Source organism: Castellaniella defragrans 65Phen (genome assembly GCF_000612685.1).
Classification (GTDB): domain Bacteria; phylum Pseudomonadota; class Gammaproteobacteria; order Burkholderiales; family Burkholderiaceae_B; genus Castellaniella; species Castellaniella defragrans.
Genome location: NZ_HG916765.1, coordinates 3282130 through 3510143 on the forward strand (window position 1 = coordinate 3282130; position 228014 = coordinate 3510143).

At 69.8% G+C, this 228014-nt stretch carries 194 protein-coding genes, 4 tRNA genes, 4 pseudogenes and 2 riboswitches (2 of these 204 only partly in view); of the genes and pseudogenes, 82 read left to right on the forward strand and 120 right to left on the reverse strand.

Annotated elements, in window-relative coordinates; genetic code table 11:
• The 5 genes from pcnB to BN940_RS14645 form a co-directional block, all read left to right on the forward strand.
• A protein-coding gene (gene pcnB, locus BN940_RS14625; protein WP_052355914.1) for a polynucleotide adenylyltransferase PcnB crosses the window boundary here: on the forward strand, positions 1-806 show its 3' portion. 607 nt of this gene lie to the left of the window's left edge; only the last 806 of its 1413 coding nucleotides appear in the window; the start codon falls outside the window, past its left edge; the stop codon is at positions 804-806.
• Positions 807-868: 62 nt separating this feature from the next.
• Positions 869-1375, forward strand: a complete 507-nt coding sequence (locus BN940_RS14630; RefSeq protein ID WP_052355915.1) for a 2-amino-4-hydroxy-6-hydroxymethyldihydropteridine diphosphokinase — start codon at positions 869-871, stop codon at positions 1373-1375.
• A 296-nt stretch (positions 1376-1671) separates the two neighbouring features.
• Positions 1672-2478 (forward strand): translesion DNA synthesis-associated protein ImuA, encoded by an 807-nt coding sequence (imuA, locus tag BN940_RS14635; protein ID WP_148304983.1) that lies wholly within the window; start codon positions 1672-1674, stop codon positions 2476-2478.
• On the forward strand, positions 2420-3727 hold the full coding sequence (locus BN940_RS14640; RefSeq protein WP_043684174.1) for a Y-family DNA polymerase: 1308 nt from the start codon (positions 2420-2422) through the stop codon (positions 3725-3727). The genes imuA and BN940_RS14640 overlap by 59 nt, the downstream gene beginning before the upstream one ends.
• Positions 3728-3741: 14 nt before the next feature.
• Entirely contained in the window at positions 3742-7053 is a 3312-nt protein-coding gene (locus BN940_RS14645; RefSeq protein ID WP_043684176.1) for an error-prone DNA polymerase, read from the forward strand.
• 18 nt (positions 7054-7071) lie between these two features.
• On the opposite strand, the gene BN940_RS19955 is transcribed toward BN940_RS14645, so the two are convergent.
• Both BN940_RS19955 and BN940_RS19960 read right to left on the reverse strand, forming a co-directional pair.
• Entirely contained in the window at positions 7072-7557 is a 486-nt protein-coding gene (locus tag BN940_RS19955) for a VOC family protein (RefSeq protein ID WP_043687549.1), read from the reverse strand.
• Positions 7558-7593: 36 nt separating this feature from the next.
• Positions 7594-8049, reverse strand: a pseudogene (locus tag BN940_RS19960) (YybH family protein); the annotation flags it as partial.
• Positions 8050-8129: 80 nt separating this feature from the next.
• Here BN940_RS19960 and BN940_RS14655 point away from each other — a divergent pair.
• Together BN940_RS14655 and BN940_RS14660 are read left to right on the forward strand one after the other, a co-directional pair.
• Complete coding sequence (locus tag BN940_RS14655; protein ID WP_043684178.1) at positions 8130-8804, forward strand: winged helix-turn-helix transcriptional regulator; 675 nt, start codon at positions 8130-8132, stop codon at positions 8802-8804.
• A 162-nt stretch (positions 8805-8966) separates the two neighbouring features.
• Entirely contained in the window at positions 8967-9476 is a 510-nt protein-coding gene (locus tag BN940_RS14660; RefSeq protein WP_043684180.1) for a dihydrofolate reductase, read from the forward strand.
• Positions 9477-9563: 87 nt separating this feature from the next.
• Here BN940_RS14660 and BN940_RS14665 read toward each other — a convergent pair whose 3' ends face one another.
• The 13 genes from BN940_RS14665 to apbC all read right to left on the reverse strand — a co-directional run bounded on the left by BN940_RS14665 (position 9564) and on the right by apbC (position 28168).
• Positions 9564-9779, reverse strand: coding sequence for a tautomerase family protein (locus tag BN940_RS14665; protein ID WP_043684182.1), 216 nt, complete (start codon positions 9777-9779; stop codon positions 9564-9566).
• Positions 9780-9890: 111 nt separating this feature from the next.
• Positions 9891-10298 carry a carboxymuconolactone decarboxylase family protein gene (locus tag BN940_RS14670; protein WP_043687552.1) on the reverse strand — a complete coding sequence of 136 codons (408 nt, stop codon included), beginning with the start codon at positions 10296-10298 and terminating at the stop codon, positions 9891-9893.
• The gene (locus BN940_RS18670) at positions 10252-10701 is read right to left on the reverse strand and encodes a MerR family transcriptional regulator (RefSeq protein WP_084330717.1); all 450 of its coding nucleotides are present in this window, start codon (positions 10699-10701) and stop codon (positions 10252-10254) included. The genes BN940_RS14670 and BN940_RS18670 overlap by 47 nt, the downstream gene beginning before the upstream one ends.
• 167 nt (positions 10702-10868) lie before the next feature.
• A complete protein-coding gene (gcvP, locus tag BN940_RS14675) occupies positions 10869-13748 on the reverse strand; it encodes an aminomethyl-transferring glycine dehydrogenase (protein WP_043684184.1) in 2880 nt (959 codons plus the stop codon).
• A gap of 66 nt (positions 13749-13814) precedes the next feature.
• The gene (gene gcvH / locus BN940_RS14680) at positions 13815-14186 is read right to left on the reverse strand and encodes a glycine cleavage system protein GcvH (RefSeq protein WP_043684187.1); all 372 of its coding nucleotides are present in this window, start codon (positions 14184-14186) and stop codon (positions 13815-13817) included.
• A 75-nt stretch (positions 14187-14261) separates the two neighbouring features.
• Positions 14262-15344, reverse strand: a complete 1083-nt coding sequence (gcvT, locus tag BN940_RS14685; protein WP_043684190.1) for a glycine cleavage system aminomethyltransferase GcvT — start codon at positions 15342-15344, stop codon at positions 14262-14264.
• Positions 15345-15385: 41 nt separating this feature from the next.
• Positions 15386-15490, reverse strand: a riboswitch (glycine riboswitch).
• Between the two features lie 12 nt (positions 15491-15502).
• A riboswitch (glycine riboswitch) is annotated at positions 15503-15599 on the reverse strand.
• Between the two features lie 141 nt (positions 15600-15740).
• Positions 15741-16925 carry a CaiB/BaiF CoA transferase family protein gene (locus tag BN940_RS14690; RefSeq protein WP_043684191.1) on the reverse strand — a complete coding sequence of 395 codons (1185 nt, stop codon included), beginning with the start codon at positions 16923-16925 and terminating at the stop codon, positions 15741-15743.
• A gap of 169 nt (positions 16926-17094) precedes the next feature.
• Positions 17095-18498 (reverse strand): BaiN/RdsA family NAD(P)/FAD-dependent oxidoreductase, encoded by a 1404-nt coding sequence (locus BN940_RS14695; protein ID WP_043684193.1) that lies wholly within the window; start codon positions 18496-18498, stop codon positions 17095-17097.
• Positions 18499-18558: 60 nt separating this feature from the next.
• A complete protein-coding gene (locus BN940_RS14700; protein WP_043684195.1) occupies positions 18559-20823 on the reverse strand; it encodes an arginine/lysine/ornithine decarboxylase in 2265 nt (754 codons plus the stop codon).
• A gap of 5 nt (positions 20824-20828) precedes the next feature.
• A complete protein-coding gene (dcd, locus tag BN940_RS14705; protein WP_043684197.1) occupies positions 20829-21392 on the reverse strand; it encodes a dCTP deaminase in 564 nt (187 codons plus the stop codon).
• Positions 21393-21471: 79 nt separating this feature from the next.
• Positions 21472-25167, reverse strand: coding sequence for a translocation/assembly module TamB domain-containing protein (locus tag BN940_RS19965; RefSeq protein WP_052355916.1), 3696 nt, complete (start codon positions 25165-25167; stop codon positions 21472-21474).
• On the reverse strand, positions 25164-27083 hold the full coding sequence (locus BN940_RS14715; protein WP_043684199.1) for an autotransporter assembly complex protein TamA: 1920 nt from the start codon (positions 27081-27083) through the stop codon (positions 25164-25166). Before BN940_RS14715 ends, BN940_RS19965 begins: the two co-directional genes overlap by 4 nt.
• Positions 27083-28168 carry an iron-sulfur cluster carrier protein ApbC gene (apbC, locus tag BN940_RS14720; RefSeq protein WP_043684201.1) on the reverse strand — a complete coding sequence of 362 codons (1086 nt, stop codon included), beginning with the start codon at positions 28166-28168 and terminating at the stop codon, positions 27083-27085. Before apbC ends, BN940_RS14715 begins: the two co-directional genes overlap by 1 nt.
• A gap of 187 nt (positions 28169-28355) precedes the next feature.
• Here apbC and BN940_RS14725 point away from each other — a divergent pair, with 187 nt between their 5' ends.
• The gene (locus BN940_RS14725; RefSeq protein ID WP_043684203.1) at positions 28356-28634 is read left to right on the forward strand and encodes a hypothetical protein; all 279 of its coding nucleotides are present in this window, start codon (positions 28356-28358) and stop codon (positions 28632-28634) included.
• Positions 28635-28836: 202 nt separating this feature from the next.
• On the opposite strand, the gene BN940_RS19285 is transcribed toward BN940_RS14725, so the two are convergent.
• Positions 28837-28974, reverse strand: a complete 138-nt coding sequence (locus BN940_RS19285; RefSeq protein WP_158386311.1) for a hypothetical protein — start codon at positions 28972-28974, stop codon at positions 28837-28839.
• A 242-nt stretch (positions 28975-29216) separates the two neighbouring features.
• On the opposite strand from BN940_RS19285, the gene metG reads away from it, so the two are divergent.
• Positions 29217-31286 carry a methionine--tRNA ligase gene (gene metG, locus BN940_RS14730; RefSeq protein WP_043684205.1) on the forward strand — a complete coding sequence of 690 codons (2070 nt, stop codon included), beginning with the start codon at positions 29217-29219 and terminating at the stop codon, positions 31284-31286.
• A 19-nt stretch (positions 31287-31305) separates the two neighbouring features.
• On the opposite strand, the gene kch is transcribed toward metG, so the two are convergent.
• The gene (gene kch / locus BN940_RS14735) at positions 31306-32517 is read right to left on the reverse strand and encodes a voltage-gated potassium channel protein (protein ID WP_052355917.1); all 1212 of its coding nucleotides are present in this window, start codon (positions 32515-32517) and stop codon (positions 31306-31308) included.
• Positions 32518-32600: 83 nt separating this feature from the next.
• On the opposite strand from kch, the gene BN940_RS14740 reads away from it, so the two are divergent.
• A complete protein-coding gene (locus BN940_RS14740) occupies positions 32601-33494 on the forward strand; it encodes a cation diffusion facilitator family transporter (protein WP_043684208.1) in 894 nt (297 codons plus the stop codon).
• Between the two features lie 170 nt (positions 33495-33664).
• On the opposite strand, the gene BN940_RS14745 is transcribed toward BN940_RS14740, so the two are convergent.
• Together BN940_RS14745 and cadR are read right to left on the reverse strand one after the other, a co-directional pair.
• Positions 33665-34978 carry an IS1380 family transposase gene (locus BN940_RS14745; RefSeq protein WP_043685705.1) on the reverse strand — a complete coding sequence of 438 codons (1314 nt, stop codon included), beginning with the start codon at positions 34976-34978 and terminating at the stop codon, positions 33665-33667.
• 199 nt (positions 34979-35177) lie between these two features.
• Positions 35178-35609 (reverse strand): Cd(II)/Pb(II)-responsive transcriptional regulator, encoded by a 432-nt coding sequence (gene cadR, locus BN940_RS14750; protein ID WP_043684210.1) that lies wholly within the window; start codon positions 35607-35609, stop codon positions 35178-35180.
• A gap of 123 nt (positions 35610-35732) precedes the next feature.
• Here cadR and BN940_RS14755 point away from each other — a divergent pair, with 123 nt between their 5' ends.
• The gene (locus BN940_RS14755) at positions 35733-38015 is read left to right on the forward strand and encodes a heavy metal translocating P-type ATPase (RefSeq protein ID WP_052355918.1); all 2283 of its coding nucleotides are present in this window, start codon (positions 35733-35735) and stop codon (positions 38013-38015) included.
• A gap of 12 nt (positions 38016-38027) precedes the next feature.
• Here the strand turns inward: BN940_RS14755 and BN940_RS14760 are convergent, their stop codons facing one another.
• From BN940_RS14760 to tkt, 3 genes are all read right to left on the reverse strand, one after another.
• Positions 38028-39218 carry a phosphoglycerate kinase gene (locus tag BN940_RS14760; RefSeq protein ID WP_052355919.1) on the reverse strand — a complete coding sequence of 397 codons (1191 nt, stop codon included), beginning with the start codon at positions 39216-39218 and terminating at the stop codon, positions 38028-38030.
• A gap of 145 nt (positions 39219-39363) precedes the next feature.
• Positions 39364-40374 carry a type I glyceraldehyde-3-phosphate dehydrogenase gene (gene gap, locus BN940_RS14765; RefSeq protein WP_043684214.1) on the reverse strand — a complete coding sequence of 337 codons (1011 nt, stop codon included), beginning with the start codon at positions 40372-40374 and terminating at the stop codon, positions 39364-39366.
• 12 nt (positions 40375-40386) lie between these two features.
• Complete coding sequence (gene tkt / locus BN940_RS14770) at positions 40387-42432, reverse strand: transketolase (RefSeq protein WP_043684216.1); 2046 nt, start codon at positions 42430-42432, stop codon at positions 40387-40389.
• Between the two features lie 140 nt (positions 42433-42572).
• On the opposite strand from tkt, the gene BN940_RS14775 reads away from it, so the two are divergent.
• Complete coding sequence (locus BN940_RS14775) at positions 42573-43295, forward strand: 16S rRNA (uracil(1498)-N(3))-methyltransferase (protein WP_043687568.1); 723 nt, start codon at positions 42573-42575, stop codon at positions 43293-43295.
• Between the two features lie 102 nt (positions 43296-43397).
• On the opposite strand, the gene BN940_RS14780 is transcribed toward BN940_RS14775, so the two are convergent.
• The 4 genes from BN940_RS14780 to BN940_RS14795 form a co-directional block, all read right to left on the reverse strand.
• Entirely contained in the window at positions 43398-43835 is a 438-nt protein-coding gene (locus tag BN940_RS14780; protein ID WP_420864832.1) for a barstar family protein, read from the reverse strand.
• 20 nt (positions 43836-43855) lie between these two features.
• On the reverse strand, positions 43856-45085 hold the full coding sequence (locus tag BN940_RS14785) for a patatin-like phospholipase family protein (RefSeq protein ID WP_052355920.1): 1230 nt from the start codon (positions 45083-45085) through the stop codon (positions 43856-43858).
• Positions 45086-45131: 46 nt separating this feature from the next.
• Positions 45132-47426, reverse strand: a complete 2295-nt coding sequence (locus tag BN940_RS14790) for an NADP-dependent malic enzyme (protein WP_043684220.1) — start codon at positions 47424-47426, stop codon at positions 45132-45134.
• A gap of 176 nt (positions 47427-47602) precedes the next feature.
• Complete coding sequence (locus tag BN940_RS14795; protein ID WP_043684222.1) at positions 47603-48508, reverse strand: hypothetical protein; 906 nt, start codon at positions 48506-48508, stop codon at positions 47603-47605.
• Positions 48509-48606: 98 nt separating this feature from the next.
• Here BN940_RS14795 and BN940_RS14800 point away from each other — a divergent pair, with 98 nt between their 5' ends.
• On the forward strand, positions 48607-49770 hold the full coding sequence (locus BN940_RS14800) for a pyridoxal phosphate-dependent aminotransferase (protein ID WP_043684224.1): 1164 nt from the start codon (positions 48607-48609) through the stop codon (positions 49768-49770).
• 63 nt (positions 49771-49833) lie between these two features.
• Here BN940_RS14800 and BN940_RS19545 read toward each other — a convergent pair whose 3' ends face one another.
• Positions 49834-50820 (reverse strand): lytic transglycosylase domain-containing protein, encoded by a 987-nt coding sequence (locus BN940_RS19545; protein ID WP_242404207.1) that lies wholly within the window; start codon positions 50818-50820, stop codon positions 49834-49836.
• An 80-nt stretch (positions 50821-50900) separates the two neighbouring features.
• Here BN940_RS19545 and BN940_RS14810 point away from each other — a divergent pair, with 80 nt between their 5' ends.
• The gene (locus BN940_RS14810; RefSeq protein ID WP_043684225.1) at positions 50901-52445 is read left to right on the forward strand and encodes a UbiD family decarboxylase; all 1545 of its coding nucleotides are present in this window, start codon (positions 50901-50903) and stop codon (positions 52443-52445) included.
• A 128-nt stretch (positions 52446-52573) separates the two neighbouring features.
• Here BN940_RS14810 and BN940_RS14815 read toward each other — a convergent pair whose 3' ends face one another.
• From BN940_RS14815 to BN940_RS14950, 28 genes are all read right to left on the reverse strand, one after another.
• On the reverse strand, positions 52574-52933 hold the full coding sequence (locus BN940_RS14815; protein ID WP_043684226.1) for a hypothetical protein: 360 nt from the start codon (positions 52931-52933) through the stop codon (positions 52574-52576).
• Positions 52934-52982: 49 nt separating this feature from the next.
• Positions 52983-53438, reverse strand: a complete 456-nt coding sequence (locus tag BN940_RS18075) for a phage holin family protein (protein WP_052355921.1) — start codon at positions 53436-53438, stop codon at positions 52983-52985.
• 5 nt (positions 53439-53443) lie between these two features.
• Complete coding sequence (locus BN940_RS14825; RefSeq protein ID WP_043684228.1) at positions 53444-53767, reverse strand: ElaB/YgaM/YqjD family protein; 324 nt, start codon at positions 53765-53767, stop codon at positions 53444-53446.
• Positions 53768-53890: 123 nt separating this feature from the next.
• Positions 53891-54529, reverse strand: coding sequence for a uracil phosphoribosyltransferase (upp, locus tag BN940_RS14830; RefSeq protein ID WP_043684229.1), 639 nt, complete (start codon positions 54527-54529; stop codon positions 53891-53893).
• A 99-nt stretch (positions 54530-54628) separates the two neighbouring features.
• Entirely contained in the window at positions 54629-56659 is a 2031-nt protein-coding gene (locus tag BN940_RS20160) for a bacteriohemerythrin (protein ID WP_052355922.1), read from the reverse strand.
• A gap of 141 nt (positions 56660-56800) precedes the next feature.
• Positions 56801-58906: a 3-hydroxyacyl-CoA dehydrogenase NAD-binding domain-containing protein gene (locus tag BN940_RS14840; RefSeq protein WP_043684231.1), complete on the reverse strand. Its 2106-nt coding sequence runs from the start codon at positions 58904-58906 to the stop codon at positions 56801-56803.
• A gap of 8 nt (positions 58907-58914) precedes the next feature.
• Positions 58915-59307, reverse strand: coding sequence for a RidA family protein (locus tag BN940_RS14845; RefSeq protein WP_043684232.1), 393 nt, complete (start codon positions 59305-59307; stop codon positions 58915-58917).
• A 61-nt stretch (positions 59308-59368) separates the two neighbouring features.
• Positions 59369-59815, reverse strand: coding sequence for an acyl-CoA thioesterase (locus tag BN940_RS14850; protein ID WP_052355923.1), 447 nt, complete (start codon positions 59813-59815; stop codon positions 59369-59371).
• Complete coding sequence (locus BN940_RS14855) at positions 59812-60987, reverse strand: acyl-CoA dehydrogenase family protein (RefSeq protein ID WP_043684233.1); 1176 nt, start codon at positions 60985-60987, stop codon at positions 59812-59814. Before BN940_RS14855 ends, BN940_RS14850 begins: the two co-directional genes overlap by 4 nt.
• 1 nt (position 60988) lies before the next feature.
• Complete coding sequence (locus tag BN940_RS14860; protein WP_043684234.1) at positions 60989-61843, reverse strand: enoyl-CoA hydratase family protein; 855 nt, start codon at positions 61841-61843, stop codon at positions 60989-60991.
• A 43-nt stretch (positions 61844-61886) separates the two neighbouring features.
• Positions 61887-62657 carry an SDR family NAD(P)-dependent oxidoreductase gene (locus tag BN940_RS14865; protein ID WP_043684235.1) on the reverse strand — a complete coding sequence of 257 codons (771 nt, stop codon included), beginning with the start codon at positions 62655-62657 and terminating at the stop codon, positions 61887-61889.
• Positions 62658-65066 (reverse strand): bifunctional salicylyl-CoA 5-hydroxylase/oxidoreductase, encoded by a 2409-nt coding sequence (locus tag BN940_RS14870; RefSeq protein ID WP_084330718.1) that lies wholly within the window; start codon positions 65064-65066, stop codon positions 62658-62660.
• A gap of 170 nt (positions 65067-65236) precedes the next feature.
• Positions 65237-65752: a flavin reductase gene (locus BN940_RS14875; protein ID WP_043687586.1), complete on the reverse strand. Its 516-nt coding sequence runs from the start codon at positions 65750-65752 to the stop codon at positions 65237-65239.
• 153 nt (positions 65753-65905) lie between these two features.
• A complete protein-coding gene (locus tag BN940_RS14880) occupies positions 65906-66649 on the reverse strand; it encodes an SDR family NAD(P)-dependent oxidoreductase (RefSeq protein ID WP_198408322.1) in 744 nt (247 codons plus the stop codon).
• A 56-nt stretch (positions 66650-66705) separates the two neighbouring features.
• The gene (locus BN940_RS14885) at positions 66706-67062 is read right to left on the reverse strand and encodes a hypothetical protein (protein WP_043684240.1); all 357 of its coding nucleotides are present in this window, start codon (positions 67060-67062) and stop codon (positions 66706-66708) included.
• Between the two features lie 36 nt (positions 67063-67098).
• Positions 67099-68259, reverse strand: a complete 1161-nt coding sequence (locus BN940_RS14890; protein WP_043684242.1) for an acyl-CoA dehydrogenase family protein — start codon at positions 68257-68259, stop codon at positions 67099-67101.
• 276 nt (positions 68260-68535) lie between these two features.
• Entirely contained in the window at positions 68536-69117 is a 582-nt protein-coding gene (locus BN940_RS14895; protein WP_242404208.1) for a MarR family winged helix-turn-helix transcriptional regulator, read from the reverse strand.
• Between the two features lie 102 nt (positions 69118-69219).
• Positions 69220-70812, reverse strand: a complete 1593-nt coding sequence (locus tag BN940_RS14900; RefSeq protein ID WP_043684244.1) for an ATP-dependent acyl-CoA ligase — start codon at positions 70810-70812, stop codon at positions 69220-69222.
• A complete protein-coding gene (locus BN940_RS14905; protein WP_043684246.1) occupies positions 70799-71545 on the reverse strand; it encodes an ABC transporter ATP-binding protein in 747 nt (248 codons plus the stop codon). The genes BN940_RS14900 and BN940_RS14905 overlap by 14 nt, the downstream gene beginning before the upstream one ends.
• Positions 71542-73323, reverse strand: coding sequence for a branched-chain amino acid ABC transporter ATP-binding protein/permease (locus BN940_RS14910; protein ID WP_043684248.1), 1782 nt, complete (start codon positions 73321-73323; stop codon positions 71542-71544). Before BN940_RS14910 ends, BN940_RS14905 begins: the two co-directional genes overlap by 4 nt.
• Positions 73320-74375 carry a branched-chain amino acid ABC transporter permease gene (locus tag BN940_RS14915; RefSeq protein ID WP_043684250.1) on the reverse strand — a complete coding sequence of 352 codons (1056 nt, stop codon included), beginning with the start codon at positions 74373-74375 and terminating at the stop codon, positions 73320-73322. The genes BN940_RS14910 and BN940_RS14915 overlap by 4 nt, the downstream gene beginning before the upstream one ends.
• Before the next feature lie 39 nt (positions 74376-74414).
• Entirely contained in the window at positions 74415-75617 is a 1203-nt protein-coding gene (locus tag BN940_RS14920; protein ID WP_052355925.1) for an ABC transporter substrate-binding protein, read from the reverse strand.
• A 61-nt stretch (positions 75618-75678) separates the two neighbouring features.
• Positions 75679-76845 (reverse strand): ABC transporter substrate-binding protein, encoded by a 1167-nt coding sequence (locus tag BN940_RS14925; RefSeq protein WP_043684251.1) that lies wholly within the window; start codon positions 76843-76845, stop codon positions 75679-75681.
• A gap of 116 nt (positions 76846-76961) precedes the next feature.
• Positions 76962-77771: a cyclase family protein gene (locus BN940_RS14930; RefSeq protein WP_043684253.1), complete on the reverse strand. Its 810-nt coding sequence runs from the start codon at positions 77769-77771 to the stop codon at positions 76962-76964.
• 19 nt (positions 77772-77790) lie between these two features.
• Entirely contained in the window at positions 77791-79047 is a 1257-nt protein-coding gene (locus BN940_RS14935; protein ID WP_043684256.1) for an SDR family NAD(P)-dependent oxidoreductase, read from the reverse strand.
• Complete coding sequence (locus BN940_RS14940) at positions 79044-80210, reverse strand: thiolase family protein (protein WP_043684258.1); 1167 nt, start codon at positions 80208-80210, stop codon at positions 79044-79046. The genes BN940_RS14935 and BN940_RS14940 overlap by 4 nt, the downstream gene beginning before the upstream one ends.
• Before the next feature lie 28 nt (positions 80211-80238).
• Positions 80239-81819, reverse strand: coding sequence for an indolepyruvate oxidoreductase subunit beta family protein (locus BN940_RS14945; protein WP_043684260.1), 1581 nt, complete (start codon positions 81817-81819; stop codon positions 80239-80241).
• Between the two features lie 19 nt (positions 81820-81838).
• Entirely contained in the window at positions 81839-84121 is a 2283-nt protein-coding gene (locus tag BN940_RS14950) for a thiamine pyrophosphate-dependent enzyme (RefSeq protein WP_043684262.1), read from the reverse strand.
• Between the two features lie 178 nt (positions 84122-84299).
• Here BN940_RS14950 and BN940_RS14955 point away from each other — a divergent pair, with 178 nt between their 5' ends.
• Entirely contained in the window at positions 84300-84839 is a 540-nt protein-coding gene (locus BN940_RS14955; RefSeq protein WP_084330870.1) for a MarR family winged helix-turn-helix transcriptional regulator, read from the forward strand.
• Here BN940_RS14955 and BN940_RS14960 read toward each other — a convergent pair.
• The 3 genes from BN940_RS14960 to dacB all read right to left on the reverse strand — a co-directional run bounded on the left by BN940_RS14960 (position 84825) and on the right by dacB (position 88701).
• Positions 84825-85295 (reverse strand): MarR family winged helix-turn-helix transcriptional regulator, encoded by a 471-nt coding sequence (locus BN940_RS14960; RefSeq protein ID WP_043687604.1) that lies wholly within the window; start codon positions 85293-85295, stop codon positions 84825-84827. The two genes, BN940_RS14955 and BN940_RS14960, sit on opposite strands and share 15 nt — an antisense overlap.
• A 135-nt stretch (positions 85296-85430) precedes the next feature.
• Positions 85431-87041, reverse strand: coding sequence for an AMP-binding protein (locus tag BN940_RS14965; RefSeq protein WP_043684264.1), 1611 nt, complete (start codon positions 87039-87041; stop codon positions 85431-85433).
• A 211-nt stretch (positions 87042-87252) separates the two neighbouring features.
• Positions 87253-88701, reverse strand: coding sequence for a D-alanyl-D-alanine carboxypeptidase/D-alanyl-D-alanine endopeptidase (dacB, locus tag BN940_RS14970; RefSeq protein WP_409360343.1), 1449 nt, complete (start codon positions 88699-88701; stop codon positions 87253-87255).
• A 308-nt stretch (positions 88702-89009) separates the two neighbouring features.
• On the opposite strand from dacB, the gene queA reads away from it, so the two are divergent.
• The 11 genes from queA (at position 89010) to lnt (ending at position 102266) form a co-directional block, all read left to right on the forward strand.
• The gene (queA, locus tag BN940_RS14975) at positions 89010-90086 is read left to right on the forward strand and encodes a tRNA preQ1(34) S-adenosylmethionine ribosyltransferase-isomerase QueA (protein WP_148304984.1); all 1077 of its coding nucleotides are present in this window, start codon (positions 89010-89012) and stop codon (positions 90084-90086) included.
• The gene (gene tgt / locus BN940_RS14980; RefSeq protein WP_043684267.1) at positions 90083-91219 is read left to right on the forward strand and encodes a tRNA guanosine(34) transglycosylase Tgt; all 1137 of its coding nucleotides are present in this window, start codon (positions 90083-90085) and stop codon (positions 91217-91219) included. The genes queA and tgt overlap by 4 nt, the downstream gene beginning before the upstream one ends.
• Positions 91220-91399: 180 nt before the next feature.
• Positions 91400-91741, forward strand: a complete 342-nt coding sequence (gene yajC, locus BN940_RS14985) for a preprotein translocase subunit YajC (RefSeq protein ID WP_043684269.1) — start codon at positions 91400-91402, stop codon at positions 91739-91741.
• Between the two features lie 70 nt (positions 91742-91811).
• Positions 91812-93683 (forward strand): protein translocase subunit SecD, encoded by a 1872-nt coding sequence (gene secD, locus BN940_RS14990; protein ID WP_043684271.1) that lies wholly within the window; start codon positions 91812-91814, stop codon positions 93681-93683.
• A 45-nt stretch (positions 93684-93728) separates the two neighbouring features.
• On the forward strand, positions 93729-94664 hold the full coding sequence (secF, locus tag BN940_RS14995) for a protein translocase subunit SecF (protein WP_043684273.1): 936 nt from the start codon (positions 93729-93731) through the stop codon (positions 94662-94664).
• A 390-nt stretch (positions 94665-95054) separates the two neighbouring features.
• Positions 95055-96023, forward strand: coding sequence for an Rpn family recombination-promoting nuclease/putative transposase (locus BN940_RS15000; protein WP_043684275.1), 969 nt, complete (start codon positions 95055-95057; stop codon positions 96021-96023).
• A gap of 496 nt (positions 96024-96519) precedes the next feature.
• Positions 96520-98007 carry a tRNA (N6-isopentenyl adenosine(37)-C2)-methylthiotransferase MiaB gene (gene miaB, locus BN940_RS15005; RefSeq protein ID WP_043684277.1) on the forward strand — a complete coding sequence of 496 codons (1488 nt, stop codon included), beginning with the start codon at positions 96520-96522 and terminating at the stop codon, positions 98005-98007.
• Positions 98004-99071 carry a PhoH family protein gene (locus tag BN940_RS15010; protein WP_084330719.1) on the forward strand — a complete coding sequence of 356 codons (1068 nt, stop codon included), beginning with the start codon at positions 98004-98006 and terminating at the stop codon, positions 99069-99071. The genes miaB and BN940_RS15010 overlap by 4 nt, the downstream gene beginning before the upstream one ends.
• Positions 99061-99534 carry an rRNA maturation RNase YbeY gene (ybeY, locus tag BN940_RS15015; protein WP_043684279.1) on the forward strand — a complete coding sequence of 158 codons (474 nt, stop codon included), beginning with the start codon at positions 99061-99063 and terminating at the stop codon, positions 99532-99534. The genes BN940_RS15010 and ybeY overlap by 11 nt, the downstream gene beginning before the upstream one ends.
• A gap of 178 nt (positions 99535-99712) precedes the next feature.
• Positions 99713-100594, forward strand: a complete 882-nt coding sequence (locus BN940_RS15020; protein ID WP_052355928.1) for an HlyC/CorC family transporter — start codon at positions 99713-99715, stop codon at positions 100592-100594.
• Positions 100584-102266 carry an apolipoprotein N-acyltransferase gene (gene lnt / locus BN940_RS15025; protein WP_052355929.1) on the forward strand — a complete coding sequence of 561 codons (1683 nt, stop codon included), beginning with the start codon at positions 100584-100586 and terminating at the stop codon, positions 102264-102266. Before BN940_RS15020 ends, lnt begins: the two co-directional genes overlap by 11 nt.
• On the opposite strand, the gene BN940_RS18080 is transcribed toward lnt, so the two are convergent.
• A complete protein-coding gene (locus BN940_RS18080; protein WP_148304985.1) occupies positions 102263-105148 on the reverse strand; it encodes a bifunctional diguanylate cyclase/phosphodiesterase in 2886 nt (961 codons plus the stop codon). The genes lnt and BN940_RS18080 overlap by 4 nt on opposite strands.
• A gap of 315 nt (positions 105149-105463) precedes the next feature.
• On the opposite strand from BN940_RS18080, the gene BN940_RS15035 reads away from it, so the two are divergent.
• Positions 105464-108208 (forward strand): HAD-IC family P-type ATPase, encoded by a 2745-nt coding sequence (locus tag BN940_RS15035; RefSeq protein ID WP_043684281.1) that lies wholly within the window; start codon positions 105464-105466, stop codon positions 108206-108208.
• 40 nt (positions 108209-108248) lie between these two features.
• Here BN940_RS15035 and BN940_RS15040 read toward each other — a convergent pair whose 3' ends face one another.
• Genes BN940_RS15040 through BN940_RS15065 form a run of 6 tightly spaced genes read right to left on the reverse strand, consistent with a single transcriptional unit; the run spans position 108249 to position 113994 of the window.
• Entirely contained in the window at positions 108249-109754 is a 1506-nt protein-coding gene (locus tag BN940_RS15040; RefSeq protein WP_043684283.1) for a tripartite tricarboxylate transporter permease, read from the reverse strand.
• 9 nt (positions 109755-109763) lie between these two features.
• Positions 109764-110225 carry a tripartite tricarboxylate transporter TctB family protein gene (locus BN940_RS15045; RefSeq protein WP_043684284.1) on the reverse strand — a complete coding sequence of 154 codons (462 nt, stop codon included), beginning with the start codon at positions 110223-110225 and terminating at the stop codon, positions 109764-109766.
• Positions 110226-110265: 40 nt separating this feature from the next.
• A complete protein-coding gene (locus BN940_RS15050) occupies positions 110266-110775 on the reverse strand; it encodes a MaoC family dehydratase (RefSeq protein WP_052355931.1) in 510 nt (169 codons plus the stop codon).
• Complete coding sequence (locus BN940_RS15055; RefSeq protein ID WP_052355932.1) at positions 110772-111722, reverse strand: SDR family NAD(P)-dependent oxidoreductase; 951 nt, start codon at positions 111720-111722, stop codon at positions 110772-110774. The genes BN940_RS15050 and BN940_RS15055 overlap by 4 nt, the downstream gene beginning before the upstream one ends.
• 24 nt (positions 111723-111746) lie before the next feature.
• Positions 111747-113003 carry a CaiB/BaiF CoA transferase family protein gene (locus BN940_RS15060; RefSeq protein ID WP_043684286.1) on the reverse strand — a complete coding sequence of 419 codons (1257 nt, stop codon included), beginning with the start codon at positions 113001-113003 and terminating at the stop codon, positions 111747-111749.
• A 13-nt stretch (positions 113004-113016) separates the two neighbouring features.
• Complete coding sequence (locus BN940_RS15065; RefSeq protein ID WP_043684287.1) at positions 113017-113994, reverse strand: Bug family tripartite tricarboxylate transporter substrate binding protein; 978 nt, start codon at positions 113992-113994, stop codon at positions 113017-113019.
• Positions 113995-114101: 107 nt separating this feature from the next.
• Between BN940_RS15065 and BN940_RS15070 the strand changes: the two genes are divergently transcribed.
• Positions 114102-115034, forward strand: a complete 933-nt coding sequence (locus BN940_RS15070) for a LysR family transcriptional regulator (RefSeq protein WP_043684289.1) — start codon at positions 114102-114104, stop codon at positions 115032-115034.
• A gap of 215 nt (positions 115035-115249) precedes the next feature.
• Here the strand turns inward: BN940_RS15070 and BN940_RS15075 are convergent.
• The 3 genes from BN940_RS15075 to BN940_RS15085 all read right to left on the reverse strand — a co-directional run bounded on the left by BN940_RS15075 (position 115250) and on the right by BN940_RS15085 (position 115520).
• Positions 115250-115326, reverse strand: a tRNA-Asp gene (locus BN940_RS15075).
• A gap of 20 nt (positions 115327-115346) precedes the next feature.
• Positions 115347-115422 (reverse strand) — tRNA-Glu (locus tag BN940_RS15080).
• Positions 115423-115444: 22 nt separating this feature from the next.
• A tRNA-Ala gene (locus BN940_RS15085) sits at positions 115445-115520 on the reverse strand.
• Positions 115521-115716: 196 nt separating this feature from the next.
• Here BN940_RS15085 and BN940_RS15090 point away from each other — a divergent pair.
• The 3 genes from BN940_RS15090 (at position 115717) to BN940_RS15100 (ending at position 119183) form a co-directional block, all read left to right on the forward strand.
• Entirely contained in the window at positions 115717-116943 is a 1227-nt protein-coding gene (locus BN940_RS15090) for an integrase catalytic domain-containing protein (protein WP_242404209.1), read from the forward strand.
• A 307-nt stretch (positions 116944-117250) separates the two neighbouring features.
• Positions 117251-118267: a biotin synthase BioB gene (gene bioB / locus BN940_RS15095; RefSeq protein WP_052355934.1), complete on the forward strand. Its 1017-nt coding sequence runs from the start codon at positions 117251-117253 to the stop codon at positions 118265-118267.
• 22 nt (positions 118268-118289) lie between these two features.
• Positions 118290-119183 carry a hypothetical protein gene (locus tag BN940_RS15100; RefSeq protein ID WP_043684293.1) on the forward strand — a complete coding sequence of 298 codons (894 nt, stop codon included), beginning with the start codon at positions 118290-118292 and terminating at the stop codon, positions 119181-119183.
• Here the strand turns inward: BN940_RS15100 and BN940_RS15105 are convergent.
• Positions 119151-120704: an MFS transporter gene (locus BN940_RS15105; protein ID WP_084330721.1), complete on the reverse strand. Its 1554-nt coding sequence runs from the start codon at positions 120702-120704 to the stop codon at positions 119151-119153. The two genes, BN940_RS15100 and BN940_RS15105, sit on opposite strands and share 33 nt — an antisense overlap.
• 103 nt (positions 120705-120807) lie before the next feature.
• On the opposite strand from BN940_RS15105, the gene moaC reads away from it, so the two are divergent.
• Genes moaC through BN940_RS15130 form a run of 5 tightly spaced genes read left to right on the forward strand, consistent with a single transcriptional unit; the run spans position 120808 to position 123827 of the window.
• Entirely contained in the window at positions 120808-121302 is a 495-nt protein-coding gene (gene moaC / locus BN940_RS15110) for a cyclic pyranopterin monophosphate synthase MoaC (protein ID WP_084330722.1), read from the forward strand.
• Complete coding sequence (locus BN940_RS15115) at positions 121280-121534, forward strand: MoaD/ThiS family protein (protein WP_043684297.1); 255 nt, start codon at positions 121280-121282, stop codon at positions 121532-121534. Before moaC ends, BN940_RS15115 begins: the two co-directional genes overlap by 23 nt.
• Before the next feature lie 39 nt (positions 121535-121573).
• On the forward strand, positions 121574-122092 hold the full coding sequence (locus tag BN940_RS15120) for a molybdenum cofactor biosynthesis protein MoaE (protein WP_043684299.1): 519 nt from the start codon (positions 121574-121576) through the stop codon (positions 122090-122092).
• Positions 122089-122616 carry a molybdenum cofactor biosynthesis protein B gene (moaB, locus tag BN940_RS15125; RefSeq protein ID WP_043684301.1) on the forward strand — a complete coding sequence of 176 codons (528 nt, stop codon included), beginning with the start codon at positions 122089-122091 and terminating at the stop codon, positions 122614-122616. The genes BN940_RS15120 and moaB overlap by 4 nt, the downstream gene beginning before the upstream one ends.
• A 2-nt stretch (positions 122617-122618) precedes the next feature.
• Positions 122619-123827 carry a molybdopterin molybdotransferase MoeA gene (locus BN940_RS15130; RefSeq protein ID WP_043684304.1) on the forward strand — a complete coding sequence of 403 codons (1209 nt, stop codon included), beginning with the start codon at positions 122619-122621 and terminating at the stop codon, positions 123825-123827.
• A gap of 113 nt (positions 123828-123940) precedes the next feature.
• Here BN940_RS15130 and mobA read toward each other — a convergent pair whose 3' ends face one another.
• The 5 genes from mobA to BN940_RS15155 all read right to left on the reverse strand — a co-directional run bounded on the left by mobA (position 123941) and on the right by BN940_RS15155 (position 127607).
• Positions 123941-124549, reverse strand: coding sequence for a molybdenum cofactor guanylyltransferase MobA (mobA, locus tag BN940_RS15135; RefSeq protein ID WP_043684307.1), 609 nt, complete (start codon positions 124547-124549; stop codon positions 123941-123943).
• 137 nt (positions 124550-124686) lie between these two features.
• Positions 124687-125772, reverse strand: coding sequence for a GTP 3',8-cyclase MoaA (gene moaA / locus BN940_RS15140; RefSeq protein WP_043684309.1), 1086 nt, complete (start codon positions 125770-125772; stop codon positions 124687-124689).
• A gap of 55 nt (positions 125773-125827) precedes the next feature.
• The gene (locus BN940_RS15145; protein ID WP_043684311.1) at positions 125828-126289 is read right to left on the reverse strand and encodes a universal stress protein; all 462 of its coding nucleotides are present in this window, start codon (positions 126287-126289) and stop codon (positions 125828-125830) included.
• Between the two features lie 71 nt (positions 126290-126360).
• On the reverse strand, positions 126361-126723 hold the full coding sequence (locus BN940_RS15150; RefSeq protein ID WP_043684313.1) for a protein tyrosine phosphatase family protein: 363 nt from the start codon (positions 126721-126723) through the stop codon (positions 126361-126363).
• Complete coding sequence (locus tag BN940_RS15155) at positions 126720-127607, reverse strand: ChbG/HpnK family deacetylase (RefSeq protein WP_084330724.1); 888 nt, start codon at positions 127605-127607, stop codon at positions 126720-126722. The genes BN940_RS15150 and BN940_RS15155 overlap by 4 nt, the downstream gene beginning before the upstream one ends.
• Between BN940_RS15155 and BN940_RS15160 the strand changes: the two genes are divergently transcribed.
• A complete protein-coding gene (locus BN940_RS15160; RefSeq protein WP_043684315.1) occupies positions 127567-127959 on the forward strand; it encodes a GtrA family protein in 393 nt (130 codons plus the stop codon). The genes BN940_RS15155 and BN940_RS15160 overlap by 41 nt on opposite strands.
• Here BN940_RS15160 and BN940_RS15165 read toward each other — a convergent pair.
• Together BN940_RS15165 and BN940_RS15170 are read right to left on the reverse strand one after the other, a co-directional pair.
• On the reverse strand, positions 127919-129565 hold the full coding sequence (locus BN940_RS15165; RefSeq protein WP_052355938.1) for an ArnT family glycosyltransferase: 1647 nt from the start codon (positions 129563-129565) through the stop codon (positions 127919-127921). The genes BN940_RS15160 and BN940_RS15165 overlap by 41 nt on opposite strands.
• Complete coding sequence (locus tag BN940_RS15170; RefSeq protein ID WP_084330725.1) at positions 129562-130656, reverse strand: glycosyltransferase family 2 protein; 1095 nt, start codon at positions 130654-130656, stop codon at positions 129562-129564. Before BN940_RS15170 ends, BN940_RS15165 begins: the two co-directional genes overlap by 4 nt.
• A gap of 311 nt (positions 130657-130967) precedes the next feature.
• On the opposite strand from BN940_RS15170, the gene BN940_RS15175 reads away from it, so the two are divergent.
• Genes BN940_RS15175 through BN940_RS15185 form a run of 3 tightly spaced genes read left to right on the forward strand, consistent with a single transcriptional unit; the run spans position 130968 to position 133151 of the window.
• Positions 130968-131390: a group III truncated hemoglobin gene (locus BN940_RS15175; protein WP_043684317.1), complete on the forward strand. Its 423-nt coding sequence runs from the start codon at positions 130968-130970 to the stop codon at positions 131388-131390.
• A complete protein-coding gene (locus BN940_RS15180; protein WP_043684319.1) occupies positions 131368-132672 on the forward strand; it encodes an NnrS family protein in 1305 nt (434 codons plus the stop codon). The genes BN940_RS15175 and BN940_RS15180 overlap by 23 nt, the downstream gene beginning before the upstream one ends.
• A 14-nt stretch (positions 132673-132686) precedes the next feature.
• Positions 132687-133151, forward strand: a complete 465-nt coding sequence (locus tag BN940_RS15185) for an RrF2 family transcriptional regulator (RefSeq protein ID WP_043684322.1) — start codon at positions 132687-132689, stop codon at positions 133149-133151.
• 185 nt (positions 133152-133336) lie between these two features.
• Here the strand turns inward: BN940_RS15185 and BN940_RS15190 are convergent, their stop codons facing one another.
• The 8 genes from BN940_RS15190 to BN940_RS15225 form a co-directional block, all read right to left on the reverse strand.
• Positions 133337-134083: a peptidylprolyl isomerase gene (locus tag BN940_RS15190; protein WP_043684324.1), complete on the reverse strand. Its 747-nt coding sequence runs from the start codon at positions 134081-134083 to the stop codon at positions 133337-133339.
• Between the two features lie 20 nt (positions 134084-134103).
• Complete coding sequence (gene narI / locus BN940_RS15195; protein WP_043684326.1) at positions 134104-134790, reverse strand: respiratory nitrate reductase subunit gamma; 687 nt, start codon at positions 134788-134790, stop codon at positions 134104-134106.
• Between the two features lie 10 nt (positions 134791-134800).
• Positions 134801-135499 (reverse strand): nitrate reductase molybdenum cofactor assembly chaperone, encoded by a 699-nt coding sequence (gene narJ, locus BN940_RS15200; RefSeq protein WP_043684328.1) that lies wholly within the window; start codon positions 135497-135499, stop codon positions 134801-134803.
• A gap of 8 nt (positions 135500-135507) precedes the next feature.
• Positions 135508-137049: a nitrate reductase subunit beta gene (gene narH, locus BN940_RS15205; RefSeq protein WP_043684330.1), complete on the reverse strand. Its 1542-nt coding sequence runs from the start codon at positions 137047-137049 to the stop codon at positions 135508-135510.
• A 12-nt stretch (positions 137050-137061) separates the two neighbouring features.
• The gene (locus BN940_RS15210; RefSeq protein ID WP_043684335.1) at positions 137062-140817 is read right to left on the reverse strand and encodes a nitrate reductase subunit alpha; all 3756 of its coding nucleotides are present in this window, start codon (positions 140815-140817) and stop codon (positions 137062-137064) included.
• A gap of 55 nt (positions 140818-140872) precedes the next feature.
• Positions 140873-142300: a NarK family nitrate/nitrite MFS transporter gene (locus BN940_RS15215; protein ID WP_043684338.1), complete on the reverse strand. Its 1428-nt coding sequence runs from the start codon at positions 142298-142300 to the stop codon at positions 140873-140875.
• A gap of 326 nt (positions 142301-142626) precedes the next feature.
• Entirely contained in the window at positions 142627-143826 is a 1200-nt protein-coding gene (serA, locus tag BN940_RS15220; protein WP_043684341.1) for a phosphoglycerate dehydrogenase, read from the reverse strand.
• 101 nt (positions 143827-143927) lie between these two features.
• Entirely contained in the window at positions 143928-145946 is a 2019-nt protein-coding gene (locus BN940_RS15225; protein ID WP_084330726.1) for a sensor domain-containing diguanylate cyclase, read from the reverse strand.
• A gap of 86 nt (positions 145947-146032) precedes the next feature.
• Between BN940_RS15225 and BN940_RS15230 the strand changes: the two genes are divergently transcribed.
• Positions 146033-146746 (forward strand): ferredoxin--NADP reductase, encoded by a 714-nt coding sequence (locus BN940_RS15230; protein ID WP_043684344.1) that lies wholly within the window; start codon positions 146033-146035, stop codon positions 146744-146746.
• Entirely contained in the window at positions 146736-149069 is a 2334-nt protein-coding gene (gene ovoA, locus BN940_RS15235) for a 5-histidylcysteine sulfoxide synthase (protein WP_242404210.1), read from the forward strand. Before BN940_RS15230 ends, ovoA begins: the two co-directional genes overlap by 11 nt.
• Here ovoA and BN940_RS15240 read toward each other — a convergent pair.
• The 3 genes from BN940_RS15240 to BN940_RS15250 all read right to left on the reverse strand — a co-directional run bounded on the left by BN940_RS15240 (position 149066) and on the right by BN940_RS15250 (position 154707).
• Complete coding sequence (locus BN940_RS15240) at positions 149066-151909, reverse strand: bifunctional diguanylate cyclase/phosphodiesterase (protein WP_052355940.1); 2844 nt, start codon at positions 151907-151909, stop codon at positions 149066-149068. The two genes, ovoA and BN940_RS15240, sit on opposite strands and share 4 nt — an antisense overlap.
• Positions 151910-152011: 102 nt before the next feature.
• The gene (locus tag BN940_RS15245) at positions 152012-154045 is read right to left on the reverse strand and encodes a TonB-dependent copper receptor (protein WP_043684351.1); all 2034 of its coding nucleotides are present in this window, start codon (positions 154043-154045) and stop codon (positions 152012-152014) included.
• A 251-nt stretch (positions 154046-154296) separates the two neighbouring features.
• Positions 154297-154707: a DUF2946 family protein gene (locus BN940_RS15250; protein WP_043684353.1), complete on the reverse strand. Its 411-nt coding sequence runs from the start codon at positions 154705-154707 to the stop codon at positions 154297-154299.
• Positions 154708-155078: 371 nt separating this feature from the next.
• On the opposite strand from BN940_RS15250, the gene BN940_RS15255 reads away from it, so the two are divergent.
• The 3 genes from BN940_RS15255 (at position 155079) to BN940_RS15265 (ending at position 157375) form a co-directional block, all read left to right on the forward strand.
• Positions 155079-155879: an amino acid ABC transporter substrate-binding protein gene (locus BN940_RS15255; protein WP_043687652.1), complete on the forward strand. Its 801-nt coding sequence runs from the start codon at positions 155079-155081 to the stop codon at positions 155877-155879.
• A gap of 63 nt (positions 155880-155942) precedes the next feature.
• Positions 155943-156623 (forward strand): amino acid ABC transporter permease, encoded by a 681-nt coding sequence (locus tag BN940_RS15260; RefSeq protein WP_043684359.1) that lies wholly within the window; start codon positions 155943-155945, stop codon positions 156621-156623.
• Complete coding sequence (locus tag BN940_RS15265) at positions 156620-157375, forward strand: amino acid ABC transporter ATP-binding protein (protein WP_043684362.1); 756 nt, start codon at positions 156620-156622, stop codon at positions 157373-157375. Before BN940_RS15260 ends, BN940_RS15265 begins: the two co-directional genes overlap by 4 nt.
• Positions 157376-157407: 32 nt before the next feature.
• Here BN940_RS15265 and BN940_RS15270 read toward each other — a convergent pair whose 3' ends face one another.
• Entirely contained in the window at positions 157408-158364 is a 957-nt protein-coding gene (locus BN940_RS15270) for a DMT family transporter (protein ID WP_084330727.1), read from the reverse strand.
• Between the two features lie 155 nt (positions 158365-158519).
• On the opposite strand from BN940_RS15270, the gene BN940_RS15275 reads away from it, so the two are divergent.
• A complete protein-coding gene (locus tag BN940_RS15275) occupies positions 158520-159923 on the forward strand; it encodes an aminotransferase-like domain-containing protein (protein ID WP_043684365.1) in 1404 nt (467 codons plus the stop codon).
• A gap of 80 nt (positions 159924-160003) precedes the next feature.
• Positions 160004-160786: a uracil-DNA glycosylase gene (locus BN940_RS15280; protein WP_043684368.1), complete on the forward strand. Its 783-nt coding sequence runs from the start codon at positions 160004-160006 to the stop codon at positions 160784-160786.
• Here the strand turns inward: BN940_RS15280 and BN940_RS15285 are convergent.
• Complete coding sequence (locus BN940_RS15285; protein ID WP_052355941.1) at positions 160727-162010, reverse strand: GGDEF domain-containing protein; 1284 nt, start codon at positions 162008-162010, stop codon at positions 160727-160729. The two genes, BN940_RS15280 and BN940_RS15285, sit on opposite strands and share 60 nt — an antisense overlap.
• A 105-nt stretch (positions 162011-162115) precedes the next feature.
• On the opposite strand from BN940_RS15285, the gene BN940_RS15290 reads away from it, so the two are divergent.
• A complete protein-coding gene (locus tag BN940_RS15290) occupies positions 162116-162595 on the forward strand; it encodes a YbaK/EbsC family protein (RefSeq protein ID WP_043684372.1) in 480 nt (159 codons plus the stop codon).
• Between the two features lie 109 nt (positions 162596-162704).
• On the opposite strand, the gene BN940_RS15295 is transcribed toward BN940_RS15290, so the two are convergent.
• Positions 162705-163640, reverse strand: coding sequence for a Rossmann-like and DUF2520 domain-containing protein (locus BN940_RS15295; RefSeq protein WP_052355942.1), 936 nt, complete (start codon positions 163638-163640; stop codon positions 162705-162707).
• 95 nt (positions 163641-163735) lie between these two features.
• Between BN940_RS15295 and BN940_RS15300 the strand changes: the two genes are divergently transcribed.
• From BN940_RS15300 to BN940_RS15310, 3 genes are all read left to right on the forward strand, one after another.
• Positions 163736-164428, forward strand: coding sequence for an AzlC family ABC transporter permease (locus tag BN940_RS15300; RefSeq protein WP_052355943.1), 693 nt, complete (start codon positions 163736-163738; stop codon positions 164426-164428).
• Positions 164421-164744, forward strand: coding sequence for a branched-chain amino acid transporter permease (locus BN940_RS15305; RefSeq protein WP_043684375.1), 324 nt, complete (start codon positions 164421-164423; stop codon positions 164742-164744). The genes BN940_RS15300 and BN940_RS15305 overlap by 8 nt, the downstream gene beginning before the upstream one ends.
• A gap of 128 nt (positions 164745-164872) precedes the next feature.
• Positions 164873-165355: a YajQ family cyclic di-GMP-binding protein gene (locus BN940_RS15310; protein WP_043684378.1), complete on the forward strand. Its 483-nt coding sequence runs from the start codon at positions 164873-164875 to the stop codon at positions 165353-165355.
• Between the two features lie 62 nt (positions 165356-165417).
• Here the strand turns inward: BN940_RS15310 and BN940_RS15315 are convergent, their stop codons facing one another.
• From BN940_RS15315 to BN940_RS15335, 5 genes are all read right to left on the reverse strand, one after another.
• The gene (locus BN940_RS15315; protein WP_043684380.1) at positions 165418-166152 is read right to left on the reverse strand and encodes an enoyl-CoA hydratase/isomerase family protein; all 735 of its coding nucleotides are present in this window, start codon (positions 166150-166152) and stop codon (positions 165418-165420) included.
• Between the two features lie 46 nt (positions 166153-166198).
• Positions 166199-167527 carry a TRAP transporter large permease gene (locus BN940_RS15320; protein ID WP_043684383.1) on the reverse strand — a complete coding sequence of 443 codons (1329 nt, stop codon included), beginning with the start codon at positions 167525-167527 and terminating at the stop codon, positions 166199-166201.
• Complete coding sequence (locus BN940_RS15325) at positions 167520-167999, reverse strand: TRAP transporter small permease subunit (RefSeq protein ID WP_043684384.1); 480 nt, start codon at positions 167997-167999, stop codon at positions 167520-167522. Before BN940_RS15325 ends, BN940_RS15320 begins: the two co-directional genes overlap by 8 nt.
• A 54-nt stretch (positions 168000-168053) precedes the next feature.
• Positions 168054-169040 carry a TRAP transporter substrate-binding protein DctP gene (dctP, locus tag BN940_RS15330; protein ID WP_084330729.1) on the reverse strand — a complete coding sequence of 329 codons (987 nt, stop codon included), beginning with the start codon at positions 169038-169040 and terminating at the stop codon, positions 168054-168056.
• Positions 169041-169121: 81 nt separating this feature from the next.
• Positions 169122-170369 (reverse strand): CaiB/BaiF CoA transferase family protein, encoded by a 1248-nt coding sequence (locus BN940_RS15335; protein ID WP_052355944.1) that lies wholly within the window; start codon positions 170367-170369, stop codon positions 169122-169124.
• 101 nt (positions 170370-170470) lie between these two features.
• On the opposite strand from BN940_RS15335, the gene BN940_RS15340 reads away from it, so the two are divergent.
• From BN940_RS15340 to BN940_RS15350, 3 genes are all read left to right on the forward strand, one after another.
• Positions 170471-171394, forward strand: a complete 924-nt coding sequence (locus BN940_RS15340; RefSeq protein ID WP_043684389.1) for a LysR substrate-binding domain-containing protein — start codon at positions 170471-170473, stop codon at positions 171392-171394.
• 82 nt (positions 171395-171476) lie between these two features.
• A complete protein-coding gene (locus BN940_RS15345) occupies positions 171477-171848 on the forward strand; it encodes an MbcA/ParS/Xre antitoxin family protein (protein ID WP_043684390.1) in 372 nt (123 codons plus the stop codon).
• Positions 171845-172645 (forward strand): RES family NAD+ phosphorylase, encoded by an 801-nt coding sequence (locus tag BN940_RS15350; RefSeq protein ID WP_242404211.1) that lies wholly within the window; start codon positions 171845-171847, stop codon positions 172643-172645. Before BN940_RS15345 ends, BN940_RS15350 begins: the two co-directional genes overlap by 4 nt.
• A gap of 122 nt (positions 172646-172767) precedes the next feature.
• On the opposite strand, the gene BN940_RS15355 is transcribed toward BN940_RS15350, so the two are convergent.
• Positions 172768-173382: an FMN-dependent NADH-azoreductase gene (locus BN940_RS15355; protein ID WP_043687670.1), complete on the reverse strand. Its 615-nt coding sequence runs from the start codon at positions 173380-173382 to the stop codon at positions 172768-172770.
• Between the two features lie 115 nt (positions 173383-173497).
• On the opposite strand from BN940_RS15355, the gene BN940_RS15360 reads away from it, so the two are divergent.
• Complete coding sequence (locus tag BN940_RS15360; RefSeq protein WP_084330730.1) at positions 173498-174529, forward strand: LysR substrate-binding domain-containing protein; 1032 nt, start codon at positions 173498-173500, stop codon at positions 174527-174529.
• Here the strand turns inward: BN940_RS15360 and BN940_RS20165 are convergent.
• The 3 genes from BN940_RS20165 to BN940_RS15375 all read right to left on the reverse strand — a co-directional run bounded on the left by BN940_RS20165 (position 174456) and on the right by BN940_RS15375 (position 178934).
• Positions 174456-177113, reverse strand: a complete 2658-nt coding sequence (locus BN940_RS20165) for an AAA family ATPase (protein WP_043684392.1) — start codon at positions 177111-177113, stop codon at positions 174456-174458. The genes BN940_RS15360 and BN940_RS20165 overlap by 74 nt on opposite strands.
• The gene (locus BN940_RS15370; RefSeq protein WP_084330731.1) at positions 177110-178315 is read right to left on the reverse strand and encodes a metallophosphoesterase family protein; all 1206 of its coding nucleotides are present in this window, start codon (positions 178313-178315) and stop codon (positions 177110-177112) included. The genes BN940_RS20165 and BN940_RS15370 overlap by 4 nt, the downstream gene beginning before the upstream one ends.
• A 193-nt stretch (positions 178316-178508) precedes the next feature.
• Positions 178509-178934 carry a VOC family protein gene (locus BN940_RS15375; protein ID WP_043684395.1) on the reverse strand — a complete coding sequence of 142 codons (426 nt, stop codon included), beginning with the start codon at positions 178932-178934 and terminating at the stop codon, positions 178509-178511.
• A gap of 381 nt (positions 178935-179315) precedes the next feature.
• Between BN940_RS15375 and BN940_RS15380 the strand changes: the two genes are divergently transcribed.
• The 4 genes from BN940_RS15380 to BN940_RS15400 all read left to right on the forward strand — a co-directional run bounded on the left by BN940_RS15380 (position 179316) and on the right by BN940_RS15400 (position 185345).
• Positions 179316-180386 carry a permease gene (locus BN940_RS15380; RefSeq protein WP_052355945.1) on the forward strand — a complete coding sequence of 357 codons (1071 nt, stop codon included), beginning with the start codon at positions 179316-179318 and terminating at the stop codon, positions 180384-180386.
• Between the two features lie 455 nt (positions 180387-180841).
• Positions 180842-181849, forward strand: coding sequence for a helix-turn-helix transcriptional regulator (locus BN940_RS18085; protein ID WP_052355946.1), 1008 nt, complete (start codon positions 180842-180844; stop codon positions 181847-181849).
• Between the two features lie 114 nt (positions 181850-181963).
• Positions 181964-184042: a TonB-dependent receptor gene (locus BN940_RS15395; protein ID WP_043684401.1), complete on the forward strand. Its 2079-nt coding sequence runs from the start codon at positions 181964-181966 to the stop codon at positions 184040-184042.
• Between the two features lie 46 nt (positions 184043-184088).
• Positions 184089-185345 (forward strand): YncE family protein, encoded by a 1257-nt coding sequence (locus tag BN940_RS15400; RefSeq protein WP_084330732.1) that lies wholly within the window; start codon positions 184089-184091, stop codon positions 185343-185345.
• A 24-nt stretch (positions 185346-185369) separates the two neighbouring features.
• Here BN940_RS15400 and BN940_RS15405 read toward each other — a convergent pair whose 3' ends face one another.
• Complete coding sequence (locus BN940_RS15405) at positions 185370-187229, reverse strand: FUSC family protein (RefSeq protein WP_052355947.1); 1860 nt, start codon at positions 187227-187229, stop codon at positions 185370-185372.
• Positions 187230-187415: 186 nt separating this feature from the next.
• Here BN940_RS15405 and BN940_RS15410 point away from each other — a divergent pair, with 186 nt between their 5' ends.
• Positions 187416-188033 (forward strand): DUF2165 family protein, encoded by a 618-nt coding sequence (locus tag BN940_RS15410; RefSeq protein WP_242404212.1) that lies wholly within the window; start codon positions 187416-187418, stop codon positions 188031-188033.
• Positions 188034-188081: 48 nt separating this feature from the next.
• On the opposite strand, the gene BN940_RS15415 is transcribed toward BN940_RS15410, so the two are convergent.
• A complete protein-coding gene (locus BN940_RS15415) occupies positions 188082-189182 on the reverse strand; it encodes a DUF72 domain-containing protein (protein WP_043687690.1) in 1101 nt (366 codons plus the stop codon).
• Between the two features lie 163 nt (positions 189183-189345).
• Between BN940_RS15415 and BN940_RS19355 the strand changes: the two genes are divergently transcribed.
• Entirely contained in the window at positions 189346-189735 is a 390-nt protein-coding gene (locus BN940_RS19355) for a hypothetical protein (RefSeq protein ID WP_162177838.1), read from the forward strand.
• Positions 189736-189775: 40 nt separating this feature from the next.
• Here BN940_RS19355 and BN940_RS15425 read toward each other — a convergent pair whose 3' ends face one another.
• Positions 189776-191026: a type II toxin-antitoxin system HipA family toxin gene (locus BN940_RS15425; RefSeq protein ID WP_043684407.1), complete on the reverse strand. Its 1251-nt coding sequence runs from the start codon at positions 191024-191026 to the stop codon at positions 189776-189778.
• On the reverse strand, positions 191026-191436 hold the full coding sequence (locus BN940_RS15430; protein ID WP_043684411.1) for a helix-turn-helix domain-containing protein: 411 nt from the start codon (positions 191434-191436) through the stop codon (positions 191026-191028). The genes BN940_RS15425 and BN940_RS15430 overlap by 1 nt, the downstream gene beginning before the upstream one ends.
• A gap of 705 nt (positions 191437-192141) precedes the next feature.
• Between BN940_RS15430 and BN940_RS15435 the strand changes: the two genes are divergently transcribed.
• The 3 genes and pseudogenes from BN940_RS15435 to BN940_RS20355 all read left to right on the forward strand — a co-directional run bounded on the left by BN940_RS15435 (position 192142) and on the right by BN940_RS20355 (position 194006).
• A complete protein-coding gene (locus tag BN940_RS15435) occupies positions 192142-192903 on the forward strand; it encodes a hypothetical protein (protein WP_043684413.1) in 762 nt (253 codons plus the stop codon).
• A 110-nt stretch (positions 192904-193013) separates the two neighbouring features.
• Positions 193014-193232: an AlpA family transcriptional regulator gene (locus BN940_RS15440; protein WP_009461157.1), complete on the forward strand. Its 219-nt coding sequence runs from the start codon at positions 193014-193016 to the stop codon at positions 193230-193232.
• Positions 193233-193273: 41 nt separating this feature from the next.
• A pseudogene (locus BN940_RS20355) lies at positions 193274-194006 on the forward strand (ParA family protein).
• Positions 194007-194090: 84 nt separating this feature from the next.
• On the opposite strand, the gene BN940_RS15450 reads toward BN940_RS20355, so the two are convergent.
• On the reverse strand, positions 194091-194459 hold the full coding sequence (locus BN940_RS15450) for a DUF3742 family protein (protein ID WP_462676678.1): 369 nt from the start codon (positions 194457-194459) through the stop codon (positions 194091-194093).
• Between the two features lie 229 nt (positions 194460-194688).
• On the opposite strand from BN940_RS15450, the gene BN940_RS15455 reads away from it, so the two are divergent.
• The 3 genes from BN940_RS15455 (at position 194689) to mobH (ending at position 198408) form a co-directional block, all read left to right on the forward strand.
• Complete coding sequence (locus tag BN940_RS15455; protein ID WP_043684420.1) at positions 194689-195447, forward strand: type IV toxin-antitoxin system AbiEi family antitoxin domain-containing protein; 759 nt, start codon at positions 194689-194691, stop codon at positions 195445-195447.
• The gene (locus BN940_RS15460; protein WP_043684423.1) at positions 195440-196360 is read left to right on the forward strand and encodes a nucleotidyl transferase AbiEii/AbiGii toxin family protein; all 921 of its coding nucleotides are present in this window, start codon (positions 195440-195442) and stop codon (positions 196358-196360) included. The genes BN940_RS15455 and BN940_RS15460 overlap by 8 nt, the downstream gene beginning before the upstream one ends.
• Positions 196361-196563: 203 nt before the next feature.
• The gene (gene mobH, locus BN940_RS15465; RefSeq protein ID WP_043684426.1) at positions 196564-198408 is read left to right on the forward strand and encodes a MobH family relaxase; all 1845 of its coding nucleotides are present in this window, start codon (positions 196564-196566) and stop codon (positions 198406-198408) included.
• Positions 198409-198434: 26 nt separating this feature from the next.
• On the opposite strand, the gene BN940_RS15470 is transcribed toward mobH, so the two are convergent.
• Positions 198435-198734 carry a helix-turn-helix domain-containing protein gene (locus BN940_RS15470; RefSeq protein ID WP_003282197.1) on the reverse strand — a complete coding sequence of 100 codons (300 nt, stop codon included), beginning with the start codon at positions 198732-198734 and terminating at the stop codon, positions 198435-198437.
• Between the two features lie 105 nt (positions 198735-198839).
• Between BN940_RS15470 and BN940_RS15475 the strand changes: the two genes are divergently transcribed.
• Positions 198840-199466, forward strand: a complete 627-nt coding sequence (locus BN940_RS15475) for a substrate-binding domain-containing protein (RefSeq protein ID WP_043687695.1) — start codon at positions 198840-198842, stop codon at positions 199464-199466.
• A gap of 47 nt (positions 199467-199513) precedes the next feature.
• On the opposite strand, the gene BN940_RS15480 is transcribed toward BN940_RS15475, so the two are convergent.
• Positions 199514-201367 (reverse strand): tyrosine-type recombinase/integrase, encoded by a 1854-nt coding sequence (locus BN940_RS15480; RefSeq protein ID WP_043684428.1) that lies wholly within the window; start codon positions 201365-201367, stop codon positions 199514-199516.
• Between the two features lie 239 nt (positions 201368-201606).
• Positions 201607-201680: transfer RNA gene (locus tag BN940_RS15485), tRNA-Gly, on the reverse strand.
• A gap of 86 nt (positions 201681-201766) precedes the next feature.
• On the opposite strand from BN940_RS15485, the gene trmB reads away from it, so the two are divergent.
• The 4 genes from trmB (at position 201767) to bfr (ending at position 204291) form a co-directional block, all read left to right on the forward strand.
• A complete protein-coding gene (gene trmB / locus BN940_RS15490; RefSeq protein WP_221291597.1) occupies positions 201767-202519 on the forward strand; it encodes a tRNA (guanosine(46)-N7)-methyltransferase TrmB in 753 nt (250 codons plus the stop codon).
• Positions 202516-203457, forward strand: coding sequence for a prolyl aminopeptidase (gene pip, locus BN940_RS15495; protein ID WP_043684431.1), 942 nt, complete (start codon positions 202516-202518; stop codon positions 203455-203457). Before trmB ends, pip begins: the two co-directional genes overlap by 4 nt.
• An 18-nt stretch (positions 203458-203475) precedes the next feature.
• Positions 203476-203676 (forward strand): sulfur carrier protein ThiS, encoded by a 201-nt coding sequence (gene thiS, locus BN940_RS15500; RefSeq protein ID WP_043687704.1) that lies wholly within the window; start codon positions 203476-203478, stop codon positions 203674-203676.
• Positions 203677-203826: 150 nt separating this feature from the next.
• Positions 203827-204291, forward strand: a complete 465-nt coding sequence (gene bfr, locus BN940_RS15505; RefSeq protein WP_043684434.1) for a bacterioferritin — start codon at positions 203827-203829, stop codon at positions 204289-204291.
• Between the two features lie 131 nt (positions 204292-204422).
• On the opposite strand, the gene ffh is transcribed toward bfr, so the two are convergent.
• Positions 204423-205841 (reverse strand): signal recognition particle protein, encoded by a 1419-nt coding sequence (gene ffh / locus BN940_RS15510; RefSeq protein ID WP_043684437.1) that lies wholly within the window; start codon positions 205839-205841, stop codon positions 204423-204425.
• A 94-nt stretch (positions 205842-205935) separates the two neighbouring features.
• Between ffh and BN940_RS15515 the strand changes: the two genes are divergently transcribed.
• The 4 genes and pseudogenes from BN940_RS15515 to BN940_RS19990 form a co-directional block, all read left to right on the forward strand.
• A complete protein-coding gene (locus BN940_RS15515; protein ID WP_043684440.1) occupies positions 205936-206787 on the forward strand; it encodes a cytochrome C assembly family protein in 852 nt (283 codons plus the stop codon).
• Positions 206780-207028 (forward strand): PP0621 family protein, encoded by a 249-nt coding sequence (locus BN940_RS19115; RefSeq protein WP_043684443.1) that lies wholly within the window; start codon positions 206780-206782, stop codon positions 207026-207028. The genes BN940_RS15515 and BN940_RS19115 overlap by 8 nt, the downstream gene beginning before the upstream one ends.
• Positions 207029-207118: 90 nt before the next feature.
• A complete protein-coding gene (ampD, locus tag BN940_RS15525) occupies positions 207119-207673 on the forward strand; it encodes a 1,6-anhydro-N-acetylmuramyl-L-alanine amidase AmpD (RefSeq protein WP_052356107.1) in 555 nt (184 codons plus the stop codon).
• 6 nt (positions 207674-207679) lie between these two features.
• Positions 207680-207919 (forward strand): annotated as a pseudogene (locus BN940_RS19990) (VOC family protein); the annotation flags it as partial.
• A gap of 22 nt (positions 207920-207941) precedes the next feature.
• On the opposite strand, the gene BN940_RS15530 reads toward BN940_RS19990, so the two are convergent.
• Positions 207942-209024: an IS630 family transposase gene (locus BN940_RS15530; RefSeq protein ID WP_043681547.1), complete on the reverse strand. Its 1083-nt coding sequence runs from the start codon at positions 209022-209024 to the stop codon at positions 207942-207944.
• Between the two features lie 76 nt (positions 209025-209100).
• Here BN940_RS15530 and BN940_RS15535 point away from each other — a divergent pair.
• The 3 genes and pseudogenes from BN940_RS15535 to BN940_RS15545 form a co-directional block, all read left to right on the forward strand.
• Positions 209101-209289, forward strand: a pseudogene (locus BN940_RS15535) (VOC family protein); the annotation flags it as partial.
• A 146-nt stretch (positions 209290-209435) separates the two neighbouring features.
• Positions 209436-211121 (forward strand): AIPR family protein, encoded by a 1686-nt coding sequence (locus tag BN940_RS15540; protein WP_158386313.1) that lies wholly within the window; start codon positions 209436-209438, stop codon positions 211119-211121.
• 154 nt (positions 211122-211275) lie between these two features.
• On the forward strand, positions 211276-212103 hold the full coding sequence (locus tag BN940_RS15545; protein ID WP_043684449.1) for an isocitrate lyase/PEP mutase family protein: 828 nt from the start codon (positions 211276-211278) through the stop codon (positions 212101-212103).
• A 42-nt stretch (positions 212104-212145) separates the two neighbouring features.
• Here BN940_RS15545 and BN940_RS19290 read toward each other — a convergent pair whose 3' ends face one another.
• The 6 genes from BN940_RS19290 to htpG all read right to left on the reverse strand — a co-directional run bounded on the left by BN940_RS19290 (position 212146) and on the right by htpG (position 217687).
• Positions 212146-212325, reverse strand: a complete 180-nt coding sequence (locus BN940_RS19290; protein ID WP_158386315.1) for a hypothetical protein — start codon at positions 212323-212325, stop codon at positions 212146-212148.
• A gap of 25 nt (positions 212326-212350) precedes the next feature.
• Positions 212351-212980, reverse strand: coding sequence for a Fic/DOC family protein (locus BN940_RS15550; RefSeq protein WP_043684451.1), 630 nt, complete (start codon positions 212978-212980; stop codon positions 212351-212353).
• Positions 212981-212984: 4 nt separating this feature from the next.
• Positions 212985-213329, reverse strand: a complete 345-nt coding sequence (locus BN940_RS20360; protein WP_409360361.1) for a PhzF family phenazine biosynthesis protein — start codon at positions 213327-213329, stop codon at positions 212985-212987.
• A 212-nt stretch (positions 213330-213541) separates the two neighbouring features.
• Positions 213542-214381, reverse strand: coding sequence for an S-formylglutathione hydrolase (gene fghA / locus BN940_RS15560; RefSeq protein WP_043684456.1), 840 nt, complete (start codon positions 214379-214381; stop codon positions 213542-213544).
• Positions 214368-215486, reverse strand: coding sequence for an S-(hydroxymethyl)glutathione dehydrogenase/class III alcohol dehydrogenase (locus tag BN940_RS15565; protein WP_043684459.1), 1119 nt, complete (start codon positions 215484-215486; stop codon positions 214368-214370). Before BN940_RS15565 ends, fghA begins: the two co-directional genes overlap by 14 nt.
• A 299-nt stretch (positions 215487-215785) precedes the next feature.
• Entirely contained in the window at positions 215786-217687 is a 1902-nt protein-coding gene (htpG, locus tag BN940_RS15570) for a molecular chaperone HtpG (protein ID WP_043684461.1), read from the reverse strand.
• 255 nt (positions 217688-217942) lie between these two features.
• On the opposite strand from htpG, the gene BN940_RS20175 reads away from it, so the two are divergent.
• Positions 217943-219988, forward strand: a complete 2046-nt coding sequence (locus BN940_RS20175) for a methyl-accepting chemotaxis protein (protein ID WP_052355950.1) — start codon at positions 217943-217945, stop codon at positions 219986-219988.
• Here the strand turns inward: BN940_RS20175 and BN940_RS15580 are convergent.
• Positions 219985-220620, reverse strand: coding sequence for a LysE/ArgO family amino acid transporter (locus BN940_RS15580; RefSeq protein WP_457912094.1), 636 nt, complete (start codon positions 220618-220620; stop codon positions 219985-219987). The genes BN940_RS20175 and BN940_RS15580 overlap by 4 nt on opposite strands.
• Before the next feature lie 309 nt (positions 220621-220929).
• Between BN940_RS15580 and BN940_RS15585 the strand changes: the two genes are divergently transcribed.
• Complete coding sequence (locus BN940_RS15585) at positions 220930-221877, forward strand: LysR family transcriptional regulator ArgP (protein WP_052355951.1); 948 nt, start codon at positions 220930-220932, stop codon at positions 221875-221877.
• On the opposite strand, the gene BN940_RS15590 is transcribed toward BN940_RS15585, so the two are convergent.
• The 4 genes from BN940_RS15590 to BN940_RS15605 are packed head-to-tail and all read right to left on the reverse strand — an operon-like array spanning position 221834 to position 226370.
• On the reverse strand, positions 221834-223516 hold the full coding sequence (locus BN940_RS15590; RefSeq protein ID WP_052356108.1) for a thiamine pyrophosphate-binding protein: 1683 nt from the start codon (positions 223514-223516) through the stop codon (positions 221834-221836). The genes BN940_RS15585 and BN940_RS15590 overlap by 44 nt on opposite strands.
• Before the next feature lie 59 nt (positions 223517-223575).
• The gene (locus tag BN940_RS15595; protein WP_043684466.1) at positions 223576-224499 is read right to left on the reverse strand and encodes a delta(1)-pyrroline-2-carboxylate reductase family protein; all 924 of its coding nucleotides are present in this window, start codon (positions 224497-224499) and stop codon (positions 223576-223578) included.
• Positions 224492-225142, reverse strand: a complete 651-nt coding sequence (locus BN940_RS15600; protein ID WP_242404213.1) for a helix-turn-helix domain-containing protein — start codon at positions 225140-225142, stop codon at positions 224492-224494. Before BN940_RS15600 ends, BN940_RS15595 begins: the two co-directional genes overlap by 8 nt.
• Positions 225143-225188: 46 nt before the next feature.
• The gene (locus BN940_RS15605; protein ID WP_043684468.1) at positions 225189-226370 is read right to left on the reverse strand and encodes an NAD(P)/FAD-dependent oxidoreductase; all 1182 of its coding nucleotides are present in this window, start codon (positions 226368-226370) and stop codon (positions 225189-225191) included.
• A gap of 249 nt (positions 226371-226619) precedes the next feature.
• Here BN940_RS15605 and amaB point away from each other — a divergent pair, with 249 nt between their 5' ends.
• On the forward strand, positions 226620-228014 hold the 5' portion of the coding sequence (gene amaB, locus BN940_RS15610; protein WP_043684471.1) for an L-piperidine-6-carboxylate dehydrogenase. 117 nt of this gene lie beyond the right edge of the window; 1395 of the gene's 1512 nt are visible here — the first part of the coding sequence; the start codon lies at positions 226620-226622; the stop codon falls past the right edge of the window.

Sequence of the window (228014 nt, forward strand, 5' to 3'; positions counted from 1 at the left end):
CCAAGCTGGGCGCGCGCATCGACCCGGCCACCGAGGCCCCGATCAGCCGGCTGGCGCCGCTCATCGAGCACGTCCCGGCCTCGCGCCTGTTCGACGAGACGCTGAAGCTGCTGACCTGCGGCCACGCCATGGACTGTGTGCACGAGCTGCGCCGCTCGGGCCTGATGAAAAGCCTGATCCCGCTGATCGACCGCATCTTCGAGGAAGACGGCGGCGAGGCCTTCGTGGAGATCGCCCTGTCGCGCACCGACGCCCGGGTGCGGGCGGGCAAGCCCGTCAGCCCCAGTTTCCTGTTCGCCGCCCTGCTGTGGCGGCTGGTGCAGAAGCGCTGGTCCGCCCTGGCCGCCCAGGGCATGCAGCGCAACGAGGCCCTGATCCGCGCCGCCGATTCGGTGATCGAGGAACAGATGGACAAGCTCGCCATCCAGCGCCGCCACCAGGCCGACATGCGCGAGATCTGGCTGATGCAGGCCCGCTTCGAGCGCGCCACCGTGCGCTCGATCTGGCGCATGATGGAACAGCCGCGCTTCCGCGCCGCGGTGGACTTCCTGCAGCTGCGCGCCGAGGCGCGCGAGGTCGACAGCGTCCTGGCCCAATGGTGGATGGACCTGTCCGACAGCAACGACGAGCGCCGCTCGCAGATGATCGACGCCTGGCAGGCCGGCCACGCGGGCGCCCGCCGCGCCGGCACGGGCGCGGCCCGCAAGCGCCGCCGCCGGCGCAGCCCGTCCCAGGGCGCGGGCGTGGACGGCCAGTCCGCGGCGTCCGCCCCGGCCGCCTCCGTGGCGCCGGACGGCGCCGCCTGAACGCTCCCCGCCGTCCCGACGCCCGGTCCGGCCCGCATGCCGGCCGCGGCGCCTCCGCCGCCATGAGCCCCTCCGCCCCGTCCCAACCCGCCGCGCCCGTCCTGGCCTGCGTCGGCCTGGGCGCCAACCTGGGCGACGCCGCCGGCACCGTGCGGCGGGCGGCCGCCGAGCTGGCCGCCGTGCCGGGCGTGGCCGGCCTGCGGCTCTCGCCCCTGTACGGCACCGCGCCGGTGGATTCCTCCGGCCCCGACTACGTCAACGCCGTGGCGGCCCTGGAGACGACGCTGCCCCCGCTGGCGCTGCTGGCGGCGCTGCAGGCCATCGAGCAGCGCCACGGCCGCGAGCGCCCCTACCGCAACGCCCCGCGCACCCTGGACCTGGACCTGCTGCTGTACGGCGGCCAGTCCATCGACCTGCCCACCCTGACGGTGCCCCATCCCCGCATGCACGAACGCGCCTTCGTCCTGCGGCCCCTGATGGACCTGGCGCCCGGCCTGACGCTGGCCCAGGGCGGACTGGCCGCCCTGCTGGCCCGCTGCGCGGACCAGCCCATCCGGCGCCTGGACTGATCCGGCCGGCGGCGCCTCGCCGGGAATCCCGGCCGCCCAGGCCGCCGCTCGCCGCCGCGCCGGACCGCCCGAACGCCGCCGGACCGCCCGCACGCCGCCGGACCGCCCGCACGCCGCCGGACCGCCTGAACGTCGCCGGACCGCCCGAACGTCGCCGGGCCGCCTGAATGTCGCCGGACCGCCCGAACGCCGGCATGCCTGAACGCCGACGCGCCGGGCCACGGCCCCCTTCCCCGGGCCAGACGCCCGCCGCGGATTTATGGCAAAATACTGTACATACCATCAGTATTTTCGCCATGAACGCTTCCGCCGCCCTCCTGCCTGCCCCATCCACCGCGCCGCCCCCGGACGCGGCCGGCGCCGTGCGGCCGGAGCTGGCCGTGCGGGGCGTGTGGCGCGGCACCGAGATCGGCCGCCAGGCCACGGCGGTGGTCCCCACCGGCTGGGCGCCGCTGGACCGCGAGCTGCCCGGCGGCGGCTGGCCCACGCAGTCGCTCACCGAAGTGCTGGCCGCGCAGCCCGCCGCCGTCGAATGGCGCCTGCTGGCGCCCGCGCTGCGCCAGGTCGCCGCGCGCGGCGGGCAGATCGTCGCCGTCGGGCCGCCCCACCCGCCCTACCTGCCCGGCCTGCGGCAGGAAGGCCTGGACGAACGCTGTTTCGTGTGGATCGATGCCCGCACGCCGGCCGAGCGGCTGTGGACGGCCGAGCAGCTGCTCAAGGCCAACGCCTGCGGCGCGGTCGTCGCCTGGCTGCCGCAGGCGCGGCCCGAGCAGGTCCGGCGCCTGCAGGTCTGCGCGCAATCCTGCGAAGGGCTCGCGTTCCTGTGCCGCCCCGCGGCGGCGCGGCACGAATCCTCGGCCGCGCCGCTGCGCGTGCAGGCGGACCCGGGGCCCGACTGGGAACTGCGCCTGCACATCCTCAAGCGCCGCGGCCCCCTGCAGGACGAACCGCTCGTCCTGCCTTCGATGCCCGGCGGCCTGGCCGCCCTCATCACGCCCCGGCTGCGGCATCCGAGCCGGCTGCTGACCCGCGAGGACCCCGCCGATGCTGTGGGCGGCACTGTCATTGCCCTGCGCACCCGACGGAACGCCGCCGTCCAGTGAGGCGCTTCACGGGCTGGCGACCTGGGCCCTGCAGTTCACCCCCCGCGTCGCCCTCGCCGATGAAGCCGTCGTCCTGGAGGCGGAGGCCGGCACGCGCCTGTTCGGCGGGCGCCGGGCGCTGCACGAGCGCATCGACGCCGAAGGCCGCACGCTCGGCATGGCCGCGATCGCCTGGGCGCCCAACAGCCTGGCCGCGCTGGCCTGCGTGCGCGCCGGGGTGCTCAACGGGGTGCGCCGGCCCCTGCCCGAGGTCCTGGACGCCTTGCCGATGGCGGTCCTGTCGGCCGTCGCGCCACACCATCTCACGCTGGCCCAGCTCGGCTGCCGCACCCTGGGCGACGTGCGGCGCCTGCCGCGCGGCGGCCTCAACCGGCGCTTCGGCCAGGGCCTGCTGGACGCGCTCGACCAGGCCTACGGCCTGCGGCCCGAGACGCACCGCTGGATCACGCTGCCCGAGACCTTCCACGCGCGCCTGGAACTGATGGCGCGGGTGGAGACGGCCCCGGTGCTGCTGTTCGGGGCGCGCCGCCTGCTGTTGCAGCTGTGCGGCTGGCTGGCCGCGCGGCACGCGGGCATCACCGCGTTCACGCTGCGCTGGGCGCACGATTTCGTGCGCGCGCGCGATGCCGGCGACGGCGGCGAACTGACCATCCGCACCGCGCAGCCGATGCGCGAGGTCGAGCACCTGTGCCGGCTGCTGGCCGAACACCTGGCCCGCGTGACGCTGCAGGCCCCGGTGGGTGAACTGGCCCTGGAGGCGGTCGAGGCCGTGCCGCTGCCCGGGCGCAGCGACTCGCTGCTGCCGGACGCCGGCAGCCAGCGCGAATCGCTGGCCCTGGTGCTGGAGCGCATCGCCGCGCGCCTGGGGCCCGAGCGCGTACGTCGGCCCGTGCTGTGCGAGGACCACCGCGCCGAATGGGCGCAGCACTGGCAGCCGGCGCCGCGCCCCCTGCCCCGGCAGCGCATGGCGCCGCCCGACGTGCCGCAGCCGACCTTCCTCCTGCCCGAACCGCTGCGGCTCGCGGTGCGCGCAAACCGGCCGGTCCACCAGGGGCCGCTGATGCTGCTGGCCGGCCCCCACCGCGTCGAAGGCGGCTGGTGGCACCGCGGCGAGGACGATGCGTCCACCCACCACGTCGAGCGCGACTACTGGGTGGCGCTCAGCCGGCGGGCCGGGGTGCTGTGGATCTACCAGACGCGCCTGGCAGGGGACGCCGCCGCCTGGTATCTGCACGGCATGTTCGCCTGACACCCGAGGAAACCATGGCCAGCGCCTCTCCCGCCCTGCCGGACTACGCCGAACTCCGCTGCCTCACCAACTTCTCCTTCCTGCGCGGCGCGAGCCACCCGGAAGAACTGGTCGAACGCGCCAGGCAGCTCGGCTACACGGCGCTGGCGATCGCCGACGAATGCTCCATGGCCGGCATCGTGCGCGCGCACGTCGCGGCCAAGGAACACGGCCTGACGCTGCTGGCCGGCAGCCAGTTCGAGGTCGAGCCCGACGCACCAGCCGGGGCACAGCCCGATCTGCAGCCCGATCTGCAGCCCGATCTGCAGCCCGATCTGCAGCCCGATCTGCAGCCCGATGCGCGGCCGGACCCGCCGACCGGCGCACGAGCCGACGCACCGGCCGATGCCCCCCTGGCGCCGTTCACCCTGGTCGTGATCGCCTGCGACGGCCAGGGCTACGGCAATCTGTGCGAATTCATCACCCGCCTGCGGCGCGCATCCCCCACCAAGGGCGCCTACCGCCTGCGCGCGGCCGACCTCGACCCGCGGGCGCTGGCCGGCTGCGTGGTGCTGGCCTCGCCGCACCGGTCCGCCACGCCCGCGCAGCTGCGCGCCGTCGCGCGCTGGGTGCTGGACCGCTTCATGGGACGCTGCTGGCTGGCCGTGGAACTGCTGCGCCGCCTGGACGACGAGATGTGGCTGCACCGGCTGCGCGAGGTGAGCGAGCTGACCGCCATTCCGCTGGTCGCCTGCGGCGACGTGCACATGCACCTGCGCTCGCGCAAGATGCTGCAGGACGTGCTCACCGCCACGCGCCTGGGCAAGCCGCTCGCGCAGTGCGGGCACGGCCTGCAGCCCAACGCGGAGCGCCACCTGCGCTCGCGCCTGCGCCTGGCGCAGATCTATCCGCCCGATCTGCTGGCCGAGACCCTGCGCGTGGCGGCGCGCTGCCGCTTCAGCCTGGACGAACTGCGCTACCAGTACCCGGAGGAAGTCGTCCCGCCGGGCGAGACCCCGGCCAGCCACCTGCGCCGCATCACCTACGAAGGCGCGCGGCGGCGCTGGCCGGACGGCATCCCGGCCAAGGTCCGGCCGCAGATCGAGCACGAACTGGCGCTGATCTCGGAACTGAACTACGAGCCGTACTTCCTCACCGTCGCGGACATCGTGGCCTTCGCCCGCTCGCGGCGCATCCTCTGCCAGGGCCGGGGCAGCGCGGCCAATTCCGTGGTCTGCTACTGCACCGGCGTCACCGAGGTGGACCCGGCCCGCATGGCGGTGCTGTTCGAGCGCTTCATCAGCCGGGAACGCAACGAGCCGCCGGACATCGACGTGGATTTCGAGCACGAGCGGCGCGAAGAAGTCATCCAGTACCTGTACCGCAAGTACGGCCGCGAGCGCGCGGCTCTGACGGCGGTGGTGATCACCTACCGGCTCAAGAGCGCGCTGCGCGACGTCGGCCGCGCCCTGGGCTTCGAGCCCGGCGCCCTGGACGCGCTCGCCCAGGGCCACCGCTGGTGGGACGGCCGCGAGATCTCCCCCGAGCGGCTGGCCGAGGCCGGCCTGTCCCCGGACAGCCTGAAGGTGCGCCAGCTGCTGCGCCTGGTCGGGCAGCTGATCGGCTTTCCCCGCCACCTGAGCCAGCACGTGGGCGGCTTCGTGCTCACGCGCGGTCCCCTGTCGCGCATGGTGCCGATCGAGAACGCGGCGATGGAGGACCGCACGGTCATCGAATGGGACAAGGACGACCTGGACGCCATGGGGCTGCTCAAGGTGGACGTGCTGGCGCTGGGCATGCTCACCGCCCTGCGCAAGGCGCTGGCGTTCATCGGCGAGCGCCAGGGGCGCGACTTCGCCATGCAGGACATCCCGGCCGAGGACGCCGGGACCTACGAGATGATCGGCCGGGCCGACACCATCGGCGTGTTCCAGATCGAGAGCCGGGCGCAGATGAGCATGCTGCCGCGCCTGCGGCCGCGCTGCTACTACGACCTGGTGATCGAGGTGGCGATCATCCGCCCCGGCCCGATCCAGGGCGGCATGCTGCACCCGTATCTCAACCGCCGCCAGGGGATCGAGCCGGTGAGCTACCCGAGCGAGGCGCTGCGCGAGGCCCTGGGCCGCACCCTGGGCGTGCCGATCTTCCAGGAGCAGGTGATGCAGATCGCCGTGCTCGCGGCTGGGTTCACCCCGGGCGAGGCCGACCAGCTCCGGCGCTCGATGGCGGCCTGGAAACGCAAGGGCGGCCTGGAGAAATACCACGCCAAGCTGGTGGACGGCATGACGGCGCGCGGCTACGAACCGGCCTTCGCGCAGTCCATCTTCGAGCAGATCCGGGGCTTCTCGGAATACGGCTTCCCGGAAAGCCACGCGGCCAGCTTCGCGCTGCTGGTCTACGCCTCATGCTGGATCAAGCGCCACCACCCGGCCGCGTTCCTGGCGGCCATGCTCAACAGCCAGCCGCTGGGCTTCTATTCGCCCGCGCAGCTGGTGCAGGACGCGCGCCGCCACGGCGTGCGGGTGCGCCCGGCCGACGTGCTGGCGAGCGCCTGGGACTGCACGCTGGAAGAACCGGCCGAAGAACCGGCCGCAGGACGGATCGAAGGCCAGATCGAAGGGCGGGCCCGGCCGCCGGCGGTGCGGCTGGGCCTGCGCATGATCGCGGGCCTGCCGCGCGCGGCGGCCGAACGCATCGTGGCCGCGCGGGCGCAGGGGCCGTTCGGCGACGCCGGGGACCTGGCGCGGCGCGCGGCGCTGGACGAGCGCGACATGCGCCGGCTGGCCGGCGCCGACGCACTGGCGGGCCTGGCCGGCCACCGGCGCCAGCAGGTCTGGGAGGCCGCGGCGCTCAAGACCGCGCCGCGGCTGCTGCGCGCGGCGCCGATCCGCGAGGACCGCCTGGCGCTGCCGCCCGCGCCCGAGGGCGAGGAGATCGTCTTCGATTACGCCAGCACGGGGCTGACGCTGCGGCGCCATCCGCTGGCGCTGCTGCGGCCCCTGCTGCGCCAGCGCCGGCTGCACAGCGCGCAGGAACTGCGGGACCTGCCCGACGGCCGTCTGGTGCGCTGCTGCGGCATCGTCACGCTGCGCCAGCAGCCCCAGACCGCCAAGGGCGTGGTCTTCGTCTCGCTGGAGGACGAGACCGGCACGGTGCAGGTGATCGTGTGGAAACACGTGCGCGAGCGCCAGCGCGCGGCCCTGGTGAGATCCCGGCTGCTGGCGGTGTACGGCCGCTGGCAGCGCGAGGGCGAGGCGTGCAACGTGATCGCCGCGCGTCTGGTGGACCTGACGCCGCTGCTCGGGCGCCTGGCCGAGGTCACGAACCGCAGCCGGGATTTCCACTGAGCCACTGAGCGGACCGGCTCAGGCGCCGGCGGACCGGGCCATCGCCGCCCGCATGTCCTCGGGGTTCACGTCCCGCACATGGGAGGCGATGGACCAGCGGTGGCCGTAGGGGTCCCGGACCACGCCGTAGCGATCGCCCCAGAACATGTCGGACGGCGGCATCATCACCGAGGCGCCCGCCTTCACCGCCCGCTCGAACGCCGCGTCCGCGTCGGGCACGTACAGGTGCAGGGACACCGGCGTGCCGCCCAGCGTGTCGGGACTGTCGGCCTGGCAGACCGACGATTCCTCCATCAGCATCACGGCGGAACCGCCGATCCACAGGCAGCCGTGCACCAGCTTGCCGTCCGGCCCGTCCAGCCGGATGGCCCCCTGCGCCCCGAAGGCCCGCTGGTAGAAATCCATCGCGCCGGCCGCGTCCCGGCAGATCAGGTGCGGCGTCACGGCGTGCATGTCGGGGGGCACCGGCGACGGTCCCGCAGCCGCGTCGGGGGACAGGCCCATGAGCGCCTTGCCGGACTTCACATCGCAGGGGAAGGAGAAATGCTCGTGGACGATGCGCCAGCGGCCGGCCTCGCGCCGGAAGCCCGTGGTCATGCGGCTCCAGGCCTCGCCCGCGTCTCCCTCGGCCATGCAGGCCAGCAGCGCGTGCGCGTAGCCCAGATCGCCCTCCGCCTGGACGTCCAGGTCCCTGAACGCGAAGCGCACGCTGTTCGGGCACGTCCGCAGGCATTCTTCCCAGTGCGCCATGTAGCGGTCCCGCCCGGCGAAGCACAGCGTCTTGATGGCGTCGTAGCCGACCACGTCCGGCGCGTAGCAGGCCGCGAGCGCCTCCAGATCGTGCCGGCCCACGGCCGCGGTCCAGTCGTCCAGCACCCGCCGGATGCCGGCCTGCGCCTCGTCCTTCTTCGTCCTGTCTTCCATTCCCGTCTCCTGTTGCCCGTCGCCTGTCCGACGGCCGCGGGGATCGCGGCTCGCGGGCGAGGGCTCATCCATCCGGCGCACTATATCACTGTTTAATCCTAAAAAATAACTAACAAATTGTTTTTTAGGACTACATGATACAATCCAGGATCATGAGCACCAAGAGAAGCTATGCCGACGGCTGCGCCGCCGCCCACGCCCTGGACCTGATCGGCGAACGCTGGGCGCTGCTGATCGTGCGCGAGCTGATGCTCGGCCCGAAGCGCTTCACCGATCTGCGGGCCGGCCTGGGCCGCATCAGCGCCAACGTGCTCACCCAGCGGCTGGCCGAACTGGAAGCGGCCGGCATCGTCGTCCGGCGCAGGCTGCCGCCGCCGGGCGGCGGCATGGCCTACGACCTCAGCCCCTGGGGCAGGGAACTCGAACCCATCCTGCTGCAGCTGGTCCGCTGGGGCGTGCGCTCGCCCGGCTTCGCGCGCGGCGCCCCCCTGAACGTGGACGCCATGGTGCTGTCGATGCGCGCCCTGTTCTCGCCCGACGCGGCCTCGGGCCGGGATGCCCGGATCCTGCTGGTCCTGGACGGCCAGCCTTTCTCCGCCCGGGTGGCCTCGGGCCGGCTGGACGTGCATCGCCAGGGGCCGGCGGAGCCGGCGGCCGAGGCGACGCTGGAAACGTCCCCCACCACCCTGCTGCACCTGGCCTACGGCGCCGCGGATCCCGACGACGCCGTCGAGGCGGGGCTGGCGCGGATCTCCGGCCGGCGGGCCGCGCTGGATCGTTTCCTGGGCTGCTTCCGGGTGCCGGAGCCCGCGGACACGGACCGGTGACAGCCGCGCCGGCGCGCGGCGGGCCGGCGCCCGTTCACGCGCGTGGTCCAGACGCATGATTCGGGCGCACAGGCTTGGCTCAGGCGCAAGGATCAACCGCGACGGCGGCGTTCAGGCGCGTGGTTTACACTGGCGCGCATGCCCACACGGAGAATCCCCGCCATGCCTCCAGGCCCTCCCATCCGCCTGGTCGTCGCCTACACCGACAACCGCGTGATCGGCCGCGATGGCGCCATGCCCTGGCGCCTGCCCGCCGATCTGGCGCATTTCAAGCGCAGCACCCTGGGCCACCCCATCATCATGGGGCGCAAGACCTGGCTGTCGCTGGGGCGCCCGCTGCCCGGCCGCCGCAACCTGGTGCTGAGCCGCGACCCGGCGTTCGCCGCGCCCGGCGCCGAGCACCACGCCACCCTGGAAGCCGCCCTGGCCAGCTGCGCGCAGGCCGATCTCGTCTGCGTCATCGGCGGCGAGCAGGTCTTCCGCCTGGCCCTGCCGCTGGCCGACGAGCTGATCGCCACGGAAATCCATGCCGACCTGGACGGCGACACCTGGTTCCCCCCCCTGCCCGCCGGGCAGTGGCGGGAAACCGAGCGCCTGCCGCAGCCGCCGGAAAACGGCCTGGCCTACGATTTCGTCACCTACCGGCGCGTCCCGGGGACCCAGGCCGCCTGAGCGGCGAGCGCCCGCGCGCGGCCCGCATGCCGCTCGGATTCGCCGGATACGGGCCGGCGCGCGGGGCCTTGCGCCCCGCCCGGGAATTCACTGCCCGGAGGCTTTGGCGCGCGCCCGGATCGTCGTCACCGTCTCGCCCGCGATCCCCCAGCTGTCGGTATCGACTTCCTCGATCACCACGAAGGTGGTCTTGGGGTTCTTGCCCAGCACGTCCACCAGCAGTTGCGTGGCGCCCTCGATCAGGCGGGCCTTCTGCTCGGCGGTGGCGCCTTCGCGGGTGATCTTGATGTTGACGTAGGGCATGGCATGGTCTCCGTGACGATGTGACAAAAACGGGCCGGACCGCACACGCGAATCGTGCGCGGCCCGGTACCGGACATGAGCATGATAGGCCACTTTCCGTACCCTCCCGCGTCAGGCCGTGTGCGACAGGACCGAGTCCGGCTCGCGCTCTTGCGCAAACACTTCCTTGGCCGCCGCCAACCCGTTCAGGGCGGCCGGGAAGCCGGCATAAACTGCCATCTGCATGATGATTTCGACCAGCTCCGTGCGGCTGACCCCGACATTGAGCGCGCCCTGGATGTGCACCTTGAGCTGAGACGCGGCATTGCCGAGCGCGGTGAGCGCGGCCACGACCGCGATTTCCCGGCTTTTCAGATCGAGGCCGGGCCTGGAATAGACGTCCCCGAAAGGAAATTCGATCAGGTAGCGTGCGAAGTCAGGGGCAATGTCTTCCAGACTGTCCAGCACACGTTGCCCGGCCGCGCCATCGATCTCACGCAGTTTGGCGAGTCCGCGCTCGTATCGGTTTTCGATGTTCATCAGCATGTCCTTCATCGGAAAGTGAATTCGACGCCAGGGACTGTTCGACCGAGCGGTAGTATTCGATCTTTGCCTGCAAGGCATCCGCGGACCGGCGCATCAGCTCGATTTCCGAAAGAACCTCCGTCAAGTGCTCTTCCAGCATCCGGCGACGATCCGGCACCGTCGCGTCCCCAACGCCACGTAGTTTCGCGAACGCCTGCATCTTGCCGATGGGCATGTGCGTCGTCCGCAACCGCAGCAGGAATTCGATCCAGGCCATGTCCGATGCCACATAGCGCCGCTGTCCTCCAGACGCGCGGCCGATCGGTGCGATGAGTCCGACACGCTCGTAGTAGCGCAAGGTGTGGGCCGTCAGGCCCGTGCGCTTGGCAACATCGTCAATGGTCAGATGGGATTCCATGGAGAGATCCTAGAAGTTTGAGTGCACTCTAAGTCAAGCACTTTGCATCGAAAAGATCGAGCCCCGGATCAGCGGCAAAAAAACCCGGCGATCCGCGCAATGCGGAACTCGCCGGGTGGGGCAATGCGATCGGCCCCAGCCTGTGAAGGCCGGGCCGGGAACGGCGCTCAGGCCGTCACGGGCTCGGCGGCGTAGGCTTCCACCGGCGGGCAGGCGCAGCTGAGGTTGCGGTCCCCCCAGGCATTATCCACCCGCGCGACCGGCGGCCAGTACTTGCGCGCCGCCATGCCGGGCAGCGGGAAGGCCGCCTGCTCGCGGGTATACGGGTGCGTCCAGTCCTGCACCAGCAGCGTGGCCGCGGGATGCGGCGCGTTGACCAGCAGGTTGTCGTCGGCCGGCTGCTCGCCGCGTTCGATCGCGGCGATTTCCTGGCGGATGGCGATCATCGCGTCCACGAAGCGGTCCAGCTCGTCCAGGCCCTCGGACTCGGTGGGTTCGACCATCAGCGTGCCGGCCACCGGGAAGCTCATGGTGGGCGCATGGAAGCCATAATCCATCAAGCGCTTGGCGATGTCCTCGGCGCCGATGCCGCTGGCGTCCTTGATCGGCCGGATGTCCAGGATGCACTCGTGCGCCACGCGGCCGTTGACCCCGGCGTACAGGATGGGATAGTGCGGCGCCAGGCGCGTGGCCAGGTAGTTCGCGTTCAGGATCGCGACCTGGGTGGCGCGGCGCAGGCCTTCGGCCCCCATCATCATGATGTACAGCGTCGAGATCGGCAGGATGCTGGCCGAGCCGAAGGGCGCGGCCGACACCGGGCCCGGCTGGCCCGCCGGCAGGCGGCCGTCTTCGCCCACCATGCCGGGCAGGTACGGCGCCAGGTGCGCACGCACCGCCACCGGGCCGACGCCCGGGCCGCCGCCGCCGTGAGGAATGCAGAAGGTCTTGTGCAGGTTCAGGTGCGACACGTCCGAGCCGAAGCGGCCCGGCTGGGCGACGCCCACCATGGCGTTCATGTTGGCGCCGTCCAGGTAGACCTGGCCGCCGGCCTCGTGGACCAGGTCGCAGATTTCCGTGACCGTGGTCTCGAACACGCCGTGCGTGGACGGATAGGTGATCATCAGCGCGGCCAGCCGGTCGCCCACCTCGGCGATGCGGGCGCGCAGATCGGCCATGTCGATGTTGCCGTTGTCATCGGACGCCACCACCACCACGTCCATGCCCGCCAGATGGGCCGAGGCCGGATTGGTTCCGTGCGCCGACGCGGGAATCAGGCAGACGTTGCGCTGGTGCTCGCCGTTGGCCTGGTGATAGCCGCGAATCGCCAGCAGGCCGGCGAATTCGCCCTGGGCGCCGGAATTGGGCTGCAGGCTGACGCGGTCGTAGCCGGTGATCTCGCACAGCGCGGCGCACAGCCGCTCGATCATTTCCTGGTAGCCCTGCGCCTGGCCGGCGGGAGCGAACGGGTGCATGTGGCTGAATTCAGGCCAGGTGATGGGAATCATTTCCGCCGTGGCGTTGAGCTTCATGGTGCAGGAGCCCAGCGGAATCATGGTGCGGTCCAGGGCCAGGTCCTTGTCGGCCAGGGCGCGCAGGTAGCGCAGCATGTCGGTCTCGGATTTCACGCGCGAGAAGGCGGGATGCGCCAGGATGGCGCCCTGGCGGCGCAGGGCCGCCGGGATGCCGTCGGCTTCGGCCGAGAAGTCGGGGGCGACGCGCGACACGCCCATGCCGGCCGCCAGGGCGCCGATCAGGGTCTCGATGTCCTGGGCATCGACGGTTTCATCCAGCGACAGGGCGACGTGGGTGTCGTCCACACGGCGCAGGTTCATGCCGCCGTCGACTGCCGCGTCCAGCACCGCCTGCGTGCGGGCGCCGGTTTCCAGATGCAGGGTGTCGAAAAAAGTATCGTTGCAGACCGTCAGCCCCATGGCGCGCAGGGCGCCGGCCAGTCGGGCGGTGTGCGCCGCCACGCGCCGGGCGATGCGGGCGATGCCCTGGGGGCCGTGCCAGACGGCATACATGGCGGCCATCACGGCCAGCAGCACCTGCGCGGTGCAGATGTTGGACGTGGCCTTCTCGCGGCGGATGTGCTGCTCGCGCGTCTGCAGCGCCAGCCGCAGGGCCTGTTCGCCGCGCGCATCCTGGGAGACGCCCACCAGGCGGCCCGGCAGGTTGCGCTTGTAGGCGTCCTTGCACGCCATGAAGCCGGCGTGCGGACCGCCGTAGCCCATGGGCACGCCGAAGCGCTGGGCCGAGCCCACCGCGATGTCGGCGCCCCATTCCCCCGGCGGCGCCAGCAGCGCCAGGGCCAGCAGGTCCGTGGCCACGGCGACGATGGCGCCGGCGGCATGCGCCTGCTCGGCCAGGGCGCGGTAGTCGGCCACGCCGCCCAGGCTGTGCGGATACTGCAGCAGCACGCCGAAGCAGTCGGGCAGGCCGTCGGCCTCGTCGCCGACCACCAGCTCGATGCCCAGCCCGGCCGCGCGCGTGCGCAGGACTTCCAGGGTCTGGGGATGGACGTGGACGGACACGAAGTAGCGGTCGGACTTGGCGCGCGAGACGCGGCGCGCCAGGGTCATGGCTTCGGCCGCGGCCGTGGCCTCGTCGAGCAGCGACGAGTTGGCGATGTCCAGCCCCGTGAGATCGGTGATCATGGTCTGGAAGATCAGCAGGGCTTCCAGGCGGCCCTGGGAGATCTCCGGCTGGTACGGCGTGTAGGCGGTGTACCAGGCGGGATTCTCCAGGATGTTGCGCAGGATCACGTGCGGCACGTAGGTGCCGTAGTAGCCCTGGCCGATGTAGCTGCGCAGGACCTGGTTGCGGCCGGCGACGGCCTTCAGGTCCGCCAGCGCCTCCACCTCGCCCAAGGGACCCGGCAGATCCAGGTACGGGGCTTCGGACAGGATGTTTTCCGGCACGACCTCGCGGATCAGGGCGTCCAGGCTGGAAGCGCCGATGGCCGCCAGCATGGCGCGCTGGTCGGCTTCGGACGGCCCGATGTGGCGGGCGATGAATTCGGAATGCGTGGCGGAATCGCGCAGCATGGGGTTCTCCGGGGTGGATCCGAGTGAATCAGGGAATGAAGGGCGCGCCGCGGGGCGCGCCGGGGATCAGGCCTGGGCCTCGTAGGCGGCGGCGTCCATCAGGCCGTCGACGTCGGCGGCGTTGTCGGGCTTGATCTTGAAGATCCACTGGTCGTAGGCGGCTTCGTTGATCAGGGCGGGCTGGTCGTTCAGGGCCTCGTTGAAGGCGACGATCTCGCCGGCCACCGGCGCGTAGATGTCGGAGGCGGCCTTGACGGATTCGACCACGGCGGCGGTGTCGCCGGCGGCCAGATGCGCGCCGACCTGGACGTCGCCGACGAAGACCAGGTCGCCGAGCTGGTCCTGGGCGTCGTCGGTGATGCCGACGAGGAAGCAATCGCCGTCAGCCTTGACCCATTCGTGGGAGGCCGTGTACTTGCGGTCGTTGGGAATGGACATGATGTACCCCGTTGTCAGTGGTGGAGAGTGGTGGAGAATGGAAGAAGGGAAAAGGGATCGCGGGCGCACGCGCGCTCAGACCAGGGCCTGGCCGTTGCGCACGAAGGGCGGGCGCACGATCTCGGCGGGCAGCCACTTGCCGCGGATCTCGACCTCGGCCCGGTCGCCCGGCGCCGAGCCGGCCGGCACGCGGGCCAGGCCGACGGAGAAGCCCAGCGTGGGCGCCATGGTGCCGCTGGTGAGCTCGCCTTCGCCCTGGGCGGTGCGGACCTTCATGTGGCCGCGCATGATGCCCCGGTCGAGCAGCTTCAGGCCGACCAGCTCGCGCGCCTTCGAGGCGGATTCCAGGGCGGCGCGGCCGATGAAGTCGCGGGATTCGTCCTTGAGCGAGACGGTCCAGGCCAGGCCGGATTCCAGGGGATGGACGCTCTCGTCCATGTCCTGGCCGTAGAGGTTCATGCCGGCTTCCAGGCGCAGGGTGTCGCGCGCGCCCAGGCCGCAGGGCCGCACGCCGGCCTGCGCCAGGGCGTCCCAGAACGCCTTGACGGCGCTGGCGGACAGGACGATCTCGAAGCCGTCCTCGCCGGTGTAGCCGGTGCGCGCCACCAGGGTGTTCTCGTCGATGAACGTGCCGGTGAAGGGCTTGAGGTCCTGGGTGGCGGGCTTCCATTCCGGATGCACGGACCAGACGGCCTCGCGCGCGGCGGGGCCCTGGACGGCCACCATGGCCAGGTCGCGCCGGGGGGCGACGGCCACGCCGTAGGCGCCGGCCTGCTCGCGCATCCAGGCGAGGTCCTTGTCCGCCGTGCCGGCGTTGACCACCACGCGCCAGCGCTCGGGAGCGAAGAAATAGACGATCAGGTCGTCGATCACCCCGCCGTCGGGGCGCAGCATGCAGGAATACAGCGCCTTGCCCGGCTGGCCGGCGATGCGCGCCACGTCGTTGGCCAGCAGATGGCGCAGGTAGTCCTGGGCGCGCTCGCCCGTGACGTCGACGTTGAGCATGTGGGACACGTCGAACATGCCGGCGGCGTGGCGCACGGCATGGTGCTCTTCGAGCTGGGAGCCGTAGGCCAGGGGCATGTCCCAGCCGCCGAAATCGACGATCTTGGCGCCCAGGGCGACGTGGGTTTCGTACAGGGGGGTTTGCTGGGGCATGGAAACTCCGGACGAGGGAAAGGAGCGGCATGGGATGCCGGCAGCGCCCTTCTGTCCTTTTGCCTGAGAGTTGCCCCGCACTGCAGGGGGTTCACCTTCGGCGCCCGCGCCCGGATCGGGAAGCGGGTCTCTCCAGAATGCTGCGATGCGACGACGGCATCATGCGGATGGTACGGGGTGCCTGAGCGATTCCGGGCGAATTGCGCCTTCGGCGGCCGCCCGATGCGCGGGGCGGCGCTCTCCCACCCGCATCGGGTGACAGCAAGGGTGAAGCATACTCTGAAACGGGGGGATTCAACAATCACCCGTTGACATCACCCGTTGGCAGTTGTCGACGCTCCGTGGGCGCCCCGCCAGCGCCCTTTCGGCGCCCCCCCGGGACGCGCCGCCGAGCCCTCAGATGAACCCCCGCTCCCGCCAGCGGGCGCGCGTGCCGGCGTCCACGCCCAGCCGTTCCAGCACCGCGTCGGTGTGCTCGCCCAGGGCCGGCGCGCGCGAGCGGATCCCGCCCGGGGTGGCGGACAGCTTGGGCACGATGCCGGGCACCTGGCAGGGCGTGCCGTCGGGCAGCGGCTGGTCCAGGATCATGTCGCGCGCGCGGTAGTGCGGATCGGCGGCGATGTCGGCGATGTCGTAGATGCGCCCGGCCGGGATGCGCGCCGCGTTGAGGATTTCCAGGACCTCGTCCTGGGTGCGCGCCGCGGCCCAGTCGCCGATGGCGCCGTCGATCACGTCCACCTGCGCCACCCGCCCGGCGTTGTGCGCCAGGGCCGGGTCCTTGCCGAGGTCCTCGCGGCCAATGGCCTGCATCAGGCGGCGGAAGATGCTGTCGCCGTTGCCGGCGATCAGCACGTAGCCGTCGCGGCAGGCGTAGGCGTTGCTGGGGGCGATGCCCGGCAGGCTGCTGCCGGCCGGCTGGCGGACCTCGCCGAACACGGCGTATTCGGGCAGCAGGCTTTCCATCATGTTGAAGACCGACTCGTACAGCGCCACGTCGATCATCTGGCCCGCGCCGTCGCGGTCGCGCGCGCGCAGCGCCAGCAGCACGCCGATGACGCCGTGCAGGGCCGACAGGGAATCGCCGATGGACACGCCCACGCGCACCGGCGTGCGCCCCGGCTCGCCGCTGAGGTGCCGCAGGCCGCCCATGGCCTCGGCCACCACGCCGAAGCCGGGCCGGTCGCGGTAGGGGCCGGTCTGGCCGTAGCCCGAAACGCGCAGCATGACCAGGCGCGGGTTGACCGCGCGCAGCTCGTCCCAGCCCAGGCCCCAGGATTCCAGGGTGCCGGGCTTGAAGTTTTCGACCACCACGTCGCATTCGGCCGCCAGGCGGCGCACGACGGCCTGGATTTCCGGCTGGCGCAGGTCCAGGGTCACGGACTGCTTGTTGCGCGACTGCACCTGCCACCAGACCGAGGTGCCCTGATGCAGCAGCCGCCAGTTGCGCAGGGGGTCGCCCTGGCCCGGCGGCTCGATCTTGATGACCTCGGCGCCGAATTCGCCCAGGATCTTGGCGGCAAACGGCCCGGCGATGAGCTGGCCCATTTCCAGCACCCGGATGCCGTCCAGGGGTTTGTGCATGTCTGTCCTCCGATGGCGATGGATGCGATGTCCGATGGATACCATGAATCCATTGGATGCCGGAACGATTCTATCGCCCTCCGGCGCGGGCCGCCCGCCCCCCCGATCCGTCCGGCCGCGCCCCGCCTCGGACCGTCCAGCATTGCGGCGGCCCCGCCGGGCGCCCCGCTCAGCCCGCCGCCAGCGCGCGCCCGCAGGCCACGCCCGAGGACCAGGCCCACTGGAAGTTGTAGCCACCCAGCCAGCCGGTGACGTCCACCGCCTCGCCCACCACGTGCAGGCCGGGACAGCGGCGCGCTTCCAGGCTGCGCTGGTCGAGCTCATCGGTGTCCACGCCGCCGCTCATGACTTCGGCCTTCTTGTAGCCGGCGGTGCCGGTGGGCCACAGCGTCCAGCCGTGGATGCGCTCGCCCAGGACGCGCAGGCGGCGGTCGGGCGCGTCGGCCAGACGCAGGCCGCCCAGGCCCGCCAGATCGTCCGCGCCCGTCCCGCCGCCCGGCCCCGCCCCATCGCCCGCGGCCGACCTCCCGTCCATGCCCGCCCCGCCCCCGGCGCCCGCCCCATCGCCCGCCGCGCCGGCGGCGCCCAGCCAGGCCTCGGCCAGCCGGCGGGGCCAGGCCTGCGCCAGCGCGGCGGCCACGGTCTGGCGGCCGCCGGCCTTGGCCGCCACCAGGACGGCGCCCATGTCCCGCCCCGGGGCCAGGTCGATGCGGATCGGGTCGCCCGGGCGCCAGTAGCTGGAAATCTGCAGGATGCCCGGCCCCGACAGGCCGCGATGGGTGAACAGCAGGTCCTCCAGGAACTCGGCGCGCGCCGGTCGGCGGGACCGTTTCCCCCGGCCCGACGACGCGGCCGTCCCCGCGGCGCCGGCCGGACCGGCGTCCCGCGCACCGCCTTCGGCCGCGGCGGCCTCGTGCGACAGGCGCACTTCCAGCGACACGCCGGCCAGGGCCGCATAGGGCCGCCAGCGGTCCGCGTCGAAGGTCAGCGGCACCAGCGCCGGGCGCGGCTCGACGATGCGCAGGCCGAACTGGCGCGCGATGCGCAAGCTGAAGTCGGTGGCGCCCAGCTGCGGGACCGCCATGCCGCCGGTCGCCAGCACCAGCCGGGCGGCCCGGATCGGCCCCGCGTCGGTGTCCAGCCGGAAGCCGTCCGCTTCCCGGCCCACGGCCCGCACCGCGCAGGGCATGCGCCACTGCACCCCGCCCGCCTCGCACTCGCGGCGCAGGACCTGGATGATGGACTCGCTGGAATCGTCGCAGAACAGCTGGCCCCGGTGCTTTTCATGCCAGGACACGCGATGGGCGCGCAGCAGGTCGAGAAAGTCGGCCGGCCCGTAGGCCCGCAGGGCCGACCGGCAGAAATCGGGGTTGCGCGACAGGAACTGCGCCGGGCTGGCGCCCAGGTTGGTGAAATTGCAGCGCCCGCCCCCGGAGATGCGGATCTTTTCCGCCAGCCGCCCGGCATGGTCGATCAGCACCACCCGCAGGCCGCGCTGCGCGGCCACGGCGGCGGCCATCATGCCGGCCGCGCCGGCGCCCACGATGGCCGCATCGAAACGGCCGCGGCTCACGCGGCCACCCCGCCGGTCACGACGGCACCCGCCTCACGCGCGGATCGGAGCGGCGGCGCATCAGGCGCCTTCGCGGATGCAGTCCACGTAGTAGTGCCGCCGGCCCTGCTCGTCGGTCTCGTACGCCAGCCCGTGGACGTCGGTCTCGAAGCCGGGGAACTGCTGGTTGAATTCCTGGGTGAACTTCAGGTAATCGACGATGTCGCGGTTGAAGCGCTCGCCCGGGATCAGCAGCGGGATGCCCGGCGGATAGGGCGTCAGCAGCACGCCGGTGACGCGGCCTTCGAGCCGGTCGACCGGCACGCGCTCGACCTCGCGGTGGGCCATGCGCGCGTAGGCGTCGGCCGGGCGCATGGCCGGCACCATGTCGCTGAGATACACCCGCGTGGTCAGGCGCGCGAAATCGTAGTGGCGGTAGGCCTCGTGGATCTTCTGGCACAGGTCGCGCAGGCCCATGCGCTCGTAGTGCTTGTGGGCGCGGCTGAACTCGGGCAGCACGCGCCACAGGGGCTGGTTGCGGTCGTAGTCGTCCTTGAACTGCTGCAGGGCGGTCAGCAGGGTGTTCCAGCGGCCCTTGGTGATGCCGATGGTGAACAGGATGAAGAAGGAGTACAGGCCGGTCTTTTCCACCACCACGCCGTGCTCGACCAGGTAGCGCGAGACCAGCGCCGCCGGGATCCCGGAATCGGCGAAGGTGCCCGAGATGTCCAGCCCCGGCGTCACCACCGTGGCCTTGATCGGGTCGAGCATGTTGAAGCCTTCGGCCAGGTCGCCGAAGCCGTGCCATTCGTCGCCCGAGCCCAGCACCCAGTCCTCGCGGTTGCCGATGCCCTCGGGCACCAGGCGGTTGGGGCCCCAGACCTTGAACCACCAGTCGTTCTTGCCGAACTCGGACTCGACCTTGCGCATGGCGCGGCGGAAATCCAGGGCCTCGCGGATGGATTCCTCGACCAGGGCCGTGCCGCCGGGCGGTTCCATCATGGCCGCCGCCACGTCGCAGGACGCGATGATGGCGTACTGCGGCGAGGTCGAGGTGTGCATCAGGAACGCCTCGTTGAAGATGTTGCGGTCGAGCTGGCGCGACTCGCAGTCCTGCACCACGATCTGCGAGGCCTGCGACAGGCCGGCCAGCAGCTTGTGCGTGGAGTGCGTCGCGTAGATCATCGTGTCCTTGCTGCGCGGCCGGTTCGGACCGATGGCGTGCATGTCCTCGTAGAACTCATGGAAGGCCGCGTGCGGCAGCCAGGCCTCGTCGAAATGCAGGGTGTCGATTTCCGAACCGAGCTTTTCCTTGATCATCTCGACGTTGTAGATCACGCCGTCGTAGGTGCTCTGGGTCAGCGTCAGGATGCGCGGGCGCTTGTTGGCGGCCTCGCGCGCGAAGGGGTTGGCCTCGATCTTCCGGCGGATGCTCTCGGGGTCGAATTCCTCCAGCGGGATCGGGCCGATGATGCCCAGGTGGTTGCGCGTGGGGCGCAGGAACACCGGGATGGCGCCGGTCATGGTGATGGCGTGCAGGATCGACTTGTGGCAGTTGCGGTCCACCACCACCACGTCGCCCGCGGCCACGTTGGCGTGCCAGACGATCTTGTTGGACGTGGAGGTGCCGTTGGTGACGAAGAAGCAGTGGTCGGCGTGGAAGATGCGCGCCGCGTTGCGCTCGGACTCGGCCACCGGGCCGGTGTGGTCCAGCAGCTGGCCCAGTTCGTCCACCGCGTTGCAGACGTCGGCGCGCAGCATGTTCTCGCCGAAGAACTGGTGGAACATCTGGCCCACGGGACTCTTCAGGAAGGCCACCCCGCCCGAGTGCCCCGGGCAGTGCCAGGAATAGGAGCCGTCGGAGGCGTATTCCAGCAGCTCGCGGAAGAACGGCGGCGGCAGGCTGTCCAGGTAGGCGCGCGCCTCGCGGATGATGTGGCGCGCGACGAACTCCGGCGTGTCCTCGAACATGTGGATGAAGCCGTGCAGCTCGCGCAGGATGTCGTTGGGGATGTGCTGCGAGGTGCGCGTCTCGCCGTACAGGTAGATGGGGATGTCCTCGTTGCGGAAGCGCAGCTCGCCGATGAAGGCGCGCAGGTTCTTGATCGCGTTGGCGACGTCTTCCGGGGAATCCTCGTCGAACTCCTCGTCGTCGATCGACAGGATGAAGGCGCTGGCGCGGCTTTGCTGCTGCGCGAAGGAGCTGAGGTCGCCGTAGCTGGTGACCCCCAGGACCTCGACGCCCTCGGCCTCGATGGCCGCCGCCAGGGCGCGGATGCCGAAGCCTGAGGCGTTCTCGGAACGGTAGTCTTCGTCGATGATGACGATGGGGAAGCGGAATTTCATGGCAGCTAGGTGCGCGGCAGCGTGACCCCCTGCTGGCCCTGGTACTTGCCGCCCCGGTCGGCGTACGAGGTCTCGCAGACCTCGTCGCTTTCAAAGAACAGCATCTGGGCACAGCCCTCGCCCGCGTAGATCTTCGCCGGCAGGGGGGTGGTGTTGGAGAATTCCAGCGTCACGTGGCCTTCCCATTCGGGTTCCAGCGGCGTGACGTTGACGATGATGCCGCAGCGGGCATAGGTGCTCTTGCCCAGGCACACGGTCAGCACGGAGCGCGGGATGCGGAAGTATTCGACCGTGCGGGCCAGGGCGAAGGAGTTGGGCGGGATGATGCAGACGTCGCCCTCGAAGTCCACGAAGGACTTCTCGTCGAAGGCCTTGGGGTCGACGATGGTGGAGTTGATGTTGGTGAAGATCTTGAATTCATTGGCGCAGCGCACGTCGTAGCCGTAGCTGCTGGTGCCGTAGCTGACGATCCGCTGGCCGTCGACCGAGCGCACCTGGCCGGGCTCGAAAGGTTCGATCATGCCGGCCTGCGCGGCGCGCCGGATCCAGCGGTCGTTCTTGATGCTCATGGGCGCCCTCTGTTCAAAGTTGCGGTATTTTAAGGCACATCCACAGCACGCGGCGCGCCCGGCGCGCCTGCTGCGCCGATCAGTCCATCGAGAACCAGCGGTAGACCAGCGCCAGGCCGCTGACGGTGCCGGTGGTGACCTCGGCCTGCAGGTTGCGCATCAGCCGGTAGCTCAGCCGCGCCACGGTGCCGGTCTGCGCCAGAGCCTGCTCCAGGCTCAGCCGCAGGTCCTCGGTGAGGTTCTTGCCGGCCAGGACGAAACGCTGCTCGATGGGGCTGGCGCCCGCGTCCAGGCCGCTCACCACGCTCTCGACCGGCAGGACGCTGCCGGTGCTGCCCAGCTCGCCCGAACGCATGCTCAGTTCGTCCAGGCCGAAGCGCTTGTAGAACGGCTCGCCGCCCGACAGGAAGGAGCTGCCCACGGAGAACAGCAGCGACATGTCCGCGCCGCCCTGGTCCGGACCGTGGCCCAGCAGCAGCCAGGACAGTTTCTCGGTCTCGCTGACCTCGGGGCGCGACATCAGGTCGATGCGCGGGCGCCGGGCGGTGCCGGCCACCCGGACCCCGGCCTGCACCGCCACGTCGGTGCGCAGGGCCTGGATGTCGAGCACGGGGTTGGCCACGTCGCCCTGGAAGGTGATGGTGCCGCGCCGCAGCTGCAGGTGCTGGCCGTAGGTGTTGATGGCGCCGCCGCGGGTGCGCAGCTGGCCCAGCGCGGTCAGCTTGCCTTCGCTCAGGTGCAGGTCCATGCTGCCGATCAGGCCCGAATCGAGGCCGAAGCCGGTCAGGTAGAAGCGCGGCCCCAGGTCCACGGTCAGGTCGGCCCGCAGGTCCAGCGGCGGCGAGGCGTCCAGGCACGGCACGGTGCGCGCCGCGTCGTCCGCGCGCCGCGCAGCGGGGCGCGCGGCGCGCGCGGCCGCGGCCGCCGGCGGGGCGGCCGTCGGGGCGGCGGGCGGCGGATCGGCCGGGCAGTCCAGCATGGCCGCCGTCTCGCCCGGCTTGAGGATCACCACGTCGCCGTCCAGCGACGGGATGGCGTTGAGCATGTCCAGGTCGAACCAGCCGGCGTCGGCCGTGATCTTGCCGCCGATGCGGATTTCCGGCAGGGTCGCCCGGATCTGGAGGCTGCCGCTGATCATGGCGTAGCGGTCGGCGCGCTGCAGGATCGGATAGCGCCGGAAGGCGACGTCCGCCTCGCCCTGGCGCTCGATCAGGTCCCAGGCGCCCGTGAGGTTCAGGTCGCCGCCCTGGGCGTCCGGATTCTCGGCGATCCAGGTGGCGGTGCGCCATTCCTTGGGGACGACCCGGCGCACCGCCGGGAAGCGCAGCTGGTCCAGCAGCACCCGGGTGCCGTCGAAATGCGCCCGCAGGGTGCCGTCCAGCAGCCGCACGCCCTGGTCGGCGATCAGCAGGCGCAGGTCGTCGCCGCGCAGCGGGCCGGACAGCGTCCAGCTGCCGTCCGGGCGGCTGCGGCCCTGGATGTCGGCGTGCAGGGTGCCGCCGACTTCCATTTCCCCGCCCAGCAGCAGGTTCACCCAGGCCAGGTCCTCGGAACGGGCCTCGAAGCGCAGGTGGCGCTCGTCCTGCGGCCGCAGGGCCAGGCCGCCGCCCGGGGTCGCGTGGACCGGCGTGTCGGCGCGCAGGCGCATGCTGCCCATTTCGCGCGTGCGCACCCGCAGGTCGGCATCGGCGCGGCTCAGGCCGGGGCCGAGCCGGCGGATGGCGAGGTCGAGGCGGGCGTCCTCCAGCCCCAGTTCGATGGGCACGTCGCCGGGCACGGTCAGGTCGCCGCCCTGGCGGGCCAGGTGGATCTCGCCGCTCAGGGCGTCGTCGAATTTCAGGTTCCAGTCCAGGCTCGCGTCCAGGCGGCTGCGCCGCGCCTGCTCGGACAGCTGCGTGCGCACCCCGCCCTGCCGCGCGGCGGCGCGGCCCAGCCAGGCCTGCAGCCGGGTGATGCGCTCCGGCGTGATGGTCAGGGGATCGATGCGGCCGCGCGTCTCCCAATGGCCCTGCCCGCCCGCCGAGGCCTGGTGGCGCAGGCTGAGCAGGGATTCGCCGTCCAGCGCCAGCCCGAGGACGGCCTGGCCGACCTGCCAGCCGCCGGCGGCATCGAGCGCCAGCGGCACCGCCGCCTGGCTGTTCAGGGCCAGGCCGGCGTGCTCGGCCCGCAGGGCGGTGAGCTGGCCGCGCCAGCCCTGCGCCTGCGTCCAGCCGCCGCCAAAGGCCAGCGCCAGGCTCATGGGCGCCCGGCCGGGGACGCCGTCGCGGGCGTCGGCCGGCACATAGCGGGCCTGCAGCCGCCCCCGGTGGTCGGCCAGCGGGCCGGAGACGTCGAGATCCAGTTCCGCGCCGCCCGGCAGGCCGGGCCACAGCGCCGCCAGGGCCGGCAGCCGGGCCTGCAGCGCGAGCCGGCTGGCGTCCGCCGCCGCATCGCCCCCGGCGCGGATGCGGTCCGGCCCCAGCGCCAGGTCCACGTCCAGGCCCGCGGCCCGCAGGCCGAGGAGATCGGCCGGCGCCGCCGCGCGCGCATCGAACAGCGCGCCATCCGCCCGCGACAGCCGTTCCAGCCGGATCCTGCCCGACAGGGGCTGGCCGTTCCACTGGCTGGGGCCGTCGAAGGCCAGGTCCAGGCCCAGGTCCTGCAGCCGCTGGCCGGCGTCCAGGCGCGCCCGCAGCTCGCCCTTCAGGTTGAGCAGCGCCGGCCCCAGGCCCGGCGGCAGCCAGGGGCCCGGGCGCAGCTCGCGCACCGACCACTGCGCGCGGATCGGCCGCAGGCCGTCCGCCCCGCGCGCCTGCGGGGAGACGTCGAGCGTCACGCGGGTGCCGCCCGGCAGGCGCAGATCGGCCTGCGCCTCGCCCAGCGGGAAGGACTGGTTGGGCCGGATCTCGGCCCGGGCCCGCAGTTCCAGGCCCTCGCCGCGTCCGCTGGCCTGCAGGTGCAGCGCCTGCAGGGTGCCGGCCAGGCGCAGGTCCAGCTCGATCCTGCATTCGTCCTCGGGCGGTTCGGCTGCGGTAGTGTGCGCGCCGGAGGGGTCCTCCCCGGGATGCCCGGCGCCGGACGATTCGCGGGCGCCGCCCCGGGCCGCCAGCAGCCGCCGCAGGCAGACCGGCGACTGCGCGCTGCGGTCCTGGGCGGAGCCGTGCAGGTTGAGCTCGAAGGGCCAGGGCGCCGCCAGCCCGCGCAGGGCCAGGCTGCCGTCGAGCTGCAGCAGCGTGTCCTCGTGCGCGGCCTGCAGGTGGTCCAGCGTCACGGTCGCGGTATGGGCATCCAGCGTCAGGGCGGTCGATACGGACAGCAGATCGACGGGCAGCGGCTCGCCGTCGATGCGCAGGCCCAGCCCGCCCAGCGCCAGCCGGTCCACCCGCAGGCCCAGCGGCAGCGCCGGCATGCGGAAGGGCTCGTCGGCGGCGGGCGCGGCGGCCGGCCCGGTGCGCAGGTCCACGTCCACGCGCGCGGCCGACAGGTCGTTGACGTGCAGGCGGCGATCCAGCAGTTCCGGCCAGAGCGCCTTGAGATGCAGTCCCACCACGCGCACGTCCACGTCCGGCAGGGCGATCGCCAGGCCCTCGACGTACAGCCCCCGGGCCAGCGTGCCGCGCACGCCATGGGCCTCGCCGCCCAGCTGGCTGGCCGCCGTGCGCAGCAGCCAGCGGGTGCCCGCCGGGCTGGCGACGCACCAGGCGGCGAAGGCCATGGCCAGCAGCAGCGCCAGCACGATGGGCGGCAGCCCCCACAGTCCGAAGGCCCGCAGGCCGCGCCAGATGCGGGTCTTCAAAACGCGATCCCCAGGGAGAACTGCAGGCGCAGGCGGCGGTCCTTCTGCGCCCAGGCCAGGTCCACGAAGAACGGCCCGGCCGGGGTGCGCACCGCCAGGCCGGCCCCGTAGCCCAGATGCCAGTCGAACTGGCCGAAGGACTCGGCCGCGTCGCCGGCGTCGACGAACAGGCTGGCGCCCAGGATGTCGGTGAAATAATGCGTGTATTCGACGCTGGCCACGCCCAGCACGGGCGCGCCCATGATGGCGTCGCCGCGCTCCAGGCCGATGCTCTGGTAGCGGTAGCCGCGGATGCTGCGCGATCCGCCGGTGCGCCAGGAGAAGTCCTGCGGCAGGCGGTCGGTGCGTGACCAAACCTTGCCGATCTCGCCGCGCACGGTCAGCACGTCGCGCTCGCCGACCGGCCACCACCGCTGGGCGCGCAGGCTGCTGCGATAGAAGGCCTTGCCGTCGTCCAGGGTCGTGCCCAGGCCCAGGCCGAATTCCACCAGATTGCCTTCGCGCGGGTTGTATTTCGAGTCCACGTCGCGGCGCAGCCATTGCCAGGTGGCCGCCCAGCTGGGGACCTCGTAGCGCGAGTCGCCGGAAATGCGGGTCTTGTCGTAGGCCACCAGCGCCCCCCAGCGGACCTCGTATTCGACGCGGCTGTCGCCGGCCGCCTTGCGCGTCTGGCTGCGCTTCCAGCCCAGGCCGGTGCGGCTGGTTTCCAGGCCCTCGACGTCCGAGTGGTCGTACAGCAGGCCGAAGCTGTCTTCCCTGCCGTCCATGTCGGGCGGCAGGTGCACGTCGAAGAAGGCGCGCTGCCGCTTGGTGTCCACCCCGGCGCCGGTCTCGATCCAGACCGGCAGGCCGTAGACCACGTTCTGGCGGTACAGGCCTTCCACCCGCACGCCGTGGTCGCTGTCCACGCCCAGCGAGCCGCTGGCGTAGCGGGCGGGACCTTCGGTCACCTGGACGCGCACGGGCAGGGTGACGGGATCGTCGCCCGCGGGTCGCACGCGCGTCGCGGCGGCACCCGCCCCTGCGCCGGTTCCCGCGGCCGTCTCCGGCTCCGTGCCTGTCTTCGCCTCCGTGCCCGCCGCGTCCGCATCGCCGGGCGTATCCGCCGCCGGCGCCGTCCCGTCGGCCAGGGTGACGAAGGCGCCGCGGAAGAAGGTGGTGGACTGCAGCGCCTGCTGCCAGTCCTCCAGGCGCGTCTGGTCGTAGGGCTCGCCCGGCTCGTAGCGCACGTAGCGCCGGATCAGGGATTCGGGCACCCGCTTCAGGCCGATGATCTGCAGCTCGCCCAGCCGCACCGGCGGCCCGCTGTCGAGCGCGACGTCCAGGTCGGCCTTGGCGGCCTCGGGCTCGACGGCCGCCCGGGTCTGCGCGTAGCGGGCGTAATAGAATTCCTGGCGCGAGACCGCGTCCAGCAGCTCGGTCTTGGCCCGGCTCCAGTCGTCGTTGATGAAGGGCATGCCCGGCTTGAGCAGCCAGCTGTCGCGCAAGGACTGGCGCCGGCCCGCGTAGGCCTCGCCGGCGAGCGCACCGTCGAAGCGCAGGCCCAGCTGGCGCACCCGCGCGCGCTCGCCGGTGTCGATGGTGATGTCCCAGAATTCGCCGCCGTTCGCCGCGCCGGGCGACACGTCCAGCGTGACGGTCGCGTCGAAATAGCCCTGGGTCCGCAGGGCGGCCTGCGCCGCCTCCCAGGCCCGCCGGCGCAGGCGCGAGACCTCGCGCACGTCCTGGTCCTCGGTCAGGCGCGTGATGGCGCCGACCGCATCGGTAATGGCCTGTAACACCTTGGGCGGAGCGCCGCCCGGATCGATGATCACTTCCGGGGGCGCGGCCAGCGCCGGGGCGCAGACCGCGAGCCCCAGGCCGAGCAGGGCCCGGCGCACCTGGAGGATCGTGCGTTCAAACTCCCCGACGGGCATCAGCTCGTGCGCGCCACGACCCTGGGTCGTGAGCCGGAGTCGTCCAGCGGCTGGCCGGCCACGTGGATGGCGAGCTGGCGGGCGATGTCCTGGTAGCGGCGCGCGGCCTCGCCGTGGGGCGAGGCGACGACGCTGGGCCGGCCGGAGTCGGTTTCCTGACGGATGTCGAGCTGCAGCGGCAGCGAGCCCAGCCAGGGCAGGTGATAGGTCGCAGCCAGCTGGCGGCCGCCGTCCTGGCCGAAGATCGGCTCGGCGTGCCCGCAGTTGGAGCAGACGTGTATGGACATGTTTTCGACGATCCCCAGCACCGGGACATCCACCTTCTGGAACATGATCAGGCCCTTGCGGGCGTCGGCCAGGGCCAGGTCCTGGGGGGTGGTGACGATGATCGCCCCCGTGAGCGGGACCTTCTGCGCCATGGTAAGCGCAATATCGCCCGTTCCCGGAGGCATGTCCACGATCAGGTAATCCAGATCGTTCCAATTCGTAAGCGAGAGCAGCTGGGTGAGGGCCTGCGTCACCATGGGGCCGCGCCAGATCGCCGGGCCGTCGTCGTCCATCAGGAAACCGATGGAATTGGCCTGCAGGCCATGGCCGATCATGGGTTCCATGCTCTTGCCGTCCACGCTCTTCGGCTTGCCCGACAGGCCCAGCATGATGGGCACGCTGGGGCCGTAGATGTCGGCGTCCAGCAGGCCGACGCGGGCGCCCTGGCTGTGCAGCGCCAGCGCCAGGTTGACGGCCGTGGTGCTCTTGCCCACCCCGCCCTTGCCGGAGGCCACGGCGATGATGTTGCGCACCTTGTCGAGGGTGCGCAGCCCGCGCTGCACCGCGTGGGCGACGATGCGCGACTGGAATTCGAGCCTGCCCAGGCGCACGCCGGCCGCGTCCAGCGCGCCACGGATGGCGGCCGCCAGAGCCTGCTCGCCATTGAACAAGGGATAGCCCAGGGTTACAGTGATGTCGAAGGCATCGCCCGCGGGGGCGATCTGCAGTTCGGGCTCGGTCACCGCCAGCGTTTTCCGGGTATCGGGGTTGATGACCCTGGACAGGATCGAGCGGATGTCCTGTATCGTGGTAGCCATGATGAGAGATCGGGGTGAAGACAGTCGAAACCACAAGCATAGCGGATTCCCCTGGAAATCCGGCGATTGACCCCAATATGGATGTGATGGACGCGCCTCCCGGATCCGGCCGGCTGCCGCTTTCCCCTTCCTTGCGCCGCCCCGCGCCGCGCACGCAACTTTCTCCGGCCACAGGAGTCCAAGCCTCATGAACCTGATCCAGCAAACCCTGCGCGCCGTCCTGTTCCTGATCCTCGCCTTCTTCGGCCTGGTGATGGCCTTCATCTTCATGGCCTCGACCGCCCTGGCGATCGGCGTGCTGTACATCGTCGCCCGGCTGCAAGGCCGGCCCTTCGGCGTGAAAGCCTACTGGGCGGAACGCCGCCGCCCCTCCATGGCGCCGCGCGGTGGCGCTTGGTCCCGGACCGCCGGCCAGCCTGCGCGGGAGCGGGATGTGACGGACATCGAGATGCGGGAGATTCCTTGATCCGCAGGTTTCTCTCTCGTCATTGCCACTTTCGGCGCTGCGTTTGGAAGCCGAGTTTAGACGCTGAAACGAACGATCGCTATCGTGATCAAAACGGTGGTCAAAACGGCCCCTTCAGGGTGCTTCTGAAGGGGCCGTCGCATTGAATCCAAGCGTGGGGCGGTGCCGCCAAAACGCGCCCACCGCCAAGTCGGCGGGATGCTTACTTGCCGGAACCCTGCTCTTTCTGTTCTTGTTGAGTCTCGCCGGATTCGGAGTCTTGATCGGATATCTTTGGGGCCTTCCAGTTCAGCGGCGGCGCGACGATATCCTTCCAGGCGACACGTTTAGGTGTGGTCATGGTTTCCTCCCAAAGCAACGTGGCAGCACACTGTGCGCCGCCACTATTGCTGTATAAAATATCAGTATTATTATGTTATGTCAAATCGACGTGGATGAGGGCAGATCTAGTCGCGTGTGATCAGCATCGCCAGGCGAGGTGCGCCATCCATGTCACACCCATCTCCATGGGTGGCAGGACCTCATGACGAGCATCACGGACTGATAGAATCAATCCTTTGCCTTTTCCCCTCTCCCCGCCCCATGCCGCGCACGATCTTCGTCACCACCGCCCTGCCCTACGCCAACGGTTCCTTCCACATCGGCCACATCATGGAATACATCCAGGCCGACACCTGGGTGCGCGCCATGCGCATGGCGGGCCACACCGTGCATTTCGTGGGGGCGGACGACGCCCACGGCGCGCCCATCATGCTCAAGGCCCAGGCCGAAGGCATCACGCCCCAGGCGCTGGTGGGCCGCTACGCCGCCGAGCGGCCGAAGTACCTGGACGGCTTCCACATCCGCTTCGACCACTGGCACAGCACCGATTCGCCGGAAAACATCGAGCTGTCTCAGGACATCTACCGCGCGCTGAAGGCCGCCGGCTTCATCGACAGCCGCGAGATCGAGCAGTTCTACGACCCGGTCAAGGGCATGTTCCTGCCCGACCGCTACATCAAGGGCGAATGCCCGCGCTGCCACGCCAAGGACCAGTACGGCGATTCCTGTGAATCCTGCGGCGCCGTCTACAGCCCGACCGAGCTGATCGAGCCCTATTCCACCCTGACCAAGGCGCGGCCGGTGCTGCGCAGTTCCGAACACTTCTTCTTCCGCCTGTCGGACCCGCGCTGCGTGGCCTTCCTGCAGGAATGGACCACGGGGACGCGCGCCGACGGCACCGCCCGGCTGCAGTCCGAAGTCCTCGCCAAGACGCGCGAATGGCTGGGCACGGCCGAGGGCGCCGAGGCGAACCTCGCCGACTGGGACATCTCCCGCGACGAGCCCTACTTCGGCATTCCCATCCCCGACGCGCCGGGCAAGTATTTCTATGTCTGGCTGGACGCCCCGGTCGGCTACCTGGCCTCGCTGAAGGCCTACTGCCGCAAGAACGGCCTGGACTTCGACGCCCTCCTGGCGCCGGACGGCGACACCGAGCAGGTGCACTTCATCGGCAAGGACATCGTCTATTTCCACGCCCTGTTCTGGCCCGCGATGCTGAAGTTCTCCGGCCGCAAGGTCCCCGACCTGCTGCACGTGCACGGCTTCATCACCGTCAGCGGGGAAAAGATGTCCAAGAGCCGCGGCACGGGGATTTCCCCGCTGCGCTACCTGGACATCGGCATGGACGCCGAATGGCTGCGCTACTACATCGCCGCCAAGCTCAACGCCCACGTCGAGGACCTGGACTTCAACCCGGACGACTTCGTCGCCCGCGTCAACAGCGACCTGATCGGCAAGTACGTCAACATCGCCAGCCGGGCGGCCACCTTCATCACCCGCCATTTCGACGGCGCCCTGGCCTATGCAGGCGACACCGAGGCCCTGCGTGCCGAACTGCGCGACTGCGCCGGACAGGTGCGGGCCGACTTCGAGGCGCGCGAATACGGCCGCGCCATCCGCCGGATCATGGCGCAGGCCGACAAGATCAACCAGGCCTTCGACGCGGCCCAGCCCTGGGTGCTGGCCAAGGGCATCGCCCAGGCAGAACCCGCACAGAAGGCCGCGCTGCAGGACATCTGCTCGCGCGCCCTGGCCGGCTTCCAGGCCCTGTCGGTAATGCTGACGCCGGTGCTGCCGGCGCTCACCGAACGCGTCGCCCGCGAACTGTTCGGCCGCGACCGGACCTACGCCTGGGCCGACGCCGGCGAGCTGCCCGCGCGCATCGCCGCCTTCAAGCACCTGATGCAGCGCGTCGATCCGGCCCTGCTCGACGCCCTGTTCGAGCCGCCCCAGGCCCCGGCCGCCGTGCCGGGCGGCGAGCCCATCGCCGATCCCATCGACATCAAGGACTTCGGCCGCATCGACCTGCGCATCGCGCGCATCGTCGAATGCGCGGAAGTCGAGGGCTCGGACAAGCTGCTGCGCCTGTCATTGGACGTGGGCGAAGGCCGCCTGCGGCAGGTGTTCTCCGGCATCAAGTCGGCCTACAGGCCCGAGGACCTGGCCGGCAAGCTGACCGTGCTGGTGGCCAACCTCGCGCCGCGCAAGATGCGCTTCGGCGTGTCCGAGGGCATGGTGCTGGCGGCCAGCCACGCCGACGAGGGCGTGGACGCCGGCATCTACGTGCTGGAGCCCTGGGAAGGCGCCCAGCCGGGCATGCGCATCCGCTGAGCGGGGAGCGGGGGCCCGGTCAGGCCGGGTCGGGCGTCTTCTCGCCGAACAGCAGGCGCGTGATCAGCGCCTCGTCGATGGATTCGCCGCTCAGGGTGCGGGCCAGGATCTCGCTGCCCAGCGCCTGCGGCGAGATCAGGATGTCGGGATTCACCCGCCGGATCTTGGCCAGGTGCTGGGGCGAGTTCGCCAGGGCGACCAGCTTGGTGTCCGGGCCGCCGGCCTCGCGGCCCGCCATGACGATGAAGGCGTTCTCCGCGTCGTCCTGGCGCAGGGCCAGCACGTACCGGGCGTGCGCTGCGCCGGCCTGCAGCAGGACGCCGGTTTCCGAGGCGTCGCCCGCCAGCACGTCGGCGTCGGCCGGATACGGATGGCCTTCGGCCGACGGTACGATGACCGTGACGTCGTGGCCGCGCTGGCGCAGCGCGCCGTACAGGCTCTCGGCCAGGGGGCCGAGCCCCGCCAGGATGATGTGGTTCTTGCGCATGGTGCGTGGTTTCCTTCCGTGCATCAGCCGGCGGATGTTGCCGCCGATCAAGGGTCCGGCCACGGCGCTGATGGACGTGGCGAAGACCGTGATTCCCAGAATGATGATGGATATCGTGAACAGGCGCGCCGCGTCGGTCTTCGGGCCGATGTCCCCATACCCCACCGTGGACATGGACACGATGGAGAAATACAGGGCCGTGACCGGATCGCGCACGGGCGGCGAGAATTCCTCGCCCAGGTAGAGGACGCCGAACACCGCGTAGACCAGCAGGCTGAGCACGCTGAGCGCGGCGAACAGGCTGCCCGCCGTCAGGCTGGCCCGGTCGAAATGGCGCCAGTAGCCGATCAGCGCCCCGGCCAGCACGGCCGTATAGGCGAGCAGGCCGAAATGTCCCTGGCCGTGCCACAGGGACACCGTGCCCACCGCCGCGAGTAGCAGCAGGGTGATGGTCCAGGCGATGCGGGCGCGGTACAGCAGCCCGACCGCCATCACCTGCACGCCCAGGCCCAGCATCAGCCGCGACATCTGGGCGATGCCGCCCGAATCCAGGAAGGCCGCGACGCCGGCGCCGTCGCGGATCTGCAGGGTCTGCAGCAGGCCCTGGCTGCCGATGGCCTGCCAGAGCGGCCGCAGGAACAGGTAGCCGTCGGCCGCGACCAGCGCGGCGATCAGCCAATGCCAGGGAAACCGATGCACCAGGCGCGCGCAGCGCGCCGGGACGGAACGAAAAGGAAGCCGCATGCGGACCGCGATCCTGTATGGCCGACCGGGTTTTCAGTGTACCGCACGCGTCCGCCGGGACCGTCCGCCGTATACTTGCGGGCATGTCTCCTCCACCCGCTCTCCGCGTCGAAACGCCGGACCGCCAGGCCGCCGCCCGGCGCAGCACCTGGGTCAGCGTCTGGGTGAACCTCCTGCTGACCGGCGTCCAGATGGCGGTCGGCCTGTTCGCACAATCCCAGGCCCTGGTGGCGGACGCCATCCACTCCCTGTCGGACCTGGTATCCGACGGGCTGGTGCTGTTCGCCAACAAGCACAGCGCCAAGGGCCCGGACGCCGACCACCCCTACGGACACCTGCGCTTCGAGACGGCCGCCACGCTGGGCATCGGCGTGCTGCTGGGCGCCGTCGGCCTGGGTATGCTGTGGGGCAGCTTCCAGCGCCTGCAGGCGCCCGAACTGATCCCCGTCGTCCATCCGGCCGCCTTCTACGTCGCCCTGCTGGCCCTGCTCTCCAAGGAACTGCTGTTCCGCTACCTGCTGCGCGTCGCGCGCCGCGTGCGCTCCACCCTGCTGGTGGCCAACGCCTGGCACGCCCGCTCGGACGCGGCCTCGTCGCTGGTGGTGGCGATGGGGGTGGGCGCCAACCTGGCGGGCCTGCCGCTGGCCGATCCCCTGGCCGCCCTGGTGGTGGGCCTGATGATCGTGCGCATGGGCTGGAAATTTTCCTGGCAGGCCTTCAACGACCTGGTGGACCGGGCCGCCGACGCCGACACCGAGCGCGCCATCCGCGAACGCATCCTGGGCACGCCCGGCGTGCGCGGCATCCACGACCTGCGCACCCGCAAGATGGGCGACATGGTCTGGGTGGAGGTGGACATCGAAATGGACGGCCGGCTGACGATCGAGGCCGGCCACGCCATCGCCGTCGAGGCCCGGCGCCGCGTCATGGAGGACCTGCCGGTGCTGGATGTCATGACCCACTTCGACCCGGTCTAGCCCGAAGATTTCTTCAGCAAACCTGCTGAAGCGATTTTTGGGTGCGCAGGCTGCCCCGGCGATGAAGCAGTAGGGATCAGCGGTGTGTGGAGCAATTTTTCAGTGCCGCGGACGCAATTCCCCCTACCCCCGTTGCGTTATAACGTGCCGGGGACAGCACTTTTTCAGCGTTACGGAGCCATGGCGCGGGCGGCGTGCGCGTAGACATGGCGCAGCGGATGATGCGAGGCCAGCAGGATGCGAACGCGCCGGGTATTGCGCACGATGGCCGCACCGATTTTCAGTAGACGTACCCGGATCGTCGCGGCGCTGGCGCGCTCCAGTTCAGTGCCTCGTAGCGCCGTCTCGCGCAGGCGCTGCATGAGCGTATAGGCCAGGGCAGCCAGCAGCAGTCGGAACTGGTTGGCGGCGAAGCGATGGCAGCTGGCTCGTGTGCCGAACAGATCGAGCTGGGCTTCCTTGATGCGGTTCTGCGCTTCGCCCCGGGCGCAGTACAAGCGTTCGTACAGTTGCATGGCATCCGAATCAGCAAGGTTGGTGACCACGAAGCGCGGGTTGACGCCCTGGGCGCCATATTCCAGGCGGGTCAGCACCCGCCGGGGGCGGTTCCACGAGCCGGCCGCGTAGGAGAACTCACTGACCATGCGCTGCTTGCGCCCGGTGCGCTCGTAGTCGCGCCTGAGGACTTCCTCAGCCTGCGCAACGCGCGCCTGAAGGCGCTTGTTGCGAGCCAAGCCGATGATGTATTGCACATCACTGCGTTCACACCAGCGTATCAATCGCTGACGGCAGAATCCCGAGTCCCCGCGAATGATGATCCTGACTTTTGGCCATGCCTGGCGCAGCCGGTTCACCAGCAGGCGCAGCACCGCCGCCGCATGCCTGGCCCCGTCAATACGACTGGGCCGCAGCAGGCAGGCCAGCATCGACTGGCCGCAGAACACGTACAGCGGTAGATAACAGTGGTGGTCGTAGTAAGCGTGGAACTGCTTGTGCTCCTGCTCGCCGTGCAGCGGGATATCCGAGGCATCCGCGTCCAGAATCAGTTCCTTGGGGGCCGTGGCGAAGCTGGCGATGAAGTGTTCAACCAGCACCCCATGCAGTGCCCACGCATCGGCGCGGGTCGCACCCGTTTCCAGACGACTGAGCGTGGGCGAGCTGGCCAGGGGACGATCCCGCCCGATCGCCGTTTGCATCAGAGAATCGGCGCGCAGGGTATCGTGATCGTTCAGGTCTTCGTAGCCGCAACACAGGCCGTACAGGCGCTGGGCCAGCAAATCGCGCAGGCGGTGGTGGATGCGACCAGCGGCTCGGCGCTCGGTCAGCGCCTTGGCCGCCATGCGCGACAGGCCGGTACGCGCATCAATTCTTCGCAGCAGCATCAGCCCGCCGTCGGAACTGAGATCGCCACCCTGGAAATTCGCTTGCAAATGGCGCCGTCCAAGCCGCCCAAAGTCCAGTTGTTCGGTGGTACGATCTGGTATCGGCACATCTTTCCCCAAAATCTTGTTCGCACCTTGATTTTATGCGGGTTTCAGGGATGTGCCGATTCCTTTTGGTGAAAAATCCAGGCTAGGGCGGGCCGGCATCCGGCCGTATCACGTCGTTGGTTCGCCTTGCCGTGCAATAGCACTGTCTGCGGCTTCCCGTCTCGTGCTCCGGCCGGATGCCGGCCCGCCTCATTCAACCGATGTGCGTGTTTCGCGCCGGGCCGTCGGCCGTCTCCATGCGCGCCAGTCCCTGCACGATGCCGCAGGCATCCACTGGCTGCTCGGCGCGGCACTGCTCCCGCAGCGCGACCAGTTGCCGCTGCAGGTCCTGCAGTTCGCGCAGGCGCACGTCGACGTGGGCGATGTGCTCGTCCAGCAGGTGGTTGATCGGGCCGCAATCACGAGCGGGATGGTCGATCATGCCCAGCAGCGCGCGGATCTCGTCGTGCGCCATGTCCAGCCCCCGGCAGTTGCGGATGAAGCGCAGGCGCCCCAGGTGCGCGGGGCCGTACTGCCGGTAGTTGCCCTCGCTGCGGGCGGGCGCGGGCAGCAGGCCGGCCTTTTCGTAGAAGCGGACGGTTTCGGTGGAACAGCGGGCGGCGCGGGCCAGTTCGCCGATCTTCATGCGGGATCCTCCGGAGGGAAATGGCGGCCGGGGGACCTTTTCAGGAGGGCGTCCCGGGCGCTTGACCTTGTAGCGGCTACAAGGTGTGTACTGCCATCATAGATCGCAGCACAGGAATCCGCCATGCCGCACGCACACGGTCACGACGCCCACGGACACCCCGCCGCAGGCCCCGATCACGGCCACCCACACGGTCACGATCACGGCCATGCCCGGGCGCCCGGCCCGTGCGGCCATGGGTGCGGCGCGGCCGATCCCCGCCCGCACGGCCGGCCGGACGCCGTCCCGCTGGCGCCCTCCGTCGAACAGGGCGCGGACCTGCGGACCGAGCTGCGCATCCAGCAGATGGACTGCCCCACCGAGGAAGCGCTGATCCGCAAAGCGCTGTCCGCCCTGCCCGCCGTGCGTTCGCTGGACTTCAACCTGATGCGGCGCGTCCTGACCGTCGTCCATGCGCCGGACGCGCTCGAATCCATCCTGCGGGCGATCCGCGACCTGGGCTTCACGCCGGAACAGGCCGGCGAGGCCGCCGCGCCGGCCGGCATGGCGCCCGAGGCGCCCGGACCCTGGTGGCCGCTGGCGGCCTCGGGCGCCGCCGCCCTGGCGGCCGAGGCCGCCCATTGGGCCGAGGCGCCCTGGGCCGTCCCGGCGGTCCTGGCGGTCCTCGCCATCGCCGGCTGCGGCCTGGGCACCTACCGCAAGGGCTGGACCGCGCTGCGCCACGGCCAGATGAACATCAACGCCCTGATGAGCATCGCCGTCACCGGCGCCCTGGTCCTGGGCCAATGGGCCGAGGCGGCGATGGTGATGGTGCTGTTCACCCTGGCCGAGCGCATCGAGGCGCGCTCGCTGGACCGCGCCCGCCGCGCCGTGCAGGGCCTGCTGCGGCTCGCGCCCGAGCGGGCTTCGGTCCGCCAGGCGGACGGCGGGTGGCGCGACGTCCCCGCGCGCGACGTGTCCCCCGGCGCCCTGGTGCGGGTCCGGCCGGGCGAGCGCATCGCCCTGGACGGCCGGGTCGAGTCCGGCCGCTCGGCCGTGGACCAGTCCCCCATCACCGGCGAAAGCCTGCCTGTGGACAAGACGGCCGGCGACCCGGTCTACGCCGGCACCATCAACGGCGCGGGCGAGCTGCAATACCGCGCCCTGGCGGCCGCCGGCGATTCGACCCTGGCGCGCATCATCCGGGCCATCGAATCGGCGCAGTCGGCGCGCGCGCCCACGCAGCGCTTCGTGGACCGCTTCGCCCGGGTCTACACCCCGCTGGTGGTGCTGCTGGCCGTGGCCATCGCCGTGCTGCCGCCCCTGCTGGGCCTGGGCGGCTGGCACGACTGGATCTACAAGGCGCTGGTCCTGCTGGTGATCGCCTGCCCCTGCGCCCTGGTGATCTCGACGCCAGTGTCCATCGTCAGCGGCCTGGCGGCGGCGGCCCGCCACGGCGTCCTGGTCAAGGGCGGCGTCCACCTGGAACAGGGCCGGCTGCTGCGCTGGATCGCGCTGGACAAGACCGGCACCGTCACGCACGGCCGGCCGGTGCTGACCGACGCGCTGGCCCTGGACGCGGCCGACCCCGCGCGCAGCCACGCCCTGGCCGCCGCGCTGGCGGCCCGTTCCGACCATCCCGTCTCCCGCGCCGTGGCGCAGGGCCTGGACGCGGGACCCGCCGCGCCGGTCGAGGCCTTCGAGGCCCTGGCCGGGCGCGGGACCCGCGGCCTCGTCGACGGCCGCCCGCACCTGCTGGGCAACCACCGGCTGATCCACGAACGCGGCCTGTGCTCGCCCGACCTGGAAGCCCGCCTGGAAGCCCTGGAACGCCAGGGCAAGACCGTCGTCCTGCTGGCCGACGAGCACCGCGCCCTGGCGCTCTACGCCGTCGCCGACACGATCAAGCCCGACAGCGCGGCCGCGATCCAGGCCCTGCACGCGCTGGGCGTGCGCACCGCCATGCTGTCGGGCGACAACCCGCACACCGTCGCGGCCATCGCCGCCCAGGCCGGCATCGACCGCGCCGAAGGCGATCTGCTGCCCGAGGACAAGCTGCGGATCGTCGGCGGCCTGGCCGTGCCGGGTACCGCCGTGGGCATGGTGGGCGACGGCATCAACGACGCGCCCGCCCTGGCGCGCGCCGACGTGGGCTTCGCCATGGGCGCGATGGGCACGGACGCCGCCATCGAGACCGCCGACGTCGCGCTGATGGACGACGACCTGCGCAAGATCCCCTGGTTCATCCGGCTGTCGCGCGCCACCCACCGGATCCTGGTGCAGAACATCGCCATCGCCCTGGGCATCAAGGCGGTGTTCCTGGTCCTGACGGTCGCCGGCCTGGGCACCCTGTGGATGGCGGTGTTCGCCGACGTGGGCGCCAGCCTGCTGGTGGTGGGCAACGGCCTGCGGCTGCTGCGGCGCTGAATCCCGCGCGGCTCAGGTCGCCCGCGCCTGCAGCGCGGCGACGGCGGGCAGCGCCTTGCCTTCGAGGAATTCCAGGAAGGCGCCGCCGCCGGTCGAGATGTAGCCGACCCGGTCGGCAATGCCGAACTTGGCGATCGCCGCCAGCGTGTCGCCGCCGCCGGCGATGGAAAAGCCGTCGGATTCCGCGATGGCCTGGGCGATGGCCCGGGTGCCGCCGGCGAAGGCCTCGAACTCGAACACCCCGACCGGGCCGTTCCAGACGATGGTGCCGGCCTTGCGCAGCTGGCCGGCCAGGGCGGCGGCCGTGCGCGGCCCGATGTCCAGGATCAGGTCGTCCGGCCCGACGTCGGCCGCGTCCTTCACGGTGGCCGGCGCGTCGGCGGCGAAGGCCGGCGCCACCACCACGTCCACGGGAATGGGGACCTCGACGCCGCGCGCCCGCATGGCGTCCATGACGGCCTTCGCCTGATCGACCTGATCGGGCTCGGCGAGCGACTTGCCGATGGGCAGGCCGGCGGCCAGCATGAAGGTGTTGGCGATGCCGCCGCCCACGATCAGCTGATCGACCTTTTCGGCCAGGGACTGCAGGATGGACAGCTTGGTGGAGACCTTCGAGCCGGCGACGATGGCCACCATCGGGCGGCGCGGGGACTGCAGCGCCCGGCCCAGGGCCGTCAGCTCGGCTTCCAGCAGCGGGCCGGCGCAGGCCACGGGCGCGTAGCGCGCGATGCCCTCGGTGGTGGCCTCGGCGCGGTGCGCCGTGCCGAAGGCGTCGTTGACGTAGACGTCGCACAGCGCGGCCATGCGCCGCGCCAGTTCGGGATCGTTCTTCTTTTCGCCGGGATTGCAGCGGCAGTTTTCCAGCAGCACGACCTCGCCGGGAGCCAGGTCCACGCCGCCGACCCAGTCGGCGACCAGCCGCACCGGCCGGCCCAGCAGCTCGGCCAGGCGCTCGGCGACGGGCCGCAGGGTGTCGTCCGGACCGACCGTGCCTTCCTTGGGGCGGCCCAGGTGCGAGGTCACCATCACGGAGGCGCCCGCCTCCAGCGCCATCCGGATGGCCGGCACCGAGGCCCGGATGCGGGTGTCCTCGGTGATGCGGCCCTGTTCCAGGGGCACGTTCAGGTCGGAGCGGATGAAGACGCGCTTGCCCTTCAGGGCGCCGGACTGCGCCAGCCCGGAGAGTGTCTGTACGGTGGTCATGGAGGATTGCCTCGGAAGTCGGTTCAGGGGCGGAGCGCCCGGTCCTGCTGCCCGGCCGGCGCGTCCGCCGCCGGGTGTGCCGCCGGATGCGCCGGATACGACGAGGGCGGGTTGCCCCGCCCCGCGCCGCACGATGCCGGATGCCTTACTTGGCGGCCATCAGGGCCACGGTGGTGTCGAGCATGCGGTTGGAGAAGCCCCACTCGTTGTCGTACCAGGAGGAGACCTTCACCAGCGAGCCGGACACCTTGGTGAGCGAGGCGTCCACCGTGCTGGAGGCCGGATCGTGGTTGAAGTCGACCGACACCAGGGGCTCGGTGGTGTAGGCCAGGATGCCCTTGAGCGGACCTTCGGAGGCGGCCTTGAGGATGCTGTTGACTTCCTCGGCCGTGGTCTCGCGCGCCGCGACGAAGGACAGGTCGACGATGGACACGTTGATCGTCGGCACGCGGATCGCGTAGCCGTCGAGCTTGCCGTTCAGTTCGGGCAGCACCAGGCCCACGGCGGCGGCGGCGCCGGTCTTGGTGGGGATCATGCTGTGCGTGGCCGAGCGCGCGCGGCGCAGGTCGGAGTGGTAGACGTCGGTCAGCACCTGGTCGTTGGTGTAGGCGTGCACGGTGGTCATCAGGCCGTTGACGATGCCCAGCTTCTGGTGCAGCGGGTGGACCAGCGGCGCCAGGCAGTTGGTGGTGCACGAGGCGTTGGAGATGACCGTGTCGGAGGCCTTCAGGACCTGGTGGTTGACGCCGTAGACGATGGTGGCGTCGACGTCCTTGCCGCCCGGGGCGGAGATGATGACCTTTTTCGCGCCGCCCTTCAGGTGGGCCGAGGCCTTTTCCTTGGAGGTGAAGAGGCCCGTGCATTCCAGCACCACGTCCACGCCCAGCTCGCCCCAGGGCAGCCTGGCCGGGTCGCGGTCGGCCAGCACGCGGATGCGGTCGCCGTTGACGACCATGGAGTCGCCATCGACCTCGACCGTGCCGGGGAAGCGGCCGTGGGCCGTGTCGTAGCGGGTCAGGTGGGCGTTGGTCTTGGGATCGCCCAGGTCGTTGATGGCGACGATCTGGATGTCGTGCTTCTTGCCGTCTTCGTAGTGGGCACGCAGGATGTTGCGGCCGATGCGGCCGTAGCCGTTGATGGCGACGCGGATGGTCATGAAGGAGCTCCTTTACAAAATCTGCTCGACGACGGCGGCCACGTGGTCGGCCGTCAGCCCGAAATGTTTGAACAGCTCGCCCGCCGGCGCGGATTCGCCGTAGGTGTCGATGCCCACGACGGCGCCCGTCGTGCCCACGTATTTGTACCAGGTGGCCGTGCCGCCGGCCTCGACGGCCACGCGCGGCAGGCCCGCCGGCAGCACCGCATCGCGCCAGGCGGCGTCCTGGGCGTCGAAGACCTGGGTGCAGGGCATGGACACCACGCGGGTCGCCACGCCGCGCGCGGCCAGGCGGTCCTGGGCCTGCAGGGCGAGCTCGATCTCGGAGCCCGTGGCGATCAGCACGGCGCGCGCGCCCACCATGTCGCGCAGCACGTAGCCGCCCCGGGCGATGGCCTCGGTGGTGGCGGCGTCGCGCGCCACGAAGGGCAGGTTCTGGCGCGACAGCAGCAGCGCCGAGGGGCCGCCGCCGTGGACGGCCATGCCCAGGCTGGCGGGCCGCGCCAGGGCGCACTGCCAGGCGACCGCGGTTTCGGTGGTGTCGCAGGGCCGCCAGACGTGGAGATTGGGGATCAGGCGCAGGCTGCCCGCGTGCTCGATCGACTGGTGGGTGGGGCCGTCTTCGCCCAGGCCGATGGAGTCGTGGGTGAAGACGTGCACCACGCGCTGCTTCATCAGCGCCGCCATGCGCAGGGCGTTGCGGGAATAATCGGAGAAGGTGAGGAAGGTGCCGCCGAAAGGCAGGTAGCCGCCGTGCAGGGCGATGCCGTTCATGATGGCCGCCATGCCGAATTCGCGCACGCCGTAGTTGATGTGGCGCCCGGACCGGGGGCCGCCGGCCGCGCGGCGCACGGCCTCGACGCCCTTCCAGTCGGTGAAGTTGGAGCCGGTCAGGTCGGCCGAGCCGCCCAGCAGCTCCGGCAGGATTTCCGCGAAGGCGGCGATGGCCTGCTGCGAGGCCTTGCGCGAGGCGATGGATTCGGCCTTGTCCTGGGTGGACAGGACGTAGGCGCGGGCGCGTTCGGCGAAATCGGCCGGCAGCTCGCCCGCCATGCGGCGGCACAGCTCGGCGGCCAGTTCGGGATGGGCCTCGGCGTAGCGGTCGAAGCGCGTCTGCCATTCGGATTGCAGGTCCGCGCCGCGCGCGCGGCCGTCCCAGTAGCTGTAGATTTCGCGCGGGATCTCGAAGGGCGGGTGGTTCCAGCCCATGGCCTTGCGCGCGGCGGCGATCTCGTCGGCCCCCAGCGGCGCGCCATGGACTTTTTCCGTGCCGGCCTTGGTCGGGGCGCCGCGGCCGATCACGGTGCGGCAGCAGATCAGGGTGGGCCCCCGGCCGGCGGCGGCGTGCGCGCGCGCCTGGACGATGGCCGCGTCGATCGCGTTCATGTCGTGGCCGTCGACCCCGCGCAGGACGTTCCAGCCGTAGGCCTCGAAGCGCGCCGGGGTGTCGTCGCCGAACCAGTGCTCGACCTCGCCGTCGATGGAGATGCCGTTGTCGTCGTAGAACACGATCAGGCGCGACAGGCCCAGGGTGCCGGCCAGCGAGCAGGCCTCGTGGGAAATGCCTTCCATCAGGCAGCCGTCGCCGACGAAGGCGTAGGTGTCGTGGCCGATCAGCTCGTGCCCGGGGCGGTTGAATTCGCCCGCCAGCAGCGATTCGGCGAGCGCCATGCCGACGGCGTTGGCCAGGCCCTGGCCGAGCGGGCCGGTGGTGGTCTCGACGCCCGGCGTGATGCCGACCTCGGGGTGCCCGGGGGTGCGCGAGTGCAGCTGGCGGAAGCGGCGCAGTTCGCCGATCGGCAGGTCGTAGCCGGTGAGATGCAGCAGGGCGTAGAGCAGCATCGAGCCGTGGCCGTTGGACAGCACGAAGCGGTCGCGGTCGATCCAGGCCGGATCGGCCGGGTTGTGGCGCAGGTGCCTGGTCCAGAGCACGTGCGCGATGTCGGCCATGCCCATGGGCGCCCCGGGATGCCCGGAATTGGCTTGTTGGACGGCATCCATGGCCAGGACGCGAATGGCATCGGCCATGGACGGATCGGGGGCGGGCAAGGCACTCATAGGGTCTCGGAGGGCAAGTGCCGCAGGACCGAAGCCATGGCCTCACCGCATACAGAATCACAAAGCTAGGGATTTTACCACCCCGCCCGATCCGGTTTATAGTCCACGGCACCCGCACAATGGTCATTGCCCCGCCCGCCATGCCGCCCCCCCGTTTCTTCTGCGAAACCCCGCTGGACGCCAGCCGGCGCGTCGAGCTGCCGGACGCCCTGGCGCATCACGCGCTGCGCGTGCTGCGGCTCGCGGACGGCGCCCCCATCGTCCTGTTCGACGGCCGGGGCGGCCAGTACCCCGCCACGCTGCGCGCCGAGGGCCGGCGCGCCCTGGCCGAGCTGGGCGCGCACGAGGCCGTCGAAAGCGAACTGCGCGGGCGGCTGGTCCTCATCCAGGGGCTGGCCTCGGGCGACAAGATGGACTGGATCGTGGAAAAGGCGGTCGAGCTGGGCGTGGCCGAGCTGCGCCCCACGGCCGCCGAACGCAGCGTCCTGCGCCTGGCCGGCCCCCGGCTGGACAAGCGCCTGGAGCACTGGCGCGCCATCGCCCGGGCCGCCAGCGAGCAATGCGGCCGCAACCGGCTGATGCGCATCCACCCGCCCGCGCCGCTGGCCGCCTGCCTGGAGGCGGTGGACGGGCCGGCGCTGTTCTGCCACCCGGAAGGCCGCCTGGACTTCCGCGCGGCCCTGGCCGACGTGCGGGACGGCCTGACGCTGATGGTCGGCCCCGAGGGCGGCTGGTCGCCCGAGGAACTCGCCCTGGCGCAGCGCCGGGGCCTGCGCGGCGTGCGCTTCGGGCCGCGCGTGCTGCGTACCGAGACGGCCGGCCTCGCGCTGGCGGCGGCGGCCACCGCCCTGCTGGACTGGTAGAAAAGGGCGGCCCCCCGCTGCGCGGGCTGCGGCTGGCTGCTCCCCGGAACAAGCAAAACGGCGCCCGGAAGAGCGCCACGTCATTTCAAGACAGGAAAGGAATCAGGCTTCCTCGCGGCCGGAATACGGCGTGGGATCGACGCCCGGCTCGGGGTCGGGGTGGGCGCCGGCGTGCTGGATGGCGTAGGCGAAGCAGCGCTCGTTGTTCTGGCCGAATTCCACCACGTCGTCGCACACGGCCTGGATGGCCCGGGCGTCCTCGGCCAGGGCGGGATCGCCGGAATGCAGGTGGCGGAACCACAGGAACAGGCCTTCCTTCTGGTCCGTCAGGGTGTCGCACAGGCCGTCGTACAGGGCGTCCAGGTTGCCACCGAAATACTCCGGGTAGTCGATGGCCTTGACCACCGCCCGCAGCACGGCGGAACGGTTGCGCGCCCGGTCGCAATCGACGACGAAGGCCGCCAGACCGGCCTCGGTTGCGGCCGCCAGGGCGTCCTGTTCGCTCACCGCCTGGGCATCCACCACGCCCTGCGTGAGCATTTTCTTTATCTGGGCCGGACTCATGCGGACCACTCCTTGAAAAAAGCGATGACTTTTTCAGCCTGACTCAGGCTGTCTGCCCTGCCCAGCGCGATCAGGCTGCGAGTGTAGCCGGATTCAAACAGCAAGTAAGACGCCAGCGCACCGCCGCCCGGCTCGATCCTGCGCGGCGAAACGCCCAGCACGCGAAACAGGGTGCGCACGGCGCCCGGCAATTCATCCAGATGCTCCAGCGCCAGTTCGTCCAGGGACCGGCTGGGCGCGATCATGAGGGCATGGATGGGTCGCAGTGACTCGCTTTTTAAACGATTTGCGGGGATTCGTGCAAGCAGCTCATTGATCCGCTCCATGCGCTCCATGTCCATGGACACGCCGTCGAGGAAAATGTTCGACAGCGTGTGCCCCGCGACCTGCGCCAGATTGGGATACGGCGGGTCCAGGTCGCGGATCCCGGGGCTGGTCTCGTCGCGGTAGTTGGTGCCGATGACGAAGATGCGCCCCGCCCCCAGGTGGATGGCCGAACTGATCGGAGCCAGCTGGCGCATCGAGCCGTCCCCGCACCAGAGCGTGCGCCCGCCCGTCAGGATGGCGCGGGCGGGGAAGACGAAGGGGATGGCGCTGGAGGCCATCAGGTGGTCCACGCCGATGGGGCAGGCCACGGCCCGCCGCAGGGTGCGCGACCAGGGCTGGATGCTCTGGCGGGCCTGGTAGAAGGTGAGGTGCTCGCCGGTGGTGTAGGCCGTCGCCGTGATGGCCAGGGCGCTCAGGTGGCCGCGATCCAGGTTGGTCTGCAGGCGGGAAAAATTGAGCGTGCGGCACAGCAGGCCGGACAGGGGTTCGTTGTCCAGCAGGGAATGCGGCGCGTAGCTGGACAGCTGCGGCCGGATCCAGCCCAGGCTCAGCATGCCTAGCCATTGCAGGCCGGTGCGCATCAGCCGCGCGGCGTCCGAGTAGTAGATGTCCCGGGTGTGCAGCGCCTGCCACAGGCTGCACAGGTGATCGACGGCGCGGTGCGGCTGGTGGGCGCGGCAGGCCAGGGCGGCGGCGTTGATCGCCCCCGCCGAGGTGCCGCAGACGATGTCGAAGGGATTGCGAAAGCCCGGCCGGCGGTCGGGGTCCAGCAGCTCCAGCACGCCCGAGAGCACGCCGGCCTGGTAGGCGGCGCGGGCGCCGCCACCGGTCAGGACCAGGCCGACCCTGGGCCGCCCGGCCGCGCCGCGGCCGGGGGCGCCGGCCGCCTCCTCGGCCATCGCGCGGGACGGCGCACGGTCCGGGGGCCGCTGGTCCAGGCCCTCGCTAGGCGTGGCGCGGCTTGTTGGCATCGACCACGGTCAGCGCGGTCATGTTGACGATCCGGCGCACGGTGGAGCTGGAGGTCAGGATGTGCACCGGCGCGTTGGCGCCCAGCAGGAACGGCCCGACCGCCACGTTGCCGCCCGCCGCCGTCTTGAGCAGGTTGTAGGCGATGTTGCCGGCGTCCACGCTGGGGCAGATCAGCAGGTTGGCCTCGCCGTGCAGCGTGGTGGACGGCAGGATGCGTTCGCGCAGCGCCGGATCCAGGGCGCAGTCGCCGTGCATCTCGCCGTCGATCTCCAGCCTGGGATCGCGCTCGCGCACCAGTTCCAGGGCCTGGCGCATCTTCTCGCCGGAGGACGAGCTGCCGGTGCCGAAGTTGGAACGCGACAGCAGCGCGACCTTGGGCTCGATGTTGAGGCGGCGCATTTCCTCGGCCGCCATCAGGGTGATCTCGGCGATCTGGGCGGCGTCGGGATTGTCGTTGACGTGCGTGTCCGCCAGCGCCAGGGTGCGTTCTTCCAGGAGCAGGATGTTCATGGCCGCGTAGGTGCGGGCGCCGGGCTGCAGCCCCAGGACCTCGTCGACGAAGCGCAGGTGGTTGCCGTAGGACCCCACGGTGCCGCAGATCATGCCGTCGGCGTCGCCCAGGCGCACCATCATGGCGCCGATCAGGGTCAGGCGGCGGCGCATCTCGACGCGCGCCATTTCCTTGGTGATGCCGCGGCGGCACATCAGCTCCCAGTACGTGGTCCAGTACTGGTGGAAGCGTTCGTCGTGCTCGGGGTTGGTGACCTCGACGTCCACCCCGAGGCGGATGCGCAGGCCGTATTTCTCGATGCGGTCGGCCAGCACGGCGGGCCGGCCGATGAGGATGGGCTTGGCCAGGCGTTCGTCCACGACGATCTGCACGGCGCGCAGCACGCGCTCGTCCTCGCCCTCGGCGAACACGATGCGCGACTTGCCGCCCTCGCGGATCATGGCGCGCGCCGCCGAGAACAGCGGCTTCATGAAGGCGCCGGAGTGGTAGACGAACTGCTCCAGCTGGCCGGCGTAGCCTTCCAGGTCGGCCAGCGGCCGGGTGGCCACGCCGTCGTCCATGGCGGCCTTGGCCACGGCCGGGGAGATGCGCACGATCAGACGCGGGTCGAAGGGCTTGGGGATGAAGTAGCTGGGGCCGAAGGACACGTCGTACAGGCCGTAGGCGGCCGCCACGATGTCGTTCTGCTCTTCCCGGGCCAGCTTGCAGATCGCCATGACGGCGGCCTTTTCCATGCCGCGCGTGATGGTGGTGGCCCCCACGTCCAGCGCCCCGCGGAAGATGTACGGGAAGCACAGCACGTTGTTGACCTGGTTGGGGAAGTCCGAACGGCCGGTGGCGATCACGGCGTCGGGCCGCACCGCCAGCGCGTCGGCCGGCAGGATTTCGGGATTGGGGTTGGCCAGCGCCAGCACCAGCGGGCGCTCGGCCATCTTCTGCACCATGTGGGGCTTGAGCACGCCGCCGGCCGACAGGCCCAGGAACACGTCGGCGCCGCCGATGATGTCGTCAAGCAGGCGCGCGTCGGTCTTCTGCGCGAAGCGGGATTTCTTTTCGTCCATCAGGACCGTGCGGCCCTCGTAGACCACGCCCTCGATGTCGGACACCCAGATGTGCTCCAGGGGCAGGCCCATGTCCATCATCAGGTCCAGGCAGCCCAGGGCCGCCGCGCCCGCGCCGGACACCACCACCTTGACCTTGGAGACGTCCTTGCCCACGACCTCCAGGCCGTTGATGAAGGCCGCGGTCACGCAGATGGCGGTGCCGTGCTGGTCGTCGTGGAAGACCGGGATCTTCATGCGCTCGCGCAGCTTCTGTTCGACGTAGAAGCATTCCGGCGCCTTGATGTCTTCGAGGTTGATGCCGCCGAAGGTGGGCTCCAGGCCGGCGATGATGTCGACCAGCTTGTCCGGGTCCTGTTCGTTGATCTCGATGTCGAAGACGTCCAGGCCGGAGAATTTCTTGAACAGCACGGCCTTGCCTTCCATCACGGGCTTGGACGCCAGGGGGCCGATGTTGCCCAGGCCGAGGACGGCCGTGCCGTTGGTGATGACGCCGACCAGATTGCCGCGCCCCGTGTAGCGGAAGGCGTTGTGGCTGTCGGCGACGATCTCCTCGCAGGCGGCGGCGACGCCCGGGGAATAGGCCAGGGCGAGATCCCGCTGATTGGAGAGCTGTTTGGTGGGAGTGACCGAGATTTTCCCGGGACGGCCGTGCTCGTGATATTCGAGCGCCGCGGCGCGCAAGGATTCGTCCATGGTGAGGCAGCCTTGATACGTTATGGAATAGAAAGAGGGGTGCTGCCGGCCATTCTAGCCGCTTGCGCCAGCCCGCGGTATGGCGCGGGACGCATGCGGATCATGCGGCGGACGCCTGGGCCCATCGGCGCAAGCCGCACGGGCACCGAGGGAACGCCAGGGGGAAATCGGAACTGCTAGAACTGCTGGCCCCGTTCCGGAAAGACGCCGTCGGGGTCGAACAGGGCGCGCACGGCCCGGTCCGTCTCCGCTGCGGCCTCGCCGGGGCCGGGGCGGCGCCCGTAGCGCAGGTCGTAGGCACGCTCGGCCAGGCGGCCGGCGCGTCCGTCGAACACCATCCATTCGACCCAGCCCAGCTCGCCCCCATGGCCCAGCAGCAGGTGGGCGAGGTTGACGGTGCCGCCGGCCGCCGGCCGCAGGGCGTCGAGCCGGTAGCGGCCGTTCCACAGGGCGCCGTCGCGCAGGGCCTCGGCGGCCGGCGCCGAGACGAGCTCGAACAGCCGCGGAATCATGCCCTGGACGCGCAGATTGTCCAGCGGCTTGCGGTTGTCCACGCCGAAGGCGCCCAGATTGGCCTGGGTGCCGTCGCTCAGCAGCACCATCGCATGCGCCAGGCCGCTGGCGGCCGTGTCGCCGCAGTCCCAGTCGCAGCCGCGCCGGTCGGCCAGCCAGGCCGCCACCGTCAGGTGCGGCGGCTGGTCGCGGAACTGCGGCAGCCCGGCCTGCTCCAGGTCGCCGATCAGGCAGCCGGGCTGCACGAACCAGCGCGGATCGTCCGGCCCCAGGCGTTCGCAGCGCGCCATCGCGCTCCCCGGCTCGACCCAGAGCACGGGGCCGCCGTCCAGCCGCGCCGCCGACGGGATGCCGTCCAGGGCCAGCGTGACGCCATGCTCCACGCACAGCGAGCGGGCCTGGTAGACGTCCTGCATGTGCACCGGCACCAGCCGGGCGCTGCCCGCCTCCGTGGAGAAATCGTAGACCGTGCCCTGCGCGGCGCGGCGCAGGCGCGCCAGGAAGGTTTCCCAGGGGGAGCGTTCCGGACGGCGGCCGGTCAGGAATGCGCGGCGCGAAGGGGACTGCATGGCGGGACTCCAGGAACCAGGGATGGATACGGGCGGACCACGGACGGACTGAGACTACAATCGGGCTTTCATTCCGAACAGCATTGCAGGGTTGCGCGATGGTCCGACTGGCCGACAGAACCGAACGCACGGCGCCATTCTACGCCGTGGAAGTCCTGAAACAGGCCCAGGCCCTCGCGGCCCAGGGGCGCGACATCATCAGCCTGGGGATCGGCGAGCCCGACTTCACCGCCCCCGCGCGCGTGCTGGAAACCCTGAACCGGGCGGCCGACGCCGGCCTGAGCGGCTACACCGCGCCCGCCGGCATCCCGGCGCTGCGCGAGGCCATCGCCCACTACTACGGCACGCATTTCGGCGCCGCCGTGGACCCGGCCCGCGTCCTGATCACCTCGGGCGCCTCGGGCGCCCTGCTGCTGGCGGCCATGGCCCTGGTCGATCCGGGCGACGAGGTCCTGATGCCCGACCCGTCCTACCCCGCCAACCGCAACTTCATCACCGCGGCCGGCGGCGTCACGCGCCTGGTGCCCACCACGGCCGGGCACCGCTACCAGCTGCGACCCGAGGACATCGACGCCCACTGGGGACCAGCCACGCGCGGCGTGCTGATCGCCTCGCCCAGCAACCCCACCGGCACCTCCATGCCGCGCGAGGCCCTGCGCGCCCTGGTCGCCGCGGTGCGCGCGCGCGGCGGCTTCGTCATCCTGGACGAGATCTACCTGGGCCTGTACTACGACGCGCCGCCGCGCAGCGGCCTGACGCTGGACGACGACCTGGTGGTCATCAACAGCTTCTCGAAATACTTCCACATGACGGGCTGGCGCCTGGGCTGGCTGATCGCGCCGGCGGCCATGATGCCCGCCCTCGAACGCCTGGCCGCCAGCCTGGCGATCTGCGCTCCGGCGCTGGCGCAGCACGCCGCGCTGAGCTGCTTCGAGCCCGAAGTCATGCAGGTCTACGAGCACCGGCGCCTGTCGTTCAAGGAACGCCGCGACTTCCTGCTGCCCGCCTTCGAGCGCCTGGGCCTGCGCGTGCCCGCCCCGCCGGACGGCGCCTTCTACATCTTCTCCGACGTCCACGGGCTGGGGATGGACAGCGCCGAATTCTGCCGCCGCCTGCTGCACGAAGCCGGCGTCGCCGCGGTGCCGGGCCTGGACTTCGGCCAGGCCCACGCGGACCGCACCGTGCGCTTTTCCTACGCCACCGGCCTGGACCGCCTGCGCGAGGCCGTCGACCGGATGGCCGCGTTCCTGGGCAATCGCTGATCCGGCCGGGAGGGCCGGGGCGGCCCGGCGGCCGACCCGGGTCGGGCGGCCGCGGCGCCGCCCTCAATCCTTGGGCGGAATGCCCGAAGCCAGGGCGATGCGGCGGCGTTCGGCCAGCACCCGGGTGCCGTAGCCGCCGTCGCCGGGGCCGGTCGCGCCGACATAACAGGCCAGCCCGCCCTCCAGGCCGCCGCGCCGGCGGATGCAGTCGGCCAGGATCTGCGCCCCGATGCGGATGTTGACCACCGGATCGAAGGCCGCCGCCGGCCCGCCGCTGGGCCGCAGCTTGGCCCGGTGCACGCTGCTCATGATCTGCATCAGGCCCTGGGCGCCCACGGCGCTCTCGACGAAGGGGTTGTAGCGCGACTCGATGGCGATCACGGCCAGCAGCAGCTGCGGGTCCAGCTTCTGTTCGCGGCCGACGTCGAAGGCCGTCCGGATCAGCGCGCCCGCCACGCTGCTGGCGATGCGGTACTTGCGCGCCACGTAGCTGCGCAAGGCGTGCGCCTGGGCCTGGGTCACGCCCTGGATGGGCTGGTCGCGCAGGCTGGCGGCCAGGGCGCTGGCGAAGGTCAGGCGGCCGGCCTCGGACCCGCCCGCCTGGGCGGCCTCTCCCGCCTGGCCGGCCTGCGCGGATTGGCCCGCCTGTCCCGCCTGCCCCGATTGACCCGGCTGACCGGCCTGCCCCGGCTGTCCCGACGGGCCGGCCTGCCCGCCCTGGCCCGCGTCCGCCGCTTCGCCGGCGCCTTCGGCCGGGCCGGCGGGCGGCGCGGCGCCCTCGTCCGGCGCCTGCGCCGCCGGGGGCAGCGACCAGTCCGCCACCTCGCCCTCGTCGTCGGCGCCATAGCCGGGCCCGTCGGCCTGGAACATCGCCAGGACGACTTCGTGCAGCTGCTGCGACTGCTGGCGCATGGACGGCAGCACCAGGCTCAGGCCCAGCGTGGTGAGCACGGCCAGCCCCAGGTAGATGGCGCTGACGTGGACGAACTCGCCGACGGGCCGCAGCACGGCCAGCACGCCGCGCCGCAGCCGTTCAGGAACGGACCGCATGGGCACCTCCGCACACCGCCCGGGCAGGGGGAATGGTAATCTTGGGCACGACGCCACTGTAACCGATCGACGATACTGCCGTGAAATACCGCGACCTCCGGGACTTCATCGCCCAACTGGAACGCCAGGGCCAGCTCAAGCGCATCGCGCACCCCGTTTCCACCGCCCTGGAAATGACCGAAATCAGCGACCGGGTCCTGCGGGCCGGCGGCCCCGCCCTGCTGTTCGAGCATCCATTGCACGCCGGCCAGCCCTGCGGCACGCCGGTGCTGGCCAACCTGTTCGGCACGCCGCGGCGCGTCGCCTGGGGCATGGGCGCCGAGGACGTCTCCGCCCTGCGCGAGACCGGCGAACTGCTGGCCTCGCTGCGCGAGCCCGCGCCGCCCCAGGGCATGCGCGACGCCCTGTCGAAAGTCTCCATGCTGAAATCGGCCCTGTGGGACATGAATCCCCGGCAGATGCGCAGTCCGCCCTGCCAGGAAGTCGTCATCGAGGCCGGCGACGTGGACCTGAACACCCTGCCCCTGCAGAGCTGCTGGCCCGACGACGCCGCCCCGCTGCTGACCTGGGGCCTGGTCATCACGCGCGGCCCGCGCGCGCGCCGCCAGAACCTCGGCATCTACCGCCAGCAACTGATCGGCCGCAACAAGCTCATCATGCGCTGGCTGTCGCATCGCGGCGGCGCGCTGGACTTCCGCGACCACGGCCTGGCCCATCCCGGCGAGCCCTTCCCCATCGCGGTGGCGCTGGGCGCCGATCCCGCCACCACCCTGGCCGCCGTCACCCCCATTCCCGACAGCCTGTCGGAATACCAGTTCGCCGGCCTGCTGCGCGGCTCGCGCACCGAACTCGCGCCCGCGCTGGGCAGCGGCCTGTCGGTGCCGGCCCACGCCGAAATCATCCTCGAAGGCCACATCCTGCCGGCCTCCGACGCGCGCGCGCGGCGCCCCGACGTGCCCGAGGGCGTCGCCCCGCCGCCGGACACCGGCTACGAGATGGCGCTGGAAGGCCCCTACGGCGACCACACCGGCTACTACAACGAGCAGGACTGGTTCCCCGTCTTCACGGTGGAGCGCATCACCCACCGGCGCAACCCCCTCTACCACAGCACCTACACCGGCAAGCCGCCCGACGAGCCCGCCGTCCTGGGCGTGGCCCTGAACGAGGTCTTCGTGCCCCTGCTCAAGCGCCAGTTCCCGGAAATCGTCGATTTCCACCTGCCGCCCGAAGGCTGCAGCTACCGCCTGGCCGTGGTGTCGATCCGCAAGCAGTACCCTGGCCACGCCAAGCGCATCCTGTTCGGCCTGTGGAGCGTGCTGCGCCAGTTCATGTACACCAAGTTCATCGTGGTGGTGGACGAGGACATCGATCCCCGCCAGTGGCCCGAGGTCATCTGGGCCATGACCACGCGTATGGACCCGGTGCGCGACACCCTGCTGGTAGACAACACCCCGATCGACTACCTGGACTTCGCCTCGCCCGTCTCGGGACTGGGCGGCAAGATGGGGCTGGACGCGACCAACAAGTGGCCGGGCGAGACCCAGCGCGAATGGGGCCGCCCGATCCGGATGACGCCCGAGGTCAAGGCGCGCGTGGACGCGATGTGGGGGAAACTGGGGTTGTAGTGTGGCCCGGCCCGTCCCGGATTGCGGCACCTCCCCCATCTCGCGGCCTGCATCCCGCTCGGACTCGCCAGGCATAGGCCAGTCCGCGGGAACTGGCCTACGACCGGGCTCGTCCCGGCGGCAAAAGTTCAGGCGTCTGCGTCGCGGTGCCGGCGCTTGCCCAGCCAGACCAGGCCGGCGATCAGGGCGGTTTTCAGGGCGATGCCGCGGCGCTGGCGGTTGGACACCACCGAGGTCAGCACCGACAGCAGCACGGGATAGCGGCGCAGGATCTGGAGCCCGCCGCCCAGCCAGCCCAGCCCGGCGGCTCCCAGGCGGTCGCGCGCCTGGGCCACCAGGGATTCGGGCCGCAATTCGCCGGCCAGCCGGCAGGCGCTGCGGCGCACGGCCAGGCGTTCGTAGCCGGCGCGCATGCGCAGCAGCTCGATGCGCAGGCGGCGGTCCGCCGCGTCGGAGCGCGGGGTGAGGTCGTTCGACGGCACGCTCATGGGGATCCCCTCTGCGCCGCGCCCGAACGCGCGAAACGGCCCGGCGCGCTCATGGCACTTCTCCTGGAATCGGGTCTTCCGGCGCGGGCCGCGCGCGCAAGCCGCGCGCCGGATCGCCGCCGTGATCCGGGCGGTCCGGGATGCCGGCCAGCGCCCGGGCGTCCTCGCGCAGCACCTCCGCCGTCACGGCGAAGGGGTCGGCATCGTGCTTCAGGCGATGGACCAGCCAGGCGGCCAGGCCCGCGCCCAGGACCGCGTAGAGCAGCGCCAGCAGGCCCAGGGCCAGGAAGCGGTATTCGGTCGGCCAGAAAACCAGCGCCAGGGCCAGCGTGGCCACCAGCAGGGCCAGCAGCAGGAAGACCGCCGCCGCCAGCAGCACCGCCAGGCGGCACAGCAGGCGGCTGCCGGCGTCCCGGGCCTCCAGCCCGAAGAGTTCGAGGCGCGTTCCGGCCAGGGCCGCCGCCTGGGCGGCCAGGTCGGAGAACGCGCGGCCGAGCGGTCCCATGGGGATCAGCGGCGCGACAGCAGCGCGCCCAGCAGCAGGCCGGCCACCCCGGCGATCCCGACGGCCTTCCAGGGATTGGACTGGACGTATTCGTCGGTGTCATGCACGACCTTGCGGCCTTGTTCCACCAGGCTGGCCTGGGTTTCGGACAGGGCTTCGCGGCCCTGGTCCAGCGCCTTCAATGCGCGGGCGCGCAGGTCGGCGGCTTTTTCCCCGGTGGCCTCGGCGGCTTCGCGCAGGAGGTTTTCGGCCTGGTCCAGGCTGGACTTCAGGTCTTCGATCAACGCGTCCCCTGCGGATTGCGTGGCGATTTGCTTGCGAGTGGCCATGAACGACTCCTGTGAAAGGGAATGATGAACCCTCATCCTACCCTACCCGGGAAAACCCGATGTATCAAAACATGATCCGGCTGATACGGATCAATACCGAGTCCAACGGCCCAACGACGAAGGTCAATCCGTCTTCTGGCGCGTGCCGAAGATGCGGTCGCCGGCATCGCCCAGGCCGGGGATGATGTAGCCGTGCTCGTTCAGGTGGTCGTCGATGGACGCGGTGTAGATGTGCACGTCCGGATGGGCGCGCTCGACGGCGGCGATGCCCTCGGGCGCGGCCACCAGCACCAGGGCCCGCACGGTGCGGGCGCCGGCCTGCTTGAGCATGTCGATGGTGGCCACCATGGAGCCGCCCGTGGCCAGCATGGGATCGACGATCAGCGCCAGGCGCTGGTCGAGCTGGCCGACGAGCTTTTCCAGGTAGGGCTGGGCCTGCAGGGTCTGCTCGTTGCGCGCGATGCCCACCGCGCTGACCTTGGCGCCCGGGATCAGCGTGAGCACGCCGTCCAGCATGCCGATGCCGGCGCGCAGGATGGGCACCACGGTGACCTTCTTGCCGGCCAGTTTCTCGACGTCGACCTCGCCCGCCCAGCCGGCGATGCGCGCGGGCTCCAGCGGCAGGTCCTGGGTGGCTTCGTAGGTCAGCAGGGCGCCGATTTCCTGGGCCATTTCGCGGAAATTCTTGGTGCTGAGGTCCGCCCGCCGCATCAGGCCCAGCTTGTGGCGGATCAGGGGGTGGCGGATTTCATGGATGGGCATGGCGGCTCGGTCGGCAGGGACGGGTTGGCATGCAGTGTAACTCGCCGGGCGGCCGTCCTCCATGTCCCGGCGGGCCGCCGCGCCGCGGCGGCCTGGCGTTTACCTGAGCGAGGCCTTCATCACCGGCGCATAGTCCTTGTCGGTCTTCATGATGTGGGTGCTGAGCCAGTTGCGCAGGAAATTGGACAGTTCGACCGACACCATGGAATGCCCCGCGCGATAGCTTTCGCGGAATTCCACGACTTTCTTGACCAGGGTATCGTGGATTTTCTTGTGCTGCTCGTAGCCCGTGTACCCGGCGTCCCGCATCATCTGCTCTTCGCGATGGAAGTGGTCCTGCGTATAGAAGATCAGCTCGTCCAGGATCTTGCCGGCCATTTCCTTGCTGTGGCCCTGCGACATGGATTCGTGCAGGGAATTGATCAGGGAGACCAGCTTCTGGTGGTCCTTGTCGATCACCCCGATGCCGACTTCCAGTTCCTGGGTCCAGGGATAGAAGGCCGCGCCGCCGGTCTTGGGGGCCTGCAGCAGCGTGCGCGAATACGACAAGGCGTCGTTGCCCTCGACCATTTCCGCATCCACGGGCCCCGACAGGTGGAACGCCGACGCCAGCTGCGACAGGGCATCGGCCTGCGCCTGCAGGCTGGCCGCCGCCGCGGCCGACTGCTCGACCAGGCTGGCGTTCTGCTGGGTGACGCTGTCCATCTGATTGATGGCGGACTGGATCTCCTCGATGCCGGTCGCCTGTTCGCGGCTGGCGGCGCTGATCTCGCCCATGATGTCGGTGACGCGGTTGATGCCCTCGACGATGCCCTGCATGGTGCTGCCGGCCCGCCCGGCCTGCTCGTTGCCCTTGGCGGCGGATTCCACCGAGGCGTCGATCAGGCCCTTGATTTCCTTGGCGGCGCCGGCCGAGCGCTGGGCGAGCGCGCGCACCTCGGCGGCGACCACGGCGAAGCCGCGGCCCTGTTCGCCGGCGCGGGCGGCCTCGACCGCGGCATTGAGCGCCAGGATGTTGGTCTGGAAGGCGATGGAGTCGATCACGCCGATGATGTCGGCCACCTGTTGCGACTTGGTGTTGATCTCGCCCATGGTGGAGACCAGTTCGGCGACGATGGCGCCGCCTTCGGTGGCCGTCCGGGCCGCGGTGCTGGCCAGGGTGTTGGCCTGCTGGGCGTTGTCGGCATTCTGGCGCACCGTGGCGGTGAGCTCTTCCATGGTGGCGGCGGTCTCGGCCAGCGAGCTGGCCTGCGTCTCGGTGCGCGAGGACAGTTCCAGGCTGCCCTCGGTGATCTGCCCGACCGCCCCGGCGATGGATCTGGATCCCAGCTGCATGTCGCCCACCAGCCGCGCCAGATTGGCCCGCATGCGCTTCATGGCATACAGCAGGCTGCTTTTATCCTGCCCCCGGACCTGGATGTCGACATCCAGATGCCCCTTGGAAATCCGCTCGGCCACCAGGGCGGCATGGCTGGGCTCGCCCCCCAGCTGGCGGGTCAGGCTGCGCGTGATCAGCCAGGCGAACGCCGGCATCAGGATCATGACCACCAGGGTCGCCAGGAGCAGGATCGGCAGGCTCGCCTGGCCATCCCGCACCGAAGCCAGGCTGACTTGCTGGACCTGATCGGCCTGGCGGTCGGCAAAGACGGAAATCTGTTCCACGTAGCGGTCCAGCAGCTGGGGGACGTCGGTCGCGTACAGCGCATTGGCCCGGATGATGTCGCCCTTGTCCTGCGCCTCGCGGGCCGTGTCGCGGGCCTTCAGGAAAGCCTGCCGGGCCGCCACGATGTTCTGGTACAGGGTCTCGTCCGCGGGATCGTGGATCAGGTCCCTGACCTGCCGCTCGACCTGGTTGATCCGCTCGCTGGTCTCGCCGATCAGGCCCTTCAGGGTTGCGATCTGGTCCCGGTCGGTCATGACCCCGACGGCGCGGTCGCGCTCGCGGTTCACCCGGGTCAGGCCCAGCCACTGCAGGCTCAGGGTGTGGACGCCCTGCCGGTATTGCAGTTCGGCATTGGTGTTTTCGGTGCTGACGATGCGCCAGACCCCGATGCCCGCGATCAGAACGACCAGGAACATGGCCAGGCTGAAACCCAGCAGCAATTTGGTGCCAATCTTCAGATTCCGCATATCCTCCCCCGAGTGAACCAGCCGGCCGGCCGATCCGGATCATCGAACGAATCCTGACCGTCTCCATGAAGAGTCGCCATCCTACGGCACTCTACCGTCCATGCGCATCTGGGAATACCCTTAACATCGCAGCGATCGCGGTCATTCGAGCCGGTTCAAACCGGCGAAACCGCGTCCCTGCTCGACCAGCCGCAGGAGCAGGGGCGACGGCCGCCAGAACAAGGGGTCGTCGGCGGCGTACGCGCGGATGTCGGCCAGGATCGCCGCCAGCCCCACGGCATCGGCATGATGCATCGGCCCGCCCAGGTGGCGCGGGAAGCCGTAGCCGTGCAGCAGCGCGACGTCGACGTCCAGCGGACGCAGGGCGATCCCTTCGTCCACGATGCGGGCGCCCTCGTTCGCCATGGCCGCGAGGATGCGGCGCACGATCTCCTGCGCGCCGAAGGCGCGCGGGACCACGCCGGCGCGGGCGCGTTCGGCCTCGACGATGGCCAGCACCTCGGGATCCTCGGTGCCGGCGCGCCCGCCCGGCGCATAGCGATACCAGCCGCGGCCCGTCTTGCGGCCGAACCAGCCGCGCTCGCACAGGCGGTCGGCGACCTGGACGTAGCGCGCGCGGGGGTCCCGCGTCGCCGCCTGGCGCTTGCGCATGGCCCAGTTGATGTCGCCGCCCGCCAGGTCGTAGACCTGGAACGGCCCCATGGGAAAGCCCAGGTCGCACACGGCCGCGTCGATGGCATAGGGCGAGGCCCCGTCCTCCATCATGACGTTGGCCGCATGGCGGTAGGCGGCGAGCATGCGGTTGCCGATGAAGCCGTCGCAGATCCCGGCCCGCACCGGGATCTTGCCCAGCCGCTTCGCCAGGGCGAAGGCGCTCGCCACCACGTCGGCGGCGGCCTTCGCGGGCACGACGATCTCCAGCAGCTTCATCACGTGGGCGGGCGAGAAGAAGTGCAGGCCGATGACGTCCGCCGGCCGCGAGGTGGCGGCGGCGATGAGGTCCACGTCCAGGTAGGACGTATTGGTCGCCAGGATGGCGCCCGGCCGGCAGACGCGGTCCAGTTCCGCGAAGACGGCCTGCTTGACCGCCATGTCCTCGAACGCGGCCTCGATCACCAGATCGGCGTCCCGCAGCGAGGCGTAATCGTGCGCGCTGCCGAACCGCGCCAGCGCGGCGTCGCGCTCCGCGGCCGTCAGGCGCCCGCCGGCGACCAGGCCGTCCAGGATCGCCTCGACGTGGGCCCGGCCCCGGGCGGCCCCGGCGGCGTCGCGCTCGACCATGTCCACCCGGCAGCCGGCCCGCAGGGCCGCCACGGCGATGCCCGCGCCCATGGTGCCGCCCCCCACCACCCCGATCGCCTGGACGGCGCGCGGCGCGGCGGCGGCCGCCTCGGGCACCTTGGCCGTCTCGCGCTCGGCGAAGAAGGCATGGATCAGCCCGGCGCGCTGCGGGCTTGCCATGCACTCCAGGAACAGGCGGCGCTCCAGCGCCAGCCCCTCGTCGAACGGCCGCTCCAGGGCGGCCTCGACGGCATCGACGATGCGATGCGGCGACAGCAGGTGGGGCGCCTTGCGCGCCTGCGCGGCCCGCGCCGCGTCGATGGCCGCGCGGGCGGCCGCGCGATCCTCCAGGCCGGCGGCATCGCGGCTGCGCCGCGGCGCCGCGCCCCGGTCGAGCAGTTCCCGGACGAAGGCCAGCGCTTCGGCCTCCAGGTCCGCGCCGGGCAGCAGGCGGTCCACCAGCTTCGCGGCATGGGCCTGGGCGGCCGTCAGCGGCTGGCCGCCCAGCATCAGCTCCAGCGCGTCGCGGGCGCCCACCAGCCGCGGCAGGCGCTGCGTGCCGCCGGCGCCGGGCAGCAGTCCGAGGCGCACCTCCGGCAGGCCCAGTTTCGCGTCGGGCGCCGCCGCCCGGTAATGCGCCGCCAGCGCGACCTCCAGTCCGCCGCCGAGGGCGGAGCCGTGCAGCGCGGCCACCACCGGCTTGCCGCAGGCCTCGATGCGGGTGCAGACCCGGCTCAGGGAGGGTTCCCGCGGCGCCTGGCCGAACTCGCGGATGTCGGCGCCGGCGATGAAATGGCGGCCGGCGCCCATGATCAGGACGGCGGCGACCTGCGCATCCCGCTCGGCCTCGTCGATGGCCGCCTCCAGCCCCTGGCGCACCGCGGCGGCGAGGGCATTGACGGGCGGATGATCCACGACCACCCGCAGCACGGCGCCGATGCGCCGCCACGAAACCGGCTCGGACATGGCTGCCCTCAATCCGGCACCACGGCCGTGACTTCGATCTCGACCTTGGCGCGGTCCTCGATCAGCGCGGCCACCTCGATGGCGGTCATCGCGGCGTTGAAGCTGCCGATGAGCTCGCGGAACGCCCTGCCGATCTCCGGGTAGGCCGCGACGTATTCTTTCTTGTCGGTCACGTACCAGGTCATGCGCACGATGTGTTCGGGCCGGGCGCCGCCTTCCCGCAGCACCTCGACGATGTTCTGCAGCGCCTGGCGCACCTGGCCGGCCATGTCGTCCGTGTGGAAGCGGCCGTGCGCATCCCAGCCGATCATGCCCGCCACGAACACCATGCGGCCGCGCACGGCCACCCCATTGGAATATCCCTTGGGCCGCGGCCAGCCGGGGGGGAGCAGGATCTGCATGGGAAAACTCCTTGTCAGCAACGAAACAACGAAACGAAAGCCCAGCGAAACGAAAGCCGCGCTACGCCGCCGGGGCGCCCGCCGCCAGGGCGGCGCGGACGTCCTCCGGCAGGGCGATGGCGCGATGGGTCTCCAGGTCCGTGAACACCAGGACCTGGCGCGAGGCGACCCGCAGCACCCCGTCGCCGCTGGCTTCCAGCGCCAGCGTCAGCGACTTGCCTCCGACCCGCTCGACGGCCAGGGCAAAGCGCAGCGTCTCGCCCATCCGGCCGATGGCGCGGAAATCGCATTCCAGGCGGACGATGGGCAGGCCGATGCGGCGCGGCCCCAGCAGCTGCGCGTAGGAAATGCCCAGGCCTTCGTTGAACCAGTCCTCGACCAGCTGGTTGAACAGCACCAGGTACTGCGGGAAGAACACGATGCCGGCCGGATCGCAGTGCGAGAAGCGGATCGGGTAGTCGCGCGCGAAGCACGCGGCGCGGGAGGAAGCGGCGGGCGCGGCGTTCATGCGCGAGCATCCGCGGGGCGCAGCAGTTCGCGCGCGATGATGAGCTGCTGCACCTCGGTGGCGCCCTCGTAGATGCGCAGCGCGCGGATCTCGCGGTACAGCCGTTCCACCGGCTGCCCGCTGACCACGCCCTGGCCGCCGAACATCTGCACCGCGGCGTCGATCACCTGCTGGGCGTTCTCCGTCGCCGTCATCTTCGCCATCGCCGCCTCGCGCGTCACCCGCCCGCCCCGGTCGCGCTGCCACGCCGCCCGGTAGGTCAGCAGGGCGGCGCTGTCGATCGCCGTGGCCATCTGCGCCAGCTTCGACTGCGTCAGCTGGAAGTCGGCCAGCACGCCGCCGAACATCTGCCGCGACGTGGCCCGCGCGAGCGCCTCGTCCAGCGCGCGGCGGGCGAACCCCAGCGCCGCCGCCGCCACCGAGGTGCGGAACACGTCCAGCGTGCGCATCGCCACCTTGAAGCCCTCGCCCGCCGCGCCCAGGCGCCGGGACGCGGGGATGCGGCAGGCGTCGAAGCGCAGCCGCGCCAGGGGGTGCGGCGCGATCACGTCGATGCGCTCGGCGATCTCGAAGCCCGGCGCATCCGCATCGACGATGAAGGCGGTGATGCCGCGCGCGCCCGGCGCCTCGCCCGTGCGGGCGAAGACGACGTAGAAATCGGCGATGCCGCCGTTGGAGATCCAGGTCTTCTCGCCGTCGAGGACGTAGTGGTCGCCCTCGGCACGCGCGGCGCAGGCCATCGCCGCCACGTCCGAGCCCGCGTCCGGCTCGGACAGGGCGAAGGCGGCGATCGCCTCGCCCGCGGCCACCGGCGCGAGGTAGCGCGCGCGCTGCTCGGGCGTGCCGTGCAGCGAGATCGCGCCCGATCCCAGGCCCTGCATGGCGAAGGCGAAATCCGCCAGGCCCGAATGCCGGGCCAGCGTCTCGCGGATCAGGCAGACGGCCCGGGTATCGATGACTTCGCCCGCGCCGCCGTGGGCCGCGCCCGCGACGGCATGGCGCAGCCAGCCGCCACGCCCCAGCGCGCGCACCAGCGCGCGGCAGTCGTCATCCACGTCCGGCCCATGCCCGCCGGCCTGGACGTGCGCGCCCGCCCAGGCGTCGAGCGCCAGGGCCAGCTCGCGGTGGCGCGGCTCGAAGAAGGGCCACTCCAGGTAGGACAGGTCGGCCATCTCAGTTCCCCTCGAAGACCGGCTGCCGCCTGGCCACGAAGGCCTCGTAGGCGCGCGTGAAATCCTGGGTCAGCATGCACAGCGCCTGGGCCTGGGCCTCGGCCTCGATCGCCTGCTCGATGGTCATGGCCCATTCCTGGTGCAGCATGGTCTTGGTGATCCCGTTGGCGAAGCTGGGGCCCTGGGTGAGCTGCGCCGCCAGCGCCTGCGCGTCGGCCAGCAGGGCCTCGGGCTCGCACAGGCGGTTGAAGAACCCCCAGCGCTCGCCTTCCTCGCCGCCCAGGCTGCGGCCGGTGTAGAGCAGCTCGCTCGCGCGGCCCTGGCCCACGATGCGCGGCAGGATGGCGCAGGCGCCCATGTCGCAGCCGGCCAGGCCGACGCGGTTGAACAGGAAAGCCGTCTTGCTGCGCGCGGTGCCCAGGCGCAGGTCCGAGGCCATGGCGACGATGGCGCCCGCCCCGGCGCACACGCCGTCCACCGCCGCGACGATGGGCTGCGGGCAGGCGCGCATGGTCTTGACCAGCTCGCCCGTCATGCGGGTGAACATCAGCAGTTCCGGCGCCTTGAGCCGCACCAGCGGGCCGATGATGTCGTGCACGTCGCCACCCGAGCTGAAGTTGCCGCCGGCGCCGGCGACCACCACGGCCTTCACGTCGTCGGCCCATTTCAGGCGGTGGAACAGGTCCCGCAGCTCGGCGTAGCTGTCGAAGGTCAGCGGATTCTTGCGTTCGGGGCGGTTCAGCGTGATCGTCGCCACGCCCTGCTCCACCGTCCACAGGAAGTGGGTCGCTTGGTAGCCGGCCATGGGGCGGCGATTGCCGGCCAGCAGCCGGGGATCGGTATGGTCGTCACTCATCGGGGATTCTCCTCGTCGTTGCGCGCGGGGACGCGCCATCGGGCTACATGACCTCGCCGCCGCAGACGGGAAGCGACAGTCCGGTGACCGCGCCGGCCCCCTCGCCGCACAGCCACGCCACGGCATCGGCCACTTCCTCGGGCGCCACCAGGCGGCCCTGCGGATTGGTCTTGACGAACTCGGCGCGCACGTCCTGCGGATCGCGGCCGGTCTTCGCCACCACGCGCGCGATGCCCTCGCGCACGATGTCGGTATCGGTGTAGCCGGGGCAGACCGCATTCACGGTGACGCCCCGGGCCGCCAGTTCCAGGGCGAGCGCGCGCGTCAGGCCGATCACGCCGTGCTTGGCGGCGCAATAGGCCGACACGTAGGCGTAGCCCGCCAGCCCGGCCGTGCTCGCCACGTTGACGATGCGGCCCCAGCCGGCTTCCAGCATGCCGGGCAGGACGGCCTGCGTGCAGATCATCACCCCGGTCAGGTTCACCGCCAGCATGCGCTGCCACAGCTCGGCGCCGGTCTTCAGGAAGGGCGCGCTTTCCGCCTGGCCGGCGTTGTTCACCAGCGCCTGCACCGGGCCGAAGCGCGCCTGGGCGTCGGCCAGCGCGCGGGCGACCTGCTGCGCGTCGGCCACGTCGGCGGTCACGGCGTGCAGGCGCCCGGGATCGCGCGCCGCCAGGGCACGGACCGGTTCGGGGCTGCGCCCCAGCACCGTCACGCGCCAGCCGTCGGCCGCCAGCCGCAGGGCGACGGCCGCCCCGATGCCGCGGCCGCCGCCGGTGACCAGGACATGGCGCCCGAGCGTCTCCGCGCTCATTCAGACGCTCCCCGCCGCGACGGCCGGCTCGTGCAGGGCGCCCCCCGCCGGAGCGGCCGGCTGGTGGATGGCGCTCGCCGCCACGGCGGCCGCCTGCGCGGCCTTTTCCCGCGCGAAATTGCTTTCCATCTGCTGCTTGGCCGTGCGGTACTGCCGGGGCCATTGGACGCCGATGTAGCCGATCTTGGCGGCCTCGGTCAGGGTCCAGGCCGGATTGGCCAGGTGCGGGCGCGCCACCGCGCACAGGTCCGCGCGGCCGGCGGCCAGGATGCTGTTGACGTGGTCGGCCTCGCTGATCGCGCCCACCGCGATCGTGGGAATGCCCGCCTCCTGGCGGATCCGGTCGGCGAAGGGCGTCTGGAACATGCGCCCGTAGACCGGCTTTTCCCGCTTGCTCACCTGCCCCGAGGACACGTCGATCATGTCCGCGCCGGCCGCCTTGAAGGCGCGGGCGACTTCCACCGCGTCGGCGGGCGTGATGCCGCCCTCGACCCAGTCGTGCGCGGAGATGCGCACCGACATCGGCTTGTGCTGCGGCCAGACCGCGCGCACCGCCTCGAACACCTCCAGCGGATAGCGCAGCCGGTTGGCGAGCGGACCGCCGTACTCGTCCGTGCGCTGGTTGGTCAGCGGCGAGATGAAGGACGACAGCAGGTAGCCGTGGGCGCAGTGCAGCTCCAGCCAGTCGGCGCCCGCCTCGTCGGCGGCGCGCGCCGAGGCCACGAACTGCGCCTTGACCGCGTCCATGTCCTCCCGCGTCATGGCCCGCGAGACCTGGCTCACGCCTTCCAGGTACTGCTGCGGCGAGGCCGAGATCAGGGGCCAGTTGCCCTCCGGCAGCGGCTGGTCGATGCCGTCCCAGGCCCGGCGCGTGGACGCCTTGGCGCCGGCGTGGCCGATCTGGATGCCGAACCTGGCGTCGGTGTGTTCGTGGATCCAGTCGGCGATGCGCTTGAACCCCGCCGTGTGCTCGGGCTTGTACAGCCCGGGGCAGCCGGGGGTGATGCGGCCTTCGGCGCTCACGCAGGTCATCTCGGCGAACACCAGGCCGGCGCCGCCCTGCGCGCGCGCGCCCAGGTGCACCAGGTGATAGTCGCCCACCGTGCCGTCCACCGCCGAGTACTGGGCCATGGGCGAGACCACGACGCGGTTCTTGAGCGTCAGGCCGCGCACCGTCCAGGGGGTGAACATGGGCGGCGTGGCGCGGCCGGCCGGCGCGGGCGCGCGGGCGCGCTCGGCGAACCAGCGCTCGTAGCCCTCCAGCCATTCCTTGTCGCGCAGACGCAGGTTTTCATGGCTGATGCGCTGGCTGCGCGTCAGCATGGAATACATGAGCTGCTCGGGCTCGAACTGGTCGCAATAGCGCTCGCCGCAGACCTCGAACCATTCCATCGCGTTCCAGGCCGCGTTCTGCAGGCGCAGGGTCTCGATGCGGCGCGCTTCCTGGTAGGCGGCCAGCACCTCGGGAATGTGCGCCGCGTCGTCGCCCAGCAGCTGGAACTGGCGCGTGAGCTCGATGGCGTCCTCGATCGCCAGCTTGGTGCCCGAGCCGATGGCGAAGTGCGCCGTGTGCACCGCGTCGCCCATCAGCACGACGTGGCTGCCGTGCGCGTTCTTCAGCCACCACTGTCCGCACACCACGCGCTGGAAGTTCAGCCACGCGGCCCCGCGCAGGTGGCGCGCGTTGGTCATCAGCTTCGCGCCTTCCAGGTTGCCCTCGTCGAACAGTTTTTCGCAGAAGGCGATCGACTGCTGCTGGTCGGCCTTGTCCAGGCCGTGCGCCAGCCAGACGTGCTCGGGGCACTCGACGATGAAGGTGGTGGTCTTCTCGTCGAACTTGTAGATGTGCGCCTGGAACCAGCCGTGCTCGGTCTTGCGGAAGTCGAAGGTGAAGGCGTCGTAGAGCTTGTTCGTGCCCAGCCAGATGTAGCGGTTCGGCCGCGTGACGATGTCCGGCTGGAAGGTGTCGGCGTACTTGCCCCGGATCTTGGAGAAGATGCCGTCGCTGGCGATGATCAGGTCCGCGTCCGGATAGTCCTCGTCGGAGTCCACCTCGGTCTCGAAGACCAGCTCCACGCCCAGTTGCTCGCAGCGCGCCTGCAGGATGTTCAGCAGCTTCTTGCGGCCGATGCCCACGAAGCCGTGGCCGCCCGAGCGGATGGTGCGGCCCTTGAAGCGCAGTTCGATGTCGTCCCAGTGGTTGAAGGCCTCCTGGATCTCGTCGGCCGTCTCGCGGTCCCACTGCCGCATGTTGTCCATGGTGGCGTCGGAGAACACCACCCCCCAGCCGAACGTGTCGTAGGGCCGGTTGCGCTCGACCACGACGATCTCGTGCCGCGCGTCCAGCTTCTTCATGAGCAGGGCCAGATACAGACCAGCCGGCCCGCCACCGATGCAAACGATCTTCATCTCATGTCTCCTGGTATCTCGGGTTTAATTTATTTGTATTTAATTTACTTGTAAAGTAAATACCTGTCAATCGTCCTGCCGATCGTCCTGCCGATCCGGAACCCGGCCGGCGCACGGGGCCGCACCGCGCGGCGGACCGCGCCTCGAGCGCGCCTCGGTCGGGCCGCGCATCAATTCTTCCTGGCCGGCGGGACCGGCGGCTCGCCGAAGCCCACCGGATGGTAGTCGCGGTTGAAATACACCAGCCCGCCCTGCGCCTCGCCGCGCCGGATGTCCTGCACCTCGCAGAGGAAGATGCTGTGCGAGCCGACCACGCTGGTGTTCTTGATGCGGCAGTCGAAGCTGACCACGGCGCCGTCGATCAGCGGGCTGCCGGTGGCGAGCCGGCTCCACTGGACGCGGGCGAAGCGGTCCTCCATCTGGACGTTGCGGTCCGCGAACAGCGCCGGCGCTTCCTTGTTCGCCGCGCCCAGCACGTTGACGCACAGCACGTTGTTGCCCTCGAAGAACCGGTGCGCGAAGGACGAGCGGTTCATGCAGACCAGCAGCGTGGGCGGCTGGTCCGTGACGCTGCACACCGCGGTCGCGGTGAAGCCGGCCAGGCCGCTGGGGCCGTCGGTGGTGATGATGTTGACCGCGCCGGCCAGCAGGGCCATCGCGTTGCGGAATGCGTCTGCATCTGCCATGGTGCTCTCCTGATCGTCCATCTCGCACGTCCAGCGCCAGGCGATCGGCTCTGGCGTGGGTGCCGCAATCCGAAATTCGTTCACGTTCATGATCCGCTCCTTCGGGGATTCGATTGCGCGGGCCGCCCCGCATCCGTCCGCGCCGCGCGGCGGCTAGCGCATGAAAAGTCCGCCATTGACGTCCCAGTTGGCGCCGTTGACGAAGCCGGCGTCCTCCGAGGCGAGCCGCACCACCAGGTCGGCGACGAACTGGGGGTCGCCCAGGCGCCGCACGGGGATGCCCTGCACGATCTGCTCCAGCTTCTCCGGCGGGACGAGCGCATGCACCGAGGGCAGGTCCATCGGGCCGGGCGAGATGGCGTTGGCCGTGACGCCGCGCGGGCCCAGCTCGCGCGCGAAGATCTTGGTGAGCGTGATGATCGCGCCTTTCGAGCAGGCATAGTGCGCGCCGGTGGCCGTGCCGCCGTTCTGGCCGGCCAGCGAGCCCATGTTGATCAGCCGCCCGTAGCCGGCCTCGGCCATGTGGGCGCCCATGACCTGGCAGCCGAACAGCGTGCCGCGCAGGTTGGTGGCCAGCACCGCGTCGAATTCCTCGGGGCCGATCTCCATCACGGGCGTGGCCTTGGTCATGGCGGCGTTGTTGACCAGGACCTGCAGACCGCCCCAGCGCTGCAGGACGGCGGCCAGCGCCGCCTCGAAGTCTTCCTTGCGCGTCACGTCCAGGCGCAGGGGCAGCACGCCTTCGCCGCGGGCGTCGATCTGCGCCGCCGCCCGCTGCGCCATATCCAGCCGGTGGTCCGTGACGGCCACCTGGAATCCCGCCGAGTGCAGGCGCCCGGCGATGGCGAGCCCCAGGCCCTGGCCGGCGCCGGTCACGAGTGCGATCCGATCCATGATGTCTCTCCTGAGAGGGCCGGGTCCCGGCGCCCGCCGCGGGGGCGCCGGGGCCGGCGTCAATCGATGACCAGCTCGCGCCCGACGCGGGCTTCGACGCGCATGTACTTCCACAGCTTGTACGTGCCGTCGCCCACCGGAGTGGCGCGGAACAGGTTGCAGGCCTCGACCACGGTCTCGAAGTCGGGTACGTCGGCCAGCACGTAGGTGGTCCAGGGAAACTGGACCGACGGGCCGACCATGATCCGGTCGTCGTCCAGATTGCCCAGCACGCGCACGCCGGGCAGGTCCCGGATGCCGCGCATCATGGCCAGGAAGGCCACCCAGACATCCTTCATGTCTGCGGCGGTGCCGTCCATGAAATTCTGATTGACGCCGATGCAGAACAGCACGCGCAGGGGTTTCTTGTCTTCCATGTCATCCTCCTGGTATGGAATCGGGACGGGCCACGCTCAAAGATAGCCCGGCAGGGGCGCCAGGCCGAAGCGCATGGCACCCGCGTTCTGGTAGGTGATGTCGCCCATGAAGGCGTGCTGGGTCACCATCTGGGCGTCGCGCACCTGCTGGGCCAGCGGGCTGGCCTCGTAGACGCCGGTCATGCCGCTGAGCATCTGGGCGCGGCGGGCCACGTCGGCCCCGACCCGCGCGGCATGCGTGGCCGACAGGCGCAGCATGCTGACCAGGTGGTCCTCGGGCCTGCCGCCGGCCACCAGCACCCGCCAGATGTCGTCGATGGCCTCGTAGAACCAGCTGCGCGCCGCGCGCAGCTCGGCCTCGATCCGGGCGACCTCCAGCTGCACGTAGACGCGCTCGCCCAGGTTGGGCGCCCCGGTGACGGACTTGCGGCCGCCGGCCATCTGCAGGACTTCGTCGATCGCCGCGCGGCCGATGCCCAGCGCGACCACGGCCAGGACCTGCGCCGCGAAGGCCAGCGCCGGATAGCGGTACAGCGGCGTGTCCAGGGACGAGGCGCCGCCCCGCACGAAAGTCCAGTCCTGCGCCACCACGACGCCGTCGGCCACGAGATCGTTGCTGCCGGTGGCCTTCAGGCCCATGACGTCCCAGTTCTGCTCGATGCGGATCTGGTCGCGGCGCATGACGGCCATGCGCGGCAGCGCGGCCCCGCCTTCGGCGGGCGGGATGATGCCCACGCCGACCACGTCCGCCCCCATGCTGCCGCTGGAGAAATGCCAGCGCCCGGAGACCTTGTACCCGCCCTCGACGGCCTGGACCGGCTGCGGCGGGAAGATCCCGCCGGCGAAGACCTGGTCCACGCCGCCCTCGGCGTACAGCCGCTCCAGCGTGGGGACCGGCAGGGCCGACAGGTAGATCGGGCCGATGGCGAAGCTGGCGACCCAGCCCGTCGAGCCGTCCGCCTGGGAAATCCGCTCGATCAGGCGGCAGAACTCGGCGGGCGAGCATTCGTCTCCGCCGAAGCGCCGCGCAACCAGCGAACGGTAGACGCCCATGGCCTTGAACCGGTCGATGATGTCCTGCGGCACGTAGCCCAGGGCCTCGAATTCCCGCCGGCGCTCATGGACGTCGCGCAGGAGCTGGTCCAGCTCGGCGCCGTGCGCGCGCACGCCCGCGGGCAGGGAAAGAATGTCGCTCATCGTCTTGTCTCCATCTGTCGGTGGCGGTTTCGCAGGGCGGCCCGGCGGCCCGGACCGCGCATCGCACCGCGGATGCGCCCTGCGAAATTACTTCCGATTTCAATTGATTTTTGAATTAAATGCCCGAAAAAACGGCCCCGGAAAGTGCTTGCGTACGTGCCGGGGCGGTGCTGCTCCTTGCCGCTTGTTTCTACTGCTCTAAATCAATCCAAAATCATATATTTAGTTATGATGCTATTGAATGCGACGGAACGCATCAATAGGGACTATCCCGAATCAGGCGCTCGTCTTGCTCCCGCGCCGCCGGGGCGGGCTCGCCGCGGCCTCGGTCTCGACCTCGGCCTGGCGGTTCGCCAGCAGGACCCGCAAATGGCCCAGGTGTTCGTACAGGGCGTCGCGGCTTTCCACCGGCAGGCCCTTGAACATCCCGACCAGCCAGCGCTCGTGCTCGGCGGCCATGACCGCGAACTCGGCGCGCCCCTTGTCGGTCAGCGTCACGCGCCAGGAACGGCGATCCTCGGGATTGACGATGCGGCGCACCAGCCCTTCCTTGACGAGCTGGTCGGTCAGCCCCGTCACGTTGCCGCCGGTCACCATCAGGTAGCGCGACAGCACGTTCATGCGCAGGCCGTCCGGGTGACGGTCGAGCTGGGCCAGGTAGTCGAAGCGCGGCAGGCTGGTGGCGAAGCGCACGCGCAGCAGCTGGCGGATCTGGTGCTCGATCTGCGTGCTGCAGGCGAGCAGCCGCAGCCAGATCTTGGTTTCCATGTGATCGTCGATCTGCGCGCGCGCCTCCAGGCCGATGTGGTCATCGCCCAGGGACTGCACCAGTCGGAAATGTTTGGCATGAGCGGTCACGCGCATCCCCTCCTTTCGATCGAATTGCCGGCCATGTCGGGCTCCGTCATCTTGCGCCGGGGGAGCCGTGCCGCCCCCCGGGCCTGGAACAATCATCCGCGCTCAAGCCCGCTGCCTGCGCGGCGCCTGGGGACGTTCCCAGGTGGCCGCGGTGACGCCGCGTTCGCGCAACTTGTACTTCTGGATCTTGCCGTTCTCGGTGCGCGGCAGGTCTTCCAGCACGTCGATGTAGCGCGGCACCGCGAAATGCGGCAGCCGGGACTCGCACCAGACCGCCAGTTCCGGCAGGTCCAGGACCTGGCCGGGACGCGCGACCAGCGCGGCCATGACCTCGTCCTCGGCCAGTTCGGAGCCGACGGGATAGACGGCGGCGGCCGCCACGGCCGGATGACTCAGCAGCACTTGTTCGACCTCGAAAGACGAGATATTTTCCCCTCTTCGGCGGATTGCGTCCTTGATCCGGTCGACGAAACGGAACGCTCCGTCGGTTTCGCGCAGCACCCGGTCGCCGGTATGGAACCAGAGGTTGCGCCAGGCCTCGACCGTCTTCTCGGGCATGTTGAAGTATCCCGAGGCGAAGGCATAGGGCTCCTGCGCACGCACCAGCAGTTCGCCGGCCTGGCCGACCGGCACTTCCACGTCGTCCTCGTCGGCCACGCGCGCCTCGAAGCCCGGCAGGACCCACCCCATCACCCCGCGCCGCGGCGAATCCGGCGCGGTGCCGATCACGAAATTCGTTTCCGTCGAGCCATAGCCTTCGAGCAGCTGCACGCCGGTGCGCGCGCGGAACGTCTCGCCCGCTTCGGCGGGCACGCCCGGCCCCAGCCCGATGCGCACGCGATGCGCCCGCTCCGCCGGCGCCGACGGCTGCGCCAGCAGGATCGGCACCATGGCGCCGAGCAAGTATACGACGGTCGCGCCGCAGGCGGCCATCGAAGTCCAGAAGCCCGAAGCCGAGAATTTCGGCTCGAACACCACCTCGCAGCCGGCCAGCGCCGCCTGCGCGTAGGTGTTGAGGGCATTGATGTGGAACAGCGGCAGCGTGGTGCACAGGACGTCGTCCTGCGTCACGCCCAGGACGCGCAGGGTGTTGACGCCCCACCAGTAGTACTGCGCATGCGGGCAGAGCACCCCCTTGGACGGTCCCGTGGTGCCGGAAGTGTAGAGGATCGCCAGGGTGTCGCCCGGCCCCACCGCCTCGGCCTCCAGCGCCGGCCCGCCCGGCGGCCACGGCGCCGCCGGCACCTCGCCGATCGCCCCCGCCGCGCCGGCGCCGTCCAGCACCCAGATCTGCCGCAGAGAAGTCTTGCCCAGGTCGGCCGTCGCCAGCCGGTCCAGGTACTGCGCCTCGATCACCAGCAGCCGGGCCTGGCTGTTGGCCAGAAAATATTCGATCTGCGGCCCGCGGGACGCGGTGTTGACCGGCACGGCGACCGCGCCCGACCAGCCGCAGCCGAGGAAGGCCTCCAGGAATTCCTCGCGGTTGGCGCTCATGATCGCCACGCGGTCGCCCCGGCCCACGCCGGCCGCGCGCAGCGCGCCTGCCCGCCGCGCCGCGATCGGCGCCGCATCCGCGTGCGTCCAGCGGGCCGCGCCCAGCTTCAGGGCCGGCCGCCCGGCGAACAGCGCCGCCTGGCGCAGCAGCATCCGCGGCACGGTCCGCTGTGCGGGCGGCAGTCCTTCATGCATCGTCATCGGTGCCTCCTCCAAGATAAGTGGCCCGCACGCGCGCATCCTCGGCGAGCGCCGCGGAATCGCCCGACAGGGCGATCTCGCCGGTTTCCAGCACGTAGCCGAAATCGGAGCTCTCCAGCGCGGCGCGGGCGTTCTGCTCGACCAGCAGGATCGACACGCCGTCCTCGCGCAAGGCGCGCACGATGGACAGGATCTCCCGCACGATGAGCGGCGCGAGCCCCAGGCTGGGCTCGTCGAGCATCAGCAGGCGCGGCGCCGACATCAGCGCGCGCCCGACCGCCAGCATCTGGCGCTCGCCGCCGGACAAGGTGTCCGCCCGCTGCGAGCGCCGCTCGGCCAGCCGCGGAAAGCGCGCGTACACCGAATCCAGGCGGCCGCGCAGGGCCTGCGGCCGCAGCCGGCGCGAATACGCGCCCAGGCGCAGATTGTCCAGCACCGAGAGCTCGCCGAACAGCTCGCGCGTCTCGGGCACGAGGCACAGGCCGCGCTCCACGCGCGACTCGACGTCCAGGCCGGCCAGGTCCTCGCCCTCGAAGCGCAGCGTGCCGCGCGAGGGCAGCAGGCCCATCACCGCCGACAGCAGCGTCGTCTTGCCCGCGCCGTTGGGCCCGATGACCGAGACGATCTGGCCCGGCTGCAGGGCGATCGAAACCCCGCGCACCGCCTCGACGCGCCCATACGCGACCCGCAGGTCCCCCACTTCCAGCATCGGCGTCCCCGTCGTCGCGCTCATACCGTCCCCCCGAGATAGGCGGCCTGCACCCGCTCGTCGGCGCGCACGGCCGACGGCACGCCTTCCACCAGCTTGGAGCCGAAGTTCATCACCACCAGCCGGTCCACCAGATTCATCACGAAATCCATGTCGTGCTCCACGATCAGGATGGTCATGCCTTCCTCGCGCAGCTTGCGCAGCAGGTCGCCCAGGGCGAGTTTTTCCTGGCGCCGCAGGCCCGCGGCCGGCTCGTCCAGCACCAGCAGGACGGGATCGGAGGCCAGGGCGCGCGCGATCTCCAGGATGCGCTGGGTGCCCAGCGGCAGGCTGCCGGCCATTTCATGGGCGCGGTCGCCCAGGCCGATCCGGTCGAGCTGGCGCCGCGCCTCGTACAGGATGCGGCGCTCTTCCTCGCGGTCCAGGCGTAGGCCGGCGCGCAGCATGCTGGGCCGCGTCCTGGCATGGACGCCCAGCGCGACGTTGTCCAGCAGGCTCATGTGCGGGCGCAGCTTGACGTGCTGGAAGGTGCGCCCCAGGCCCAGGCGGGCGATTTCCAGCTGCAGCATGCCGGACACGTCGCGCCCCAGGAACCGCACCCGCCCGGAGGTCATGGGAATCGTGCCGGTGAGCAGGTTGAACATGGTGGACTTGCCGGCGCCGTTGGGCCCGATCAGCCCCAGGATCTCGCCCGCGTTCAGCTCGAAGCTGACGTCGTTGACCGCGACCAGGCCGCCGAAGCGCTTGACCGCGCCCTGCACCGACAGGATCGGCGTCCCGCGGGCCGGCATGGCGCGATTGGGCAGCGGCCGGGCCGGCGCCACGGGCGCCGCGGCCGGACGGCCCGCGCCATGGCGCCGCCGCCAGCGGCGCACGTAGGCCATCAGGCCGCCGCGGGCGAAGTGCAGCAGCGCGATGAACAGGGCCGAGAACACGATGGAATCGAGCTGGCCGGAGCGCTGCGTGAGCCACGGCAGCACATCCTGCAGGACGTTCTTGAGGGCCAGCACCAGGCCCGAGCCCAGCAGGGCGCCGGCCAGGCTGCCCAGGCCGCCGGCCACCGCCATCAGCAGGTATTCGATGCTGGCGTGCACGCTGAACGGCGAGGGGCTGACGAAGCGGTTCATGTGCGCGTACAGCCAGCCCGCCAGGCCCGCCAGCAGCGCCGCCGTGACGAACAGGGACAGCCGCAGCCGGTAGGCGTCCGCGCCGACGCTGGCGAGCAGCGTCGCGCCGCCGCGCAGGCCGCGGATGGCGCGCCCCGGGCGGGAGTCGAGCAGGTTGCGGCTGAACAGGAACGCCAGGCCCACCACCGTCCAGACGAGGTAGTACATGGCCTGCGGCTCCATCAGCGACCAGCCGCCGATCGTCACGGGCGGGATGCCCGACAGGCCGGTATGCCGGCCCAGGGCATCGAGATTGCCGAACAGCATGGAGATCGACAGGCCCCAGGCGATGGTGGACAGGGCCAGGAAGTGCCCGCCCAGGCGCAGGGTCAGCATGCCGATGGCCAGGGCGGACAGCCCCGTGAGCGCCAGCGCGAAGATCAGGCCCAGCCAGGGCGACATCCCCTGCGCGGTCGTCAGCCAGGCGCTGGCATAGGCGGCGATGCCGACGAACGCCGCCTGGCCGAAGGAGGTCGCGCCGCCCACGCCGGTCAGCAGCACCAGCCCGAGGGCGACCAGGGCGCCGATGCCGATCTCGTTGAGCAGCGAGACGGTGAAGGTGCCCGCGAACAGCGGCGCGAGGATGAGGGCGGCGATCAGCACCGCCACGAGGATCCTGGGTGCGAACGGTTTCATTGATCGATCTCCTCGGCTTCTTCCTCGTGGTGGCGTGCCAGGTAGGAGCGCGCCATCAGCACGGGAATCAGCAGGCTGAACACGATCGCGTCCTTGAGCGCGCCGCTCCAGAAAGACGCGAAGCTCTCGAACAGGCCGACGGCCAGGGCGCCCAGGGCCGTGGCCGGATAGCTCGCCAGCCCGCCGATGATGGCGGCCACGAAGGCCTTCAGGCCGATGAGGAAGCCCGAGTCGTAGTACATGGTGGTGACGGGCGCGATCAGGATGCCGATGAACCCCGCCAGCAGGGACGAATAGCCGTAGGCCAGCATGGCGGTGCGGGCGGGACGGATCCCCACCAGCCGCGCGCCCACGCGGTTGATCGCCGTGGCGCGCAGCGCCTTGCCCATCGCGGTCCGCTCGAAGGCGAGGAAGAACAGGCCGCTGAGCACGATCGCCGTGCCCACCATGAGGATCACCTGGCCGCCGACCTCGACCCCGTCGCCCAGCGCCAGCGAACCCAGCGCCAGGGGTGCCGTGCGCGTGCCCTCGGGACCGAAGAACAGCAGGCCCAGGCCCGAGAGCAGGAAGCTCAGGGCGAGCGACACGATCAGCAGCACCAGCACGGAGGCGTCGGCGATGGGCTGGAACACCACGCGCGCCAGCAGCGGCGCCATCGGCACCACCAGCAGCACCGAGGCGACCACCTGGACGGGCGCTGGCGCCCCGAAGCGCGCGGCCGTCCAGGCGATCAGGCAGGGCAGCAGGGGCAGCGCGCCCCACAGCAGCAGCGCGCGGGGAATGCGGCGCCCCTCGCCCTTGCGCGCCAGGCTGCCGACTTCCGTCAGCAGCGCCGCCGCGGCCAGGAAAGCCACCAGGCCGATGGTCGGCGGCACCTGGCCCGCCTCGAAGGCCGCCAGACTCAGGGCGGAGAAGGCCGCGATGTCCCCGAACGGCACGAACACGACGCGCGTGACCGAAAAGACCAGCACCAGCCCCAGCCCCGCGAGCAGGTAGATGGCGCCGTTGGCCAGGCCGTCGATGCCCAGGATGAGGGCGATATCCCATGTCATGATGTCAAATCCCTTCGTTTCATCGCCGCGGGCCGCCGCTCAGCGGCCCGGCGGCTTGGGCTGCGTGGCCAGCTTCCACTGCCCGCCTTCCATGCGCACCATGACGACCGCGCGCTCGTCCGAACCGTAGCGGCTGTCGCGCCCGAAGTTGTAGATGCCGTGCGTGCCGGCCAGCTCCCGCGTCGACACGATGGCGTCCTTGAGCGCCTGCCGGTAGGCCGGCGTGCCCGGCGGCCCCGCGTCCGCGCCGACCCGCGCGGCGGCGTCGGCCAGCACCAGGTAGGCGTCGTAGGTGTAGGCCGAGAAGGCGTCCGTCGGCGGCGCGCCATAAAGCTGCCGGTACGAGGCGCGGAACGCCATCGAGACCGCGCGGATCGGATCGCCGGCCGGCAATTGCTCGGCCACCAGCACCGGTCCGCTGGGCACCTCCAGGCCTTCGATCGAACGGCCGCCCACCCGCACGAAATCGGCGTTGATCAGGCCGTGGGTGCCGTAGAGGCGCCCGGCATAGCGGCGGTTGGCAAGCTCCAGGTACGGCAGCGCGCCGGGCGTGCCGCTGTTGCCGGCGAACACGGCGTCCGGCCGCTTGGCCATGATCTTCAGCACCTGGCCAGCCACCGACATGTCGCCGCGCGCATAGCGCTCGTTGGCCACCACCTCGATGCCCTGCTCGCCGGCGCTGCGGACCAGCGAGTCGTAGGCCAGGTCCCCCAGCGCGTCGGAGAAGCCGATGAAGGCCACGGTCCTGACGCCCTCGGCCTTCATGCGCTTGACCACGGCCGACACCATCAGCTCGAACGGCTGCGAGGCCGCCACCGTCCAGTCGTGTTCCCGGCCAGGCAGCGAGATGGGCGTGGGCGAGATCAGCGGCGTCTTCAGCTCCTGCGCGACGGCGGCGATCGCCATCGCGCCGGGCACGCCCGAGGTGCCGATGAGCACGTCCACCTTGTCCTCGTTGACCAGCTTGCGCGCATTGCGCCCCGCCGTGGTCGGGTCGGAGGCATCGTCCAGGACGATGAGTTCCACCCGGTGACCGGCCACCTCGGGGAAGCGGGCATGCGCGGCGCGGATCCCCTTTTCGTAGGGGATCCCCAGCGCCGAGACCGGCCCGGACAGGGAGCTGATCACGCCCACCTTGAGGTCCGCCCCCGAGGCGCTCATCGACAGGCAGGCCGCGCCCGCCAGGATCAGCCAGCGCAGCACGCGCGGCGGCGCCGGGAATGTCTCCAGAAACAAATTCATCGCTCTCTCCAGGAACCGGGAATGGCGGCGGCCGGGCCGCCGCCTCGGGGACCGGCCTCGCTCAGGGCACCAGCTTCCATTGGCCCTTTTCAAGCCTGACCACCACACGGGAACGCTCGTCCGTGCCGTAGGTCGTGTCCGGCCGGAAGTTGTAGACCGCGTGGGTGCCCACCAGCTCCTTGGTGCTGTTGATCGCGTCGTGCAGCGCCACGCGGAATTCCGGCGTGCCCGGCTCGGCGGTGGCCGAGGCGCGCTTGGCCGCGTCCAGGAAGATCAGCCAGGCGTCGAAGGAATAGGCGGAAAAGGCGTCGGCGGCCGGCGCGCCGTTGGCCTTCTGGTAGGCGTCGCGATAGGCCATCGCCACCTTGCGGATGGGATTGTCCTCGGGCAGCTGCTCGGCCACGATGACCGGGCCGGTGGGCGCCAGCAGGCCCTCGACGGAACTGCGCGCGACGTTGATGAAGGCCGGATTGATCAGGGCGTGGGTGCCGTAGAGCTTGCCCTTGTAGCCGCGGTCGGCCAGCGCCAGGTAGGGCAGCGCGCCGGGCGTGCCGGAGTTCCCCGTGATCACGGCGTCGGGACGCTGCGAGACGATCTTCAGCACCTGGCCGGCCACCGAGGCGTCGCCGCGCGCGTAGCGCTCGTTGGTCACGACCTTGATGCCCGCCTGCGGCGTGGTCTTCTCCAGCGCCTCGTAGACCTGGTCGCCCCAGGCGTCCGAGAAGCCGATGTAGCCCAGGGTATGGACGCCGGCCTGCTTCATGTGATCGACCACGGCGCTGATCATCAGTGCGGCGGGCTGCGGCACCGTCACGACCCACTCGGCCTCGGCCCCCGACAGGTCGGCGTGGGCGATCGAGATCAGCGGCGTCCTGGACTCGCGCGCCACCGCGGCGATGGCCAGAGCGCCGGGCGAGCCGGCCGTGCCGATGATGGCATCGACCTTGTCCTCCTCGATCAGCTTGCGGGCGTTGCGCGCCGCCGTGCTGGGGTCGGAGGCATCGTCGAGCTGGATGAGCTGGACCTTCTTGCCGTCGATCTCGGACTGGTAGGCCTGGCCCGCCTTGATGCCCTTCTGGTAGGGGATGCCCAGGGAGGAGACCGGACCCACCAGGGAGGTGATGAATCCGACCTTGTAATCGGCCGCGCGGGCCGAGGGAACCGCGGCGATCAGCGCCGTGGCCGAGACGGTGGCGGCCAGGGCGCGCAGGGAACGAAGAGACTTCATCATGGGCTCCTTCAGAAAGGGAGAGGACCGAAGTATTAATTTGTAAAAAATTTACTCATGAACGATAAAGACGGCATGCCGGGGATCGGGGCGGGCGCCTGCTTCAGGCGCCTGCTTCAGGTCTCCGCCACCAGGGCCAGCACCCGCAGGGGGCTGCCGCTGCCCTTCTCGATCTTCAGCGGCGGGCAGATCAGCACCGCGCCGCTGGCGGGCAGCAGGTCCAGGTTGCACAGGCACTGCAGGCCGTAGCGGCCGGCGCCATGCATGAGGTAGTGGCAGGGATAGGGCGGGCGCAGATGGTAGCCCTGGCCGGCATCGGTGCCGATCGCCTCGGAGCCGAACCCCAGCACGTCGCGCTGCTCGATCAGGAAGCGCACGGCCTCGGCGCTGGGTCCGGGCGTGTGCTGGCCGGTCTCGTCGTAATTCTGGTATTCCTTCGGGTCGGTGCGCTTGGACCAGTCGGTGCGCATCAGCACCCACGAGCCCGCCGGGATGCGGCCGTGCGCGGCCTCCCACGTCTCGATGTCCTGGATGGTCAGCAGGTAGTCGGGGTCGTCCTTCACCTGCGGCGAGCAGTCGATGACGCAGGCGGGCGCCACGAAATGGCGCACCGGGATGGTGTCCACCGAGTTGTTGGGCAGGTCGCGGCCGGAGATCCAGTGGATGGGGGCGTCGAAGTGCGTGCCGGTATGCTCGCCGCAGGAAAAGTTGTTCCAGTACCAGCCCGGCCCGCGCTCGTCGTATTTCGAGACTTCCTCGATGCGGAAAGGCCAGCACTGGCCGAATTCGGGCGGCAGCGCGATCTGCGGGAATTCGGGCGTCAGGGTCTGGGTGAGGTCGACGACGCGGATGCCGCCGCCCAGCAGCGCCCGGGCGAACCCCAGCAGGGCCTCGGCGCCCGTCGTCGGATCGGTGTGGGATGTCATGCTTTGCTTCTCCAGGCCGTCAGGCGCCACGGTTCATCGAGAGTTCACGTTCCAGGACCTTGGGATTGTCGCGCCAGCGCTGCAGCCATTCCTGCGCCACGTCGCCGGGATACACGTCCTCGACCCCTTCCTTCAGGGCCTTGACGACCGCGGCGGCCAGGGCCTCGGGGCTCAGCTTGGGGGGCGGCACGTTCTGGTTCCATTCGTCGTCCACCGGCCCCGGATAGACGTTCATGACGCGGATGCCGGCCGGCGCCATCTCCGCCCGCAGGCACTGCGCCAGCGAGTGCGCCGCCGCCTTGCTGGCGCTGTAGGTGCCCTGCGGCGGGAAATTCGACAGGGCGTAGATCGACAGGAGGTTGACCCATGCCGTGGCGCTGGCCGTGCCGTCGGCCGAGCGCCCCTTGAGCGCGGGGCCGAACGCCTGGGCGAGCCGCAGCAGGCCGAAATAATTGATGTCCATCTCGGCCCGCGCGACGTCGGTGCCGCGCCGCGAGGCGATGCCATGCGTGCGGTGCACCTCGGCGTTGTTGACCACGATGTCCACCTTGCCGCCGATGGAGCCCGCCTGCTCGACGACGCTGCGGTTGTCGCTGAGGTCCAGCGGCACCAGCGACACCTGCGGCAGGGCCGCGATGTCCTCCAGCCCGCCCAGCCGCTTCCAGGGCTCGGCATGGCCCACCCAGACCAGGTCGGCCCCGGCCGCCACCAGCGCCCGCACGAGGGCCTGCCCCACCGGGGTCTTGCCGTCGGTGACCAGCACCTTGCGGAACTTGGGGTCGCAGCCCATTTCGCGCAGCATCGGATCGTCTGCCATGTTCGCACTTCCTTCCATCGGGAATCCAATCAAGACGGCCTGCCCGGCGCGATCGAGCCGGGCGCCCACGCGCACCCGCTGCGGCGCGGGGCCGACGTCGCCGTGCACGTGCACCATGAGGGTGGGACCGGCATCCAGGCGCACGAACCCCAGGCGCCAGGGCAGGCGCTCGCGGAAGAACAGGTCGTTGCTGTGATGCAGCGTCGTCTCCGTGAGCAGCTCGCCCGCGCCGCCCTGCTCGCGCCAGACGAGCTGGCTGGAGAGGCACCGGTGGCAGGCCGAGCGCGGCGGATACTGCAGCGCCCCGCAGGCATCGCAGGCCTGCAGCTCGAAGCGGCCCTCGGCGGCGGCCGCCGTCATGCCCAGGGCCACGCGGCCGCGCGCCCAGGGAGGCAGGTTCATCTGCCGGGTGCGCAGCACCGGGTTCTTGCGCGGAGGCCGCATCAGGGGCATGGTCATTGGCTGCTCCCGAGAATCACCGCGCCGGTGCACAGGCAGCGGTCGTAGGTCACCATGCCGAATCCCGCCACCAGGCCCAGCCGCGCGCCCGGGACGGCGCGGTCGCCGGCCTGGCCCGTCAGCTGGCGGATCGTCTCCGTGAGTCCCATGAATCCCCCCGCCGCGCCCGGCTGGCCGGCCGACAGCTGGCCGCCGCCGGTGTTGTTGGGAAAGCTGCCGTCCACCGTCAGGGTGTGGGACCGCACGAACTCCGGGCCTTCGCCCTTTTCGCAGAATCCCAGGTCCTCGAACTGCATCATCACGATGACGGGATAGTCGTCGTAGGATTGCAGCAGGTCGATGTCGTCCGGCCCGACGCCCGCCTGCGCATAGAGCTCGTCGCGGTCCTGGCGCCAGCCGCCGCGCACCATCACCGGGTCGTCGGAAAACGCGTTGTGGCGCTCGATGGCGGCCCGCACCAGGACGTGGTCGAGCCCCAGGTCGCGGGCGCGCTGCTGCTTCATCACCAGGAAGGCCTCGGCGCCGGCGCAGGGCATGACGCAATCGAACAGATGCAGGGGATCGGCGATCGGCCGCGCCGCCATGTACTGGTCCAGCGTCAGCGGCTTCTTGAACAGGGCGTTGGGGTTGCGCAGCGCGTTCTCGCGCTGCGCCACGGCGATGCGGCCGAAGTCCTCGCGCCGGGCGCCGAACGTGCGCATGTAGTGCGCCGTGATCATGGCGAAGACCGAGTTGGGCCCGCCCGAGCCGTACGGATAGGTGGCGTCCCGGGAGAAATCGCTGAACGCCCCGAGCGTCTGGCGAAACGAATCCACGTGATTGGTGTCGGCCGCCACGCAGGCCACGATGTCGGCGTCGCCCACCTGGACCGCCCGGGCGGCGCGCCGCAGGCACATGACGCCCGAGGCCCCGCCGGTGGGCACGTGGTCGAGCCAGCGCGGCGACAGGCCCAGGTGCTGGGTGACGCCCACGGCCGTATCGGGCACCAGCGAGAAGCTGGACAGGCACAGGCCGTCGATGTGTTCCTTGGCCACGCCGCTGCGCTCGACCAGGCCGCGCACGGCCTGGCCGATGAACCAGTGCGCGCCTTCGTTCGAGAACCGCTGATAAGGCACGGTGACCGGCACGGCCACGGCGACGTCGTCATACCCCAGGCGCGCCATCAGGAGGTTCCTCCGGTGAGGGTCTTGATCATGGACAGCTCCTTTCGGCCCCGGCGAACAGCCCGTCGAGCGGGAAGCCGCGGCGCGCCAGGGCGTCGCGCAGGACGCGCCCATGCTCGTCGGCCAGCGCCGCGTTGCGCAGTTCGCGCAGGATGGCGGGCGCCAGGGCCTTCGCATGGCGGTCCAGCACCGTCATGATGATCTCGTAATTGCGCAGGCCGCGCTCGTGCGTGTCGCTGTAGCCGCGCACCAGCGTCTGGCATTTGGCCGCCTCCAGCGCCAGGCGGGGATCGATGGCGGCCGCCGCGCGCAGGCGCCCCAGCCAGGCCTCGATGCGCGCGGTCTCGACGGCGTAGCGCAGGGTGACGCGCCGCCAGCGCCCCCACCACGCCAGCGCATACAGCAGGAAGAACCCGCCCAGCGAGCTGGTGGTGACCACGCGGCCATCGCGGGTGAGGCGGGCCACGAGGCGATGCACGGCATGCGGCCTGGACAGCCAGCGTCCCAGGCCGGCGGGCAGGGTCTCGCAGATTTCCTCGATGCGCGGGTGCATGTATTCGGAGATCGACAGCACCTGCCCGTCGGTGGAGCGCACCTCGCCGCGCACGCGCTCGAAGCGGCTGCCGCGGATCTTGAGGTCGGCCACCCGGATGGTGTCCTCGTAGGTCATCCACAGGGCGAGGTGGCGCGCCACCTCGCGCATCATCTCGGCATCCTGGCCGCCGGGCGCCGCCCGCTGCGCATCCAGGCGGTCGAGGTACAGGCGCCCGTAGGCCGGGTCCTGGTAGTCCACGCAGCGGCGGATGCCCTCGATCACGATGGGCTGGATCTCCGCCGGATAGCCGCGGGCATGCTCGACCAGCCGCGCCACCTCCGGATGGCGCGGCGCCACCGCGGCCGGGTCCGGCAGGGCGGGCTTGGCATCGGCGGCCGGCCGGCCGCCCTCCCGGGCGCGCACAGTGGGGCGCGAGGATTCGCTCTGCGTCAGCCGGGCCTGCTCGAAAGCGTCGGCGAAGGCCGCCAGGCTGGCCTTGACGCCCACGCCGCCGCGCTCGATGGTGGCCTCGAACTGGGCGCGGTTGAAGGGCAGCACTCCGGCGCCGCTGAGCGCGCCGAACAGCACGGCGCTGACCACGCTGCCGTTGCGCTCGGCCGTCCGGGCCATGTCGAAGGTGATCAGCCGCCGGGCCGCGCGGCGGATCTGCCGCTGGAGCGCGTCGCTGTCGACCCGGCCGTCTCCCAGGTGGGATTTCTCGGCGATCGCATAGACGCGGTGCGTGGAGCCGATCAGGGTGGTGCGGTCCGGCGTGACGAAGCCGCGCTGCACGGCCCGCCCCGCCTCCATCAGCTCGGAGGCCAGGACGATGTCCACGTCGCCCGGCATGGGCGACTGGGCCAGCACCGGCACGCGGGCATCGGGCTGGTCCGCGCCCGGGAACAGCTCGACGTAATAGATGGTGGCGCCGGTGCGCTGCGCCACGCCGGGCACGGAGGTGGTCTGGGCGAACCAGCCGTTCTCCTCGCCCAGATCGACGATCCAGTCGGCCAGCACGCCGCCGCCCTCGCCGCCCATGGCCAGTACCGCGATCTTGATCGGTTCGGAATACATGTCGGATCGTCCCCCGCCGCTAGAAGGCATGCCGGTCGCGCCGGCGGGCCAGGCCGCGCTGGAACCAGGCGATGATCGCCCCGCGCGTGCGGTGCTTCCATTTGTCCCAGCCGGAGGGGTTGTCGATGATGCTGGCCTTGTAGAACGAGGGGCACAGCACCGCGGCGTGCGCAACCTCGCCGCAGTGGCCGCATCCCACGCAGGTGTCCTCCACGGCGGTGATGGGCTCCTGGCGCAGCGGGTCGGGATTGTCCCGGATGGTGAGCGAGGGGCAGCCCGACAGGCGGATGCAGGAATGGTCGCCGGTGCAGGTGTCGGGATCGACGCCGAAGCGCTCGCGCACGACGCGCCTGCCCTCGGCGATGGCCTTGCGCCGCAGCGGCTTTTCGCGCCGCTGGCGGTTGAGCATGCATTCGCTCTGGGCGATCAGCACCTTGGGGCCGGCCGAGAGGGTGGTGAGCGCCTCGCGCAGGGCGGCCGTCATGGCCTTGGTGTCGTAGGTGCGCCGGATCGTGCGCACCCACTTCACCCCCACCCCGCGCACGGCGTCCTCGATCTCGTGGCCGGTGCTGCGGGTGGGATTGACGGTGTTGTGCGTGGACAGGATGTCCTGCCCGCCGGTGGCGGCGGTGTAGTTGTTGTCCACGATGATGGTCAGGTTGTCGCTCTGATTGAACACCGCGTTGGCCACGCCGCTGGTCAGGCCGTTGTGCCAGAACCCGCCATCCCCCATGACGGAGATGGCGCGGCGGCTGGCGGGCGCACTGCCGGGGGCGACGTTCAGGGCGGCGGCGCTCGCCCCGCCCAGGCCGTAGCCCATGGTGGTGTTGCCCAGGTCGAAGGGCGGCAGGATGGAGAACAGCTGGCAGCCGATGTCGGCGCTGATGTGGTGCGTCCCCAGTTCGCGCTCGACCAGCCGGATGGCGGAAAAAATAGGCCGCTCGGGACAGCCGGTGCACAACCCGGGGGGGCGCGGATACACGGTCTCGCTCAAGGGCGGCAGGATGTCCTCGTCCCGCGCCCCGGCGGCCCCGGCCGGGACGGCGGCCGGGATCACGGCCTCGGCCACGGCCGATCCGGCGGCTTCGGCCGCAGCGGCCAGGGCCGGGGTTTCGGCGGGCGCGGCCTGTGCCGTCCGCGGCGGCGCGGCCTCGGCGGCCACGCCCGGCAGGGTCCAGCCGTACTGCTCCAGGAAGGCCCGCAGGCCGGTGCGCACCGTGGCGGCCGTGTATTCGCCCGCCATCGGCAGCACGTCCTTGCCATGCAGGCGCACGTCCAGGCGCCGCTGCAGCACGATGGAGGCGACGTTCTGCTCGATGAAGTTCGGCTGCCCCTCTTCCAGCACCAGCAGGGCCTTCTTGTCCTGGCAGAAGCGCTCGAACTCGTCGTCCACCAGGGGGTAGGTGACGTTCATCACGTACAGCGGGATCTGCGACTCGCCATACACGTCCGCCAGCCCCAGGCGCTGCAGCGCGCGGATCACGGTGTTGTAGAGCCCGCCCTGCAGGGCGATGCCCACGTCCGCGGCCTTCTCGGAGAAGAACTCGTTGAGCCCGCGCTCCTGGACGAAGCGCACGGCCGCGGGCCAGCGTTCCTCGATCTTTTCTTTTTCGTGGACGAAGCTGGCCGGCGGCAGCACGATGCGGCCGACGTCGCGCACGGGGTTTTCCAGCGCGTCGCGCACGGAGAACGCCGGCGCCCGGTTGTCCGACGCGACGAACTGGCCGTGCAGGTGGCAGGAGCGGATGCGCACCTGCAGCATCACCGGCGTATGGCTGGCCTCGGACAGCTCGAAGCCGTCCTTGACGGCCTGCACGATGCAGGGCAGATTGGGGCGCGGATCCAGCAGCCAGATCTGGGACTTCATGGCGAAGGCGTGGCTGCGCTCCTGCATGATCGAGGAACCCTCGCCATAGTCCTCGCCCACGATCACGAGCGCGCCGCCCGTGACCCCGCCCGAGGACAGGTTCGCCAGCGCGTCGGAGGCCACGTTGGTGCCGACGGTGGCCTTGAACGTGACCGCGCCGCGCAGGGGATAGTTCACCGAGGCCGACAGCGTCGCGGCGGCGGTGGCCTCGCTGGCGCTGTTCTCGAAGCGGATGCCGTATTCGGCGAGGATGTCCTGCGCATCCGCGAGGACGTCCATCAGGTGCGAAATGGGCGCGCCCTGGTAGCCCGCGATGTAGGCCACCCCGGACTCCAGCAGCGCCTTGGTGATGGCGAGGATGCCCTCGCCGCGGAAGACTTCTCCCGCCGGCAATCGCAGCTTCTCGACTTCGGCGACGAATGATCGCTCGGCCATGGTCTCGCTCCAGAATCGTGGATACGCCGTCTCTCGGGGGACGGCTTCTGGTCGGATTATAGTTTATGAGTGAACATATTCATTATCATGATTTACCCTAAGCCCATGCGCTCCGGCCACCGGACGGGCATAGAATTGAGGCCGTCGTCCCCTCCTCAGGAATCAGATGCCGCACGCCATGGAATCCAGCCCGCCCGCCCCCGCCCGCTTCGTCGACGGCTACCTGCCCGCCCTGCTGGCGCTGGCGAGCCGGCTCATTTCGGGGGAATTCCACGAGGTGGTCCGCCAGCACGGCTTTTCGGTGTCCGAGTGGCGCGTGATGGCCTCCCTGGCCGACGGCGATCCCATCAGCATCGGCGAGCTGGCCCAGGTCACCGTCACCAAGCAGCCCACCGTCACCCGCCTGCTGGACCGCATGGAGTCGAAGGGCCAGGTCGAACGGCTGCCCCACCCGAGCGACCGGCGCATCACCCTGGTGCGCATCACGCCCCAGGGGTCGCGCACGATCGAGCGCCTGATCGGCCTGGCGCGCGAGCACGAAAGCCGCGTGCTCGCGCCCTTCGGGCTCGCCCGCGCCGAGGAGCTGAAAAAGACGCTGCGCCAGATCATCGATCTGCACACGGGGCGACCGGGCCCGGGCGCCGCCGCCGATGCCTCCGCCGATGCTGAAGCCGGCACCGGCACCGATGCCGCCGACGCCGGGTCAGTGCTCGGATAGGTTCTCGAACATGTGCCTGAGCGTCTTCATCAGGTGCTCCAGCTCGCCGGCATCCAGGCCGCGGTAGCCGCGCACGAAGATCCGGTGGGTCGCCTCCTCGATCCGGACGGCCAGCGCCTCGCCCTCGGCGGTGATCAGGACGTCGGTCACGCGCGCGTCCTCGGCGTTGGTGCGCATCTCGATCAGCCCCGCCTCGCGCATCCGCTGCAGGATGCGCGTCAGCGTGGACGGCTTGATGACCACGTGCATGGCCAGCGTGGAGATGCTGACGACGCCGTGCTGCCGCAGGACGATCAGGACCCGCCGCTGGGGAATGCCGGTCTTCAGGCGCTTGAGGACCCGTTCGAGTTCGAGCGTGTAGAGGGCGTGGAGGCGGACCAGCCAGTAGAACGGGAACTCGTCGTAATGGAAGTCCTTGCCTTCCGGGATGAAGCGCCGCGGGTCGATGTCAGCCATGATGTCCGCCTGATTTTCCGCCTGGGTTTCCGCCTGATTGCACACGGAGGCCCGCCCCCGGCCGGGGCGGCGCGCTCCTGGCGCATCATACGTCAAGCCGGGCGGCCCAGGCAGCCGCTCGAAGCGCGCAGGGGCTCACTCCTGCTCGTGCAGCCGGAAACGCTGCAGCTTGCCGGTCTGGGTGCGGGGCAGCGCATCCAGGAACTGCACGGCGCGCGGATACTTGTAGGGCGCGATCGTCGCCTTCACGAAATCCTGCAGCGCCCTGGCCATCGCCTCGTCCCGCGCCTGGCCGGACCGCAGGACCACGAAGGCCTTGACGATCTGGCCGCGGTCCGCGTCGGGCACGCCGATCACGGCGCACTCCGCCACGGCGGGATGCTGCATCAGGGCCTCCTCGACCTCGGGCGCGGCGATGTTGTAGCCCGACGAGACGATCATGTCGTCCGTGCGCGCCTGGTAGAAGAAGTAGCCGTCGGCGTCCATCAGGTAGGCGTCGCCGGTCAGGTTCCAGCCGTCGCGCACGTAGGTCTTCTGGCGCGGATCGGCCAGGTAGCGGCAGCCCGTGGGGCCCTGCACGGCGAGCTTGCCGATGGTGCCGGGGGGCACCTCCCGGCCGGCGTCGTCCACCACCCTGGCACGGTAGCCGGGCACCGGCTTGCCGGTGGCGCCGGGCCGGGCGTTGCTTTCGTCGTGCGAGATGAAGATGTGCAGCATTTCGGTGGCGCCGATGCCGTCGATCAGCTCGATGCCGGTGGCTTCCTTCCACAGGGCGCGCGTGGCCGCCGGCAGCGCCTCGCCCGCCGACACGCACTTGCGCAGCGGCGTGCGCCGCAGTTCGGCGCCATGGGCCGCCAGCGCCCGGTACGAGGTGGGCGCGGTGAACAGCACGGTGGCGCCGAACTCGCGGATGCCTTCGAGCAGCAGCGGCGGGCCGGCCTTTTCCAGCAGCGCCACGGAAGCGCCCACGCGCAGGGGAAACAGCAGCAGGCCGCCCAGGCCGAAGGTGAAGGCCAGCGGCGGGCTGCCGATGAACACGTCGTCGGCCACGGGCCGCAGCACGTACTTGGGCCAGCAGTCGCAGATCGCCATCACGTCGCGGTGGAAATGCATGGTGGCCTTGGGCACGCCCGTGGTCCCGGACGTGAAGCCCAGGATGCAGGTGTCGTCGGCGGCCGTCTCGACGTTGCGGAACTCGCCCGGCATCCGCGCCATGGCGGCCTCCAGGCCGTCCGGGCCGTCCTGCTTGAAATACCGCAGCTGCCGCAGCACGGGACACGCCCGGGCCGCCAGATCCATTTCCTCGGCCAGGGTGGCGTCGCACAGGGCGTGCGTGACCTGGCCGATCTCCAGGACGGCCTTCAGCTCCTTGGCCCGCAGCAGCGGCATCGTCGCCACCGCGATGCCGCCCGCCTTCATGACGGCGAACCAGCAGGCCGCCAGCATGGGATTGTTGGGCGCGCGCAGCAGCACGCGGTTGCCCGGCACCAGGCCCATCTCCCGGACCAGCACGTGGGCGATGCGGTTGGCGCGCTCCTGCAGGTCCGCATAGGTCCAGGTCACGCCCGGCGCGCGGATGCAGACGCGGCCGCCGCGCCCTTCGGCGACGTGGCGGTCGAGCAGCTCGGTGGCGCAGTTCAGGCGCTCGGGAAACCGGAGTTCGGGCAGCTCGAACAGGAATTCGGGCTGCTGCCCGGGCGGCGGCAGATGGTCGCGGGCGAAGGTGTCCACATGCGCGGTGGTCATATTGTCTCCTCGGTCAAGACGAATCGTCCCGGGCTCGACCGGCACGGCTCCGCCTCACGCGCTCTTTAATTTAGTTCATATTAATTTAGAAATAAACTAATAGATTGTCAACAGTGGGCATGCGGGTGCGGCGGGCATGCGGGCGCGGCGGGCATGCCGGCAACGCCGGAGCCCCGCCCCGCCGCGAAGGGCGTGTCGAGCCGCGCGCGGCTCAGCGGTCCGCCAGCCACTCGACGAGGGCATCATCGAAGGGCCGCACGGCGGCCGCGCCCGGATCGTTGACCAGGCTGACCAGGATGTAGCGCTTGCCGCTGTCCCCGCGCACGTAGCCGGCCAGCGCGCGCGAGTCGCGCAGGGTGCCGGTCTTCAGGTGGGCCTGGCCGCGCGTGTCCTCGGAGCGCAGGCGGCGGCGCACCGTGCCGTCCACCCCCGAGATCGCCAACGAGGAGATGAACTCGGGCATCATCGGCGAGCGCCAGGCCACGTCCAGCATCTGCGCCAGGCCGCGCGCCGTGATGCGGCCCTGGCGCGACAGGCCCGAGCCGTTGTCCAGCACCCAGCCGGTGGTGTCCACGCCCTGGTTCTTCAGGATCTGCCGGACCGCGCGGCCGCCGCTGTCGGGCGTGGCGCCCGGGCCGTTCAGCTCCGCGCCCAGGGTCAGCAGGGTCATGCGGGCCATGACGTTGTTGCTGAACTTGTTGATCTGGCGGATCACCTCGGCCAGCGTGGGAGAATCGTGCCAGGCCAGCGGCTTGGCGCGCGCGGGCACGGCGCCTTCGCGGAAGCCGCGCGACAGCGTGCCGCCCAGCTCGCGCCAGAGCAGGCGGAACAGGGCCTCGAAATGGTCGTCCTGATCGCCGGCCAGGCGGTACACGCTGAACTCGCCGCAGGCGCCGACGGCCTTGCCGGCGACGTGGATCACGGAACCGGGCCCCTCGGGACGCACGTCGGCCGCCACCACGGGCGAGCCCTTGCAGGCGCCGTCCAGCCATTCGAGCCGGCCCTCGACGCGCACGTCGCGCGTGGGCGGATCGAGCAAGGGAACCCACTGGCGCGCATGGGCATCGGGCAGGAACACCACCCGGGTCGCGCCGAAGTTGACCATCATCGCGTCGGGGCTGGCATTGTAGGGGCGGTCCGGGGCGTCGTCGAAGTCGCCCGGGTCGATGGCTACGTTGCCGAAGCGCCCGCGGTCCACCACGACCTCGGACAGGTTCTTCACCCCCCGCAGGCGCAGTTCGCGCAGCATGTTCCAGAGGTCTTCCTGGCGGAACCAGGGATCGCCGGCGGCCTGGACGTAGAGCGGCCCCGACAGGGTGCCCTGGTCGTCGATGTCGGCGCCCGGGTCGGACAGGAAGCGGGTGCGCCAGACGTAGTCCGGCCCCAGCGCCGACAGCGCGGTCCAGGTGGTCACGGTCTTCATCACCGAGGCCGGGTTGCGCGGCTCGTCGGCCTGGATGCGGGCGATGACCGGCCCGCCGGCCTCGCGGATCTCCAGCGACAGGGCCGACAGCGGCAGTTTCGTGGCCTTCCAGGCCTTCTGCAGCTCGGGCGGCAGGGCCTGCGCGCCGGCGCGCAGCGACGCGCCCGCCAGCAGGCATGCCGCCAGCCCCGCGCCCAGGCGCCGCAGCCACCGTGAGTGCCCCGATCCCCGCATCATCCGTCCCGCCAACCGCATGCCGCCACCCGCTGTGAAACGCCCCGCGCCGCGCCCTCGGCTCGCCGCCCCGGAAAGGGCGCGCATTTTGCCTCGGGGCGGCCCGGCGCCAAAAAACGCCAGCATAATCCAAAGCGGGCGGGCGCAGGCAAGGGCCCGCGGGGCGCGCCATCCGGCCGGACGGGACGCCGGCGCGCCGAGGCGCGGGACCGGCGGCGCATCGCGCGGACGCATCGGACTAAAATACCTCCCGTTTCCATTCCCCCGACCGTTTCCTTCCCCGGACGCCCTCGCCCGCGCCCGGCCTGCCCGTGACCGATTCCCTCGACATTGCCCAGTTCGACTACGAACTTCCCCCCGAACTCATCGCCCAGCACCCCGCCGCGCGGCGCGACGCCAGCCGGCTGCTGCGCCTGGACGGCGCCGGCGGCCTGCACGACCTGCAATTCACCGATCTGCCCGGCCTGCTGCGCGCCGGCGACCTGCTGGTCTTCAACGACACCCGCGTCATCAAGGCCCGGCTGCGCGGCCGCAAGGACAGCGGCGGCCAGGTCGAGGTCCTGATCGAGCGCATCACCGAGCCCCGGCGCGCGCTGGCCCACGTGCGCGCCAGCAAGTCGCCCCGCCCCGGCACGCGGCTGGCGCTGGCCGACGGCGCCTTCGAGGCCGAGGTCCTGGGGCGCCGGGACGAACTGTTCGAGCTGGCCTTCCCCGCCCCCGTGCTGGAACTGCTGGAGCGCCACGGCAGCGTGCCGCTGCCGCCCTACATCACGCACGGCGCCGGCAGCGAGGACGAGGCGCGCTACCAGACCGTCTACGCCGCCAAGCCGGGCGCCGTGGCCGCGCCGACCGCCGGCCTGCACTTCGACCAGGCCATGCTCGACCGCCTGGACGCCATGGGGGTGGAGCGCGCCTTCGTCACCCTGCACGTGGGCGCCGGCACCTTCCAGCCGGTGCGCGTCGCGCGCATCAGCGAGCACGTCATGCACGCCGAACGCTACGTCGTGCCGGCCGACACCCTGCGCCGCATCCGCGAGACCCGCGCGCGCGGCGGCCGCGTGATCGCCGTGGGCACCACCAGCGTGCGCTCCCTGGAAGCCGCCGCGCACGACGGCGACGGCGAGCACGCCTGCGAAGGCGACACCCGGCTGTTCATCACGCCCGGCTACCGCTTCGCCCACGTCGATGCCCTGATCACCAATTTCCACCTGCCGCAATCGACGCTGCTGATGCTGGTGTCCGCCCTGGCGGGCCTGGAGCCCATCCGCCGCGCCTACGCCCACGCCGTGCGGTCGCGCTACCGCTTCTTCAGCTACGGCGACGCCATGTTCATCGAGGCCGCCCAGGACCTCGCCCCCGCAGACCAGCCCCAGGCCCCGACCCCATGACCGGACTCCGATTCGACCTGCTGCACACCGACGGCGCCGCCCGCCGCGGCCGCCTGACGCTGAACCACGGCGTCGTCCAGACGCCGATCTTCATGCCCGTGGGCACCTACGGCAGCGTCAAGGCCATGCTGCCGCACGAGCTGGAGGAGATCGGCGCCCAGATCGTGCTGGGCAACACCTTCCACCTGTGGCTGCGCCCCGGCACCGACATCCTGGACCGCCACGGCGGCCTGCACGGCTTCATGCAGTGGGACCGGCCGATCCTGACCGATTCGGGCGGCTTCCAGGTCTTCAGCCTGGACGGCATGCGCAAGATCACCGAGGAAGGCGTGCGCTTCGCCTCGCCCATCGACGGCGCGCGCCTGTTCCTCACGCCCGAGGAATCGATGCGCATCCAGCGCAGCCTGAATTCCGACATCGCCATGGTGCTGGACGAATGCACGCCCTACCGCATCGGCGAGCGCCCCGCCACCCACGAAGAGGCCGCCGCTTCGATGCGCATGTCGCTGCGCTGGGCGCGCCGCTCGCGCCAGGCCTTCCTGGAGCTGGGCAACCCCAACGCCCTGTTCGGCATCATCCAGGGCGGCATGTACGAGGACCTGCGCGACGAGTCCCTGGCTGGGCTGACGGAGATCGGCTTCGAGGGCTACGCCATCGGCGGCCTGTCGGTGGGCGAGCCCAAGGAGGACATGATGCGCGTGCTGGCCCACGTGACCCCGCGCATGCCCGCCCAGGCGCCGCGCTACCTGATGGGCGTGGGCACGCCCGAGGACCTGGTCGAGGGCGTGAGCCGGGGCGTGGACATGTTCGACTGCGTCATGCCCACCCGCAACGCGCGCAACGGCTGGCTGTTCACCCGCCACGGCGACCTGAAGATCCGCAACGCCCGCTACCGCGACGACACCCGCCCGCTGGACCCCGCCTGCGGCTGCCACACCTGCCGGCATTTCTCGCGCGCCTACCTGCACCACCTGCAGCGCGCCGGGGAAATCACCGGCGCCCGCCTGAACACCCTGCACAACCTGCATTTCTACCTGCGCCTGATGGCGGAGATGCGCACGGCCATCGAGGAGGACCGCTTCGAGTCCTGGCGCGCGGCCTTCCACCGCGACCGGGCGCGCGGCATCGAATGAGCCTCGGCTGCCGTGCGGGCGCCCGGCGCACGGGCACCCGGACGCGGCCCGGCGGATATCCCGCTACAATCAAGAGTTAATTTCATACACGAGCTTCGTGCACGGGCCTCATGCTTCATGAGCCCGATGCCCTGCGGCTCGTGTCCGTCCATCGAACCCCACCGACCCGCAGGAGCCTCCATGTCCCTCGTCGACACCCTGTCCCTGATCCCGGCCCAAGCCGCCGGCGAAGCGAACCCGCTGATGAGCATGCTGCCCATCATCCTGATGTTCGTCATCCTGTATTTCCTGATGATCCGTCCGCAGATGAAGCGCCAGAAGGACCACAAGAAGATGGTCGAAGCCCTGGCCAAGGGGGATGAAATCATCATGACGGGCGGCATGCTGGGCAAGATCAGCAAGGTCAGCGACAACTACCTGACCGTCGAAATCGCGCAGTCGGGCGACAAGGCCGTGGAAACCATCGTGCAGCGCAGCGCCGTCACGGCCGTGCTGCCCAAGGGCACGATCAAGTCGCTCTAGGACCTGTTCGCCCGGCGGGCGCCGCCCCCGCGGCGCCTCGTCTCTCCAGACCCGCCCCACCCGATCGACCATGAACCGCTACCCTCTCTGGAAATACCTCATCGTTCTGGCCGCCGTCCTGATCGGCGTGCTCTACACGCTGCCCAACCTCTACGGTGAATCGCCGGCGGTCCAGATCGCGGGAGCCAAGACGGCCGTCAAGGTCGATCAGAACACCCTGTCGCGGGCCGAGCAGGTCCTGGACCAGGCCGGCCTGCAGCCGACCGCCGGCTCCTTCGAGATGAACGGCCCGGTCGGCACGGTGCGGCTGCGCTTCGACTCCACCGACACCCAGCTCAAGGCCAAGGACCAGCTCGAAAAGGCCCTGAACCCGGACCCGCAGAACCCCGACTACACCATCGCCCTGAACCTGATGTCGGCCTCGCCGAACTGGCTCTCATCCCTGGGCGCGCACCCGATGTACCTGGGCCTGGACCTGCGCGGCGGCGTGCACTTCCTGCTCCAGGTGGACATGCAGGGCGCCCTGACCAGCCGCTACGATTCCATGGCGGGCGAGGCGCGCACCACGCTGCGCGACGCCAAGCTCAAGGTCGAGGACGTCGAGCGCAACCAGCAGTCGGTGCGTGCCACCTTCGCCACCGAGGCCGACCGCGACGCCGCCGTCGACGCGCTGCGCCGCGCGATGCCCGAAATGGTCTTCACGACCGGGCAGTCCGGCGAGCAGTGGCTGGTGGACGGCACGCTCAGCCCGGCCGCCATCACCCAGGTCCAGGACAACGCCCTGAAGCAGAACATCCAGACGCTGCACAACCGGATCAACGAACTCGGCGTGGCCGAGCCCGTGATCCAGCAGCAGGGCGGCGACCGCATCGTGGTCCAGCTGCCCGGCGTGCAGGACGTGGCCAAGGCCAAGGACATCCTGGGCCGCACCGCCACCCTGGAAATCCACATGGTGGACGACTCGCCCACCGCCACGGCCGCGCTGGCCTCGGGCCGCGTGCCCTTCGGCCTGGTGCGCTACACCGACCGCGACGGCCGCCCCCTGCTGCTGCGCCGCCAGGTGATCCTGACGGGCGAGAACCTGCAGGACGCCCAGCCCGGCCGCGACCATCAGACCCAGCAGCCCACCGTCAACCTGACGCTGGACTCCAAGGGCGCGCGCATCTTCCGCGACGTGACGCGCGACAACATCGGCAAGCGCATGGCCATCGTGCTGTTCGAGAACGGCAAGGGCGAAGTCGTCACCGCCCCGGTGATCCGCTCCGAGATCCCCGGCGGCCAGGTGCAGATCTCCGGCAGCATGACCGCGCAGGAAGCCGCCGACGTGGCCCTGCTGCTGCGCGCCGGCTCGCTGGCGGCGCCGATGCACATCATCGAGGAACGCACCATCGGCCCGAGCCTGGGCGCCGCCAACATCAAGCAGGGCTTCGACTCGACGCTGTACGGCTTCACCGCCATCGCGATCTTCATCATCCTGTACTACCACCTGTTCGGTCTGTTCTCCACCCTGGGCCTGAGCTTCAACGTGCTGCTGCTGCTGGCGGTGCTGTCCATGCTGCAGGCCACGCTGACCCTGCCCGGCATCGCCGCCATCGCCCTGACGCTGGGGATGGCGATCGACGCCAACGTGCTGATCAACGAGCGCATCCGCGAGGAACTGCGCGCCGGGCTGCCGCCCCAGCAGGCCATCCACCTGGGCTTCGACCGCGCCTGGGCGACGATCTTCGACTCCAACCTCACCAGCCTGATCGTGGGCGTCGCCCTGCTGGCCTTCGGCACCGGCCCGGTGCGCGGCTTCGCCGTGGTGCACTGCATCGGCATCCTGACCTCGATGTTCTCGTCGGTGGTCGGCGTGCGCGCCCTGGCCAACCTGTGGTATGGCCGCCAGCGCAAGCTGAAGTCGATCTCCATCGGCCAGATCTGGAAACCCAAGCAGGACTGACGGGCCCGCGCCCCGAGCCCGTCCACCCCGCACCCAGGACACATCATGGAATTCTTCCGCATCCATCGCACCATCCCGTTCATGCGGCATGCGCTGATCCTGAACATCATCAGCCTGCTGACCTTTCTGGCCGCCGTCTTCTTCATCGCCACCCGGGGATTCCACCTGTCGATCGAGTTCACCGGCGGCACGGTGATGGAGGTCCACTACGAGCAGTCCGCGCCGGTGGCCGAGATCCGCACGGCCATCGACGCGCTGGGCTACACCGACTTCCAGGTGCAGAACTTCGGCACCTCGCAGGACGTGATGATCCGCCTGCCGGTGCGCCCCGACGAGGACACCGCCGCCCAGAGCCGCACCGTGCTGTCGGCCCTGCAGGCGCAGAACCCCGGCGTGCAGCTGCGCCGCGTGGAATTCGTGGGGCCGCAGGTCGGCCAGGAACTGCTGCACAACGGCCTGATGGCGCTGCTCTTCGTGGTGGTCGGCATCATGGTGTACCTGGCCGTGCGCTTCGAGTGGAAGCTGGCGGCCTCGTGCGCGCTGGCGAACCTGCACGACGTGGTGATCATCCTGGGCTTCTTCGCCTTCTTCCAGTGGGAATTCTCGCTGTCGGTGCTGGCCGGGGTGCTGGCGGTGCTGGGCTACTCGGTGAACGAATCCGTGGTGGTGATGGACCGGATCCGCGAAAACTTCCGCAAGCAGCGCAAGGCCTCGGTGCGCGAGATCATCAACGCCTCGATCACGCAGAACATCTCCCGGACGGTGATCACGCACGGCTCGACGCAGATGATGGTGCTGTCGATGTTCTTCTTCGGCGGGCCGACGCTGCACAACTTCTCGCTCGCCCTGACGATCGGGATCTGGTTCGGCATCTATTCGTCGGTGTTCGTGGCCGCCGCCCTGGCGATGTGGATGGGCATCAAGCGCGAGGACCTGGTCAAGCCGGTCAAGAAGGACGGGCCCGAAGTCGAGCTCGGATAACGTCCCCCGTTCTCCCGCGCCACGCACGGGGCCGGCCTCTTCGGATGGCCGGCCCTGTTTTTTTGGGTTCTCGATCCATGCGGGATGACGCAGCGGGGATGCTCGCCGCATGGAGCATCGCTTTCTTGACCCGCGCGCGTCGGCGGGCGGTTCCCCTCCGCCCTGCCGGCGCCTCGCGCGGTTGTCGGGGAACCGCCCGCCGACGCGCGCTCCGTCAGGGCATGTCCAAGACTCTGCAGGACCCTGACTGGGGGTTGACCACGACAGGCAACGGCAAATCGGGGATTTTTCCTCAGTGACAAACCTGATCAAAATCACCCAAATACGCTTTCATAGCAGCCCCTCCCCCCTGCATCATGACTTCCATCGCCAACCCGATGGACACCGATCATGGGCAAGACCGATGCCGCCTACCGACGCCTGTTCGAGCACCCCGCCATGGTGCGCGATCTGATGGCCTGCACACTCTCCGCCACGCTGTTCGATGCCCTGGACTGGAATGGCGCGCAATCCGTCCCGACCAATTACATCAGCGACCGATTGAAAAAACGATCAGGCGACATCGCCTGGCTGATTTCCCGCCGACGCAGGCCAGGGGACGCATCGCCACCAGGCTATCTGTGCATTCTGCTGTTGCTGGAACATCAGAGCGAATCCGATGCGACGATGCCGCTGCGTACCGCCGTCTACACGGGCCTGTCGTATCAGTCCCTATTGCGGGCCCTCCACATCGAACTGCCCTTGCCGCCGGTACTGCCTGTCGTGCTGTACAGCGGCACCACGCCCTGGCGGGCCTCGCCGGACATGGCTGGCCTGATCGCCGACATGCCCAACGATCTGCGGCCCTATCAGTTGCAGATGCGTTATCTGCTGGTGGAAGAACGTGCCCTGTTGCAAGCCGGCGGATTGCCCGACACGAACCTGGCCGCCCTGATGTTCCGCCTGGGCGCCAGCCGGGAGATTGAGCAATGGCGGGCTTTGGTGCACACTCTCGTTCAGGCGACCCAGGGCCCTGAATTCCAGGAACTGAATCGCAGCATGACAGCCTGGCTACTGCTGGTGGCCCAATCCAACGCCGCCCTCGACGAACCCCTGCCCCCCGTCAATACTCTGGAGGAACTGGCCATGATGATCAGCGAAAAACCCGGCGTCTGGGCGCAACAGTGGAAACAGGAAGGCAGGTTGGAAGGCAAACTGGAAGGCCAGGCCGACCTGCTGCTGCGCCTGATCGAACGGCGCTTCGGGCCCATCCCTGACGACGTGACGCAACGCGTCCAGAACGCCACGGAATCGCAGCTGATGCTGTGGTCCTTGAATTTCGTGGACGCTCCTTCATTGGACGACGTGTTCCACGACTGAACGGATCATCCGGATCAGGGCCGGCCTCTTCGGATGGCCAGCCCTGTTTTTTTGGGCTCTCGACCCATGCGGGATGATGCAGCGGGGATGCTCGCCGCATGGAGCATCGCTTTCTAAACCCGCGCGCGGCGACGGGCGGTTCCCCTCCGCCCTGCTCGGCGGTCCTCCCTGCGGTCGGACTGCCCGGCCCTTCCTCGTCCGGCCGAGCGGCGGGCGAACTCGCCGCTGCGCGGCTCGGACACGCCCGCCGACTTCCCCCGGCCTCCCTTCGGAAGCCGCCGGCGCCTCGCGCGGTTGTCGGGGAACCACCCGCCACCACGCGCTCCAGTGGATTCACCAGGCACGGAACCGCCCGTCGCCGCGCGCGGATTCAGAACCCGAATCCAATCACGCTCCCCTTGTACACGCGGCAGCCTCCGATATCCCGGCTTCACACAGTACAATCAAGGGTTTCCACACTCCGCCCCCGGGATGTAAACCCGTCACGGCACCCGTCATGCAAGAAACCACCCTGCGGCGCGCCGGCGCCGCGCTCGCCGCCGCATCCGCCCCCTCCTGCGCGGACTCCGCCGGCGAAGAAGCCCTGGCCGCCCTGCTGCAGCCCGCCGAGCCCGGCCGCGTGAAGAAACTGTTCATCCGCACCTTCGGCTGCCAGATGAACGAATACGACTCCGAGAAAATGGCCGACGTGCTGCACGCGGCCAAGGGCGTGGAGCTCACCCAGAGTCCGGACGACGCCGACATCATCATCTTCAACACCTGTTCGGTGCGCGAGAAGGCCCAGGAAAAGGTCTTTTCCGACCTGGGCCGCGTGCAGCACCTGAAGCGGCTGAACCCCGACCTGGTGATCGGCGTGGGCGGCTGCGTGGCCAGCCAGGAAGGCGAGGCCATCGTGCGCCGCGCACCCTACGTGGACGTGGTGTTCGGCCCGCAGACCCTGCACCGCCTGCCGGAACTCATCGACCGGCGCCGCGCCACCGGCCAGTCCCAGGTGGACATCTCCTTCCCGGAAATCGAGAAGTTCGACGCCATGCCCCCCGCCCGTGTCGACGGGCCGGCGGCCTTCGTCTCCATCATGGAAGGCTGCAGCAAGTACTGCAGCTTCTGCGTCGTGCCCTACACCCGCGGGGCGGAAGTCTCGCGGCCGTTCGACGACGTGCTGGTGGAAATCGCCGACCTCGCCGACCAGGGCGTGCGCGAGGTCACCCTGCTGGGCCAGAACGTCAACGCCTACCGGGGCCCGGCCGGCGAGCACGGCGAGATCGCCGACTTCGCCATGCTGCTGGACTACGTGCACGACATCCCCGGCATCGAGCGCATCCGCTACACCACCTCGCACCCCAAGGAAATGACCGCGCGGCTGATCGAGGCGCACGGCCGGCTGCCCAAGCTCGTCCCCTTCCTGCACCTGCCGGTCCAGGCCGGCAGCGACCGGGTGCTGGCCGCCATGAAGCGCGGCTACACGGCGCTGGAATACAAATCCATCATCCGCCGCCTGCGCGCCGCGCGGCCCGACATGACGCTGTCCTCGGACTTCATCGTCGGCTTCCCCGGCGAGACCGAGGCCGACTTCCAGAAGACGCTGGACCTGGTGCGCCACGTGGGCTTCGACCAGTCCTTCTCCTTCGTGTATTCGCGCCGCCCGGGCACCCCGGCCGCCGACCTGCACGACGACACGCCGGAAGCCGAAAAGCTCGGCCGGCTGTACCGCCTGCAGGCCCTGATCAACGAGCAGGCCGCCGCCATCAGCCGCGCCATGGTCGGCAGCGTCCAGCGCCTGCTGGTCGAAGGCCCCTCGAAAAAGGATCCCCGCGACATGAAAGGCCGCACGGAAAACAACCGCATCGTCAACTTCGCCGGCCAGCCGCGCCTGATCGGCCAGATGGTGGACGTGCGCATCACCGAAGCCCTGGCCAACACCCTGCGCGGCGAGATCGTCACGACGGATTCGGCCGAGGCGCACGTCGCCCAGGGAGCGGCATGAGCACGAAAAACAGCACCAGAAGCGGTCCTAAGACCCCGGCCCGCCGCGCCGCCGCAACGGCTCCGGAAGCCCCCTCGAAGGCCGCCCGCCCGCTCGCCCTCCAGCTGGAGGCCGACAATGACCACCTGGCCAGTCTGTGCGGCCCGCTGGACGAGAACCTGCGCCAGATCGCCCAGGCCTACGGCGTGGAGATCGCCCGGCGCGGCACCCGCTTCACCGTCCGGGGCGTCCAGGCGCGGCCGGCCGCCCGGGCGCTGCGCTGGTTCCACGAACGCGCCGCCCAGGGGCCGCTGTCGCTGGACACCCTGCAGCTCGGCCTGGTGGAACTGGGCGCCCGCGCGGGCGGGGCTTCCGGCGGCGCGCCGGATCTGCCCGAACTGCCGCCCGTGGACGACGCCAGCCTGAGCCTGCGCACCCGCAAGACCGACCTGCGGCCGCGCACCCCGCGCCAGCGCGACTACCTGAACGCCATCCTCAAGCACGACGTCACTTTCGGCGTCGGGCCGGCCGGCACCGGCAAGACCTGGCTCGCCGTGGCCTGCGCCATCGACGCCCTGGAGCGCGAATCGGTGTCCCGGCTGGTGCTGACGCGCCCGGCCGTGGAGGCCGGCGAGCGCCTGGGCTTCCTGCCCGGCGACCTGGTCCAGAAGGTCGATCCCTACCTGCGGCCGCTCTACGACGCGCTGTACGACCTGCTGGGCTTCGAGCGCACGCAGCGCCTGTTCGAGAAACAGACCATCGAGATCGCCCCGCTGGCCTACATGCGCGGGCGCACCCTGAACCACGCCTTCATCATCCTCGACGAGGCGCAGAACACCACGCCGGAACAGATGAAGATGTTCCTCACGCGGATCGGCTTCGGCAGCAAGGCCGTCATCAACGGCGACCCGTCCCAGGTGGACCTGCCCAAGGGCCACCAGAGCGGCCTGCTGCACGCCCTGGACGTGCTCGACGACGTGCCAGGCATCGCCCAGACGCGCTTCACCAGCCGCGACGTGGTGCGCCACCCGCTGGTGGGCCGCATCGTCGAGGCCTACGAGCGGGCGGGCGACCATGTATCCTGATTTCACCCTGTCGGTCCAGTACGCGGTCCCGGCCCCGGCGCTGCCGCGCTGGCGCCTGCGGCGCTGGGTGGGGCGCGCGCTGGCGGCCGCCCTGGCGCCTCCCGACCCGCGCGCCGGCAGCCCGGTGGCCCTGACCCTGCGCATCGTCGACGCCGGGGAAGGCCGCGCCCTGAACGCCGCCTGGCGCGGCCGCGACGCCGCCACCAACGTCCTGACCTTCGAGTACGGCGCCGACCCTTCCGGGCTGATCAGCGGCGACATCGTGCTCTGCCTGTCGGTGCTGGAGCGCGAGGCGGCCGAACAGGGCAAGCCCCTGCTGCACCACGCCGCCCACCTGGTCACCCACGGCGTGCTGCACGCCCTGGGCCACGACCACATCGAGGCCGACGAGGCTGAGCGCATGGAGGCGCTGGAGACCCGCATCCTGGCCGCCCAGGACATCCCCGATCCCTACGCGACATGAACGGACGGACATAAGCGGACGGACATAAGGGGGCGGCATAAGCGGACAGCGCGAGCGGATCATCGGCCGTCCCGGCTGACGGGTCCGCAGCGGGCCGCCATCGGCCCCGCCTCGCCCGCCGAACGGCAGCCGCCGTTTATCGGTTATGCTACAGAATCCGTCACTCGTCCTCAGGACAATGCCCGACCCACACGCCTCCGACTCGGAGCCCCGACCTCCCCGGCCGGCACGTTCCCTTCTGTCCCGCTTCAAGGCCCTGCTGCGCCCCGCCCCGCCCGCGGACCGCGACGACATCCGCGCCGTCCTCGAAGCCGCCCACGACCACTCCGTCCTCGACGGGGAATCGTACGCCATGATCTCCGGGGCCCTCGCCGTCGCGGACAAGACCGTGGCCGACATCATGGTGTCGCGTGCGCGCATGGACCTGCTCGACATCTCCCGGCCGCTGCCGGAACTGATGCCGGCCATCACCGAGACCGGCCATTCGCGCTTCCCCGTCTACGAGGGCGACCGCGACAACATCGTCGGCGTGCTGCTCGCCAAGGACCTGCTGCTGGCCCTGGCGGACCACGCCCTGGACGTCCGCGCGCTGGTGCGCCCGCCCGTCTTCATCCCCGAATCCAAGCGCCTGAACGAACTGCTGCACGAATTCCGCGTGAGCCGCAATCACCTGGCCATCGTGATCGACGAGCACGGCGGCATCTGCGGCCTGGTGACCATGGAAGACGTGCTGGAGCAGATCGTCGGCGACATCGAGGACGAATTCGACGACGAGGGCGAAAAGACCATCTTCCGCACCGGCGAGAACAGCTGGCGCGCGATGGGCAGCACCGAGATCGAGGACTTCAACGAGACCTTCGGCACCCATCTGCCCGACGAGGACGCCGACACGCTCAACGGCTGGCTGGCCGCCGAGCTGGGCCACATCCCGCGGCGCGGCGAGCGCCTCGAACGCCGCGGCCTGGTCTTCACCGTCGTGAGCGCCGACGGCAAGCGGGCGCGCTGGCTGCACATCCAGCGGCAGGACCCGCCGCCGCCCGCTCCGGAACATGCCGCCTGATTCCGCGCCCGCGCCGCGCCCCGGTGCGCCGGACGCGCGGCGCGCGGGACGCGGCCGCCTGGCGGCGCTGCTGGCCGGCGCCCTGCAGGCGCTCTGCTTCGCGCCCGGCCCCCTGCCCGCCTGGAGCCTGCCCTTCGCGCAGATCGCCGCGCTGGCCGTCCTGGCGGCCCTGACCTTCGGCGCGCCCGATCCGCGCCGGGCGGCGGGCCTGGGCTGGCTGTTCGGGCTGGCCCAGTTCGGCATCGGCGTCTACTGGCTGACCACCAGCATGCACGAATTCGGCGGCCTGCCGCTGCCGCTGGCCATCGCCGCCCTGCTGCTGTTCGCGGCGGCCATGGCCGCCTACGCGGCGGGCGCCTGCGCCCTGACCGCCTGGCTGTGCGCCGGCCACGGCCATCCCGAACGGCGCGCCCCGCGCCAGATCCTCAACGCCGTCGCCTGGGCCTCGGCCTGGACGCTGGCCGAATGGCTGCGCGGCACGCTGTTCACGGGATTCACCTGGCTGAACGCCGGCTACGCGCACGCCGAAGGCATGTTCGCCGCCTGGGCGCCGTTCGCCGGGGTCTACGGCCTGGCCTGGCTGGCGGCGTTCTCCGCCGCCGCCGCCGCGCTGATGGCGCGCGCCAAGGACACCGCCTACGACCGCAGCGCGGCCGCCGTGGTGGGCCTGGCCCTGCTGGCCGGGCTGCTGGGCATCGCCTGGAGCCACGTCGAATGGGCCCGCCCGCTGGGCGAGCCCCTGATGGTGCGCCTGGTCCAGCCGGCCACCCCCCAGTCCGACAAGTTCCAGCCCGAGCTCTTCCGGCCCACCCAGGAACGCGTCCAGCGCCTGGCCGCGCTGCCCCCCAAGAGCGAGCCGGACCGCCCCGCCGTGGTGATCCTGCCGGAAACCGTGCTGCCGATCTTCCAGGACCAGGTGCCCGAGGCCGTCTGGCGGCAATGGCGGGCCGCCGCCGAATCGATGCGCGCGACCTTCGTGCTCGGGGCGCCGCTGCACGTCGCCACGCCGGCCGGCGACCGCTACACCAACGGCGCCATCGCCCTGCGCCCGCAGGCCGGATCATCGGCCCCGGCCGGCGGCGACTGGCACTACGACAAGCGCCACCTGGTGCCCTTCGGCGAATTCATTCCCCCCGGCTTCCACTGGTTCGTGCGCGCCATGCAGATCCCGCTGGGCGACTTCGACCGCGGGCCGGCGCGCCAGCCGCCGCTGGCGGTCGGCGGCCAGCGCCTGGCCATCGACATCTGCTACGAGGACACCTTCGGCGAGGAAATCGCCGCCACGGTCGCGCCCGACGGCGCCGATGCGCCGGGCGCCAGCATCCTGGTCAACCTGAGCAACCTGGCCTGGTTCGGCGACGGCTGGGCGCTGCGCCAGCACCTGTGGATCGCCCGCATGCGGGCCCTGGAGACCGCACGTCCCATGGTGCGCGCCACCAACACCGGCGCCACCGCCGTCATCGACGCCCGCGGCCAGGTGCGGGGCGCGCTCGAACCGGGCCGCCCGGGCGTCCTGGACGCCGAGGTCCAGGGCACCGAGGGGCTGACGCCCTACGTGCGCTGGGGCAATGCGCCGATCCTCGCCTGGACGCTGCTAGGACTGCTGCTGGCCGTCCGGGCGCGGCGGCGCAAAGAACCGGCATCCCCGCCGGCGCCGGCGGACGCGCCCTAGCCGCCGGCCTGCCTGCGCAGGCGCTGCTCGAAGGCCGCCTGGTCCAGCGGCTCGTCGAACCAGTAGCCCTGACCCTCGTCACAGCCCGCATCGCGCAGCAGCTCGTACTGGGCCTGGCTGACGATGCCCTCGGCGGTGACCCGCAGGCCCAGCCGGTGCGCCAGGGCGATGATGGCTTCGCTCACCATGGGGGCGTGCTCGCCATCCAGCAGCCGCTCGGTCGTCGCGCGTTCGAGCTTGAGGGTCTCGAACGGCAGTTCGTTCACCGCCAGCAGGGCCGGCATGCCGATCGACACCGCGCCCACGCTGAAGCGCAGCCCGGCCTCGTGCAGGCGCCGCAGCCGGTCCTGCGCCTGCAGATCCCCGGTCATGAGCATCTGCTCGCTGAGTTCCAGCACCAGGCAGTCCGGCGGCAGGTCCAGCGCGTCGAACAGCCCGAACACGACGTCCAGCCCGGCGTCCTCCAGGCCGAGCTGACCGGGCGAGACGTTGATCGTCAGGCGCAGGTCCGGCGCCAGGGCCTCGCGCCAGCGGGCCAGCTGGCGGATCGACTCGCGGAACACCCAGTCGCCCAGCGGCCGGATCAGCAGGCGCTCCTCGGCGAAGGGAATGAAGTCGGCCGGGACGATCACGCCGAACTCCGGATGCCGCCAGCGCAGCAGGACTTCGGCCAGCACGATGCGCCCCGTGCGGAAGGAGTGGATCGGCTGGAACAGGAGGAAGAACTGCGAGTCCTGGATGGCCTGCGGCAGGGCGTACATCAGGTCGCGCTGCATGCGCGCGCGTTCGCGCATGCTCCGGTCGAAGTAATGGAAGCAGTTTCGGCCGGAATCCTTGGCGACGTACATCGCCATGTCCACGTGGCGCATCAGGGACTCGGCATCCTCGGCGTCCTGCGGATACAGCGCCACCCCCAGGCTGGCCGAGATCCGCAGCGGATCGCCGCCCAGGCGGTAGGGCTCGGTGATGCGGTCGAGGATGGCGCGGCACAGCGCGTCGATCCGCGCCTTGTCCGCGGTGTCGTTCAGGATGACGACGAATTCGTCGCCGCCCAGGCGCGCCACGAAACTGGTCTCGGGCGGCGCGCAGGACTGCAGGCGACGGGCGACCTCGACCAGCAGCCGGTCGCCCGTCGCGTGCCCCATGGAATCGTTGATCTCCTTGAACAGGTCCAGATCCAGGAACAGCAGCGCCAGGGGCTGCCCCGACTGGTCCGCCGACTGGACGGCGGCCTGCAGGCGTTCGTTGAAATACTGGCGGTTCGGCAGGCCGGTCAGGGGGTCGTGGTGCGCCTGGTTCCAGATCTGCGCCTCGATCTGCTTTTTCTGCGTCACGTCGCTGAGCATCGCCACCCGGCAATTGACCGAGCCGTCGTGGTTCCAGGCCGTGTCCATGACCACGCGCTCGGCATAGTCCTCGCCCGACTTGCGCTGGCTCCAGTATTCGCCTTCCCAGCGTCCCTGGGTGTTGATGGCATGCCACATCTCGTCGTAGAAATCGCGGTTGTGGCGGCCCGGCCGCAGCAGCGGCAGCAGCTCGCCGGCGATCTCGTCGGGCCAGAAGCCCGTCATCCGCGAATAGGCCGGATTGACGTCGATGACCACCCCGGCCGAATCGGTGATGGCGATGGCCTCGCTGCTGTTCTCGTAGGCGATGGCGGCGAGCTGGGCCGAGGACTCGGCCTGCTTGCGCTCGGTGATGTCCTGCACGATGCCGATGACCGAGACCTGCTCGCCCACCCGCACGGTCGAGCTGAACACCTCGATGTCGATCTCCGAACCGTCCTTGCGGCGGCCATGGCGCTCGAAGCGCAGCGTGCCGTCCCGCCGGCTCTGGCTGGCCTTGATCGATTCGGCCATCAGGAAGCGCTCGCGCGGCACCACGATGGTCAGCAGCGTCATGGCGTCGACCATCTCGCGCGGCTCGTAGCCGAAGATTTCGGCCATCTTGCTGCTGACGAAGGTGAAGCGCTCGTTCTCGACCAGGAAGATCCCCACGATGGAGTTCGAGGCCAGGCCCTGGAAGATGGTGTCGGCCCGCAGCAGGCCCGCCTGATCCTCGCGCATCTTGGCCAGCAGGTCGTGGACCTGCCGGATGCCGTCGTTGAAATCCTGCGCCACCTGGCCGAGCTCGCCCTTGCCCCGATAGCCGATGCGGGCGTCGTAGTGTCCCTGGACCAGCTGCCGGCAGGCGATGCGCAGTTCGCGCAGGGGCCGGACCAGATGGCGGCGCAGCAGCAGGTACAGGCCCAGCAGCAGGATCAGGTTCAGCAGCGCCAGCCCGCCGCTGGCCAGCAGGGCGCGGTCCTTGTCCTCGCGCAGCAGCGGCATCAGGACGTCGGCGCAGGCGTCGAGCGTGCCCAGCAGGGTCTCGGCGTCGTCGGCCACCCACTGGCGCTGGACGATCTGGGGCAGTTCGCGCGCCTCGGCCGCGCGCTCGTCGCGCACGTAGGTGCCCAGCAGCACGGTCTGCAGCCGGCCGCGCAGGGTGACCCAGTCGCGCCGGATGCGGGGCAGGAAATCGCGCGAGGCCGGCTGCGCCAGGGCGGGGATCTCGCGGCCGTCGATGACGCCGCCCTGGTCCAGGGCCTGCAGGGCGCGATCCATGAAGTCCATTTCCTGGCTGAGCTGGCCCGCCTGCACCAGGGCGCCGTCGGACAGGCGCATCGCCCGCACCGCCAGCTGCTGGCTGGCGGCGCGCATGCGGTCCAGGGTGACGGCCTGGTCGAGCGCGCTCTCGTAGCGCGACAGCAGGGAATGCACGGCGGCGGCATTGCCCAGCACGAAGACCAGCATGAACAGGAAAAAGACGGCTGCCGCCGTGCCCGGTCCGAAGGAGGATCGGACCGCCGGCCATGCCACGTGCGATGTGTGAGGGCTCATGCCTTCCCTGTCAGATGAACGGCGGCGGCAGCGGGCCGATGCGCGGCCCGGGACGCCATCCTCTGGCATGGTACTGGATGCGTGGGAAAGGACAACACGCTAACAACCGGAATCCAGGGGCGGATATCGGGGTTTTGATTTCGCGCAGCCGGGGCCCACACCAGGCGGGCCGGAGCCGGGCAGGGTTTGATAACGTAGGGATGTGCCCCCGGAAATTCGACGCATGGACATGCCCGCGAGGCCCGCGCGGCACCAACGTTCCGGATCCGACATCCGGGAACCGACGTTCCAGCATTGACAGAGGCAGCATGCCGCATGACCCAGGACGACTCCTTCATTAAAGCCGATCCCGCATCGACCGATACCGCGGCGGCCCCCACCGACTGGCATGGCCGCAGCGCGGAATTCGCGGCGCGCGCGCTCGGATCGCCCGAGGGCGGCCTGTCCGAAGCCGAAGCCGGGGCCCGCCTGCGGGTGCACGGCCGCAACGAGCTGGCCGCCGCCCGGCGCCGCCATCCCCTGCTGCGGCTGCTGCGCCAGTTCCACAACCTGCTGCTCTACCTCATGATCGCGGCGGGCATCATCACGGCGCTGCTGGGCGCATGGGTGGACGCCGCCGTGCTGTGGGCCGCCGCGCTCGTCAACGTCCTGATCGGCTTCGTCCAGGAGGGCAAGGCCGAGAACGCCCTGGCGGCCATCCGCGGCATGCTCCCGCCGCACGCCACGGTGATCCGCGAGGGCAGGCGGCGGGTGATGGACGCGGCGTTCCTCGTGCCCGGCGACCGCGTCGTCATCGCCTCGGGCGACCGCGTGCCGGCCGACCTGCGCCTGGTCCATGCGCGCGACCTGCGCCTGGACCAGGCCTCTCTGACGGGGGAATCGCTGGCGGTGGAAAAAACCACGGCGCCGGTCGCCGCGGATGCCGCACTCGCCGAGCGCGACGGCATGGGCTATTCCGGCACGCTGGTGGTCGGCGGCCAGGGCGTGGGCATCGTGACGGCCACCGGCCTGCAGACGGAGATCGGGCGCATCACGCGGATGATCAGCGGCGTGGAGAGCGCGGGCACGCCGCTGATGCGCAAGCTCGACCGCTTTTCCGCCCGCCTGGCCAGCGTCATCCTCGGCATCGCGGTGCTGACCTTCGCCTTCGGCGTCCTGCTGGGCGGCCATCCCGTCGCCGACATGTTCGTCATGACGGTGGCGCTGGTGGCGTCGGCCATCCCCGAGGGCCTGCCCGCCATCATGACCATCATCCTGGCCCTGGGCGTGCAGCGCATGGCGCGCCAGAAGGCCATCATCCGCCGCCTGCCCGCGGTGGAAACGCTGGGCTCGGTCACCATCATCTGCACCGACAAGACCGGCACCCTGACGCGCAACGAAATGACGGTGCAGCTCGTCGTCACGGGCGCCGGAGTCTACCGGGCCTCGGGCGTGGGCTATGCCCCCGAAGGCGAAATCGCCGCCGACGGCGGCGGGCCCGGCGCCGCCCGCCGCGGCGATCTGCTGCCGGCCCTGCAGGCCGGCATGCTGTGCAACGACAGCGTGCTGGAACGGCGCGAAGACGGCTGGCACATCGTGGGCGACCCCACGGAAGGCGCCCTGCTGGTGCTGGGCGCGAAGGGCGGCCTGGACCTCGCCGCGCTGTCGAAGGAATGGCCGCGGCTGGACTCCATTCCCTTTGAATCGGAAAACCGCTACATGGCCACGCACCACAAGGACGCCGGCAGCACGGACTGGATCCTCGTGAAGGGCGCGCCGGAGCGCGTGCTCTCCATGTGCCGCTGGCAGCTCGGCGGCGAAGGCCCGCAGCCATTGGACGTGGACTACTGGCGGCGCATGGTCAACGACATCGCCGCGCGCGGCCTGCGCCTGCTGGCCCTGGCCCGCAAGGCCGCCGGACCGGCGGACGGCCCGCTCTCGCCCGCCGACATGGAGGACGGCTTCGTCATGCTGGCGCTGGCCGGCATCATCGATCCGCCGCGCGCCGAGGCCATCGCGGCGGTGAAGCAATGCCACGCCGCGGGCATCCGGGTGAAGATGATCACCGGCGACCACGCCGACACCGCCCGCGCCGTGGGCGCCCAGCTGGGCATCGGCGTGGGCAGGCCGGCGGTCACGGGCCCGGAAATCTCCCTGCTGGACGACGCCGGGCTGCGCCTCGTGGTGGCCGACGTGGACATCTTCGCCAGGGCCAGTCCCGAACACAAGCTGCGGCTGGTGCAGGCGCTGCAGGACAACGGCAACATCGTCGCCATGACCGGCGACGGCGTGAACGACGCGCCCGCCCTGAAGCAGGCCGACGTCGGCATCGCCATGGGCCTGAAAGGCACGGATGCCGCGCGCGAGGCGGCGGACATGACGCTGGCCGACGACAATTTCGCCACCATCGCGGCCGCGGTGCGCGAAGGGCGCGCCGTGTACGACAACCTGCGCAAGTTCATCCTGTTCATGCTGCCCACCAACGGCGGCGAAGCCCTGGTGGTCATCGCGGCCCTGCTGCTCGGTCTCGCCCTGCCGCTCACCCCCGCCCAGGTGCTCTGGATCAACATGGTCACGGCGGGCACGCTGGGCATCGCGCTGGCGTTCGACGCGCCGGACGACAACATCATGCTGCGGCCGCCGCGCCCCCCGGAAGAGCCCCTGTTCACCGCATTCTTCCTGTGGCGGCTGGTCCTGGTGTCGCTGCTGATGATGCTCGGCGCGCTGGCCCTCTTCCTGTACAAGCTCGACAGCGGCGCCGGCATCGAGGTGGCGCGCACCATGGCCGTCAACACCATCGTGCTGTGCGAAGTGGTCTACCTGATCAACAGCCGGCGGCTGCGGCGCAGCGTGCTCGACCGGGAGGGCCTGTTCGGCAACCCCTACGCGCTGCTCACCATGGCGATCGCCGTGCTCCTCCAGTTCGTCTACATCCACTGGAGCCCCATGCACCGCATCTTCGGCTCCGCCGCGCTGAGCGCGGGAGAATGGCTGCTCACCCTGGCCGCCGCGCTGGTGCTCTTCTTCGCCGTGGAAGCCGAGAAGCTCATCGCCCAGCGGCTGCGGGCCGCCCGGACCTGAAAAGGCCCGCGGCGGGCGGGCGCCCTGGCCCGTCAGGAACTCAGTCCTCTTCGACGAAGGCCGTCGCGCGCTGTTTCCGTATGGACGGCAGCGCGACGAGGACCACCAGCAGGACCGCCGCGGCCAGCAGCGAGGCGGTCAGGGGCCGGCTGACGAACGTCGTGTAATCCCCGCGCGACAGCAGCAGGGCGCGCCGGAAGTTCTCCTCCATCATGGGGCCGAGCACGAGCCCGAGCAGCAGGGGCGCACCCTCGCAGCGCAGCTTGGACCACACGTAGCCGACCAGGCCGAAGAACGCCGTCAGGTAGATGTCGAAGACGTTGCCGTTGAGCGAATACACCCCGATGACGCAGAACACCAGGATGGCGGGAAAAAGGATGCGGTAAGGGACTTTCAGCAGCTTGATCCAGAGCCCGATCAGCGGCAGATTGAGCACCAGCAGCATCAGGTTGCCGATCCACATCGAGACGATCAGGGCCCAGAACAGCTGCGGGTGGTTGCTCATCACCTGCGGGCCGGGCGAGATGTTGTGGATGGTCATGGCGCCGATCATCAGCGCCATGACCGCATTGCCCGGGATGCCGAGCGTCAGCAAGGGGATGAACGAGGTCTGGGCGGCCGCGTTGTTGGCCGATTCCGGGCCCGCCACGCCCGCCGGATGGCCCTTGCCGAACCTTTCCGGCTGCGCGGACATTTTCTTTTCGAGCGAGTAGGAGGCGAAGGAGGACAGCACGGCGCCGCCGCCCGGCAGGATGCCCAGCGCGGAGCCCAGCAGCGTGCCGCGGATCGCGGCCGGCCAGGCTTCCTTGAATTCCTGCCGGCTGGGATACAGGCTGCCGACCTTGTCGATCATGTCGATGCGGTTTTCCCGCTGCTCCAGGTTCGTCATGATCTCGGCGAAGCCGAACACCCCCATGGCGACGATGGCGAAATCGATGCCGTCCTGCAGTTCCGGCAGCCCGAAGTCGTAGCGGATCACCCCGGAATTGACGTCGGACCCGACCATCCCCAGCAGCAGGCCCAGCACGACCATGGCGATGGCCTTGGGCAGGGAGCCGGAGGCGAGCACCACGGCCCCTACCAGCCCCAGCACCATCAGGGAAAAATATTCCGCGGGCCCGAACTCGAAGGCGATCGCCGCCAGCGGCGGCGCGAAGGCCGCCAGCAGGACCGTGGCGACGCAGCCGGCGAAGAAGGAGCCCAGCGCCGCGAGGGCCAGGGCGGCGCCGGCGCGCCCGTTGCGGGCCATCTGGTGCCCGTCCAGCACCGTGACGACCGCAGAGGTCTCCCCGGGCAGGGCCACCAGCACCGCGGTGGTCGAGCCGCCGTACTGCGCGCCGTAGTAGATGCCGGCGAGCATGATGAGCCCCGCGGTGGGCGGCAGCACGTAGGTGACCGGCAGCAGCATGGCGATGGTGGGCACCGGCCCGATGCCGGGCAGCACGCCGATCAGCGTGCCCAGCAGGCAACCGAGGAAGGCGTACATCAGGTTCTCGGGCGTGAAGGCGACCGACAGGCCGAGCATCAGGTGGTCGAACAGTTCCATCGCGGTTCCTCAACGGCCCAGGCCGAAGGGCCACAGGGGGAAAACCAGCCCCAGCCCCTTGATGAAGGCGAGATACGCGAACACGGCCAGGAACGCGCCGTTGCCGGCCGCGACCCTCCAGTCGAAATCGCGGCCCGCCAGGCTGCCGAGGACGACCAGCAGAAAGATGGACACATACACGCCCAGGGGTTCGAGCGCCGCGCCGTACAGGACAACGGTGCCGACGATCCAGCCGGCGACGCGCCAGTCGAACCGCTCGATCCGGCTCCCGGCGGCGCGCGGCGACAGGGCGGCCAGCGCAATGCCCGCGCCCAGGACCGCCAGGAGGATGCCCAGCCAGAACGGGAAATATCCCGGCCCCATGTGGGCGGCCGTCCCGCGGGCATAGCCCGTCGCGCGCCAGGCGAAGAAGGCGCCGGCGGCCAGGAACATCAATCCCGACCAGAAATCCTGTTCAGACCGTATTTTCATGGTCTCCGTCTCCTCTTATTGATGGGCCGTGCGCAGCGGTTCAGCCCGACCCGGCCTCCTCGTACCGGACCACGATCCGCCAGTCGGCATGCACCGCCGGCCGGGGAGACTCCTCGGCCCGCACCGTGACGGCCCACGCGCAGCGGGCCTCCCCGGGCCGGGGCTCGGCCACCTGGTCCAGCGCGAAGCAGGCCGACACCCGCGCACCCGAGCGGACGGGCGCCGTGAAGCGGACGCGGTCGAAACCGTAGTTCAGCACCACGGCCGCGCCGGGAAAAGCGATGCAGCTCGACTGCCAGCAGCTCAGCAGCGACAGCAGGAGAAAACCGTGCGCGATGGTGCCGCCGTACGGCGACTCCGCCGCCGCCCGCACGGGATCCACGTGGATCCACTGGCGGTCGCGCGTGACGCACGCGAACCGGTCGATGAGGTCCTGGCCGATCACCACCGAGGCCGACCGGATGGCCGGCCGCCCCACGAAATCGCGCAGCGACCGGACGGAATCGAATGCCCGGAGGGCCGCCGCCGGCTGCCCACGGGGGTTCGTCATGGCGTCCGCCCTTCGTCGGGTGCCCGCCCTTCGTCGGACGCATGCGCGGCGCATGGCTGTCGGCGGGCCTGGGCCTTGGCAATTTCATGGCGCAGCTGCTCGAAGCCGGTGGCCGGGACGCTGTCGGCGCGGCGGTCGGCCACCTCGTCCAGGCGTTCGATCAGGGCGTTCGCGGACAGCTCGGCGCCGTCCAGGCAGATGCCCCGGGTCATGGTGATGTGCGCCTGCTCGAAGCAGCCCGCACCCGCCAGCAGGATGGTCCGGGTCGGCGCCTCGTCCGCCGCCAGGGCGACCAGCGCGGGGCTCACCCATTCGGGCGCCAGCAGATCCAGCGCCTGCGGTTCGAGCAGCCCCTCCGTCATCGCCGTGGCCGCCGTCGGCGCCAGGCAGTTGACCCGGATGCCGTAGCGCTCGCCCTCCAGCGCCAGGGTCTGCATCAGGCCGACCAGCGCCATCTTGGCGGCACCGTAATTGGCCTGGCCGAAATTCCCGTAGAGACCGGACGAGGAAGTGGTCATCACGATGCGCCCGTGATGCTGGGCGCGCATGATGTCCCAGACCGCATGGGTGCAATGCACCGAACCCATCAGGTGCACCTCCAGGACGAGCCGGAAATCGTCGAGGCTCATCTTGGCGAAACTCCTGTCGCGCAGGATGCCGGCATTGTTCACCAGGATGTCGATGCGGCCCCACTGGGCGATGGCCGCCTGCACCATCGTCCGCACCTGCCGCGGATCGGTCACGTCGGCGCCATGCGCCAGGGCCTGCCCGCCGGCCTGGCGGATGTCCTCCACGACGGCCTGCGCCGCCGAGCCGGGCGTCTCGGCGCCGAGGTCGTTGACCAGCACGCGGGCGCCGTGGCGCGCCAGTTCGAGCGCATGCGCGCGGCCCAGGCCGCGGCCGGCGCCCGTCACGAGGGCGACCCGGTCTTGCAGAAGTGGTGTCATGGGATCTCCGTCGGGTCGAAAGGATCAGGAGGCCAGGGGCTCGGGCGCCTCGGCGGCGGTCCGGAGGATGCCGGCGCGTTCGAGTTCCGCGATGCGGCGTCCGTCCAGGCCCGCCCGCAGCAGCACCGCCTTGCCGCCCTGCCCCAGCGACGGCGCGCCCGCCGCCGTGGGCCCGCCATCCTGATCGAAGACGAAACCGATCCCGTGGGTGCGGACCTCGCGCCCGCCCTGGCGGAAGCGATGGTCGGGCAGGCTCACGCAGCCGGAAGCATCGGCCTCGTGCAGGAATTCTTCCAGTTTGCGCACCCGGGCGGCGGGCACCCCGGCCTGGGCCAGCTGCGCCTCCAGCCGCATGGCGCTGTGGGCCGCGAAGGCCTGGCGCAGCCGGTCCGCAACGTATCCGCGATCGTTCGGCACGACGAAGCCGTTGGGGGCATTGAAGGCGGCGAGGTCGAGGGCGCGCGCATCGTCGCACAGGGCCTCGATCCCCAGGACGCCGGCCAGCCTGCGGAACTGCGCCGGCGTATTGGCCGCGACGGCCAGCCAGCCGTCCGCGCACCGGTAGGTGTCCGCGGCCGGACTGCCGGTATAGCCGCGGTTGCCCACGCGCCGGGTCGGCGTTCCGTCGCTCAGGCAGGCGCAGGCATTCGGATACATCAGCATCAGGGACGCCTGGACCATGGACGCATCGATATACTGGCCGGCGCCCTCGCGCGAGCGGCGGTGCAGCGAGGACACGATGGCCAGCGCGGCGAGCATGCCGACCGCCACGTCCACGACGGGAAAGCCGACCTTGATCGGCGGCGCGTCGTCGCCTTCCCCCGACATCATCATCATGCCGGTCAGGGCCTGCACCACGTGGTCGTAGGCGCCGCGCTGCGACCAGTCTCCCCGCTGCCCGAAACCCGAAATGGAGCAATAGACGATGTCCGGCCTGACCGCCCGGATCGACGCATGGTCCAGCCCGTACCGGGAGACCACGCCCGGGCGGAAATTCTCGATGAAGACATCGGCGTCGGCGGCCAGGCCGCGCAGCAGTTCCGCCCCCTCCCGCGTCCTGATGTCCAGCGCCAGCGATTGCTTGCCGGCATTGATGGCGGCGAAGCCGGTGGGCGTATCGGTGTCCGCGCCGTCCCTCATGGATCGCAGGACCTCGCCGGCGAGGGGCGGTTCCACCTTGATGACTTCGGCGCCCAGCTGCGCCAGGTAGAACGAGGCCAGGGGGCCGGCGATCACGTGCGACAGATCCAGCACGCGCACGCCTTCGAGGGGCTTTGCCATGAATGCTCCCGTTTCAGCCGGCGGTGACGCCGGCCAGCTTGATGATGTCGGCCCACTTCCGATATTCGCTGCGCACGAATTCGGCCGCGGCCTGCGGATCGTCGCTCCGGACCACGCGGTTGCCCGCGGCCTCGAACATCGGCCCCACGGCCGGGTCCCGCAGCGCGGCCGTGGTGGCGCGATAGAGCGTGCCGACGACGTCCGGGGACGGATTGCGGGGCAGCCAGAAGGCGAACCAGAATTCCTGGATCGCCAGGTCGCTGTGCAGGACGTCGTGCAGCGGCGGGACGCCCGGCAGTTCCGCCAGGGGGGCGGCGCCGGTGACGGCCAGGGCGCGCAGCTGGCCGCCCCGCACCTGCGGAATGGCGGTCCCCGCGATGGCAAAGGCGAAATCCGTGTCGCCCCGCACGAGCGACACCGGGATTTCCACGGATCCCTTGAAAGGCACGTGCACCGCGTCGGCCTTCAGCAGCGACACGAAGGTCGCGCCGCCCAGGTGCGCCCCCGAACCGACGCCGCCCGAGGCGTAATTCATCTTGCCCGGGTGCGCCCGCAAGGCGTCGGCCAGATCCTGCACGCTGCGGTACGGCGACTTGGCGGACACGACCAGGACCGTGGGAGACGCCGCGATGAGGGTCACCGGCACGAAATCGCGGACCGGATCGAACGCCAGGGCGGGCTGCAGGATCTTCTGGATCAGGTGCGAATTGGAGCCCAGCAGGACGGTATAGCCGTCGGGAGCGGCCTGGGCGACGGACTGGGCGGCCAGCACGCCGCCGGCGCCGACCTTGTTCTCGACCACGATGGGCTGGCCCATTCTTTCGCCGAGCGTGGGGCCGAACTGGCGCATCATGATGTCCGGCCCGCCGCCGGCGGCATAGGGCACGACGACGCGGACGGGCCGCGCGGGATAGGTTTCAGCGGCGCGCGCGAAGGAACCGGACGCCAGGCCGGCGCCCAGGGCGCCCAGACAGAAGGTGCGACGGTGCATGGTGTCTCCTTGATCTTGTCCTTGTCATGCCTGCAGGATAGTGAATCCTGGTGCATATAAAAAGTGATATATTTTTATATTGCGATAACACTTTTTCATACCCAGCGATGGACAAGCCGTCCGAATCCGACCGCCTGGTCGCCAGGCTGCGCTTTCGCCACCTGAACCTGCTGACGGAAGTACAGGCCCGGGGCAGCCTGCGGGCGGCGGCCGAGTCGCTCAATCTCACCCAGCCGGCGCTCAGCAAGGCGCTGGCGGAAATCGAAAGCGCCTTCGGCTTCGCATTGTTCTCGCGCACGACGCGCGGCCTCACGCCCACGGCGCAGGGAGCCGTGGTGCTGCGGGGCGCCACGCTGCTGCTGACGGAACTGGCCCACCTCCATTCCGAAGCCCGCGCCGCCGACCGCTGCGCCATCAAGATCCGCATCGGCGCGCCCCCGTTCGTGGCGCAGACCTACCTGCCCGACGTGATCCAGCGGCTGGTCCGGCAGGACGCCCCCTTGCGCGTGCACCTGCTGGAAGAGCGCGTGCCCGCGCTGATCGGGGCCCTGCAGCGGGGCGAGCTCGACGCGCTGATCACCACTTTTCCGCTGCAGCTGCTGGAATCCGACGCGGGCGCCTTCCAGTACGTCAAGCTGTTCGAGGTGCCGTTCGCCGTCGTCGCCGCCCGTGCGCATCCTTTGCTGCGCGCACGGCGCGTCGATTGGATCGATCTGGTGCGCGAGCCCTGGGTGATGCCGGTCGAGGGGTCCATGGGCCGCAAGCTGATCGAGGAATGCTTCACCCATGCGGGGGTACCCGTCCCCGTGCCCGTCATCGAAGCGACGAGCCCGACCACCAGCATCCAGCTGGTGGCCGCGGGCCTGGGCATCGGAATCGTGCCGGACGTGGCGCTGTTGCGCCACGGCATCGTGCCGGCGGGCACGGTCAGGCAGATCCGGGTCGCACCCGCGCCGCCCGCCAGCGCGGTGGCGCTGATTTTCAGGTCGGGGCCGGTGAATCCCCGGGTCGTCCTGCTGCAGGCGGCCTTGGGGTTGTAGAAGGGAAGAGGAGCCACCCGCCTGTGACCGCGCGGCGCCAGGGAAGCCGCCGGGCGTGCGTCGGGTGATCCGGGGCTTGCTCCTGGATTGCGCAGCGACCTCGCCACGGCCAGAAAGCCGGACAATTTGGAGACGCCAGCCCAAAACATATTCCAAAATTGGAATTCGGAATAGAAAAACGGGTTAGCTAAACCTAGCTAACCCGTTGAATTCTTTGGCGGAGCGGACGGGGCTCGAACCCGCGACCCCCGGCGTGACAGGCCGGTATTCTAACCAACTGAACTACCGCTCCGCAGCGGTGCCAGAAAATCCTGGCGTCCCCTAGGGGATTCGAACCCCTGTACTCACCGTGAAAGGGTGATGTCCTAGGCCTCTAGACGAAGGGGACAGGACATTCGACAACGAAAGTTTGGTGGAGGTAAGCGGGATCGAACCGCTGACCTCTTGCATGCCATGCAAGCGCTCTCCCAGCTGAGCTATACCCCCAAACAAGGTCTTCGTTAACGAAGAAACGAGATTATGCACGAATTTTTTTTGGCGTGCAAGCGAGAGCCCTGTCCAATATCAGATGAGTCTGAGCGGGCCTTCGTGATTCCAACATCAGATGAGTCTGGAGGGTGGCGTCAGGATCGTCGATCATCGGGAGATGATCTTGACCCTACACGATGACCGATTGACCAGCTTGGCCGATCTGGAACAGTTCCTGGCCGGCACCGCAGGCTTGGCCACCCAGGTGGCCGCCGGCACCGAGGCGCAGCGCCAGGCCCACGTACTAAGCGTGCTGCAGCGGTTCCGATACGCCACGCTGTCGCGCACCGAGCGGGGACTGGTGATCCGCTACTTGTTGCACACCAGCGGCTACTCGCGCCAGCACCTGACCCGTCTGATCGCCCGGTTTCGCGAACATGCCCCGCTGGGACAGCGCCGCACACCCACGCACGGGTTCAACCGCCGCTACACGGCGGACGACACCGTGGCGCTGGCACGGCTGGATCGCCTGCACGAGAACCTGAGCGGGGCGGCCACCCGGCACCTGTGCCAGCGTGCCTGGCTGGTCTACGGCGATGCCCGCTACGAGCGCCTGGCCTCGATCTCGGTGGCTCACCTGTACAACCTACGCAAGACCCTGGCCTACCGCCAGGCGCGCGGCCACTGGCAGGGCACACGCCCCAGCCGGTCGGTCTCCATCGCCGTGCGCAAGCCCCCGCGCCCCGAAGGACGTGCCGGCTTCATCCGCATCGACAGCGTGCACCAGGGCGACTTCGATGGCATCAAGGGCGTGTACTACATCGACGCCGTGGACTGCGTCACCCAGTGGCAGGTCGTCGCCTGCTGCCAGCGTATCTCCGAGGCCTTCCTGCTACCCGTACTCGAGCAGATGCTCGCCTGCTTCCCATTTCGCATCCGCCAGGTGCATACCGACAACGGCAGCGAGTACATCAACGTGCGCGTCGCTCAACTGCTCGACAAGCTCAATGCCGAGTTCACCAAGTCCAGGCCCCGGCACAGCAACGACAACGCCCTGGTCGAGGCCAAGAACGGGGGAGTCATCCGCCGCACCTTCGGCTACGCGCATATCCCGCAAAAGCACGCCGCGCGCATCAACGCCTTTTGCAAGGACGCGCTGGTGCCATACCTGAACTTGCACCGTCCATGCCTGTTTCCCAGGCAGACGGTCGATGCCAAAGACAAGATCCGTACCACCTATCCCGCCGAGTTGGTCAGTACGCCCTTGGAGAAGCTGCACAGCCTGTCCGCCCGTGCCCGCGGGCTCAAGCCAGGCATCACGCTGCAGGCGCTGCTCATGCAGGCCCGAACAATGAGCGACAATGAAGCAGCCGCTCAGATGCAAAGCGCCCGGGCTGCCCTGTTTGAAACCATTCGACGATCTGCTTCCAAAGCCGCCTGAGACTGACCCAAAACCGGAAATCCCAGACTCATCTGCACTTTGGAAAAGACTGCGAGCCCGGATTTTTTTATTCGGGTCCGCCTCGAAACCCTGCTTCCGCGCGCTGTATCACAAATCCTTACACCTGCGCGAGCAGAAGAAGATCGGACCAGAAACCCGGCCAGCGATGCTGGCTATCGCACAATAGGAGGCAAGATCGCCGTACTACCGGCCATTTGCACGCCGGTTGCACGGCGTTGGCGCTTGCGGGGCGATGTGCGGAACGCCTACGATCCGGGCTGTTCGACACCCTCGGAGCTCATCCGTCATGCACGCCCGCGTCCGTCACGAAACCCTGGCGCCCGTCTGGCCGGTCCAGGCAATCCTGGACCTGTTCGCCCTGCCCTTCAACGACCTGCTGCTGCGGGCGCAGACCGTGCACCGCGCGCACCATCCGGCCAACGCCGTGCAGCAGTCCAGCCTGCTGTCGATCAAGACCGGCGCCTGTCCCGAGGACTGCGCCTACTGCCCGCAGTCCTCGCGCTACCACACCGAAGTGGAGCCGGCGCCGCTGATGCCGCTGGAGCAGGTGCTGGCTGCGGCGCGCAAGGCGCGCGACGCGGGCGCGCAGCGTTTCTGCATGGGGGCCGCCTGGCGGTCGCCGACCGAGCGCCAGCTGGACCAGGTGATCGAGCACGTGCAGGCCGTCAAGTCGCTGGGCCTGGAAACCTGCGTCACCCTGGGCATGCTGAAGGACGGCCAGGCCGAACGCCTGAAAGCGGCCGGCCTGGACTACTACAACCACAACCTGGACACCGCGCCGGAACACTACGGCGAGATCATCCGCACCCGCACGTTCCAGGACCGCCTGGACACGCTGCGGCGCGTGCGCGACGCCGGGCTGAAGGTCTGCTGCGGCGGCATCGTGGGCATGGGCGAATCGCGCGAGATCCGCGCCGGCCTGATCGCCGCCCTGGCCAGCCTGGACCCCTATCCCGAATCGGTGCCCGTCAACCAGCTCGTGAAGGCGCCCGGCACGCCCCTGGCCGACGCGCCCGACCTGGATCCCATCGAATTCGTGCGCACCATTGCGGTGACCCGCATCGTCATGCCGCGCGCCGTGGTGCGGCTGTCGGCGGGCCGCGAGAGCATGCACGACAGCACCCAGGCGCTGTGCTTCATGGCCGGCGCCAACTCGATCTTCCACGGCGAGCGGCTGCTGACCACGCCGAACCCGCAGGCGCAGGCCGACGCACGGCTGTTCGAGCGCCTGGGGCTGGTGCCGATGCCCGACGACACGGTATCCGCAACCCTGGAAACCCACGCGGCCGCCAGTCCGGCCTGACCCTCATCCGACGCGCCCCACCATGCACACCCTGATCCTCAGCATTTCCTTCAGCGTCGCCGTCTCGATCTTCCTGAAGCTCGCCCGCAGCGGCGGCATCCGCGTCGACCAGGCCATCGCCGTGAACTACGCGACGGCGGTGGCGCTATGCCTGTGGCTGCTGCACCCGCCGCTGGACACGCTGTTCGAGCAGCCGGCCGCCGTCTGGCTGATCCTGGGCCTGCTCGGCGTGCTGCTGCCCAGCGTGTTCCTGGTCATGGCGGCCGCCGTGCGCCGCGCGGGCATCGTGCGCAGCGACACGGCCCAGCGCCTGTCGCTGATCCTGCCGATCCTGGCCGCCTTCCTGGTGTTCCACGAAGTCCTGTCGGGCCGCAAGGCCATCGGCATCGCCCTGGCGCTGTGCGCCCTGGCCTGCCTGCTGACGCGCCCCCGGGCCGCGGCCGCGGCAGCCGGGAGCGCCGCGGCGACGGCGCCCGAGGACGAGACGCGGGGATGGGCGTCGCGCGGCTGGCTGGTGCTGCTGGGCGTCTGGGCGGGCTACGGCTGCATCGACATCCTGTTCAAGCAGATGGCGCGCATCGGCGCGGGCTTCGCCGGCAGCCTGCTGCTGAGCTTCGTCCTGGCCGGCGTGCTGATGGGCCTGTGGCTGCTGGCCCGGGGCACCCGCTGGCACGCCCGCAGCCTGGCGTCCGGCGTCCTGCTGGGCGGGCTGAACTTCGGCAACATCTACTTCTACATCCGCGCGCACCAGACCTTCCCGGACAACCCCACCCTGGTGTTCGCGGCCATGAACATCGGCGTGATCTCCATCGGCACGCTGGTGGGCGCGGGCGTGTTCCGCGAGCGCCTGAGCCTGCTGAACGTGCTGGGCATCGTCCTGGCGCTAGGCGCCATCGTCCTGCTGTTTCCCCGCTGAGGCTGGCAGGCCCGGCGCCAGGGGCGAAAGCGGACCGCACGCTGGGACCGGGACCGGACGGGAAGCCGGAGCCGCTGCCGATGCAGGAACCGGCGCCTCCGCCGTTGGTGCCGGTGACGGCGTCGCCGCCGGTGCCGGTGTTGGCGCCGATGCCGATGCCGCAGCCGGTGCCGGTGTTGGTGCCGATGCCGCTGTCGCTGCCGCCGGTGCCGATGTTGACGCCGATGCCGCTGTCGCCGGCGCCGCCAGCGGATCGTCGATGACCGGATCGTGCGAGATGTCGCGCTGCGGATCGACGCGCGGATCCAGCACCGCCATCACATGGGAATTCTGCAGGGTGTCGGCCATGGGCACGAACTGGGTGGGCGCGTCCTCGCTGCGGTGCGTGCCCTTGACCTTGCGCTCGCGGATGAACACCACCAGCAGGGCGGCACAGGCCGACACGAAGACGAAGTACACGTCCGATCCCCAGACCCGCATCAGCCCCCCCGCCGCCAGCGGCCCGAGACAGGCCCCCAGGCCGTAGACCATGTACAGCAGGGCGCTCAGGCCCACCCGCCGCTCCGGATCGACGTTGTCGTTGGCGAAGGCCGCCCCCATGGGATAGAGCGTGAACTGCACCACCCCCAGCACGCCCGAGAAGGCCACCAGGGCCGGGTAGGGAAACTCGAACCAGCCCCACAGCGGCACCCCCAGGCACAGCAGGAGCAGCGCGCCGATGCGGATCAGGCGCACCCGGCTCATGTGGTCGGCGAGCCAGCCCAGCGGCCACTGGAACACCAGGCCGGCCGCCACGGACACCGCCAGGAACACCCCGACCTGGTGATTGTCCATGCCGTGCTGCAGCCCGTAGACGGGCGCCAGGCCGTAGAACGCGCCCGTCAGCATGCCGGCCAGGAACAGCACCGTCAGCGACAGGGGCACGCGCGCCACGTAGTAGCGCAGGGCCAGGGGGGCCGGCACCTGCAGCGCCGGATGCAGGCGGCGCGTCAGCGTCACCGGAATGAGGCTCAGCACGCTGCAGATCGCCACGAACACCAGCGGCTCGGAATCCAGCTTCGGGAACAGCCCCAGCGCCAGCTGGCCGAGCACGGTGCCCATACAGGAAGCGACCATGTAGAAGCCGAACACGGTCCCGCGCGAGGCGTTCTCGGTCTGCTCGTTGAGCCAGCTTTCGATGGCGATGAACAGGCTCACCATGGCGATGCCCGCCACGAAGCGCAGCGCCAGCCAGAGCCACAGGCCCTCGATCAGGATCATCGCCAGCACGGTGACGGTGACCATCGCCGCGCAGGCCGCGTAGGCGCGGATGTGGCCCACGCCGATGATGAGCCGGTGCCCGACCCGGGCGCCCAGCACCAGGCCCAGGTAGTACGCGGCGATCATCGCCCCGACCCAGACCTCGGACACGGACAGCGCGGTCAGCCGCAGGCCCAGATAGGTGTTGAACAGCCCCGAACTGAGCAACAGGATCAGGGTTGCCAGATACAGGGAAAAAAATGCGCCGATCGTCTTGGCCATGCGGAATTCCGGTCGGAAGCACCGCCGGTGCGGCAGCATCCTCAAACAGGCATCATAGCAGCGGCGCATGCCGCCCGGCGGCGTCCTCGTTTATCATAGGCCCATGAGCGAAACAGACCTCTCCCCCGTCCTTACCCACCTGGATGAAAATGGCCAGGTCCGCATGGTCGACGTCGGCGCCAAGGCGCCGACCGACCGCAGCGCCGTGGCCGAAGGCCGCGTGCGCCTGAATGCCCACGCCTGGAGCCTGCTGTCGGCCCAGGCCAACGCCAAGGGCGAGGTCCTGAACACCGCCCGCATCGCCGGCATCCTGGCGGCCAAGCGCTGCGCCGAACTCATCCCCCTGTGCCACAGCCTGCCGCTCAGCTTCGTCGGGGTGGATTTCTCGGCCGACGAATCCAGCCGCACGCTGACCATCCGCGCCACCAGCCGCACCCGCCACCAGACCGGCGTCGAAATGGAAGCCATGACGGCCTGCTCGGTCGCCGCCCTGACGGTCTACGACATGTGCAAGGCCGCCGACAAGGGCATCGTCATCGAGCAGATCCGCCTGCTCAGCAAAACCGGAGGCAAGAGTGGCGACTGGCACAACGATTGATGTCCTGTATTTCGCCCAGGTGGCGGAACACATGGGCCTGCGGCGCGAGACCCTGCCCCTGGACGCGCCCATCCGGGCGGGCGACTGGCTGGACGCCCTGGCGGCGCGCTGCCCCGCGCTGGGCCCCTCGGCGCGCCTGAAGCTCGCCATCAACCAGGAACACGCCGGGCGCGCCGCCACGATCCGCCCGGGCGACGAGGTCGCCGTGTTCGAGCCCGTCACCGGCGGCTGAGGCCGACGCCCCGGGCGCATCCACCCAGCCGCATCCATCATGATCCGCATCCAGACCGAACGCTTTGAAGTCGCCGAACTGGCCGAGCTGCTGCAGACCCGCGCGGCCGGCCGGGCCGGCGCGCTGGTGCATTTCGTCGGCATGGTGCGCGACTACAGCCCCGACGCCGGCTCCCGCAGCCTGTTCCTGGAGCATTACCCGGGCATGTGCGAACGCGAGATCCAGGCGCTGTGCGACCAGGCGAAACAGCGCTGGGACGTGCTCGACACCGTGGTGGTCCACCGGGTCGGCGAACTGCCGCTGGGCGATCCCATCGTCTTCGTCGGCGCGGCCGCCGCCCACCGGGGCCAGGCCTTCCGCGCCTGCGAATACATCATCGACGCCCTCAAGACCCGCGCGCCCTTCTGGAAGCGCGAGACCCTGGCCGACGGCCGCGCCTTCTGGGTCGAGCAGCAGGCCGCCGACGCCGAAAAAACCGCCCGCTGGGACATGCCCCAGGACACGCCCTCCGGCACATCCCCGGACGCGCCCCGCAACACGCCCCCCGATACGCCATGAAAGCCCGTCCCGACCTGCCGCCCGTCAGCCTGCGCTGCGCGGTGCTGACGATTTCCAGCCGCCGCACGGCCGCCGAGGACACGACCGGCGACTACCTGGCCGCCGCGCTGGCCGAGGCGGGCCACGTCCTGCAGGCCCGCGCGCTGTGCCCGGACGATCGCTACCGGATCCGCAAGGTCCTCAGCGACTGGATCGCCGATCCGGACATCCAGGTGATCCTGTGCAACGGCGGCACGGGCTTCACCCATGGCAAGTCCGCCATTCCCGCCGTCACGCCGCTGCTGGACCAGGTCGTGCCCGGCTTCGGCGAACTGTTCCGCCACCTGTCCTGGCTGGACATCGGCGCCTCCTCGCTGCAGTCCGACGCACTGGGCGGCATGGCCAACGACACCCTGGTGTTCTGCCTGCCCGGCTCGACGGGCGCCTGCCGCCTGGCCTGGGAAAAGATCCTCCTGTCCCAGCTCGACAGCCGCCAGCTCCCCTGCAATTTCGCCAGCGCCTACCGCGCGCGCACGGAAACCTGATCATGCTCGACTTCGATACCGCCCAGGCGCGGCTGGCGGCGCGCGGACGCGCGCCCGCCGGACGCGAGACCCTGCCCCTCGACGCCCTGTACGGCCGCGTGCTGGCCGAGGACATCATCGCCGGCCTGGACCTGCCGCCCGCCGACAACAGCGCCATGGACGGCTACGCGCTGCGCGCCGCCGACGCGGCCGCCCCCGGCGCCACGCTGCCCATCCAGCAGCGCTGCTTCGCCGGCCAGGCGCCCGACCCCCTGCTGCCCGGCCAGGCCATCCGCCTGTTCACCGGCAGCGTGATCCCGGCGGGCGCCGACACCGTGGTCATGCAGGAGGACTGCCGCGAGGACGCCGGCCGGGTCGCCGTCCTCGCGCCGCCCGCGCCCGGCCAGCACATCCGCCGCCGGGGCGAGGACATGCGGGCGGGGCAGACGGTCCTCCTCCGCGGCACCCGCCTGGGCGCCGGGCAGCTGGCCGTCCTGGCGGCCCAGGGCCACGACCGGGCGCCCGTCTTCCCGCGCCTGACGGTCGGCATCCTGACCACCGGCGACGAACTCGTCCCCCCCGGCCAGCCCCTGCCGCCGGCCGCCATCCACAATTCCAACGCGCCGATGCTCGCCGGCCTGTGCGGCGGGATGGGCACCGCCGCGCCGCTGCTGCGCCACGCGCGCGACGACGCGGACGCCACCCGCCGGGCGCTGGCCGAACTCAATGAAGCCTGCGACCTGGTGCTCAGCGTGGGCGGCGCCTCGGTCGGCGAAAAGGACCTGGTCAAGCCCGCCATCGAGGCCCTGGGCGGCACGCTGGACCTGTGGCGCGTGCGCATGAAGCCGGGCAAGCCGGTCGCGCTGGCCGAACTGAACGGCCGCCCGGTGGTCTGCCTGCCCGGCAACCCGGTCTCGGCCTTCGCCGTGTTCACGCTGCTGGTCAGCCCCCTGATCCGGGGCCTGCAGGGCCGCCGGGACGTGCTGCCCCCCATCCGGCGCGGCATCCTGGACACGTCCCGCCCCGTCGGCGGCGAACGCGACGATTTCCTGCGCATCCAGGCCGCGCAGGGCGCCGCCGGGCTGCCCCGCCTGACGCCGCACACGCAGCAAAGCTCGGGCGCGCTCGGCAGCCTGGCCTGGGCGCACGGCCTGGCCCGCATCCCGGCGGGCGCGCGGCTGGAATCCGGCGCCGAAGTGGACTGGATGGCGCTGTCCGACTGGCTGGTCTGACGATCCGCCAGGGTCGGCGGCCCCCATCGTCAAACGCACGGCAAGGCGAACGCCGGGGCGCGGTCCCGACGGCGCGGTCCCGGCGACGCGGCCCCGCCGGATGCGGGTCCGGATCAGGACCAGCGGTCCCAGTCCTCGGGCGTGTTCAGGTTGATCAGCGCGTCCGCATCGGAAAAATCCACGGCGACCGCGCCGCAGGAGCGCAGCCAGCCCTGGACCTGGCGGCCGCCCGCGTCCAGGAAGGCCTGCAGTCCGTCCGCCAGATCGTGGTGCGCCATCAGGCAGAGCGGATGCGGGCCATCGGACGTACGCGCATAGGCCGGGCGGTCGGGCCGCGCCGCGGCGGCCAGCCGCGCCGCCAGGTCGCCGGGCTGGCGCACCACGTCCACCGGCAGCACGAACAGCCAGGGCGAGCGCGCCCGCCGCAGCCCCGCCAGCACCCCGGCCAGGGGACCGCACTGCGCATGATCGGGATCGTCGCGCACGACCGTGCCGTAGGCGGCGTAGTCCTCCGGATGACGGTTGGCGCTGATCCACACGGCATCCGCGCCCTGGGCGCGCAGATAGCGGCAGGCATGGGCCGCCAGGGGCTCGCCGCGCCAGGGCATCAAGCCCTTGTCGGCCTCGGGCGCATCAGCCGAGCGCATGCGCCGGGATTGCCCGCCTGCGAGAATCAGACCATCGAACAAGATCGAGACATCCCTCCACCTCGCCGCTTGCACGCGGCTCGGATTCGACAGGCACAGAAGGGTCCGCAGGGACCGGTCTTGGATTGGGGCATCCCTCCACCTCGCCGCTTGCACGCGGCTCGGATTCGACAGGCACAGAAGGGTCCGCAGGGACCCTTCTGTGTCCTGTCTCATCCACCAATGTAACTCATCTCGATCTTGTGATCGCGGTGGGCCTCGCCGCGCCGTTCGGAATAGCGGTCGTCGCGCGCGCGCCAGACGCCGGCCAGGCGTGCCGCCAGCGCCGCGTCGTCGGCCCCGGCGCGCAGCAGCGCGCGGAGGTCGTGGCCCTGCTCGGCGAACAGGCAGGTGAACAGCCGCCCTTCGGGCGACAGGCGCAGCCGCGTACAGTCCCCGCAGAAGGGCTGGGACACGCTGGTGATCAGGCCGATCTCGCCGGCGCCGTCGGCGTAGGCCCAGCGGTTGGCGACTTCGCCGCGGTAGCGGGCCTGGAGTGGCCGCAGCGGGAACTCGGCGCCGATGATCCGCACGATTTCCGCCCCGGTGACGACTTCGTCCATGCGCCAGCCGTTGGTGTTGCCGACGTCCATGTATTCGATGAAGCGCAGCGTGTGGCCGGTGCCCCTGAAATGGCGCGCCATCGGCAGGATCTGGCCGTCGTTCATGCCCCGGCGCACGACCATGTTGACCTTCACGGGCGCAAGCCCGGCGGCGGCCGCGGCCTCGATGCCGTCGAGGATCGTGGCGACCGGCACGCCGCTGTCGCTCATGCGCTCGAACAGGGCGTCGTCCAGCGCGTCGAGGCTGACCGTCACCCGCGTCAGGCCGGCATCGGCCAGCGCGCGGGCCTTGCGGGCGAGCAGCGTGCCGTTGGTGGTGAGGGTCAATTCCGGCGGGGCGCCCTCCGGCGTGCGCAGGCCGGCCAGCATCCCGACCAGGGTTTCGATCTGCTTGCGCAGCAGGGGCTCGCCGCCGGTCAGGCGGATCTTGCGCACCCCGCCCTGCAGGGCGATCCGGGCGACCCGGGTGATTTCCTCGAAGGTGAGCAGGGCGCCCTGCGGCAGGAAGGCGTGGTCCGCGCCGAACAGCTCGCGCGGCATGCAGTAGGTGCAGCGGAAATTGCAGCGGTCCGTGACGGAAATCCGCAGGTCGCGCAAGGGGCGGCCGAAGGTGTCGCGCACCGCCTCGCCCGGTGCGGGGGCGGCGTCGCCGCCCGCCGGCGCCGGGTCCGGCTGGTGATGGATCACGCGGGGCATGGCATCAGGATCCGTTCCCGCTCGTGGAGGAGATCGCTTCGGGCATCAACCGGCCTCAATCGTTTTCCTTCACCCGGTAGACCAGGGTGGCGACCTTGGCCAGGCCCAGGACCTTGACCGTGACGCTGCCCAGCAGCAGGCGCGACAGGCCGCTGCGGCCGTGGCTGCCGATGAAGATCAGGTCGCAGCCTTCGGACTGGGCGGCCTGCACGATGCCGTCGGCGACGTTGAAGTTGGACACCGCCAGGGACTTGGCCTTGACGCCGGCGGTCTCGGCCCGGTCGAGCACGGCCTGGAGGTATTTCTTGGCCTGCTCGGCGGCGGTGCGGTCGTAGTCTTCGTCCGTGATGGCGTAGGCGGCGGCCATGCCGTCGAAGCCCACCGTGGCGGCGAACGGCTGCGTCACGTGCAGCGCGACGACTTCCGCGCCGATGGTGCGGGCGAAGCAGACGCCCTTGTTGGCCGCCTGGGCGGAGAGCTTGGAGCCATCCGTGGGGATCAGGATTTTCTTGAACATGGGCGGATCATCCAAAACGGTGAAAAGGGAGATATCAGCATACCTGCTGCCCCCCTGAAATGACAGTCGGATCAGCCCTGGGTTTGATCTACCCCATATTCCCGGGCGGCCTGGAACAGATTGGTGCAGCGCGCGCCCGAGCGGCAGAAGGCCAGCACCGGCGCGGGCAGTTTCCGCAGCAGGCCGGCGAACTCGGCCACGTCGGCGGCGGTGATCGCGCCGCTGACCACCGGCTGGTAGCGCGCCTGCAGGCCGGCCTCGCGGGCCGCCCGCAGCACGTCGTCGGACAGGGGCTGCTCGGGGCCGCCCTCGCCGTCCGGGCGGTTGATGATGACGGACTTGAACCCCGCGTCCGCCAGGGCCCGCATGTCGGCGGGCTGCAGCTGGGGGGCGACGGAAAAGTCGGGGGTCAGGGTTTGGTAGCTCAGGCTCATGTGGTTTCCTCGGGGCGGCGCGCCGCCCCCACGATCGTCAGGTGATGTTCCGCCAGCAGCCGCCCCATCAGCGGGCCCGCCAGCACCTCGTGCTCGGCCTGGCGCTGCGCCGCCAGGCCGTCGGTCTCGTCCGCGCCGAGCGCGGGATGGCACATCAGCACGTCGCCGTCGCGGCACGAGGCCAGCCAGCGGCGCATCCAGCCCTCGTAGGCCGGGACGCCGCCCTGGAAATCATACACGCCCAGAAAGCCGGGGTTGAGCGCATGGCCGCGCAGGCGCGCCCGGCGCCGCAGGCCGGACGCGCCCAGCCCGGCGATGACGGCGGCCTTGAAGCGCAGGCGCGGCGGCAGGCCCGCCATGCGGGGCCGGCCGACGTCGCGGATCCAGGGCTGGCCGTCGCGGGGCTCGGGCAGCGATTCCAGCAGCGCATCGCGGATGCCCGGCAGCTGGTGCACGTGCTGATGGCCGTCGACGTAGTCGGGCGCGCGGCCCGTGATGTCCTGGAACAGCGCCAGCTGCCGCCGCACGCCCGCCCGCACGGCATCGCCGGGCAGCCGTCCCAGCCAGGCAGCGCGGATCAGCGCCCCCAGGGGCAGGCAGGGGCCGGGCTGGCCGAAGGATTCGGTGAAGTTCAGGTGCAGGCCGATCTGCAGGCCCGAGGCCAGCAGGGCCGCCGTGTCGCGGCGCGCGGCCGGGCCGTCGACCAGCAGGCTGGTGGCCGACAGGCGGCCCCGCGCGGCCAGCGACAGGATGCCGGCGTTCACCGCCGGGTTCATCCCGAAATCGTCGGCGCACAATACAATGCGCCGGTATCGCTGCCCTGCTGCTCGTGAATCCGGATCCATGTTCAAGAAACTCGCTGCCCAGATCGGCTGGTTCGTCATTGTAGGCTGCGCGGCGGCGGCCACCCACTGGGCGGTCGCCGTGGCCTGCGTGTCCCTGGGCGGCCTGCCGCCGCTGGCCGCCAACGTGGTCGGCTGGCTGGTGGCGTTCGGCGTGTCCTTCGCGGGCCACTACCATCTGACCTTCCGCCACCAGCGCGCGCCGCTGGGGCGCGCGGCGGCGCGGTTCTTCCTGGTGTCGGCGCTGGGCTTCGCCGTCAACGAGGCCGCCTACGCCGCGCTGCTGCGCCTGACGGCGATCCGCTACGACGTGCTGCTGGCCCTGGTGCTGGTGGGCATCGCCGGGATGACCTTCATTCTGGGGCGCTACTGGGCGTTTCGCCGCAGCCATTGACGGTCTCGGCGGCGGGCACGCGCCACAGGCCCATCTTGCGCGTTCGCGCCACGGGCGCGCGGTCCGCCAGCGGCGGATGGCGGTCGGCCTCGTCCAGCCAGGCCAGCAGCCAGGTCGTCGCATGCGCCGGATCGCACAGGTAGGCCTGCAGCCGCTGCGGCAGCCACAGCCGGTCGGCGCCCCGGTCGGGCGCGAAGCCGGCGGCGTCGGCCAGTTCGCGGCGCCAGTCGTCGCCCCGCATGACCTTGGGGTCGTCCCACTGGGCGACAGCGACGACCGGGCCGCGCCAGCCGGCGTACATCGGCACGTCGTAGGCATACTGGTCGAGCATCACCAGGCGGTCGCCGGGCGCCGCCCCGGCGGCCAGCGCCAGGGCCAGGTCCTTGGTGCTGCGCTGCGGAAACAGCACCAGCGCCGCCACCGCCAGCAGGCACAGGCCGGCCGCCACCAGGGCATGCCGCACCAGGCTGGCGCGCGCGCCCGGGGCGGTGGATTCCTCCCGCTGCTCGAAGGTTTCCTGGATGAACCAGGCCAGCGGCGGCAGCACGGCGATCACGTAGCCGACCAGCTTCGAGGTGGGAATCGAGAAGAACACCAGCACCACGGCCAGCCAGGACAGCATCAGGCCGCGCAACACCCCGCGGTCGACCTGCTCGATCCGGTGGGCGGGCGGCACGAACGCCGTCTGCATCGGCCCGCGCGGCTGGAACCAGCGCCACAGCTGGATCGACCACGGCAGCGTCAGGCCCAGCACCACCGGCACGTAGAACCAGAAGGGATGCGGATTGTTGAAGCCGGATTCGAGGAAACGCTGGAAATGCTGGTGGACGATGTAGTAGTCGAAGAAGCCGGGGTGGCGCAGTTCCATGGCCACCATCCAGGGCAGGGTCAGCGCCAGGAACAGCAGGATGCCCGGCCACCACAGCAGGCGTCCCATGGCGCGCCAGCGGCGCCGGCCCAGCAGCCAGAAGAACAGCACCCCGCCCGGCAGCACGACGCCGATCAGGCCCTTGGCGAGGAACCCGGCCGCCGCCGCCACGTACATGGCCGCCAGCGCCGCCGCGTCCGGGCGCAGCTGCTCGCGGCGGAACACCGCGTCGGCGCCCGCCATCACGGTCAGGCTCATCAGGGCGGCCACCAGCATGTCCAGGTTGGCGTAGTGCGCCGCGCCGAACAGGAAGGGCTGCACCGCCAGGATCAGGGCCGTGCGGCGCGCGGCGCCGCCGCTGGCGTAGCGGCGCAGGAAGACGTAGAACACCGTCACCAGCGCCGTGGCGGCCAGCACCGAGCACAGCCGCCCGGCCCAGGCGTTGTCGCCGAACAGCGCCAGGGACGCCGCCGTCAGCCAGTAGAACAGCGGCGGCTTGTGGAAGAAGGGCAGGCCGTCCAGGCGCGGCGTGAGGAAATCCCCCGAGGCCAGCATCTGCCAGGCCACGCCGACGTAGCGGCCCTCGTCGGGCAGCAGCAGCGGATACGTCCAGGTGGTGGCCGCCAGCCAGAGGAAGGCGAACAGCGCCACCCAGGGCCAGGCGCGCCGGGCCTGCAGGCGCCGCCAGAGGGATTCGCCGGCGTCCACCAGCCGCGCGCCGAAGACGGGAACTTTCATGCCTGGCGTCCTTCCGGCGAAAGCGGATCGGCAACCGCCGGCGGGGCGTCCGCATCGGCCGCGGCGGTCCCCGCGTAGCGCGGCGGCGGGACTTCCAGCCCGGGCCGGGGGCCGGACCCGCCGGAGCCGCCTCGGTCAGGGCCGGCACCGTCCAGCCCCGTTCCCGCGCGCTCGCGCAGCAGGTAGACGGGCCGGCCCTTGACCTCGGTGAAGATGCGGGCGACGTATTCGCCCACCACCCCCAGCGACATCAGGTTGACCCCGGCGAAGAACAGGATCACGGTGATCAGGGTGGCCCAGCCGCGCACCGCGTCGCCGTAGAGCAGGTGGGACACGATGATGAACAGGCCGTACAGGAAGGCCAGCAGCGAGAGGCAGGCCCCCAGCAGACTGAGCAGGCGCAGCGGCCAGGTGGTGAAGGCCGTCAGCCCGTCCACGGCGAAGCGCAGCAGCTTCAGGGGCCGGAAGCGGCTGACGCCATGCTGCCGCTGGCGCGGCGTGTAGACCATGGCCTCGGACTGGAAACCGACCCAGGCGAACAGGCCCTTCATGAAGCGGTCGCGTTCGGGCAGCCGCTTCAGGGCGTCGACCACGACCCGGTCCATCAGGCGGAAATCCCCCGCGTTGGGCGGCACGCCCAGGCCGTCCGAGGTGCGCATCAGGGCGTAGAACAGCCGCGTGCCGATGCGCTTGAACCAGGTCTCGTCGTTGCGCGTGGCGCGCACGGCATAGACCATCTGCACGCCGGCGCGCCAGCGCGCCAGCATCGCGGGGATCATGTGCGGGGGATGCTGCATGTCGGCATCCAGGCAGACCACGGCGTCGCCGCGCGCCACGTCCAGCCCGGCGGTCAGGGCGGCTTCCTTGCCGAAGTTGCGCGACAGGCGCAGATAGACGATTTCCGGATGCAGGCTGGTCCAGTGGCGCATCAGTTCCGGGGTGCCGTCGGTGCTGCCGTCGTCGACGACGATGATCTCCGGCGCGCAGTCCTGGCGCGCCAGGATGGCGAGCAATTCCGGCAGCAGCACCCCCAGGTTGGCCTGCTCGTTCAGACAGGGGATGACGCAGGACAGGGTGACGGGTTCAGGCATGATGGGAGACGCCGGCGAAGGCCGGGCGGTGCGCAATCCGGGGAGATGAAAGAGAAGTATCCGATCATAACTGAACGCCGGGTCCGCCGGGCCTCGCGGCGCCTGCGGAACCCCACGGATTTTCCCGGATTCCCGACGGTGTCTTCGCCAGCGCGGAATGCCGCGGAACCTCCAGGGGCCGCACGGCGCCCGCGCGGGCATCCAAGGGCCGGGCGGCACCGTGCGGGACGCCAACAAGGGCACCAAAGAGCTTTGCGGTTCCGCGTGAAGATATCTATAATATGAACCTTTGAAATCCGACCTGCCGCCGCATGGAAGACAATCCGGTCTGTACCGAGGACGAGATCACCACCCTCGTCCACCACTTCTACCGCCGCGTCCGCCAGGATGCGGTCCTGGGGCCGATCTTCGACGCCCACATCGACGACTGGGACGAGCACCTGGAACGCATGGTGCGCTTCTGGTCGTCGCTGCTGCGGCGCACCGGCACCTACAGCGGCACGCCCATGCCGCGGCACGTCGCCCTGCCGGGCCTGGACGGCCCGATGTTCGTGCGCTGGCTGGATCTGTTCCGCGAGACGCTGGACGAGTTCGACAACCCGGCCTTCGCGGCCCAGGCCGAGGATTTCGCCCGCCGCATCGCCCGCAGCCTGTGGTACGGCTACCAGATCAGCCACCAACCCGACCAACCCGTGACGGAGTTCGACGCCCATGTCCCGCCTGCTCGATATTGAGGAACCGGCCGCCGCCACGCCGCGGCCGTCCATGACGGCCTTCCTGGCCCTCGGCTTCCGGCCGCTGTACCTGGCCGGCGCCTCCTGGGCGCTGATCTCCATCGCCCTGTGGATCTTCGTCCCGCAGGTGCTGGACGGCCCCCTGTCGCAAGTCTACTGGCACGCCCACGAAATGCTGTGGGGCTTCATCATCACCATCGCGGTCGGCTTCCTGCTCACCGCCAGCGCCACCTGGACCGGCTTCAATCCCCTGACCGGCCGCCCCCTGGGGCTGCTGTGCCTGCTGTGGCTCGCCGCCCGGATCGGCTTCCTGGCGGGCGGCCTGACGGGCTTCTGGATCGCCACGGCGGCGGAACTGCTGTTCTTCCTGGCCGCCGCGGCCAGCCTGATGCGCGTGATGGTCAAGGGCCGCAGCCGCCGCAACTACGGCCTGCCGGTGCTGATGCTGGCGCTCGGCGCGGCCGACCTGCTGTACCTGCTCGCGGCCCTGCGGGGCGACTACGTGGTGCTGATGCAGCGCTTCGACCTGGGCCTGATCGGCATGGCCGTGGTCGCCCTGCTGATCGCCCGGCGCGTCATCCCCTTCTTTTCCATGCGCATGGTCCAGGGCCTGCAGATCCCCATGCTGACCCGCTCCGGCCACGTCCAGATGGTCTTCAGCGCCCTGGCGCTGGTGGCCGGCGTGCTGATGCAGATCGTGCCGCCCGCCGCCGGCGGGCCGGCCTTCCTGCCGCTGTTCATGGCCTTCAGCCTGGCGCTGACCGGCCTGATCAGCCTGGGCCAGCTGCTGGCCTGGCGGCCGCTGGCGGTGCTGCGCAAGCCCATGCTGTGGATCCTGTACCTGGGCTACGCCTTCATCGGCATCGGCCTGCTGGCCGCGGCGGTCCAGGTCAGCGGCCTGCTCGACCCGGCGCTGCTGCGCGGCCTGCTGGCGCGCAGCGCCACGCACGTCCACCTGATCGGCATGGCCGGCTTCTGCGTCCTCATCATCGGCATGCTGACCCGCACGGCCCTGGGCCACCTGGGGCGTCCGCTGGCGCTGGACGGCAGCATGCTGGCCAGCTACTGGCTGATGATCGCCGCCGTCGTCTTCCGGCTGGCCGCGCTGTGGCCCTCGGCCGCCAGCCAGCCCCTGCTGCACCTGGCCGGCGGCGCCTGGGTCCTGTGCATGGGCCTGTACCTGTGGCGCTTCGCGCCGATGCTGATCCGCCCCCGGCCGGACAAGCCCGCGCCCGTCGCCGCCCCGCCCCGGGCCGACGCGCGGCCCGCCCAGGCGCGCTGACCAGGGCCCGCGCCATGCGCCTGACCAACATGAGCGACTACGCGGTGCGGCTGCTGATCTACCTCGGCAGCCACCGCGAGCGCCTGTGCACGATCGCCGAGATCGCCCAGGTCTACGGCATTTCCGAACCGCACCTGATGAAGATCACGCACCGCCTCGCCCAGCGTGGCTGGATCCGCACCGTGCGTGGCAAGAACGGCGGCATGGAACTGGCCCACGAACCCGGCGAGATCCGCCTGGGCGCGCTGATCCGCGACATGGAAAACGACCTGGCGCTGGTGGAGTGCATGGGGCCCGACAACCACTGCATCCTGAGCGGCTGCTGCGGCCTGAAACCCATCGTCGCGGGCGCGATGAAGGCCTTCATGGACCACCTGGACGCCCATACCCTGGCCGACGTGATCCCGGCCGTCCCGCCCGCGGCGCTGCGCATCGCGCCCCGCCGCGTGGCGGCGGGTGGTTTCCCGACAACCGCGTGAGGCGCCGGCCGCTTCCGAAGGGAGAGCGGGGGCGGTCGGTGCGCACTGTCTGAGGAGCGCGCAGCGCGACGAGTTTGCGCACCGCCCGCTCGGACGAGAAAGGGCCGGGCAGTCCGACCACAGGGAGGACCGCCGAGCAGAGCGGAGGGGAACCGCCCGCCGCCACGCGCACAGCGGCAATCCTGCTATTGCACCAGCGGCGAATCCGCGCCCTGCATGGGGATGCCCTCGATGCGGGCGGCCCCGACCAATTGCTGCAGGTACTGGTGCACGGCGCGCCGGCGGCTGGATTCCTCCAGCCAGGCCGCCAGCCGTTCGCGCACGGCCTCGAACGGCAAGGCGCGGCCTTCGACCTTGCGGCCGGTGCGCACGATGTGGAAGCCGAAGCGGGTTTCGACCAGTTCGCCGCCCAGGGTGTATTCCGGCAGGGCGAAGACCGCGCGCTCGAATTCCGGCACCATCTCGCCGCGCGTCAGTTCGCCCAGGGCGCCACCGCCCGCGCCGGAGGGGCAATTGGAATAGGTGCGGGCGAAGGCCGCGAACGAGCCCAGGCCCTCGCGGTGCAGCTCGGCCAGCACGCCGTTGGCCCGGGCGCGCAGTTTCTGCACGTCCAGCCCGGAGGTGGCCTGGAACAGGATGTGCCAGGCCTCGACCAGGTCGCCCTCGCGGAACTCGTCGGGATGCTGCTCGTAGTAGCGCCGGCAGCTGGCCTCGTCGGCCTCGGGCGTGCGCACGTCGTGCGCCAGCACGGATTCGAGCAGGGTCTCGTCGTCCTGGGCCGACAGGTCCAGTTCGGCGGCGCGCTGGCGGCACAGCGCGCGCAGCACCAGTTCCTGGCCGGCGGCCAGGCGGGGATTGGCTTCCCGCTGGTGGCGCGGGACCTCGGCCAGGATCTCGGCCTCGGTGATGAGCGTGTCGTTGACGGTGATCATGCCTCGTGTCCCCGACCGGTTCAGCGCGGCCGCACGAGCTGCCAGGCCCGCGCCAGATAGGCGACCGAGGCGAAGCCCGACCACACGTGCACCAGGCGGGTGAAGGGGAAGATCACGAACAGCGTCATGCCCAGCACCATGTGCAGGCGGTAGACGCCGGGCACGCCTTCCAGGGCGCCGACCGCGCCGCCGCGGAAGGTGACGATGCGCTGGGCCCATTCGCCCAGCTGGACCATCACCGCGCCGTCCGAGTGGTGCACGGACGTGAAGATCGAGGCGATGCCCACCACCAGCACCAGCAGGATCCACAGCAGCGTCACCCAGTCGGACACGTTGGAATTGTGGGCCAGGCGGATTTCCGCCCAGCGGCGGTGGATCAGCAGCAGCAGGCCGATGAGGCAGACGACCCCCAGGATCGCGCCGACCACGATGGCCATCATCTGCTTGAACTGCGTCGTCACGCCGAAGGCGTGGTAGACGGCCGGCGGCGTCAGCAGCCCCACCAGGTGGGTGAAGAACAGGGAAATGATGCCGATGTGGAACAGGTTGCTGCCCCAGCGCAGCGACCCGTGGCGCAGCAGCTGGCTGGAATCGCTCTTCCAGGTGTACTGCTCGCGCTCGAAGCGCAGCAGGCTGCCCACGAAGAACACGGTCAGCGCGATATAGGGATACACCCCAAAGAAAAAGAGTTCGAGCGTGGCTTTCATGGGAGTCTCCTCAAACCTGGCCGCCGGCCGGACCGGCCTGGCGGGAACGGGGCGGATGAAACACGAGGGGCTGCGCGCCGTCGCCGCGGCCCGCGCGGCGCATGAGCAGGGGTTCGGTGCCGTCGGCCTCGGGGCCGAAGGTGATCAGGGTTTCTTCCATGTCGCCTTCGGGGGGATCGGGCAGGACCTCGGGCTGCACGTCGGTCATGGTCCGCAGCTGGGCGAACAGGCAGGCATAGGGGCTGTCCGCTTGCGCCAGCTTGTCGCCCAGCCGGGCCAGCACGTGGATGGCGTCGCCCAGCAGGTCCTCGGCCGCCTCGGCCGGGATCTGGCCGAGGAATTCCAGGAACAGCGGCACGTAGTCCGGCAGTTCCGTGGTGGCGGGCTCCAGCCCGTGCTTCAGGTATTCGTTGCGCAGGTCCACCATGGCCTGGCCACGGTCGCGGGATTCGCCGTGCACGTGCTCGAACAGGTGCAGGGAATGGGCCGCGCGCCGGTCGAAGGTGGCGACGTACTGCTCCTGGAGATCGATCAGGTCGGCGTCCTGCCCGAGGAAGTCGAACAGCGGCGCCAGCCGCGCGCGCACGGCGGGCGGCAGGACGGCGGACAGTTCCGGCAGGGCGTCCAGCCATTCCCGCTCGGGATAGCCGAGCAGGACGGACAGGACCGAATACACCGGCGCCGGACGGAAAGTCGTGAGGGTATCCATGCGCGCTCCTAGGCCGTGCGGGCCGGGTCGAGGAACACCACGCTCGGCTTGCGCTTGTTGCGCGGCTTGCCGAACAGCGAGCCCTCGGACGTGCCGCCCGAGCAGCCGTTGCCGAAGGTGAAGCCGCAGCCGCCCCGCAGCTCGAAGGCATTTTCGGCGCTTTCCCGATGGGCGGTCGGCACCACGAAGCGGTCCTCGAAGTTGGCGATGGCCAGGTAGCGGTGCATGTCCTCGACCTGGTGCAGGGACAGGCCGACCTGGTCGAGGATGTCGTGGCGTTCCTGGCGGTCCACCGAGCGCGCCCGCATGAAGGCGCGCATGCCCAGCAGGCGCTCCAGCGCCGTGGCGATGGGGGCTTCGTCGCCGGCCGTCAGCAGGTTGGCCAGATAGCGCAGGGGAATGCGCAGCGACTGCACGTCGGGGATCTCGCCGAACGAGCCGATCCGGCCGCTGTTGGCGGCCGACTGGATCGGCGAGAGCGGCGGCACGTACCACACCATGGGCAGGGTGCGGTATTCCGGGTGCAGGGGGAAGGCGATCTTCCATTCGACGGCCATCTTGTAGACCGGGGAATTGCAGGCCGCGTCCAGCCAGTTTTCCGGGATGCCGTCGGCCAGGGCCTGGCGGCGGACCTCGGGATCGTAGGGGTCCAGGAACAGGTCCAGCTGGGCCTGGTACAGGTCCTTTTCATGCAGCGTGCTGGCGGCCGCCTCGATGCCGTCGGCGTCGTAGAGCAGCACGCCCAGGTAGCGGATGCGGCCCACGCAGGTCTCGGAGCAGACCGTGGGCATGCCGGCCTCGATGCGCGGGTAGCAGAAGATGCACTTTTCCGCCTTGCCGGACTTCCAGTTGTAGTAGATCTTCTTGTACGGACAGCCGGACACGCACATGCGCCAGCCGCGGCACTTGTCCTGGTCGATCAGGACGATGCCGTCCTCGGCGCGCTTGTAGATCGAGCCCGACGGACAGCTGGCCACGCAGGTGGGGTTCAGGCAGTGCTCGCACAGGCGCGGCAGGTACATCATGAAGGTGTTCTCGAACTGCCCGTAGATGTCCTTCTGCACCGCCTCGAAGTTGTAGTCCTGCGAGCGCTTGGCGAATTCGCCGCCCAGGATTTCCTCCCAGTTGGGGCCCCACTCGATCTTTTCCATGCGCTGGCCGGTGATCAGGGAACGCGGCCGCGCCACCGGCGGCGTGGTGCGCTCCGGGGCCTTCTGCAGGTAGTCGTAGTCGTAGGTGAAGGGCTCGTAGTAGTCGTCGATCTCGGGCAGGTTCGGGTTCGAGAAGATGCGCGACAGCAGGCGCAGCTTGCCGCCCTGGCGCGGCTCGATGCGGCCGTTGTCGCGGCGGCGCCAGCCGCCGTTCCAGCGGTCCTGGTTTTCCCAGTCCTTGGGGTAGCCCACGCCGGGCTTGGTCTCGACGTTGTTGAACCAGGCATATTCCATGCCCTCGCGGGACGTCCAGACGTTCTTGCAGGTGATCGAACAGGTATGGCAGCCGATGCATTTGTCCAGGTTCAGGACCATGGCGACTTGCGCGCGGATTTTCATGTGTCGGACTCCTCAGGCCTGCGTCTGGGCGGTGACCTCATGGGTCTCGTCCATCCAGTCGATGTTTTTCATTTTGCGGACGACCACGAACTCGTCGCGGTTCGAGCCGACCGTGCCGTAGTAGTTGAAGCCATAGGACAGCTGGGCGTAGCCGCCGATCATGTGCGTGGGCTTGAGCACGGTGCGGGTCACGGAATTGTGGATCCCGCCGCGCTTGCCGGTGACCTCGGAGCCCGGCACGTTCACGATCTTTTCCTGCGCGTGGTACATCATGGTCATGCCCTCGGGCACCCGCTGGCTGACCACGGCGCGCGCGACCAGCGCCCCGTTGACGTTGAAGACCTCGATCCAGTCGTTGTCCACGATGCCGGCCTTGGCCGCGTCGATCTCGGACATCCAGACGATCGGGCCGCCGCGCGAGAGCGTCAGCATGATCAGGTTGTCCGAATAGGTGGAGTGGATCCCCCATTTCTGGTGCGGCGTGATGAAGTTCAGCACCACGTGCGGCTCGCCGTTGCTGAAGCGCTTGTCCAGCATGGGCGCGATGGTCTTGGTGTCCACCGGCGGCCGGTACACGCACAGCGATTCGCCGAAGTCGCGCATCCAGGGGTGGTCCTGGTAGAGCTCCTGGCGCCCGGTCAGCGTGCGCCAGGGGATGAGCTCGTGCACGTTGGTGTAGCCGGCGCTGTAGCTGACCTTGTCGGACTCGATCCCCGACCAGGTGGGCGAAGTCAGGATCTTGCGCGGCTGGGCCTGGATGTCGCGGAAGCGGATTTTTTCATGCTCGCTGGACTTGACCAGGTGGGAGTGGTCGCGGCCGGTGAATTTCGACAGGGCTTCCCAGGCCTTCAGGGCCACGTGGCCGTTGGTTTCCGGCGCCAGGGTCAGGATGGTCTCGCAGGCGTCGATGTCGGTGAAGATGCGCGGCTGGCCCTGGCCCACGCCGGGATCGCGCTCGCGGCCGTTGAGCTTGCCGAGGAATTCGACTTCCTCCTTGGTGTCCCAGGAAATGCCCTTGCCGCCGTTGCCGAGCTTTTCCGCCAGCGGCCCGAGCGTGGTGAAGCGCTCGTAGACGCGCTTGTAGTCGCGGTTCACGACCATCATGTTCGGCAGCGTCTTGCCGGGGATCAGCTCGCACTCGCCCTTGCGCCATTCGCGCACGTCGTAGGGGTCGCTCAGTTCGCCCGGGGAGTCGTGCTGCAGGGGCTGCAGCACCAGGTCCTCGTCGGGCAGGCCGGCGTCGGCCGCCAGCTCGGAGAATTTCTTCGCCAGGTTCTTGTAGATTTCCCAGTCGCTGCGCGATTCCCAGATCGGATCCACGGCCGCCGACAGCGGGTGGATGAAGGGATGCATGTCGGAGGTGTTCAGGTCGTTCTTTTCGTACCAGGTGGCCGTGGGCAGCACCACGTCCGAATACAGGCAGGTCGTGGACATGCGGAAATCCAGCGTCACCAGCAGGTCGAGCTTGCCCTGGGGCGCGTCCTCGTGCCAGGCGACCTCCAGCGGCTTGACGCCGCCCGACTCGCCCAGGTCCTTGCCCTGCACGCCGTGCTGGGTGCCCAGCAGGTGCTTGAGGAAATATTCGTGCCCCTTGCCCGAGGATCCGAGGATGTTGGAGCGCCAGACGAAGAGGTTGCGCGGGAAGTTGTCGGGATGGTCCGGATCCTCGCAGGAGAACTTCAGCGAGCCGTCGCGCAGGCCGTTGACCGCGTAATCCTTGGGATCCTGGCCGGCCGCCCGGGCCGCGCGCACGATGTCGAGCGGATTGGTCTGCAGCTGCGGGGCCGTGGGCAGCCAGCCCATGCGCTCGGAGCGCACGTTCATGTCGATCAGGCTGCCCTGGTATTTCGAGGGATCCGCCAGCGGCGAGAGCAGTTCCGGCACCTGCAGCTTTTCGTAGCGCCACTGGTCGGTATGCGCGTAGAAGAACGAGGTGCCGTTCATGTGGCGCGGCGGACGCAGCCAGTCCAGCGCGAAGGTCAGCATGGTCCAGCCGGTCTGGGGACGCAGTTTTTCCTGGCCCACGTAGTGGCACCAGCCGCCGCCGGACTGGCCCACGCAGCCGCACATGGACACCAGGTTGATGATGCCGCGGTACGACATGTCCATGTGGTACCAGTGGTTCAGGCCGGCGCCCAGGATGACCATGGACTTGCCTTCGGTCTTGTCGGCGTTGTCGGCGAACTGGCGCGCCACGGTGATGACCTTTTCGCGGTCCACGCCGGTGATGCGCTCCTGCCAGGCGGGGGTGTAGGGCACGTCGTCGTCATAGGACGCGGCCGCGTTGTCGCCGCCCAGGCCCCGGTCGATGCCGTAGTTGGCCACGAACAGGTCGAACACCGTGGCGACCAGGACCTCGCCCTCGGCCGTCTGGATGCGCTTGACGGGCAGGTTGCGCACCAGCACCTCGTCGTGTTCGGTGCCCTGGAAGTGGTCGTGGTGGATGCCGCCGAAGTACGGGAAGGCCACCGGCGCGACCTCGTCGTAGGCGTCGATCAGGGACAGGCGCGGATGCACTTCGTGGCCCCGGGCGTCCTTGAGCTCCAGGTTCCACTTGCCGGCGTCCCCGCCCTCCTGCTGGCCCCAGCGGAAGCCGATGGAGCCCCACGGCACGATCAGCTCGCCGGTGTCCTGGTCGCAGGCGACGGTCTTCCATTCGGGGTTGTTGTCCTGGCCCAGGCGGTCGGCGAAATCGGCCGCCCGCAGCTTGCGGTCGGGCACGTAGCGGTCGCCCTGGCGCACCAGGCGCACCAGGAAGGGCATGTCGGTGTATTGACGGCAATAGCGGTCGAAATAGGCGCTCTTGCCCGCGAGGTGGAATTCCTTGAGGATGACGTGGCCCATCGCCAGGGCCAGGGCCGCGTCGGTGCCCTGCTTGGGGTGCAGCCAGATGTCGCCGAACTTGGCGCCTTCGGCGTAGTCGGGGAACACGGACACGACCTTGGCGCCGCGGTAGCGCGCCTCGACCATGAAGTGGGCGTCGGGCGTGCGGGTCTGGGGCACGTTCGAGCCCCACAGCATGATGAAGGTGGAGTTGTACCAGTCGGCCGATTCGCTGACGTCGGTCTGCTCGCCCCAGGTCTGCGGGCTGGAGGGGGGCAGGTCGCAATACCAGTCGTAGAAGCTCAGCAGCGATCCCCCCAGCAGCGACAGGTAGCGGCTGCCGGAGGCGTAGGACACCATGGACATGGCCGGGATCGGCGAGAAGCCGGCGATGCGGTCGGGGCCGTGGCGCTTGATGGTGTGGATGTTGGCCGCCGCGACGATCTCGTTGACCTCGTCCCAGTTGGACCGGACGAAGCCGCCCAGGCCGCGCGCGGATTTATAGCTGGCGGCCTTGTCCGGATCGGACACGATGGCCTCCCAGGCCTGGACCGGGCCCATCGTCTTGCGCTGTTCGCGCCACAGGCGGGCCAGGCGGCCGCGCAGCATGGGGTATTTGACGCGGTTGGCGCTGTACAGGTACCACGAGAACGTGGCACCGCGCGGACAGCCGCGCGGCTCGTGGTTGGGCATGTCCGGCCGGGTGCGCGGATAGTCGGTCTGCTGCGTTTCCCACGTGACCAGGCCGCCCTTGACGTAGATTTTCCAGGAACAGGAGCCGGTGCAGTTCACCCCGTGCGTGGAGCGCACGATCTTGTCGTGCTGCCAGCGGTTGCGGTAGGCGTCCTCCCAGGTGCGGTCTTCGCGGACCACCGCGCCGTGCCCGTCGGAGAAGGATTCCTTGGGGCGGGAAAAGTATTTCAGGCGGTCGATGAAATGGCTCACGATGGACGCTCCTGTTAGAAAAGGGTTCTGCCTGGGACCGGCGCGCGGCGGCGCGTCAGCACGGGATTTCCGCGCGGCGCCGCGAGTAGTACCACCAGGTCACGGCAATCGAAACGGCATAGAACACGACGAAGAACAACAGGGCGGCATACGGGGTGCCGGTGAGTTCAAAGGACGTGCCGAAGCTCTTGGGGATGAAGAAGCCGCCGTAGGCCCCCATGGCGCCGCTGAAGCCCAGCACCGCGGCGGATTCCTTGGCGCCTTCGGTGTCGGCCCGCGCCTGGGCGTCCGGGCCGCCGCCGGCGTGGCGGCGCTGCGCCAGGGTGTTGAAGATCACGGGAATCATGGCGAAAGTGGAGCCGTTGCCGATGCCGGTCAGGAAGAAGAGGAACAGGAAGGACAGCAGGAAGCCGAAGAAGTTCCCTGGAGACTGGCCGCCCGGCAGCGAGGCCATGACGCCCAGCACCCCCAGGATCATCCAGAAGAAGGTCCAGAAGGTGACCCGCGCGCCGCCCATCCGGTCCGACAGCCAGCCGCCGAAGGGCCGCGCCATGGCGCCGACCAGCGGTCCCAGCCAGGCGTACTGCAGCGGGCGGATGTCGGGGTAGAGGTACTTGATCAGCAGCGGGAAGCCGGCGGAAAAGCCGATGAAGGAGCCGAAGGTGCCCAGGTAGAGGAAGCACATGATCCAGTTGTGCTTGCGCTTGAAGATGACGGCCTGGTCGCGGAAGGATGCCTTGGCGTCGGCGATGTCGTGCATGCCCACCCAGGCCAGCATCGACACGATGAGGATGAACGGCACCCAGATGAAGGCGGCGTTCTGCGCCCAGATCTCGACCGGACCGCCGTGGGCGCCCGACAGCTTCGCCATCTGCGGCTCGCCCGCCCAGGGGCCGAGGATGCCCATGGTGATGACCAGCGGCGCGAGAAACTGCACCGAGGACACGCCCAGGTTGCCCAGGCCGGCGTTCAGGCCCAGGGCGGAGCCTTTGCGCTCCTTGGGGAAGAAGAAGCTGATGTTGGACATCGACGAGGAGAAGTTCCCGCCCCCCAGCCCGCACAGCAGGGCGAGGATCAGCATGGTGGAATACGGCGTGGTCGGGTCCTGCACCGCCAGCCCCACCCCGATGGTGGGCAGCAGCAGGCTGGCCGTGGTCAGCGCGGTCCAGCGCCGGCCGCCGAACACGGGCACCATGAAGGAGTAGAAGATGCGCAGCGTGGCGCCGGACAGGGCCGGCAGCGCCGCCAGCCAGAAGAGCTGGTTTTCGGTGTAGCGGAAGCCCAGGTTGGGCAGGTTGACCGCCACCACGCTCCACATCTGCCAGACGGCGAAGGCGAGGAACAGGGCCGGGATCGAGATCCAGAGATTGACGTTGGCGATCGCGTTGCCTTCGTTTACCCAGAACGCCTGGTCCTCGGGCGTCCAGACGGTGAGCAGGCGCCCGCGGCGGGCCTTGGGGGATGCATCGGTGGAGAGGCTCATGCAAGGGCTCCTGGTTCCGGGGGCCTCCACCTTAAACCCCCACGCGCGGTAAGGGTGATGATCTGAATCAAACAGCCGCCGATTTTCCGTACCGGACACCGGGCAGTCTGTGGAGCAGGATCACGTCAGCGGGCCACCTGGGAATGCAGCCCCAGTATAGTGGCATGGCCCGATGAGGTGAAAGCCCCCACGCTGCGCAGGCTTATGCCTGCTTGCTGTCCACTGCTTGCTGTCCACCTCGCGGCCTGCATGCCGCTCGGATTCGTCAGGCGCAGGCCAGTCCGCAGGGACTGCCCTGCGTCCAGCCTCATCCCCCAAGGGGACGCTCAGACCCGGTCGCAGCGGATGGTGATGGGGTGGCGCCGCAGGCCCTCGATGACCTGGTCGGTGGCCTCGCCGTCGACGTCGGTGATGGCGTAGCCGATCTTGCCGCGCGTCTGGAGCTGCTGGCTGACGATGTTCAGGCCGTATTCGCCCATCAGGTTGCTGAGCGCGCCCATGGCGCCCGGCACGTTCTGGTGAATGTGGATGATGCGCGCCGCGCCCGCCTGCTCGTGGTAGGAGATCTCCGGGAAATTGACCGCGCCCTTGGTCGTGCCGCTGCTGATGAAGCGCTTGAGCTTTTCCGCGACTTCGCGGCCGATGTTTTCCTGGGATTCCTGGGTGCTGCCGCCGATGTGCGGCGTGAGGATCACGTTGTGCATGCCGCGCAGCGGGCTGTCCAGCGCCTCGTCGCGGCTCTTGGGCTCGGTGGGGAACACGTCGATGGCGGCGCCCGACAGGTGGCCGGATTTCAGCGCGCGCTGCAGCGCGGGGATGTCCACCACCGTGCCGCGCGAGGCGTTGATCAGGATGCTGCCCGGGCGCATGGCGGCGATGGCCTCGGCGTCCATCAGGTTGGCGGTGTCCTTGCCGCCGGGCACGTGCAGGGTGACCACGTCGGCCTGGCCGAGGAATTTCTTCAGCGAGGACGTGGCGTGGGCGTTGCCCAGGGGCAGTTTGGCCTCGATGTCGTGGTAGATCACGCGCATGCCGAAGGATTCGGCCAGGATGCCGACCTGGGAGCCGATGTTGCCGTAGCCGACGATGCCCAGCGTCTTGCCGCGCGCCTCGTAGGCGCCGTCGGCGGTCTTGTCCCAGAAGCCCTCATGCACGCGGGCGTTCTTTTCGGGGATGCGGCGCAGCAGCAGGATGGCCTCGCCCAGCACCAGCTCGGCCACGGAGCGGGTATTGGAGAACGGCGCGTTGAACACCGGGATCCCGCGCAGCGCGGCGGTTTCCAGGTCCACCTGGTTGGTGCCGATGCAGAAGCAGCCGATGACCCGCAGGTCCGGCAGGTCGGCCAGCACCGCCTGGTCGAGATGGGTCCGGGAACGGATGCCGACCGCGTGCGCGCCCTGGAGGGCCTCGCGCAGGGCGTCGCCCGAGAGCGCTCCCGCGTGCGTGACGACATCATCGAACCCCGCCGCGACGAAGACTTCCCGGGCGCTGGCGTGTATGTTTTCAAACAGGACTATGCGTGACATCTGGACCCTTTCCGGCGATTGAGAAAAACGTTCATTGTGCGATATTTCAAGTTTCTCGTCAGGGTCATCCCTGATGAAAGCAGGGTCAAAGAAGAACGGGCTCAGGATTCGCCGTCCGCGACCAGGCGGTCCCGGCCGGCGGCCTTGGCGCGGTAGAGGTTTTCGTCGGCGCGGCGGAACAGCGACTGCGGCGTTTCGCCTTCCCGCCAGTGGGCGGCGCCGGCGCTCAGGGTCAGCGCGATCGTGGAGCCGTCATCGAGCTCGACGGCATTGCGGCGCACGTGCTCCAGCACGCCGGCGGCCAGGATGATCGCATCCTCCAGCGAGGTGGCCGGCAGCAGCGCCACGAATTCCTCGCCGCCGAAGCGCGCCAGCACGTCGGAACGGCGCCGCAGCAGATTGAGCAGCACTTCGGCCACCCAGCGCAGCGCGGCGTCGCCGGCCTCGTGGCCGTGGACGTCGTTGACCCGCTTGAAGTGGTCCAGATCGAAAATGACCAGCGTACCGCGCGGGGCCGCGCCTTCGTTCGCGGCGAAGCGCGCCAGCGCCTCGTCCAGGCCGCGACGGTTGAGCAGCCCCGTCAGCGGATCGTGCAGGGTCAGTTCGCGCAGCTGCCGGTTGGCCTGCTCCAGCGCCCCCATGGTGGCGCGCAGGTCGGCCGTGCGCGACTGGACCTCGTACTGCAGCGAGCTGCGGGCGCTGGCCTCGATCTCCAGCGCCCGGCGCATCAGGTCGTGCAGTTGCATGACCTCGGCGTAGGTCAGCAGGAACATCTGGCTGCCCAGGGCGACCTGCATCCAGCGCTCCTGGGCCATGAAGCCGGGGATGTAGCCGAAGGCCGCCAGTCCGTAGGCCAGGTAGCCGGCGAAGAACACCAGCCAGGACAGCACGTACCAGCGCGCGGCGCGCTCGCCCTGGCGCAGGTGGCGCAGGCCCAGGCCGAACATCGCCACCATGCAGGCCAGGGCGTAGACCGTGTCGATCTTGATGATGAGCGAATAGGGCACGAGCAGGCTGGCCGCGAGCAGGCCTGCGCCGATCCAGGCCAGCAGCCGCATGAGCCGGGCCTGGCGCGGCCAGCGGCCGGCGTCGATCGCCAGGAAATGGCGCGTGAACCAGAGCAGGCTGAGGATGGCCAGGGTCTCGGTCAGGGGCACCGAGCGGTTCGCCAGCCAGGGCCAGTCCGGCCACAGATACTGGAAGGACAGGCCGGACATGGACGTGAGGAACAGCCCGGCGCAGAGGATGTAGGCGGTGTTGTAGAGGGACTGGCGGATCCGCAGGCGCAGGTAGAGGGCGGCGTTGAACAGGGCCAGCATGGCCAGCGCGCCCAGGAACATGCCCTGGCTCAGGCCGTGGTCCTGGGCCCAGCCGATGGCCGAGGCGCCCGAATGCAGCGACAGGGGGATGTTGATCGCGCCGCTGCTGCGCACCCGCAGCACGACCGCGAGCCGCTGCCCCGGCCCGAAATCCAGGGGCATCAGGAACAGGCGATGGCGCACCGGCCGCGCATCGAAGGGCCGGGCGTCGCCCATGCGCGCCGTGCGCAGCAGCCGCGGGGCCACCCCGGGCGCCGGGTCCTCCGCCGAGTCCGCCGCCGGGTCCGGCGCCAAGTCCGTTGCCGGGTCCGTCCCGAGGTCGTAGACCCAGACGTCGACTTCGTCGAGCAGCGGGTAGTCCAGCTGGAGAAACCAGGTGCGGGCGGCGGGTTCCAGGTTGCGCAGGGGCGCGTAGACCCAGTAGACGGACTGGTTCTGCCGGAAGACGAGCTGATCGGCGTCGCGCCGCTCCATCGGCGCGCGGCCGCCGAGGATGTCCTCCGGACCGAGGGCGTGGGCCGCGTCGCGCAGGAAGCACAGCCGCGGCAGGGAGGGGATCTCCGCCCGGGCGAAGGACAGCCCGAGCGCCGGACAGGCCGCCTCGGGTACGGCCGCCAGGGCCCGCGCCGCGCCGAGCAGGCACAGCGCCAGGCTGATCGCCGCGGCCGCGCGCGCCCACCACCGGGCATGCGCCCCCGCCGGCATCGTCGTGCCGTGCAGCGATCCAGCGGTCCCGTCGCAGTCCGACAGATCAGCCTCCCCTATGACACAGACGTGAAACGTATGATCGTTTTTCCGCATCCAAGGAGTGCCCGGCCCCCGCAGGGCCTCCCGAGAAGATTATGGATCAAAACCCGCCGGCGGGGGGCGGTTCACAGGAGAACGCCATGGCCATCTGGCCCAGCGCATTGCTGCGCATCGACGACATCGCGCGCGACACCGTCGCGGTCCATTTCCGCAAGCCCGAAGACTTCCGGTTCCAGCCGGGGCAGACCGTTTCACTGACGCTGCCGTCCGACGCGCCGGACGCCCCGGTGCTGCGGCACACCTTCTCGCTGGTCAGCGCCCCGCACGAGAACGAACTGTGCATCGCCACCCGCGTCCGCGCCACTCCCTTCAAGCAGGCCCTGGCGCGGCTGCAGCCCGGCGCCGAGCTGCGCTTCAGCGGCCCCTACGGCAAGCTCACCCCGCCGGCCGCGACGGACCGCCCCCTGGTCCTGATCGCCGGCGGCATCGGCATCACGCCCTGCATCAGCATGCTGCGCGACGCCGCGCACCGGGGCTCGGACCGGCCGTTCCTGCTGCTCTATTCCAACCGCACCCGGGAGCAGGCCGCCTTCCTGGACGAACTGCGCGAACTCGCGCGGCGCAACCCGCGCCTGCGCCTGCTGGCCACCCTGACGGGCCCGGAGGACGGCGGCTGGGACGGGCTGCGCGGCCGGATCGACGCCGCCCTGCTGCGGCAAGCCCTCCAGGGGCTGGACGCGCCGCTGTGCTACGTGACCGGCACGCCTGCCATGGTGGAGACCATCCGCGCGCTGCTGGCCGCCGCCGGCGTGCCCGACGACGCCGTCCTGGACGAGGGCTTCCATGGCTACTGAAGCCGCGGCCGGGGCCTCGGCCAAGGTCCCGATCGATGCCCGGATCGATGCCCAGATCGAGGCGCGGGCCAAAGCCCCCGATCGAGGCTGCGCCCCGCGCCCCGCGCCGCGGGACCGTGGTAGTCTAAATAGTTCACTTCGCATGCCGCAAGACCGCATCCGCCAGGAATCCGATATGCCCTCCACCGCCGCGCCCCTGCCCCCCGCCGTAGACGCCTCCGCCGCGCCCTTCATGCGCACGCCCGACCTGTCCGAGCCGGACACGGGCCGCCTGCGCGCCGCCATCCGGCGCTATTTCCTGGACACCTTCGACCGCTACGAGTCCCTGTTCCAGTGCCTGGCCGGCGACGAAGCCTATTTCGTCAAACCGATTCCCCTGCGCCATCCGCTGATCTTCTATTTCGGCCATACCGCGACCTTCTTCGTCAACAAGCTGATGCTCACGCGCCTGATCGACCGGCGCCTGGACCACCGGCTGGAGTCGGTCTTCGCCGTCGGCGTGGACGAAATGAGCTGGGACGACCTGAACGACGCCCACTACGACTGGCCCTCCGTGGCCGAGGTCCGCGCCTACCGCGGCCGCGTGCGCGCGCTGGTCCTGGACCTGATCGACCACGCCCCGCTGCAGTCCCCCATCGGCTGGCAGAACCCCTGGTGGGCCATCGTCATGGGCGTCGAGCACGAGCGCATCCACCTGGAGACGTCCTCGGTCCTGATCCGCCAGCACGCGCTGAAATACGTGCGCTCCGCACCCGGATGGGCGCCCCTGCCCGACGCCGGCGGCGAGCCGCCCGCCAACGAGCTGGTGCGCGTGTCCGCCGGCACGGTGCGCGTGGGCAAGGCCTTCGACGACCCGCAATACGGCTGGGACAACGAATACGGCAGCCACGTCGCCCAGATCGAGTCCTTCGAGGCCGGGCGCTACCTGGTCAGCAACCGCGAATATCTGGCCTTCGTCGAGGCGGGCGGCTACCGCAGCCACCGCGACTGGACCGAGGAAGGCCGCCAGTGGCTGGACTACAGCCAGGCGGAGCACCCGACCTTCTGGGTCAAGAAGACGCAGGGCTGGTTCCTGCGCCTGATGACCGAGGAAATCCCCATGCCCTGGTCCTGGCCGGTCGAGGTCAACTACCTGGAGGCCAAGGCCTTCTGCAACTGGATGGCGGCCGAGACCGGCCAGCCGGTGCGCCTGCCCACCGAGGACGAATGGTACCGGCTGTACGACGCCGCCGGCCTGCGCGATCCCGGCGACCAGCCCTGCGCCGCCAACCTGCACCTGGACCACGGCGCCTCGTCCTGCCCGGTGGACACCTGGCGCCATGGCGACTGGTACGACGTGGTGGGCAACGTCTGGCAATGGACCGAGACCCCCACCTACCCGTTCGACGGCTTCGACGTCCACCCGATCTACGACGACTTCACGACGCCGACCTTCGACGGGCGCCACAACCTCATCAAGGGCGGCTCCTGGATCGCCTGCGGCAACGAGGCCGTGCGCGCCTCGCGCTACGCCTTCCGGCGGCACTTCTTCCAGCACGCGGGCTTCCGCTACGTGGTGTCCCACGCGCCCGCCGAGGCGCCCGCCGCCTACTACGAAACCGACAAGCTGATGTCCGAATACGCCGAATTCCACTACGGCGACTCGTATTTCGGCGTGCCCAGCTTCCCGCAGACCCTGGCGCGGCGGGCCATCGAGGCCATGGGCGAGCGCCCGCGCCGCCGCGCGCTGGACCTGGGCTGCGCCTCCGGGCGGGCCACCTTCGAGCTGGCCCGCGCCTTCGAGCGGGTCACCGGGGTGGACTTCTCGGCCCGCTTCATCAACCAGGGCGTGCAGCTGATCCAGTCGGGCCAGCTGCGCTACACCCTGGCCGACGAGGGCGAGCTGGTGTCCTACAAGACCCGCACGCTGGCCGAACTGGGCCTGGGCGAGGCCGCCGAGCGGGTGGAGTTCTTCCAGGGCGACGCCTGCAACCTGAAGCCGCAGTTCACGGACTACGACCTGGTCCTGGCGGCCAACCTGATCGACCGCCTGTACGATCCGGCGCGGTTCCTGGACCAGATCCACGAGCGCATCGTGCCGGGCGGCCTGCTGCTGATCGCCTCGCCCTACACCTGGCTGGAGGAGCACACGCCCCGCGCCTCCTGGCTGGGCGGCTTCAAGAAGGACGCGGAGAACTACACCACGCTGGACGGCCTGAAGGACCACCTGGCGCCGCATTTCCAGCTGCTGGGCGCCCCCGAGGACGTGCCCTTCGTCATCCGCGAGACGCGGCGCAAGTTCCAGCACACGCTGTCGGAACTGACGATCTGGGAACGGCGTTAGGACTCCCCCACGTCGCGCAGGACGAAGTGTTCGAAGGCGTCGGGCTCCAGCGGCCGGCTGAAATGGTAGCCCTGGATGTCGTCGCAGCCGCTGGCCCGCAGGAAGGCCAGCTGCTCGGCCGTCTCCACGCCTTCGGCGATGGTGCCCATGCTCAGGCTGCGGGCCATCTGGATGATGGCCGAGGCGATCGCCTGGTCGTCCACGTCGGAATCGATGTCGCGCACGAAGCTCTGGTCGATCTTGAGCTTGTGGATCTTGAAGCGCTTGAGGTAGCTGAGCGACGAATAGCCCGTGCCGAAGTCGTCGATCGCCAGGCGGATGCCGCGCTGGTGGAGTTCCTGGATCTTCTGTGCGGCGGTCTCCGGGGTCTTCATGGCGGCCGCCTCGGTCAGTTCCAGCTCCAGGCAATGCGGCGGCACGCCCGCCTCGTCCAGCATCCGGCTGATCCGGTCGGGCAGGTCGGGCTGGTCGAACTGCACCGCCGAGAGGTTCACCGCCACGACCAGGTCCGGCAGGCCGCGGTCCAGCCAGTGCCGGACCTGCCGCAAGGCGGTGCGCAGCACCCAGTCCCCGATGGACAGGATCAGGCCGGACGACTCGGCGATCGGGATGAACTCGGCCGGGCTGACCGCCCCCCATTGGGGGGAATCCCAGCGCAGCAGGGCTTCCGCGCCGAAGATGCGGTGTTCGGACAGGCGCAGCTGCGGCTGGTAGACCAGCCGCAGTTCGCCCCGCTGCTGCGCCTGCTTCAGGGCATGGCCCAGCGCGATCAGGCGTGCGGAGCGGGCCTGCATCTCGGGCGTGAAGAAGCAACTGCCGTTGCGCCCGTCGGACTTGACCCGGTACATGGCGGTCTCGGCGTGCTTGAGCAGGATGTCGAGCTGATCGGCATCGGAGGGATACAGCGCGATGCCGACGGAGGCCGTCACGAAGGTTTCCTGGCCGTCCAGCCGCAGCGGCAGCGCCACGGCGTCCAGCAGCGCCTGCGCGCCCCGGGCGGCTTCCTGCTGGCCGGCGCCGGGCAGGATGGCCAGGAAATCGTCGCCTGACAGGCGCGAGAGGATGTCCTGCGCCCGCAGGGCCGTGCGCAGCCGGTGGGCCATTTCCTGCAGCAGCGCGTCGCCCGCCCGGTGGCCCAGCGAATCGTTGATGTCCTTGAAGCGGTCCAGGTCGATCCACAGGACGGCCAGCGCGCGGAACTGCTGGCTGGCGTACTGGAAATGCTCGTGCAGCAGCATGCGATTGGGCAGCCCGGTGAGCTGGTCGTAGTGCGACAGCTGCTGGATGCGGGCGGCGGCCTGCTTCTTTTCGGTGATGTTTTCCTTGAGCGACAGGTAGTTGGTGACCTTCCCGTCGGCGTTGCGCACCGGGTAGATGAGCACGGATTCCGTGAATTCCCGGCCGGCCTTGTCGAGGCTGACCAGTTCGCCCTTCCAGGGCTCGCCCCGGGCGATCCGGGCCCGGATGGCGGGCTGGACCGACTCCGCCATCCGCGGCGACCAGAGTTCGGTGGGGCTGCGCCCCAGCAGTTCCTGGCCGGTATAGCCGCTCAGGCGGCTGTAGGCCTCGTTGACGTACTCGATGCGGTAGTCGGTGTCCAGGATCATGATGGACACCGGGCTCTGCGCCACCGCCAGGGAAAACTTGCGCAGCATCTGTTCGTTCTCGTGCCGCTGCGTGACGTCCCGCGCGATCACGACGTAGCGGTCGATGCCGCCCGGCCGGGCCGGCTTGCGCGCCACGGACAGCTCGAACCAGCGGAGGTCCCGGCCGAGCCGCAGGCTGACGGTGCGGCCGCGCGACACGCCCTGCCGGCCCGCCTCCGCCAGCGCCGCGAGCACCGTGCCGGCGGCCTGCGGCGGCAGGATGTCCTCGACCAGCCGGCCTTTCAGGCTGGATCCGCGCCGCGACATTTCCAGGGCCTGGGCGGCATGCACGGCCAGGTAGCGGCCCCGCGCGTCCATCTCGACCACCAGGTCGGGCAGGGCCTCCAGGGTGGCCTGCAGGCGCCGCCGGGATTCTTCCAGCAGGGCGTAGGGATGCTGGACGGTTTCCACGAAGACGGCGCGGTACAGGTAGAGATAGGCCAGCACCTTGTAGAGATGCCCGAACAGGTTGTAGACGTCCATGGCGCCCATGTAGCGCGTCATGAAGAATTCGCTCTGGGCCATGATGCAGGCGGCCGCGAACAGCGCGCCGGCGTTGAAGCGGCGGGGCCCGCGCATGAGCCACAGCAGCCGGGCGGCGGCCAGCAGGTTGAGCGCAACGATCGTGTATTCGGCGCCCACGGTGAATTCGGTCGGCCCCCAGCCGGGAATGTAGGTGGCCGGCAGCCACGCCGGGGCGCGAAACAGCAGGACCGTCACGCCCGAGACCAGCAGCAGGCCGATCAGCTGCCAGCCGCTCAGGGGCATGCGGACCGGACGCACCCGCCAGGGCAGCCAGACCGCGGCCAGCAGGCCCAGGGCGCCGATCAGCCGGGCGGCGAGCCAGAAGCCGGTGCTGCGCGCGGTCGAGCCGGGCACGATGAGATCCGGCATGCCCGGCAGGGTGAGCACGTGCAGGAAATCCAGCAGCGCCACCGCCAGGAAGGCGCTGGCCACCCACAGGAGGTTGGCCGGCAGCCTTTCGTGCCGCGAGCTCCAGATGAGCCCGAAGATCAGCGAGGCCACCACGATGGACAGCGTTTCCAGCACCATGTGCAGCGGCAGGAAATTGCTGACGTCGCTGGCGGCGGCGGGCAGCCGCAAGGTCGTGACCACGACCAGGATCACCAGCAGCGCGCTGGCGGCGCCGAAGGCGCGGCGGGATTCCGCCTGGTGAGCCGGATGGAGAGTCATGGACACTACTCAAGAAACATGACACTCAATGTAACGGGCCGGCACCCCATCGGCAAGCCCTCGGCCGGCCCCGCCCTCTCAGCGCTTACTCTTACTCCAGCGTTACTCCAGCGCGATCTGCGCCTTCAGCCAGAAGACCCGCCCCGGCTCGTTGAGCCGGGTGTCCACGAAGGACACGCTGCCGGGAATGTCCACACCCGACTTCGACAGGTGCTCGGCGTAGGTCTTGTTCAGGACGTTGTCCACGCCGGCGGTGAGCAGCACGGTCTTGTTGGGCCGCCAGCCGGCATTGAGCGACAGCACGCCGAAGCCGCCGGTGGCGCCGAGGTCCTTGCCGGCGATGCCGCCCATGCCCGCGTCGTAGCGGTTCTGCGCGGCCACCAGGCGCCAGAGGATGCCCGCGGAATACGGCCCCTGGGCATAGTTCAGGCCCAGGCGGGCTTCCAGCGGCGGCTGCTGCGCCAGCGCGGTGCCGTCGGTGCGGTTCTTGCCGTACACGTAGGACAGGCTGGCCACGCCCTGCCAGGACGGGTGGAACTGCCAGGCGGCGTCCAGCTCGCCGCCCATGACCGTGGCGTCGACGTTGCGCGTCAGGCTGCGGTTCCAGTCGATGAGGATGTAGTCGTCCACGCGGCTGTAGAAGGCCGAGGCCGACAGCGTGTAGGGGCCGCTGCGCCAGGTCGTGCCGACGTCCAGCTGGTTGAGCTTTTCCGGCTTGGTGGACAGGAAGGCGCTGTTGCCGCCGTCGGCGCCGCCCTTCATCAGCTCCCAGTAGTCGGGGAAGCGCTCGGAATGGCCGAGCCCGGCGTACCAGGTGCTGTGGTCGCCATAATCCCGCTCGTAGCGCAGGAAGCCGCTGGTCAGGGTGCGGTCGTTATCGCGCCCCGCGGTGGCCGACTTGGCGGGCGCGCGCTTGTCGCGCGCCTCGATCCAATCGACCCGCAGGCCGCCGACCACCCGATCCGCCTCGGTGAGGAACCAGGTGCTTTCGCCGAAGACGCCGTGCTGCTCGAAGCGCATGTCCTCCACCCGCGAAGCCGCCAGGAAGGCGGCGTCGGCGGCATCGGCCGAAGCCTGCATGCCGCTGCCGCGCGCGCGGTGCACGTCCTGCTTGGCGTCGGCCCCGACGACCACTTCCCAGGATGCGGCCGGCCGCAGCGTGGCGCTCAGCCGCCCGCCCGTGGTGCGGCGGTCCGGATTGCTGGCCATGTAGGACTTCTGGCCCATCTTGTTCGCGCTCGGCGAACGCAGGGTGTAGTTGTCCATGACGTGGTCCACGTAGTTGTAGTAGACCCGCCCCTCGACTTCATCGACCAGGCCGCCCATGCGCTTGCGCTCGAACATCAGGGACACGTTCTCGCGCTTGAACTTCGAGCCGTCCATGCTGCGGTCGGCGTAGGCGGCGCGGCCGTCGCTGACCGCGGCGGACAGCTCGATGCGCGTCTTGTCGTCCGGCGTCAGCCCGATGGCGGCGTGGCTGCTCCAGCGCAGGTATTCGGAATGCACGCGGTTGCCGTCGCCGTCCTCGTAGTCGTCGGCCTGGGCGCGGGTGCCCCCGGCGCGCACGTACGCCTGCGGCCCGCCGACCAGCACGTCGGCCATCTGGTCGTTGCGCCCGAAGCTGCCCAGGGTCAGGCTGCCATCGGCCTTCCAGCCGAACGACTCCATGCGCTTGACCTCGCGCTCGAACAGCACCACGCCGGCCGACTGGCCCGCGCCGTAGCGCACGCTCTGCGGCCCTTTGAGGACGGTGACGCGGTCGTAGGATTCGGGATAGACGTAGGCCGTGGGCGGGTCCATGCGTCCGCCGCAGCCGCCGTAGATTTCCTGGCCGTCGAGCAGGATGCCCAGGCGCGAGCCGGAAAAGCCGCGCAGCACCGGATCGCCGTCGGTGCCGCCCTTGCGGATCACGGAGAAGCCGGGGATGCTCTTGAGAAAATCCGCGCCATCATGGGCGGGGACGGGCTGGCGCGGGGCCTTCGGATCGGTCCGCACCACCAGGGGTTCGTCCGCGGCGGGCGCGGTGACGACCACGGGAGTCAGCGCCCGCACGGGCTGGGACAGCGCGGCCCGCGGCAGGCCGAGCGTCATCAGGGCGACCGGGATCCCGGCCACCCACAAGGTTTCCTTCTTCATCAGAGTCTCGATAGGCGAAAAAGCTGAAAGACATCCAGGGCCGCCCACGGCCGATGCAGCAGGCCGGGGCGGCCCCGAAACAAGAGAATGCCCCCACGCCGCGCCTTCGGCTTGCGTCCACCTCGCAGCTTGCATGCTGCTCGGATTCGGCAGGCGCGGGATAGTCCTCAAGGGACTACCCCGTGTCCCGCCTCATCCCCCCGAGGGGGCCGTTTTGCCTTGGGGCGGCCCGGCGGCAAAAAATCAGGGTTTCAGCAGGAACGAGACGGGGGGCAGCGCGCGGGCGGCCATTCCCAGGTGCCGGCGATCCGCGCGGCGCAGGGAGCTTCGTCGAACCCAGCCGCGGGCTGGACCCAGGGCGCGGCCGGCACGGGGGTGCCGGCCAGGGCGGCCGCCGGAGGGGCGGGATGGGTGGCGCACAGCGGGCAATGGCCGGTGCGCAGCATGCGCGGCGTGCCCGAACCGTCCGGATCGTCCGATCCGGAGTCCAGGTCCATGATCACCATGCCGGCCGGCGTGCAGGCCACGATCTGCACGCCCCGCAGGGGATCGGACGGCGGTACGCCGGCGAACACCGGCCCGATCACCTGGAGCCAGAGCCCCAGGATCAGCAGCCAGTGGATGACGGCGCATCCGCGTGTACGCTTGCCCGCATGTCGCATGCAAGCATTCTATGCGGCGCGCCCCGCGCTCCTGTTGACGCCGGTCAAGCCGCGCGTCGGCGGCGGGCGTCCGCGGGCACGTTCCGGGCCGTCCGGCGCAGGGCGGACCCGGCTGAGGGGCGCAGGGCTGGCTCATGGGCGGCTCATGGGAGGATCATCGGCGGAGATCATGGGCGGATCATGGGAGGCATGGGGAAAGCCCATGGGGGGCACATCCATATTTCCATGAGCGATATGCAGATAGTCCGAAAACCTTTGCGGCTTGAAGGACATCTCATTAGAATGAAAACCCATAAGACGCGGCATTCATATAACTCGCTCCACTGATTCCCATCGTGCTCATGGAATCGATGGATCCCTCTCCGGCCATCATGAAGAAAAAACTCTCCGCCCTGCTGCTCGCCTCCCTGCTCCCCCTGCTGGCCGCCGCGCCGGCCGCCCACGCGGCCACGGACGACCTCGCCGCCATCCAGAAGGCCGGCGTCCTGCGCATCGGCACCGAAGGCACCTACGCGCCGTTCTCCTACCACGACGCCAAGGACAACCGCCTGGTCGGCTTCGACGTGGACATCGGTCGCGCCATCGCCCAGCGGCTGGGCGTCAAGGCGCAGTTCGTGGAAGGCAAATGGGACGGCCTGATCGCCGGGCTGGACGTCAACCGCTACGACGTGGTCATCAACCAGGTCGGCATCAGTCCCGAGCGGCAGGCCAAGTTCGACTTCTCCAAGCCCTACATCGCCTCGGCCGCGGCGCTGATCGTGCGCGAGGACAACGACACGATCCACGCCTTCTCCGACCTGAAGGGCAAGCGCTCGGCCAACACCATCACCAGCAACTTCGGCAAGCTCGCCCAGCGCAGCGGCGCGGAAGTGGTGCCTGTGCAAGGTTTCAACGACGCCATCGCCCTGCTGACCTCGGGCCGCGTGGACGCGACCGTCAACGACGAGCTGTCCTTCCTGGACTTCAAGCACCAGCAGCCCAAGGCCAAGGTCAAGGTCGTCGCCACCGACGACAGCGCCGAGTTCGGCCAGTCCGGCGTGCTGATGCGCAAGAACCAGCCGGCCCTGAAGGCCGCCATCGACAAGGCGCTGGACGGCCTGCGCGACGACGGCACCTACAAGCAGATCTCCGAACGCTATTTCGGCGCGGACCTGTCCGCCAAGCTCAAGTAGGCCCGGTCAAGCAAGCAGGCAGGCCCGCCCCGCGCGCCCGCGACACGACACGCAGGAGCCCCGATGCCCGACTGGCTGCGCCTGATGACGGACTCCCTCTGGCCGCTGCTGGTCGGGGGAATCCGGTTCACCGTGCCGCTCGCGCTCCTGTCCTTCGCGGCCGGGCTGCTGCTGGCCTTCCTGAGCGCGATCGCGCGGCTGTTCGGGCCGCCGCCGCTGGTGGCGCTGGTGCGGTTCTACGTCTGGCTGATCCGCGGCACGCCGCTGCTGGTGCAGCTGTTCGTGATCTTCTACGGCCTGCCCAGCGTCGGCTTCGTGCTGGATCCGCTGCCGGCCGCCCTGATCGGCTTTTCGCTCAACGTGGGCGCCTACAACGCCGAGGTCATCCGCAGCGCCATCGAGGCCATCCCCAAGGGGCAATGGGACGCCGCGTATTCGCTCAGCATGACGCGCGCGCAGGCGCTGCGGCGCACGGTGCTGCCCCAGGCGGCGCGCGTGGCCGTGCCGCCGCTGGCCAATTCCTTCATCGCCCTGGTGAAGGACACCTCGCTGGCCGCCGTGATCACCGTGCCGGAGATCTTCCAGGCGGCCCAGCGCATCGCCTCCGTCACCTACGAGCCGCTGATCCTGTACGTCGAGGCGGCGCTGATCTACCTGGTGCTCTGCTCCTTCCTGTCGGCCGCGCAGGCCCGCCTGGAACGCCATTTCGGCCAGCACGCCGTCTTCACCGAGGGGCAGCGATGATCGAACTGCGCGGCATCCGCAAGTCCTTCGCCGGCAACGAGGTGCTGCACGGCGTCGACGTCGTCGTCCCCGAAGGCCAGGTGACCGCCCTGATCGGCCCGTCGGGCAGCGGCAAGAGCACCCTGCTGCGCTGCGTCAACCTGCTGGACGCGCCCGACGCGGGCCGGCTGACGCTGGGCGAGGAAAGCCTGGAATTCCAGCCCGGCCGCCCGCCGGCGCGCGCGGCGGTGCAGCGCATCCGCCAGCAGACCGGCATGGTGTTCCAGAACTTCCAGCTGTTCCCCCACCGGACCGCCGTGCAGAACGTGATGGAAGGCCTGGTGACGGTGAAGGGCTGGAGCCGCGAACGCGCCCGCGAACGCGCCCTCGGGCTGCTGGACAAGGTCGGCCTGCGCGAGAAGGCCGACGCCTGGCCGTCCAGCCTGTCGGGCGGCCAGCAGCAGCGCGTGGCCATCGCCCGCGCGCTGGCGCCCGAGCCACGCGTGCTGCTGTGCGACGAGCCCACGTCGGCCCTGGACCCGGGACTGGCGGCGGAGGTGGTCGCCGTCCTGGCCGACCTGGCCGCCGAGGGCATGACCATGCTGATGGCCACCCATGACCTGCGCCTGGCGGCGCAGGTCGCGCGCCAGACCGTGTTCCTGCAGGACGGCGCGGTGGTCGAGGCCCGGCCGTCGGCCGAGCTGTTCCGCAATCCGCAGGACCCGCGCACGCAGCGCTTCGTGGCCACGCTGAAGGCTGACACCACCGCGTAAGGCGGCCGCGCGGATTCGTCAGGCGTGAGTCGTCAAGGATTGGGGCATCTCCCCACCTCGCCGCTTGCAAGCGGCTCGGATTCGTCAGGCACAGGGCAGTCCGCAGGGACGGCCCTGTGCCCAGACTCATCCGCCGTGTATTTCGCCCCCGCCACGCAGGCCACGACGAAGGCGGTGACCGCCAGCATGACCGGCGTGACGGGCTCGCCCAGCAGCCAGGCGGCCAGCATCAGGCCCATGAAGGGCTGCAGCAGTTGCAGCTGGCCGACGGCGGCGATGCCGCCCTGGGCCAGTCCCCGGTACCAGAAGATGAAGCCCACCAGCATGCTGAAGACCGCCACGTAGGCCAGGCCGCCCCAGGCGGAGGCGGGGATGCCGGTCCATACGGCCGGGCGCAGGACCACGGACAGGGGCAGGCTGAGCGGCAGCGACAGCACCAGCACCCAGCAGATGACCTGCCAGCCGCCCAGGCGGCGCGACAGGCGCCCGCCTTCGGCATAGCCGTAGCCGCAGGTGACGATGGCGACCATCATCAGGGCATCGGCGCCCAGCGAGCCGGAGCCGTCCCGGCTGAGAGCGAAGCCGGCCACCGAGGCCGCGCCCAGGATGGCGAACGCCCAGAAGGCGCGGGACGGCCGCTCGCCGCCCAGCCAGGTGCCGAAGATCGCCGTCGCCAGCGGCAGCAGGCCGATGAAGACCAGGGAATGCGCCGAGGTGATGGTGCGCAGGGCCAGGGCGGAAAAGAGGGGAAAGCCGAGCACCACGCCGAAGGCCACCAGCAGCAGGGTGCGCAGGTCGGCGCGTCCGGGCCGGGGGCTGCGCGTGAAGGCCAGCGCGGCCAGGGCCAGCAGGCCGGCCAGGGCGGCGCGCGCCGCCGTGACGAAGAGGGGGTCGAGCCCCAGGACGGCCAGCCGCGTCGCCGGCAGCGAACCGCTGAAGATCGCGACCCCGATCATGCCGTTGATCCAGCCGCGCGTGGTGGTGTTCATCCGTGTTCCTTTTCTGTACGGGAGGTGGGCGAGGACTCCAGCTTGCCTTGCCGCCAGGGCGGAATCCAGATACAGTGCAGTACAGTATCGATGAACTGTACTGATCGGATCCCCCCGCCCATCCTGCGCCCCCGGCCCGGGCATGGCCGCCGCCCATGGACATCCCGCTCTCCCCTGCTCCGGGCCGCACCGCCGGCATCATGCGCTTCGTGCGCCAGCGCATCGCGGCCCGCGAATGGCCGCCCGGCGCACGCCTGCCGTCCCTGCGGGCCATGGCGCAGCAGCACGGCGTCTCCAAGTCCACCGTCGTCGAGGCCTACGACCGGCTGGCGGCCGAAGGCGCCATCCGTGCGCGCCCCGGCGCCGGCTTCTACGTCGCCGGGCCCCTGGCCCCGCTGGCGCTGGCGGAGATCGGCCCGCGCCTGGACCGCCAGATCGATCCCCTGTGGGTCTCGCGCCAGTCGCTGGACCTCGGCGCCCAGGCCCTGAAGCCCGGCTGCGGCTGGCTGCCCGACGACTGGATGCCCCGGGACGCCATCCGCCGCGCCCTGCGCCAGGTGGCGCGCGATCCCGCCGCCCCGCTGACGGACTACGCCCCCGCCCTGGGCCTGCCGGCGCTGCGCACCCAGATCGCCCGCCACCTGGGCACGCGCGGCCTCGCGGTCGATCCCCGCCACATCCTGCTGACCGATTCCGGAACCCAGGCCGTGGATCTGCTGTGCCGCTTCCTGATCGAGCCGGGCGATGCCGTCCTGGTGGACGACCCCTGCTATTTCAACTTCCTGGCGCTGCTGCGCGCGCACCGCGCCCGCATCGTCGGCGTGCCCCACACGCCCGACGGTCCGGACATGGACCGCTTCGAGGCCGCCCTGCGGGAACACCGCCCGCGCCTCTACCTCAGCAACGCCGGGCCGCACAACCCGACGGGCGCGCGGCTGTCGGCCGCCAAGGCGCGGCGCATCCGGGCGCTGGCGCACGACCACGACCTGATCCTGATCGAGGACGACATCTTCGGCGACTTCGAGTCCCGGCCCGCCGCCCGGCTGGCGGCCGACGACAGCCGCGACCGGGTCGCGCAGGTCGGCAGCTTTTCCAAGACCCTGTCCGCCAGCCTGCGCTGCGGCTATCTGATCGCGCGCGAGGACTGGCTCGACGCGCTGGCCGACCTGCGCACCGCGACGACATTCTCCGGCGCCGGCCTGACCCAGGCGGTCATCGCCCGGCTGCTGCGCGACGGCGCCTGGCAGCAGCACACGCGGCTGCTGCGCCAGCGCCTGGCCCTGGCCATGCCGCGCGCCATCCGCCTGTTGGGCGCCCTGGGCCTGCGGCCTTGGCACGAGCCCGAGGACGGCATGTTCCTGTGGTGCCGGCTGCCCGACGGCATCGACGGTGCGCGCCTGGCGCAGGCGGGCCTGCAGCAGGGCCTGATGCTGGCGCCCGGCAACGTCTTCAGCCAGGCGCAGGCGGCGGGCGCCATGATGCGTTTCAACGTGTCGCAGATGGACGATCCCCGCCTGCCCGACCGTCTGGCTACACTGATCAGGACCTGTCCGCGCTGATCAGGGACGCACCCGGCCCGCCGGGGCGCCCGGCGCCCATTCCCTTTTTCCCGAACTCCCGATTCCGATAAAAGACCGCCATGCTCCCCCCGTCCGACACCGAAGTGCTCAACGCGTTCCACGGTTCCCTGCGCGCCCAGATCGACACCCTGCCGCCCCCCTGGAAATCCGCACTGGAAGCCCCGCACCTGCAAGGCATCCTGGACCGGCTCGACGCGATGCTGGCCGAACGGCTGGCCGCGGGCGCGTGCATCTTCCCCCTGCGGCCCTTCCGCGCCCTGACCGAGATCCCGCCGGACGCGGTCCAGGTGGTGATCGTCGGCCAGGACCCCTACCACGGGCCGAACCAGGCCCAGGGCCTGGCGTTCTCCGTGCCGGACTTCTGCCCGACGCCGCCCAGCCTGCGCAACATGTTCAGGGAACTCGCCCTGGAATACGGCGAGCCGGAACAGCCGCCGCGCAACAGCCTGGTGCGCTGGGCGCGCCAGGGCGTGCTGCTCTTGAACACCTCGCTCACCGTCGAGGCCCACCAGCCCGCGTCCCACGCCAAGAAGGGCTGGGAGCACATCACCGACGCCCTCATCATGCGGGTGCTGCGCGAGGCCCGCCCCAAGGTCCTGCTGCTGTGGGGCTCGCACGCGCAGGCGCGGCGCGCGCTGCTGGACATGCAGCCCCCGGCCGGCCCGGTCGAAGTGCTGATGGCCAACCACCCCTCGCCCCTGTCGGCCCAGCGCCCGCCGCGCCCCTTCATCGGCTGCGGCCATTTCCGCCAGGCCAACGACTGGCTGCGGGCGCACGGGGAATCAGGCATCGACTGGATGCTGGCCCGCACGCCCCCCGCCGCCCCCGGCTACGGCGGCTGAGGCGCCCGCCCCGGCCGCGGCATCCCCGGCGGCGTCCTCACCCCGTTCCCGCGCCATGGCGGCCGGACGGCCGGGCCGGCGGCGGTCCGACGACAGGCGGACGCAATCCCGGCCCGCGGCCTTGGCCTCGTACAGCGCCCGGTCGGCGCAGGCCAGCAGGTGGTCCAGGTCATGGCCGTCGGCCGACGCGCAGGCGATGCCGATGCTCACGCTCAGGCGCCCGGGCGCCCGGGCGGCCTGCCCCGCCAGGCTGCGGCGGATCCGGTCGGCCATGTCCAGGGCGCTCAGGGGCCCCAGGTCCGCGGCCAGCACCACGAATTCCTCGCCCCCGATGCGGGCGCACAGGTCGCCCTGGCGCACGCGGGCGCGCAGGACATCGGCGAACAGGGCCAGCACCCGGTCGCCCGCCTCGTGGCCATGCTCGTCATTGATGCGCTTGAACCAGTCGAGATCGCACATCAGCAGGGCCATGTCGCGGCCTTCCTCGCGCGCCAGCGCCAGGGCCGCCGCGCCCTGCTCGAACAGGGCGCGCCGATTGGCCAGCCGGGTCAGCGTGTCGTGCAGGGCGGCATGGCGGTACTGGCGCTCCGCCCGCGCGCGCACCAGGATCAGGACGCCGAAGGACAGGCTGACGCAGAACAGGATGCCTTCCAGGATGGTGACGGTGAAATCCGGCCACAGCAGCCAGGTCACGCCCGGTATGTGCGCAACCGTCACCACCCGATAGAGATAGAACAGGCCATGGATGGCCAGCACGATCAGCAGCGGAAGCACCGAGCCGGCGTCCTGGCGCCGTTCGGGCCATATTTCCCGGCCGGCCGCCACCAGGTAGACGATCGACAGCAGGGAAAAGACCAGCAGCCGGAGGCCGTCCGAGGCCATGAACCCCGGCCACTGGCAGAGCAGGAACCATGCCGCCGCCCCGGCCAGCAGCACCCGCCGGTGCGCGCGCCCGCCGACGTAGACCCGCAGCGCCGCCCAGACGCAGGCATGGCCCGAGAGCAGCAGCATGTTGGACAGCACGATCACCGGCTCGCGCCAGCCCGGCAGCTCGCGCGCGATGCTGACCACGAAGCCCGTCCCGCCGAGCAGCAGGGCGCCCGACATCCACAGCAGCGTGCGATCGCGCCGCCCCTGCAGGGCGGCCAGCAGCATCAGCCCGCCCATGAGGAACAGCACGAAGGCTTCGACGATCAGCAGAGTACGGGCGTCCAGGTTCCACATCGGGCATGCGCCTACTTTTTTCCTGTCCGGAGGGCCCGGATTGTTTCAAAGCATTTCACACCTGAAATGCCTATGATGGCAAACGGAACAACCCTGGAATTTTAGATGACGATCGAATCCGTCCGGCGGTTCTTTACCCAGCACGCCCCCGACCTGGACATCCTCGAACTGGAACAGAGCACCGCCACGGTCGCCCTGGCGGCCGAAGCCCACGGCGTGGCGCCCGGCCAGATCGCCAAGACCCTGTCCCTGCGGGCGGGCGACGCCGTCGTCCTGGTCGTGGCGCGGGGCGACGCGCGCCTGGACAACCGCAAGCTCAAGCAGGCCTTCGGCGGCCGCGTCAAGATGCTGCCCGCCGAAGAAGTCGCCGACCTGACCGGCCACCCCGTGGGCGGCGTCTGCCCCTTCGGCCTGGCCCGGCCGCTGCCGGTCTACTGCGACGTCAGCCTGCGCGATTTCGACGTCGTCATGCCGGCGGCGGGCTCCACCCGCAGCGCCGTGCGCATCCACCCCGAACGCCTGGCCCGGCTGACCGGCGCATCCTGGGTGGACGTGTGCCAGGCGGCCGCGCCGGCGGACGCCTGATCCCGCCGTCCTGCCCCCTGGCGGCCCCGCCCGGCCGCGCGCCGCCGCGCCGGGCTTGTTGAAGCTGAAGCCTCAACCCGGCGGACGCCGCGCCGCAGGGATCGAGGCTTCATGGGCCGGGGGGCGCGTCCAGCACCCGCTCCACGCCCTCGGCGGCGGCCGCGTCCAGCCGCCCCGCCTGGCGCGCCAGGGCCACGCCCCGGCGGCACAGGCGGTCGTACAGGTCGCGCATCTCGGGATCGACCGCCTGCAGCGCCTGGCGATGCAGGCGCACCGTGCCCGCGTCCCCGCGCGACACGGGGCCCGGCATGCCGGCCGCCACCCCGCTGCGCGCCAGGGATTCCACCGTGCCCCGCAGGAGCGGCAGCAGCGCGTCCAGCGCCTGCCGTTCCGTCGCTCCCCAGGACTGCCACAGGCGCACCGCCTCGGCCAGCAGGGCGTGGACGTGCTGGGACGCGTAGCCGCCCGAGGCGTGGTAGCGCACGCGCGCGCCCGGCGGCAGGTTCAGGCCGACGCAGCCCAGGCGGCGGGCCAGTGCGTGCAGCAGGGCGTCCAGCGGCGGCTCCGCCTCGATGGCCACGGTGCAGCCCGGCAGGCTGGCGAGCGCCGCGCCGGGGTCCGCGCCGAAGGCCTGCATGGGGTGGAAGCCTCCGATCAGCGCGCCCGCCTCGGCGGCGGGCCGCAATGCGGCCACGGGCGTGGCGCCGCTGCAATGGGCCACCGCCTGGCCGGGGCGCCAGGGCACGGCGCGGGCGATCCCGGCGATCAGGGCGTCGGGCGAGGTGAGGAACACCAGGTCGCAATCCCGCGCCACGTCGGCGGGATCGCCGGGCCGGCAGTCCGGCAGCGATTCGGCCAGGGCCCGGGCGCTGGCGGCCGAGCGGCTGGCGACCCGGACGACCGGAACGCCGGCCGCCTGCAGGGCCAGGGACAGCGCCCGCGCGAGCCGGCCCGCGCCGATGAAGCCGACCCGCAATGCCGAGGGCTCGGGCGGCGTCCACGCCGCCGGGCGCGCCGATTCACCGGATTTCTTCGATTCGTCCATCCGTCCCTCCTCCGTCCAGGCGCCGCGCGCGCAACCCTATAATTGTAGGCTCGCGCGTCCGGCATGCCCCGCTGCCTCCCCCCTGCTTCCCGACCATGTCCTCCGCCTCGAATCCGCTTTCCATCCCCAGTCTGACCGCTCCCGTCGCCATGGGCTACGTGCCGCTGGGCGCGGTCTTCGGCTTCCTGTTCGTCCAGGCCGGCGGCTCCGGCTGGCTGGCGCTGGCATCCAGCCTGCTGATCTACGCCGGCGCCGCCCAGTTCATGATGGTGCCGATGCTGGCCGCCGGCCTGCCGATCAGCGCCATCGTCCTGGCGACCCTGGTGCTGAACCTGCGCCACGTGTTCTACGGCCTGTCCCTGCTGAACACCCTGCCGGCCAGCCGCTGGCGGCGCTGGTACTGCATCTTCGCCCTGACCGACGAGACCTATTCCGTCCTGACGGCGCTGCCCGCCCGGGAACGGGCGCCGCGCATGGCGCTGATCAGCGCCCTGAACCAGGGCTGGTGGGTGCTCGGCACCGCGCTGGGGGCCGTGCTGGGCGCCCAGGCCCAGGTCGGCCTGGCGGGGCTGGACTTCGTGCTGGCGGCCCTGTTCGCCGTCCTGGCCGTGGAGCAATGGCGCGCGCGGCGCGATGCCGTGCCGATCTGGATCGCGGCCGCCGCCTATGCCGCCGGCTGCATCCTGATGCCTTCCCAGGCGCTGGCCATCGCCATCGCGCTCAGCCTGCTGGCCACCGCCCTGCGGCCCGCCCGGCCGGCGACCGCCCCGGGAGCCGCCCATGACTGACACCGGCTACGTCCTGACCGCCATCGCGCTGATGGCCCTCGTGACGATCCTCCTGCGTGCCCTGCCCTTCATCGCCGGCCACTGGCTGCGCCGCCACCCCATCGTGCACAAGCTCGGCGACTCGCTGCCGCTGTCGATCATGGTCCTGCTGCTGGTCGACACCGCCGCGGGCCAGGCGCGCGCGCACGACGGCCTGCCCTGGCAGGAACTGACCGCCGTGGTGCTGGTGGTGCTGCTGCAATGGCGCACGCGCCAGACCCTGCTGAGCATCGCGGCGGGCACCGCGCTGTATGTCGCGCTGCGCGTAGTGCAGTAATCGGGCCCCTGACCGGGCGCCGCGGCACTCCCCCGGGCGCCACCGGGCGCCCAACGGTTCCGGTTCCGGCGGCGCCGGCGCAGCCCCTACAATCGGGATATCGCCCTCTTCCACCAGGAGCCCGCCCCATGCCCAGCTTTGACGTCGTCTCCGAAGTCGACAAGCACGAACTGACCAACGCCGTCGACCAGGCCAACCGCGAACTCGCCACCCGCTTCGACTTCAAGGGCACGGATGCGCGTTTCGAGCTGGAAGGCTATGTCGTCACCCAATCGGCGCCCAGCGCCTTCCAGCTCAAGCAGATGCTCGACATCCTGCGCGGCCGCCTGTCGGCGCGCGGCATCGACGTGCGCTGCATGGACGAGGCCGAGCCGCTGGAAAACCTGGGCGGCGCCCGCCAGAAGATCACCATCCGCCAGGGCATCGAGCAGGCCGTGGCGAAAAAGCTCATCGCCGCCGTGAAGCAGGCCAAGCTCAAGGTCGAGACCCAGATCAACGGCGACAAGCTGCGCGTGACCGGCAAGAAGCGCGACGACCTGCAGCAGGTGATCGCCCTGCTGCGCAAGACGGACGTGGAACTGCCGCTGCAGTTCCAGAATTTCCGCGACTGAAACTTCCGCGACTGAAAGGCCCCGCAGGCCGGGCGCCGCGCCCGGAAGCGCCGCGGCCGGGATCACGGCCGCGCGGCCAGCGTCTCCAGGCGCGCCGCCAGGGCCTCGGACCGCAGGGAAGCCTCGTAATGAGCCCGCAGCGCGGCCTCATCGTACCGGCCGGCCGCCACCTGCATCAGGTCGGCCTTCATGGTCCGCAGCACCGCCGGCTCGCAAGCGCGGATGCCCTCCAGGTAGCGCTCGACGGCCGCCATCAGGTCCTGGCGGTCGACCACCTCTTGCAGGAACCCGATCCGCAGCATTTCCTCGTCATGGATGGCCTGAGCCGCCAGGAACAGCTTCTTGGCCGCTGCCAGCCCCAGCACCGTCACGTAGCGGCGAATGCCGCCCGGATAATAATGCAGGCCGATCCTCGAGGCCGGCATCAGGAACCGGCTTCCGGTCACGCCGATCCGGAAATCGCAGCACAGGGCCAGATCGGTCGCACCGCCGTAGACACTGCCGTTCAGGGCACAGATCGTGGGCAGGGGAAACCGCTCCAGTTCATCGAGCATGTCTTCAAAGCGGCTGTCCAGCTGATCGCGTATTGCCCCCAGCGTATAGCCGGAACTGAACGTCTTGTCCCCCGCCCCCGTCAGGACCAGCGCGCGCAGGCCCTCGCGGGCGACCGCCTGACGCAGGTGTCCGCCGATCACGGTGCAATCGTCCGGCGCGATCCGATTGTGCTGCGAGATCCGCCGCAGCGTCAGGAAGGCGACGTCGCCCCTGAATTCCAGAGAAGGTTCCCGGTCCTGCATCTCACGTCTCCTTGCTCGGACTGTGGTTCGCATCCGTTTCCTCGGATCAGGCCCCCGCCCCCATCAGCCGATCCGGCAGCCAGGTCGCCAGTTCGGGGAAGAGGGCCAACACCATGATGAACGACAGCATGATCGCCACGAACGGCAGGACCCCCAGCATGATGTCGCGCAAAGCCACCTGGGGCGCGACCCCCTGGATGACGAACAGGTTCAGGCCCAGCGGCGGGTGGATCAGGCCGATTTCCAGATTGATGGTCATGACGATGGAAAACCAGACCAGATCGATGTGGCTCTGCTGCAGGACCGGGAGGATCACCGGCATGCTCATCAGGATCACGGAGACCGGCGGCAGGAAGAAGCCGGCGACCAGCAGGAAGACGTTCAGCAGCAGGATCAGCTGCCATTCGTGGAGACCCCAGCCGAACACCCATTCCGCCAGGCTCTGCGTGATGTACAGGTAGGACATCATGTAGGCGTACACGGCGGCGCCGGCCACGATCATGAGGATCATGCAGGACTCGCGCACCGTATCGCGCATCATGGGCCAGACATCGCGCATCCGGTAGGTCCGATACAGGAACACCACCAGGGCCAGCGCCATGAAAGCCGCCACGGCCGCCACTTCCGAGGGCGTGGCAAAGCCGGTGTACATGAACACGGTCACGGCCACGATGATGGCCAGGAAAGGCAGCGACCGGACCGATCCCCGCAGTTTCTGCCCCATCGTGTAGGACGCCGCCGGCACGGCTCCGCCGCCGTGCCGGATCCGGTCGAAGCGCACGCTCGACAGCCAGGCGTACAGGGCGAACAGCACGACCAGGAAGATGCCGGGCACGACCCCCGCCAGGAACAGGCGGGCGATCGAAGTGTGCGTCACGATCCCGTACACGATCAGCGTCAGCGAAGGCGGGATCAGGATGCCCAGGGTGCCACCGGCCGCGATGGACCCGGTTGCCAGGCGCACGGGCACCTGCCGCTCGATCATCTCGGGAATCCCGATCTTGCCGATCGCCGCGGCGGTCGCGGGACTGGAACCGCACATGGCCGCGAACAGGCCGCACCCCATGATGTTGGCGATCACCAGGCCTCCCGGCACCCGCACCAGCCAGCGGTGCAGCGCCTCATACAGGTCCTTGCCGGCCCGGGAGGCGCCGATGGTGCATCCCAGAAGCACGAACAAGGGGATCGTCAGCAGTGCGAAGCTGGACAGTTCTCCGATGAAGATGCTCGAAACGGAGGACAGCGCTCCCGCGTCGCCGAAGATCAGCAGGAACACGATGGAGATCAGGACCAGGCCGAAACCGATCGGGATGCCCGAGAACAGGATCAGGAACGTGGCGATGAACAGTGCGAAGCCGATCTGCAGTTCAGACATTCTTCATCTCCCGCCGGCGCGTCCCCAGGGCGCGCAGGATTTCGAGGACATACTGGAATGCGGTCAGCAGCATGCCCACCGCCACCGTCGAGTACTTGGGCCAGACGAGCGGCTGCCAGACCCCCAGCGCACGCTCGTGGGTGGCATAGGCATGGATCGTCAGTTCCAGCCCCGCGCATCCCAGATAGAAGCACACCGCGCAGGCCAGCACCTTGGGCAGGAGAGTCATCCAGCGGCCGGACGTGCCGGACAGCAGGCTGTCCAGCAGATCCATCTTGACGTGCCCGCCCGTGACCAGCGTGTACGGAGATGCCAGGAAGGTCGCGCCGATCATCAGCTCGATCGCCGTTTCCAGCTCCCAGGAACTCTGCAGGCCGATCCCCCGCTTGAACACCATCCAGGTGATGATGAGCGTTGCGGCCACCAGCAGGATGGCGGCCAGTACGGCCAGGATCAGGTTGATCCGGGCCATGCATTTTTCCAAAGTGCGCACGATGCCCTCCGGTATCCGTGGACGGGCTTCCCGTCACTTCGACAGGGCTTCGACCGACTCCAGCAGCCCCTTGGCCTCGGGGCTGATCGCCGCATACTCCGGCCATGCCGTCCTGTGCGCCAGTTCCAGCCAGCTCCTGTACTCGTCCTGCGTCATGGCATGGACCTGCACTCCCGCGGACTCGAACTTCTTCACGGTGTCGTGCTTGATACGGTCCTGTTCCTTGTTGAAGGACGGCAACGTGGCTTCGGCAGCCTTCTCGAAGACACGCTTCTGCTCGTCGCTCAGGCCGTCCCAGGCCTTGGTCGAAATCACCAGGGGCTGGAACACGACGAAAATGGTGTAGTCCCCGCCCAGGGTGGCATACCTGGTCTGCTCGTACAGGCGCATGCTCATGAAGGTTTCATAGGACGTCATCAGGCCATCGAGCACACCGGTCTGCATGGCGTTGTACAGCTCGGTCGACGGCATGGAAAAGACCGAAGCCCCGGCCGTCTTCAGCATCGTATCGATCGTGCGGTCGGCGCCCCGGAACTTCAGCCCCTTGACACTGTCGGGCGTCGTGATGGGGCGGACCGTATCGGCGATGCCGCCTTCGGTCCACCACCAGCTCAGGATGTGAAACCCCTGCTTGCGGGCCACGTCCTGCAGGCGCTTTTCATAGTCCGTGCCCTTGAAGCGCATGGCGTCCTGCACGCCGCTGATCGCGCCGGGCAGGATGGTGATGGAAAATTCCGGCGCCTTCCCCACCGCGTAGATCAGGGGAAAGATGGAAAGGTCGATCGACCCGTCGGCCAGCGCGTCGATCTGCTTGAGCGGGTTGCTGATCAGCGATGCGCCGGGATAGACCCGGAACTTCAGGGAAGGATCCTGCTTCTGCACTTCCTGGATGAACAGCCGGGCTCCGGCATCCCTCCCGTCGCCCTGCGGCCACTGATGGGACAGCTTCAGGGTCTTGGCCTGGGCCACCGAAGCGGCCAACAGGCACACCGAAGCCAGCAATAGGGTCCTGAATTGCATGATTGTCTCCTGTCATGATTGGGCACTCGTCCTCTGCGGGACTTTGCATGCCGGGTTCTGCGGTTGAAAACTGTTGGATCCCTAGGTGTCCGCCCCCTGAAAAATCACGCGATCCCTCAGCAGGCGGTCGATCTCGCCTCCCTCCAGGCCGTATTGCCGCAGCACCTCGACCGTGTGCTGCCCCAGGCGGGGCGGCGGGGAATGCACCGTGGCACCCACCGAACTCGCACCGGACCCGTCCTGCATGAAGAATGGCAAGCCGACCTGGCGCAGCTCGCCCAGATCGGGATGCCGGACGGTTTCCACCAATTGCATCTGGCGCACCTGCTCATCGGCAAAGACATCCGCCAGCGTATTGATGGGACCGGCGGGAATGCCCGCCTGGATGAACAGGGCGGTCCATTCCATGCGGCCGCGCGCCTGCAGCCGCGCATCGATCAGTTCCTTGAGTTCCAGCCGATGCTGGATACGGTCCGCGTTGAGCTTGAAACGGGAATCTTCCGCCCATTCCGGGCAGCCGAGCAGCTCGCACAGCCGCAGCCACATGTCCTGCGTGGCGGGGGCGAGGTTCAAGGGTCCGTCGGGCGTCTGGAAAGTGCCATACGGCGCGATCACCGGATGAACGTTGCCGCAGGGCTGAGGCACTTCCCCAAGACTCAGGTATCGCTGCCCCTGCACGCTGAGCAACCCCATCAGGCTGCTCAGCAGGGAACTGTGCACGTACCGGCCCTGGCCGGTCTGCTGGCGTGCCACACAGGCCCCCAGCACTCCGATCGCCGCCCACATGCCGGAGCTCAGATCGCCGATCGCGGTGCCGACCCGCATCGGACCGGTCTCGGGCGTGCCCGAAAGACTCATGAAGCCCGAATAGCCCTGGGCGATCTGATCGAAGCCCGCCCAATCCCTGGCGGGCCCGCGATTGCCGAAACCGGAGATCGAGGCATAGATCAGCCCTGGATGCTCCGCCGCCAGGGCTTCATAGCCCAGGCCCATTTTTTCGGCGGTACCGACGCGGAAATTTTCCACCACGATGTCCGACCGCAGCGCCAGGCGGCGCAACAGCGGCAGGCCGTCGGGATGGCGGAAATCGACGCCGACGCCTTTCTTGTTCCGATTGGCACTAAGATAATAAACGCTTATGCCATGATCGAACGGCCCCCACTGACGGATCATGTCGCCGTCCGGCGTCGGCTCGACCTTGATCACCTCGGCGCCGAGATCGGCCAGGATCATGGTGCAGAACGGCCCCGACAGGGCGCGGGTCAGATCCAGTACTTTCAATCCCTTGAGCGGCAAATCCACCGTGATGCCTCCTTTCTTCGTTTTCATCGATTCTAGGAAAGGCGCCCGGCGAATTGAAATAGTATTTACTGAGTGAGCAATCGGATTTTCTTATTGCAGTTCGACCGGAACGAGCCTGGAGACGCGCCATGAATCTGCGTCAACTGAACTACTTCACCCGCATCGTCGAAACCCAGAACATGACCCGCGCGGCGGAAATGCTGCACATCGCGCAGCCCGCCCTGAGCCAGCAGGTGACGCTGCTGGAAGAGGAACTGGGGGTCAGGCTGCTGAATCGCACGGCCCGGGGCATGCTGGCGACGGAAGAAGGCGAGCTGCTGTACCGGCACGCCCGCACCATCCTGCGCCAGGTGGACAATACCCGGGCGCTGATTTCACGCAAGCAGGGCGTGGTCTCGGGCACGGTCTCGATCGGCATGGCGTCCAGCACCGCCAAGATGCTGGCCCTGCACCTGATCCAGCGGGTCAGGGAACGCCATCCCGCCATCGTGCTGGAAATCGTGGATGTCCCCAGCGCCGACCTGACCTCCATGGTCATGCAGGGACGCGTCGACTTCGCCCTGGCGCCCGATCCAAAAAAACCCAAGGGCATGTCCTGCGAGCCGCTCCTGCTCGAGGACCTCTATCTGTTCACCCACCCCGCCTTGCGCCAGGCCGACGAACCCGTCTCCCTGGAAGAGATGGCGAAATATCCGCTGGTGCTGCCCAGCCTGCCGAACACGCTCCGGGCCCGTATCGAGCACGCCTTCCTGCAGCGGCACCTGTCCTACCATCTGCTGGCGGAGGCCAGCACATCCGCCATCCTGATCCCCGCCGTCAAGGCCGGCATCGCGGCAACCGTCCTGCCCTACTCCGCCGGCCACGAGGAAGTCCGGCAGGGCAACATCAAGATGCACCTCCTGACCTTCAGGCCGTCCAGGGAAATCTGCCTGTGCGTGAGCGAGTCGCTGCCGATGTCCATGGCCACGCAGGAGGTGCTCAAGCTGTGCCGCGACCTCGCAACCCGCCTGGTCGAAGAGGGATCCTGGCAAGGCTGCCGGGTCGTCACCTGAATCCCTCGATCGTCCCCCGGGTTGTGCAATCCGCACCAATAAACCATAATATGTGCATGTTGAACACCCACGGGATAGCGCCATGACCGCCCTGCCGAACACCGCGCCGGCACCGGACGCCGTGCTGGCCAAGGCCGTCCTGCGGGCGGCCGAGCAGCTCGGCCTGCGCCAGGCCGGGCTGGCCGACGTCCTGGGCATGCACCGCACCGCCGTCAGCCGGATGAAGACCGCGCAATCGCTGGATCCCGCCTCCAAGCAGGGCGAGCTGGCCCTGCTGCTGGTGCGCCTGGCCCGCGCCCTCTACGCGCTCACGGGCGGCGACGTCCAGTGGATCCGGCACTTCATGCAGTCGCCGAACCGCATCACCGGCGGCGTGCCGGCCGAGCAGATCGCCACGATCCAGGGGCTGGTGGCGGTGCTGCGCGCCGTGGACGCGATGCGGGGCAAGATTTGACCGCCGCGCGCCAGGACGGCGGCGGCCCGCGGGCCGGCTCCGAAGCCGGCGGGCTGTGGCGGGACTGCGAAGGCGAGCGCCACATCGGCCCGATCCAGGGCCTGCTGCACCGCCTGGTCGAAAGCCAGGAACACATCGCCACCCTGGGCTACGTGGACACGCTGGAAGAACAGGCCGTCCTGGAATCGCTGCTCGACCAGGCCAAGCCGCCCTGGCCCGCCGGCGGCGAACGCCTGCACTACCTGCTGCGCACGCCCTTCCGCTACCCGCCGCTGCCCTGGGGATCGCGCTTCGGGCGGCCCGACGAGCCCAGCCTGCTCTACGGCGGCCGCGACCTCGGCGCGACGCTGGCCGAGTCCGCCTTTTACCGCTTCGTGTTCTGGTTCTCCATGGACGCGCCCCCAGCGGGGGATGCCATCCAGAGCCAGCACACGCTGTTTTCAGTGGGCTACCGCACGGAACGCGGCCTGCGGCTGCAGGATCCGCCCTTCGACGCCCACCGGGCCGCGCTGGCCGATCCCGCGCGCTACCAGGCGGCCCAGGCACTCGGCACCGCCATGCGGGAAGCGGGTGTCGAGGCCTTTGAATACCGCTCGGCGCGCGACCCCGCGCACGGCCTGTGCGTGGGCCTGTTCACGCCGCGGGCGCTGGCCGGGAAATCCCCCCGCGACATGCGCCCCTGGCTGTGCCAGTTGAGTGCCCGCGAGGTCGCGTTCAAGCCGGTCGGCGGCCGCGCCGTCCACAGCTACCCGCTCGACGCGTTCCTGGTGGACGGCCGGCTGCCCCTGCCGGCATAGGATCGCCCCGGGTTCGCGTCCGGCCGGAGCGTCCGGCCGGAGCACGAGGCGGAAAGCCGAAGGCGGCGCTCTTGCACGGCGAGGCGAACCAGCGACGTGATGCGGCCGGGCGCGCGCCCGGATTACGCGGCCAGGGCCAGGATGTCTTCCTGCGCCTGCGCCAGGCCGCGCGCCCGGCTTTCGGGGCCCATGTCCATACCCTCGGCGCGCACGACGCGGATGTCGGTCACGCCCATGAAGCCGAAGATCGTCTTCAGGTAGCTTTCCTGGTGCTCCATGGCGTTGCCGGCGTCGCTGGACGAATACACGCCGCCGCGGCTGAGCGCCAGGATCACGGTCTTACCGCCAAGCAGGCCCACCGGGCCGTTCTCGGTGTACTTGAAGGTGCGGCCCACCTGGGCCACGCGGTCCAGCCAGGCCTTCAACTGGGCCGGAACGGTGAAGTTGTACAGCGGCGAGCCGATCACCACCACGTCGGCCGCGATCAGCTGGGAGACCAGCGCCTCGGAAATCTCGTTCTCGCGCCGCTGGACATCGCTGAGCGCCTCGTCCGAGGGCGGCAGCCGGAAGCCCAGCGCGTCCAGCGACAGGGGCGCGGGCGCCTGCAGGGCCAGGTCCAGGTATTCCACCGCCAGGCCGGGATGCGCAGCCTTTTGCTGCTCGACGATCGTGCGCGTCAGGCCGCGCGTGACGGAGTTCTGGCCGGTGATACTGGAATCGATGTGCAGCAGTTTCATGAAAGGTCCCATTCGGATGAAGAAGTTGCGATGGCCGTCATTTTCCATTGAGCATCGGGAATTGATAAGATTCCGTGGAAGGCATAGATTGTTCTATTCATGATGTGAATCGACCATGCACGACCTCAACGACATGCGCTATTTCGCCGAAGTCGTGGACCACGGCAGCTTCGCGGGCGCGGCCCGGGCGCTGGACCTGCCGACCTCGCGGCTGTCCCGGCGGATCGCCCGGCTCGAAGCCGAGCTGGGCGTGCGGCTCCTGCACCGCACCACCCGCAAGCTGTCCCTGACGGCGGCCGGCGAGCAGTACCACCGCCACTGCGTCGCCGTGCGCGACCAGGCGGACCAGGCCCAGGCGGAACTCGCCCGGATCCTGGCCGAGCCGCGCGGCCCCCTGCGCGTGTCCTGCCCCGTGACGCTGGCCCAGACCACCATCGGCCCCCTGATTCCCGGCTACCTGGCGCGCCACCCCAAGGTGCGTCTCGACATGCAGGTCAGCAACCGCGTCGTGGACCTGGCCGAGGAAGGCGTGGACCTCGCCCTGCGGGTCCGCCCCACCCTGGAGGACAGCGGCAGCGCGATCATCAAGCAGTTCGGCCTGAGCCACGGCCTGCTCGTCGCCAGCCCGGCGCTGCTGCGGCGCCACGGCCGGCCGGCGCAGCCCGCCGAGCTGGAACGCTTCGACGCGGTCGGCATGTCGGCGGCGGGCGGCAAGGTGCGCGTGCGCCTGCTCGGCCCCCAGGGCGCGCGGCACGAGGCCGCCTGCCGCCCCGCCTGCATCGCCGACGACCTGCTGACGCTGCGCTTCGCCATCCTGGGCGGCGTCGGCATCGGCGTGCTGCCCGACTACATGTGCCACGAGGACATCGCCGAGGGGCGGCTCGAACGCCTCCTGCCCGGCTGGTCGCTGGCCTCGGGCATCGTGCACGCCGCCTATCTGTCGCGGCGCGGCATGTCGCCGGCCCTGCGCTCCTTCCTGGACTACCTGGGTGAGAAGCTGGTGCAGGACCCGGGCGGCGACCTGCTGGGGATTTCCCCGCTCGGGCAGCCGCCCGGCGCGGCGGCCGGGGCGCCTACGCGGCCCGCAGCGACGCCATCTCCACCACCCGCGCGCCCAGGTCGCGCCAGCGCTCGGGGTGGCAGGTGAACAGCAGGATCTGGTGGCGCTGCGCGGCGTCGAACAGGATGCGCTTCATGCCGTCCAGGCGGCCGGCGTCGCTGTGCACCAGGACGTCATCCAGGATGATCAGGGTGGGCCGGCCCGCCTCGCGCAGCAGATCGGCATAGGCCAGGCGGCTGATCAGGCCCATCTGCTCGCGCGCGCCGAAGCTCAGGGCGTCCAGCGCCTCGTGGGACGGGCCGTCCGCGCCCGGGCGGACCAGCCGTTCCGGCAGCAGGTCCTCGTCCACGTCGAGCCGCGCCTGCGGAAACAGCAGTTGCAGGTAGTGGTTCAGGTGGCGCTGCAGCGGCGCCTGGATGCGGCGCGTCAGCGCCTGGCGGCCGGCCCGCAGCAGCCCCAGCAGCAGGTCCAGGGCCTCGGCCCGGCGCTTCAGTTCGTCGCGGCGCCGGCCGATGAATTCCGCTTCCCGGGCCAGGTCGGCGCGCTGCTCCTCCAGCCCGTGGGCGCCCAGGGCTTCGAGCCCGCTCTGCACCCGGATGGCTTCCTCCCGGCGCGCCTCGGCCGCCTGCTCCAGCGTGTCGGCCGTGCGCGAGAAACGCTGCGCGTCCTGCTCCAGGATGTCCGGGCGGGCCGCGTCGATCCGCTGGTCCAGCGCATCCAGCGACTGGCGCAGGGTCGCCTCCTGCGCCCGCAGCTCGGCCAGCCGGGCCGCCAGGCTCCGCTCCTGCTCCTGGCGTTCCGGCGCCTGGATCGCGTCCTGCAGCCTCTGCCATTCGGCCTGGGCCGTGCGGCCGGCCTGCTCCGCCAGGCCCAGCATCTGTTCGTGCCGGGTCGCGCGCTGCTCCGCGGCCAGCAGCCGTTCCCGGGCGGATTCCAGGCCGCGTTCCGCCTCGGCCTCGTCAAGGGGCTCGCCGGCTTCGCCGGCCGTCCCGGCTTGCGCCGGCGGCAAGGCCGCCAGCGCCTCGGACAGCGCCTGGCGCCGCCGTTCGACCTGGACCAGACGGTCTTCCAGGGCCTGGGTTCCCTGGGGCGCCAGGCCGGCCAGCAGGGACTCGTCCAGGCGGATGTCCTCTCCGAGGGCGCGCGCCTGCTCGGCGCGGTCTTCGGCCTGCCGCAGGTCCGGCACGCCCAGGCCGGCCAGCAGCGCATCGAACCGGTCGCGCGCCTCCTGGCGGCGGCGCGCCAGGTCGGCCACGTCCTCGCCGCCGGGCCGGATGCGCAGCCGGCCCACGCCCGGGATGTCCAGCTCGACGGGCTCCAGCAGCAGCCGTTCGCCCTGGCCGGCCAGGGTCTCGTCCCCCATCCGGATCTGCTGCGACGGCAGCAGCTGGTAGGCCAGGCGGGTGGCGGCGGACTGGCGCGCGGCGTCGAGTCCGGCCAGCGTCCGGTCCAGGGACCGCAATTGTTTCAAGGCCGCCTCGTCCACCTGGATGCCCCGTAGCCGTTCGCGGCGGGACTGCAGCCGCGCCTGCACGGTCCGCGCCTGGTCCAGGTCGGCCGCCCACCGCGTCTGCTCGGGCGCCAGCCGGTCCAGCTCGCCCGCCAGCTCGGCCCGCCGGGCCTGCCGCCGCGCCCCGGCCACGCGGGCCTCGGCGCGCCGATAGTCCTCCCGCGCCCGCGCGGCCTCTTCCTCGATCCGCGGCTGGTCTTCCCGCAGCTCGGCCACCCGCCGGCCGGTCAGGTCGCGCTCCCGGGCGCGCTGCTGCAGGTCCTCGCGCTGGCGGGCGAAGGCCGCCTGCCGTTCCCGGCCATGTTCCTGCCTGGCGGCGCAGTGTTCCAGGGCCTGCGCCTCGCGTTCCCGGACCTGGCGCCAGCCCTGCACCTCGGCCAGCCGCGTCCGGGCCTCGGCGGCCTGGCGGCGGTAGGCATCCCAGGGCCGGCCGGCGTCCTCGGCGCGCAGGCGGCGCAGTTCGGCCAGCCGGTCCACCTGCTGGCGGTAGGCGGCGATGTCCCGGTCGAGCGCCTCCAGGCGCGCACGGGCATCCTCGTGCTGGCGCAGGACCTCGGCGTATTCGCCGGTGGGGCGCCCCGTGGACGTCAGCAGCTTCGCCCGCTCGGCCTCGACCCGGGCGATCAGCCCGTCCCCCGCGCTGCTGGCGAGGTCTCCCAGGCTCTCGCCCAGGGCGGATTTCAGATAGGGGCCCGCATGGGCCACCGGCTCGCGCAGCTCCTGGCCGTCGCCCTGCTCGATCCAGAGCAGCCCGGGCACGCCCCAGTGCTGGGCCTTGCTGGCGCCCTTGCCGGGGAATTGATATCCCAGCAGCTCCGCCAGCTTTTCCTCGGCGGCCTCGCCGTCGAAGCGCCGCCCGCCGATCTCCAGGTCGCAGCGCTTCTGCCGGAGGAAGCGCTTGCCGAGTTTCCAGCGTTCTCCTTGCCACTCGAATTCCAGCTCCACGCTGGGCGCGGCGGAGGAATCGCCCCAGGGCTGGAGGTCGTCCATGCTGCCGGACTTGAAGCGCTCGAAGAACGCCGCGCGGATCGCCCGCACCAGCGTGCTCTTGCCGGATTCGTTGGGACCGGCGAACAGGTTCAGCCCGGGCTCCAGGCCACGGATCTCCACCGGCTCGCGGAACCGGCGCAATTGCCCGACCCGCAGGCGCAGCAGTTTCATTGGCCTCCCTCCACCTGGCGGCCCGCATGCCGCCCGGATTCTTCAGGCACGGGCCGGGCCGCGGGGACTGTCCCGCCTTCCATCTCATCCCCGCCGTCGCCCAGCAGCCCGGCCAGGATCGCCAGCGCCTCGCGCGCCGTGTCCGCCGCCTCGCCGGGCGCCGCGTCCTGCCGCTGGCGCAGCTGCGCGATCACCTCGCCCACGTAGCCGTCGGCCCGCAGGGCGGCCATGTCCTCGTCGGTGGGCTCCAGCCGCAGGCCCGACCGGTGGACCTGCAGGCTGCGGCAGCGCCCCTGGACCACGGACAGCGTCCGGTCCAGGCGCCGCGCGCCCGCCAGGTCGATGGCCCCGGCCAGCGTCAGGTCCAGCACGGCCTCGGGCGGCAGGCCGTCCAGGCGCTCGACGAGCAGGTCCAGGTCGGACGCGACCGACAGGGTCTCGTCCCAGGCCAGCCAGCGGTACTGGCCGACCTCCAGGGGCTCCACCGCCGGCGCCCGGCCGGGGCCCGGCACGTCCACCCGCACGACGCGGCCCGAGCCGTTGTCGCGGAAGCGTTCCGGCTCCGGCGTGCCGCTGTACACGGTGCGCTCGTCGACCTGCTTGAAGCCGTGCCAGTCGCCCAGCGCCAGATAGTCCAGCCGTGCGCGCCGCGCCCGGTCGGCGGCGATCGGATTGGGCGAATCGATGTCCTCGGCCAGGATGCCCTGGACGCTGCCGTGCGCCAGGCCGATGCGCGCCAGGCCCTCGGCCGTCTCGGCCGTGTCGAACCATGCCGTCAGGTCGCCGTGCGTCTGCCGCTGGGTCAGGGGCGCCGCCAGCACCGCGAAGCCGTGCTCGGGAAACGCGCGCACGCCCGGCTCCAGCAGCAGGTGCGCATGGGGCGGCACCGCGCCCAGCCGCTGCGCGCGCGTCCAGACGCTTTCCGCCAGGGCGGCGTCGTGGTTGCCGGGGATCAGGATCCAGGGGCCCTGGTAGCCCCCCAGCGCGTTGAACAGGCGCCGGATGGTGCGGTCCGACACCGTCTGGGCGTCGAACACGTCGCCCGCCACCAGGACGGCGTCGACGCGCTCCCGCGCCGCCAGCGCGGCGATGCGCTCGATCGCGGCGTAGCGGGCCTCGGCGAGGACGGCGGCGTCCTCGGGGGCGAAACGGCCGTACTGGCGGCCGATCTGCCAATCGGCGGTGTGCAGGAATCTGGGCATGGCCGGGATATTGACACCGACCCCGGCCCCGCGTCAAAGCGTAGGCACGGCGCGCGTGACCGGATCGTCCTGGCGCCGCATCCCGTTGTCGAGCCCCAGCTCCGCGTCCCCGCCCCGCATCCGCGCTCCGAATCGGAGCCGACGGGCTTCCCGCATGCGAGCGGGATCGTCCCGGGCGTGCGGGGCCTGGCGCCTACTTGGCGAACAGCTGGCCGAGATCCTTGAACGCCTTGAATTCCAGCGCGTTGCCACAGGGATCGAGCAGGAACATGGTGGCCTGCTCGCCCACCTGGCCCTTGAAGCGGACGTAGGGCTCGATCACGAACTTCGTGCCGAAGGACTTCAGGCGTTCCGCCAGGGCTTCCCACTGGTCCCATTCCAGGACGATGCCGAAGTGCGGCACCGGCACGTCGTGCCCGTCCACCGGATTGGTGTGGGCGTGTTCCTGCGACGCCGTGCGGGGATGCTCGTGGATCACCAGCTGGTGGCCGTAGAAATTGAAGTCCACCCACTGCGCGCTGGACCGGCCTTCTTCCAGGCCGAAGACCTCGCCGTAGAAACGGCGGGCGGCGGGCAGGTCGTACACGGGGATGGCCAGATGGAAGGGAGACAGGCTCATGGAAGGCTCCAGGGAACGAGGGGGTTCGGGTCCGAAAGGATTCGATTCCGAATGATCGCGGTTTCAACGATTGTAGAAGCGGATCCGGGAATGCACCATCCGGACGCAATCCCGGTGCGATCCAGATGCGCCTCAGATGCACCGCAGATGCGCCTCAGACGCACCGCAGATGCGCCTCGGATGCACCGCAGATGCAATCCAGACGCGATCCAGATGCAAGCCGGGCCCCCCCCAGGCATCATCCAGGCCGGACGCCATGGCGCACCCACGAGGGCCGGCGGCGAACGATGGTTTATGATTCCAGCTTCGCGTCACCCCGATCCTCCCCATGATCCGCCTTTCCGCATCGCCCGTCCGCCGTCCTGCTTCGCGGAGGCCGCGGTGAGCCCGTCCCGCCCTGTCCGCCACCCTGCCTGGAGCATCGCCCTGGTGGCGCTGATCGCCCTGGCCGGCCTGTTCTACGTCAAGTGGGCGCCGTACTACGACCGCGCCTTCACGGCCGCCCAGACGCATTCCATCGGCACCTCCATCCTGACGGGCGGCCAGGACGCCCCGCCCGCGCCCTCGCTGCACGCCGCGCTCGACTACGCCAAGGCCTACGGCCTGGCCATCTGGAAGGCCCTGCTGCTGGGGCTGCTGCTGGGCTCCGCCATCCAGACCCTGCTGCCGCCGCGCTGGATCGAGCGCTGGCTGGGCCGGCCGGACGCCGGCGGCGTGGTGACGGGCGGCCTGCTGTCCATCCCCAGCATGATGTGCACCTGCTGCGCCGCTCCCGTCATCACCGGGCTGCGCCACTGCCGCGCCGCCCCGGGCAGCACGGCCGCCTACTGGCTGGGCAACACCATGCTCAACCCCGCCACCCTGGTCTTCATGGGCTTCGTCCTGGGATGGCACTGGGCCGGCCTGCGCCTCGCGCTGGGGCTGGCGATGGTGCTGGGCCTGGGCTGGGCGCTGAACCGCATGAGCCGGGCGGACTGCGCGCCGGCCGGCGATTCCGCGCCGCCGGCTTTTGAAACCGACCCGGCGTATTTCCAGCCGGGCCAGGTCCTGCGGCGCTGGGCCCGGGCCTTTGCCGGCATGGCGCTGCGGCTGCTGCCCGAATACCTGGTCCTGGTGCTGCTGCTGGGCGCCGCGCGCGCCTGGCTGTTTCCCGTGCTGGATTTCAGCATCGACAACGGCCTGCTGTGGATCGTGGGCGCCGCGCTCGTCGGCACCCTGTTCGTCATCCCGACCGCCGGCGAAGTGCCCATCGTCCAGGCCCTGCTGGCGCTGGGCGTGGGGGTGGGGCCGGCGGCCGCGCTGCTGGTGACCCTGCCGCCGGTCAGCCTGCCATCCCTGGCCATGGTCAGCCGCTCGTTCCGGCGCTCGGAACTGGCCGTCCTGGTCCTGGGCGTGGTCGCGCTGGGCGTGATCGGCGGCGGACTGGCGATCGCGCTGGGGTTCGGCGGATAGGGCCTGCCGGGCCGCATGCCCGCAGGGCCGGGGCGCATGCCCGCAGGCGCAACGGCAGCGCTTCCCGCCGTCAGCCGCCGGAAGTCTCTTGCAGCTGCGTGCCCCGGAACAGGGCCGCCTCGGCCAGCAGGAATGCGGCGACCGATGCCGAGCCAGAGCCCGGCGGCGATCGGCGAGGCGGCCGCGATGGCGACGATGCCTCGGGCGCGCTGGCGGCGGAAATCGGACGGGTCCGTGATGGGTTCGCTCATGTCCCGCCCACGTCGGCAAGCCGATGTCCGGTGGGCCGACCCTGCCAGAGCCCGCCTCATCCGCCTCATCCGCCTCATCCGCCTCATCCGCCTCCTCCACCTCATCCGCTCCATCCGTTCCATCCGTTCCATCCGCCCATCCCGCCCGATTCCGCCCGATTGATGCGTAATGAGAATCATTTCATATCATCATATAATCCCCCTATGGATAGCCCCGCCCCCGTCCACGATCCGGGCTCCGTGCTGGACACCTACGGCCGCGACCTCGACGCGCGCCCGTCCCGCTTCGCGCCCGCGCCCCTCCCGCCGGCCGACCCGGCCCGCGGCGGGCCGCGGGCGCACGGCTACCGCATTCCGCCGCCGGCCGGCAGCGGCTGGACGGACATGCATGAATTCGGCAACGGCCTGCTGATCACGCGCCTGCGCTGCCGGTTCCGGCAGGCGTTCGAGGAAGAACAGACCCGGTTTCCCGATAACGTGCGGCTGGGCCTGCTGCTCGAAGGCACGGGCGCCCTGGCCCATGCCGGCGGCGAATCATCCGTCGGGGCGGGCAGCGTCGTGGCCCGCCTCGCCGACCCCGGACCGGTCCGCAACCGCATCCCCGGCGGGCAGGCGCAGGCGGGCGTCGCCCTGGACATGCCGCGCGCCATGCTCGACACCCTGCAGGCGCAGGGCCTCGCGCCGCCGTGGCTCGGCCGGGAAGGCGCGCTTTTCGTCTTCCGGCCCGATCCGCGCACGGGCGCCGAGCTGTGCCGGCTGGGCCGGCGCCTGCTCGGGCTGCGGCCCGGCGGCTCCCTGCTGGCGGCGCTGGCGCTGGAATCCCTGAGCCTGGACATGCTGCTGCGCCTGCTGTCGGCCCACCCGTCGAGCCCCGCCCGGGGGCTGGCGCCGGCCTCCCGGCGGGACCGGGACACCCTGGACGCGGCGCTGGACATCCTGCACGCCGAGTGGGACCAGCCGCTGACCATCGCGGCACTGGCCCGGCGCGCGGGCACCAACGAGTGCTACCTGAAGATGCGCTTTCGCCAGCACACCGGCCAGACCATCGCCGCCTACCTGCGCAGCCTGCGCATGCGCCACGCGCGCGACCTGCTGGAATCGCGCCGGTACACCGTGCAGGAAACCGCCCAGCTCTGCGGCTACCTGCACGCGGGCAAGTTCTCCCAGGCGTTCCGGCGCGAATTCGGCTGCCCGCCCTCCAGCGTGCGTTGAAACATTTTTTCCGTCCCGGAGCGGAACATTTCCCGCCCGGAGCCGGCCGGCCCGCCGGAAGGGACGATACTGCGGCACCGACGAACGAGTCTCATTCTCACCATAATCCGCACCATGTCCCTTTCCTTCCGCCCGATGGCGCGGCGCGCGGCGGGCGCGCCCCTGCTCCTGTCCGTCTCGATGGCCTGCGCCTGGGCCCAGGACGCCTCCCCAGGCCGCGTCCCGGCGCTCGACAGCATCGTGGTCAGCGGCGAGCGCATCGACCGCAGCCTGCAGCGCACCGCCGCCTCGGTGACCTCGCTGGACGCCGAGGCGATCGAGCGCAGGATCGACGCCGCCTCCGTCGCCGACGTGATCAAGGGCACGCCCAACCTCATCTTCCCGGACACCGTCGGCGCACCGGTCATCCGCGGGCAGGACACGCAGGGCCCGAATTTCGGCGCCAGCGCGTTCCTGGGCGGCACCATCCCGCGCGCGACCGTCAACGTGGACGGCCGCTATCTGAGCTACTACGAACTGGTGTTCGGGGCCGCCTCGATCTGGGACGTGAACGGCATCGAAGTGTTCCGCGGGCCGCAGACCTCGACCCAGGGCGCCAACAGCATCGCCGGCGCCGTCATCGTGAAGACGAAGGACCCCACCTTCCACCCCGAGGGCGCGGCGCAGGCCCTGATCGGCAGCGGCAACCTGCGGCGCGGCTCCGCCATGGTGTCGGGCCCCCTGATCGAGGACCAGCTCGCCGCCCGGCTGACGGTCGACTACTCCGGGCGCGACACCTTCATCGACTACGTGAACCCCGGCTTCGCCCAGGGCGACAGCGACCAGAACTTCCGTTCGCTCAGCACCCGCATGAAGCTGCTCTGGCTGCCCGACGCCCTGCCCGGCCTGGAGGCGAAGCTGACGTTCGCGCACACCCAGCACAACCGCCCCACGTCCGAGGCCGCCTCCACGCCCTACGGCGACTACGAGAGCCGCACCGCCTCCATGCCCAGCTTCCGCCAGCGGGCGAACACCATCATCGGCGACGTGAGCTACGAGCTGGGCGGCGGCGTGCGGCTGTTCAACCGCAGCGAATTCACCGACCTGTCGGTCCGGCGCATCACCGAGCCGCCGAGCAACGGCGGCGCCGACATCGAGCAGCGCAACGTCTCCAACGAGACCCGCATCAACTGGGGCACGGAGGCCTCCGACTGGAGCGGGGTGGCCGGGCTGTTCTACAACCGGACGGACTCGGACGACCGCCTGACCATCCGCGGCGTGTCGCAGTTCGACGACGGGAAGCGCAACCTCGGTCTTTACGCGGAGATCAACCGCCGCCTGGCCGAGCGCTGGCGGCTGACGACCGGCCTGCGCTACCAGCGCGACCACGTCCGGCGCCACGGCACCACGCCCTACGCGCGCACGCCGATGGCCTACGACCAGACCTTCAGCGCCGTGCTGCCCAAGGTGTCGCTGGCCTACGACCTGACGCCCCAGGTCACCGTGGGCGCCCTGATCAGCAAGGGTTACAACCCCGGCGGGGTCGGCCTGAGCTTCGCGCAGGCGCGCATCGTGCCCTTCGACGAGGAAACCGTGTGGAACTACGAGTTGTTCGGCCGCGCCAGCCTGCTGGACGGCCGCATGAACCTCACCGGCAACCTGTTCTACAGCGATTTCCGCGATTCGCAGCGCCTGCTGCCCGACTACCTGAACGGCGTGCTGTACGGCGCCATCGTCGTCAATGCCGAAAAGGCCCGCTCCTACGGGCTGGAGCTCGCCATGGACCACCAGGTGCTGGACTCGCTGCGGCTCAAGAGCGGCGTGGGCCTGCTGCACACCCGCATCGACCGCTTCTCCGACGGCAGCGGCGTGCTGGAAGGCAAGCGCTTCGGACGCGCGCCGAGCTACACGCTGAGCCTGGGCGCGCAGTGGCGGGCCACCGCCCGCCTGACCCTGGACGTCGACGTCCGGCACACCGCCGGCTACCACTCCACGGACGAGAACATCGCCGCCTACGAGGTCGATCCCCGCACCGTGGCCGGCGCGCGCCTGAGCTACGCGGTGAACAAGCACACGGAAGTCTTCGCCTACGTCGACAACCTCTTCGACGACCGCTCGCCCACCTGGTTCTTCGACGATCGCACGGTCCGCGGCATCGCGGGCTCCATGCCGCCGCCACGCGAATTCGGCGCCGGCGTCCGGATCACCTTCTGACGGGCCCGCCCGCCGCTCCCTGAACGCACACGGAACACGCCCCACCATGCCCCCTCGCTCCCTGCGGCTGACGCTCGGCCTGCTGGCCCTGGCCGGCCTGGCCGCCTGCGGCACGCCCGGCGTCCCCTCGACCCTGGCCGACGCCCGCACCGGCCCGGCGGCGCATGCCCTCATCGAAGCGCGGGACATCCTGCGCCGGCTCCTCGCGGCCGACATGGTCGAACTGGCCCACAGCCCCCGGCAGCGCGCGGTCTTCGTATCCGCGCCGGACTGGAAGGACGAGAGCCGCTCGGCGGTGCTGCGGCTGGACCCGAATACGCTGGACGTCCAGGCGCGCATCCCGCTCGACGGCAAGGGCTTCGGCGTGGCGCTGGACGACGCCGGCGGCCGGCTGTACCTCACCCAGGGCTTCAATGGCGCCATCACCGTCGTGGACACCGGGCGCAACCGCGTCCTCAAGCGCATCCCGGTCATGGAGAAGGTCGATTTCAGGCAGGCCTACGCGGCCCACGGGCTGTCGGCCCCGCGCACGGCCTTCCTGCTGGAGCAACTCAAGAAATTCGGCGTCTCCAGGGACTACCCCTACAAGCTGCGCGAAATGGTGCTCGACAGCCGCACCGACCGCCTGTTCGCGCCCGGCCTGGGGCTGGGTTTCGACAGCGTGCTGTTCGTCATCGACACGCGCACGCTGGAACTGGAGAAGATCGTCCCCGGCTTCGGCTACAACGCCGTGGGCATCGCGCTGGACGAGGCCGGCGGCCGCGTCTTCGTCTCCAACATGCGCGGGCAGGTGATGACCGTCGACGCGCGGACGCTGGAGATCACGCGGACGCTGGAAGTCCAGGCCGACCAGTTGCTCAATCTGGCCTACGATGCGCGGACCAACCGCCTGTTCGGCGTGGACCAGGGCATCGACCGCGACGAATGGCGCAACAACCACCTGGAGCGCGAATACCGCCGCCGCAGCCCCGGGCACCGCGTGTTCGCGCTGGACGCCGACACCGGCCGCACCCTGGCCGACATGCCGGCCGGCGAGGTCCCCATCGCGCTGCGCCACGACGCCCGCCGCCACCGCCTCTATGTCACCAACCGCGGCGGCGTCCGGCCGGACAAGGGCGCGGGCTCGATCACGGTCTATGATACGGACGGCTACCGGCTGCTGCAGACCCTGCCCATGCCGCCCCATCCCAACGGCCTGGCCCTGGACGAGGCGCGCGGCACGCTGTACGCGACGATCAAGAACGACGGCGAACGCAAGAAGGCCGGCGAGCCGGAAAGCGTGGTGCGCATCGCCGTTCCATAGCGGGGCGCTCCCGGCGCCGCGGGCTCAGATCCGGGCCGCGGCGCCCGTCCCGGCATACACCAGCGAATCGCGCAGGTTCCGCACTTCCCCGTCCAGGCAAGCCGGCAGGGGGCCGATCGGCGCGGGCGGCGTGCCCGCGCGAATCGCGGTGGCCAGCATGAGCAGCGCGCGGCCGATCTCGCGCGCGCCGTCCGCGCCGAACAGCGTGCGCGCCAGCCCGGGCGCGTCCGCACCGGCGTTCTCCAGCGACCAGCACACGGACAGCGCGCGGTAGACGAGGCGCTGCGCGGCCATGACCATGGGCCAGGACCGCTCCGCGGCGGCGCGATGCCGCGGCGTGGCGTCGACGCCGGACTCGTAGGCCTGCAGCAGGACGATCGCGCGGTGCTGGAGGTCGCGGCGCGCCCGCCGGGCGGCGCCGGTGGTGACCTCGCCCCGGGCGGCATGCGCGAGGACGCGCTTCAGCGCCACCAGCGTGTTGACGAGTTCCCGCGGGATGCGCAGCCGCACGGAGCGAGGCGTCATCGCGGCCAGGATCGCCAGCCCGGCTGCGCAGCCGATGAAGGTGTCCTCGCCGCGTACCCACAGCATGTGCGCGATGTCCGGCACCGGATGCCCGCCCGTGGCGATCGTCAGGGCCGCGGCCGTGATGAACACCACCGCCAGCGCATAGTTGCGGATCACCATCACCTCGATGACGAACTGCAGCAGCATGAGCGTCACGACGAGCCATGGCCCCTCGGGATGGATGGCCAGGATGCCGCCCGCCAGGACCAGCCCGACGAGGGTGCCGCTCATTCTTTCGATGCCGCGCTGCAGGCTGCGCGTCCAGCCCAGCCCCTGGTGCAGGATCAGGACGGCCGCCGCCATGGTCCAGTAGGCGCGCTCCATCCCCAGCGCGCCGCCGATCAGGCCGGCGATGGCCGTCGCGGCGCCGATGCGGGCGGCCGCCAGCAGGGCCGGCGACCCGGGCCGCAGGTTTTCCCGCAGCGAGTCCAGCACGCCGCGATGGCCCAGCGGCACATGGCCGGGATCCGCGCGGTCCTCCCCGGCGCCGCCTTCCCGCGCGCGGGCCGCGATCGAGCGCGCCTGACCGGCGGCGCGTTCCGGCGCCAGGCCGGCGGAAGCGTTCATGATGCCGGCGAACAGCAGGTGCAGTTCCCGATTGAGCGCGCGCAGGCGGCTGAGCGCGCCATCCGGGCGCGGGCGCGCGGGCTGGTAGGCCGTCAGCACCGTCCAGGCGTGGTGCATCGCCAGCGCGGCCGCGTGGCGGGCGCCGTCCTCGGCCGGCGTGCCCACCGTCTCCGCGAACCGCGCGACCGCCTGCGCCGCAGCGACGACCGCCGCCCGTTCCGGCCCCCGCGGCCGGACCAGCGCGCCCGCCATGTGCGCCGCCCAGGCGAACGCCCCGCCGGCGAAGACCAGCAGGCCGACCTGGACGACGGACAGGTGGTTGACGGGCATGCCCGTGCCCGCGGCGCAGGCCAGCGCGAACATGTAGGCGCCCGGCGGCCCGACCCGCAGCGCATTGCACAGGAAGGTGGCGGCCACGGCGATCAGGACGATGGCGGGCACCATCATCGCCGGCCATTCGGCGGCCCACACTCCGAGCATCACCGCCAGGGCGAAGGAGACCGCGACCACGCCGAGATGGACCGCGCGGTTCAGGTAGGGACGGTCGCCGCCATAGAGCGCGGTGAAGGCCCCGATGGTGGCCATCAGCCCCGCGGCCACGTCGCCGCCCAGCCACCCCGCCAGCACCGGCACGCCCATGCACAGGGCCGCGCGCGCGGCGAAGGGCCAGCGGCGGCCGGCCGGCCGCAATTTGAAGAGCGCGGCCAGCTGGACGGTGGGCGACGGCGGAGCGGATGGAGTCGGGGGCATGAGGACCGCATTCCCTAGTTGGATCACGAAGAAGGCGCAGCCACTATAAACCGGCAACGGGCCGGCCACAGTGCAAACTCGCTGCGCGCGCGTCGGCTCCGCCCTTGAAATCTGTAGAATCGCTATCCATGACGCGCCCCGCACGGCGGCCCGCGGGCGCGAACCCAATTCCGGACGGATTCCCGCATGACGCACGACACGCATCCCCACGGCCGTACGCCTCCCGATCGCAGGCCTCCCGATCGCCTCCCTTCCGACCACATGCTCCCCGACCGCGAGCCGCTGGACGCACAGGCGACGATCCGCGTGCTCAAGGCCGGCATGGTGCTTGCCATCGGCCTGTGGGCCCTGCTCGTCGCCTTCAACAACGTCGTCGACTACGACGCCAACTGGCAGTTCGTGCGGCACGTCCTATCCATGGACACGGTGTTCCCCGACAACGCGCTCAAGCACCGCGCCATCACCGACGAAAGGCTGCAGACGGCGGTCTACTGGCTGATCATCGCCGCGGAATGGACCATGGGCGCGCTGTGCCTGCTGGGCGCGATCCGCCTGTTCCGTGCCTGGCGCTCCCGCGACCGCTTCATCCGCGCCAAGGCGATCGCGGCCTGCGGGCTGACCCTGGTCTTCCTGACCTACTTCGTGGGCTTCGTCCTCATCGGCGGCGAATGGTTCTGCATGTGGCAGTCCCCCATCTGGAACGGGCAGGCCAAGGCGGTGATGTTCCTCACCTGCGCCATGCTGGTGCTGATCGTGCTGCTGGTGGACGAGCAGCGGGGACCTTCGCGGCCGAGCGGCGGCTGAAACGGGCGGCGGAAACGGGCGACGGAAACAGGCGGCTGAAACGGACTGCTACGGCGACGCCTTCGCGCGGCGGCTGGCCTCCTGCTCGGCCTCGACCGCAAGCGCGAGCTTCTGGATGGACAGCGGCGCGCAGCCCTCGGCATCGTTGCTGACCGTCACGTAGGCCGGCTGGCCCGCGCCCGTGACGCCGTGGATGGTGCGCGCAAGCACGGCACGCGTGTGGGGGTCTTCGCTGACAATGGCATTGAACGGACCGTGCTTCTTCTGCGCGTCGGCATAGCCATACGGGCCGAAGATGCGATTCAGGTTCCACCGGCAGACCAGCGGACCCGGCCATAGCGCGCGCAACATGGGCAGCTGCGCCTCGATCGGCGGCATCTTGCCATGCAGGCCCAGGCAGAAAGTGGCGCCATGCGCCTTCAGCGTGTCCACCAGCGTCCGCCCCAGGAGCTCCGGATCCCGGACTTCCACGGCGACGATCACGGGGGCGTCCGCCGGCAGGGCCTCCCGGACGGCGGCCAGCATCCGGCCCAGCCCGCCCAGCAGCGCTCCCGAGCGCCCGAGCCAGCCCCAGGGCAGAGGGCTCAGCTGGAAGACGAGCACGCCGAGTTTGGCGCCCAGGCCCGCGAGCGTCGGCTGCACGAAATGCTCGACGACCAGACGCGGATCGAGAAAGTCCGGATTGGACTTGAGCGCCTTGCCCTCGTCGCCGCGCACCTGGGCATCGGTGACGCTGGCCGGACATTTGACGACGAAACGGAAATCCTCGTCGGCCTGAGCCGCGTAAGCGGCATACTGGCCGGCCGTCAGCGGGCGCCAGAAGGTGCGGTCCACGCACACCGTGCGCAGCAGCGGATGCCGATGGTAGGCCTCCAGGCCATGCTTGGACAAGGTGCCGGGATCGTACTCCCCGTCCCAGACCAGGCCCTCCCAGCCCGGATAGGACCAGGTGGAGACCCCGAAACGCAACTGCCTCGGCAGCCGCTGCGCCAGCCCGCGCCAGTCCTCCCCGGCGGGCGCCGGACGCACCCTGCCCGTGCCGCGGCGGACGGCGGGCGGGGCGTCCGCGGGAGACGCCGCATCGGCCGGCAGTTCGGCCGGCTTGACTGGAAGCGGGGAAACAGCGTCCCCGAAAAGATCGCCCTGCATGCTCGTCATACCGCATTGTGACAGGCGAAAGGGTACTCCAATGCCGCAAGAATCAGGACGCGGCGAACGTTCAGCCGGTGCGCGCCATGCTTGGCCGAGCAGGTAGTGAAGATCCTGCGCGCTCTCCGTGCCGGTCTCCAGCGCACGAGCCGCCTGCAGGACCTTGTCCAGTTCCACCAAGGGCGGGCGTGCCGCGATCCTCCTGCCGCGACTTCGCATGGGCACGCCCGATCACGCGTTCACCCCACGCATCCGGGGCGGTATCCTCCAGCGCACGAACAAGCACCTGCTGAGGATGCTGGACACCCAGGACCGGCAGCAGATCGGGCGACAAGGTGAAGAAGCGCGGATCCTCCAGTCACCGCTCGTCGTAGCTGAACGCGCTGCGCTTGCCGCTGCCCAGAAGCAGCCGCCCGATGACTTGGCCGCCGGCCCCCAGATGCACCTCGAGATCTCCACGTCGGGATGGCGGGACCGGCATATGCCCGTCCGCCAGGAAGCAGGACTGGAGCGGGTGATGGGAACATCACGCCGCACTCAAATCGTTGATTGATAATGGGTTTATTCCGTTGGCGCTACGGAATCAGGCCAGATTATGTACCAGCCCCGCCCTCTTGGGCAAAGGCTGGCTCGAAGTCCTGCAGGTCGGTGCCGCGCATGCCCAATCCCCGCGCCACCGCACGCCAGCCCGCCACGGACTGGGCCACTTCGCTCCAGATCGCCCCCGCTTGCACCGCATCCAGCCTGAAGTACGGCGCCGCAGCCATCAGCATGTCCCGGCTGTCGATGACGCCGGTGTCCTCGGTCAGCCAGGTCTTGCTCTCCCGACGGTCGCCCGGCATCGGGTTCAGGTCGAAGGCCGGAGACAGACGCCAGCCGCGCTGGCGCGCGTCGTACAGGAAGCCGGTGTTGCGCAGGTGGTCGTCGGTGTTGCAGATCAGGAAGTTGAAGACCAGCCGGCGCCACAGCTCATGGATTTCGGCAATCGGATCGGCGCCTGCCTGCAACAGCACGTCCACCAGTTCGGTGTAGGCGTGCGTCGCATCGCGGCCATCGGACTGGAGCATCGTCGCGGCCGACACGTAGGGGATGCGAGCGCCATCGTCGGTGCGGTCGAAACGCCGGATGATGGCGACCGCCGTGCCGCCGATCACTTCCACACGCGCCGGAGCCACGCGAATGCCGGCCTTGTCCGCCAGTTGCATGGCCAGCACTTCGCCCCGGATCACGTCGCGCCGATCCGCCTGGCTGGGAAACTTGCCGACCGCCAGGCGGCCATCGGTGTCCCGCACCGTGGACTTCGGTCTGGCCCCTCCCAGCGACGTGCCTTGCCCGAGCAGGTAGCGCAGGTCCTGCACGCTTTCCGTTCCGTCTTCCAGGGCGCGGGCCGCGTGGAGCACCTTGTCCAGTTCCACCAGCGGTGGCACATGCCGGTTCGCTCCTCCGGCGCGCAGGTAGGCGCCAGATTGCGGATCGAACAGGCGCAGCGCACCGACGCGCGCCTCGTCATCCACCCACATCACGAAGTCCACCGGGTCCAGTGCAGGCGTGTCGCGGTCTTCCTGCCGCAGCTTCGCATGGGCGCGCCGGATGACGCGCTCGCCCCAGGCGTCGGGCGCGGTGTCCTCCAGCGCGAGGAAGAACACCTGCCGGGGATGCTGCACGCCGGCCACCGGCTGGAGATCGGGCGACAGCGTGAAGAAACGGGCATCACGCAGCCAGCCTTCGTCGTAGCTGAACGCGCTGCGCCGGCCGCTGCCCAGATGCAGGCGCCCCACGACCAGGCCGCTCGCCCCCAGGTGGACTTCGAGGTCCGGACGTCGTGTGGGCCGAGGCGCTGCCATCAAAAACCCTCCAGGTCATCGGCAGGCGCGGGCGCATCGCCTTTGCCGACGACGGGTCCCGCCTGCCGCTTCCTGCCGGCAGAGGTGCGTACCCGCTGCGGCAGTTGCTCCCGCACCAGTTCCATGCCGAGCGCATCGTTCTCCAGGGTCATCGCCTGGGCCAGGTCATCGAGCCGGCCCAGCACGTGCAGCGCGCGCAGGAAGGTGTGCAGCGCGGTGCCGGCATAGCCATCTTCCATGCGCCTGACGGTGCTCAGGGACGTGCCGATGCGTTGCGCAAGGTCTTCCTGGCTCAGGCGGCGCATGCGCCGCGCTGCCGAGATGTCCTGCCCCAAGCGGCGCAGCGCGCGCGCGACAGGCTGCGGCATCGCCACCTGCGCGCCAGAACGTTTTTGCTCGGAAGAAGACATCTTTTATCGCCTCAAATGTGAGCTTATTTTTCAAATAAGCATTCATATTTGAACGCAAAAATGGAGGGCAGTCAATCTAGCCCATGCCTGCCTCTTGCAGTTCTGGTGACCGCGCCGCTCCATTGCGAGCGGTCCTGTTCGGGGGGAGGTATCAGCGGGCTGCCAGCACCCTATGAAATCCGACGGGTGATCTCACCTCTTCACCGCTCGATTCCGTCGCAGGAGCCACCAAACGGCTCTTTCGCACGCGTGAGAGAAACGGGGAGTCATGCTTTGTCGATCTGGAGGCAGACCGCTGGGGTCTTGCCCGAAACCTCGTCGCACCCCGTCTAAGCGGCATCACCACACCTGATTCCGCCCGAACCGCGTCTGCTGACAGACCGTCGCTGTCTTGCACGCCGGTGACAACCAGGCTCTAACGCGAGAAGACCAAATCCGTCTTTCGCCTCGATGGCGTCTGTAGCAAAACCTCGTTATCGAGCCATCCTGCCATGGGCAGTCAACCCCTCGAAGCATACCGCGACGCAGAGGCTCGGTGCTGTTGGACAAGCGCCATATCGACAGGCGGCGGCTGGTGAACATCCGTCATCCCGGCCTTTCCCACAAGCCAAGCCGCCACCGTCTCGCGACGTGAAGGCGCACCCGGCAGCGATTCCAATCAACGAGGGAAACAGATGTCCTGATTCCGGTTACCTGGGAGCAGCCATGCGAAAGCCACCTTCATCCGGCCCCCAAGCCAAGGTCTTTTACCGTCCGATCGAGGCGGCCATCCAGTGGGCGGGGCTGTCGCGCTTCGAGCGCCGCATCCTCGGTGTCGCCAAGGGGATGAACCGCTTGCCTGAGCACCCCGAACTGGCACGCTGGCCACAGCTTCGTCTCAACGCGGAACGGATCTACGACGCACTGGTGCACTTCGACCTCCCCTACGGCAAGGACGGCATCACGAGCAACGACCCCGCCTTGCTCGATGACCCTGGCCTCACGATCCGCCACGTCGACCTGAAGGCCTGGATGATCCGCTTCTATCCCGACCAGCGACCGGCCTTCCTGTTCGATGCCTTCGAGCGCCACCTGCACCCGGCTATCAGCGTCGACGCCGTGCAGGCACTGGTCATGGATCGCGAGGCGTTGAAGCTCCAGCTTGCCGACAGGGTGCAAGCCTGGGATGCGCTCTATGCCCAGTTCCAGACGCTCAGCCAGGAGCACCAGGCACGCGCGGAACGCGAGAAGCGCTCCGGGATGCCGGGCGCCCGCAGTGAGTCCACCTACCTGAACATCGTCGGCGGCCTTCTGACCCTGCTGTTGGGCAAGTCGCCCAATGGCATTCCCTATTCGTCTTTCGAGACGCTGGAATCGGTCATCAGTGCGCTGGTTGCCCACTACGGCGACAAGTCCGGGATCAGCGAGCGAACGCTGTGGGCGAAGTTTTCGGCAGCCAAGCGTCATCTCGCCACCCAGGACCGCTGACTGCAAGTGCAGATGGCATGCCTGCACTTGCGGTGACTGCGCGGGAACAGCGCTATTGAATACGGGGCACGTCCATCACCGTCGCTACACAGCGCCAAGGAGTGCCCCTCGTGACTGCCCAGACCATCGCCACCGCGACTCCGAACGAACACCGCATCTTGCGCCGCGCGGAAGTCGAGGCCAAGACCGGCTTCAAGCGCGCCCACATCTACAACCTGATCAAGGAGGGCAAGTTTCCCAAGCCCCTGCGCCTCGGGGTACGCGCCATCGGCTGGGATTCGGTGGAGATCGATCAGTGGATCACCGATCGCCTCAGGGAACGGGCGTGAGCCCGCGCTGCGTCGGAATCCCTTTCACGAGGAGTCGCGCCATGCAGGTGGTATCCATCATTTCGACCAAGGGTGGCGTCGGCAAGACGACCACCGCAGCGAACCTGGGCGGCTTCATCGCCGATGCGGGGCTGCGCGTTCTGCTGCTGGACCTGGACGTACAGCCCACCTTGTCGAGCTACTTCACGCTCGGCACGCATGCGCCTGCCGGTATCTACGAGATGCTGGCCTTCAACGAGCAGCGTATCGAGCAATTGGCTTCGCAGACCGCTGTGGCGGGTCTCGACCTGGTGGTCTCGAACGACCACCGCGGCGAACTGAACACGCTGCTGCTGCACGCGCCCGACGGCAGGCTTCGCCTGCGTCACCTGCTCCCCGCGCTGGCGTCGCACTACGACCTGCTGCTGATCGATACCCAGGGAGCGCGCAGCGTGCTGCTGGAGATGGCGGTACTGGCCTCCAGCCTGGCGCTGTCTGAAACGCTGGACGGCGCTGACGCGCTACCTGGGCGATGGCCGATTACCGATCGACAATAACTGGATCGAGAACCAGATCCGGCCCATCGCCCTTGGGCGCAAGAATTGGTTGTTCGCTGGCTCTCAGCGAGCGGGTCGACGTGCGGCGGCCGTCATGAGTCTGATCCAATCGGCGAAGATGAATGGGCATGACCCGTGCGCCTACCTGAAGGACGTACTCACACGCCTGCCCACGCATCCGAACAATCGGATCGAGGAGTTGCTGCCGCATTGCTGGCAACCGGATGCGGCGGCGTAGTTAACAGCGTTAACTCACTCCCCAGAAAACTGACGGCCGCTCGCGCGGCCGTTCGTCAATGTGTGTTCCCCGGATGCTTACGAACTACTCGTCGTCCGCGCTGCCGCCGTCGATGCGTACCTCGCCCCGGTAGAGACCGTATCCGTCCAGGCCGTTTCGCCATTGAGGCTCGTCATCATCACTGCTTTCATCGGCATCGACGTTGCGCACCATCCAGGCAGCGATCACCGCAAAGGCCAGCAGCAGCGCCAGCCAGAACGCGGAGTAGAGCAGCGCACCGAGCACGGCGAGCTTGACGATCCAGAGCACCGCCGTCGCCGCGCCCGCGGGCACCCCGCGCGTCACCAGCCAGCCGGCGACACGCTGCTCGCGGCGCAGGTATCCACGCCAGGCACGGCCAGCCCCCGGGCCCAGCCGGTGGCTCCAGCGCCCGTTGTGCGTGTTGGTGGTCATGCTCATATGCCTCGGCTTCAGTGGTGCCTCACCTCGCGGAGCGGCCGGTCGTGGCCTGCCCTCCAGCATAGACCGCGATCAGGAGGGCGGGTTGCGGCCGGCAGAGCCGGGTTGGCTCGGGTCGCAGGTCGATTAGATTCTGCACGATAAATCAAACCTTATGCTACTTTCCCTGCAACTTCTTGCAATGGCTCTAGGGGTCGATTGGATTCTGTGTTATTTTTATAACATGGACGGAAATTCTCGGCACCAGGTAATCAAGCGGCTGCAGGCGGGACTCCCCCGCGGGGCGCCGTTCGACCTTGCCACCCTGAGCCAGTTCGGGGTGTCGCCCCAGCTCGCCGCCCACTATGCCGACGGCGGGTGGCTCGTGCGCCTGGCCCATGGCGTCTATGCCTTCCCGAACGATGAGTTCGGGGTCTACGGTGCGCTGAAGTTCCTGCAACAGCGCGTGCCCGACCTGCACGTCGGCGGCAAGAGCGCCCTGGCCCTGCAGGGTGTGCGGCACAACCTGGGTAGCCGGGAGACGCTGGTGCTGTGGGGCGACGGTCGCTTCGCGTTGCCGGCCTGGTTCACTTCGCGCTTTCCGGCCCGCTATGTCCACGCCCGCCTGTTCGACTGGCCGGACACGGCGCTGGCCGGCAAGACCCTGACCACGCCGCCTGGCCTGCCCGAGGATCTGCGGGTGGCAGCCCCCGAGCGTGCCGTTCTGGAGATGCTGTACGAAGCCGGCGTCAAGCAGAGCCTCGAAGAGGCCCGCAACCTCTTCGATGGACTGCGTTCCCCCCGCAAGGACTTGCTCGGGCAACTGCTGTCCTGCTGCGCCAGCGTGAAGGCCGTGCGCCTGTTCCTGACCTGGGCGCGCGAGACCAGCCTCGTGGATGTCGATGCCCTGCTGGAGCAGTACCCGGTTCGCACCGGCAGCAACACGCGCTGGATGAGCCGGCTCGATGACGGCACCTTGCTGAGCCTGAGACCTCATGGATAAGACCTACGCGGATACCGTTCGCCTGCTGCTGGCCGTCGCGCCCGACGTGTTCGCCAACGACATCTTCGCCATGAAGGGTGGCACGGCCATCAACCTCTTCGTGCAGGACATGCCACGCTTGTCGGTGGACATCGACGTGGTGTACCTCCCGTGGCAGACGCCGCGCGACGAAGCGCTGCAAGCCATCAACCAGGAGCTGGCCGCCATCGCCACGCGCGTTGCACCACTGGGCGTGCAGACACGCCTGGTCCGCGCCAAGGACCTGGGGGACACCAAGCTGATCGTCGAGAACGACGCCGGCCAGGTGAAGATCGAGGTCAACGTCGTGTTCCGAGGCAGCGTGCTGCCCGTCGAGCGGCGGCCGCTGAGTGCCAAGACCAGCGATCTGTTCGGCGTCGAGTTCGAGCTGCCGGTTCTGGCACCGGACGAGCTGTACGCCAGCAAGCTGGTGGCCGCGCTGGATCGGCAGCACCCCCGAGACCTGTTCGACGTGTGGCAGCTCTTTGAGTCGGGCGACATCAGCGACGGCATGGTCGAGTGCTTCGTGATCTATCTGGCGGGCCACAACCGGCCGCCCCACGAAGTGCTGTTCGGCAACGACAAGGACATCGCCGGCGAGTACGAGCGGGCCTTTGTCGGCATGACCGAAGTGGACTGCTCCCTGGAGACACTGCTCGACGCTCGCGCCAGGATGCGGCGCGAGCTGCCACAGCGACTGAGCACCGCGCACAAGCAGTTTCTGAGCGGGCTGGCGCGCGCAGAACCGGACTGGTCGCTGGTGCAATGCCAGCACGCCGCGCAACTGCCGGCACTGCGCTGGAAGCTCGCCAATCTCGAAACCTTCCGCAAGCGCCGTCCCGACGACTTCGCAGCGCAATCCGCCGCCCTCGACACCGGCTTGGGCCAGAGCTGACGAACATCCCGCAGCTTCCGGCTTGCCGGGATTGCCCCATGCCGCATTCATCGTGGCACCCGCGCAGCAGCGGCCCTATACCCAAAAGCTTCCGACAAAGGCCAAAGGGCTGGGAAGGGGCAAAGGAAGGGCGCCAAGGGGAAAGGCCCTATCCTGAAAAGGCCAAAAGGCGCCCCCGAGCAGCCCGTCATCCGGGGTTCGCCATGCTCTCGCTGTTCCAGCGCAAAAGGGTGCCACCCACCGCCGGCACGCCGCCCACCTCCGCCATCGAAACTCCGAAAGGGTCGATGCGGCCGGAGTCGGCCGCATCGCTGCTGGCCACGCCGCGCCGGCAGAAACTGCTGGAACACATCTGGCAGCGCACATCGCTCTCGCGCCGGCAGTTCGCCACGCTCTACCTCGCCCCACTGGAGCGCTACGCCGAGTTGGTCCAGCAGTTCCCGGCCTCCGAGAACCACCACCACGCCTATCCGGGGGGCATGCTGGACCACGGCCTGGAGATCGTCGCCTATGCGCTGAAGCTGCGGCAGTCATACCTGCTGCCTGCGGGCGTCACGCCGGAGGCACAGGCGGCCCAGGCCGAAGCCTGGACCGCAGGCACGGCCTACGCGGCCCTGCTGCACGACATCGGCAAGATTGCGGTCGATCTGCACGTCGAGCATGCCGACGGCAGCGTTTGGCATCCCTGGCACGGCCCGCTGCGAAAGCCCTACCGCTTCCGTTACCGAAAGGAGCGTGAGTACCGCCTGCACAGCGCCGCCACCGGGCTGCTCTACGCGCGCCTTCTCGATCGGGACATCTTCGACTGGCTCAGCGGCTATCCCGACCTCTGGGCCGCGCTGCTGTACGTGCTGGCCGGCCAGTACGAGCACGCCGGCACGCTCGGCGAGCTGGTCGTGCAGGCCGACCAGGCATCGGTCGCCCAGGAACTCGGCGGCGATCCCAGCAAGGCGCTGGCGGCGCCCAAGCATGCGCTGCAACGCAAATTGCTCGACGGCTTGCGCTACCTGCTTAAGGAAGCGTTCAAGTTGAACCAGGCCGGCCCGGCGGACGGTTGGCTGACCCAAGACGCCCTGTGGCTGGTGAGCAAGACCGTCTCCGACAAGCTGCGCGCGCATCTGCTGTCGCAGGGCATCGACGGCATTCCGGCGAGCAATACGGCGGTGTTCAACGTGCTGCAGGATCACGGCATCGTGCAACCGACGCCGGACGGCAAGGCGATCTGGAAGGCTGCCGTCACCAGCGACGCCGGCTGGTCGCACGCCTTCACCTTCCTGAAACTCTCGCCGGCGATGATCTGGGATGCCGCCGACCGGCCGGCGCCGTTCGCAGGCCGTGTGCAGGTCGAAGAGGAACAAGCGGAGCCGCAGGCGCCGGCGGTGGCCGATGTGTCGCGCCTGGAAGGCACCGAAGCTGCACCCGCGAGCACGGCGCCGATCGCATCCGCAGCCACAGACACCGGCGTGGCCGCGCTGCTCGACCTGCTGGGCGACACCACTCCACCCACGGCACCGGAGATCCCGAGTCGCCCTGTCGCCGAGGCCGAGCCGGCCCCTTCGACCGTGCCCCCGCCGCAGATGAGCCTCGCGCCTTCCCAGGATCGCGCGGAGCCCTCCGGGGCGCACTTCATGGCCTGGCTGCGTCAGAGCGTCCAGACGCGCAAGCTCATCATCAACGACGCCAAGGCCCTGGTGCATACCGTCGCCGGTACGACCTATCTCGTCAGCCCCGGCGTGTTCCAGCGCTACGCGCAGGAGTACCTTCAAGTCGCCGCGCTGGCCAAGCAGGAGAAGCTGGAGGGGTGGCAGTGGGTGCAGAAACGCTTCGAGAAGCTGGGACAGCACCGCAAGCAGCCGAGCGGGCTGAACATCTGGACCTGCGAAGTCACGGGGCCGCGCAAGTCGCGCCGGCTGCACGGCTACCTGCTCGCCAGCCCGGATGCGCTGTTCCAGGAGACGCCGCCAGACAACCCATACCTGCGGCTCGTCAACGAGGCCGCAAAGCGCGAAGATTCAGCCCTTGGGGGCAAGGACGACGATCAGGCGTAGGCATGCGACCGCTGTGCGGGCTGGCTTCAATCCGCGGATGGGGCCGACTCTGCCAGCTTGGCTTCGGTCAGAGTCATCAAGTGGGCGGAACTGCATTTCAGCGCACGGGCAATCTTGAGGATGAGAGGGAGCGTGGGGACATGCTCGCCGCGCTCGATCTTGCCCATGTGCGACCGTTCGATGCCGGCCATGTGGGCCAGCGTTTCCTGAGCGATGCCCTGATTGGTTCTTTCTTCCCGCACGGCAGCCCCAAACGCGATGGCTGGTTCCGCTTCGTAGGTAGTGGTGCCGGTGGGGCGGCCCCTTTGGATCGAACGCTTTGGCATTGCCAAGAGCGTCGAACACGGTCACGATTTAAACCACGTTAAACTTAACTCATACAACGGCTTCGAGATCAGTTGCCACGAGTTCACCGCCTGGGGGAGCTGGACGTGGAATCGAGTGACATCACCGCCGAAATTCGCATGGCAGTCCTCGGCGAATGGGTGCCTCCCCAGCTCGCCGACGTGCTCGCCCTGCAGCGTGCCGAAGAGCCGGAGACCCATGCCGTCCTGGCCGGGTGGACAGATCCCGGTCGACGCGCGGAGCTGCCGGACGACGGCTTCGACTTCGCCTTGTCTGCGGTTGCCCGGCAGTGGCCTGGCTGGGTATGCGAACCGCTGTGGCATGACACGCTGGCGGTCGCCGTGGCCAAGCGCTCCCATCTGCTGGCCTACCGTGAAGTGCCGTGCGGTGAAGTGCTCAAGCAGCCCTTGATCTGCTCGCAGTCCACGGCCGATGAACCATGGCGCATGACCGTGCAGCGTGTGTTCGAGAACGCGCTGCAGGAGCGAGAGCAAGCGGTGGAGACATTCGATGTGGCGATGACGTTGGTTGCCGCCGGGTACGGGATCGCCATTGCGCCTGCCGCGAGACTGGCGAGCTACCTACGCCGAGGCATCGCCGTGCGGCCGCTGGCCGGCGCACCAACGATCGTGATGGCTTACCTGCTCCGCCGCGATGCTTCCTTGTCGGACACCCAGGCAAGATTCGCCCGCCGCGCGCGCTTGGTGTCCTGACAGACGCGCGGGGATCGCGGTTTCGCCACGATCCCGCATTCCTGCTGCTAGGCGACTCCGACTCGCAGCGGGGTCCATTCGCTTTCCTTCACGGCTGTGCTCACTGCCATGACGAGCTTGTCGAGATTGCTGGCCGTCACGCCCTCCAGTGCCGAATGCCCCCGCAGCATCGAGCGCGGTTGCAGCAGTGCATGGTAGATCTGCCAAGGGTCCGCACCCCTGGTCAGCTTCAGGACGGACTGGATCAGCTCGTGTTTGAGTGGGTCGAGATGCCAATCCGGCACGCGCTGGCCGCGGTTGCCCACGTTCAACGCCAGCAAGTTGCCCGCCTTGATCTCGTAGCTGATCCACCTGCGGGACTTGCCCGCCATCTTGGCAAACGCAGCAACGGGAAGGTTGTGCGGCGCTTCGAAGACATCGAACAGTTCCATCCTCTCGCGCTGAATGTCCGAAGGCACCAGCGGCGCTGCCGATCGAGGGGGCGGAACCGCCGGCAGCCGATGTGCGGCGGCAGAAACCAACGGCATGGCGTCACCCGGCTTCGTCACGAGCAGGATTGGCGAAGCGGCAACCGGCGTAGAAGGGGCGCTTGCGGTTTGCTCACTCGGGAATGCGGGCACGCCTTCCAGATGCACGGTGAGCGGCATGCTGGCCGCCTCGACCTGGTTCTGCTCGAAGAGATCGAGCCGATCGGCCCAGTCCTGCATCATGCGGCGACGCTGCTCCACGTACTCGGCATGGTTGTAGGTCGCGCTGACCTTGTTGGGATCGACATGCGAGAGCTGTGCATCCACCCAGACCTTCGGGTAGCCGATCTCGTTGAGCGCAGTGGACATCGTGCCGCGGATGCCGTGTCCGGTCAGGCGTTCCTGATAGCCCATGCGTTTGAGGGCACCATTGAGCGTGTTCTCGCTGATGCGCTTCTTCAAGTCGCTGTCGTGCCGGAACAGGTGGCGCTGGGCCGGCTTGAACTCATCCAGCAGGTGCCGGACGATCTCCATGGCCTGAATCGACAGCGGCACGATGTAGGGCGGGATGTCCTTCGGCTGCTGCCGCTTCTTGCGCATATCCACCTGGAGTTGCTTCACGACGTCGGGCGGGATGATCCACAGCCCGCGGTCCAGATCGAATTGATCCGGCGTCGCCTGTCGCAGCTCGCCGGTTCGCACGCCGGTCAGCAGCAATAGCCGCAGCCCGAGCTGGGTCTGCCGCCTGCCGCGATAGCTGCGCAGCCTCTGCAACAGCTTCGGCAGCTCGGCCATGCGCAGGAACGGGTTGTGGTTGACGGGTGGCAGCGGCAGCGCCACCACATCGAGATCGGAGGCAGGGTTCTGCTCCAGGCCCGGCACGATCACCAGCGCGTAGCGGAACAGTTGGTTGAACCACGTCCTGACTTTCTCGGCGACGGAGAGCGCCCTGCGCTTCTCGATCTTGGCGATCACCTCCAAGAGGTCGGGACGCTTGATCTCATAGATCGACCGTTTGCCCAAGGTGGGCAGCACATCCTTGTCGAAGATGCGCGGAAGTATCGAGAGGGTCGTCTGCCGGCCTTCCTTGAGGCTGAGCCCGCGATGCTTGAGCCACTTGCGATATACCGCCTCGAAGGTGTTTTCGTCGGCGAGCCGGACAGCGGTGCGCTTCTGCTTGCGGTGAACGCGAGGATTGGTGCCTTTGGCCAGCAGGGCGCGCGCTTCGTCGCGCAGGCTGCGGGCCTCGCGAAGAGTCACCTCCGGGTAGGTGCCGAGCGACATCCGCTTCTGCTTGCCCGCCCAGTAGTAGCGGAAGTGCCAAGTCCTGCCCCCTGCAGCGGTGACGGCCAGGGAGAGGCCATCCAAGTCAGGGAGGGTGTATGCCTTGCCTGTTGCCTTGGCCTGTCGAACGGCCAGGTCTGAGAGTGCCATGCTCTTGCTCCTGAACATGAGTCAGGAACCAGATGCTGGTCACGTCGACCTCGCCCCTCCATCAACAATGCGGAATCGGGAAGCTCCGCATTGAGATGTACCACTTAATGTACCGGTTTTGACCGGCTGTCAGTGGATTTCGCTGGACGTCACTGGATCGAAGATTTTGAAAAAATCGAATCGTGACAATGACTTGCAACTCTCCATGGACATCCTTGGAACGCCCTGGAAAGTCAAAGTGGAGCGGGCGATGGGAATCGAACCCACGACGTATGCTTGGGAAGCACAAGTTTTACCATTAAACTACGCCCGCATCGAGGAGGATCGATGACGGCAAGGATTCGTTGGTAAAATCGAGGATTCACCAAGTCCCTTGCAGCCCGACATTTTACCAGCATTTTGAACCTGCCCAAATCCCCCCCGCCCATCGTCACGGCCCAGACTCCGTCGGGCAGCACGCACATCCGCAGCTTCGTCCATCGCCGCGCCCACATCACCCCCAGCCAGGAACAGGCGATCGCCGAGTGGCTGCCGCGCTGGTCGATCCGCTATCAGGACACGCCCATCGACCTGTCGGCGGCCTTCGGGCGGACGGCGCCGGTGATCCTGGAGATCGGCTTCGGCATGGGCGAGACCACCCAGAAGATCGCGCAGGCCCGCCCCGGCGACAACTTCCTGGGGGTTGAAGTCTTCAACGCCGGCGTGGGCGCGCTGCTCAAGCGCATCCACGAAAGCGGACTGGACAACATCCGCATCATCCAGCACGACGCGGTCGAGGTGCTGCGCGACATGATCGCGCCGGGGTCGCTCGCCGGCGTGCACATCTACTTCCCCGACCCCTGGCCGAAGAAGCGCCATCACAAGCGCCGCCTGATCCAGCCGGCATTCGTCGCGCTGCTGAGCAGCCGCATGGCGCCCGGCGCCTACCTGCACTGCGCCACGGACTGGGAACACTACGCCCAGCAGATGCTGGAAGTCCTGTCGGCGGAGCCGTCGCTGCAGAACACCTGCGCGGACTACGCGCCGCGCCCCGACTACCGTCCGCTGACCAAGTTCGAGAACCGCGGCCTGCGCCTGGGCCACGGGGTCTGGGACCTGATGTTCACGCGGCGCGCCCCGGCGGACGCCGCATCTTCACCGGAGACGGTCTGATGTACCCCGAGATCGCACCCTATGCGCAAGGCTTCATGGACGCCGGCCACGGCCACCGCGTCTACTGGGAACTGTGCGGCAATCCCCAGGGCCGGCCGGTCGTGTTCCTGCACGGCGGGCCGGGCGCGGGCTGTTCGCCCGCCCACCGCCGGCTCTTCGATCCCGAGCGCTACAACATCCTGCTGTTCGACCAGCGCGGCTGCGGCCGGTCCACGCCCTCGGCCGACATCGAGCACAACACCACCTGGGACCTGGTCGCCGACATCGAGCGCCTGCGTGTCGAAGTCCTGCACGCGGACAGGATGGTGGTGTTCGGCGGCTCCTGGGGCTCGACCCTGGCGCTGGCCTACGCCGAGACCCATCCGGAGCGCGTGCACGCCCTGATCGTGCGCGGCATCTTCCTGCTGCGCCAGGCGGAGTTGCGCTGGTTCTACCAGGAAGGCGCGTCCTGGCTGTTCCCCGATCTGTGGGAAGGCTACCTGGCCCCGATCCCCGAGGCCGAGCGCGACGACCTGATGGCCGCCTACCACCGCCGCCTGACGGGCGAAGATCCCCTGGCGCAGCTGCAGGCCGCGCACGCCTGGACCCAGTGGGAAAGCCACACCATCAGCCTGCTGCCCAACCCTGCGCACCATCAGGCGCACGCCGCCGACCAGGCGGCGCTGGCCTTCGCCCGCATCGAGAATCACTATTTCGTGAACCGGGGTTTCATGGAAGAAGGCCAGCTGCTGCGCGACGCGCACAGGCTGGCCGACATTCCCGGCGTGATCGTGCAGGGCCGCTACGACGCCTGCACGCCGGCGAAATCGGCCTGGGACCTGCATCGCGCATGGCCGCGGGCGGAATTCCGCATGATCCCGGACGCCGGCCACGCCTTCGACGAACCCGGCATCCTGGTGCAGCTGCTGGCCGCCACCGACCGCTACGCCGGCGATTGAGGAGACCACGCCATGAGCCTGAACATCCTGCTGAACGGCACCGAAACCGCCCTGGACGGCGTGCGCACCGTCCACGACCTGGTGGTCCGCCTGGGCTACGAGGGCAAGCGCATCGCGGTGGAACGCAACGGCGACATCGTGCCCCGCAGCCAGCACGCCCAGGCCCCGCTGGCCGAGGGCGACCGGATCGAGATCGTCGTGGCAGTGGGGGGGGGATGAGGCGGGACATGGGACAGTCCCCGCGGACTGTCCCATGCCAGACGAATCCGAGCGGCATGCAGGCCGCGAGGTGGAGAGATGCCTCAATCCTAGATCCTCCCCAGGCATGGCATACTTCAACCACCAGCAACACGCACCCAAAGGCGCACCATGCAAGGCCACCCCGAAGTCATCGCCTACCTCACGAAACAGCTGCGCGGCGAGCTCGCGGCGCGCGACCAGTATTTCCTGCATTCGCGCCGCTACCTGGACATGGGCCTGACCAAGCTCCACGCCCGCAGCGACCATGAAATGCAGGAAGAAACCCAGCACGCCGACAGCCTGCTGCAGCGCCTGCTGATGCTCGAAGGCGAGCCCGACATGCGGCCCGACGCCTTCACGGCGGGCACGGACGTGCCCGGCATGCTGCGCGCCGACCTGGCGCTGGAATACGAAGTGCGCGCGTCCCTGCGCGAAGGCATCGCGATCTGCGAGACCCACGGGGACTACGTCACCCGCGACCTGCTGCTGCAGCAGTTGCACGACACCGAGTCCGACCACGCCTACTGGCTGGAAAAGCAGCTCGGCCTGATCGAGAAGATCGGCCTGCAGAACTACCTGCAGTCGCAGACCTGATCCGCCAGGCCGCCGATCCGCCAACCCGACCCCTCGATCCAGGCCCTCAGCCCGGCCCATCAGGCCCGGTCCACCGGACCCAGTCCGCCCAGCCTGATTCGGCTGGGATCGGGCAAACCGGAGCGGACCGGTCAGCGGAAACCGCCGCCCCGGCCGAATCCGCCCAGGCCCTTCAGGCCGCCCATGGCGCGCATCATCTTCGCCATGCCGCCCTTCTTCATCTGCTTCATCATGCCCTGCATCTGCTCGAACTGCTTGAGCAGGCGGTTGACTTCCTGGACCGGGACGCCCGAGCCCGCGGCGATGCGGCGCTTGCGCGAGGCCTTGATGAGTTCGGGCTTGGCGCGTTCCAGCGGCGTCATGGAATTCAGGATGCCTTCCGTACGGGCGAGCTGCTTTTCCGCCTGACCGCCCTGCACCTGGGCCGCCGCCTGGGCGAACTGCGCCGGCAGCTTTTCCAGCAGCGAGCCCATGTCGCCCAGCTTCTTCACCTGCTGCAGCTGGTCGCGGAAATCGTTCAGGTCGAAGCGGTCGCCGGACTTCATGCGGGCGGCGAGCTTCTGCGCCTCGGCGATGTCGATGTTCTTCTGGGCCTGCTCGACCAGCGACACGATGTCGCCCATGCCCAGGATGCGCTGGGCCATGCGTTCGGGATGGAAGGGCTCCAGGCCGTCGAGCTTTTCCGACACGCCGACGAACTTCAGCGGCTTGCCGGTGACCTGGCGCACCGACAGCGCCGCGCCGCCGCGCGCATCGCCGTCCAGCTTGGTCATCACCACGCCCGTGAGCGGCAGCGCATCGGAGAAGGCGCGCGCCACGTTGACCGCGTCCTGACCCTGCATCGCGTCCACCACGAACAGCGTCTCGATCGGCGAGAGCAGCGCGTGCAAATCGCAGATCTCGTCCATCATCGCCTGGTCGATGCCCAGGCGCCCCGCCGTGTCGACGATCAGCACGTCGTAGTGATGGCGCCTGGCGTGGTCCAGGGCGTCGCGGGCGATGTCCTGCGGCTTCTGCGTGGGCTCGGTCAGCAGGAAATCGACGCCCACCTGGGCGGCCACGGTCTTCAGCTGGTCGATGGCGGCCGGACGGTAGACGTCCGCGCTGACCACCAGGACCTTCTTGCGGCCGGTCTTGCGGCCGTACTGGACGTGATTGCCCTCGGACAGCCACTTGGCCAGCTTGCCGACGGTGGTGGTCTTGCCCGCGCCCTGCAGGCCGGCCATCAGGATCACGGCCGGCGGCTGGGCCGCCAGCGACAGCTCGCCCGCCGCGGCGCCCAGGTCGCCCCCCATCAGGGCGGTCAGTTCCTTGTGCACCACCCCGACCAGCGCCTGGCCCGGGTTCAGGCTGCCCACGACCTCCTGCCCCAGAGCGGCTTCCTTCACCCGCGCCACGAAATCGCGCACCACCGGCAGCGCCACGTCGGCCTCCAGCAGCGCCATGCGGACCTCGCGCAGCATCTCCTGGGTGTTGGCTTCGGTCAGGCGGGCCTCGCCGCGCATGGTCTTGACGATGCGCGACAGGCGGGATGTCAGGTTATCGAGCATGATGCCGTATCCGTAAAACTGGTTGATCCGTCGGCCAGCGCATAAAATGGATGCTTTTGGGGCGCGGCCCTGCGCGCCGGACACCGATAGGACTATGTCAGTCAGCATTGTATTTCACTTGCTTGCCGCGCTGGCCTATGCCGTGCTGGGCCTGGCCCTGTGGCGTCCCATCGCGCGGGCGAGCGATGTCCGCCCCACCGGCACCATCGGCCGCAGCTGCCTGCTGGGCGCCATCGCCCTGCACGGCGTCGGCCTTGCGACCGCCGTGCTGGCGTCCGACGGCCTGTATCTCAGCTGGGCGCTGGCCCTGTCCACCGCCATGTGGCTGGGCATGATCGTCTTCTGGATCGAAAATTTCCTGCTGCGCCTGGACAGCCTGCTGCTCCTGCTGCTGCCCATCGCGGCATTGGTCAGCCTGCTGGCCGCCGTGTTCCCGCAGGGCTACCTGGTGCCCCACGCCAGCAACGACTGGCTGCGCGTGCACCTGCTGATCGCCATGACGGCCTACGGCCTGATCACCGTCGCCGCGCTGCACGCCATGCTGATGACCGTGCTGGACCGCCACCTGCACCGCCCCATCGAATCCGCCGGCGAACAGGGCGCCATCGGCCGCGCCATGGGCGCCATGCCGCCGCTGCTGACCCTGGAACAACTGCTGTTCCGCCTGATCTGGATCGGCTTCGGCGTGCTCACGCTCACCGTCCTGACCGGCATCATCGTGTCCCTGCGCCTGGGCGGCCACGCCCTGCCCATGGACCACAAAACCGTCTTCACGCTGCTGTCCTGGGTCACCTTCGGCGTGCTGCTGGCGGGGCGCCACATCCAGGGCTGGCGCGGCCGCATCGCCCTGCGCTGGACGCTGGCCGGCTTCGCCTTCCTGCTGCTGTCCTACACGGGCAGCCGGTTCGTCCTGGAAGTCATCCTGCAACGAGGCACACTTGGGTAAATTCCTGCTCTGGGCGGTCATCATCCTGGCCGTCCTGTTCGTCTCCCGCGTCCTGAGCCACCAGAAGGCCCAGGCGCGCCAGGCCGCCGCCCGCCGGCAGGCCGACGACGCGCGCACCGCGTCCGAAACCATGGTCCGCTGCGCCCACTGCCGCATCTACCTGCCCCGCTCCGAGGCCTACCAGAGCCAGGGCAAGACCTGGTGCTGCGCGGAACACGCCCGGCTCGGCCTGGGGAAATAAATGACGGCGGGCGCGCCCTCCGAGCCCGCGCCGGGACTGTCCCTGTCCATCGGGCCGGATGGCTGGCTGACCGGAAGCGCCGGGGAGGCGATGGATCCACCGCCTGTGGACAGCACCGGCCACCGCACGGTTGCCCCCGGCATCCTACGCCGCCCCTCCCCCAACCACGACCAGCGTCCCGACGGCGAGGACCCCTACCTGCTGGTGATCCACAACATCAGCCTGCCGCCCGGCGTGTTCACGGGCGACGCCATCATCGATTTCTTCCAGAACCGCCTGGACATCTCATCCCACTCCTGGTTCGAAAACATCCGCGACATGCGGGTCTCCGCCCATTTCCTCATCCGCCGCGACGGGACGATCGTGCAATTCGTGCCCACGGTGCTGCGGGCCTGGCATGCGGGGGTGTCGTCCTTCGAAGGACGGGAGCGCTGCAACGACTTTTCCGTCGGGATCGAACTGGAAGGCACGGACACGCTGGCCTATACGGATGCGCAGTACGAACGGCTGGCCGCGCTGGCGGCGGCGATCCGGGCCCGACATCCGATCCGGGCGGTGCGGGGGCACGAGCATATCGCGCCGGGACGGAAGACCGATCCGGGACCTGCCTTCGACTGGGATCGATTCGAATCAACCACGAGGTAGCCAGCCATGAAACCACGCGTCACCGTCATTACCCTGGGCGTCGATGACCTGGAACGGTCCCTGCGGTTCTACCGGGATGGCTTGGGGCTGGCGACCGAGGGCATCATCGGTGAAGAATTCGAGGACGGCGCAGTTGCGTTTTTCGACCTGCAGCCGGGATTGAAGCTGGCGGTCTGGCCGCGTGCGAGTCTGGCGAAAGATTCCGGACTACCGCTGAGTTCGGCCAGCGCCACGGAATTCAGCCTAGTGTGGTGTTTTATTAATACGATTATTTATACCCAGCTGTGGCCGCTCTTGCACGCGCGACTTTCGCGAGGATGGCCTCGGCGCTCTTGGTCCAACGAAATGGCTTGGCGCTATAGGCATTATGGGTATCGATAAACTGGCGGATGGCCTCGCGCAACTCCTGCACGCTGCCAAAGGCGCCTCGATACAAGGCTCGGCGCTCAAGGCTTGCGAACCATCGCTCGACGGCGTTCAGCCACGAGGCACTCGTGGGCGTGAAGTGCAACTTCACGCGGGGGTGCTTGGCCAGCCAGGCTTTGACTTCCGCCGTTTTATGCGTGGAACTATTGTCGAGGATGACGTGCAAGTCCAGGGCGGGGTCTGTCGCCTTGTCGATCTGGCGCATGAAGTCGAGGAACTCCTTTGCGCGGTGGCGTGCCGTGATACGCCCCATGACGTTGCCCGTGAGAATGTCGAACGCCGCATAGAGACTCGCTGTGCCGTGGCGCTTGTAGTCATGCGTGCGCCGCTCGACCTGCCCCGGGCGCAACGGCAGCATGGGCTGCGTGCGATCGAGCGCCTGAATCTGCGTCTTCTCATCGACCGAGAGCACGACGGCGTTCTCGGGCGGGGCCATGTACAGGCCCACCACGTCGACGACCTTCTCGGCGAAGTGCGGGTCATTGCTGATCTTGAAGGTCTGCAGCCGATGCGGCTTCAGATCCGCCGCCTGCCAGACCTGACGTACCTGGTAGACGGAGGCCCCGGTGTGCTTAGCCATCAGCCGCAAGCTCCAATGCGTGGCCTCGGCCGGGACGCGCTGTGTGGTGAGCGTGAGGATCTCGTGCACCTTCTGTTCACTGAGCTTGCGGGGCTGCCCGGGACGCGGGAGATCCCTCAACCCCTCAAGCCCCTGTTCCTCGTACCGATTGCGCCACTTGAACACCACAGGTGCCGACAATCCCAGGCGTTCACTCACCTTGGCAGGCGGCATCGCGGCGTCCAGCTCCAGCAGAATTCTGGCGCGCTGGGCCAGCCGTTGGTCAAGCGTGGTCTTACGCAACCATGCTCGCAGCTCGGTGCGATCCGAGTCAGACAAGTGAAATTCTGCCGCCGGCTTGCTCATGGTGGACACTCATCGAAAGAAGCGTCCACCATTTTATTTCAAACTATTGAATAAATAAACAAATTAATGAAACACAACACTAGGGCATAACGTGGCTTCACGGGGCGAGGTGGATGAGGTGATGGCACAGGCCGCCGCCGCAGGTGCCGTGATCGTGAAGACGGCGCAGGAGACGTTCTGGGGCGGGTACGCGGGATATTTCCAGGACCCGGACGGGCATATGTGGGAGGTGGTTTGGAATCCGAGGTTGGTGCCCGAAGAGTGAGAGGGGTGTGGCGTTTGAATGACCGGCTTCGGCCAGAAACGGGCATTCGAAAATCCGCCCCAATGCTATCTCTGTAATGAAATATCCGTCAGAATGATGAAACCTAAAAACTGTCAAACAATATGGACCGCATAACGAAATCTTTGTTGACCGAGTTTATCGCCGAGCAGGGCCTTGCCTCCCTAGCCGAGGACAAGCAGTTCGAACACTTTGCATCCTTTCTAACGGTTGGGCGGTCACTCTCTGAAGCGTTCGACACCTCTGATACCGTCGTAGGATCAGGCGGGGATACGGGAATCGATGCCATCGCGATTATCGTAAACGGCTCACTTGTAGACGACGATGCGGTAATACAGGAATTCGTAGAGCGGAATGGCTACCTCGACGTGTCGTTTATCTTCGTTCAAACGGAACGATCCTCATCGTTTGAGACAGCGAAGATTGGACAGTTTTGCTACGGAGTCCTGGATTTCTTTAAGGACGAACCATCACTCCCGCGAAGCAAGGAAGTCACTAAGCTTGGAAAAGTCATGTCTGCGATCTACAGGCAGAGCAGCAAATTCAAGCGGGGTAATCCGACATGTCGTCTGTACTACGTCACGACCGGTGTCTGGACAGGCGACGCCGCTCTCGAGGCCAGACGACGGGCGGCGACTGATGATCTGACCGCCCTGCGCATCTTTCGCAGTGTCGAATTTATCCCGGTGGATTCGGAAGGAATTCAGCGCCTGAACCGAGAGAGCCGAAATTCTGTTTCGCGAGAGTTCGATTTCGCTTTGAAGGCAGTCGTGCCGAATATCGAAGGAGTCACCGAGTCCTACGTCGGGTTATTGCCTGCCCCAGAATTCCTAAGGCTTGTAGAGGACGAGAATCATGAGATCCTCAAGGGGATCTTCTATGACAACGTCCGCGACTGGCAGGACTTCAATGTGGTCAACAGCGAAATGCGTGAAACGCTGACGTCCGGTGCGACCAGATCGCGCTTTGCGCTGATGAACAACGGCGTAACAGTTATTGCCAAGACCCTAAGAACTACCGCCAACCGCTTCTATATCGAGGACTATCAGGTCGTCAACGGTTGTCAAACGAGCCACGTGTTGCACGATCAGAGAGATCTTCTGGACGAAACGGTGATGGTTCCGCTTCGGCTGATTGCGACACGTGATGACGAGGTCATTTCGTCGATCGTGAAGGCAACGAACCGGCAAACCGAAGTTCGCGAGGAGCAGTTGCTCGCTCTTTCTGATTTCCAGAAGAAGCTAGAGACATACTTCGGTGCATTCCCTGATGATCAGCGCCTGTACTATGAACGGCGTTCGCGCCAGTACAACAGTGTTGGAGGCATCGAAAAGACCCGAGTCATTACACCTGGCGGTTTGATCCGAGCCTTTGCATCTATGTTCCTGCAAGAACCACATAGGGCCACCAGGAGCTATCGGCGAATTCTCGATCGCGTCGGAAGTGACCTGTTTGTGCCAACTGACAAGCTCGAACCGTACTATGTTGCAGCACTGGCGTCTTATCGACTTGAATACCTATTCCGGAATCAAATCCTACCCACTGAGTATAGGTCTGCGCGCTATGAAATCCTTTTAGCGTTACGTCTGTACGAGATGCCGTCTCCGCTCCCCAAGATGAACTCGAACGCGATCGAGCGCATGTGCAAGCCGCTGATAGAAAAACTTTGGAGCGCAGCTGAGTCGGAAAGGATGTTTAAGCGCGCGACTGATGCAGTGCTGGCTGTAGCCAACGGGGATCTTGAGTCCGCCCCATTGCGAACGGAGCCTTTTACCGATGCGTTGATGGCTGTGGCAATACAGTCGCGAGCATAGTGCCTGTATTTTCATAGTTGACATCGCCTCGTATCGAAACGCTTACTCGAGTGACTGCCAGCGATATGTGCGAATGACGGCTTTGGGTCGATAGCTGCCCTCCTCTATAAGAAAATACCCATAAACCCTTACAGTTCCCGTCTGACAGCCCCCCATGCCCCTCCATCAAAAAGCCCGCCTCTTCCACACCCTCCACCACTCCCCCCGCGCCTTCATCATCCCCAACCCCTGGGACATCGGCACGGCGAAACTGCTGGCGGGCATGGGTTTCCAGGCGCTGGCGACCACCAGCGCGGGCTACGCCTATACCCGAGGCCTGCCCGACTACCAGGTCGGCCGGGACCAGATGCTGGCGCACGTCGCGGAACTGGCTGCAGCCACCGATCTGCCCGTCAGCGCGGACATGGAAAACGGGTACGCGGACACGCTGGAAGGCATCGCGGAAACCTACCGCCTGACGGCGCAGGCGGGCGCCGTGGGGGCCTCCATCGAGGACGCCACCGGCCGGCCGGATGATCCGATCTACGAACTGGCCGAGGCGGTGGATCGCGTGACGGCGGCGGTCGAGACGGTGCGGACGCTGCCCTACCCGTTCATGCTGACGGCGCGGGCGGAAAACCATCTGCACGGACGCACGGACCTGAAGGACACGATCCGCCGCCTGCAGGCCTACCAGGAGGCCGGCGCCGACGTGCTCTACGCGCCGGGGCTGCGCACGCGCGAGGACATCCTCGCCGTGGTGCGTTCGGTGGACCGGCCGGTGAACGTGCTGATGGGATCGCCCGGAATGCATTTCACGCTGGACGAGCTATCGGACATGGGCGTGAAGCGCATCAGCGTGGGCAGCGCGCTCAGCCGCGCGGCGTTCGGCGCATTCCTGCGCGCCGGCCGCGAAATGGCGGAACACGGCACGTTCACGTTCGGTGAAGAGGCGGTCAGTTATGCGGACATGGCCCGGCTTTTCGGCCCCGGCAGTCCATAGCGCGGGCGGCGTAGGATGGGCACCACAGCAAGATGGCCGCTTTCAGGCCCAGGCGGTAAAATGGAACATTCCTTCTGAATCAGGCATTTCATGTCCAGTCAGCGCATGCATCAACCTCCAAGCCAGGAAGCCATCCTGCGTGCCGTGGCCAGTTCCACGGCCATCGAAACGGGCCAACGCATCGCTGATATCGAAGCAAAATTGCGCAGCGGGGATAGCCATCTTCCCCAGGTTTCCCTGGCGGCGCTCAGCCGCCCTGCCCAGCCAGCGCAACGCTGACCAATGCGCGCATGGGCGCATAGTCCATGCCCACCCCGCGTTGGATCGCGGTGAAGTACGTGGTCTTGTCCGCATCCCACTGGCTGTAGTCCAAGGGGCCGCGACCGGCCTGCACCGCCATCACATCGGCCAGCAAACGGGACAGGCGTCCGTTGCCTTCGCGGAACGGATGAATGAGGATCAGTTCGACATGGCAGACGGCGATGGCCTCGGCCAAGGTGCTGTCGTCGATATCATGGCAGGGCGTGTAGCGATGCAGGTATTTCCGCTCGAACTCGTCCAGCAACCGGGGAATCTGCATGGCGGCGGCGAAATGGAAGCCGTCCTTGCTCATGTTGACGGACCGGGGCCGCCCGGCCCAGTCGTACAGATTGCCCAGCCACTGGTAGTGCCATCCCATCAGGTCGGCCACGTCCAGCCGCCGATTGGGAAACTGCTCCCGCATCATCCGTTCATAGAGCCGCAGCAACAGCCTCGTCTCGAGTTCGACCATCACGGCCGGATCCGTGATGCCTTGCCGATTCCGCAGCACCTGCTCGTTTGATCCGGGCTGGTATTCAGCCTGCGAACCAGTGGCTTGGTAACGGTTGGAGCTCATGCCATCATGATCCGCCCGACGCCCGCACCGTCCCCGAAATCCGGATGCTGGCGCCAATTTCCGGCGGGATTTCCGCATGGATCCGGCTGGGCGAACCCATGTCCTCGCCCTGGAGAATGTCGATGGCGCCACCGTGCGGCCAGCCCGCATCCCGCAGATAGCCGGCCAGCGCCGCGAACGCCGTTTCGGAATAGCCGATCTCGGCGGCAATGGCCTGCATGGTGACGGCGTCCGGCAAGGCCTCGCAAATGACGACACCGGCCGGATTGCCGCCGCTGTCGCCATCCGAAAACGCGGCCAGCCGGTCCACGGGATAGCCGTTGATTTGCTGGCTGGCGGTGCCATTCAAGGTCATGTGAGGCTCACTTTTTCAGTTGATCCCCAGTTTACTTGAGGCCCAGCCAGCGGCATCAAAACCGCGCCGGCCAGCCATGCCGATGAGCGTCAACGACGCGGAGATGGCCCGGCCGCCGCAAAGGCAAGTCCGTCCCCTGTTCCGGCATATTGAAATATTGAACGGAACTCGGATACCGGCTTCCGGAGAACTGTCTGGTCCGAGCCCTACCCCCTCAACTCCGCCGCATGAAAGGCGACGTGCTCGCCGATGAAGCTGGCGATGAAGTAATAGCTGTGGTCGTAGCCGGCATGCCGGCGCACGGTGGCCATGTATCCCGCTTCCAGGCACGCGGCCTCGAACAGGTCGGTCCGCAGCTGCTCGTCCAGGAACTCGTCGTCCAGGCCCTGGTCCACCAGCATCGGCAGGTGATCGGCGGGCGAAGCCGCGCGGATCAGCTCCACCGCGTCCCAGCGGGTCCAGGCGGCGGGATCATCCCCCAGGTAGGCCGCAAAGGCCTTTCGCCCCCAGGGCACCTGCGAAGGCGCAACAATGGGCGAGAAGGCCGACACGCTGCGGTAGCGCCCGGGATGACGCAGGGCGGTGACCAGCGCGCCGTGCCCGCCCATGGAATGGCCGGCGATGGACCGCGCGGACGAGGCGGGGAAATGCCGCTCGATCAGCCCGGGCAGTTCCTCGGCCACGTAGTCCTGCATGCGGTAGTGGGCCGCCCAGGGCGCCTGGGTGGCGTTCAAGTAGAAGCCAGCGCCCTGGCCCAGGTCGTAGGCCGGGTCGTCGGCCACGTCCGCGCCGCGCGGGCTGGTGTCGGGCGCGACCAGGATCAGGCCGTGGCGCTCGGCGTGCGCCTGGGCGCCCGCCTTGGTGATGAAGTTCTGCTCGGTGCAGGTCAGGCCGGACAGCCAGTACAGCACGGGACACGATTCGCCGCGCAGGGCGGCCGAGGGCAGGAAGACGCCGACGCGCATGTCGCAGCCCAGCACGGCCGAGGCATGCCGCCAGACTTCCTGGCGGCCGCCGAAGCAGGCGTGTTGCTCAATGCGTTCCATAGTGCACCACCGAACGGATGGATTTGCCTGCGTGCATCAGGTCGAAGGCTTCGTTGATGCCGTCCAGCGCCATGGTGTGGGTGACGAAGGGCGCGAGGTCGATGTCGCCGCGCATGGCTTCCTGGACCATGCCGGGCAGCTGCGAGCGGCCCTTGACGCCGCCGAAGGCGGTGCCGCGCCAGGAGCGCCCGGTGACCAGCTGGAACGGCCGGGTGGAGATTTCCTGGCCGGCGCCGGCGACGCCGATGATGATGGACTGGCCCCAGCCGCGGTGGGCGCATTCCAGCGCGGCGCGCATGACGTTGACGTTGCCGATGCACTCGAAGCTGTGGTCCACGCCCCAGCCGGTCATGCCGACGATGACCTGCTGGATGGGCTCGGCGTGGTCCTTGGGGTTGACGCAGTCGGTGGCGCCGAAGACCTTCGCCAGCGCGAATTTGTCGGGATTGGTGTCCACGGCGATGATGCGCCCGGCGCCCGCCTGGCGCGCGCCCTGGACCACGGCCAGGCCGATGCCGCCCAGGCCGAAGACGGCCACGGTGTCGCCGGGCTGGACCTTGGCGGTGTTGCGCACGGCGCCGATGCCGGTGGTCACGCCGCAGCCCAGCAGGCAGACCTGCTCGGGGTTGGCGGCCGGATCGATCTTCGCCAGCGAGACTTCCGCGACGACGGTGTATTCGCTGAAGGTCGAGCACCCCATGTAGTGGTGGATGGGCTGGCCCTGGTAGGAAAAGCGCGTGGTGCCGTCGGGCATCACGCCCTTGCCCTGGGTGGCGCGCACGGCCACGCACAGATTGGTCTTGCCCGATGTGCAGAACAGGCATTCGCCGCATTCGGCGGTGTACAGGGGGATGACGTGGTCGCCCGGCGCGACGCTGGTGACGCCCTCGCCGACTTCGACGACGATGCCCGCGCCTTCATGGCCGAGCACGGCGGGGAACACGCCTTCGGGATCGTCGCCGCTCAGGGTGAAGGCGTCGGTGTGGCAGACACCGGTATGCGTGATCCGGACCAGGACTTCGCCCTTGCGGGGCGGTTCGACGTCGATCTCGACGATCTGCAGGGGTTTGCCGGCCTCGAAGGCCACGGCGGCGCGGGATTTCATCAGTCTGTCTCCAATTCCGCCCCGCCCGGCGCAGGCGGGGTTCAGGCCGATTATGGCCAGAAGCAGGCGGGAAGACAAACCGGGAGCGCCGCGATCCACGGCGCTCCCGGTTCTCAGGGTCCTGATGCGCAGGGCGGCCCGGCTGCCCCACCTCGCGGCCTGCATGCCGCTCGGATTCGCCAGGCGTAGGACAGCCCGCAGGGGCTGTCCTACGTCCCGGCTGCCCCACCTCGCGGCCTGCATGCCGCTCGGATTCGCCAGGCGTAGGACAGCCCGCAGGGGCTGTCCTACGTCCCGGCTCATCCCAGCAGCAGCGCGTTCACCCGCTTCACGAACGCGGCCGGATCCTTCAGCGCCGCGCCTTCGGCCAGCATGGCCTGGTCCAGCAGCAGCTCGGCCCAGTCGCCGAACGACGCGTCGGGCTGCGCCTCCAGGCGCTTGACCAGGGCGTGCTGCGGGTTCACTTCGAGGATGGGCTTGACCTCGGGAGCGTCCTGACCGGCGGCCTTGAGCATGCGCAGCAGGTGCGGGCTGAGCTCGTGCTCGTCCACGACCACGCAGGCGGGCGAATCCACCAGGCGGGCGGTGACGCGGACTTCCTTGACGCGCTCGCCCAGGGCGGCCTTCAGGCGCTCGATGGTGGGCTTGAAGGCCTCGGCGGCCTCGGCCTGCTGCTTCTTTTCTTCCTCGTCGGCCAGGGCGTCCAGGTCCAGGCCGCCCTTGGCGACCGAGGCCAGGGCCTTGCCCTCGAATTCGCGCAGGTAGGACAGCATCCATTCGTCCACGCGGTCGGACAGCAGCAGGACTTCCAGGCCCTTGCGGCGGAAGACTTCCAGGTGCGGGCTGTGCGCGGCAGCGGCGTAGGAGTCGGCGCTCAGGTAGTAGATCTTGTCCTGGCCTTCCTTCATGCGGCCGATATAGTCGGCCAGGGACACGGTCTGCGCCGGGCTGTCGGACTGGGTGGAGGCGAAGCGCAGCAGGCCGGCGATGCGGTCCTTGTTGGCGGGGTCCTCGCCCACGCCTTCCTTGAGCACCTGGCCGAACTGGGTCCAGAATTCGGCGTATTCCTCGGGCTTGTCCTGGGCCAGCTCTTCGAGCAGGCCCAGGATGCGCTTGGCGGAGCCGTCGCGGATGGCGCGCACGTCGCGGCTTTCCTGCAGGATCTCGCGCGAGACGTTCAGCGGCAGGTCGGCGGAATCGACCACGCCGCGCACGAAGCGCAGGTAGGCCGGCAGCAGCTGGTCGGCGTCGTCCATGATGAAGACGCGCTTGACGTACAGCTTCACGCCCCGGCGCGCGTCGCGGTCCCACAGGTCGAAGGGGGCGCGCTTCGGGACGTACAGCAGCTGGGTGTATTCGCTGCGGCCCTCGACGCGGTTGTGCGTCCAGGCGAGCGGGTCCTCGTAGTCGTGGGCGACGTGCTTGTAGAACTCCTTGTACTGCTCGTCGGTGATATCGGACTTGGACCGGGTCCACAGGGCGCTGGCCTGGTTGACGGTTTCCCATTCGTCCTTGACGACCTGCTCGGATTTCTCCGCGTCCCACTCTTCCTTCTTCATCTGGATGGGCAGGGAGATGTGGTCGGAATAACGGCGCAGGATCTCGCGCAGTTTCCAGCTCGACAGGAATTCGTCCTCGTCGGCCCGCAGGGTCAGCGTGACGGAGGTGCCACGCTCTTCGCGCTCGATCGCGGACACGGAGAATTCGCCCTGGCCGTCGGATTCCCACAGGACGCCCTCGGACGCGGGCAGGCCGGCGCGGCGGCTGCGCACGGCGACCTTCTCGGCGACGATGAAGGACGAATAGAAGCCCACGCCGAACTGGCCGATCAGCTGGGCGTCCTTCTGCTTGTCGCCGGTCAGCTGGGAGAAGAATTCGCGCGTGCCGGAGCGGGCGATGGTGCCCAGGTTGGCGACCGCCTCGTCGCGCGACAGGCCGATGCCGTTGTCGCTGATGGTGACGGTGCGGGCGGCCTTGTCGAACTCGACGCGGATGCGCAGGTCGGCATCGCCTTCGAGCAGTTCCGGATGGTCGATGGCCTCGAAGCGCAGCTTGTCGCAGGCGTCGGAGGCGTTGGACACGAGTTCGCGCAGGAAGATTTCCTTGTTGCTGTACAGGGAATGGATCATCAGGTGCAGCAACTGCTTGACTTCGGCCTGGAAGCCCAGGGTTTCGGCCGTCTTGGTGTCGGTTTCGCTCATGATTCGGATGGGGTCGAAGGTTCTCGCGGGATTGCAGGGCGCCCCGCGGACGGCCGAACGGCGGCCGGCGGGACGGGCTGCCTGTTCACATGGGGCCGGCGGGCGCGGTTTTCAAGATGGCCGGCGCCCCGGGACCATGCTTTCCATGAATAGTCCTCATTTGTTTCCAGACATCTCCGGATAGGACGCGATCCGCTAAGGTTATCTTCCACAAGAACCTTCCACAAGAATGCATCGCTCCGCAGGAGACATACCATGTCCAGACGACCCGGGGGCCAGAACGCCGGCCGCATGGCGCGCGCCACACTCGGCACCCAGCTGTTCATCGCCGCCACCCTGATCACCATCCTGGTGATGGCGGTCCTGGCCTCCATCATCACCTGGCAGAACCGGCAGACGGCCATCGACAACGTCAGCGCCGCCAACCGCTACGGGCTGCAGGGTTACGACCGCACCCTGCAGCTGATCTACGACATCGCCCGCAAGCGCAGCGAATCCCTGTACCCGGTGCTGATCCGCTACATGAACGGCGAGCCCAAGCCCACCGGCCAGGTCGAGAACGGCCTGCCGGTGTTCAAGTCCTCGGGCATGCCCATCAACGGCGACCAGGACCTGATGCGCAGCGTCACCGGCATGTCGGCCGAGGTCTACGCCCGCACCGGCAAGGGCTGGACGCGCATCGCCAGCGCCTACCAGGACCGGCCGGACCACGCCCTGGGCGGGACGCTGGATCCCTCCGACCCCATCGCCCGGGCCCTGGACGGGGGCGAGGTCGTGCACGCGCCCGGCCTGATCGGCGACAAATGGCACCTGATCACGATCAACCCGCTCAAGGACGGCGGCAAGGTCTACGGCGGCATCGTCGATCACCTGGACATCAGCGCCCAGATCGACCCGGTGCTCAAGGACCTGACCGAGACCAAGCTGGCCCAGTACGGCCAGCTGTTCGTGCTGCGGCCGACCGCCGACGGCAAGGACTGGATCCGCGTCGCCGGCACCTTCGGCAAGCCCGGCGACCTGCTGAGCGCCGGCAATCCGCCGGCCGACTTCGCCGCCATGCACGGCACCTTCCAGTCGGCCCCGGCCGGGGTGACGCGCATCACGGTCCGGGGCGAGGAGATCTTCCTCGCCTGGCAGACGGTGCCCAACTGGGGCTGGCTGATGTACGGCTTCGGCGGCGTCGACGACTACCTGGCCGAAAGCACCCGCGCGATGTGGATCCAGCTGGGCGTGATGCTGCTGGGCACGCTGCTGATTTCCCTGCTGATCCGCTGGCTGGCCCGCCGTACCCTGAGGCCAGTGCGCGACGTGGTGACCGGCATGCAGCGGCTGGGCGCGGGCGACCTGACCCACGAGATCCCGGACAGCCCGGCCGGCAGCCGCAACGAGGTCCACCAGCTGCTGGACAGCCTGCGCGGCACGCAGGACGCCCTGCGCCGCATGATCCGCCAGGTGCGCCGCAGCGTGGGCGAGATCCACACGGGCGCGCGCGAGATCGCCGTGGGCAACACCGACCTGTCCAGCCGCACCGAGGAGCAGGCCGCCTCCCTGCAGGAGACGGCCGCCAGCATGGAAGAGCTGGCCTCGACCGTGCGGCAGAACGCGGACAACGCCCGCCAGGCCGACCAGCTCGCCGCGGGGGCCTCGCAGACCGCCCACCAGGGCGAGCAGGCCGTCCACGGCATGGTGGACACCATGAAGCGCATCGCCGACAGCTCGTCGCGCATCACCGACATCATCGGCGTGATCGATTCCATCGCCTTCCAGACCAACATCCTGGCCCTGAACGCGGCGGTGGAAGCCGCGCGCGCCGGCGAGGAGGGCCGCGGCTTCGCCGTGGTGGCCGGCGAGGTCCGCGCCCTGGCCCAGCGCTCCGCCGAGGCCGCGCGCGAGATCAAGGCGCTGATCGAGACGGCGTCCAGGGAAGTCGAATCCGGCACGCGCCAGGCGGGCGACGCGGGCGCCACCATGCAGGAAGTCCTGGCGGCTGTCGACCGGGTGACGCACATCATGGGGGAAATCGCCTCGGCCTCGAACGAACAGTCCACCGGCATCGACCAGGTGAACCTGGCGGTCACGCAGATGGATCAGGTGACGCAGCAGAACGCCGCGCTGGTCGAGCAGGCGGCGGCCGCCGCCGATTCCCTGCGGGAACAGGCCGACCGCCTGGCGGACACCGTGGCGGTGTTCCGCACCGGGGAAACCGGGGAGGCGGAACCGGCCGCCGCGGAGCAGCCCCCTGCCCTGGGCCGCGCGGACGTGCCGCGCCTGCCCGGCCAGAAGGCGCGCCTGCCGGGCTAGAGGGGCAGCAGCCGCCAGGCCAGCAGGAACATGACGGCGGCGATGCCGCCGTCCAGCCAGCGCCAGGCGCGGGGATCGCGGAACAGCGGCGCGCACAGCCGCGACCCCAGGCCCAGCGCCGCCAGCCACAGCACGCTGGCGGTCAGGGCCCCGGCGGCGAAGCCGAAGCGGGCGTCGGCGAAGCCGTGGGCGATCGAGCCCAGCACCATCATGTCCAGCCAGAAATGCGGGTTGAGGAGGGTGAAGCCCACCGCCCCCAGCAGGGCGGCGCGGCGCGAGGACACCGCGGCCTGGTCGGCCCGGGGACCGGCGGCCGGGCGCCAGGCCCGGCGCGCCGACTGGACGCCGTACCACGACAGGAACGCCACCCCGCACCATTGCACGGCGCCCGCCAGCCCGGGCAGCCAGGCCGTCAGCGCCTGCAGGCCCGACACGCTGCCGAAGATGAAGCAGGCGTCGATCAGGGCGCACACCAGCAGGATGGCGCTCAGGTGGGCGCGGGCGATGCCCTGGCGCAGGATGAAGGCGCTTTGCGCGCCCACCACGGCGAACATGCCCAGGCCCGTCAGCGTCCCGCTGGTCCAGGCGGCGACCAGGGGGGACACGGTGGGCATGGCGGCGGCGAACATCATGGACTCCTGCGGTGGCGGACGAGGAACGGAACAAGGAACGGAACAAGGGCCGGGGCGGCGGGCGGCGCGAAGCCCGGGCCGTCCACCGGCCCGCCGCGCGCGGGGGCTGGAACGGACGCCGCGCGGGGGCCAGGACCACATTGTGCGCAAGACGGGATATAAAATACAGCTAATTTATTTAAATATGATTTAGCCAGGCTTAATACATGGCGTCGGTGGCGGACGGCGGACGCCCGGCATCGAATGCCCCACCGACCCACGCACCGCCGGACACGGAACGCCCGGCACTCCGCACCGGAACCCACGCCCATGCAACTGGATCACGACAACCTGCGCGCCCTGGCGGCCGTGGTGCGCGAAGGCAGCTTCGAGCGGGCCGCCGCGGCCCTGCACGTCACCCCCTCGGCCGTGTCCCAGCGCATCAAGACGCTGGAATCGCGCATGGGGCGGCTGCTGGTGCTGCGCACCATCCCGGCGCAGCCCACGGACGACGGCCGCGTCCTGGTGCGGCTGGCCGAGCAGGCCGCCCTGCTGGAGCACGAGGCGCTGGAGCGCCTGGGCATGGGCGAGGACCGCCCCGCGCCCAGCCTGCGCATCGCGGTCAACCACGACAGCCTGGAGACCTGGTTCATCGAGGCGGCCACGCGCTACGCGGAACAGACCCGCACCACGCTGGACCTGATCTCCGAGGACCAGGACCACACGGCCGCCCTGCTGCGCAACGGCAGCGTGCTGGCGGCCGTCACCACGCTGGGCGATCCGGTGCAGGGCTGCCGGGTCCACGCGCTGGGGCGCATGCGCTACGTCGCCACCTGCGCGCCCGCCTTCCACGCCCGGCATTTCGCCCGCGGCGTGACCCCGGACGCGCTGGCGAGCGCGCCGGTGCTGGTCTTCAACCGCAAGGACGCCCTGCAGGCCCAGTTCGCGCGCCAGGTGATGGGCGACACGCCCTGGCAGCCGCCGACCTGGTGGGTGCCCTCGTCGCACGCCTTCGTTTCGGCCACGCTGGCCGGCCTGGGCTGGACCATGAACCCGCTGCCCATGGTCCGCGAGGCGCTGGAAGACGGCCGCCTGATGCCCCTGCGGGCGCGGGCCTGGCACGACGTGCCGCTGTACTGGCAGCACTGGCGCACCGGCGCGCACACCATGGAGCTGCTGACCTCGGCCGTGCTGCGGGCCGCGCGCGCCCTGGTGCGGCCGGCCCGCGCACCGGTCAGTTCCCCTGGCGCAGGCGGCTCAGGGTCGTCGTCGGCGTGATGGCCTCCGGATCCAGCAGGCAGTGCAGGATGGCCGGCAGGCCGCTGTCCAGGGCGCGCCGCAGCGCGGGGGCGAAATCCTCGGTCGTCTCGACGCGCTCGCCATGGCCGCCGAAGGCGCGCGCATAGGCCGCGAAATCGGGATTGCGCAGCGCGGTGGCGGACACCCGGCCGGGATAGCGCCGCTCCTGGTGCATGCGGATGGTGCCGAACATGCCGTTGTCGATCAGGATCACCAGGATCGGCAGGCCGTACTGGACCGCCGTGGCGAATTCCTGGCCGTGCATCATGAAGCAGCCGTCGCCCGCCATGCACACCACCCGGCGGTGCGGGTAGAGGCGCTGGGCGGCCACCGCCGCGGGCAGGCCGTAGCCCATCGAGCCCGAGGTGGGCGCGAGCTGGGTGCCGTAGGCGCGGAAGCGATAGTAGCGGTGCAGCCAGGTGGCGTAGTTGCCGGCCCCGTTGGTCAGGATGGCGTCCTCCGGCAGCACGGCGTTCAGGTGCGCCATCACCCGGCCCATCTGCAGGGCGCCGGGATGCTCGATGGCGGACGGATCGCTCCATTCCTGGCGCCGCGCATGCAGCCGCTCGCAGCGCTGGCGGCGCACCGTGGTCGCCGTGGGCGCCAGGGGCTCGATGGCGCGCACCCAGGTGCCGGGCGCGCAGGCCATGGCGATGTCCGCCTGGTAGACCCGGTTCAGCTCGCCGACGTCGGGATGCACGTGAACCAGCGTCTGGGACGGATTCGGCACGTCGAGCAGGGTGTAGCTCTGGCTGGGGACTTCGGACAGGCGCCCGCCCACGGCCAGGATCAGGTCGGATTCGCGGATCGCCTCCAGCAGCCGGGGATCGGCGCCCAGCCCCAGGTCGCCGATGAAGCAGGGATGGTCCACGGGGCACAGCATCTGGCGGCGGAACTGCACCGCCACCGGCAGGGCGTGGCGCTCGGCGAAGGCGCCGAAGGCCTGCACGGAACGGGCGTCCCAGCGGCTGCCGCCGAGGATGGCCAGCGGCCGTTCCGCATCCGCCAGGCGGTCGGCCAGGGCCTGGATCTGCGCGGCCGGCGGCAGGGTCTCGGGCACGTGGCAGGGCCGCGCGTCGGCCACCGTGACGGATTCGCCCAGCATGTCCTCGGGCAGGGCCAGCACCACCGGCCCCGGCCGCCCGGACAGCGCCACGTGGAAGGCGCGCGACAGGTATTCGGGAATGCGTTCGGCCTGGTCGATCTCGGCGGCCCACTTGACCTGGGTGCCGAACACGGCGCGGTAGTCCATTTCCTGGAAGGCCTCGCGGTCGCGCATCGCCCGGTCGATCTGCCCGACCAGCAGGATCAGGGGCGTGGAGTCCTGCGACGCCACGTGCACCCCCGCGAAGGCGTTGGTGGCGCCCGGCGCGCGAGTCACCAGGCACACGCCGGGCCGGCCGGTCAGCTTGCCGTAGGCCTCGGCCATGATGGCGGCGCCGCCTTCCTGGCGGCAGACCGTGACCTGGATGTCGGCATCGACCAGGCCGTCGAGCACGGGCAGATAGCTTTCACCCGGCACGCAGAATACGTGTTCCACGCCATGGAGGCGCAGCTGATCCACCAGGACGTGCCCCGCCAGGCGGGGGGCCGGACGGCTGGCGGCGCGCGCCGCCATGCCGGCGTGGCCATGCCCGGCCCCGCTCTGGAAGGCGGGGCTGGCGCTGTGACGCGTGGTCATGAAAGATTCCTTTCCGAAGAGTGAGCGAAACGCAGGGCGCAGCGCGCGGCGGCCAGATCCCAGGCCGCGCAGCCGACGGACTTGAAGACGGCCGCGCCTTCGGGCGGCCCGGCGGCCAGCAGGCCGGCCAGGGACCGCACGCGCAGCCAGTCCACGCCCGCCTGCAGGTAGTCGCCCGCCTCGTGCCGCGCGCCCTCGGGATCGTCCACGAACAGATGGCTGTCCGCCAGGGTGCGCGCGCCGATCTCGGCCAGGTCGGGGCGGTAGGCTCCCACGCCGATCACCAGCCGGCCGACGCGCGCGGGCTGGTCGTAGACCGGCACGGCGCTGGTCGTCGCCGTGATCACCAGGTCGGCGGCCGGATCGACCCCGCGCGCCGGCCGGACCCGGTCCGTCCCGAAGGTGCGGGCGCAGGCCTCGGCCCGGCCGGGCGCATGGCCGATCACGTCCACCCGCGCGTGCGGATGCAGTTCGAGCAGCGCCTGGACGTGGCCCGCCGCCTGGACGCCGGTGCCGAACACGGCCGCGTGGCGGGGGCCGCCGGGCAGCAGGCGGCTCGCGGCCAGCATCGACACCGCCGCCGTGCGCCGCGCCGTGACGGCCGGCCCGTCCAGCAGCAGGCGCAGCCGACCGGTTTCGCCGTCATGGACCGAGACCAGGCCGTCGATCGTCGGCAGGCCGTGCGCGCGGTTGCCCGGCGCGACGTTGACCAGCTTGTGGATGCCGACGTCGGCCGCCGTGGCCGGCATGGACAGCATCACCGCGCCGCCGGGAAACGGCACGGCCTGCCGCGCCGGCGCGCACAGGCGGCCCGCCGCCAGGTCCTCCGCCGCCCGGGCGATTTCCCGCATCAGGTCCGGCAAGGGCAGCAGGGCGCGCGTCTCGGCCGCGTCGTGCAGGGCGCGTCCCGTCTCATTCATCGCGATTCTCCTCGTTCCCGGACGACCCGGACCCGCTCCCGATCCCCGGCGCGGCCACGCCGGACGGCGCCATGCTGAGCCACAGCACCTCGGCATCCCGCGGGCCGGCGTTGACCAGCCGGTGCCGCATGCGGCTGTCGATGTAGAAACAGTCGCCGGCCCCCAGGATCACGGACCGATAGTATTCCGTATGCAGCTCGACCGCACCTTCCAGCACATAGACGAATTCCTCGCCCTCGTGCCGGCTCCAGCCCTCGTCCGCCGCCAGGTCGCGCGCCTTGATGGTGCTGCGGAACGGCATCATGCGCTTGTGCGAAAGCTGCGAGCACAGCAGCCGGTGCCGGTATATCGGCGTCTCGTGGATCTCGCCCTCGCCCGCCCGCTCGACGCTGCGCCGGCCCGCGCCCATGTGCTCCCGCGCGGGGACGAACAGCTCGGCCACGTCCACGCCCAGGCCGTGGGCCAGGCGCAGCAGCACGTCGTAGGTGGGGGACATCAGGCCGTTCTCGATCTTCGACCAGGCGGACGCCGACACCCCGCTGGCGTCCCCCGCCTGCCCCTGGGTCCAGCCGCGCCGCAGGCGCAGCGATTTCAGGCGCTCGGCCAGCGCCGACTGGCGTTCCTTGACTGCGTCGATGCTCAATTTTCCATCCCTTCCGATGCGGCGCCCGGCCCGGTCCGGCTCCACTCTATACCACGTTCTTCTCGACGATCGGCCGGCCTTCCAGGATGCGCCGCCAGCCCAGGCGGCCGAGGTCCAGGGTGCGATAGCCGCCGTGCGCGATCAGTTCGGCCAGCGCCCGGCCGACGGCCGGCGCCTGCTGCATGCCGTGGCCGCTGAAGCCGTTGGCGAAATACAGATTGTCCAGGTCGGGATGCGGGCCCAGGATCACGTTCTGATCGACCAGGTTCATGTCGTAGTGCCCCGCCCAGCTGCGCACGCAGCGCAGGGCCTCGAACGCCGGCACGCGCCGCGCCAGCAGGGGCCAGAGCACGTCCTCGAACAGGGCGTGCTGCACGTCGAAGTCGAAGCATTCGGGGTCCTGGTCCGGCGGCGGCGCGATGCCGGCGATGAACCCCTGCCCCTCGGGGCGGAAGTAGGCGCCGCTGGGATCGATCACCATCGGGCATCCCGGCAGGCGCTCGGGGCATTGCACGTAGAAGACGCTGCGCTTGCGGGCCTGCACCGGCAGCTCGATGCCCGCCAGGCGCGCCAGGGCCGGCGCGCCGACGCCAGCGGCATTGACCAGGGCGCCGCATGCCAGCGCCTGGCCGTCGTCCAGGCGCACCGCCGTGACGCGCGCGCCGGCGCGCTCGATGCCCGTCACCCGGCGCGGCAGGTACGTGGCGCCCTGGGCGATGGCCTTGCGCCGCAGCCCCTGGAGCATGCCATAGGCGTCCAGCCAGCCTTCGCCGCTCAGGCCCAGCGTCCCGCCCGCCAGGTCGTCCACGCGCAGCCAGGGAAACCGCGCCCGCAGGGCGGCGGCATCCAGCAGGGCGACGTCCGCCCCCTCACGCCGCTGCAGGGCGTGATTGTCGCGCAGCACGGGCAGGCCGGCGGGCGTGGCCAGGAACAGGTAGCCGCCCTCGTGGAACGCCGGATCGGGCCGCACGCCGTCCACGGCCAGGGCGTCGCCGAAGGCGCGCAGGAACTCCGTGCCGAAGCGCGACATGCGGATGTTTTCTTCGGTGGAGAACTGGTGGCGGATGGAGGCGGCCGACAGGGCGGTGGCGCAGCGCTGGTAGGTGGGATCGGGCTCGACCACGGCGACCGAGCCCCCGAAGCCGGGGTCCGCCGTCAGGAAATAGGCGGCGGCGCTGCCGACGGCGGCGCCCCCGGCGATCACGACATCGAACTGCGTCTGCGGCATCCTGCGGCGCTCCAATACCAGGCCGGCCCCACCAGGGGTCAGCCCCACCAGGCCGACCCTCTAACCGGCCCCCTATTCTGGAGACAATCCCGCCCCATTTCCCTAGGCATTTTCCCTAGACGCAAAAAATTTCCCATCGGAAACATGCGTGATATGCTGGCCCGGGAAACCCCTGAACGGTCAGGGATTTCACAGACATCGATCCCGGCGCGCCGTCCGGACGGCGCGCCCTGCCCGGAGCCCTCCCGCATGGCCACCTTCACGGATACCCACCAGGATCTTCTGCACGCTTTCGGCCTGGACGCCGACACGCTCCACACCGGCGGCCTGCCGGTCCGTTCCCCCATCGACGGCGCCCGCCTGGCGGACCTGCGCCCGCATGGCGCGGACGACGCCCGGCGCATGATCGCCCGGGCCCACGAGGCCTTCCTCGCCTGGCGCCAGGTGCCGGCGCCCCGGCGCGGCGAACTCGTGCGCCTGCTGGGCGAGGAACTGCGCGCCCACAAGCAGGCGCTGGGCCGCCTGGTGTCCCTGGAAGCCGGCAAGATCGTCGCCGAGGGCGAGGGCGAGGTCCAGGAAATGATCGACATCTGCGACTTCGCCGTCGGCCTGTCGCGGCAGCTGCACGGCCTGACCATCGCGTCCGAGCGGCCCGGCCACCGTATGATGGAGACCTGGCACCCGCTGGGTGTGGTGGGCGTGATTTCGGCCTTCAATTTCCCGGTGGCGGTCTGGTCCTGGAACGCCGCCCTGGCCCTGGTCTGCGGCGATCCGGTCGTCTGGAAGCCCTCGGAAAAGACGCCGCTCACGGCGCTCGCCTGCCAGGCCCTGTTCCGGCGCGCGCTGGCGCGCTTCGGCGATGCGCCCGAGGGCCTGCTGCACGTGCTGGTGGGCGCCCGCGAGCCGGGCGAGGCGCTGGTGGACGATCCCCGGGTGGCGCTGGTCTCGGCCACCGGATCCACGCGCATGGGCCGCGAGGTCGGGCCGCGCGTGGCGCAACGCTTCGGCCGCTGCCTGCTGGAACTGGGCGGCAACAACGCCCTCATCGTGGCCCCCTCGGCCGACCTGGACATGGCCGCGCGCGGCATCCTGTTCGGCGCCATCGGCACGGCCGGCCAGCGCTGCACCACCACGCGCCGCCTGATCGTCCACGAATCGGTCGCCGACGCCCTGCTGGCGCGGCTGAAAGCCGCCTACGCCAGCGCCACGGTGGGCGATCCGCTGGACCCGGGCACCCTGGTGGGCCCGCTGATCGACCGGGCCGCCTACGAGGCCATGCAGGCGGCGCTGGAACAGGCCCGCGCCCAGGGCGGCACGGTCACGGGCGGCGAACGCCTGCTGGCCGAACGCTACCCGGACGCCTGGTACGTCCGCCCCGCCCTGGCCGAGATGCCCGGCCAGACCGACGTGGTGCGCAGCGAGACCTTCGCCCCGATCCTGTACGTCCTGCGCTACCGCGACTTCGACGAGGCCCTGGCGCTGCACAACGACGTCCCGCAGGGCCTGTCCTCGGCGATCTTCACCACGGACCTGCGCGAGGCCGGGACCTTCCTCGGCGCCACGGGGTCGGACTGCGGCATCGCCAACGTCAACATCGGCACCTCGGGCGCCGAGATCGGCGGGGCCTTCGGCGGCGAGAAGGAA

Excerpts from the sequence above, each read along its gene's own strand:
- BN940_RS14630 (WP_052355915.1), top strand. The coding sequence starts at position 869 with ATGAGCCCCTCCGCCCCGTCCCAACCCGCCGCGCCCGTCCTGGCCTGC.
- imuA (WP_148304983.1), top strand. The coding sequence starts at position 1,672 with ATGAACGCTTCCGCCGCCCTCCTGCCTGCCCCATCCACCGCGCCGCCC.
- BN940_RS14640 (WP_043684174.1), top strand. The coding sequence starts at position 2,420 with ATGCTGTGGGCGGCACTGTCATTGCCCTGCGCACCCGACGGAACGCCG.
- BN940_RS14645 (WP_043684176.1), top strand. The coding sequence starts at position 3,742 with ATGGCCAGCGCCTCTCCCGCCCTGCCGGACTACGCCGAACTCCGCTGC.
- BN940_RS19955 (WP_043687549.1), bottom strand. The coding sequence starts at position 7,557 with ATGGGCCTGTCCCCCGACGCGGCTGCGGGACCGTCGCCGGTGCCCCCC.
- BN940_RS14655 (WP_043684178.1), top strand. The coding sequence starts at position 8,130 with ATGAGCACCAAGAGAAGCTATGCCGACGGCTGCGCCGCCGCCCACGCC.
- BN940_RS14660 (WP_043684180.1), top strand. The coding sequence starts at position 8,967 with ATGCCTCCAGGCCCTCCCATCCGCCTGGTCGTCGCCTACACCGACAAC.
- BN940_RS14665 (WP_043684182.1), bottom strand. The coding sequence starts at position 9,779 with ATGCCCTACGTCAACATCAAGATCACCCGCGAAGGCGCCACCGCCGAG.
- BN940_RS14670 (WP_043687552.1), bottom strand. The coding sequence starts at position 10,298 with ATGAACATCGAAAACCGATACGAGCGCGGACTCGCCAAACTGCGTGAG.
- BN940_RS18670 (WP_084330717.1), bottom strand. The coding sequence starts at position 10,701 with ATGGAATCCCATCTGACCATTGACGATGTTGCCAAGCGCACGGGCCTG.
- gcvP (WP_043684184.1), bottom strand. The coding sequence starts at position 13,748 with ATGCTGCGCGATTCCGCCACGCATTCCGAATTCATCGCCCGCCACATC.
- gcvH (WP_043684187.1), bottom strand. The coding sequence starts at position 14,186 with ATGTCCATTCCCAACGACCGCAAGTACACGGCCTCCCACGAATGGGTC.
- gcvT (WP_043684190.1), bottom strand. The coding sequence starts at position 15,344 with ATGCCCCAGCAAACCCCCCTGTACGAAACCCACGTCGCCCTGGGCGCC.
- BN940_RS14690 (WP_043684191.1), bottom strand. The coding sequence starts at position 16,925 with ATGCACAAACCCCTGGACGGCATCCGGGTGCTGGAAATGGGCCAGCTC.
- BN940_RS14700 (WP_043684195.1), bottom strand. The coding sequence starts at position 20,823 with ATGAAATTCCGCTTCCCCATCGTCATCATCGACGAAGACTACCGTTCC.
- dcd (WP_043684197.1), bottom strand. The coding sequence starts at position 21,392 with ATGAGCATCAAGAACGACCGCTGGATCCGGCGCGCCGCGCAGGCCGGC.
- BN940_RS14715 (WP_043684199.1), bottom strand. The coding sequence starts at position 27,083 with ATGCCCGTCGGGGAGTTTGAACGCACGATCCTCCAGGTGCGCCGGGCC.
- apbC (WP_043684201.1), bottom strand. The coding sequence starts at position 28,168 with ATGGCTACCACGATACAGGACATCCGCTCGATCCTGTCCAGGGTCATC.
- BN940_RS14725 (WP_043684203.1), top strand. The coding sequence starts at position 28,356 with ATGAACCTGATCCAGCAAACCCTGCGCGCCGTCCTGTTCCTGATCCTC.
- BN940_RS19285 (WP_158386311.1), bottom strand. The coding sequence starts at position 28,974 with ATGACCACACCTAAACGTGTCGCCTGGAAGGATATCGTCGCGCCGCCG.
- metG (WP_043684205.1), top strand. The coding sequence starts at position 29,217 with ATGCCGCGCACGATCTTCGTCACCACCGCCCTGCCCTACGCCAACGGT.
- kch (WP_052355917.1), bottom strand. The coding sequence starts at position 32,517 with ATGCGGCTTCCTTTTCGTTCCGTCCCGGCGCGCTGCGCGCGCCTGGTG.
- BN940_RS14740 (WP_043684208.1), top strand. The coding sequence starts at position 32,601 with ATGTCTCCTCCACCCGCTCTCCGCGTCGAAACGCCGGACCGCCAGGCC.
- cadR (WP_043684210.1), bottom strand. The coding sequence starts at position 35,609 with ATGAAGATCGGCGAACTGGCCCGCGCCGCCCGCTGTTCCACCGAAACC.
- BN940_RS14755 (WP_052355918.1), top strand. The coding sequence starts at position 35,733 with ATGCCGCACGCACACGGTCACGACGCCCACGGACACCCCGCCGCAGGC.
- BN940_RS14760 (WP_052355919.1), bottom strand. The coding sequence starts at position 39,218 with ATGACCACCGTACAGACACTCTCCGGGCTGGCGCAGTCCGGCGCCCTG.
- gap (WP_043684214.1), bottom strand. The coding sequence starts at position 40,374 with ATGACCATCCGCGTCGCCATCAACGGCTACGGCCGCATCGGCCGCAAC.
- tkt (WP_043684216.1), bottom strand. The coding sequence starts at position 42,432 with ATGAGTGCCTTGCCCGCCCCCGATCCGTCCATGGCCGATGCCATTCGC.
- BN940_RS14775 (WP_043687568.1), top strand. The coding sequence starts at position 42,573 with ATGCCGCCCCCCCGTTTCTTCTGCGAAACCCCGCTGGACGCCAGCCGG.
- BN940_RS14780 (WP_420864832.1), bottom strand. The coding sequence starts at position 43,835 with ATGCTCACGCAGGGCGTGGTGGATGCCCAGGCGGTGAGCGAACAGGAC.
- BN940_RS14785 (WP_052355920.1), bottom strand. The coding sequence starts at position 45,085 with ATGGCCGAGGAGGCGGCCGGCGCCCCCGGCCGCGGCGCGGCCGGGCGG.
- BN940_RS14790 (WP_043684220.1), bottom strand. The coding sequence starts at position 47,426 with ATGGACGAATCCTTGCGCGCCGCGGCGCTCGAATATCACGAGCACGGC.
- BN940_RS14795 (WP_043684222.1), bottom strand. The coding sequence starts at position 48,508 with ATGCAGTCCCCTTCGCGCCGCGCATTCCTGACCGGCCGCCGTCCGGAA.
- BN940_RS14800 (WP_043684224.1), top strand. The coding sequence starts at position 48,607 with ATGGTCCGACTGGCCGACAGAACCGAACGCACGGCGCCATTCTACGCC.
- BN940_RS19545 (WP_242404207.1), bottom strand. The coding sequence starts at position 50,820 with ATGCGGTCCGTTCCTGAACGGCTGCGGCGCGGCGTGCTGGCCGTGCTG.
- BN940_RS14815 (WP_043684226.1), bottom strand. The coding sequence starts at position 52,933 with ATGAGCGTGCCGTCGAACGACCTCACCCCGCGCTCCGACGCGGCGGAC.
- BN940_RS18075 (WP_052355921.1), bottom strand. The coding sequence starts at position 53,438 with ATGGGACCGCTCGGCCGCGCGTTCTCCGACCTGGCCGCCCAGGCGGCG.
- BN940_RS14825 (WP_043684228.1), bottom strand. The coding sequence starts at position 53,767 with ATGGCCACTCGCAAGCAAATCGCCACGCAATCCGCAGGGGACGCGTTG.
- upp (WP_043684229.1), bottom strand. The coding sequence starts at position 54,529 with ATGCCCATCCATGAAATCCGCCACCCCCTGATCCGCCACAAGCTGGGC.
- BN940_RS20160 (WP_052355922.1), bottom strand. The coding sequence starts at position 56,659 with ATGCGGAATCTGAAGATTGGCACCAAATTGCTGCTGGGTTTCAGCCTG.
- BN940_RS14840 (WP_043684231.1), bottom strand. The coding sequence starts at position 58,906 with ATGTCCGAGCCGGTTTCGTGGCGGCGCATCGGCGCCGTGCTGCGGGTG.
- BN940_RS14845 (WP_043684232.1), bottom strand. The coding sequence starts at position 59,307 with ATGCAGATCCTGCTCCCCCCCGGCTGGCCGCGGCCCAAGGGATATTCC.
- BN940_RS14850 (WP_052355923.1), bottom strand. The coding sequence starts at position 59,815 with ATGAACGCCGCGCCCGCCGCTTCCTCCCGCGCCGCGTGCTTCGCGCGC.
- BN940_RS14855 (WP_043684233.1), bottom strand. The coding sequence starts at position 60,987 with ATGGCCGACCTGTCCTACCTGGAGTGGCCCTTCTTCGAGCCGCGCCAC.
- BN940_RS14860 (WP_043684234.1), bottom strand. The coding sequence starts at position 61,843 with ATGAGTGACGACCATACCGATCCCCGGCTGCTGGCCGGCAATCGCCGC.
- BN940_RS14865 (WP_043684235.1), bottom strand. The coding sequence starts at position 62,657 with ATGAGCGCGGAGACGCTCGGGCGCCATGTCCTGGTCACCGGCGGCGGC.
- BN940_RS14870 (WP_084330718.1), bottom strand. The coding sequence starts at position 65,066 with ATGAAGATCGTTTGCATCGGTGGCGGGCCGGCTGGTCTGTATCTGGCC.
- BN940_RS14875 (WP_043687586.1), bottom strand. The coding sequence starts at position 65,752 with ATGGCAGATGCAGACGCATTCCGCAACGCGATGGCCCTGCTGGCCGGC.
- BN940_RS14885 (WP_043684240.1), bottom strand. The coding sequence starts at position 67,062 with ATGGAAGACAAGAAACCCCTGCGCGTGCTGTTCTGCATCGGCGTCAAT.
- BN940_RS14890 (WP_043684242.1), bottom strand. The coding sequence starts at position 68,259 with ATGAGCGACATTCTTTCCCTGCCCGCGGGCGTGCGCGCGCACGGCGCC.
- BN940_RS14900 (WP_043684244.1), bottom strand. The coding sequence starts at position 70,812 with ATGACGATGCATGAAGGACTGCCGCCCGCACAGCGGACCGTGCCGCGG.
- BN940_RS14905 (WP_043684246.1), bottom strand. The coding sequence starts at position 71,545 with ATGAGCGCGACGACGGGGACGCCGATGCTGGAAGTGGGGGACCTGCGG.
- BN940_RS14910 (WP_043684248.1), bottom strand. The coding sequence starts at position 73,323 with ATGAAACCGTTCGCACCCAGGATCCTCGTGGCGGTGCTGATCGCCGCC.
- BN940_RS14915 (WP_043684250.1), bottom strand. The coding sequence starts at position 74,375 with ATGACATGGGATATCGCCCTCATCCTGGGCATCGACGGCCTGGCCAAC.
- BN940_RS14920 (WP_052355925.1), bottom strand. The coding sequence starts at position 75,617 with ATGAATTTGTTTCTGGAGACATTCCCGGCGCCGCCGCGCGTGCTGCGC.
- BN940_RS14925 (WP_043684251.1), bottom strand. The coding sequence starts at position 76,845 with ATGAAGTCTCTTCGTTCCCTGCGCGCCCTGGCCGCCACCGTCTCGGCC.
- BN940_RS14930 (WP_043684253.1), bottom strand. The coding sequence starts at position 77,771 with ATGACATCCCACACCGATCCGACGACGGGCGCCGAGGCCCTGCTGGGG.
- BN940_RS14935 (WP_043684256.1), bottom strand. The coding sequence starts at position 79,047 with ATGACCATGCCCCTGATGCGGCCTCCGCGCAAGAACCCGGTGCTGCGC.
- BN940_RS14940 (WP_043684258.1), bottom strand. The coding sequence starts at position 80,210 with ATGGCGCGCCTGGGGTATGACGACGTCGCCGTGGCCGTGCCGGTCACC.
- BN940_RS14945 (WP_043684260.1), bottom strand. The coding sequence starts at position 81,819 with ATGTATTCCGAACCGATCAAGATCGCGGTACTGGCCATGGGCGGCGAG.
- BN940_RS14950 (WP_043684262.1), bottom strand. The coding sequence starts at position 84,121 with ATGGCCGAGCGATCATTCGTCGCCGAAGTCGAGAAGCTGCGATTGCCG.
- BN940_RS14955 (WP_084330870.1), top strand. The coding sequence starts at position 84,300 with ATGGAATCCAGCCCGCCCGCCCCCGCCCGCTTCGTCGACGGCTACCTG.
- BN940_RS14960 (WP_043687604.1), bottom strand. The coding sequence starts at position 85,295 with ATGGCTGACATCGACCCGCGGCGCTTCATCCCGGAAGGCAAGGACTTC.
- BN940_RS14965 (WP_043684264.1), bottom strand. The coding sequence starts at position 87,041 with ATGACCACCGCGCATGTGGACACCTTCGCCCGCGACCATCTGCCGCCG.
- dacB (WP_409360343.1), bottom strand. The coding sequence starts at position 88,701 with ATGATGCGGGGATCGGGGCACTCACGGTGGCTGCGGCGCCTGGGCGCG.
- tgt (WP_043684267.1), top strand. The coding sequence starts at position 90,083 with ATGACCGGACTCCGATTCGACCTGCTGCACACCGACGGCGCCGCCCGC.
- yajC (WP_043684269.1), top strand. The coding sequence starts at position 91,400 with ATGTCCCTCGTCGACACCCTGTCCCTGATCCCGGCCCAAGCCGCCGGC.
- secD (WP_043684271.1), top strand. The coding sequence starts at position 91,812 with ATGAACCGCTACCCTCTCTGGAAATACCTCATCGTTCTGGCCGCCGTC.
- secF (WP_043684273.1), top strand. The coding sequence starts at position 93,729 with ATGGAATTCTTCCGCATCCATCGCACCATCCCGTTCATGCGGCATGCG.
- BN940_RS15000 (WP_043684275.1), top strand. The coding sequence starts at position 95,055 with ATGGGCAAGACCGATGCCGCCTACCGACGCCTGTTCGAGCACCCCGCC.
- miaB (WP_043684277.1), top strand. The coding sequence starts at position 96,520 with ATGCAAGAAACCACCCTGCGGCGCGCCGGCGCCGCGCTCGCCGCCGCA.
- BN940_RS15010 (WP_084330719.1), top strand. The coding sequence starts at position 98,004 with ATGAGCACGAAAAACAGCACCAGAAGCGGTCCTAAGACCCCGGCCCGC.
- ybeY (WP_043684279.1), top strand. The coding sequence starts at position 99,061 with ATGTATCCTGATTTCACCCTGTCGGTCCAGTACGCGGTCCCGGCCCCG.
- BN940_RS15020 (WP_052355928.1), top strand. The coding sequence starts at position 99,713 with ATGCCCGACCCACACGCCTCCGACTCGGAGCCCCGACCTCCCCGGCCG.
- lnt (WP_052355929.1), top strand. The coding sequence starts at position 100,584 with ATGCCGCCTGATTCCGCGCCCGCGCCGCGCCCCGGTGCGCCGGACGCG.
- BN940_RS18080 (WP_148304985.1), bottom strand. The coding sequence starts at position 105,148 with ATGAGCCCTCACACATCGCACGTGGCATGGCCGGCGGTCCGATCCTCC.
- BN940_RS15035 (WP_043684281.1), top strand. The coding sequence starts at position 105,464 with ATGACCCAGGACGACTCCTTCATTAAAGCCGATCCCGCATCGACCGAT.
- BN940_RS15040 (WP_043684283.1), bottom strand. The coding sequence starts at position 109,754 with ATGGAACTGTTCGACCACCTGATGCTCGGCCTGTCGGTCGCCTTCACG.
- BN940_RS15045 (WP_043684284.1), bottom strand. The coding sequence starts at position 110,225 with ATGAAAATACGGTCTGAACAGGATTTCTGGTCGGGATTGATGTTCCTG.
- BN940_RS15050 (WP_052355931.1), bottom strand. The coding sequence starts at position 110,775 with ATGACGAACCCCCGTGGGCAGCCGGCGGCGGCCCTCCGGGCATTCGAT.
- BN940_RS15055 (WP_052355932.1), bottom strand. The coding sequence starts at position 111,722 with ATGACACCACTTCTGCAAGACCGGGTCGCCCTCGTGACGGGCGCCGGC.
- BN940_RS15060 (WP_043684286.1), bottom strand. The coding sequence starts at position 113,003 with ATGGCAAAGCCCCTCGAAGGCGTGCGCGTGCTGGATCTGTCGCACGTG.
- BN940_RS15065 (WP_043684287.1), bottom strand. The coding sequence starts at position 113,994 with ATGCACCGTCGCACCTTCTGTCTGGGCGCCCTGGGCGCCGGCCTGGCG.
- BN940_RS15070 (WP_043684289.1), top strand. The coding sequence starts at position 114,102 with ATGGACAAGCCGTCCGAATCCGACCGCCTGGTCGCCAGGCTGCGCTTT.
- bioB (WP_052355934.1), top strand. The coding sequence starts at position 117,251 with ATGCACGCCCGCGTCCGTCACGAAACCCTGGCGCCCGTCTGGCCGGTC.
- BN940_RS15100 (WP_043684293.1), top strand. The coding sequence starts at position 118,290 with ATGCACACCCTGATCCTCAGCATTTCCTTCAGCGTCGCCGTCTCGATC.
- BN940_RS15105 (WP_084330721.1), bottom strand. The coding sequence starts at position 120,704 with ATGGCCAAGACGATCGGCGCATTTTTTTCCCTGTATCTGGCAACCCTG.
- moaC (WP_084330722.1), top strand. The coding sequence starts at position 120,808 with ATGAGCGAAACAGACCTCTCCCCCGTCCTTACCCACCTGGATGAAAAT.
- BN940_RS15120 (WP_043684299.1), top strand. The coding sequence starts at position 121,574 with ATGATCCGCATCCAGACCGAACGCTTTGAAGTCGCCGAACTGGCCGAG.
- moaB (WP_043684301.1), top strand. The coding sequence starts at position 122,089 with ATGAAAGCCCGTCCCGACCTGCCGCCCGTCAGCCTGCGCTGCGCGGTG.
- BN940_RS15130 (WP_043684304.1), top strand. The coding sequence starts at position 122,619 with ATGCTCGACTTCGATACCGCCCAGGCGCGGCTGGCGGCGCGCGGACGC.
- moaA (WP_043684309.1), bottom strand. The coding sequence starts at position 125,772 with ATGCCCCGCGTGATCCATCACCAGCCGGACCCGGCGCCGGCGGGCGGC.
- BN940_RS15145 (WP_043684311.1), bottom strand. The coding sequence starts at position 126,289 with ATGTTCAAGAAAATCCTGATCCCCACGGATGGCTCCAAGCTCTCCGCC.
- BN940_RS15150 (WP_043684313.1), bottom strand. The coding sequence starts at position 126,723 with ATGAGCCTGAGCTACCAAACCCTGACCCCCGACTTTTCCGTCGCCCCC.
- BN940_RS15160 (WP_043684315.1), top strand. The coding sequence starts at position 127,567 with ATGTTCAAGAAACTCGCTGCCCAGATCGGCTGGTTCGTCATTGTAGGC.
- BN940_RS15155 (WP_084330724.1), bottom strand. The coding sequence starts at position 127,607 with ATGACGAACCAGCCGATCTGGGCAGCGAGTTTCTTGAACATGGATCCG.
- BN940_RS15165 (WP_052355938.1), bottom strand. The coding sequence starts at position 129,565 with ATGAAAGTTCCCGTCTTCGGCGCGCGGCTGGTGGACGCCGGCGAATCC.
- BN940_RS15170 (WP_084330725.1), bottom strand. The coding sequence starts at position 130,656 with ATGCCTGAACCCGTCACCCTGTCCTGCGTCATCCCCTGTCTGAACGAG.
- BN940_RS15175 (WP_043684317.1), top strand. The coding sequence starts at position 130,968 with ATGGAAGACAATCCGGTCTGTACCGAGGACGAGATCACCACCCTCGTC.
- BN940_RS15180 (WP_043684319.1), top strand. The coding sequence starts at position 131,368 with ATGTCCCGCCTGCTCGATATTGAGGAACCGGCCGCCGCCACGCCGCGG.
- BN940_RS15185 (WP_043684322.1), top strand. The coding sequence starts at position 132,687 with ATGCGCCTGACCAACATGAGCGACTACGCGGTGCGGCTGCTGATCTAC.
- BN940_RS15190 (WP_043684324.1), bottom strand. The coding sequence starts at position 134,083 with ATGATCACCGTCAACGACACGCTCATCACCGAGGCCGAGATCCTGGCC.
- narI (WP_043684326.1), bottom strand. The coding sequence starts at position 134,790 with ATGAAAGCCACGCTCGAACTCTTTTTCTTTGGGGTGTATCCCTATATC.
- narJ (WP_043684328.1), bottom strand. The coding sequence starts at position 135,499 with ATGGATACCCTCACGACTTTCCGTCCGGCGCCGGTGTATTCGGTCCTG.
- narH (WP_043684330.1), bottom strand. The coding sequence starts at position 137,049 with ATGAAAATCCGCGCGCAAGTCGCCATGGTCCTGAACCTGGACAAATGC.
- BN940_RS15215 (WP_043684338.1), bottom strand. The coding sequence starts at position 142,300 with ATGAGCCTCTCCACCGATGCATCCCCCAAGGCCCGCCGCGGGCGCCTG.
- serA (WP_043684341.1), bottom strand. The coding sequence starts at position 143,826 with ATGTCACGCATAGTCCTGTTTGAAAACATACACGCCAGCGCCCGGGAA.
- BN940_RS15225 (WP_084330726.1), bottom strand. The coding sequence starts at position 145,946 with ATGCGGAAAAACGATCATACGTTTCACGTCTGTGTCATAGGGGAGGCT.
- BN940_RS15230 (WP_043684344.1), top strand. The coding sequence starts at position 146,033 with ATGGCCATCTGGCCCAGCGCATTGCTGCGCATCGACGACATCGCGCGC.
- ovoA (WP_242404210.1), top strand. The coding sequence starts at position 146,736 with ATGGCTACTGAAGCCGCGGCCGGGGCCTCGGCCAAGGTCCCGATCGAT.
- BN940_RS15240 (WP_052355940.1), bottom strand. The coding sequence starts at position 151,909 with ATGACTCTCCATCCGGCTCACCAGGCGGAATCCCGCCGCGCCTTCGGC.
- BN940_RS15245 (WP_043684351.1), bottom strand. The coding sequence starts at position 154,045 with ATGAAGAAGGAAACCTTGTGGGTGGCCGGGATCCCGGTCGCCCTGATG.
- BN940_RS15250 (WP_043684353.1), bottom strand. The coding sequence starts at position 154,707 with ATGCGACATGCGGGCAAGCGTACACGCGGATGCGCCGTCATCCACTGG.
- BN940_RS15255 (WP_043687652.1), top strand. The coding sequence starts at position 155,079 with ATGAAGAAAAAACTCTCCGCCCTGCTGCTCGCCTCCCTGCTCCCCCTG.
- BN940_RS15260 (WP_043684359.1), top strand. The coding sequence starts at position 155,943 with ATGCCCGACTGGCTGCGCCTGATGACGGACTCCCTCTGGCCGCTGCTG.
- BN940_RS15265 (WP_043684362.1), top strand. The coding sequence starts at position 156,620 with ATGATCGAACTGCGCGGCATCCGCAAGTCCTTCGCCGGCAACGAGGTG.
- BN940_RS15270 (WP_084330727.1), bottom strand. The coding sequence starts at position 158,364 with ATGAACACCACCACGCGCGGCTGGATCAACGGCATGATCGGGGTCGCG.
- BN940_RS15275 (WP_043684365.1), top strand. The coding sequence starts at position 158,520 with ATGGACATCCCGCTCTCCCCTGCTCCGGGCCGCACCGCCGGCATCATG.
- BN940_RS15280 (WP_043684368.1), top strand. The coding sequence starts at position 160,004 with ATGCTCCCCCCGTCCGACACCGAAGTGCTCAACGCGTTCCACGGTTCC.
- BN940_RS15285 (WP_052355941.1), bottom strand. The coding sequence starts at position 162,010 with ATGTGGAACCTGGACGCCCGTACTCTGCTGATCGTCGAAGCCTTCGTG.
- BN940_RS15290 (WP_043684372.1), top strand. The coding sequence starts at position 162,116 with ATGACGATCGAATCCGTCCGGCGGTTCTTTACCCAGCACGCCCCCGAC.
- BN940_RS15295 (WP_052355942.1), bottom strand. The coding sequence starts at position 163,640 with ATGGACGAATCGAAGAAATCCGGTGAATCGGCGCGCCCGGCGGCGTGG.
- BN940_RS15300 (WP_052355943.1), top strand. The coding sequence starts at position 163,736 with ATGTCCTCCGCCTCGAATCCGCTTTCCATCCCCAGTCTGACCGCTCCC.
- BN940_RS15305 (WP_043684375.1), top strand. The coding sequence starts at position 164,421 with ATGACTGACACCGGCTACGTCCTGACCGCCATCGCGCTGATGGCCCTC.
- BN940_RS15310 (WP_043684378.1), top strand. The coding sequence starts at position 164,873 with ATGCCCAGCTTTGACGTCGTCTCCGAAGTCGACAAGCACGAACTGACC.
- BN940_RS15315 (WP_043684380.1), bottom strand. The coding sequence starts at position 166,152 with ATGCAGGACCGGGAACCTTCTCTGGAATTCAGGGGCGACGTCGCCTTC.
- BN940_RS15320 (WP_043684383.1), bottom strand. The coding sequence starts at position 167,527 with ATGTCTGAACTGCAGATCGGCTTCGCACTGTTCATCGCCACGTTCCTG.
- BN940_RS15325 (WP_043684384.1), bottom strand. The coding sequence starts at position 167,999 with ATGGCCCGGATCAACCTGATCCTGGCCGTACTGGCCGCCATCCTGCTG.
- dctP (WP_084330729.1), bottom strand. The coding sequence starts at position 169,040 with ATGCAATTCAGGACCCTATTGCTGGCTTCGGTGTGCCTGTTGGCCGCT.
- BN940_RS15335 (WP_052355944.1), bottom strand. The coding sequence starts at position 170,369 with ATGAAAACGAAGAAAGGAGGCATCACGGTGGATTTGCCGCTCAAGGGA.
- BN940_RS15340 (WP_043684389.1), top strand. The coding sequence starts at position 170,471 with ATGAATCTGCGTCAACTGAACTACTTCACCCGCATCGTCGAAACCCAG.
- BN940_RS15345 (WP_043684390.1), top strand. The coding sequence starts at position 171,477 with ATGACCGCCCTGCCGAACACCGCGCCGGCACCGGACGCCGTGCTGGCC.
- BN940_RS15355 (WP_043687670.1), bottom strand. The coding sequence starts at position 173,382 with ATGAAACTGCTGCACATCGATTCCAGTATCACCGGCCAGAACTCCGTC.
- BN940_RS15360 (WP_084330730.1), top strand. The coding sequence starts at position 173,498 with ATGCACGACCTCAACGACATGCGCTATTTCGCCGAAGTCGTGGACCAC.
- BN940_RS20165 (WP_043684392.1), bottom strand. The coding sequence starts at position 177,113 with ATGAAACTGCTGCGCCTGCGGGTCGGGCAATTGCGCCGGTTCCGCGAG.
- BN940_RS15370 (WP_084330731.1), bottom strand. The coding sequence starts at position 178,315 with ATGCCCAGATTCCTGCACACCGCCGATTGGCAGATCGGCCGCCAGTAC.
- BN940_RS15375 (WP_043684395.1), bottom strand. The coding sequence starts at position 178,934 with ATGAGCCTGTCTCCCTTCCATCTGGCCATCCCCGTGTACGACCTGCCC.
- BN940_RS18085 (WP_052355946.1), top strand. The coding sequence starts at position 180,842 with ATGGATAGCCCCGCCCCCGTCCACGATCCGGGCTCCGTGCTGGACACC.
- BN940_RS15395 (WP_043684401.1), top strand. The coding sequence starts at position 181,964 with ATGTCCCTTTCCTTCCGCCCGATGGCGCGGCGCGCGGCGGGCGCGCCC.
- BN940_RS15400 (WP_084330732.1), top strand. The coding sequence starts at position 184,089 with ATGCCCCCTCGCTCCCTGCGGCTGACGCTCGGCCTGCTGGCCCTGGCC.
- BN940_RS15405 (WP_052355947.1), bottom strand. The coding sequence starts at position 187,229 with ATGCCCCCGACTCCATCCGCTCCGCCGTCGCCCACCGTCCAGCTGGCC.
- BN940_RS15410 (WP_242404212.1), top strand. The coding sequence starts at position 187,416 with ATGACGCACGACACGCATCCCCACGGCCGTACGCCTCCCGATCGCAGG.
- BN940_RS15415 (WP_043687690.1), bottom strand. The coding sequence starts at position 189,182 with ATGCAGGGCGATCTTTTCGGGGACGCTGTTTCCCCGCTTCCAGTCAAG.
- BN940_RS15425 (WP_043684407.1), bottom strand. The coding sequence starts at position 191,026 with ATGGCAGCGCCTCGGCCCACACGACGTCCGGACCTCGAAGTCCACCTG.
- BN940_RS15430 (WP_043684411.1), bottom strand. The coding sequence starts at position 191,436 with ATGTCTTCTTCCGAGCAAAAACGTTCTGGCGCGCAGGTGGCGATGCCG.
- BN940_RS15435 (WP_043684413.1), top strand. The coding sequence starts at position 192,142 with ATGCGAAAGCCACCTTCATCCGGCCCCCAAGCCAAGGTCTTTTACCGT.
- BN940_RS15450 (WP_462676678.1), bottom strand. The coding sequence starts at position 194,459 with ATGACCACCAACACGCACAACGGGCGCTGGAGCCACCGGCTGGGCCCG.
- BN940_RS15455 (WP_043684420.1), top strand. The coding sequence starts at position 194,689 with ATGGACGGAAATTCTCGGCACCAGGTAATCAAGCGGCTGCAGGCGGGA.
- BN940_RS15460 (WP_043684423.1), top strand. The coding sequence starts at position 195,440 with ATGGATAAGACCTACGCGGATACCGTTCGCCTGCTGCTGGCCGTCGCG.
- mobH (WP_043684426.1), top strand. The coding sequence starts at position 196,564 with ATGCTCTCGCTGTTCCAGCGCAAAAGGGTGCCACCCACCGCCGGCACG.
- BN940_RS15470 (WP_003282197.1), bottom strand. The coding sequence starts at position 198,734 with ATGCCAAAGCGTTCGATCCAAAGGGGCCGCCCCACCGGCACCACTACC.
- BN940_RS15480 (WP_043684428.1), bottom strand. The coding sequence starts at position 201,367 with ATGGCACTCTCAGACCTGGCCGTTCGACAGGCCAAGGCAACAGGCAAG.
- bfr (WP_043684434.1), top strand. The coding sequence starts at position 203,827 with ATGCAAGGCCACCCCGAAGTCATCGCCTACCTCACGAAACAGCTGCGC.
- ffh (WP_043684437.1), bottom strand. The coding sequence starts at position 205,841 with ATGCTCGATAACCTGACATCCCGCCTGTCGCGCATCGTCAAGACCATG.
- BN940_RS15515 (WP_043684440.1), top strand. The coding sequence starts at position 205,936 with ATGTCAGTCAGCATTGTATTTCACTTGCTTGCCGCGCTGGCCTATGCC.
- ampD (WP_052356107.1), top strand. The coding sequence starts at position 207,119 with ATGGATCCACCGCCTGTGGACAGCACCGGCCACCGCACGGTTGCCCCC.
- BN940_RS15530 (WP_043681547.1), bottom strand. The coding sequence starts at position 209,024 with ATGAGCAAGCCGGCGGCAGAATTTCACTTGTCTGACTCGGATCGCACC.
- BN940_RS15545 (WP_043684449.1), top strand. The coding sequence starts at position 211,276 with ATGCCCCTCCATCAAAAAGCCCGCCTCTTCCACACCCTCCACCACTCC.
- BN940_RS19290 (WP_158386315.1), bottom strand. The coding sequence starts at position 212,325 with ATGGCTATCCCCGCTGCGCAATTTTGCTTCGATATCAGCGATGCGTTG.
- BN940_RS15550 (WP_043684451.1), bottom strand. The coding sequence starts at position 212,980 with ATGAGCTCCAACCGTTACCAAGCCACTGGTTCGCAGGCTGAATACCAG.
- fghA (WP_043684456.1), bottom strand. The coding sequence starts at position 214,381 with ATGGAACGCATTGAGCAACACGCCTGCTTCGGCGGCCGCCAGGAAGTC.
- BN940_RS15565 (WP_043684459.1), bottom strand. The coding sequence starts at position 215,486 with ATGAAATCCCGCGCCGCCGTGGCCTTCGAGGCCGGCAAACCCCTGCAG.
- htpG (WP_043684461.1), bottom strand. The coding sequence starts at position 217,687 with ATGAGCGAAACCGACACCAAGACGGCCGAAACCCTGGGCTTCCAGGCC.
- BN940_RS20175 (WP_052355950.1), top strand. The coding sequence starts at position 217,943 with ATGTCCAGACGACCCGGGGGCCAGAACGCCGGCCGCATGGCGCGCGCC.
- BN940_RS15580 (WP_457912094.1), bottom strand. The coding sequence starts at position 220,620 with ATGATGTTCGCCGCCGCCATGCCCACCGTGTCCCCCCTGGTCGCCGCC.
- BN940_RS15585 (WP_052355951.1), top strand. The coding sequence starts at position 220,930 with ATGCAACTGGATCACGACAACCTGCGCGCCCTGGCGGCCGTGGTGCGC.
- BN940_RS15590 (WP_052356108.1), bottom strand. The coding sequence starts at position 223,516 with ATGGCGGCGCGCGCCGCCAGCCGTCCGGCCCCCCGCCTGGCGGGGCAC.
- BN940_RS15595 (WP_043684466.1), bottom strand. The coding sequence starts at position 224,499 with ATGAATGAGACGGGACGCGCCCTGCACGACGCGGCCGAGACGCGCGCC.
- BN940_RS15605 (WP_043684468.1), bottom strand. The coding sequence starts at position 226,370 with ATGCCGCAGACGCAGTTCGATGTCGTGATCGCCGGGGGCGCCGCCGTC.